The sequence below is a fragment of the Actinokineospora alba genome (assembly GCF_004362515.1).
Lineage (GTDB): Bacteria > Actinomycetota > Actinomycetes > Mycobacteriales > Pseudonocardiaceae > Actinokineospora > Actinokineospora alba.
Window position 1 is genome coordinate 3,138,025 of the sequence record NZ_SNXU01000001.1, and the last position, 230,686, is coordinate 3,368,710.

190 protein-coding genes and 4 pseudogenes (1 of these 194 cut by a window edge) are annotated in these 230,686 nt (G+C 69.7%); 110 read left to right on the forward strand and 84 right to left on the reverse strand.

The window, feature by feature from the left end:
• Positions 1-98: 98 nt before the first annotated feature.
• Both C8E96_RS14565 and C8E96_RS33275 read left to right on the forward strand, forming a co-directional pair.
• Entirely contained in the window at positions 99-719 is a 621-nt protein-coding gene (locus C8E96_RS14565) for a hypothetical protein (protein ID WP_133794463.1), read from the forward strand.
• 710 nt (positions 720-1,429) lie between these two features.
• On the forward strand, positions 1,430-1,924 hold the full coding sequence (locus tag C8E96_RS33275; RefSeq protein WP_166657995.1) for an SMI1/KNR4 family protein: 495 nt from the start codon (positions 1,430-1,432) through the stop codon (positions 1,922-1,924).
• Between the two features lie 205 nt (positions 1,925-2,129).
• Here C8E96_RS33275 and C8E96_RS14575 read toward each other — a convergent pair.
• Positions 2,130-2,447: pseudogene (locus C8E96_RS14575) on the reverse strand (NADH-quinone oxidoreductase subunit G); the annotation flags it as partial.
• Positions 2,448-2,930: 483 nt separating this feature from the next.
• Between C8E96_RS14575 and C8E96_RS14580 the strand changes: the two are divergent.
• Positions 2,931-3,659, forward strand: coding sequence for a hypothetical protein (locus C8E96_RS14580; RefSeq protein WP_091373515.1), 729 nt, complete (start codon positions 2,931-2,933; stop codon positions 3,657-3,659).
• An 8-nt stretch (positions 3,660-3,667) separates the two neighbouring features.
• Here the strand turns inward: C8E96_RS14580 and C8E96_RS14585 are convergent, their stop codons facing one another.
• Positions 3,668-6,232 carry an NACHT domain-containing protein gene (locus C8E96_RS14585; RefSeq protein ID WP_091373519.1) on the reverse strand — a complete coding sequence of 855 codons (2,565 nt, stop codon included), beginning with the start codon at positions 6,230-6,232 and terminating at the stop codon, positions 3,668-3,670.
• Between the two features lie 183 nt (positions 6,233-6,415).
• Between C8E96_RS14585 and C8E96_RS14590 the strand changes: the two genes are divergently transcribed.
• On the forward strand, positions 6,416-15,226 hold the full coding sequence (locus tag C8E96_RS14590; protein ID WP_091373522.1) for a SpvB/TcaC N-terminal domain-containing protein: 8,811 nt from the start codon (positions 6,416-6,418) through the stop codon (positions 15,224-15,226).
• Positions 15,227-15,863: 637 nt separating this feature from the next.
• Here C8E96_RS14590 and C8E96_RS14595 read toward each other — a convergent pair.
• The 4 genes from C8E96_RS14595 to C8E96_RS14610 all read right to left on the reverse strand — a co-directional run bounded on the left by C8E96_RS14595 (position 15,864) and on the right by C8E96_RS14610 (position 19,503).
• Positions 15,864-16,739: a hypothetical protein gene (locus C8E96_RS14595; protein WP_091373526.1), complete on the reverse strand. Its 876-nt coding sequence runs from the start codon at positions 16,737-16,739 to the stop codon at positions 15,864-15,866.
• Complete coding sequence (locus C8E96_RS14600; RefSeq protein WP_228769826.1) at positions 16,736-17,071, reverse strand: PadR family transcriptional regulator; 336 nt, start codon at positions 17,069-17,071, stop codon at positions 16,736-16,738. Before C8E96_RS14600 ends, C8E96_RS14595 begins: the two co-directional genes overlap by 4 nt.
• Before the next feature lie 163 nt (positions 17,072-17,234).
• A complete protein-coding gene (gene glpK / locus C8E96_RS14605) occupies positions 17,235-18,737 on the reverse strand; it encodes a glycerol kinase GlpK (protein ID WP_091373529.1) in 1,503 nt (500 codons plus the stop codon).
• A gap of 1 nt (position 18,738) precedes the next feature.
• The gene (locus C8E96_RS14610) at positions 18,739-19,503 is read right to left on the reverse strand and encodes an IclR family transcriptional regulator (RefSeq protein WP_091373532.1); all 765 of its coding nucleotides are present in this window, start codon (positions 19,501-19,503) and stop codon (positions 18,739-18,741) included.
• Between the two features lie 243 nt (positions 19,504-19,746).
• Between C8E96_RS14610 and C8E96_RS14615 the strand changes: the two genes are divergently transcribed.
• From C8E96_RS14615 to C8E96_RS14635, 5 genes are all read left to right on the forward strand, one after another.
• Positions 19,747-20,544, forward strand: coding sequence for an MIP/aquaporin family protein (locus tag C8E96_RS14615; RefSeq protein ID WP_091373535.1), 798 nt, complete (start codon positions 19,747-19,749; stop codon positions 20,542-20,544).
• Positions 20,545-20,574: 30 nt separating this feature from the next.
• Complete coding sequence (glpK, locus tag C8E96_RS14620) at positions 20,575-22,095, forward strand: glycerol kinase GlpK (protein WP_091373540.1); 1,521 nt, start codon at positions 20,575-20,577, stop codon at positions 22,093-22,095.
• A gap of 28 nt (positions 22,096-22,123) precedes the next feature.
• A complete protein-coding gene (locus C8E96_RS14625) occupies positions 22,124-23,806 on the forward strand; it encodes a glycerol-3-phosphate dehydrogenase/oxidase (protein WP_091373544.1) in 1,683 nt (560 codons plus the stop codon).
• 365 nt (positions 23,807-24,171) lie between these two features.
• On the forward strand, positions 24,172-25,389 hold the full coding sequence (locus C8E96_RS14630; RefSeq protein WP_166657996.1) for a pentapeptide repeat-containing protein: 1,218 nt from the start codon (positions 24,172-24,174) through the stop codon (positions 25,387-25,389).
• 89 nt (positions 25,390-25,478) lie between these two features.
• Positions 25,479-26,177 carry a VanZ family protein gene (locus tag C8E96_RS14635; protein WP_091373549.1) on the forward strand — a complete coding sequence of 233 codons (699 nt, stop codon included), beginning with the start codon at positions 25,479-25,481 and terminating at the stop codon, positions 26,175-26,177.
• Between the two features lie 43 nt (positions 26,178-26,220).
• On the opposite strand, the gene C8E96_RS14640 is transcribed toward C8E96_RS14635, so the two are convergent.
• Complete coding sequence (locus tag C8E96_RS14640; RefSeq protein WP_091373554.1) at positions 26,221-27,168, reverse strand: LysR family transcriptional regulator; 948 nt, start codon at positions 27,166-27,168, stop codon at positions 26,221-26,223.
• Positions 27,169-27,239: 71 nt separating this feature from the next.
• Between C8E96_RS14640 and C8E96_RS14645 the strand changes: the two genes are divergently transcribed.
• Both C8E96_RS14645 and C8E96_RS14650 read left to right on the forward strand, forming a co-directional pair.
• Positions 27,240-27,974: an SDR family oxidoreductase gene (locus C8E96_RS14645; RefSeq protein ID WP_176926751.1), complete on the forward strand. Its 735-nt coding sequence runs from the start codon at positions 27,240-27,242 to the stop codon at positions 27,972-27,974.
• 193 nt (positions 27,975-28,167) lie between these two features.
• Positions 28,168-28,653 (forward strand): hypothetical protein, encoded by a 486-nt coding sequence (locus C8E96_RS14650; RefSeq protein WP_091373558.1) that lies wholly within the window; start codon positions 28,168-28,170, stop codon positions 28,651-28,653.
• On the opposite strand, the gene C8E96_RS33280 is transcribed toward C8E96_RS14650, so the two are convergent.
• Positions 28,644-28,799 (reverse strand): hypothetical protein, encoded by a 156-nt coding sequence (locus C8E96_RS33280; protein ID WP_166657997.1) that lies wholly within the window; start codon positions 28,797-28,799, stop codon positions 28,644-28,646. The genes C8E96_RS14650 and C8E96_RS33280 overlap by 10 nt on opposite strands.
• 211 nt (positions 28,800-29,010) lie before the next feature.
• Here C8E96_RS33280 and C8E96_RS14655 point away from each other — a divergent pair, with 211 nt between their 5' ends.
• The 3 genes from C8E96_RS14655 (at position 29,011) to C8E96_RS14665 (ending at position 31,587) form a co-directional block, all read left to right on the forward strand.
• Positions 29,011-30,021: an alpha/beta hydrolase gene (locus C8E96_RS14655; protein WP_166657998.1), complete on the forward strand. Its 1,011-nt coding sequence runs from the start codon at positions 29,011-29,013 to the stop codon at positions 30,019-30,021.
• Positions 30,022-30,299: 278 nt separating this feature from the next.
• The gene (locus C8E96_RS14660; protein WP_324187088.1) at positions 30,300-31,085 is read left to right on the forward strand and encodes a D-Ala-D-Ala carboxypeptidase family metallohydrolase; all 786 of its coding nucleotides are present in this window, start codon (positions 30,300-30,302) and stop codon (positions 31,083-31,085) included.
• A gap of 16 nt (positions 31,086-31,101) precedes the next feature.
• Entirely contained in the window at positions 31,102-31,587 is a 486-nt protein-coding gene (locus C8E96_RS14665; protein WP_228769827.1) for a peptidoglycan-binding domain-containing protein, read from the forward strand.
• Positions 31,588-31,629: 42 nt separating this feature from the next.
• Here C8E96_RS14665 and C8E96_RS14670 read toward each other — a convergent pair whose 3' ends face one another.
• On the reverse strand, positions 31,630-32,004 hold the full coding sequence (locus C8E96_RS14670; RefSeq protein WP_091373568.1) for a helix-turn-helix domain-containing protein: 375 nt from the start codon (positions 32,002-32,004) through the stop codon (positions 31,630-31,632).
• A gap of 118 nt (positions 32,005-32,122) precedes the next feature.
• On the opposite strand from C8E96_RS14670, the gene C8E96_RS14675 reads away from it, so the two are divergent.
• Both C8E96_RS14675 and C8E96_RS14680 read left to right on the forward strand, forming a co-directional pair.
• The gene (locus C8E96_RS14675) at positions 32,123-32,671 is read left to right on the forward strand and encodes a peptidoglycan-binding domain-containing protein (RefSeq protein WP_091373571.1); all 549 of its coding nucleotides are present in this window, start codon (positions 32,123-32,125) and stop codon (positions 32,669-32,671) included.
• 135 nt (positions 32,672-32,806) lie between these two features.
• Positions 32,807-35,833, forward strand: coding sequence for an AfsR/SARP family transcriptional regulator (locus C8E96_RS14680; RefSeq protein WP_091373574.1), 3,027 nt, complete (start codon positions 32,807-32,809; stop codon positions 35,831-35,833).
• 27 nt (positions 35,834-35,860) lie between these two features.
• Here the strand turns inward: C8E96_RS14680 and C8E96_RS33715 are convergent, their stop codons facing one another.
• From C8E96_RS33715 to C8E96_RS14705, 5 genes are all read right to left on the reverse strand, one after another.
• Entirely contained in the window at positions 35,861-37,087 is a 1,227-nt protein-coding gene (locus C8E96_RS33715) for a glycoside hydrolase domain-containing protein (protein WP_091373577.1), read from the reverse strand.
• Entirely contained in the window at positions 37,087-38,049 is a 963-nt protein-coding gene (locus C8E96_RS14690; protein WP_091373580.1) for a penicillin-insensitive murein endopeptidase, read from the reverse strand. The genes C8E96_RS33715 and C8E96_RS14690 overlap by 1 nt, the downstream gene beginning before the upstream one ends.
• Before the next feature lie 55 nt (positions 38,050-38,104).
• Positions 38,105-38,632, reverse strand: coding sequence for a response regulator transcription factor (locus C8E96_RS14695; RefSeq protein WP_091373583.1), 528 nt, complete (start codon positions 38,630-38,632; stop codon positions 38,105-38,107).
• The gene (locus C8E96_RS14700; RefSeq protein ID WP_091373586.1) at positions 38,632-40,047 is read right to left on the reverse strand and encodes a peptidoglycan-binding protein; all 1,416 of its coding nucleotides are present in this window, start codon (positions 40,045-40,047) and stop codon (positions 38,632-38,634) included. Before C8E96_RS14700 ends, C8E96_RS14695 begins: the two co-directional genes overlap by 1 nt.
• A gap of 322 nt (positions 40,048-40,369) precedes the next feature.
• Positions 40,370-42,721 (reverse strand): S8 family serine peptidase, encoded by a 2,352-nt coding sequence (locus C8E96_RS14705; RefSeq protein ID WP_091373589.1) that lies wholly within the window; start codon positions 42,719-42,721, stop codon positions 40,370-40,372.
• A 120-nt stretch (positions 42,722-42,841) separates the two neighbouring features.
• On the opposite strand from C8E96_RS14705, the gene C8E96_RS14710 reads away from it, so the two are divergent.
• The 3 genes from C8E96_RS14710 (at position 42,842) to C8E96_RS14720 (ending at position 48,924) form a co-directional block, all read left to right on the forward strand.
• Positions 42,842-44,503 (forward strand): LuxR family transcriptional regulator, encoded by a 1,662-nt coding sequence (locus C8E96_RS14710; protein WP_091373592.1) that lies wholly within the window; start codon positions 42,842-42,844, stop codon positions 44,501-44,503.
• Between the two features lie 309 nt (positions 44,504-44,812).
• Entirely contained in the window at positions 44,813-47,734 is a 2,922-nt protein-coding gene (locus C8E96_RS14715; protein ID WP_166657999.1) for a S8 family serine peptidase, read from the forward strand.
• Positions 47,735-47,907: 173 nt separating this feature from the next.
• Positions 47,908-48,924 (forward strand): LysR family transcriptional regulator, encoded by a 1,017-nt coding sequence (locus tag C8E96_RS14720; protein ID WP_091373597.1) that lies wholly within the window; start codon positions 47,908-47,910, stop codon positions 48,922-48,924.
• 91 nt (positions 48,925-49,015) lie between these two features.
• Here the strand turns inward: C8E96_RS14720 and C8E96_RS14725 are convergent, their stop codons facing one another.
• Together C8E96_RS14725 and C8E96_RS14730 are read right to left on the reverse strand one after the other, a co-directional pair.
• A complete protein-coding gene (locus C8E96_RS14725) occupies positions 49,016-49,426 on the reverse strand; it encodes a GNAT family N-acetyltransferase (protein WP_091373600.1) in 411 nt (136 codons plus the stop codon).
• Positions 49,359-49,667 (reverse strand): annotated as a pseudogene (locus C8E96_RS14730) (NUDIX domain-containing protein); the annotation flags it as partial. The gene C8E96_RS14725 and the pseudogene C8E96_RS14730, both read right to left, overlap by 68 nt.
• Positions 49,668-49,855: 188 nt before the next feature.
• Between C8E96_RS14730 and C8E96_RS14735 the strand changes: the two are divergent.
• Entirely contained in the window at positions 49,856-51,103 is a 1,248-nt protein-coding gene (locus C8E96_RS14735; RefSeq protein WP_166658000.1) for a serine hydrolase domain-containing protein, read from the forward strand.
• Between the two features lie 146 nt (positions 51,104-51,249).
• Here the strand turns inward: C8E96_RS14735 and C8E96_RS14740 are convergent, their stop codons facing one another.
• Both C8E96_RS14740 and C8E96_RS14745 read right to left on the reverse strand, forming a co-directional pair.
• The gene (locus tag C8E96_RS14740; RefSeq protein WP_091373605.1) at positions 51,250-53,568 is read right to left on the reverse strand and encodes an ATP-binding protein; all 2,319 of its coding nucleotides are present in this window, start codon (positions 53,566-53,568) and stop codon (positions 51,250-51,252) included.
• 126 nt (positions 53,569-53,694) lie between these two features.
• Positions 53,695-54,555, reverse strand: a complete 861-nt coding sequence (locus tag C8E96_RS14745; protein ID WP_091373608.1) for a poly(ethylene terephthalate) hydrolase family protein — start codon at positions 54,553-54,555, stop codon at positions 53,695-53,697.
• A gap of 283 nt (positions 54,556-54,838) precedes the next feature.
• Here C8E96_RS14745 and C8E96_RS14750 point away from each other — a divergent pair, with 283 nt between their 5' ends.
• From C8E96_RS14750 to C8E96_RS14780, 8 genes are all read left to right on the forward strand, one after another.
• Entirely contained in the window at positions 54,839-55,663 is an 825-nt protein-coding gene (locus C8E96_RS14750) for a poly(ethylene terephthalate) hydrolase family protein (RefSeq protein ID WP_091374237.1), read from the forward strand.
• A gap of 1 nt (position 55,664) precedes the next feature.
• Positions 55,665-57,107, forward strand: coding sequence for a hypothetical protein (locus tag C8E96_RS14755; RefSeq protein WP_091373611.1), 1,443 nt, complete (start codon positions 55,665-55,667; stop codon positions 57,105-57,107).
• Between the two features lie 184 nt (positions 57,108-57,291).
• Positions 57,292-58,323: an ISAzo13-like element transposase-related protein gene (locus tag C8E96_RS14760; protein WP_133794473.1), complete on the forward strand. Its 1,032-nt coding sequence runs from the start codon at positions 57,292-57,294 to the stop codon at positions 58,321-58,323.
• Positions 58,324-58,476: 153 nt separating this feature from the next.
• Complete coding sequence (locus tag C8E96_RS14765) at positions 58,477-59,565, forward strand: dienelactone hydrolase family protein (RefSeq protein WP_133794474.1); 1,089 nt, start codon at positions 58,477-58,479, stop codon at positions 59,563-59,565.
• A 145-nt stretch (positions 59,566-59,710) separates the two neighbouring features.
• Positions 59,711-60,202, forward strand: coding sequence for a class F sortase (locus C8E96_RS14770; RefSeq protein WP_324187087.1), 492 nt, complete (start codon positions 59,711-59,713; stop codon positions 60,200-60,202).
• Positions 60,203-60,369: 167 nt separating this feature from the next.
• Positions 60,370-60,918 (forward strand): helix-turn-helix transcriptional regulator, encoded by a 549-nt coding sequence (locus C8E96_RS14775; protein WP_091373621.1) that lies wholly within the window; start codon positions 60,370-60,372, stop codon positions 60,916-60,918.
• A gap of 25 nt (positions 60,919-60,943) precedes the next feature.
• Positions 60,944-61,081, forward strand: coding sequence for a hypothetical protein (locus C8E96_RS33290; protein WP_166658001.1), 138 nt, complete (start codon positions 60,944-60,946; stop codon positions 61,079-61,081).
• 244 nt (positions 61,082-61,325) lie between these two features.
• Complete coding sequence (locus tag C8E96_RS14780; RefSeq protein WP_091373624.1) at positions 61,326-61,529, forward strand: hypothetical protein; 204 nt, start codon at positions 61,326-61,328, stop codon at positions 61,527-61,529.
• Positions 61,530-61,583: 54 nt separating this feature from the next.
• Here the strand turns inward: C8E96_RS14780 and C8E96_RS14785 are convergent, their stop codons facing one another.
• A complete protein-coding gene (locus C8E96_RS14785; protein ID WP_091373626.1) occupies positions 61,584-62,804 on the reverse strand; it encodes an MFS transporter in 1,221 nt (406 codons plus the stop codon).
• 130 nt (positions 62,805-62,934) lie between these two features.
• Here C8E96_RS14785 and C8E96_RS14790 point away from each other — a divergent pair, with 130 nt between their 5' ends.
• Positions 62,935-63,390: a MarR family winged helix-turn-helix transcriptional regulator gene (locus C8E96_RS14790; RefSeq protein ID WP_091373629.1), complete on the forward strand. Its 456-nt coding sequence runs from the start codon at positions 62,935-62,937 to the stop codon at positions 63,388-63,390.
• Between the two features lie 54 nt (positions 63,391-63,444).
• On the opposite strand, the gene C8E96_RS14795 is transcribed toward C8E96_RS14790, so the two are convergent.
• A complete protein-coding gene (locus tag C8E96_RS14795) occupies positions 63,445-64,146 on the reverse strand; it encodes a type 1 glutamine amidotransferase domain-containing protein (protein WP_091373631.1) in 702 nt (233 codons plus the stop codon).
• A gap of 144 nt (positions 64,147-64,290) precedes the next feature.
• Here C8E96_RS14795 and C8E96_RS14800 point away from each other — a divergent pair, with 144 nt between their 5' ends.
• From C8E96_RS14800 to C8E96_RS14810, 3 genes are all read left to right on the forward strand, one after another.
• Complete coding sequence (locus tag C8E96_RS14800) at positions 64,291-65,196, forward strand: LysR family transcriptional regulator (protein ID WP_091373634.1); 906 nt, start codon at positions 64,291-64,293, stop codon at positions 65,194-65,196.
• An 879-nt stretch (positions 65,197-66,075) separates the two neighbouring features.
• Positions 66,076-66,360 carry a hypothetical protein gene (locus C8E96_RS33295; protein ID WP_091574975.1) on the forward strand — a complete coding sequence of 95 codons (285 nt, stop codon included), beginning with the start codon at positions 66,076-66,078 and terminating at the stop codon, positions 66,358-66,360.
• 387 nt (positions 66,361-66,747) lie between these two features.
• The gene (locus C8E96_RS14810) at positions 66,748-67,356 is read left to right on the forward strand and encodes a TetR family transcriptional regulator (RefSeq protein ID WP_166658002.1); all 609 of its coding nucleotides are present in this window, start codon (positions 66,748-66,750) and stop codon (positions 67,354-67,356) included.
• Between the two features lie 26 nt (positions 67,357-67,382).
• Here the strand turns inward: C8E96_RS14810 and C8E96_RS14815 are convergent, their stop codons facing one another.
• The gene (locus C8E96_RS14815) at positions 67,383-68,261 is read right to left on the reverse strand and encodes an alpha/beta hydrolase family protein (protein ID WP_228769829.1); all 879 of its coding nucleotides are present in this window, start codon (positions 68,259-68,261) and stop codon (positions 67,383-67,385) included.
• 335 nt (positions 68,262-68,596) lie between these two features.
• On the opposite strand from C8E96_RS14815, the gene C8E96_RS14820 reads away from it, so the two are divergent.
• The 7 genes from C8E96_RS14820 to C8E96_RS14850 are packed head-to-tail and all read left to right on the forward strand — an operon-like array spanning position 68,597 to position 75,674.
• Entirely contained in the window at positions 68,597-69,478 is an 882-nt protein-coding gene (locus C8E96_RS14820) for an alpha/beta fold hydrolase (RefSeq protein WP_091374239.1), read from the forward strand.
• Entirely contained in the window at positions 69,472-70,230 is a 759-nt protein-coding gene (locus tag C8E96_RS14825; protein WP_091373646.1) for an ABC transporter ATP-binding protein, read from the forward strand. Before C8E96_RS14820 ends, C8E96_RS14825 begins: the two co-directional genes overlap by 7 nt.
• Positions 70,227-70,949, forward strand: a complete 723-nt coding sequence (locus C8E96_RS14830; protein WP_091373650.1) for an ABC transporter ATP-binding protein — start codon at positions 70,227-70,229, stop codon at positions 70,947-70,949. Before C8E96_RS14825 ends, C8E96_RS14830 begins: the two co-directional genes overlap by 4 nt.
• A gap of 2 nt (positions 70,950-70,951) precedes the next feature.
• A complete protein-coding gene (locus C8E96_RS14835; protein ID WP_091373653.1) occupies positions 70,952-71,833 on the forward strand; it encodes a branched-chain amino acid ABC transporter permease in 882 nt (293 codons plus the stop codon).
• Positions 71,830-72,870: a branched-chain amino acid ABC transporter permease gene (locus C8E96_RS14840; RefSeq protein ID WP_091373656.1), complete on the forward strand. Its 1,041-nt coding sequence runs from the start codon at positions 71,830-71,832 to the stop codon at positions 72,868-72,870. The genes C8E96_RS14835 and C8E96_RS14840 overlap by 4 nt, the downstream gene beginning before the upstream one ends.
• 6 nt (positions 72,871-72,876) lie before the next feature.
• Positions 72,877-74,139 (forward strand): ABC transporter substrate-binding protein, encoded by a 1,263-nt coding sequence (locus tag C8E96_RS14845; protein ID WP_091373658.1) that lies wholly within the window; start codon positions 72,877-72,879, stop codon positions 74,137-74,139.
• Positions 74,136-75,674, forward strand: coding sequence for a carboxylesterase/lipase family protein (locus C8E96_RS14850; RefSeq protein WP_091373661.1), 1,539 nt, complete (start codon positions 74,136-74,138; stop codon positions 75,672-75,674). Before C8E96_RS14845 ends, C8E96_RS14850 begins: the two co-directional genes overlap by 4 nt.
• Positions 75,675-75,746: 72 nt before the next feature.
• Here C8E96_RS14850 and C8E96_RS14855 read toward each other — a convergent pair whose 3' ends face one another.
• Together C8E96_RS14855 and C8E96_RS14860 are read right to left on the reverse strand one after the other, a co-directional pair.
• A complete protein-coding gene (locus tag C8E96_RS14855) occupies positions 75,747-76,196 on the reverse strand; it encodes a response regulator transcription factor (RefSeq protein ID WP_228769830.1) in 450 nt (149 codons plus the stop codon).
• 313 nt (positions 76,197-76,509) lie between these two features.
• A complete protein-coding gene (locus C8E96_RS14860) occupies positions 76,510-77,676 on the reverse strand; it encodes a helix-turn-helix domain-containing protein (RefSeq protein ID WP_091373667.1) in 1,167 nt (388 codons plus the stop codon).
• A gap of 320 nt (positions 77,677-77,996) precedes the next feature.
• Here C8E96_RS14860 and C8E96_RS14865 point away from each other — a divergent pair, with 320 nt between their 5' ends.
• From C8E96_RS14865 to C8E96_RS14880, 4 genes are read left to right on the forward strand one after another with little or no spacing between them, the layout of a single operon-like run.
• A complete protein-coding gene (locus tag C8E96_RS14865) occupies positions 77,997-80,261 on the forward strand; it encodes a sensor histidine kinase (RefSeq protein ID WP_133794476.1) in 2,265 nt (754 codons plus the stop codon).
• Entirely contained in the window at positions 80,261-80,695 is a 435-nt protein-coding gene (locus C8E96_RS14870; protein WP_091373674.1) for a roadblock/LC7 domain-containing protein, read from the forward strand. Before C8E96_RS14865 ends, C8E96_RS14870 begins: the two co-directional genes overlap by 1 nt.
• Positions 80,692-81,072, forward strand: coding sequence for a DUF742 domain-containing protein (locus C8E96_RS14875; protein ID WP_228769831.1), 381 nt, complete (start codon positions 80,692-80,694; stop codon positions 81,070-81,072). Before C8E96_RS14870 ends, C8E96_RS14875 begins: the two co-directional genes overlap by 4 nt.
• On the forward strand, positions 81,053-81,643 hold the full coding sequence (locus C8E96_RS14880) for a GTP-binding protein (RefSeq protein ID WP_091373680.1): 591 nt from the start codon (positions 81,053-81,055) through the stop codon (positions 81,641-81,643). Before C8E96_RS14875 ends, C8E96_RS14880 begins: the two co-directional genes overlap by 20 nt.
• Before the next feature lie 53 nt (positions 81,644-81,696).
• Here the strand turns inward: C8E96_RS14880 and C8E96_RS14885 are convergent, their stop codons facing one another.
• Entirely contained in the window at positions 81,697-82,056 is a 360-nt protein-coding gene (locus C8E96_RS14885; RefSeq protein ID WP_166658003.1) for a winged helix-turn-helix transcriptional regulator, read from the reverse strand.
• Positions 82,057-82,342: 286 nt separating this feature from the next.
• Here C8E96_RS14885 and C8E96_RS14890 point away from each other — a divergent pair, with 286 nt between their 5' ends.
• Positions 82,343-88,864: a DNRLRE domain-containing protein gene (locus C8E96_RS14890; protein ID WP_228769832.1), complete on the forward strand. Its 6,522-nt coding sequence runs from the start codon at positions 82,343-82,345 to the stop codon at positions 88,862-88,864.
• Between the two features lie 149 nt (positions 88,865-89,013).
• Here C8E96_RS14890 and C8E96_RS14895 read toward each other — a convergent pair whose 3' ends face one another.
• Complete coding sequence (locus C8E96_RS14895) at positions 89,014-89,922, reverse strand: SMP-30/gluconolactonase/LRE family protein (protein ID WP_228769833.1); 909 nt, start codon at positions 89,920-89,922, stop codon at positions 89,014-89,016.
• 213 nt (positions 89,923-90,135) lie between these two features.
• Here C8E96_RS14895 and C8E96_RS14900 point away from each other — a divergent pair, with 213 nt between their 5' ends.
• From C8E96_RS14900 to C8E96_RS14925, 6 genes are all read left to right on the forward strand, one after another.
• A complete protein-coding gene (locus C8E96_RS14900) occupies positions 90,136-93,126 on the forward strand; it encodes an ATP-binding protein (protein WP_091373691.1) in 2,991 nt (996 codons plus the stop codon).
• Between the two features lie 47 nt (positions 93,127-93,173).
• Positions 93,174-94,277, forward strand: coding sequence for a class I SAM-dependent methyltransferase (locus C8E96_RS14905; RefSeq protein WP_091373694.1), 1,104 nt, complete (start codon positions 93,174-93,176; stop codon positions 94,275-94,277).
• 88 nt (positions 94,278-94,365) lie between these two features.
• Positions 94,366-95,790, forward strand: coding sequence for a serine hydrolase domain-containing protein (locus tag C8E96_RS14910; protein ID WP_228769834.1), 1,425 nt, complete (start codon positions 94,366-94,368; stop codon positions 95,788-95,790).
• Between the two features lie 42 nt (positions 95,791-95,832).
• Positions 95,833-96,552, forward strand: a complete 720-nt coding sequence (locus C8E96_RS14915; RefSeq protein WP_228769835.1) for a MerR family transcriptional regulator — start codon at positions 95,833-95,835, stop codon at positions 96,550-96,552.
• Between the two features lie 99 nt (positions 96,553-96,651).
• Entirely contained in the window at positions 96,652-97,113 is a 462-nt protein-coding gene (locus tag C8E96_RS14920) for a carboxymuconolactone decarboxylase family protein (RefSeq protein WP_091374244.1), read from the forward strand.
• A 199-nt stretch (positions 97,114-97,312) separates the two neighbouring features.
• Positions 97,313-99,523 (forward strand): RICIN domain-containing protein, encoded by a 2,211-nt coding sequence (locus C8E96_RS14925; protein ID WP_091373706.1) that lies wholly within the window; start codon positions 97,313-97,315, stop codon positions 99,521-99,523.
• A gap of 66 nt (positions 99,524-99,589) precedes the next feature.
• On the opposite strand, the gene C8E96_RS14930 is transcribed toward C8E96_RS14925, so the two are convergent.
• A complete protein-coding gene (locus C8E96_RS14930; RefSeq protein ID WP_133794477.1) occupies positions 99,590-103,369 on the reverse strand; it encodes a S8 family peptidase in 3,780 nt (1,259 codons plus the stop codon).
• Positions 103,370-103,723: 354 nt separating this feature from the next.
• Between C8E96_RS14930 and C8E96_RS14935 the strand changes: the two genes are divergently transcribed.
• The 4 genes and pseudogenes from C8E96_RS14935 (at position 103,724) to C8E96_RS14950 (ending at position 106,033) form a co-directional block, all read left to right on the forward strand.
• A complete protein-coding gene (locus C8E96_RS14935) occupies positions 103,724-104,104 on the forward strand; it encodes a VOC family protein (RefSeq protein ID WP_091373713.1) in 381 nt (126 codons plus the stop codon).
• 86 nt (positions 104,105-104,190) lie between these two features.
• Positions 104,191-104,772 carry an RNA polymerase sigma factor gene (locus tag C8E96_RS14940; RefSeq protein ID WP_228769836.1) on the forward strand — a complete coding sequence of 194 codons (582 nt, stop codon included), beginning with the start codon at positions 104,191-104,193 and terminating at the stop codon, positions 104,770-104,772.
• Between the two features lie 49 nt (positions 104,773-104,821).
• Entirely contained in the window at positions 104,822-105,289 is a 468-nt protein-coding gene (locus C8E96_RS14945; RefSeq protein WP_091374249.1) for a peroxiredoxin family protein, read from the forward strand.
• Between the two features lie 22 nt (positions 105,290-105,311).
• Positions 105,312-106,033 (forward strand): annotated as a pseudogene (locus C8E96_RS14950) (GntR family transcriptional regulator).
• A 115-nt stretch (positions 106,034-106,148) separates the two neighbouring features.
• On the opposite strand, the gene C8E96_RS14955 reads toward C8E96_RS14950, so the two are convergent.
• The 4 genes from C8E96_RS14955 to C8E96_RS14970 form a co-directional block, all read right to left on the reverse strand.
• The gene (locus C8E96_RS14955; RefSeq protein WP_091373719.1) at positions 106,149-107,609 is read right to left on the reverse strand and encodes a DUF6801 domain-containing protein; all 1,461 of its coding nucleotides are present in this window, start codon (positions 107,607-107,609) and stop codon (positions 106,149-106,151) included.
• 292 nt (positions 107,610-107,901) lie between these two features.
• Positions 107,902-109,209 (reverse strand): OFA family MFS transporter, encoded by a 1,308-nt coding sequence (locus C8E96_RS14960; RefSeq protein ID WP_228769837.1) that lies wholly within the window; start codon positions 109,207-109,209, stop codon positions 107,902-107,904.
• A 7-nt stretch (positions 109,210-109,216) separates the two neighbouring features.
• Positions 109,217-110,431: a formyl-CoA transferase gene (gene frc / locus C8E96_RS14965; protein WP_091374251.1), complete on the reverse strand. Its 1,215-nt coding sequence runs from the start codon at positions 110,429-110,431 to the stop codon at positions 109,217-109,219.
• Positions 110,432-110,441: 10 nt separating this feature from the next.
• Positions 110,442-112,142, reverse strand: a complete 1,701-nt coding sequence (locus C8E96_RS14970) for a thiamine pyrophosphate-binding protein (RefSeq protein WP_091374259.1) — start codon at positions 112,140-112,142, stop codon at positions 110,442-110,444.
• Positions 112,143-112,446: 304 nt separating this feature from the next.
• Between C8E96_RS14970 and C8E96_RS14975 the strand changes: the two genes are divergently transcribed.
• From C8E96_RS14975 to C8E96_RS14995, 6 genes are all read left to right on the forward strand, one after another.
• A complete protein-coding gene (locus C8E96_RS14975; RefSeq protein ID WP_091373722.1) occupies positions 112,447-113,214 on the forward strand; it encodes a DUF1345 domain-containing protein in 768 nt (255 codons plus the stop codon).
• A gap of 58 nt (positions 113,215-113,272) precedes the next feature.
• Positions 113,273-114,886, forward strand: a complete 1,614-nt coding sequence (locus C8E96_RS14980; RefSeq protein WP_166658004.1) for an alpha/beta fold hydrolase — start codon at positions 113,273-113,275, stop codon at positions 114,884-114,886.
• Positions 114,887-115,083: 197 nt separating this feature from the next.
• Positions 115,084-116,031: a phosphatase PAP2 family protein gene (locus tag C8E96_RS14985; RefSeq protein WP_228769839.1), complete on the forward strand. Its 948-nt coding sequence runs from the start codon at positions 115,084-115,086 to the stop codon at positions 116,029-116,031.
• A 40-nt stretch (positions 116,032-116,071) separates the two neighbouring features.
• On the forward strand, positions 116,072-116,224 hold the full coding sequence (locus C8E96_RS33300; protein ID WP_166658005.1) for a hypothetical protein: 153 nt from the start codon (positions 116,072-116,074) through the stop codon (positions 116,222-116,224).
• A 59-nt stretch (positions 116,225-116,283) separates the two neighbouring features.
• Positions 116,284-118,674, forward strand: coding sequence for an HAD-IC family P-type ATPase (locus tag C8E96_RS14990; protein WP_091373729.1), 2,391 nt, complete (start codon positions 116,284-116,286; stop codon positions 118,672-118,674).
• Between the two features lie 157 nt (positions 118,675-118,831).
• Entirely contained in the window at positions 118,832-119,188 is a 357-nt protein-coding gene (locus tag C8E96_RS14995) for a DUF5684 domain-containing protein (RefSeq protein ID WP_091373732.1), read from the forward strand.
• Positions 119,189-119,236: 48 nt separating this feature from the next.
• Here the strand turns inward: C8E96_RS14995 and C8E96_RS15000 are convergent, their stop codons facing one another.
• The gene (locus C8E96_RS15000; protein WP_091373735.1) at positions 119,237-120,541 is read right to left on the reverse strand and encodes a sensor histidine kinase; all 1,305 of its coding nucleotides are present in this window, start codon (positions 120,539-120,541) and stop codon (positions 119,237-119,239) included.
• Positions 120,531-121,241: a response regulator transcription factor gene (locus tag C8E96_RS15005; RefSeq protein WP_091374265.1), complete on the reverse strand. Its 711-nt coding sequence runs from the start codon at positions 121,239-121,241 to the stop codon at positions 120,531-120,533. The genes C8E96_RS15000 and C8E96_RS15005 overlap by 11 nt, the downstream gene beginning before the upstream one ends.
• A 102-nt stretch (positions 121,242-121,343) precedes the next feature.
• On the opposite strand from C8E96_RS15005, the gene C8E96_RS15010 reads away from it, so the two are divergent.
• A complete protein-coding gene (locus C8E96_RS15010; protein WP_091373738.1) occupies positions 121,344-121,760 on the forward strand; it encodes a hypothetical protein in 417 nt (138 codons plus the stop codon).
• Between the two features lie 82 nt (positions 121,761-121,842).
• Here the strand turns inward: C8E96_RS15010 and C8E96_RS15015 are convergent, their stop codons facing one another.
• Both C8E96_RS15015 and C8E96_RS34640 read right to left on the reverse strand, forming a co-directional pair.
• Positions 121,843-123,012, reverse strand: coding sequence for a hypothetical protein (locus C8E96_RS15015; RefSeq protein WP_091373741.1), 1,170 nt, complete (start codon positions 123,010-123,012; stop codon positions 121,843-121,845).
• Positions 123,013-123,201: 189 nt separating this feature from the next.
• Positions 123,202-123,384 carry a helix-turn-helix domain-containing protein gene (locus C8E96_RS34640; protein WP_407642625.1) on the reverse strand — a complete coding sequence of 61 codons (183 nt, stop codon included), beginning with the start codon at positions 123,382-123,384 and terminating at the stop codon, positions 123,202-123,204.
• A gap of 20 nt (positions 123,385-123,404) precedes the next feature.
• Between C8E96_RS34640 and C8E96_RS15025 the strand changes: the two genes are divergently transcribed.
• Complete coding sequence (locus C8E96_RS15025; RefSeq protein WP_091373747.1) at positions 123,405-124,436, forward strand: LysR family transcriptional regulator; 1,032 nt, start codon at positions 123,405-123,407, stop codon at positions 124,434-124,436.
• On the opposite strand, the gene C8E96_RS15030 is transcribed toward C8E96_RS15025, so the two are convergent.
• Positions 124,429-126,033, reverse strand: a complete 1,605-nt coding sequence (locus C8E96_RS15030; protein ID WP_091373751.1) for an alpha/beta fold hydrolase — start codon at positions 126,031-126,033, stop codon at positions 124,429-124,431. The two genes, C8E96_RS15025 and C8E96_RS15030, sit on opposite strands and share 8 nt — an antisense overlap.
• A 217-nt stretch (positions 126,034-126,250) precedes the next feature.
• Positions 126,251-126,892, reverse strand: coding sequence for a response regulator (locus C8E96_RS15035; RefSeq protein WP_091373755.1), 642 nt, complete (start codon positions 126,890-126,892; stop codon positions 126,251-126,253).
• A gap of 288 nt (positions 126,893-127,180) precedes the next feature.
• On the opposite strand from C8E96_RS15035, the gene C8E96_RS15040 reads away from it, so the two are divergent.
• Complete coding sequence (locus tag C8E96_RS15040; protein ID WP_091373759.1) at positions 127,181-127,486, forward strand: gas vesicle protein K; 306 nt, start codon at positions 127,181-127,183, stop codon at positions 127,484-127,486.
• A 59-nt stretch (positions 127,487-127,545) separates the two neighbouring features.
• On the opposite strand, the gene C8E96_RS15045 is transcribed toward C8E96_RS15040, so the two are convergent.
• The 4 genes and pseudogenes from C8E96_RS15045 to C8E96_RS34650 all read right to left on the reverse strand — a co-directional run.
• Positions 127,546-127,749 (reverse strand): hypothetical protein, encoded by a 204-nt coding sequence (locus C8E96_RS15045; RefSeq protein ID WP_091373762.1) that lies wholly within the window; start codon positions 127,747-127,749, stop codon positions 127,546-127,548.
• A 207-nt stretch (positions 127,750-127,956) separates the two neighbouring features.
• Positions 127,957-128,469, reverse strand: a complete 513-nt coding sequence (locus C8E96_RS15050; protein WP_091373765.1) for a hypothetical protein — start codon at positions 128,467-128,469, stop codon at positions 127,957-127,959.
• Between the two features lie 74 nt (positions 128,470-128,543).
• A complete protein-coding gene (locus C8E96_RS34645) occupies positions 128,544-129,152 on the reverse strand; it encodes a helix-turn-helix transcriptional regulator (RefSeq protein WP_407642678.1) in 609 nt (202 codons plus the stop codon).
• Positions 129,153-130,765: 1,613 nt separating this feature from the next.
• Positions 130,766-131,266, reverse strand: a pseudogene (locus C8E96_RS34650) (ATP-binding protein); the annotation flags it as partial.
• 197 nt (positions 131,267-131,463) lie between these two features.
• Between C8E96_RS34650 and C8E96_RS15060 the strand changes: the two are divergent.
• Both C8E96_RS15060 and C8E96_RS15065 read left to right on the forward strand, forming a co-directional pair.
• Positions 131,464-133,062 carry a S8 family peptidase gene (locus C8E96_RS15060; RefSeq protein WP_228769840.1) on the forward strand — a complete coding sequence of 533 codons (1,599 nt, stop codon included), beginning with the start codon at positions 131,464-131,466 and terminating at the stop codon, positions 133,060-133,062.
• A gap of 32 nt (positions 133,063-133,094) precedes the next feature.
• A complete protein-coding gene (locus C8E96_RS15065) occupies positions 133,095-134,888 on the forward strand; it encodes a trypsin-like serine protease (RefSeq protein ID WP_228769841.1) in 1,794 nt (597 codons plus the stop codon).
• 483 nt (positions 134,889-135,371) lie between these two features.
• Here C8E96_RS15065 and C8E96_RS15070 read toward each other — a convergent pair whose 3' ends face one another.
• Entirely contained in the window at positions 135,372-136,943 is a 1,572-nt protein-coding gene (locus C8E96_RS15070) for a S8 family serine peptidase (RefSeq protein WP_091373773.1), read from the reverse strand.
• A 246-nt stretch (positions 136,944-137,189) separates the two neighbouring features.
• Here C8E96_RS15070 and C8E96_RS15075 point away from each other — a divergent pair, with 246 nt between their 5' ends.
• Entirely contained in the window at positions 137,190-137,930 is a 741-nt protein-coding gene (locus C8E96_RS15075) for a zinc-dependent metalloprotease family protein (RefSeq protein WP_133794479.1), read from the forward strand.
• 52 nt (positions 137,931-137,982) lie between these two features.
• Here the strand turns inward: C8E96_RS15075 and C8E96_RS15080 are convergent, their stop codons facing one another.
• Together C8E96_RS15080 and C8E96_RS15085 are read right to left on the reverse strand one after the other, a co-directional pair.
• Positions 137,983-138,324 carry a hypothetical protein gene (locus C8E96_RS15080; protein ID WP_091373779.1) on the reverse strand — a complete coding sequence of 114 codons (342 nt, stop codon included), beginning with the start codon at positions 138,322-138,324 and terminating at the stop codon, positions 137,983-137,985.
• Between the two features lie 192 nt (positions 138,325-138,516).
• The gene (locus tag C8E96_RS15085; RefSeq protein WP_091373781.1) at positions 138,517-138,843 is read right to left on the reverse strand and encodes a rhodanese-like domain-containing protein; all 327 of its coding nucleotides are present in this window, start codon (positions 138,841-138,843) and stop codon (positions 138,517-138,519) included.
• Positions 138,844-138,924: 81 nt separating this feature from the next.
• On the opposite strand from C8E96_RS15085, the gene C8E96_RS15090 reads away from it, so the two are divergent.
• Complete coding sequence (locus C8E96_RS15090) at positions 138,925-139,500, forward strand: TetR/AcrR family transcriptional regulator (RefSeq protein ID WP_091373784.1); 576 nt, start codon at positions 138,925-138,927, stop codon at positions 139,498-139,500.
• 291 nt (positions 139,501-139,791) lie between these two features.
• Positions 139,792-141,918: a DUF6801 domain-containing protein gene (locus tag C8E96_RS33720; protein WP_176926753.1), complete on the forward strand. Its 2,127-nt coding sequence runs from the start codon at positions 139,792-139,794 to the stop codon at positions 141,916-141,918.
• A 65-nt stretch (positions 141,919-141,983) separates the two neighbouring features.
• On the opposite strand, the gene C8E96_RS15100 is transcribed toward C8E96_RS33720, so the two are convergent.
• Genes C8E96_RS15100 through C8E96_RS15110 form a run of 3 tightly spaced genes read right to left on the reverse strand, consistent with a single transcriptional unit; the run spans position 141,984 to position 143,242 of the window.
• Entirely contained in the window at positions 141,984-142,427 is a 444-nt protein-coding gene (locus tag C8E96_RS15100) for a pyridoxamine 5'-phosphate oxidase family protein (RefSeq protein WP_091373787.1), read from the reverse strand.
• Positions 142,427-142,870, reverse strand: coding sequence for an iron chaperone (locus C8E96_RS15105; RefSeq protein WP_091373790.1), 444 nt, complete (start codon positions 142,868-142,870; stop codon positions 142,427-142,429). Before C8E96_RS15105 ends, C8E96_RS15100 begins: the two co-directional genes overlap by 1 nt.
• A 33-nt stretch (positions 142,871-142,903) precedes the next feature.
• A complete protein-coding gene (locus C8E96_RS15110) occupies positions 142,904-143,242 on the reverse strand; it encodes a VOC family protein (protein ID WP_091374272.1) in 339 nt (112 codons plus the stop codon).
• Positions 143,243-143,369: 127 nt separating this feature from the next.
• On the opposite strand from C8E96_RS15110, the gene C8E96_RS15115 reads away from it, so the two are divergent.
• Positions 143,370-146,237 (forward strand): ATP-binding protein, encoded by a 2,868-nt coding sequence (locus tag C8E96_RS15115; RefSeq protein WP_176926754.1) that lies wholly within the window; start codon positions 143,370-143,372, stop codon positions 146,235-146,237.
• Here C8E96_RS15115 and C8E96_RS15120 read toward each other — a convergent pair.
• The 3 genes from C8E96_RS15120 to C8E96_RS15130 form a co-directional block, all read right to left on the reverse strand.
• Positions 146,228-146,851: a VOC family protein gene (locus C8E96_RS15120; protein WP_091373793.1), complete on the reverse strand. Its 624-nt coding sequence runs from the start codon at positions 146,849-146,851 to the stop codon at positions 146,228-146,230. The two genes, C8E96_RS15115 and C8E96_RS15120, sit on opposite strands and share 10 nt — an antisense overlap.
• Positions 146,852-146,951: 100 nt before the next feature.
• The gene (locus C8E96_RS15125; protein ID WP_228769844.1) at positions 146,952-148,727 is read right to left on the reverse strand and encodes a S8 family serine peptidase; all 1,776 of its coding nucleotides are present in this window, start codon (positions 148,725-148,727) and stop codon (positions 146,952-146,954) included.
• A 116-nt stretch (positions 148,728-148,843) separates the two neighbouring features.
• Complete coding sequence (locus tag C8E96_RS15130; protein WP_091373795.1) at positions 148,844-151,495, reverse strand: LuxR C-terminal-related transcriptional regulator; 2,652 nt, start codon at positions 151,493-151,495, stop codon at positions 148,844-148,846.
• 136 nt (positions 151,496-151,631) lie between these two features.
• Here C8E96_RS15130 and C8E96_RS15135 point away from each other — a divergent pair, with 136 nt between their 5' ends.
• From C8E96_RS15135 to C8E96_RS15155, 5 genes are read left to right on the forward strand one after another with little or no spacing between them, the layout of a single operon-like run.
• Entirely contained in the window at positions 151,632-152,024 is a 393-nt protein-coding gene (locus C8E96_RS15135; RefSeq protein ID WP_133794481.1) for a hypothetical protein, read from the forward strand.
• An 11-nt stretch (positions 152,025-152,035) separates the two neighbouring features.
• Positions 152,036-152,644 carry a TetR/AcrR family transcriptional regulator gene (locus C8E96_RS15140; protein WP_091373800.1) on the forward strand — a complete coding sequence of 203 codons (609 nt, stop codon included), beginning with the start codon at positions 152,036-152,038 and terminating at the stop codon, positions 152,642-152,644.
• Positions 152,641-153,219: a DUF2867 domain-containing protein gene (locus C8E96_RS15145; protein ID WP_091373803.1), complete on the forward strand. Its 579-nt coding sequence runs from the start codon at positions 152,641-152,643 to the stop codon at positions 153,217-153,219. Before C8E96_RS15140 ends, C8E96_RS15145 begins: the two co-directional genes overlap by 4 nt.
• Positions 153,220-153,271: 52 nt before the next feature.
• The gene (locus C8E96_RS15150; RefSeq protein WP_091373806.1) at positions 153,272-154,390 is read left to right on the forward strand and encodes a hypothetical protein; all 1,119 of its coding nucleotides are present in this window, start codon (positions 153,272-153,274) and stop codon (positions 154,388-154,390) included.
• The gene (locus C8E96_RS15155) at positions 154,387-154,746 is read left to right on the forward strand and encodes a hypothetical protein (protein ID WP_091574855.1); all 360 of its coding nucleotides are present in this window, start codon (positions 154,387-154,389) and stop codon (positions 154,744-154,746) included. The genes C8E96_RS15150 and C8E96_RS15155 overlap by 4 nt, the downstream gene beginning before the upstream one ends.
• Positions 154,747-154,881: 135 nt before the next feature.
• Here the strand turns inward: C8E96_RS15155 and C8E96_RS15160 are convergent, their stop codons facing one another.
• The 4 genes from C8E96_RS15160 to C8E96_RS15175 form a co-directional block, all read right to left on the reverse strand.
• On the reverse strand, positions 154,882-155,703 hold the full coding sequence (locus tag C8E96_RS15160) for a dioxygenase family protein (protein ID WP_091373811.1): 822 nt from the start codon (positions 155,701-155,703) through the stop codon (positions 154,882-154,884).
• A gap of 105 nt (positions 155,704-155,808) precedes the next feature.
• A complete protein-coding gene (locus C8E96_RS15165) occupies positions 155,809-156,690 on the reverse strand; it encodes a helix-turn-helix domain-containing protein (protein WP_176926755.1) in 882 nt (293 codons plus the stop codon).
• Positions 156,691-156,763: 73 nt separating this feature from the next.
• Positions 156,764-159,118 carry an EAL domain-containing protein gene (locus tag C8E96_RS15170; protein WP_091373819.1) on the reverse strand — a complete coding sequence of 785 codons (2,355 nt, stop codon included), beginning with the start codon at positions 159,116-159,118 and terminating at the stop codon, positions 156,764-156,766.
• A complete protein-coding gene (locus C8E96_RS15175) occupies positions 159,111-159,743 on the reverse strand; it encodes an RNA polymerase sigma factor (protein ID WP_166658007.1) in 633 nt (210 codons plus the stop codon). Before C8E96_RS15175 ends, C8E96_RS15170 begins: the two co-directional genes overlap by 8 nt.
• 197 nt (positions 159,744-159,940) lie before the next feature.
• On the opposite strand from C8E96_RS15175, the gene C8E96_RS15180 reads away from it, so the two are divergent.
• Positions 159,941-160,183, forward strand: coding sequence for a VOC family protein (locus C8E96_RS15180; RefSeq protein WP_166658008.1), 243 nt, complete (start codon positions 159,941-159,943; stop codon positions 160,181-160,183).
• A gap of 12 nt (positions 160,184-160,195) precedes the next feature.
• Here the strand turns inward: C8E96_RS15180 and C8E96_RS15185 are convergent, their stop codons facing one another.
• From C8E96_RS15185 to C8E96_RS15195, 3 genes are all read right to left on the reverse strand, one after another.
• Entirely contained in the window at positions 160,196-163,021 is a 2,826-nt protein-coding gene (locus C8E96_RS15185; protein ID WP_091373825.1) for a helix-turn-helix transcriptional regulator, read from the reverse strand.
• A 152-nt stretch (positions 163,022-163,173) separates the two neighbouring features.
• Entirely contained in the window at positions 163,174-164,139 is a 966-nt protein-coding gene (locus C8E96_RS15190; RefSeq protein ID WP_091373828.1) for a M23 family metallopeptidase, read from the reverse strand.
• Positions 164,140-164,414: 275 nt separating this feature from the next.
• Positions 164,415-166,127 carry a fatty acyl-AMP ligase gene (locus C8E96_RS15195; protein WP_166658009.1) on the reverse strand — a complete coding sequence of 571 codons (1,713 nt, stop codon included), beginning with the start codon at positions 166,125-166,127 and terminating at the stop codon, positions 164,415-164,417.
• Between the two features lie 263 nt (positions 166,128-166,390).
• On the opposite strand from C8E96_RS15195, the gene C8E96_RS15200 reads away from it, so the two are divergent.
• Together C8E96_RS15200 and C8E96_RS15205 are read left to right on the forward strand one after the other, a co-directional pair.
• Entirely contained in the window at positions 166,391-166,879 is a 489-nt protein-coding gene (locus C8E96_RS15200; RefSeq protein WP_091373836.1) for a MarR family winged helix-turn-helix transcriptional regulator, read from the forward strand.
• 72 nt (positions 166,880-166,951) lie between these two features.
• The gene (locus C8E96_RS15205; RefSeq protein WP_091374283.1) at positions 166,952-168,376 is read left to right on the forward strand and encodes an MFS transporter; all 1,425 of its coding nucleotides are present in this window, start codon (positions 166,952-166,954) and stop codon (positions 168,374-168,376) included.
• A gap of 51 nt (positions 168,377-168,427) precedes the next feature.
• On the opposite strand, the gene C8E96_RS15210 is transcribed toward C8E96_RS15205, so the two are convergent.
• A complete protein-coding gene (locus C8E96_RS15210; protein ID WP_091373840.1) occupies positions 168,428-168,877 on the reverse strand; it encodes a PaaI family thioesterase in 450 nt (149 codons plus the stop codon).
• 382 nt (positions 168,878-169,259) lie between these two features.
• Between C8E96_RS15210 and C8E96_RS15215 the strand changes: the two genes are divergently transcribed.
• Positions 169,260-170,429, forward strand: coding sequence for a GDSL-type esterase/lipase family protein (locus tag C8E96_RS15215; RefSeq protein WP_166658010.1), 1,170 nt, complete (start codon positions 169,260-169,262; stop codon positions 170,427-170,429).
• Here the strand turns inward: C8E96_RS15215 and C8E96_RS15220 are convergent.
• Complete coding sequence (locus C8E96_RS15220) at positions 170,426-171,100, reverse strand: response regulator (protein WP_091373847.1); 675 nt, start codon at positions 171,098-171,100, stop codon at positions 170,426-170,428. The two genes, C8E96_RS15215 and C8E96_RS15220, sit on opposite strands and share 4 nt — an antisense overlap.
• Positions 171,097-172,185: a sensor histidine kinase gene (locus C8E96_RS15225; RefSeq protein ID WP_228769846.1), complete on the reverse strand. Its 1,089-nt coding sequence runs from the start codon at positions 172,183-172,185 to the stop codon at positions 171,097-171,099. The genes C8E96_RS15220 and C8E96_RS15225 overlap by 4 nt, the downstream gene beginning before the upstream one ends.
• A 174-nt stretch (positions 172,186-172,359) precedes the next feature.
• On the opposite strand from C8E96_RS15225, the gene C8E96_RS15230 reads away from it, so the two are divergent.
• Entirely contained in the window at positions 172,360-172,926 is a 567-nt protein-coding gene (locus C8E96_RS15230) for a hypothetical protein (protein WP_091373855.1), read from the forward strand.
• Here the strand turns inward: C8E96_RS15230 and C8E96_RS15235 are convergent.
• Positions 172,923-174,173 carry an aminotransferase class V-fold PLP-dependent enzyme gene (locus tag C8E96_RS15235; RefSeq protein ID WP_091373859.1) on the reverse strand — a complete coding sequence of 417 codons (1,251 nt, stop codon included), beginning with the start codon at positions 174,171-174,173 and terminating at the stop codon, positions 172,923-172,925. The genes C8E96_RS15230 and C8E96_RS15235 overlap by 4 nt on opposite strands.
• A 139-nt stretch (positions 174,174-174,312) precedes the next feature.
• Here C8E96_RS15235 and C8E96_RS15240 point away from each other — a divergent pair, with 139 nt between their 5' ends.
• On the forward strand, positions 174,313-175,767 hold the full coding sequence (locus tag C8E96_RS15240; RefSeq protein ID WP_091373862.1) for an LVIVD repeat-containing protein: 1,455 nt from the start codon (positions 174,313-174,315) through the stop codon (positions 175,765-175,767).
• Complete coding sequence (locus tag C8E96_RS15245) at positions 175,764-176,375, forward strand: DUF305 domain-containing protein (protein WP_091373866.1); 612 nt, start codon at positions 175,764-175,766, stop codon at positions 176,373-176,375. The genes C8E96_RS15240 and C8E96_RS15245 overlap by 4 nt, the downstream gene beginning before the upstream one ends.
• A 132-nt stretch (positions 176,376-176,507) precedes the next feature.
• Here C8E96_RS15245 and C8E96_RS15250 read toward each other — a convergent pair whose 3' ends face one another.
• Complete coding sequence (locus C8E96_RS15250; protein WP_091373869.1) at positions 176,508-177,869, reverse strand: fibronectin type III domain-containing protein; 1,362 nt, start codon at positions 177,867-177,869, stop codon at positions 176,508-176,510.
• 108 nt (positions 177,870-177,977) lie between these two features.
• On the opposite strand from C8E96_RS15250, the gene C8E96_RS15255 reads away from it, so the two are divergent.
• The gene (locus C8E96_RS15255) at positions 177,978-178,502 is read left to right on the forward strand and encodes a MarR family winged helix-turn-helix transcriptional regulator (protein WP_166658011.1); all 525 of its coding nucleotides are present in this window, start codon (positions 177,978-177,980) and stop codon (positions 178,500-178,502) included.
• A gap of 328 nt (positions 178,503-178,830) precedes the next feature.
• Here C8E96_RS15255 and C8E96_RS15260 read toward each other — a convergent pair whose 3' ends face one another.
• Positions 178,831-180,381, reverse strand: a complete 1,551-nt coding sequence (locus tag C8E96_RS15260) for an FAD-binding oxidoreductase (RefSeq protein ID WP_091373876.1) — start codon at positions 180,379-180,381, stop codon at positions 178,831-178,833.
• Between the two features lie 81 nt (positions 180,382-180,462).
• Between C8E96_RS15260 and C8E96_RS15265 the strand changes: the two genes are divergently transcribed.
• Entirely contained in the window at positions 180,463-181,638 is a 1,176-nt protein-coding gene (locus tag C8E96_RS15265) for a winged helix DNA-binding domain-containing protein (RefSeq protein WP_091373879.1), read from the forward strand.
• 6 nt (positions 181,639-181,644) lie between these two features.
• On the opposite strand, the gene C8E96_RS15270 is transcribed toward C8E96_RS15265, so the two are convergent.
• From C8E96_RS15270 to C8E96_RS15295, 6 genes are all read right to left on the reverse strand, one after another.
• Positions 181,645-182,334: a DUF6230 family protein gene (locus C8E96_RS15270; protein ID WP_091373882.1), complete on the reverse strand. Its 690-nt coding sequence runs from the start codon at positions 182,332-182,334 to the stop codon at positions 181,645-181,647.
• Entirely contained in the window at positions 182,334-182,969 is a 636-nt protein-coding gene (locus C8E96_RS15275; RefSeq protein ID WP_091373885.1) for a hypothetical protein, read from the reverse strand. Before C8E96_RS15275 ends, C8E96_RS15270 begins: the two co-directional genes overlap by 1 nt.
• Complete coding sequence (locus tag C8E96_RS15280) at positions 182,966-183,379, reverse strand: DUF6114 domain-containing protein (protein WP_228769847.1); 414 nt, start codon at positions 183,377-183,379, stop codon at positions 182,966-182,968. Before C8E96_RS15280 ends, C8E96_RS15275 begins: the two co-directional genes overlap by 4 nt.
• Positions 183,373-184,071: a DUF6230 family protein gene (locus tag C8E96_RS15285; RefSeq protein ID WP_091373888.1), complete on the reverse strand. Its 699-nt coding sequence runs from the start codon at positions 184,069-184,071 to the stop codon at positions 183,373-183,375. Before C8E96_RS15285 ends, C8E96_RS15280 begins: the two co-directional genes overlap by 7 nt.
• On the reverse strand, positions 184,071-184,532 hold the full coding sequence (locus C8E96_RS33725) for a DUF6114 domain-containing protein (protein WP_176926756.1): 462 nt from the start codon (positions 184,530-184,532) through the stop codon (positions 184,071-184,073). Before C8E96_RS33725 ends, C8E96_RS15285 begins: the two co-directional genes overlap by 1 nt.
• Before the next feature lie 74 nt (positions 184,533-184,606).
• Positions 184,607-185,251 carry a DUF6230 family protein gene (locus C8E96_RS15295; RefSeq protein ID WP_091373891.1) on the reverse strand — a complete coding sequence of 215 codons (645 nt, stop codon included), beginning with the start codon at positions 185,249-185,251 and terminating at the stop codon, positions 184,607-184,609.
• 499 nt (positions 185,252-185,750) lie between these two features.
• Here C8E96_RS15295 and lepB point away from each other — a divergent pair, with 499 nt between their 5' ends.
• The 5 genes from lepB to C8E96_RS15320 all read left to right on the forward strand — a co-directional run bounded on the left by lepB (position 185,751) and on the right by C8E96_RS15320 (position 188,349).
• Complete coding sequence (gene lepB, locus C8E96_RS15300; protein WP_166658012.1) at positions 185,751-186,332, forward strand: signal peptidase I; 582 nt, start codon at positions 185,751-185,753, stop codon at positions 186,330-186,332.
• A gap of 8 nt (positions 186,333-186,340) precedes the next feature.
• On the forward strand, positions 186,341-186,700 hold the full coding sequence (locus tag C8E96_RS15305) for an MmcQ/YjbR family DNA-binding protein (protein WP_228769848.1): 360 nt from the start codon (positions 186,341-186,343) through the stop codon (positions 186,698-186,700).
• Between the two features lie 39 nt (positions 186,701-186,739).
• Positions 186,740-187,360 carry an L-threonylcarbamoyladenylate synthase gene (locus C8E96_RS15310; RefSeq protein ID WP_091373903.1) on the forward strand — a complete coding sequence of 207 codons (621 nt, stop codon included), beginning with the start codon at positions 186,740-186,742 and terminating at the stop codon, positions 187,358-187,360.
• Positions 187,361-187,431: 71 nt separating this feature from the next.
• The gene (locus C8E96_RS15315) at positions 187,432-187,716 is read left to right on the forward strand and encodes a hypothetical protein (RefSeq protein WP_091574852.1); all 285 of its coding nucleotides are present in this window, start codon (positions 187,432-187,434) and stop codon (positions 187,714-187,716) included.
• A gap of 18 nt (positions 187,717-187,734) precedes the next feature.
• On the forward strand, positions 187,735-188,349 hold the full coding sequence (locus C8E96_RS15320; protein WP_091373908.1) for a maleylpyruvate isomerase family mycothiol-dependent enzyme: 615 nt from the start codon (positions 187,735-187,737) through the stop codon (positions 188,347-188,349).
• Between the two features lie 55 nt (positions 188,350-188,404).
• Here the strand turns inward: C8E96_RS15320 and C8E96_RS15325 are convergent, their stop codons facing one another.
• The gene (locus tag C8E96_RS15325) at positions 188,405-190,624 is read right to left on the reverse strand and encodes a proprotein convertase P-domain-containing protein (RefSeq protein WP_228769849.1); all 2,220 of its coding nucleotides are present in this window, start codon (positions 190,622-190,624) and stop codon (positions 188,405-188,407) included.
• Between the two features lie 191 nt (positions 190,625-190,815).
• Here C8E96_RS15325 and C8E96_RS15330 point away from each other — a divergent pair, with 191 nt between their 5' ends.
• Positions 190,816-191,625, forward strand: coding sequence for a class I SAM-dependent methyltransferase (locus C8E96_RS15330; RefSeq protein ID WP_091373911.1), 810 nt, complete (start codon positions 190,816-190,818; stop codon positions 191,623-191,625).
• Here the strand turns inward: C8E96_RS15330 and C8E96_RS15335 are convergent.
• From C8E96_RS15335 to idi, 3 genes are all read right to left on the reverse strand, one after another.
• On the reverse strand, positions 191,580-193,067 hold the full coding sequence (locus tag C8E96_RS15335) for a flavin-containing monooxygenase (protein ID WP_091373913.1): 1,488 nt from the start codon (positions 193,065-193,067) through the stop codon (positions 191,580-191,582). The genes C8E96_RS15330 and C8E96_RS15335 overlap by 46 nt on opposite strands.
• Positions 193,068-193,274: 207 nt before the next feature.
• Complete coding sequence (locus tag C8E96_RS15340) at positions 193,275-194,414, reverse strand: glycosyltransferase (protein ID WP_091373915.1); 1,140 nt, start codon at positions 194,412-194,414, stop codon at positions 193,275-193,277.
• A 58-nt stretch (positions 194,415-194,472) separates the two neighbouring features.
• Complete coding sequence (gene idi, locus C8E96_RS15345; RefSeq protein ID WP_091373918.1) at positions 194,473-195,054, reverse strand: isopentenyl-diphosphate Delta-isomerase; 582 nt, start codon at positions 195,052-195,054, stop codon at positions 194,473-194,475.
• 45 nt (positions 195,055-195,099) lie between these two features.
• Between idi and C8E96_RS15350 the strand changes: the two genes are divergently transcribed.
• Entirely contained in the window at positions 195,100-196,026 is a 927-nt protein-coding gene (locus tag C8E96_RS15350; protein ID WP_166658013.1) for a phosphotransferase family protein, read from the forward strand.
• 57 nt (positions 196,027-196,083) lie between these two features.
• On the opposite strand, the gene C8E96_RS15355 is transcribed toward C8E96_RS15350, so the two are convergent.
• Positions 196,084-197,670, reverse strand: coding sequence for a S8 family peptidase (locus C8E96_RS15355; protein WP_324187120.1), 1,587 nt, complete (start codon positions 197,668-197,670; stop codon positions 196,084-196,086).
• 356 nt (positions 197,671-198,026) lie between these two features.
• Here C8E96_RS15355 and C8E96_RS15360 point away from each other — a divergent pair, with 356 nt between their 5' ends.
• Genes C8E96_RS15360 through C8E96_RS15380 form a run of 5 tightly spaced genes read left to right on the forward strand, consistent with a single transcriptional unit; the run spans position 198,027 to position 202,958 of the window.
• Complete coding sequence (locus C8E96_RS15360; protein ID WP_091373923.1) at positions 198,027-199,391, forward strand: glutamine synthetase family protein; 1,365 nt, start codon at positions 198,027-198,029, stop codon at positions 199,389-199,391.
• Positions 199,372-200,124, forward strand: a complete 753-nt coding sequence (locus tag C8E96_RS15365; RefSeq protein WP_091373925.1) for a gamma-glutamyl-gamma-aminobutyrate hydrolase family protein — start codon at positions 199,372-199,374, stop codon at positions 200,122-200,124. The genes C8E96_RS15360 and C8E96_RS15365 overlap by 20 nt, the downstream gene beginning before the upstream one ends.
• Complete coding sequence (locus C8E96_RS15370; RefSeq protein ID WP_091373928.1) at positions 200,121-201,488, forward strand: aldehyde dehydrogenase family protein; 1,368 nt, start codon at positions 200,121-200,123, stop codon at positions 201,486-201,488. The genes C8E96_RS15365 and C8E96_RS15370 overlap by 4 nt, the downstream gene beginning before the upstream one ends.
• The gene (locus C8E96_RS15375; protein WP_091373930.1) at positions 201,485-202,252 is read left to right on the forward strand and encodes a 3-oxoacyl-ACP reductase; all 768 of its coding nucleotides are present in this window, start codon (positions 201,485-201,487) and stop codon (positions 202,250-202,252) included. Before C8E96_RS15370 ends, C8E96_RS15375 begins: the two co-directional genes overlap by 4 nt.
• Entirely contained in the window at positions 202,236-202,958 is a 723-nt protein-coding gene (locus tag C8E96_RS15380) for a FadR/GntR family transcriptional regulator (RefSeq protein WP_091373932.1), read from the forward strand. Before C8E96_RS15375 ends, C8E96_RS15380 begins: the two co-directional genes overlap by 17 nt.
• Positions 202,959-204,355: 1,397 nt before the next feature.
• On the opposite strand, the gene C8E96_RS34070 is transcribed toward C8E96_RS15380, so the two are convergent.
• Positions 204,356-204,502: a hypothetical protein gene (locus C8E96_RS34070; RefSeq protein WP_228769850.1), complete on the reverse strand. Its 147-nt coding sequence runs from the start codon at positions 204,500-204,502 to the stop codon at positions 204,356-204,358.
• A gap of 9 nt (positions 204,503-204,511) precedes the next feature.
• Between C8E96_RS34070 and C8E96_RS15385 the strand changes: the two genes are divergently transcribed.
• The 4 genes from C8E96_RS15385 (at position 204,512) to C8E96_RS15400 (ending at position 207,976) form a co-directional block, all read left to right on the forward strand.
• The gene (locus C8E96_RS15385; RefSeq protein WP_228769851.1) at positions 204,512-205,603 is read left to right on the forward strand and encodes a class E sortase; all 1,092 of its coding nucleotides are present in this window, start codon (positions 204,512-204,514) and stop codon (positions 205,601-205,603) included.
• Positions 205,604-205,654: 51 nt separating this feature from the next.
• A complete protein-coding gene (locus C8E96_RS15390) occupies positions 205,655-206,347 on the forward strand; it encodes an SDR family NAD(P)-dependent oxidoreductase (protein WP_091373938.1) in 693 nt (230 codons plus the stop codon).
• A gap of 163 nt (positions 206,348-206,510) precedes the next feature.
• On the forward strand, positions 206,511-207,227 hold the full coding sequence (locus C8E96_RS15395) for a class I SAM-dependent methyltransferase (RefSeq protein ID WP_091373942.1): 717 nt from the start codon (positions 206,511-206,513) through the stop codon (positions 207,225-207,227).
• An 89-nt stretch (positions 207,228-207,316) separates the two neighbouring features.
• Positions 207,317-207,976, forward strand: coding sequence for a 4'-phosphopantetheinyl transferase family protein (locus tag C8E96_RS15400; protein WP_091373945.1), 660 nt, complete (start codon positions 207,317-207,319; stop codon positions 207,974-207,976).
• Here the strand turns inward: C8E96_RS15400 and C8E96_RS15405 are convergent.
• Complete coding sequence (locus tag C8E96_RS15405) at positions 207,899-209,188, reverse strand: YibE/F family protein (RefSeq protein ID WP_091374300.1); 1,290 nt, start codon at positions 209,186-209,188, stop codon at positions 207,899-207,901. The genes C8E96_RS15400 and C8E96_RS15405 overlap by 78 nt on opposite strands.
• Before the next feature lie 262 nt (positions 209,189-209,450).
• On the opposite strand from C8E96_RS15405, the gene C8E96_RS34075 reads away from it, so the two are divergent.
• The 3 genes from C8E96_RS34075 to C8E96_RS15420 are packed head-to-tail and all read left to right on the forward strand — an operon-like array spanning position 209,451 to position 214,140.
• Complete coding sequence (locus tag C8E96_RS34075) at positions 209,451-211,964, forward strand: proprotein convertase P-domain-containing protein (RefSeq protein WP_228769852.1); 2,514 nt, start codon at positions 209,451-209,453, stop codon at positions 211,962-211,964.
• A 14-nt stretch (positions 211,965-211,978) separates the two neighbouring features.
• Positions 211,979-213,181 (forward strand): MFS transporter, encoded by a 1,203-nt coding sequence (locus C8E96_RS15415; protein ID WP_091373950.1) that lies wholly within the window; start codon positions 211,979-211,981, stop codon positions 213,179-213,181.
• Positions 213,178-214,140, forward strand: coding sequence for a TolB family protein (locus C8E96_RS15420; RefSeq protein ID WP_228769853.1), 963 nt, complete (start codon positions 213,178-213,180; stop codon positions 214,138-214,140). Before C8E96_RS15415 ends, C8E96_RS15420 begins: the two co-directional genes overlap by 4 nt.
• Here C8E96_RS15420 and C8E96_RS15425 read toward each other — a convergent pair.
• Both C8E96_RS15425 and tnpA read right to left on the reverse strand, forming a co-directional pair.
• On the reverse strand, positions 214,113-215,048 hold the full coding sequence (locus C8E96_RS15425; RefSeq protein WP_091373953.1) for a hypothetical protein: 936 nt from the start codon (positions 215,046-215,048) through the stop codon (positions 214,113-214,115). The genes C8E96_RS15420 and C8E96_RS15425 overlap by 28 nt on opposite strands.
• Before the next feature lie 93 nt (positions 215,049-215,141).
• Entirely contained in the window at positions 215,142-215,558 is a 417-nt protein-coding gene (tnpA, locus tag C8E96_RS15430) for an IS200/IS605 family transposase (protein WP_091373956.1), read from the reverse strand.
• Positions 215,559-215,580: 22 nt separating this feature from the next.
• Here tnpA and C8E96_RS15435 point away from each other — a divergent pair, with 22 nt between their 5' ends.
• The 3 genes from C8E96_RS15435 to C8E96_RS15445 all read left to right on the forward strand — a co-directional run bounded on the left by C8E96_RS15435 (position 215,581) and on the right by C8E96_RS15445 (position 219,723).
• A complete protein-coding gene (locus C8E96_RS15435) occupies positions 215,581-216,813 on the forward strand; it encodes an RNA-guided endonuclease InsQ/TnpB family protein (protein ID WP_133794487.1) in 1,233 nt (410 codons plus the stop codon).
• Between the two features lie 78 nt (positions 216,814-216,891).
• Positions 216,892-217,932, forward strand: coding sequence for an MBL fold metallo-hydrolase (locus C8E96_RS15440; RefSeq protein ID WP_091373962.1), 1,041 nt, complete (start codon positions 216,892-216,894; stop codon positions 217,930-217,932).
• Positions 217,933-218,142: 210 nt separating this feature from the next.
• On the forward strand, positions 218,143-219,723 hold the full coding sequence (locus C8E96_RS15445; RefSeq protein ID WP_228769854.1) for a M12 family metallo-peptidase: 1,581 nt from the start codon (positions 218,143-218,145) through the stop codon (positions 219,721-219,723).
• A 40-nt stretch (positions 219,724-219,763) separates the two neighbouring features.
• Here C8E96_RS15445 and C8E96_RS15450 read toward each other — a convergent pair whose 3' ends face one another.
• The 4 genes from C8E96_RS15450 to C8E96_RS15465 form a co-directional block, all read right to left on the reverse strand.
• A complete protein-coding gene (locus tag C8E96_RS15450; protein ID WP_091373966.1) occupies positions 219,764-220,279 on the reverse strand; it encodes a methylated-DNA--[protein]-cysteine S-methyltransferase in 516 nt (171 codons plus the stop codon).
• 150 nt (positions 220,280-220,429) lie between these two features.
• Positions 220,430-220,861 carry a hypothetical protein gene (locus C8E96_RS15455; RefSeq protein WP_091373969.1) on the reverse strand — a complete coding sequence of 144 codons (432 nt, stop codon included), beginning with the start codon at positions 220,859-220,861 and terminating at the stop codon, positions 220,430-220,432.
• A 602-nt stretch (positions 220,862-221,463) separates the two neighbouring features.
• Positions 221,464-222,015 carry a hypothetical protein gene (locus tag C8E96_RS15460; RefSeq protein WP_091373972.1) on the reverse strand — a complete coding sequence of 184 codons (552 nt, stop codon included), beginning with the start codon at positions 222,013-222,015 and terminating at the stop codon, positions 221,464-221,466.
• Between the two features lie 74 nt (positions 222,016-222,089).
• Entirely contained in the window at positions 222,090-222,512 is a 423-nt protein-coding gene (locus C8E96_RS15465; protein WP_091373975.1) for a rhodanese-like domain-containing protein, read from the reverse strand.
• Positions 222,513-222,583: 71 nt separating this feature from the next.
• Here C8E96_RS15465 and C8E96_RS15470 point away from each other — a divergent pair, with 71 nt between their 5' ends.
• On the forward strand, positions 222,584-223,525 hold the full coding sequence (locus C8E96_RS15470; RefSeq protein WP_091373979.1) for a helix-turn-helix domain-containing protein: 942 nt from the start codon (positions 222,584-222,586) through the stop codon (positions 223,523-223,525).
• 9 nt (positions 223,526-223,534) lie between these two features.
• Here the strand turns inward: C8E96_RS15470 and C8E96_RS15475 are convergent, their stop codons facing one another.
• Positions 223,535-223,999, reverse strand: coding sequence for a winged helix-turn-helix domain-containing protein (locus C8E96_RS15475; protein ID WP_091373982.1), 465 nt, complete (start codon positions 223,997-223,999; stop codon positions 223,535-223,537).
• Between the two features lie 151 nt (positions 224,000-224,150).
• Positions 224,151-225,200: a hypothetical protein gene (locus tag C8E96_RS15480; RefSeq protein WP_091373985.1), complete on the reverse strand. Its 1,050-nt coding sequence runs from the start codon at positions 225,198-225,200 to the stop codon at positions 224,151-224,153.
• 145 nt (positions 225,201-225,345) lie between these two features.
• Between C8E96_RS15480 and C8E96_RS15485 the strand changes: the two genes are divergently transcribed.
• Both C8E96_RS15485 and C8E96_RS15490 read left to right on the forward strand, forming a co-directional pair.
• Positions 225,346-226,110: a bestrophin-like domain gene (locus tag C8E96_RS15485; RefSeq protein ID WP_091373988.1), complete on the forward strand. Its 765-nt coding sequence runs from the start codon at positions 225,346-225,348 to the stop codon at positions 226,108-226,110.
• Positions 226,107-227,621, forward strand: a complete 1,515-nt coding sequence (locus tag C8E96_RS15490; protein WP_091373991.1) for a DUF6923 family protein — start codon at positions 226,107-226,109, stop codon at positions 227,619-227,621. The genes C8E96_RS15485 and C8E96_RS15490 overlap by 4 nt, the downstream gene beginning before the upstream one ends.
• Before the next feature lie 715 nt (positions 227,622-228,336).
• Here the strand turns inward: C8E96_RS15490 and C8E96_RS15495 are convergent.
• On the reverse strand, positions 228,337-229,428 hold the full coding sequence (locus tag C8E96_RS15495; RefSeq protein ID WP_091373994.1) for a S1 family peptidase: 1,092 nt from the start codon (positions 229,426-229,428) through the stop codon (positions 228,337-228,339).
• A 570-nt stretch (positions 229,429-229,998) separates the two neighbouring features.
• On the opposite strand from C8E96_RS15495, the gene C8E96_RS15500 reads away from it, so the two are divergent.
• Both C8E96_RS15500 and C8E96_RS15505 read left to right on the forward strand, forming a co-directional pair.
• Positions 229,999-230,487, forward strand: coding sequence for a helix-turn-helix domain-containing protein (locus C8E96_RS15500; RefSeq protein WP_091373997.1), 489 nt, complete (start codon positions 229,999-230,001; stop codon positions 230,485-230,487).
• Between the two features lie 198 nt (positions 230,488-230,685).
• Position 230,686, forward strand: partial view of a hypothetical protein gene (locus C8E96_RS15505; RefSeq protein ID WP_091374000.1) — a 1-nt sliver only. The gene runs 353 nt beyond the window's last position; just 1 of its 354 coding nucleotides falls inside the window; the start codon is cut by the window's right edge — 1 of its three bases falls inside, at position 230,686; its stop codon lies off the right edge, out of view.

Consider the following 230,686-nt stretch of genomic DNA (forward strand, 5'->3'; position numbering starts at 1 on the left):
AAGGGGCATTAATATCGTGGGCGTCTTCGACGCTATTACCCCATAGTGAGGTGAGGTGAGGTTCCTTGAGGACGCTATCTAAAAGCGACTATCTGAATATGGTGAAACCCGTCGTACAGGCTTGCCCTGCCGACAGCTTAAAGGCAAGGGATTTCTCGGGTAGTTCAATGTCATTTCGGCGAATTGTCGACGATATTGAACAGAAAGTCAACTTCGGCCTATTTGTTCATCCGAAGTACGCTCGCAATAGTGCTCATCTGATTCTCGGTGTGGAAGTTTTCGCTAAAGGCATAGTGGATACTTACAAAGAGATGCTCCCCTCGGATCCCAATCCGAAAGACTCGTGCCGCATCTTTATGCCGCTGGAATCACTCTCTCGTGAGCGAGTAAGCCCTTGGCTATTTCATGATATGGCGACCGTCAAGGCTATGGAATCTAAAATTGTCCGAACTATTGAAGGTTCCGTTATTCCGTTCCTGGACGAGGCGGCATCGACCGGCGGCCTGCTTGAGATATGCCGGGAGGGTATTAACAAGGCGGCATCAGTCCTGGGATATAGCGCCGGAAATCGTGCAGTAATTGGTGCAGCCTTGGCTGTATCTATGGGAGACGTGCCCGGTGGTTTAGATCTTATCCGGGTCTCGTATTCCAATAGTCCGAGTCTGCGCAGAGAGTACGATACGGCCTTTTTGTTTCTGGAGCGATTGAACTCTCGGTAAGTAGCCGTCGAATGGTGGTCTCTCTTCAATAGGCGCCGAGAAGGCACTGCGGATCGCAGCCTCAGTGAGGCATCTCCGCCACTCATGACACCTGTGTACCTGTAGCGCTGGTGATCAGCAGGAATCGCGAACGCGATCGTGCCTGGCTGCGTTCGATGTTGATCCGGCTCATGTGTCAGGGGTTCCACGTCGTTTCAACGCGCGCAGGCGGAGGACGCACGTGCTGCTAGACCAGTGGTACCGCTGGGTGAGGTTCAGTTCCCGGCGGATTGCCGCGTTGTCCACGTTCGGAGCGCGTGGGACAGGGCCAGCAGGTTGAGTGTTGAGCGTTGAGCGCTCAGTTCCTGGGGGTGAACAGGAGCATGTGGCCATCGCACGACCGCTACTGGGCAACCCGGCGCTCCCCACCTTAGCGAACTGACCGGCAACTTCGGTGGGAATCCATGCAGCGGTTTCTTGACTCCTGGACGAGGTTCGCCGTGATGGGCAACGGCTGTCTCGTGAGCGCGGCCATGAGGTGCACGTGCGAATCCTGGACTCTGAGGCGGCTCCGGGCGCTCGGCCTGCGGGTCCGACCGATTGCCGCGGAGATCGAGCGGCTCCGTTCGGCACTGGAAGGCAGGCACCAAGATCCCCGGCGGGATCGATCGAGATGCCTTCAACGCCTGGAAGTCCCAGTACTGGAAGGACCGAGCGGCAGGATTTGGTGGATGACGAACGCCGTCGAGGCGAGTGAGCGACTGATTGAGCTGGTTCGCGGGAACGATGACATCGCGAACCATGCCGACGGCTGTGAAGCAGGGATGATAGCCGCCGCCGAGAGTGCTCTGGGCGCGGCTTTCCCTCCCTCGTACCGGCGCCTGGTCGAAGAGTTCGGGACCTGGGATATCGCTGGCGAAGAATTCCTCGGCGTATATCAGACGCCCGCAATGGGCGTGGAATTGTTGGGTTCCGTAGCGGAAACTCTGGATGCTCGCAGCCAATATGGAATGCCATCCGATTTGATCGTTGTGATGTTCGATGGAATGGGTGGCCTGGTCGTGTTCGATTCCTCTCGCGTGGATCAGGAAGGCGAGTGCCCCGTCCTCGTTTGGAATCCCGGGGTTGTGGATCGCGAGAGCATGGAGAGGGTCGGGGATGACTTCGGATCTTTCGCATTCGCCCTCTGTCAGCGAGCTGTTACGCGTTGGCGGGCGTCTGGCTGAATCTGAAACCAGGTGAAGCGAAGAAGGCTCGCCAGAATTTCTGGCGAGGCTTCTGAGGGAGGCCCGGGCGTGAGTGTTCCCCGCCGACGTCGGTCACGTTGGAGCCGCAGGCCTCGAAGATCCGCAGCCCGCGTAGGCCGAGCATGGCGACAAGGGCGAACTCGAAGGGGTTGGTGGAGTCGCAGGCGGCCAGTAGCGCCTCGAACTGCCGAAGTTTCAGGCTGACGACGAATCCGGCGGCGGTCAGTGCCCGCTCGGTGAGTGTCGGGTCGGCCAGGTCGAACGGGTCGACACCGCCGACGACGAGACCGTCGAGGCGGCCGTCCGCGGCGGCGGCGAGGATGCCGTCGGTGACGCGGCCGGGGGCGGCGGGCAGCGAGCCGGGCTTGAGGCCCCACGCCTGCTCGACGTCCACACGGGCGGAGATGTCGGTGACCAGGCGGCCACCGGGCAGCAGCGTCGGCACGGCACCGGCGTCGAGCGCGCCGCGCTCACCGGCGCGACGCGGGATCCACGCGACCTGCCCGGCCGCGGCGCCGATCCCTGGGAGGGTGAGTCATCACGCCACGCTTCGCTATGGCCGTGGTGGTCCTTCGTGTCAGGTTTACCCGACCAAGGCAGCATGGCGGGCGTTCCTCCGGCTTCGTGATTGGGGCGCACGTTCATGAGCGAGCAGCACATGGGCGATCACATCGGCCCATGTCTGCTCAGCATGTGACGTGCATCCGCACCTGCGGCGGAGCCCAGCACTGGGGATTCATCGCTACTGTCATGGAGTGGACGTGTGGCTGCGCGAAGACATTTGGCTCTCCGTGGGAGCTGAGCTGCGTGTGCATCGGGACCACGGTCTCGCTCACCTGCTTACCGAGGATTCGGTTCGGTTCGCAGCGGCGCGGGCGTTGGTGGGGGCGGCGAGGATCCCGGGGGACTACGGGTCGAGTGGCCCCACCCGGCTCTCCCAGGGGCTCGTATCGATCTTGTCGCGGGTGGTCGACCACCAGCAGCTTTGATCGAGTTCAAGTTCCCGCGGGAGCCCAATGAACAGAACGCAGCTTGGACGATGGCGCTCGGTGAGGTGCTCAAAGACCTCTACCGGCTTGCTGCCTATCCCGGTGAGGCCGATCGACTGTTCGTTTACGTCGAGTCCACTCGCTTGCGCACATACATGGCTGGTGCAGCCAGGCGATACGGGTTGGACCTCGATGCCGACGAAGTCGCGCTGCGTCCCGCCGACGCGGCGCGTCTGCCGACGACCGCGGCGAAAATCATCGGCGCCGATCTCGCCGCGCACCACGTCGTCGCGCGGCGGACCTCGCTGATCGACATCGATGCGGGCCTTCGGTTGGCCGTCTATCAGGTCGATCCTTTGGGCGCACGGCCCGACCTGATCGCCGGCAGCGTGGCCACCGCGGAGCGGGCTGTACCTGGGGTCGATAGCCCGACAGCGTCGCCTGGGTATTCCAGGAGCGATGCCGACCCCGTATCCGCGAATATCGCCGCGACCGCGCGAGCGCAAGTCCTTGAACGCGACGGCGCCCGGCGCGAAATCTTGGAGGCGTGTTCAGCGAACGGCAGCCTCGAATCGAACGTTGACGCCTGCTTGGGTAAGAGCAGGCCCAAGACGAGCGCTTCCGCGAAACAGGTGTCGCGCAGCAGGGTCACCACGTATCCCCCGGCCGACGTCAGGTCGCTTCGCGGGCAAGCCCATGCACGCGCGGCTGACTGCCAGGCGTAGGCGCCGGTTCACCTCGTCGGCAGGGCGGGCGGGGGAGCTTGTTCGCGCGTCGCAAGTGGACAGTGGTGCGCGAGGTTGTCCTGCAGGGTGGCGTGGCGGAACTGGTACCGCGCTCCGATCGTGCGGAGGATGTGCCGTCGGTGGGCGTCCTCGAGGAAGTGGATGAGCCTGCCGGGGGTGCGATATCTCAGCGTCAGAAAGGCTTGCGCGGCGGCGGCGAGCCACGTTCGGGACAGGACAAGGCCCATGACCGCGCCCAGCGCGATGCCTGCTTCGAGGTTGAATTGCTCGCCGTTCGTGAGGTGGAAGTTGTTTCCGGGGTTGAGGCCGGTGGCGATGCCCGCGACGAGCCCGATGGTGAGCCAGAAGGCGAGGTCCTGTCGCCAGGCCTGGATCGGGTTCACCGGTGAGGTGTCGGCGGTGTGGTCCGCGAATACACCGGTGACCCAGACGGCGACGCTGACGATGAGTGTCGTGGCGGCGAAGGTGAAGAGGACGAATCGGAGGATGTGGGCAGGCCCGTGTTGCGGGTGCAGGAGGAGGAACAGCGGCGTGGCGAAGATGGTGTTCGCGATGCCGAACAGGAGCCCGGCGGTGAGTGCCGCGACGATGCTGCGAGGAGCGCGGAGTTGCCGCCACGTACGGATGTTGAGCGTGCGGGGCATGGCGGTGCCGCCGGGCTGCCCGGTGGCGAGCCAGTACGTGAGGACGAATGCGATGCCGGAGGTCGACAGGCTGGTGACACCCGCCCGTTGGCCGAAGGCGACCCCCTCCAGTACGGCCACGGCGATTCCGGTCGCCAAACCGAGGAGGTGGTGCCACGCGATGCGCATCGGTGTGGTCGCGAGTGTTTCGGGGTGACTGGTCCGCAGGTTGTACGCGAGCGCGTTCGCGATTCCGATAGGCGCGCAGAGGATGAGTGTGTGGATGAGTGCCGTGTGCACCCAGACCAGCGGGTCGGCCGCGAACCTGGTGGCGACCATGCTCATCAGGACGAACGCGAGAAAGCCCGCCAGGGAGCCGAACAGACCGCCGAGGATGATTCGCGCCGTGGCTGGAATCCATCGGGGGAATTGCCACCAGGCGATCTCCCGATCGTTGTTCGACTGTCTGGCGATGACGCTGAGAGTGCGGCGAGCGGAGTCCGGGGTGTGTGGGGGGAGGGGTTGTCCCGGCCGCGGTGTGTAGGCGGCGGTGATGGCGAGGTCGAGGAAGTGCCGGGAGATGGCGTCGCTGGTGGGGAATCGGTCGGGATCGAGCAATTCGGCAACGTCGGCGGGCTTGGCGCGGGGGTAGGTGTCGGGGATCAGGGTGAGGTTGAGCGGGCTGGTGAGCGCCTGCGCCGCGGCGCTGTCGGGGTTCCGGTCGAGCGCGGCGACCAAGCCGTCCCAAGGCGGTGGCGTGGGGTCGGGGAGCCAACGCCGGAGATAGCCGCTGACGTCGCTCTGGGTGAGTGGTCGCAGTTCGATGGCGGCGGCACGGGTGAGGATCGTGGGGTGTCCGGTGGCGGCCCGCAACTCGTTGGTTCGGCTGAGTAGGACGAGTCGGAAGGTGGCTTGGTCGCTGAGAGCTCGCAGCGCGCGGGGACGGGCGGCTTCGGGGAGGTCGTCCAGCCCGTCGAGGATGACCGCGATCCGGCCTTGGGTGAGCAGTAGGCGGGCGTCACGGCGGCTGTGGCGGCCGCGTAGGACCTGGAGTTCGGTGAGTTTGGCGGTGATCCAGTCGGCGGCGGTCATCGTGTCGGGGTTCCAGTCCTGCAGACCGAACAACACGGGAACCGGGACGCGGGCTCGCTCGCGTGGGCCGAGGTCGGCACGGTGCTTGAGGGCGTCGAGGAGCAACAGGATGGCCGCCGACGTCTTGCCGTCGCCGGGGCCGCCGGTGATGATCAGCCGCCCGGAGGCGAGTCCGCCGTAGAGGGTGAGCAGGTCGGCGCGGTCGCCGTGGTCCAGCGCCGCCGGGGTGACCTGGGTGATACCGGGCAAAGCCGGGAAGGACGAGCCGTCGTCGTGGACGGTGCTGGCCTCCTCGACCCGCCCGGTCACCGGCTGATCGCTTCGACGCCACCGGATGGGCAGGTTGACGTGGCCGACCAGGCGCCGCTCTCTGGCGGCGCCGAACCACTGGGTCTGGACGGCGGTGGCCAGGCTGTCGCACAACTGGTCCAGCGGAGCTGGTTCGAACGAGTCGGGCACCGGATCGTCCACGGGTGCCGACACCGGCACGTGCCCGGGACCATCGATGCGTTTCTGCCGGTAGGCGGTGGCGAAGAGCTCTCGGGCGCGTTGGGCGTCATCGCCCCCACCACCGAGCGCTCGGGCCAGTTCGCCTGCCTGGTGTTCATCGGCGGGGAGCCGGTCGCCGCGCAGGATCTGACCGACTCGTTCGGGGGAGGACAGCCCGAGTCGGATTCCGCGCTTGCGGTGATCCTCGGTGTTCAGGATCGCTCGCAGCGACGGCCAGCCGTGGTCCTGGTGGATGTGCTCGTAGAGCTCGAGCAATCGCCGGTGCGGACCTGCCTGCGGCCATCGCTGCCTGCTGATGGGTCGCCCCTGCCCCTTGCGCGTACCCACTCACCCTCCGGCTCGACGTCACCGCGGACCCCGATCCGATGGTAAGGGGCCGGCGGTTCGCCGAAGTTGTTGTCCACCAACTGTCCTGTGTGATGTTGGATCGCCGCAGGTCAGCGGCGGTGGACAGGAGTCGTGGACGCTGCCGGGCGGATGGCGGGCCGCCGCGGGTCTTGGCTTCTCCACATGAGTCTCCGGCTGGATGATCGTGGCCCGGTCCGTTTTCGCCGCACCTGTGTCGTGCTGGCCGTCCTGGTGTCCCTGACTGGGTTCGGGCTGGCGGTGCCGCAGTTGTTCGGCGCGAGTAGCACGGCCGGTGACGCGGGGTCGGCCGTGAAGGCTCCCGAGCACCCCGAGGGCACGGCGTTCAATCCGAACCAGATCAAGGACATCAAGGCCGCTGATCCGGGTGCGAACGTGAACCTGGTCGAGCCGCCGTCGGCGAACAATTCCGGTGACGCACGGTTGTCGTATCCGTTCGAGGTGCCGAAAGGCCGGGCTGATCTGCAGCCGACCTTGGCGGTCGCCTACAGCTCCGCGGGTGCGAACGGCTGGACCGGTGTCGGCTGGGACGTCTCGACTCCGGCGATCACCTTGGAAACCCGGTGGGGTGTGCCCAGGTATCACTCGGGGTTGGAGACCGAGACGTATCTGCTGAACGGCGAGCAGTTGACGCCGGTGGCGCACCGTGGGGAGTTGCAGGCCCGCACTAGCGAGAAGGTGTTCCACACGCGGGTGGAGGGCCAGTTCGATCGGATCGTCCGGCACGGCGACAGCCCGAAGAACTACTGGTGGGAGGTCACCGACAAGTCCGGCACCCGCTCGTTCTACGGCGGCGCGGCCGACGCGACGTTGACCGACGGGGCGGGCAACGTCGGCACGTGGGCGCTGCGTGAGGTGCGCGACCCGCATGACAACTTCCTTCGCTATCACCATGTGAAGGTCGCCGACGGGGGTACGGCGAATTCGGCGGTGCCGGGGAGCAACCTCTACCCGGCCAAGATCACCTACACCGGCAGCGGCGCCACCGAGGGCCGGTACTCGGTCACGTTCATCCGGGACCGGGAGCGGGGTGAGCCGCGACGGGGTGATGTGCAGGTCGACGCCCGGTTGGGGTTCAAGAAGGTGACGGCGGATCTGCTGCGCCGGGTCGAGGTGAAACTGGACAACGAGCTGATCCGGGCGTACGAGCTGAACTACCGCACCGGCGCGTACGCCAAGACGCTGCTCGCGTCCGTCTCGCAGTTCGGCGAGGACAACCAGTTGTTCAACACGCACACGTTCGACTACTTCGACGACGTGCGTGACGCCGAAGGCAACTACAACGCCTTCGCCGCCGCCAAGGAGTGGGCGGTGCCGGACGACGACCTGGGCGTGAACATCCGCGAAGGCGAGGCGTCCGCGATCTCGGCGAGCACGTCCGCCGGCTTCGGCGCGCACCTGTTCGCCGGCTACAACGTGCAGGGGCTGCCGACCAAGGAGGGCTCGGTCGGGCTGAAGGTCGGGTTCAACGCGGGCCAGTCCGACGGTTTGGTGGCGTTGGCGGATGTGAACGGCGACAACCTGCCGGACAAGGTGTTCCGCAAGAACAACGAGGTGTTCTACCGGCCCAATCTGGCCAAACCCGGTGGTGAGCCGAAATTCGGGGACACCCCGGTCAAGCTGGCAGGCCTCCCCGGAATCTCGACCGAGCGCACGCTGTCCGGCACCATCGGTGTCGAGGCCTACGTGCTCACGACGTCGGCCCAGTTGGACTTCGTGGGCACCACGACCACCTCGGACCGGTTCTTCAGTGACGTCAACGGCGACGGCATCACCGACCTGGTGAACAACGGCGGCGTGCTGTTCGGCTACCTCGACGCCAACGGCCAGCCGGCCTACAGCGCGGACTCCGGTCAGACCCCGGCGCCGGTCGGGGGCGGTGCGGTGACCGGCCAGATCGTCGGTGACCAGACCGCGCAGGTCAACCAGCAGGTGGACAACTCGCCGCTGCTGGACTCCGTGCGTCGCTGGGTCGCGCCGTTCAACGGCACGGTGCGGGTCGATGGCCGGGTGCGGTTGACCGAGGACACGTCCCCGGCGCGGGCCGCCTACACCAAGGCCGACGGTGTGCGGGTCACCATTCAGCACAAGGACACCGAACTGTGGGCGCAGCGCATCGGCCCGGAGGACCACATCGAGTTCGCGCCCGCCAATGTGGCGTCGATTCCGGTGACGAAGGGCGAGGCGCTCTACTTCCGCACCCAGTCCATTTTGGACGGCAAGTACGACACGGTGGCGTGGGACCCGCAGATCACCTACACGAATATCGCCGCGGGCGCGGATGTGAACGGGCTGGCGAACACGGTTTTCAAGGCGTCGAGCGACTTCACCTTCGGTGGCAGGCCGTCGCTGGTGACGGTGCCGGTCAACGGCACACTGCGGCTGACCGGTGACGTGGTCAAGAGCAAAGCCACCTCCGATGACGTGACCGTGGAGATCACGAAGGGCAACGGCGTCCACGCCCCCGCGACGGTGTACACCAAGGTCCTGCCCGCCGCGTCGACCGGAACCACCGCGATCGACCTCAGCATCCCGGTCAGCATGTTCGAGAAGATGTCGTGGCGGGTGCGGTCCGACTCGCCGATCGACGCGTCCGCGTTGTCCTGGGTGCCCAAGGCCCACTACACGGCGGCGCCAGGGGTGGAGCGGCTCGTCGACGACGCGGGACAGCCGACCCTGGTGATCAACCCCCCGTTCGACATGGACCTGTACCCGGCGAACACCCTCACCGCTCCGCAGCAGGCCTACAAGGTCACCAAGACCGGTCCGCTGAAGGTGCGGCCGAAGCTGGCCTTCAACTTCGGGCTGTTCGGCGACTCCAAGATCGCGTTCACGGTGAAGAAGCGCGGCGGCCAACTGGTCGGCAAACGGGTGTTCGCGGCCAAGGACACCTACTTCGGCGGTCCGAACCTGGACCTGACGGTGCAGGCCACCGCGGGCGACGAGCTGTTCATCGACTACTCCACGACCGATTCCAGCCTGCTCGGCATGCTCACCGGGCAGTCCGCGTCGGTCACCTACGACGTGTCCTCGTCCTGGCCGACGTTCCACGCCGCGCCCAGTGCCATGCACGGCTCGGTCGCGCAGGGGGCGTTCGCCCAGCCCTATCGCGGCTGGGGTGTCATCGGCTACCAAGGCAACCGTGATCGCGCCACCCAGCCGATCAAGCAGGCCGAACTGACGCTGGACCAGAGCTTCAAGGACGCGCTGCCCAAGGAACCCAAGGAAGCCGACGTCGCACCGTTCGCCGCGAACCCGCGGCTGAGCATGCCCCGACTCGCCGTGTTCGCCCCCGTCCCCGCGAAGGGCGGCTGGGCCGCCCAGGACGAGTCGTCGTGGTTCACCCCCACATTGGCGACCAGTTCCCGCCTTGGCGCGGACACCATCGACGTCGTCACCGACGCCGACGTGGCGGGCGACCGCGCGGTGATGCGGCGCGGTGTCACCGGCCAGGTGTCCGCCACCCTCGCCGCGGGGCCGTTCGGCGGCACCGTGGTCGGCGGCATCACCGCGGGCTCGGTCGACTACCTCGACCTCAACGGCGACCGCTACCCCGATGTCGTCGGCGCCAAGGAAATCCAGTTCTCCGACGCCACCGGTGGACTCGGCGGCGGGCGCGGCACGCTGGGGGGCAACGTTCGCGAGACGGACAACGTCTCCGGCAACGTGTCGTTCTCGGCGGGCAGCGAGTCGGCCACCGTGGCCAGCGCCCTGGGCATGTCCGCCCCCGACGCGGGCACCAGCGCCAACACCTCCACCACCGGCTCGGTCCAGCCCTCACTCGGCATCGGCGGCAGCCTGGGCGGCGGCGAGTCCGACACCCGCCTCGAACTGCTGGACATCAACGGCGACGGGTTGCCGGACAAGGTCTATGGCAACGGCGACGCCCAGCTGAACCTCGGCTACTCCTTCGCGCCCCGCGAACCGTGGTCGCCCGGAGCGATCAACGACGCGTCGAGCCGCAACGTCGGCGTCAACCTCGGGTTCAACGTCGACCGCTACGGCTTCGCGGGCGGTGTGTCCGCCGAGCTCGGCACCTCGTTCACCAACGTGAGCATGATGGACCTCAACGGCGACGGCCTCACCGACCGGGTGTTCACCGACGGCGCCAACGCGATCAAGGTCGCCATCAACACCGGAACCGGCTTCGCCGCCCCCACCCCGTTCCGAGGCAGTTTCTCCGACATCGCCGTCGACAAGAACGCCAGCCTCGGCGCGGGCGTGTACTTCACCGTGGGCCTGCCCACCCCGGTCGGCGTGTTCGTGTTCAACCCCGGCGTCAACGCCTCCATCGGCATCGGCCGCGCGGAGACCAGTCTCCAGGACATCAACGGCGACGGCCTCGCCGACCACGTCAAATCCACCCGCGACAACCAACTCACCGTCGCCACCAACAACTCCGGCCGCACCAACCTCCTGCGCGCCGTGTCCCGCCCCATGGGCGCGAAGATCGACCTCGACTACACCCGCACGGGCAACACCGCCGACATGCCCGACTCCCAGTGGGCCATGTCCCGAGTCGCCGTGTTCGACGGGCTCGCCGGCGACGGTGCGGACACCTCGGTGACCACCTTCAAGTACGAGAACGGCAAGTACGACCGCGCCGAGCGGGACTTCCTCGGCTTCGGCAAAGTCACCACCGAGGTCCGCGACCCGGCGGCGAACGAGGCTCTGTACCGGGCCGTGACCGACGAGTACCGCACCGACGGTCACTACACCAAGGGTCTGCTGACCCGCACGGTGACGACGGATGGGGCGGGCAAGCCGTACAAGGAAACGGTCAACACCTATCAGCTCCGCGATGTCGGCACCGGCGGTGACGCCGCCCCGGCGTCCGGCACGGCGACCGTGGTGCCGTTGTTGACTCGCACGGACACCCGCTGGTTCGAAGGCAACCCGACGGCGCAGAAGTCCACTCACGTGGAGATGTCCTACGACGAGTACGGCAACCTGACCCGATCGTTCGACGCCGCCGACGAAGGCGCCGCCGACGACGTGGAAGCCCACTTCGAGTACACCGCGGCGGACCCGGCATGTCGGGACCGCAACATCATCGGCACGGCACGCGTGGTGTGGGAGAACCGGCAGACCCCGTTCGAGCGTCTACGACATCGAGAGTCCACAGTGGACTGCGCTACGGGCTTGATGACCCAACTGCGGGAGTCCCTCACCGGGGACGTCCGTGCCACGACGGATCTGGAGTACTACCCGGACGGCAACCTGAAGTCGGTGACCGGCCCGGAGAACAAGACCGGCCAGCGGTACAAGCTGGACTACGGCTACGACACCGTCGTCGGTGTCCACATCGAGTCCATTGTGGATAGTTTCGGCTACCGTTCCAGCTCGACCCACAACCTGAAGTACGGGCTGGCGGACCGCACGGTCGATCAGAGCAACCAGCAGGTGCTGCGCTCGTACGACGCGGTCGGTCGGTTGAAGACCGTCACTGGCCCGTACGAGATCGGCAGCGGCCGGGTCACCATCGACATGGAGTACCACCCCGAAGCTGTCGTGCCGTACGCGGTCACCCGGCACGCCGACCGCGCCGCGAGCGGCCTGCGCACCGACACCATCGACACGGTGTCCTTCATGGACGGCCTGAAGCAGGTCGTGCAGACCAAGAAGGACGCCTCCGTCGCGGCCACCCCGGGGGCGACCCCGGCGGCGGTGATGATCGTCTCGGGTCGGACGAAGGTCGACCTCCTGGGTCGGATCGTGGAGATCTATCAGCCGGTGACCGAGGCGAAGGGCTCGGCGAACACCACGTTCAACCCGGCGTTCGACTCGGTCGCGCCGACCCGGGACTCGTTCGATGTGTTGGACCGCAAGACCAAGACGGTGCTGCCGGACGACACGACCACCCAGTTCGCGTTCGGGTTCGGTCTCGACCGCGGCGGGGTGACCCGGTTCGAGAAGGTCGGCACCGACGCAGGAGGCAAGCAGCGTCGCACGTACACCGATGTGCGTGAGTTGACCACGGCGGTGAAGGAGTTCAACCCGTCGGGTGGGCAGCCGGTCGTGTGGACCAGCTACGGCTACAACCCGCTGGGTGAGCTGACCACGGTGACCGACGACAAGAACAACGTCACCCGCGCCGAGTACGACGGGTTCGGCAGGCGGACCGTGATCGACAGCCCGGACAACGGCCGCACCGAGACGCGCTACGACCTGGCGAACAACATCACCGCCAGGATCACCGCGAACCTGCGCGCCGCGGACAAGCAGGTCGAGTTCGACTACGACTACACCCGGCTGAAGGGCCTGAGGTACCCGACATTCCCGGCCAACAACGTGTCCTACACCTACGGCGCCCCGGGCGCGGCGGACAACACCGCCGACCGGATCGCCGAGGTGCGTGACGCGGCGGGCACGGTCACCCGCGGCTACGGCGCGCTGGGTGAGCTCACCCGCGAGACCCGCACGGTGTCCCTGCCCGAGCAGGCCGCCAAGTCGTTCACCACTCGGTGGACCTACGACTCGTTCAACCGGGTGCTGCAACTGACCTACCCGGACAACGAGGTCCTGACCTACGACTATGACAGCGCGGGCCTGATCAACAAGGCCACCGGTGTGAAGAACGGCACCAGCTACCCCTATGTGGCTCGACTGGACTACGACAAGTTCGGACAGCGGCTGCTGCAGGAGACCGGGACCGGCGTCCGCACGACCTACACCTACGACCCGGCCGACCGGCAGCTCGCCACGCTGAAGTCCAAGCTGGCCGACGGAACCAGCTTCCAGGACCTCAGCTACACCCGCGACAAGACCGGCAACATCACCAAGCTGACCAACGCGGCTCCAGCGGGCGCCATCGGCGGCCCGAGCACCCAGACCTTCGGCTACGACGAGCTCTACCGACTCACCTCGGCGAGTGGTGAGTACGTCGGCAGCGACAACAAGCCGAACCGGTACACGCTGGCGATGGGATACGACTCGATCCACAACGCCACGTCGAAGGTGCAGACGCACACCATCGCCGGCAGCCAGTCGCAGTTCACCCTGTCGTCCTACGACCAGGGCAGGCCGCTGGGCCCGATCGAGCCGGTCGAGGACCCGTCGAACCCGACCGAGGTGCAGGACAAGACCAGCTACACCTATCCCTACACCTACGACTCCGGCAAGCCGCACGCGCCGAGCCAGGTGGGGCCGATCACCCATGGGTATGACGCGAACGGCAACCTGACCGACACCGTCAACACCGCGACGGCCCCGGCGAAGCGGCGCCAGTACGTGTGGGACGAGGACAACCGACTCGCCTGCAACGACGACCACGCCACCGCGACAGTCACGCAGGACCCGACCGGGTGCGCGAACGCGACGGTGAAGTACCTGTACGACGCGAAGGGCGACCGGGTCGTCAAGCAGGGCGACGAAACCACGATCTACCCGAACAACAACTACAGCGAACGCGACGGAATCGGGTACAAGCACATCTTCGTCGGCGACAACCGCCTCACCACCAAAACCGTCGACACCAGCGGTGCGGTGGAGTCCGACCAGCACTACTTCCACGCGGACCACATCGGTTCCGCGGGCTACCTCACCGACAGCCAGGGCCGACTCACCGAACACCTCGAATACTTCCCCTTCGGCGAGACCTGGGTCGAAGAACAGGTCGATGGCGCCACCGGCGCACCCGTCCCCTACAAATTCACCGGGAAAGAACAAGACGAGGAAACCGGGCTCAATTACCACGGGGCCCGCTACTACAACCCCAGAACCCAACTCTGGGCCAGTCCTGATCCCGCCCTGCCCGACTATTTCGACAGCGACGCGGGCTCCGGCGGCATCCACGAACCCCGCAACCTCGCCGCCTACACCTACGTCCACAACGACCCACTCGAGCTGGTCGACCCGGACGGCAGACTCGGCATGCCCAAGATGCCGAAGATCAAGATGCCGTCGAAGGAAACCCTGAAGAACGTCGGCCACACCGCGCTGGACGTGGCGGGCATGGTTCCGGTGGTCGGCGAAGCGGCGGACGTGGCCAACGCGGGCTGGTACCTCGCCGAAGGCGACAAGACCAACGCCGCCCTGTCCCTGGCGGGGGCGATCCCGGGCGCGGGCAACGTCGCCACCGCCGCCAAATTGGCCAACAAAGCCGCCAACGCCGCCGACGCCGCCTCCGACACGGCCAAAGCAACCGACAAGGCCGTGGACGCAGGCAAAGCCGCCCCGAATCCCCCGACAAAGGCGGGCGCACCGAAGCCCGACTCCTCGTCTCCGGGCCCGAACACGGCGGCCCAGAGCTGTTCGTTCGCCGGCACCACGCTTGTCCTGATGGCAGACGGTTCACGTAAGCCCATTCAGGACGTCGCGGTTGGGGACATGGTCTTCGCCACCGACCCAGAAACCGGCGCGCAAGAAGCGAGGACGGTAGAGCACGTCTTCGTGCATGACGACACCGTCATCGACCTGCTCGTCGACGGCGAGGTCATCACCACCACCGAAGACCACCCGTTCTGGTCGGTCACGGATCGGAAGTTCGAGCGTGCCGACGAACTCGAGTCCGGTGAGCTGGCCCTTGCCGCTGACGGTCGTGAAGTCACGGTGTCCGGCCTCCAGCAGGACACCGCGCACGAGGCGCCCGCCTACAACCTGTCGGTGGAGGGGATCCATACCTACCACGTCGGCGAGCAGGACCTACTCGTCCACAACACATGCCGGAGACCAACCAAGGCCACCCGGGATGAGGCCGACGCCAATGCCACGGACAGCAACGGCAATATGACGTGCGGGTACTGCGGCCGGCCGATGACGACCAAGGCAGGGTCGCCGAACTCCAGGGAGTTCGATCACCGGACGCCACACTCGCAGGGTGGTGGGCGGGACATCGACAATATCGATGGCATCTGCCGCACGTGCAACCGAGGCAAGGGCCCATTGACACCCGTAGAGTGGTTTGGGACGGGGCGCATGCCTTTGCCGCCACAGTGGCACCGAGGGACGATATGAGTGAGCTGACGCCAGGGCTTGCCTACGAGACCAAGTCTTATGTGTGCACTCATGTGTTCGCCGGCTCCCGGCCGGTGCTCTATGTGACTCGGCCGGACGGCTCCTGGTGTGCCTTGTGCGGAGACAACCACCCAGATGATGCGGCCTACTATCGCGTCGTGGGCCTTGGCCACGTCCTGGACCAGGATCCGACACTGTCGGCAGTCCTCGACCTGCAGCCGGACGAAGAGGCTGAACGGCCTGACGTTGGCGGGCCGTGGACCAGATCGCGTTGCTGACCCGGATCTTTCGCGTGACCAGGAGACTGGAGATCAGCGCATGTAGTTGATCTTTGGTCGTCAGCTCGGAACTGCCGCCGCCGGCGTCGAGGCACTTGGTGCCGTTTCGGATCCTCTACCTTCGCCGCCACCTTTGTCAGGCTGACTTTGCTCCCTTGGACCAGCGGTGGACGCAGTCCTGACCGGGTGACGGGTGGTGGCCCCGCAGCCGAACAGCTGAACGAGCGCGCCGTCGGTCTGGCTGTTGCCGACGACCGTCATGCACTTGCTCAACGACTGCAGCGTGGTGCCCGTCCGCGCCGACACCGGGCGGTCCGACGATCTGGAGGTCCCGCCCGGTGACGGCATCGGGGCGGGCGCTAGTTGACGCTCGCGCGCCGGGGCAGGCGCACCAGCCCGCCGATGGCGACCAGGAACACCAGCGGTGCGCCGAAGAAGATCAGCGTGGAGACCGTGTCGTTGATCGGCCCGTCGTGCACGGCGTGCACGAGCCGCGCGAGCAACATGGTCGCGACCGGCGCCGAGAGCACCAGCGCGGCCCGCCATCCGGTGGCGGACCTGATGCCGGCGGCCAGCACCGCGCCGGCGAACAGGACGGCGAGCGCCGCGTACTCGGTGATCTCGCTCCGGTGGCCGAATACCCCGAGCCCCACGATCACCAGGACCGTCGCGGCCATGGTGAGGATCGCGGGCCTGCCCCTGGCCTTGCGCCCGTCGGACATGGAGAGCGCGAAGGCCGTGACCGCGCTGAGCAGCACCCAGCCCGCTTTATCCGTGAACCACTGCCAGCCCGCGAACGGCAGCTGGAGGATCACGATCAGCCCGGCGGTGGCCACCCAGGCGCCGATCGCGGCCGCCCTGCGTTTCCCTGCCATGGCAAGGATCGCGACCCCGAGCCAGACGAACCACACCGGCGCGTCGGGGAGCTGATCGAACGGCGGCACCGAGCCCGCCTGAACCCACCAGGCCAGCTCGTGCAGGCTCGTGGCCGCACCCGCCAGGACCGCGATCGGGCCGAGCAGGCTGACGATCGCCAGCACGTCGGCCGCGAGCAGACGCCGTACGTGCAACCGGAACGCGCCCCACAGCAGGTCGGCGGTGTCCCGCCGGCCTGGGGATGTCCGGTCACCCGCGTCGGCGATCAGCACGCCGAGCATCTCGTCGCCGTGCTGTTCGCGGTGGTCCCGCGGGTAGAGGCCCAGTAGCCGCCGGTACCGCTTCTCGAGTTCGCTCACGCCGTCCCTCCGATGAGCCGTGCACGCAGACGTGTTTGCGCGACACGGGTAGTGGCCCGCACCCGTTCGATCTCCTCCGCCAGCCTGGCCGCCCCCGGGTCGGTCAGGCGGTAGTACCGCCGGAGCCTGCCGTCGACCACCTCTTCCCGATCGACGGCCACCCACTCGTCCGAGGTCAGCCGGTCGAGCGCGGTGTAGAGGGTGCCCGCCCGCAGCCGCACCCGCCCCCCGGAGATCTGCTCGACATCACGCAGGATCCCGTAGCCATGCCGGGGCTCCTCGGCAAGCGCGGTGAGTATCAGGAACGTGGGTTCCCGCAAAGCGTCGGTCACAGGAACGGTATATACCGATCATCGGCCTATGTGCAAGCCACCCCTTTGGCGTGCACCTGTGCTGCGCCCGACAACCTCGTCGTCCGCATCGAGTGCCGACCGAACGCGATTACTGGCGCTAGCGCGACGCCCGGCGTCGAGCGCTGAACCACCCGGGCGGCGGTCAGGGGCGGCGGGCCCAGCCGTAGCTGAGTTCCGCCGCGCGCCGCCAGTTGTCGTACTCGGCTTCCCGGTAGGCCGGGTCCATGCGGGGCAGCCACTGGGCGGCCAGGTGCCAGTTGCGCCGCAGGCCCTCGAGGTCGGGCCAGTAGCCCGCGCTCAGGCCCGCGGCGTAGGCGGCGCCGAGCGAGACGGTCTCGGAGATCATCGGCCGGTTCACCGGGATGTCGAGGACGTCGGCGATGAACTGCATCAGCAGGTTGTCCGAGGTCATGCCGCCGTCGACGTTGATCGCGGCGGCGTTGACGCCGAGGTCGGCGTTCATCGCGTCGAGCACCTCGCGGGTCTGCCAGGCGGTGGCCTCCAGGACCGCGCGGGCCAGATGCCCCTTGGTGATGTACGAGGTGAGCCCGACGACGATGCCGCGCGCGTCGCTGCGCCAGCGCGGGGCGAACAGGCCGGAGAACGCGGGCACGATGTAGCAGCCGCCGTTGTCCTCGACGGTGCCCGCCAGCGTCTCGATCTCCGGGGCGGTCGCGATCAGGCCGAGGTTGTCGCGGAACCACTGCACCAGCGACCCGGTGACCGCGATCGAACCCTCCAGCGCGTACACCGCGGGCTCACCGGCCAGTTGGTACCCGATCGTGGTCAGCAGGCCGTGGGTGGAGCGCACAGCCGAGTTCCCGGTGTTCATCAACAGGAAGCTGCCCGTGCCGTAGGTGCACTTGGTCTGCCCGCGGGAGAAACACGTCTGCCCGAACAGCGCCGCCTGCTGATCACCGAGCGCCGCCCTGATCGGGATGCCCGGGACGACCCGGCGGGTGACGCCGAAGTCTCCTGTGGACGGACGAATCTCGGGCAGCATCTGCGGGGGAATGCCGAAGAACGCCAACAGGTCCTGGTCCCACGACAGGGTCGCCACGTTCATCAGCAGGGTGCGGCTCGCGTTGGTGACGTCGGTGACGTGGATGCCGCCGTCGGTGCCGCCGGTGAGGTTCCAGATGATCCAGGTCTCCATCGTCCCGAACAGCACCTCGCCGCGGTCGGCCCGCGCCCGCAGCCCCGGCACCGAGTCCAGCAGCCAGCGCAGCCGGGGCGCGGCGAAGTAGGTGGCCAGCGGCAGGCCGCAGCGGTCCCGGATCTCCTCCGCGCCCGGCCGCGTGGCGAGTTCGGCGACGAGTTCCTCGGTGCGGACGTCCTGCCAGACGATCGCCCGGCCGATCGGCACCCCGGTTCGGCGGTCCCAGACCACCGTGGTCTCGCGCTGGTTGGCGATGCCGAGGGCGACGACCTGCTCGGCGGCGATACCCGACTCGCGCAGCGCCTGCGGCACGATCCGGTCGATGTTGCGCCAGATCTCCACGGCGTCCTGCTCGACCCAGCCGGGCTTCGGGAACCACTGCCGGTGTTCCCGCTGCGCCACGGACACCAGCCGGGCCCGCTGGTCGAACAGGATGCACCGGGTGGACGTGGTGCCCTGGTCGATCGCCATCACATACCGCTGCATGTCACCGTTCCACGGCCAGATCGCGCGAGACCGACCGGCTCGCCTCCACAACGGACACCAGCAGGTCCTGCCGCGGCCGCAGGTTGTTGGCGCACAAGCGATCCGCCGGTCCGGAGACCCCGATCGCGCCGACGACCGACCCGCCGGGAAGCCGCAGCGGCGCGGCCAGACTGGCCTCCCCGGGCATGAACTCCCCGACGTCGATCGCCCACCCCTGCGACCGCACGTCAGCCAGCATCCTCGTCAGCGCCGCGGGTTTGACGACCGTGCGGCTGGTCAGCGCGGTCAGGGTTGCGCTCAGCGCCGCGGTCGAGAGGTCGTTGTCCCAGGCCAGCAGCACCTTCCCCCACGCCGTCGCGTGCAGCGGCAGCGTCGCGCCGAAGTCGGAGGTCTGGGCCGTGTCGTCCGGGCGGAACACGTGGTGCACCACCAGCACGGCCCCCTTCGACTCGACGCCGATGCGCACCGCCTCGCCGCTGCGCGCGGCCAGGGAATCCGACCAGTTCATCGCCCGCGCGCGCAGCAGGTTCGGGTCCATCCGACTCGCTCGGGCCCGCGGGCCTCCCGCGGGCAGCTGATACCGGCCACCGGCCTGCTCCTGCTCGACGAAGCCGACGTCCTGCAAGGTGCGGAGGATTCCGTGCACGGTGCCTTTGGCCAAGCCGAGGGCGGCCGCGATCTCGCCCAGCGCGAGCCGTCCCGAACCGCGCTCCAGTAGCCGGAGGATCGCCGCGGCTCGCTCGATCGACTGTATTGGGCCCGGCATCCGGCGAAAATACTCCAAAACAGTTGATTCGACAATGTCGAACGCACCGGCCCTCGCCGGACAACCCTCCGTACAACTGTGAGCTGGGTCATAAGCCTTTCGTGGGGCTTTCGCAGGTCAGGCGGCCGCCGGCCGCCGTTCGACAATGCCGAACGGCGGCTCTGGAGGCTTCGGAAACCGCTTCGTAACGTCCGCTCATCGCGCCGGCCCCGACGCGAAATGGATCGGAGAAAGGAGGAGCCGATGACACTCGGCTCTGTCTTCCTCAGTGAGGTTCTCGGCACCGGCATCCTGCTGCTGCTCGGCGCCGGCGTGGTCGCCAATGTGCTGCTGACCAAGTCGAAAGGGTTCGACGGCGGCTGGCTGCTGATCAACTTAGGGTGGGGACTCGCCGTGATGGCGGGCGTGTTCGTCGCCTACAAGTCGGGCGGACACCTCAACCCCGCGGTCACCCTCGGCGTCCTGTCCAGCGGCGCGGCCGAGTACGCGCCCGGCGTGCCGGTGGGCTTCGCCTCCACCCTGGCGTACGTCGCGGGTCAGCTGGTCGGCGCGTTCCTCGGGGCGTGCACCGCGTACGTCACCTACAAGAAGCACTTCGACGCCGAGCCCGACGAGGGCAAGCGGCTCGGCGTGTTCGCCACCGGGCCGGAAATCCGGGTCTACCAATGGAATCTGCTCACCGAGGTGGTCGGCACCTTCGTCCTGGTGATCGTGATCCTCGCGCTCGGCAAGACGCCGCACGGGCTCGGCCCGGTCGCCGCGGCGCTGCTCGTCGTCGGCATCGGCGCCTCGCTCGGCGGACCCACCGGGTACGCCATCAACCCGGCCCGCGACCTCGGCCCGCGCATCGCCTACGCGCTGCTCCCGGCACACCGCACGGTCTCGGCCGCGGTCACTGTCGGCGCACCGGCGGGAGACCCCGGACCCGAGCGCCCCGCGAGCGGCGCCAAGGACGCGGACTGGGCCTACGCCTGGGTCCCCGTCGTCGGGCCGCTGATCGGCGGCGTCCTGGCGGGCCTCGCCTCCCAGTTCCTGTTCTGACCACCACTCCCCGCAGCGGAAGGAACCTCGATGGCTGACTTCGTCGGAGCGATCGACCAGGGCACGACCAGCACCCGATTCATGGTGTTCGACCACGGCGGCAACGAGATCGCCCGCCACCAGCTCGAACACGAGCAGATCCTGCCGCGCCCCGGCTGGGTCGAGCACAACCCCACCGAGATCTGGGAACGCACCCGCGCGGTCGTCGAGTCCACGCTGAACAAGGCGAACCTGAGCGCGAGCGACCTCGCCGCGGTCGGCGTGACCAACCAGCGCGAGACGACCGTGGTCTGGAACCGCCGCACCGGCAGGCCCTACTGCAACGCGATCGTCTGGCAGGACACCCGTACCGACCGGATCGCCGCCGAACTCGACCGTGACGGGCGCGGCCAGGTCATCCGCCGCAAGGCCGGGCTGCCCCCGGCCACCTACTTCTCCGGCGGAAAGCTCAAGTGGATCCTGGAGAACGTGCCGGGCGTCGTCGAGGACGCCAAGCGCGGCGACGCCATCTTCGGCACCATCGACACCTGGCTGCTGTGGAACCTGACCGGTGGCGTGGACGGAGGCGTACACGTCACCGACCCGACCAACGCCAGCCGCACCATGCTGATGGACCTGGAGACCTGGGACTGGGACGACGAGCTGCTGTCGTTCTTCGGTGTGCCACGGGAAATGCTGCCGTTCATCCTGCCGTCCTCCAATCCGGAGCTCTACGGGGTGACCCGCGCGAACGGCCCGTTCGGCGGCGAGGTGAAGCTCTCCGGCGACCTGGGCGACCAGCAGGCGGCCACCGTCGGACAGGTGTGCTTCCGGCCGGGCGAGGCCAAGAACACCTACGGCACCGGCAACTTCCTGCTCCTCAACACCGGCCACGAACTCGTCCGCTCGGAACACGGCCTGCTCACCACCGTGTGCTACCAGTTCGGCGAGGACAAGCCGGTGTACGCGCTGGAGGGCTCCATCGCGGTGACCGGCTCCGCCGTGCAGTGGCTGCGCGACCAGCTCGGCATCATCTCCGGCGCCGAGCAGAGTGAATCCCTCGCACGCCAAGTGGAGGACAACGGCGGGGTGTACTTCGTGCCCGCGTTCTCCGGTCTGTTCGCGCCCTACTGGCGCTCCGACGCCCGCGGCGCGATCGTCGGCCTGTCCCGGTACTCCACCAACGCGCACATCGCCCGCGCCACGCTGGAATCCATCTGCTACCAGACACGCGACGTCGTGGAGGCCATGCAGGCCGACTCCGGGGTCACCCTCGACGTGCTGCGCGTCGACGGCGGCGTGACGGCCAACGAGCTGTGCATGCAGGTGCAGGCCGACCTGCTCGGCGTGCCCGTGTCGCGCCCGGTGGTGGCGGAGACGACCGCGCTGGGCGCGGCGTACGCGGCGGGCCTCGCGGTCGGCTTCTGGCGCGACACCGCCGAACTCGAGCAGAACTGGCGCGAGGACGTGCGCTGGCAGCCGACCATGGACGAGGAGCAGCGCGAACGTGGCTACACGCGGTGGAAGAAGGCCGTCACCCGGACCCTCGACTGGGTCGACATCGACGACTGACCGGCCCCGCAAAGGAAAAGGAGACACAGTGTCCACACGACTGGACCCGGCATACCGCGCCGCGGCACTGCGCGGCATCGAGGAGACCGAGTTCGACGTGCTCGTCATCGGCGGGGGAGTGGTGGGCGCGGGCGCCGCCCTCGACGCCGCCGCACGCGGCCTGCGCGTCGCGCTGGTCGAGGCCAGGGACTGGGCGGCGGGCACGTCGAGCCGGTCGAGCAAGCTGATCCACGGTGGCCTGCGCTACCTGGAACAGCGCGACTTCAGCCTGGTCCGGGAGGCGCTCAAGGAACGACGCCTGCTGCTCCACCGACTGGCGCCACACCTGGTCCGCCCGGTGCCGTTCCTGTTCCCGCTGACGCGCGGGGTCTTGGAACGCGCCTACGTCGGGGCGGGCGTGCTGCTCTACGACACGATGGGCGGGGCGCGGGCGCTGCCATGGCACAAGCACCTCTCGCGCAAGCAGGCACTGCGGCTGGCGCCGTCACTGAAGCCGGAGGCGCTCAGCGGCGCCATCCGCTACTACGACGCCCAAGTCGACGACGCGCGGCACACCATGATGATCACCCGCACGGCCGCGCGGCACGGAGCGACCGTTCTCAGCCGGGCCAAGGCGATCGGCCTGCTTCGGGATGGTGGGCGGGTCGTCGGCGCCCGGGTGCGCGACGTCGAGTCCGGGCGGGAGCACGAGATCCGCGCCCGACGGGTGATCAGCGCCACCGGCGTGTGGACCGACGAACTGCACGCCATGACCGGCGTCGCCGCGCCGTTCCAGGTGCGCATGTCCAAGGGCATCCACCTGCTGGTGCCCAGGGACCGCATCGACCTGGAGACCGGCCTGATCGCCCCCACCGAGAAGAGTGTCCTGTTCGTCATCCCGTGGGGCAAGCACTGGATCATCGGCACCACCGACACGGAATGGGACCTCGACCGCGACCACCCCGCCGCCAGTCGGTCCGATGTGGACTATCTGCTGGAGCACGTGAACTCCGTGCTGCGGACACCGCTGACCGCCGAGGACGTCGACGGGGTGTACGCCGGGCTCCGGCCGCTGCTGGCGGGGGAGTCCAGCGAAACGGCGAAGCTGTCACGGGAACACGCCGTCGCCGAACCCGTCCCGGGACTGTTCGTGATCGCGGGCGGCAAGTACACCACCTACCGGGTGATGGCGGCCGACGTGGTGAACGCGGCCGTGCGCGGCCTGGGCCGGGCCGTGCCGCCCTCGCTGACCGAGCGGCTGCCGGTCGTCGGCGCCATCGGCTACCACGAGATGTGGGAGGACCGTGCCGCCATCGCCCGGCGCACCGGGCTCGGCGTGTCCACTGTGGAGCATCTGTTGGGCAGGTACGGATCGGCGATCGACGACCTGATCGAGCTCATCGGGCGGGATCCGAGCCTGGCCGAACCGATCCCCGGCGCAGAGGAATACCTGCGGGTCGAAGCCGTGTACGCGGTGACCCACGAGGGTGCTCTGCACCTCGACGACATCCTCACCCGGCGCACCCGCATCTCGATCGAGACGCCGGACCGAGGTCTCGCCGCCGCCGCGGAGATCGCTCGGCTCGTCGCCTCGGACCTCGGATGGGATAGCCAAACCGAACGCGAGGAAGTCCGCCTCTACCACGAAAGGGTGTGCGCCGAACGCGCCGCGCAGGACTCCGTCGACGACCTGACCGCCAACGCGGCCCGCATCGCCGCGCCCGCCTGCTGATCAACGCGCCCCGGGCGGCCATTGGGCGGCTGTCGCGACGTCGGCGGGAGCCGAAGCGCGAAGCTGATCCGTGACATCGGCGAGGTCGGCGATTGGGCGAGCACCATGCCCCGGTCGGCCAGAGGAGATCACGTGTCGTGGAACCGCGACCAATAACGCCAACCAACGGTGACGGGTTCAGACTGATCTGAGATCGTCTCCGCATGGCGAGTCTTCGGCGCGATACAGCGGCTCCCGCTCTGGTTGGGCTGGCGGTGCTCGGCGCCGCGGTGGCTTCGTCAGTCGGCTGGGTGGACTGGATCGCCCTGTGGCATTGGCTGCGGCCACGCGCGGGACTGGTCCTGCTGTTCGCGATCGCGGTCGGGTTGCTGGTCACCGCGCTCTTTCGCGGCCTGCGCCGCGCGCCGCGCGATCGGCAGGCCCCAGCACTGAGCTGGTGGGTGGTCGCGGGGGCAGGATTGGTGGTGGCTGGTGTCGCGTGGGGTGCGACGGCGTGGTTGTTGACTGAGGCGAACAGGGCGGTGGATCCGGCCGCTGCTCGCGTCGAGGCGATCAAGACCGGGCTCGGTATCGGGGCCGGGATCGGTGGGGTGTTCGCCCTGCTGCTGGCCGTCCGTCGTCAGTGGCATCAAGAACTCAGCGCCGCCGACGTCGCCTTGGACGCGGCGGAGAAGCGGGTCACCGAGTTGTACGCCAAGGCCGCGGACCAACTCGGGTCCGACAAGGCGCCTGTCCGCCTCGCCGGTCTCTACGCACTGGAACGGCTCGCCCAGAACAACGCCGGTCAACGGCAGACGATCGTCAACGTGCTCTGCGCATACCTGCGCATGCCCTACGACCTGCCAAGCGATACTCCCGCCCGAGATGCCGATCAAGATGGCTCCGAGGAGATCCGTGACCGGGTCCAGGAACAGCAAGTACGCCTGACCGCCCAACGGATTCTGGTCGACCATGTCCGCCCGGGCCCGCACCCCCGGCGTCCGGTCCCCACGTTCTGGCCCGATGTCGATCTGGATCTCACCGGGGCGACGCTCACCGATCTCGACCTGAGCGACTGCCGGTTGCGTGCGGCTCGGTTTGACGTCGCACGATTCACCGGCCAGACCCGCTTTGTAACCGCGGACTTCAGCTCACCCGCTCGCTTCGTCGGCGCTCGGTTCGAGGGCAGGTCTTCCTTTCACGGGGCGCACTTTTCCAGCCAAGCCTCTTTCGCACGGGCGTGGTTCGCCGACGAAGCCCGGTTCGCCTTCGCGGACTTCATCGGAGCTGACTTCGAGGGTGCCCGCTTCGACGGCCAGGCCGTGTTCGAATGGACTCGGTTCAGGGAGACTGGGGTATTCGTCGACGCGCGGTTCGGCGGTGATGTGTCGTTCTACAAGGCTCGGTTTGACCATAGTGGACGGTTCCAGCGCGCCGAGTTCGCCGCTGGAGCCACCTTCACCGATACCGAATTCGACCTCCCCGGCGAGGTGTGGGCCCACGGCGCGAAGTTCAGCCGAGGCGTGCCGGAGGTGGTGTGGTCGATGCTGCCGCCGGAGGAAACGGCCGACCAAGGTGAGTCGCCGTCGGGGAACCGCGCCTAACGGCGTGACGAACGTCGGGGATTCTGTGTGACGCGAAGGTCTCCAAAACGCATATGCCCCTGAAACCACCCTCCGTCTCTAATGGGGGCATGAATCAGAGTGTCTCCCTGTCAGCACCGACTCGCCGCACGCGCCGGATCGTGCTCGTCAGCCTGGTGATCCTTGGTCTGGCCGGGGTTGTCTTCGGCGTGCGGCGGCCGCTCATGATGTCCGCTCCGCGGTGCTTGGCCGGGCGGTGGCACGGCTGCTTCGACACGTTCAACGGCGTGTTGCTCATGACGCTGGTCGGGCTGCCGTTGGCCGCACTGGCCGTGTGGGCACTGGCGCGCCGCCGACGCGCCGCGGGCGTGACCTCGGCGTGGCGGATGTCGCTGGCCGAGGTGGGCATGGTCTACGGGACTGTGCCGCTCGTCTGGTTGACCATGATGCCGGGATCGGGGGCAGGCGTCGTCCCCGCTCGGGTGAGCCTGGTTCCGCTGCGGGACCTGCTCACGATGGGGCCGATCGGGATCGGCGGCAACCTGCTGATCTTCGCGGCGCTGGGTTTCTTCGCCCCGATCCGGTTCCCGGCGCTGCGGTCCGTGCCGCGGATTCTGGTGCTGGGGGCGGGTTTCTCGGTCATGGTCGAAACCGCGCAGTACGTGCTGCGGCTCGACCGGGTGTCCTCTGTGGATGACGTCCTGGTCAACGCCGCGGGCGCCGCGCTGGCCGCGTTGGCGTCGCGCCGCTGGTGGGGCACCACGGCAAGCGCACCACTGGAGGCTTCGGGCGTTGGACCGGCGGCCTGAACGCAAGCCGGGGAGCAGCCGTCGCCTGGGTTCTTGGCCCCGGTCAGTAGGCCAGTGCGGTCATGTAGTCGGGGTGGTGGGCGGCGACGTCGTGGGCGGCTTGGACGAAGGCGGCGACGGCCGCGGATCGCGAGGTCTCCGGCCAGGCGACCATGACCGCGCTGGGGCTGAGGCCGGTGACCGGCCGGTAGACGATGTCCGGACGCTGGTGCCGCTCGGTGGTGGAGCGTGCCAGGAACGCCACCGCCTGCCCCAGCGCGACCACCTCGAGGAGTTGCTCGACGCTGGCCACAAGCGGCCCCTCAGGAGTGTCAGCCGGTGCCAAGCCTGTGTGGCCATCGCCTGTTTCTGCGCCGTCGTTCCCGGTGTAGTAGGCGGTATTGGAGGGGGCGGCCCCCTTCCAGCGCGGGATCGGTTCACCCTTGAGGTCGGTCAGCCGCAGTCGCTTGCGTCCGGCCAGGCGGTGTCCGGCGGGGAGGACGGCCAGTCGCGGCTCGACCACGAGCGTCTCGGAATCCAGCCCTTGACCGTCGAACGGGCCGCGCAGCAGCGCTACGTCGGCACGGCCGTCCCGCAGCATGGCGATCGGCTCTCCGCTGCCGCCGACGATGACTTCGGGCGGCGGCAGTTGCGAGCCCATTCCCCGGTAGGCGGCGAGGATCTCCCGCAGCAGCCCGGCATCGCCTCCCGGTTTGACCGCCACGATGAGCTGGGGTGTCGGCTGACCGGCCCGGCGTGCCCGCCGGGCCGCCGCGTGCACCATGTCGACCGCGATCCGGGCCTGGTCGAGCAGCACCTGACCGGCGTTGGTCAGCCTCACCTGCCGGGTGGTGCGCTCCAGCAGTCGTACCCCGAGCCGGGACTCCAGCTGAGCGATCGCCTTCGACAGCGGGGGCTGCGCCATTCCCAGGCGTTGCGCGGCCCGGCTGAAATTCAGTTCCTCGGCGACCGCGATGAAGTACCTCAGCTCCCGCACCTCCAGCTCACTCATATCTGTGGACTATAGATCCAGAGTCTTCTGGTCTTTCCCCGCTGCCCATGGGTGAGGGGAGGCTGGGTGCCATGACGACTTCGCAGAAGACTGCTCTGGTCACCGGCGCGAACAAGGGCATCGGCAAGGAAACGGCGCGCAGGCTCGCAGCCCTCGGCATCACCGTGCTGATCGGCGCCCGCGACGCCGAGCGTGGCGAGGCGGCGACCGAGGAGCTTCGCGCCGACGGCGCCGACGTACGGTTCATACCGCTGGACGTCACCGACGAGGACTCGGTCCAGGCCGCCGCCAAGCACATCGACGCCACGTTCGGCTGCCTCGACATCCTCGTCAACAACGCCGCGATCGCCGCCGGACCGCAGAACCCGAGTGAAACCCCAGCCGCTACCGTCCGGCAGGTCTACGAGACCAACGTGGTCGGCGTTATCGCGGTGACCCACGCCATGCTCCCCCTGCTCCGCCGCTCCACCGCCGCACGCATCGTCAACATGTCCAGCGAACTCGGCTCCCTCACCCACCTGGCCGACCCGGGCAGCCCGTGGTCCGCCTACTCCTCGATCCTCCTCCCTTACTGCACCTCGAAGAGCGCGCTGAACGCGATCACCGTGCTCTACGCCAATGAACTGCGCGCCGAAGGGATCCTGGTCAACGCGGTGAGTCCCGGCTACTGCGCGACCGACCTCAACCGCCACACCGGGATACGCACGGCAGAGGAGGGCGCGGCGGTGGCGGTTGGCCTGGCGACTGTGGGCGAGGACGGCCCGACTGGGGCCTTTCTGGCCGAGGACGGGCCGATTCCCTGGTGACGCGCCGTCTCCGCCCGGGTCGCCGGTGGTCGGATGCTGAGCGGGATCGGTGGCGCCTGTGGTGCGGATCACCGCGCTTCGGGGATCCTGCGTGGTCGCGCGCGCATCGCATCTCAGAAGGTTGACGCCTGAGCACGTAGGAGCCAGGCGAAACGATTTTGTTTCGATTCATGATGACATCGGAGGAAGTTCAGTGAGACTGCGTTTCGCACGCTCCACCGCAGCACTCGGCCTTGCCGGGTGCGCGTTGCTCGGCATTGCCGGACCCGCGGGCGCCGCGTCGGCGCCGCAGGGATTCAACATCAGCACCTCGTCCGGTGGTACCTACGCGGGGTGGGCCAATGCCTACGGCAACGTGGTGTTCCACGGCACGATGACCTTCGAGGTGACCGCGACCGTCGCCGACAAGTGTCCGGCTGACGGCGCGGGCGCGTACGTGCGGGTCGAGTCGATCTGGACGGACGGGAGCGTGCACGTCGGCAACTCCTTCGTGGGCGACGCCAGCGGCTGCTCGGACGGGATCACGGCTACGGGCCGGACGTACCCGACCGAGCCGATGAAGGTGAAGTCGGTGCGCGTCACCGTCCGGGAGTGCGACAAGGTCGGCACCTCCTTGAACTGCTCGGAGAACTCGGCCGACATCGCGCGCAGCACGTGGAAGGACAACCCTTACACCTGATCGCTGTGTGCACGGCCGGCCGGATCAACCGGCCGGCCGGGGTCGGTGATGGTGACGGGTCCCAGCCGAACCTGCGGCTTGATGTACGTCGCGTCGTACGCGTTCAGGTCCTTGCCGATCGAGGCCGTCGGCAGCAGGCAGGTCACCCCTCTGAGGGAAACCCGGCGCAGGAGTCGTTTGGCATGGCCGGGTTCGGCCTGCGGCGCGAGACTTCCGCCGTGACCGAGAATCCTTCTCCTGAGCAGGCCGTCGATCCGGAGCAGGCGTCCGCGGTCGACGAGACGTGATCGCCACGGAGTCGATTCCGGAGATCCTGATCCTGGTTCCGGCATCATCAGCAACAGCGGCCTGAACCTGTTGCTGCTCGGCCTGATCGGGCTGGGCCTGGCGTTCGTGGCCTACCGGGCGGAGGCCAGGCGGGTCGGCACGGTGACCGGCGTGATCGCGCTGGTGGCCACGGTGGCGATCTGTTTCCCGCTGGTGGCGTCCTGGCGCGCGGCCGACCACTACGGGACGGATCTCTCGGTCGGCGACTACCTCGAGGGCGGCTCGAACGAGGGCAAGCCGGTCGAGGCGTTGAGCGTGGTCTACAACGAGGTGGACGGGCAGCAGCTCAAGCTCGACGCGAAGGTGCCGCCGGGAACCCCGGCCAGACCGCGTCCGGCCGTGGTCTGGGTGCACGGCGGTGGCTGGAACGTCGGCGATCGCGGCGAGGTGCCGTTGTGGCACAAGTGGCTCAACGACAAGGGATACGCGGTCTTCGCGATCGACTACCGGCTGGCCCCGCCGACCCGGTGGGACCAGGCGCCCGCGGACGTGAAGTGCGCGATCGGCTGGGTGAAGTCGCAGGCGCAGCGGTACCAGGTCGATCCGAACCGGGTGATGATCGCCGGTGGCTCGGCAGGCGGGAACCTCACGTTGATGGGCGCCTACTCCGACGAGCGGGTGAAGCCGAGCTGCGAGGTCCAGGACACCTCGGTGAAGGCCGCCATGGCCTTCTACCCGGCGGTCAGCCTGAACATCACCTGGGACCAGAGCGGCTTCCAGTCCAAGGTGCGGCCGTGGATCCGCAACTACACGGGCGGAACCCCGCAGGAGGTCCCGCAGCACTACACGTTTGCCTCCGCCGACACGTATGTGCGGCCCGGTCTCCCGCCCACGCTGTTGATGCACGGCGACCGTGACCACATCGCGCCCTATGCCGGGTCGGTGATGCTGGCCGACAAGCTCCGGCAGGCCGGGGTGAAGCACGAGCTGGTCACCATCCCCTACGCGGAGCACATCTTCGACTTCGCGTGGAACACCTGGGGCACGCAGATATGCCGTCAGGCGATGGAGCGGTTCCTCATGGAGAACTTCCCGGTCTGAGGTTGCGTCGCAAGATCCCCGTGGGGCCACCGGGTCGCGGTCGGGCTCAGCCGCCCTGTGTCTGGCCGGCGTGGTGCTGATCGCACCTTCTCATCGGTCCATAAGGGATTCCGCCTGTCCCAATTCCGGGCCGTTGTGACTGGTCACGAGCCTGTTCTCGTCCCGCCGTCCCGACCTTGCGTCCGCTCATTGCCGGTGGCTGGGCGCGCCGCCGAGGCTGGTGCCTGTCCGACTCCGAGTCCACCTCCGGACTGAGTCGCAAGCCAGGGGAGGAATCCTTGTCCAACTCAGCCAGCCCGAAGTCCATGCGGGTCACCCGTGTCCTCACGGCGTTCGCCATCGTTCTGGGCGGGATCATGACGGGAAGTGTGGTGACGGCGGGACCGGCCGCCGCCGCGGATGCGTGCACCGGGTGGTACCGGGAGATGCGTGTGGGTATGAGCGGCGCGGACGTCACCGCGCTGCAGATCCGCGTGGCCGGGTGGACCGGGTCCACCGAGGTGCTCAGCGTCGACGGCAACTTCGGCTCCCGCACCGAGAACGCGGTCAAGAACTTCCAGGCCGCCTACGGTTTGTCGGCCGACGGCCAGGCCGGGCCGATGACGCAGGCCAAGCTGCTGTCCCTGCAGGACTCCGACTGCACGCCGATCCATTTCAGCTACTCCGAGATGGACAACGACTGCCACTCGGACTTCACCGGCGGCAAGGTGAGCCGCACGGCGGCGATGGGGTACGCGAACCGGGTCATGTGGAAGCTCGAAGCGTTGCGGCACAAGCTCGGCGACCGGCCGCTCGACATCAACTCCGGGTTCCGCGACATCGCGTGCAACTCGGCCGCGGGCGGTGCGAGCGACAGCATGCACCTCTACGGCGCCGGGGCCGATCTGAGCCAGGGTGCTGGCGACAAGGCGGCGCTGTGCGCCATCCTGGTCAAGGCCAAGTCTTCCGGCTTCAGCTCCGTGCAGGGACCGGGATACGCGGGCCACAACGACCATGTCCACGTGGACATCCGCATGGATGTCAGCAGCAGCCGCGGCACGTTCTTCCCGTCGACGTCCTGCTGACGGGCGGCCCGCCATGATGAGGAGGACGTTCGTCAAAGCGGCGGTCGCGCTCGCGGCGACAGTGGGGCTGATAGTCGGGACCGCGGGTACCGCGCTTGCCAACGATCCCGACAACTGGAGCAGCAACCGGATGCTGTGCCAGTGGTCGAAGTGCGTGAAGGACAGCTACCTCACCATGTTCTGGCAGTCCATCCTGTGGGCCGACAACGTCGGCGGGGTCGACGTCGGCACGATCGACGGGCAGTTCGGCCCCAACACCCACACCCGCACGCAGCGGTGGCAGACCAGGCACGGCTTGCAGGCCGACGGCGAGGTCGGTCCGAACACCTGGGGCAAGGCGGAGAACAACGGGCGCTGGGTGTACGCCGGTATGCAGGGGAGCAACAAACTCTACGAATACCGGGGCCTCGCCCGCACGGTCCGGTCGAAGATCCTCGACGGTGGGCTCTGGCTCTTCGAGAACCCGAAGGACAAGGTCTGGTACGGGCTCAACAGCACGTGATCGGCCTGGGCACTCCCGAACCGGTCGGGAGTGCCCAGGTTGCTACGAGCGACGCGTCCACCCGATCGGGTCGGAGACGATGCCGACCAGGACGGTGGTGGCCAGGGCCGCGGCGAGCCAGCTGAACCGCTTGCGGCGCGGCGGGACCGGTGCCCGGACCACGGTCTCGACCGCGGAGTTCGACCGCTCCCAGAGTCGGTACAGCTTGCTCAGCTCCTCCTGGCTCGCCGAACACGCCAGGGCGATCTGCTCGGCGGTGCCGAAGACCGCCGGGAAGCAGACGCCGCCGCAGTAGCGGTGGACCGTCGACTTCCCCATGTTCGTGGCCCGGCCCAGCTGCTCGTAGGTCCGGCCGCTGCGCTGCTTGAGCCAGGTCAGGTATTGCGCGAACTCGTGTCTGCGCTGCGCGTTCGTCATGTTCGACCCCCAGTGAGCGAGTGACGGAGCCGAGCGTGGCAGCGCGCACTGAAAACCAACTGAAACCGCCCCGTAATGGCTGTTCAGGGCACACCCCTCGAAGCGAAGGAGAACTGTTGTGCTGCGGAAAGTGCTGCGGAGAGTAAGGAACGTCGGCATCGCGATCACGGCCGCGGTGGCCGTCATGGCGGGTACCGCGGGGACGGCGTCGGCCACCGAGCTGAATCCCCGGACCTGGGTCGAGAACCCGGAGATCTGCCGGTGGAGTTCCTGCTACAACGACCCTGACCTGATCCGCTTCTGGCAGTCGATCCTGTGGGCGGACAACCTCGGTGGCGGCATCACCGCCGCCACCGTCGACGGCCAGTTCGGCTCCAACACCGAGACCCGCACCAAGCGGTGGCAGTCGGATTCCTGGCACCTGGACTACAACGGCAACCGGCTGACCGCGGATGGCGAGGTCGGCCCCCGAACCTGGTATGCCGCCCAGTACGTGGAGACCGGCGACGGGATCAAGCAGGCGTGGTGCGTCTACGACACGGCGGCACGGGTCGACAGGTGCACGTACTCGGGCCGCGGTACCGGACGCGAGTTCACGTGGCGCGTCTACGACGACGGCACGTGGTTCTTCACCGCCCCGAACGGCTACACGTACCAGCTGGTCTGACTTCTTTCACCCAGGGCGCATGCTCGGTCGCGACGCGTCACTCGCTGATATGGCCGAACGCGAATGTGTCTCGTCCGAAGGTCGGGTCGGTTAGGTTCTCCGCACGGCACGCTGTGCTGCCGGCGTGGAGGGCACATGGGGGCTGTGGAATACCGGCTGCTCGGACCGGTCGAAGTGGTGGCGGACAGCGGGACCGTGGCGATCGGCGGGAACAAGCCGAAGGCCCTGCTGGCCACGCTGCTGCTCGAGCACGGCCGGGTGGTGTCGGTCGAGCGGCTGGTCGAGGTGCTCTGGCCGCGCGAGGTGCCGCCGACCGCGCGGGCCGGGATCCAGACCTACGTCAAGTCGCTGCGGCGGGCGCTGGCCGAGCACGGCGCGGTCGATGTGATCCACACCCGGCCACCCGGCTATCTCATCCGGGTGCCCGCCGACGCGCTCGACGTGACCGTGTTCGTCCGTCAGGTCACCGCCGCCCGGTCGGCCGACCCGGCGGCGGCCGGGGATCTCCTGCGCGGTGCGCTCGCGCTGTGGCGTGGGCAGGCGCTGGAAGGCATCGACGCGCTGTCGGGGGAGGTCGCGCGACTCGACGAGCTGTGGCTGACCGCCACGGCCGACCGGATCGGGTTCGACCTGGAGCTGGGCAGGCACGACGAGCTCGTCCCCGAGCTGGCGGGGCTGCTCACCCGGTTCCCCGCCCACGAACGGCTCCGCGGCTTCCACATGATCGCCCTGCACCGCTGCGGTCGACAGGCGGAGGCGCTGGCTTCGTTCGAGACGGCGCGCGCGGTGCTCGACGAGGAACTCGGCGTACGGCCCGGGCCCGAGCTCAGCGCCGTCCACGTGGCGATCCTGCGCGGGGCGGCGACGCCACGCGCGGCCAGGGTGCCGAGACAGGTTCCGTTGGTGCCGCCGGACTTCACCGGCCGCGACCAGGAGATCGAGACCCTGGTCGACCGGCTGCTGCCCGGCCGGGACCGGGTGGCCCACCCGATCGAGGTGATCACCGGACCCGGGGGCGGCGGAAAGTCGACGCTGGCCGCGCGGGTCGCCGGGATCGTCGGGCCGCGCTTCCGCGACGGGCAGCTCTACGCCGAGCTGCGCGGCGTCAGCGACAGCCCGGCCCACCCCGGCGAAGTGCTCGGCCGGTTCCTGCGGGCGCTCGGGGTGCCCGCCGACCAGATTCCGCAGTCCACCGCCGAACGCAGTGAGGTCTACCGGGAGCTGCTGGTCGACCGGCGGGTGCTGGTGCTGCTCGACGGTGCCCGCGACGAGCGGCAGATCACGCCACTGCTGCCCGGCGGCTCCGGGTGCGCGGTCATGGTGACCAGCCGGGAGAGCATGACCGGGCTCGCCGGGGCGAACCGGCTCGACCTGGACGTGCTCGACGCGGCCGCGGGCCGCGGACTGCTCGGCCGCATCGTCGGCGACCGCCGGGTGGCGGCGGAACCCGACGCCGCCGACCGGATCGTCGAGCGCTGCGGCGGGCTGCCGCTCGCGCTGCGGGTGGCCGGGGCCCGGTTGGCGTCGCGGCAGCGGTGGCCGCTGGCCGTGCTGGCCGACCGGCTCGCCGACGAACGCCGCCGCCTCGACGAACTGAGCACCGCCGACCTCGCCGTGCGCACCAGCGTCGAGTTCAGCTACCTCGCGCTGCCGCCGCTGGGCCGGGCCGCGCTGCGCCGCCTGGGGTTCCTCGGTGTGCCCGAGTTCGGCTCGTGGGTGGTGGCCTGGCTGCTCGGCATCCCCGAGTCCGCCGCGGACGACATCGTCGAGCACCTGGTCGACACCCATCTCGCCGAGTTCACCAGGGTCGACGAGCTGGGTTGCCTGCGGTACCGGCTGCACGACCTCGTCCGCATCTACGCCCACGAGGCCGCCGAACGCGAGGAGTCGGCCGCCGACCTGGTCGACGCGGTCAGCCGGGTCCTCGGCTCCTGGCTGTCCATATTGGACAAGATGGCGGGCGACTCGCCGCCGGACGAGATCCAGTGGCGGCTGCCCGCCGTCGCCACGCCGCCGGTCTCGCCCGCGATGATCGACCTGGCGATGGCCACACCGCAGAGCTGGTTCGAGATCGAGCAGCCCGCCGTGGTCGTCGGCGTCGAGCGCGCCGCGGGCCTCGGCCTGCACGCGCTGGTGTGCGGCTTCGCCGCGGTGAAGCTCGGCCCGTCGTTCCTCGGCGTCAACCGGTTCGAGTCGCGGGAGCGGATCAACGCCGCCGCCATGGCCGCCGCGCGCCAGAGCGGCGACCGCCGCGGCGAGGCGATGATGCTCACCGAACTGGCGCACGTGCGCTACCTCCAGGACCGCTACATCGAGGCTCGAGAGGGCAACGCCACCGCCCTGCGCATGTTCGGCGACCTCGGTGACCGGCACGGTCAGGCGGTCGCGCTGGCGGGGTTGGGCGCGGCCTGCCGCGAGTCCGGCAGGCTGGCGGAGGGACTGTGCCACCTCGACCGCGCCGCCGACCTGCTGCGCGAACTCGGCGAGGACGCCGGGGTGGCCTACACCGCGCGGATGGCCGGGTCGGTTCGGCTGGAGCTGGGCGAGTTCGATCAGGCGGGCGCCGACCTGGCGGAGGCGCTGGCCGCCTACCGACAGGTGGGGAGCACTCGTGGCGAGGCGCTGACACTGCGCACGATCAGCCTGCGGCTGCGCGCGCTCGGCGAGTACCCGCCCGCGATCGAGGCGGCCAGGCGGGCGGTCGAGCTGTTCCAAACGCTGGGGGACCGGCTGATGTGGGCGTACTCGGTGCGGGCCAAGGCGAAAGCCGAACTGCGGCTGGGTGTGCGCGCCTCGGTGCGCGCCGAGCTCGACTGGGCGCTCGGGGTGTGCGAGGCGCTCGCCGACCGGTGGGGTCAGGCCGTCACGCTGCGCACGATCGGGGAACTCCACCTCGCCGACGGCCACCTCGCCGACGCCGAGCGCGCGCTCACCGCCGCGATGGCGATCTGGTCCGATATGGACGTTCCGCTGTGGCGGGCACGGACCGAACGCGACTTCGCGGCGCTGTACCGCGCCCGGGGTGACAGCGCGCGCGCCGATTCCGTGCTCGCCGACGCCATGGCCACCTTCGCCGCCTACGGCGCACGCGAGGCCCGGGAGCCCGCCGATGACCCGGCGGTCCGCCGGGTCATCGGCCCCGAGTCCGGGGTTCCCGTCTAGCACGGTGGTCACTGCCCTAACCGCCGCTCACTGGCCTCCTTGCAGGGCGGTCCAGGTCTGGAGTCCGGCGTTGCCGTCCACCGGGAGTCCGCGAGTGGTCTGGTAGTCCCGGACCGCCTGCTCCGTCCGCGCTCCGTACTGGCCGTCGACGCCGATCGACCGGCCGAGCGCGGCCGTCAGCGCGCGTTGCAGCCGCCGGACCTCCTGCCCGGTGGCGCCCGGCCGCAGCCTGGGCTGCCACCCGGCCGACAACAGGGCGGTCCACGTGCGCCGACCGACCTCACCGTCAGCGGTCAGACCGTGGGCGCTCTGGAATGCCTTCACCGCCGTCTCGGTGCCTGCCCCGAAGTCGCCGTCGACCGCCCCGGGCTCGCGGCCGTCGTCGCGCAACAGGTACTGGAGCGCGGCGACTTCCGGGTTGTTCGCACCGCGGTTGAGCGTCGGGTAGGCGGCGAAGTCGCGGTTGACCGGTGGTCGGATGTCGACCTGGTTGGCGTCGATGAAGATCCGCACCCCGCCGTGGGTTTCGGCGAAATCGCCCGCGTACTGGTGGATCCGCTGGTGGTTGGACCAGTACGCGCTCGGGAAGTACGACCCGGCGTTGGTGTCGGCCACGCCGTTCCACCAGGCGAAGTCGATGTGGTCGGGTCGGGCGTAGGTGCTCGACCGGTACACGTTCGCCAGGTCGCGGATACCGGAAGCGGCGCTGGAGTACACGCCCGACAGGTAGTCGGCCTCGTGGACCCGCTCGGTCCAGCCGGTGAGGTAGCTCAGCACCGCCGCACGGCACTGCGCGTTGGCGCTGTCGTAGTGCTCCATGTCGTTGTAGAGCGCGCTGCCCGCGCCGATCCCCAGTGCCGCCGCACGGGTCAGCGCGTCGGACCCGTCCTGGCGGCCCTGGTCGCGGGCGGTCACCGGGTCGTAGGCCATCCTCAGCGACTGGGTGGTGCTGCACGGCGCCTGCCTGCCCACGTAGAGCGGCAGCAGATGCCAGCCGCGCGCGGTCTGCTCGCCGACCCACGCGGCGGTCAGGTTGGCCTGGGTCTTGCAGCCGCGCCCGTCACCGCCGAAGTAGATCCCGATCGACCGGTACGGCGACGCAGACCAGGCCTGCATCGTCGCCGACGACGGGGTCTCGCAGGTGTCGAACGCCTTGCCCGCGAAGGTGCCCGGATGCGGTGCGGCGGTGGCGATGGCCGTCAGCGTGATCGTGAATACGGCCGTCAGCGCGGCCAGTGTCGTCGCCCGGCGCATCAGCAGTCGTACTTCGAGTCGGGGTGCACGACCTCGCAGTAGCGCACGTGCAGGTGGTCGTCGTGGTTCGGGTACTGCTCGGTCAGGCCCTCGCCGATCAGCACCGGGTCGTTGAAGTAGACGGTCTTGACCCGGCCGGTCGCGCGCAGCGCCTGGGCGAGCTGCCGGGTGGCGGACCGGTCGTACAGCGCGGAGAACCGGTCGACCTGGCCCACGCACTGCGCCCGGTCGGTGCGCATCGGGTGCAGGTCGGCGTCGAGGCCGGTCTCGTGGCTGGCGTGGTCGGCGATCTCGCCGCCGTGCTCCAGGCTGATGTCGCGCACCGCGACCGGCCCGAGCCCCGCCGCCAGCACCTGGGCCCCGGCCGCGGTCAGCCATCCGATGGTGGACCCGGTGCCCCAGTGGGCGTTGTGGCCGTTGACGCTGGAGGCGAACTGGCAGGTCTGCGGCACGTCCGGGCGGTCGATCTGCTGGTAGTGCCAGATCAGGTTGCGCCAGGTGATCGGCCCGACCTCGCCGTTGGCCTCGATGCCCGCGTGCTGCTGGAAGCTCACCACCGCGGCCCGGGTCGCCGGGCCGAAGCCGCCGTCGACCGACAGGCCCGCGTTCCGCTTGAGGTTGAGCTGGTGTTGCAGCGCCTTGACGGCGGGGTTGTTGTCGCCCGCGTTGAGGGTCACCGCCAGCGCGGTCCAGGTGTTGGGTCCGACGTTGCCGTCGGCGCTGAGGCCCATGGCCGACTGGAACGAGCGGACGGCGGCGTCCGTGCCGCCGCCGAAGTCGCCGTCGACGGACACCGGGCGTCCGGAGTGCACGAGCAGGTATTGGATGGCGGTCACGTCGGCGCCTTTGTCACCCTTGCTCTGGGTCGGCCAGAACGCCTGTGGGAACGCGTGCGCGGGGGTGGTGGCCAGTATCGCGAACGCGACTCCGATGGTGGCCGCCACGGTGAAAAGTCGTTTCATCAATCCCCTCCTTGGGTATCGCAAGAAGGTTATTTCGGCCCCTGTCGCGAATTCACTAGTCCACCGACCAGGTTCGGCCGCCGATTCGGGCGACCAAATGGGTCCGATCGCGGCAGTCGAATTTGCGCAGGATATTCGAGACGTGGAATTTCACCGCGCTGACGCTGACCACCATCAGGCGGGCGATCTCGGCGTTGTCCAACCCGTCCGCGAGCAGGTCGAGCACGGCCCGCTCGCGTGGGGTCAGGCCCGCGGGCACCGCGGCGGCGGGCACCAGCCCGAGCAGGGCGCCGGTCAGCCGCGGCGATATCCAGCCGCCATGGCGGAACACCTGCCGCGCCGCCTGCCCGAAGTGCTCGTCCGGGTCGTCGGCCAGCACCAGGCCGATCGCGCCCGCCCGCACGGCCGGGCAGACCGCGCCCGGCCCGTCGAGCACGGCCACCGTCCCCGCGGTCGGGGTGTCGGTGAACACCACCGTCGCCGCCCGGCCGAGCCTGACGGTCGCGATCCCGGCGAGCGCCGCGCCGATGCGGTCGCGCACCTCGGCCCGGCGCAGGTCGAGTGCGACCTGGATGGCCGCCATCAGCAGTCGTAGGCGGGATCCGGGTGCACGACCGCGCAGTACCGGACCGCGACCGCGTCGTCGGGACCGGCCGTGACCAGCCCTTCCGCGATGAGCACCGGGTCGCTGAAGTACACCGCCTTGACCCGCCCGGTCGCCCGCGCCGCGGCGATCAGCTCACGAGTCGCGGCTTGGTCGTAGAGCGGGGAGAACCGGTCGACCGGGCCCCCGCACTGACCCCGGTCGGTGCGCATCAGGGCCAGCCGGGCGTCCATGCCCCAGCCGCCGTCGTGCTCGGCGCCCAGGTCGCGCACGGCGAGCCCGGCCACGCGGCTCGCCGCCGCGGTGAGTTGGCCGACCGCGGCGGCCGTGCCCCAGCGCCCGCCCGCGACACAGACGCCCGTGCCGAGCGGCTGGTGGTGCGAGATCAGGTGGCGCCAGGTGATGGGCCCGGCGATGCCATTGGATTCGATTCCGGCATGCTGCTGGAAAGCGACGACGGCCGCTTTCGTCAGGCCGCCGAAATCGCCGTCGACGACGAGACCGGCGCCGCGTTTGACGTTGAGCTGGAATTGCAGTGCTTTCACCGCGCTGCTGTTGTCCCCTTGTTGCAGGCTTGGTGCCAAAGCCGCCCAGGTATTCGGTCCGACGTTACCGTCGGCGCCCAGTCCCCGGGCGGTCTGGAAATCGCGCACGGCGGTGTCGGTGCTCGCGCCGAATTCGCCGTCGACCGGGACCGTGCGGCCGGAACTGGCCAGCAGGTGCTGGATCGCGGTGACGTCGGCGCCACGATCGCCCTTGGTCTGCGTCGGCCAGAACGCCTTGGTCGGGGTGGTGTACCCGACGATCGACGGGCTGGTCAGCGGGTATGACTTGGCCAGCACCCGGTCACTCGCGTTGCCCTCGATCGTCGACACCGCGGTGGAGTCGGCGGACCGGACGATGCCGACATGGTCGATGTCGTACCCGCCGCCCGCGAAGCTCCCCACGGTCGAGTCGAAACCGTCGGCGGCCCAGTCGAACACGATCGCGTCGCCCGGCCGCGGCTGGTAGCCGGACCCACGGGGGTGCCAGGTGCCCTGCCTGCGGCCGTACTCGTAGAACGAGTGCGCCCACCCGTTGAGGTTGCCCGCCCGGTCCGGCTGCATGGCCTCCGGGTCCTTGGCGACCCGCCACACGTACTTGACGAAGTCGGCGCACCAGCTCCCGGCCCGCCATCCATTGCCACACCCCGCCATGTGCGGCCGAGTCTGGGCGACGTAGAACGTGCAGTCGCTGCCGAGCGGCTCCTCGTGGTTGCGCTCGGCGTTGTTCAACTCGCCCTCCGCGATCGCGACGATTCCCGCCGCCGCGGCCTGGGCGGGTGGCGCCGCCAGCGCCCCGAGCGCGCACACCATGACCACCATCGACACCGTGATCCGCCGTATCAGGCCCATGGCCCTCCCCTTCCACGTGAGCTGGAAGGAGCATCGCCGGGTCCACTGAAACTTCCCTGAAAGGCAGGTGCCGGTCGGGCCGGACAGACGAAACAGGCGCACTCCTCGACGAATGCACCCGCGGGCTCAAGGCCGGGCGGTAGTGCAGTCGGTGGGTGCGCCGAGAATCGCGAGCGCCTCGTAGCGAGATAACCCTTGTGGCGCAGGAACTCGCCCGGGACCTACCGCGGACGCGACAGTGCGCTGGGAGCCGAGTCGCCGCTCGTGGTTACGCCGCCGCCCGGCCGCGTGGAACGCGGCCGGGCGGCGGTCAAAGGGGTGTTTACGGCGTGTAGCTGCCGGTCAGCGTGGTGCCCGAGAACGCCGAGTACCCGTAGACCAGCACGTAGTACGTGCCGGGGGTTATCGACGAGATGGTGCAGGTCTCGGCGGTGGTGGCGCTCTCCGACTTGCAGGTGTACGCGCTGGTGGTCGGCTTCGAGGCGGACCGCACGTACAGGTCGGCGTCGCCCGTGCCGCTTGTCGTGGTGAACTTCAGGTTGGTGGCGCCCGCGGGCACCTCCAGCTTGAAGTACGCCGACGAGCCTTGTGCCCCGGACAGCGGGCCCTGACCCACACCGTTGGTGAGTGTCGCGGTGGTGTCGGTCTGGTAGCTGCCGGTCAGGCTCACGCCGGAGAAGGCGCTGTAGCCGGAGATCAGCACGTGGTAGGTGCCAGCGCCGGCGGTGGTGATCGCGCAGGTCTCGGCGGTCGCCGACCCCTCGGACTTGCAGTCGTGGGACGTAGTGGTCGGCGCGGTGCCGAGCTTCGCGTACAGGTCGGGGTCACCGGTGCCGCCCGTGGTCACGAACTTCAGGTTCGTCACCCCGGCCGGGACGGTCATGGTGAACCGCAGCGCCGCGCCCTTCGCGCCGGACAGGCCGGTGACGGGGACGCCGTTCTGCAGGCCGCTCGGCGTGGTGGTGCCGACCGTCCAGGAGAAGGTGACCGACTTCGACACGTTGGTGGTGTCCTTGACGGTCACGGTGACCGACGAGGTGGCCGCCGTGGTCGGGGTGCCGCTGATCAGACCCGTCGACGAGTTGATCGTCAGGCCGGCCGGAAGACCGGTGGCCGAGTAGGTCAGGGTCTGGTTCGGGTCGGAGTCGCTCGCCTGGATCTGCAGCGAGGCCGCGGTGCCGACCGTGCTGGTCTGGTTGCCCGGGTTGGTCACGGTGACCGTGTTGCCCGGAGTGCCGGTGTTGACGGCCTCGAAGGCGTCGACGCGGCCCTCACCGAAGAACGCGTTGTTCGCCGTGGTGCCGGTGCAGCGGCTGTCGGACGGGCAGGCCAGGTCGTCGGCCTGGGCGTACAGCTTGGCGCGCAGCTGCGCCGGGGTGTCGTTCGGGTGGACGCTGGCCAGCAGCGCGGCGACACCGGCGACGTGCGGCGAGGCCATCGACGTGCCGTCGTTGCTGATGTACCCGCCACCCGGGACGGTCGAGTAGACGCCCGAGCCGGGGGCCGCGAGCTGGATCTTGTTCAGGCCGAAGTTGGAGAACGACGACTTCGCGTTCGACGAGGTGGTCGACGAGGTGGCGACGACGCCGGGCAGTTCGGCGGGCAGGTCGAGGCAGTCGTTGGTGACGGTGCGGGTGGTGGCGGTCGAGTCGTTCGGGCTGGTGGTGTCGGTCGACTTCGCGGCGAGGTTGTAGTTCGCGTTGCCCGCGGCGGCGACGTTGAGCACGCCCTTGCCCTCGGCGTAGGCGACGGCGCGCTTGACGCCTTCAAGGATCGCGGCCTGGTCGAGGTTGCTCGGGCAGTTGAACATCCACGGGTCGACGTAGTAGCTGTTGTTCGTCACGTCGAAGCCCTGGTCACCCGCGAAGATGAACGAGCAGATGGTGTTCTCGGGGAAGAACAGCGACGTGGTCGGCTCGGCGACGCGCACCGAGGCGATCTTCACGCCCGGCGCGACACCGACCATGCCCTTGCCGTTCTTGCCGGCGGCGATGGTGCCCGCGACGTGGGTGCCGTGGGTGTGCACCTCGCGCCACGCGCCCGGGCGGGTGTCGAGCTTGCCGTAGGCGCAGGACGCGGACTTCGACGCGACGAAGTTGTCCTTGAGGTCGTAGTGCAGGTCGTCGACACCGGTGTCGAGGACGCCGACGACGACGTCGGGCGAGCCCTGGTTGACCGCCCACGCCTTGTCCGCGCCGATGATCGTCATGTCGTAGCGCGACGTCTCACTGGCGGTGGGGATGGTCTGCGCCGGTGCCGACGGGATCGTCGGGTTGTCGGCCGCGGCGGGCACATCGCTGGTGCGGGTGGCGCCGACCTTCTGCACGCCGGTCACGCCGCGCAGGTCGGCGGCGAAGGTGGCGGAGGTCGAGTGCGCGACCAGGGTGCCGATCGCGTCGTAGGCGGCGTAGACGGTGCCGCCCTTGGTGGCCACGGCCGACTTGATCGCCGAGACGGTGGTCGCGGGCGCCGCCGGGTCGAACAGGACCAGGTAGGCGCGCTTGCCGGCGGCGGCGGCGACCGAGGTGGCCGAGCCGAAGGGCTGTTCGAAGGTGGCGCTCGCGGAAACGGACGTCTCGCCGGAGGGCGCGGCGAACGCGGTGGGCACCGCGACGACGCCCGCGCCGACAGCGAGCGCGACCACCGCGTGCCGGGCACGCAGGGACAGAGCCATGAAAGACCTCCGGAAAACCTATGCGGGGGGAGACGCAGGGTCGTGTTGTGACCGAGTCCACTAAGGAAACGTCCGATGACGACGATTTGCGAGGTCACAAACTGCCCATAAAATTGTCCTGTGACCGATTCCGATGGCCCGTTATCGACCGATCTGCTGTTTTCGTTCGCGCGATCGGCGAGCGCGGAGGCACGACGGGTCGCCGGGGCCGCCCAGGTGTTGGGCCTGCGTGGCGATCCCGACGCGGGCCTGGATCTGGTCTGGGACTTCCTGGCCTCCTCGGCCGATCTGACCGACGACGACCTGGTCGCGGCCGCGGAGACGACGAACCTGCTGCTGCTCTGGGGTGGCTCGGTCGATCGCACGACCCGGGTCCTGGACGCGTGCCTGTCCCGGGTGCGCGGCCCGTCCGGGCGCGGGGCGGTGCTGTTGACCTGGGCCCGCAGCCGCCCGGCGGACTTCAAGGAGTACTGCACGGAGGCCTTGGCCGAGTTCGCCGCGGCGGGTGACGTGCGCGGGCAGGCGGTGACGCTCGCCCGGATCGCGACCGACCACACCATGAGCAAGCCCGCGCACCGGCTCCGACTGGCCACCGAGGCGGTGACCCTCGCCGAGCGACTCGGCGACCCGTGGACGGTGGCGCTGTGCCGGGGCCACCTGTCGATCATCGAGACCTACCAGGGCGAGCCGGGCGCGATGGAGCACTGGCCGGACACGGTGCGGGTGGTGGTGGCCGGTGCGGACTCCGGCGCCGCGCAGACGGTCGCGTTCAACTACACGAACTGGGCGTTCGCCAAGCTGGGGGTCGGCGATCACGACGGCGCGGGCGAGATCGTCGCCGAGGGGCGCAGCACCGCGCACGGCCAGGCCTGGGCGTTCCGGTTCGCGGTGCAGGACGCCTGGGTGCGGGTGCGGCTCGGCGATCTGGCGGGCGCGGGCGCGGCACTGCCCCCGGACAGCACGGCGGCGCAGTCCTGGAACTACCGGGTCGCGGTGCGGGCGGCGGTGGCGTTCGAGCGTGACCGCGAACTGGACTCCGGTCCGCTCGCGGCGGCCTACGACCGGATCATGGTCTGGGACCCGCAGGTGGGCTGCTTCGCCGCGGGTGTGCTCGCGCTGACCCGGCACGCCCGCCGGGAACCCAACCCGGGCCGGGAGGCCATCGACGCGCTGCGCCGGGTCCGCGCCTGGCCGATCCGGTTCGGCTGGGAGGACGCGCTGATCGCGCTGGCCGTGGTCGACCCGGACGCCGCCGCGGTCGAGGCCGCCGAGATGGTGGACCTGTGGCCGGACAACCCGCGCGGTCTCGCCGCCCGCGCCTACGTCGAGGGACTGCTCGCCGGTGATCGCGACCGCCTGGTCGAGGCCGCGGACCGCTTCGCCGCGCTCCCGGAGCCCGTCACCGCGGGCCGGGCCCTGCACGCGGCCGCCGTCGTCGCCCCGAAGTCGGGCAACGACCTGCGCCGAGCGGCGATGGCCCTGCTCGAGCGCTGTGGTGCCGACCGGTCGCTGGCCGCCGTCGTGCGCGATCGCGCCCTGGCCCGCTGGAGTGACCACACCCCCGTGCCCGCCAGCCAGTCGCGCCGCACCTCGGCGGGTCTGACGGCGCGCGAGCGCGAGGTCGCCCTGCTCGCCGCCCGCGGGCTCACCGCGGCGGAGATCGCCGAGACGCTCGGGATCACGCTGAGCACGGCCCGCAACTACATCCTGCGGGTGCGCACGAAGTTCGGCGGCATCCCCAAGCGCCAACTCGCGAAGGCGCTGGGCATAGACCAGGCCTAGCGCTGTTCACGCGCATGTTATGGGTGCCCGGGATTAGTCCGAACCGGTATGACCCAGGTCATAGTCCACTAGCGACAAAATTTCCGCCGGCGGTCGAAAGGACCGTGGACGCCAAGTGAGGGCTAGGCGTCCGCAGGCCGAAAGGGGTCGTGTCCCAACCCTGCACACGTGAGGACAAAGCTCATGCTCGGTGCCAATCCGAGACGACGGGCCATCACGCTCGTAGTCTCAACGGTGTTAGTCGGTGCGGCCGTGGCAATCCCAGGTCACGCCAACGCCGCATCTCCCGCAGAAGCTCCCATCCGTCTGGTGACCGGCGAATTCCTGCCGAGTTCGCTGGCCGCCGTGCCGCACGGTCTCGAGGCCCGGTCGCTCGGCGCGAGTGAGCGCGGCAGCTACCTCGTCCAGTTCGAGGGCCCGGTCCGCGAGGACTGGAAAGCCGGCCTGACCGCCTTGGGCGCCACGATCGTCGAGTACATCCCCGACTACGCGTTCAAGGTCCGGATGAACCCGGGTCAGGCGAACCGTGCGGGCAAGCTCGCCGGCGTGCACTACGTCGGCCGTTTCCAGTCCGCATGGAAGGTCACCAAGGACGCCAAGGCGAAGATCGACGAGGGCAAGGCGGGCATCTACACCGTCCGCGCCGAGCAGGGCGTGGACCTGGCCGCGGTCCGCCGCGCCGCCGAGGCGACCGGCGCGGTCGTCACCGATCAGTCCGACGGCACGCTGCTGGTCGCCGCCGAGGCAGGCCAGGCAGGCAAGATCGCCGGCATCGAGGACGTGGCTTCGCTCGACCAGTTCCAGCTTCCGGAGAAGCACAACGAGCACGCCGCGGGCACGGTCATGCGCGCGACGCAGGCCAATGCCCGCGGGTATGACGGTTCCACGCAGATCGTGGCGGTTGCCGACACCGGCCTCGGTGGCGGTACCGCGGCCACCGCGCACCCGGACATCCCGGCCGGTCGCATGGTGGCGATCCACGACTGGCCCGGCGCCGACAGCCTCTGCTACAACGTGATGCCGGATGGCCCCGCGGACGTCGACAGCGGCCACGGCACGCACGTCGCGGTCTCGGTCGTCGGCGATGGCCAGGCCGATGGTGTGGGCAAGGCCGCCGCGTACGGCGCGCGCCTGATCTTCCAGGCCGTCGAGGACTACGCCGACGCGCTCTGCGCGCAGAGCGACGGCTACGGCCTGCACGGCCTGCCCGCCGATCTGGCGCGGCTGTTCCAGCAGGCCTACGACGGCGGCGCCCGCATCCACGCCAACTCGTGGGGTTCGGCCGCGGCAGGCAGTTACACCGCCACCTCGCAGCATGCCGACCGCTTCATCAACACCCACCGCGACATGCTGATCACCTTCAGCGCGGGCAACTCGGGCACCGACGCCAACGGCGACGGTGTCATCGACAACGACTCCATGGGCGCCCCGGCCACGGGCAAGAACGTGCTGACGGTCGGCGCCTCGGAGAACGGCAAGGCGCAGTCGCCGTGTGACGCGTCCCTGGTTTACCCCGCGCAGATCGACAGCGAGCAGCCGATCATCGGCAACCGCTCGTGCCGCGACCTCAACGGCCAGAACATCATCCCGTCCTGGGGCGCTCGGTGGCCTGCGAAGTACCCGGCCGAGCCGATCGCGTCGGACCCGCAGACCGGCAACGCGCAGCAGGTCGCGGCGTTCTCCAGCCGCGGCCCGACAGACGACGGCCGGATCAAGCCCGACATCGTGGCTCCCGGCTCGTGGATCCTGTCCGGCTACTCGGACAGGTACCAGCAGGGGTACGACGGCGCTGCCAACCCGCGGAACAACGGCTGGCAGAACGACGGCTACGGCTTCCCGCTGAACGACGACTACAAGTACTTCAGCGGCACGTCGATGTCGAACCCGCTGGCCGCCGGTGGCGCCACCGTGGTGCGCGACTTCTACAACAAGAAGCACACCGTCAACGCCAGCGCGGCGCTGGTCAAGGGCACCATGGTCAACTCCGCGACCGACCTGCTCGACGAGAACGGTGACGGCGCGAACGACAACGACCTGCCTGTGCCGAACGCACACGAGGGCTGGGGTCTGGTGAACCTGGACAAGGCCACCGCGGGCACCGCGAAGTTCGTCGACGAGGCCGTCGCGGGTCTGGCCACCGGCGGGGTCTCGGAGACGAAGTACACCGTCGAGGCCGGTCAGCCGCTGAAGATCACCATGGCGTACTCGGACAAGGAAGCGGCCATCAACGTGGGGGTCACCCTGGTCAACGACCTTGACCTCGAGGTCGTCTCGCCCACCGGCACCGTCTACCGCGGCAACGTCTTCGCCGGTGGCTGGTCGAACTCCGGCGGCACCGCGGACCGTCGCAACAACCTGGAGAACGTCTACCTGCAGAACCCGGTCGCGGGTGAGTGGACCGTGCGGGTTCGCGGCTTCAACGTTCCGCAGGGACCGCAGAAGTTCGCCCTGGTCGTCGACGGCAAGTTCGGCGCAGGCGGCGCGGTCAACGCCAACCCGGTCGTGACCAACCCCGGCAACAAGTCCACGCAGATCAACACCGCGGTGAACCTGCAGATCCAGGCCGCCGACGCGAACAACGACGTGCTGACCTACGCGGCGTCGGGTCTGCCGACCGGCCTGAGCATCGGTGCGAGCAACGGTCTGATCTCGGGCACCCCGACGGCGGCGGGCACGTCCAACGTGACCGTCACCGTGACTGACGGCAAGGGTGGCAGCGGTAACACCGCCTTCACCTGGACCGTCACGGCGGCGACGCAGCCCAACCAGCTGCTGGCCAACCCCGGCTTCGAATCCGGCAACACCGGCTGGAGCGGGACCACGGCGGGCGTCATCGTGAACTCCACGACCCGCCCGACGCACGGTGGATCGTGGTGGGCCCTCCTGGGCGGCAACGGCAACACTTCGTCGGAGAACCTGTACCAGCAGGTGACCATCCCCGCCTCGGCGGCGAGCGCGAGCGTCTCCTACTGGGTCCGGATCGACACCGCCGAGACCACGACGAGCACGGCGTTCGACAAGTTGCAGCTGCAGGTCCTCAACAGCTCGGGCACCGTGCTGGGCACCCTCGGCACTCTGTCCAACCTGAACAAGAGCACGTCCTACGTCCAGAAGACGTACGACCTGTCGGCCTACAAGGGGCAGACGATCCGGCTCAGGTGGCTGGTGAACGAGGACGTCTCGCTGCAGACGACGTTCGCAGTCGATGACACGGCACTGACCGTGTCGTAACGAAAGCGACCGTGGCGCGGTCGGCACCCGCTGACCGCGCCACGGCCACTCGTTGACCAATAACAGGTTCGGCCGACGTCCGGGATGGACTTCGCCGGGCCTTTCGACACGCGGTCTCGCCATCAGTCGGGCCCGGACTTGCACAATGTCGAGCCGCGGAGCATAACTTTGGTGTGCACGAGCTGGAGCTCCGTCATCTTCGAGTCATCATCGCTGTCGCGGACGCGGGCAGCCTGTCCAAGGCCGCCGTTCAACTCGGGATTTCGCAACCCGCGCTGACCGCCCAGCTGCAACGACTCGAGCGCCGCGTGGGCGGCCTGCTGTTCGCCCGCTCCGGCACCGGCGTCGTGCCGACCGACCTGGGCAGCTATGCCCTGTCGGCCGCCCGACTGGTCCTCACTGACGTCGACGAGATGATGGCCGGGCTCAAGCAGCGCATTCAGGCGGTGACGGTCGCGGGCATGATCCGTGTCGGCGGTCCGCCCGGTCTGATCGTGCCGCTGTTCGCCACCGCGATCGCCGAGCGCCTCGGCAACGTCGAGACCGCCATGTACATCGAGTCCACCCCGGTGGAACTGGCCCGCAAGGTCCTCGACGGCAAGGTCGACTTCGCCATCCTGGAGGAGAATCCCGGTTTCCGCACCCCGCTGCCCGCTCAGTTGCACAGCCAAGTGATGATCAGCGCCCCCATGTTCGTGGCCGTGTCCGACACGCACCGCCTCGCCGGTGTCGGCGACATCGACCTGCGCGAACTCGCCGACGAGAACTGGGTCCTGCCCCCGGTCGGCGAGGTCCCGGAGCAGCTCGCGCTGCTTCGCGCGTGCGCGGGAAGCGGGTTCACCCCGAAGATCAAGCACCAGGTCTCCGACTCGGCCACCACCCGCGCCCTGGTCCAGGCCGGTGCGGTCACGCTGGCCAAGCCGGTCGTCCGCGAAGGCCCAGGCCTGGTGATCCGCAATATCGCGGGCACCCCGCTGCGCCAAGAGATCGTGCTGATCTGGCACGAGGAGACGACGGTGGCGGCCACGGCGGAACAGGCCCGGATCGCGCTGCTGGAGGCCTACTCGAAGCTGGTCGGCACCAACCCGCTGTTCGCGGCCTGGTGGGCCGAGCACAAGGACGCCCCGGCCGAGGAAGCGTCCCGCACCGCCGGCTTTCGTAGTAGCGGCGAGAGCCCGCTTATGGGGTGACGTGTCCAAGGGGCGCCTGGGTTTCCGCTGGGGAGAGTCCTTTGTGGATCATACTGACAGTGTGTGCGGGTCATGGGTTCGTGGCTCGTGACTACTTGGCGACTTGTTTCTGAAAGAACAGGGAAGGCTGATTCGCCACGATGCCCGTCCCGGTCTGTGTGAACCCGCGAGTGCGGTACAGCCCGATCGCCGCGTGTTGGTGGGGTGTCGTGTCGAGGAGCAGGGTGTGGAAGCCGAGAGCGATGGCTCGCTGCTCCAGGTGATCGAGGATCAAGCGGCCGAAACCACGGCCTTGCCAGGTGGGATGAACCCGCATCCGCTTGAGCTCCGCCACTCCTGGCTCGATCGGGCGCAGCGCGCCCATCGCGAGGATGAATCCGCCTAGGGCGCCGACCACGAACTCGCCACCGGAATCGAGGTAGTGGCTCTGGATGTCCTCGAGGTCGTCGTCCCACGAACCCGGTCCGGCGTTCGCGCCCGTAACGACCGCGGGGACCCCGATCGGGGTCGGAGGCCCACCGTACGGGTACCAGGTCGATCTCGGCGAGTTCCAACCCCGTCTCTTCCGCCACCTCCCGGCACGCCGCCGCTTCCGGTCGCTCTCGGGCTTCTACGACACCTCCTGGTAGTGCCAGTCCTTGTTCGAAGGGAGGACGGGCGCGCTCGACCAAGAGAACGCTCCAACCCTCTTGCCCCGCTCCGAGCACCGCGTCATCGACTGTCAGCACACACGAACGTCCCACAGTGACCCCTCAGTTCCCGCCGGTCGGCGTCGCGATCGCGCTTTGTCACTATTTGATAATCCAGCGAATTGTGTTCAGTCACAACGATTCGCCGAAAAGTGTGGTGGTCGAGTCCATTGTGTCCGATGTGGAGCTCGTGCAGGCTTGTTCAGCAATCGACTTGGCGGCACGCGGTGAGGAGTCAGATGGTGCGGAAACACCTCAGGTGGCCTGGTGCGGTGGCGGTGGCGCTCAGTGCGGCGGTGCTTGTGCCGCTGACCGGGGCCGCGGCGCCCACGCCTGGGCCTGCGGGCACCGCCATCGCCGCGGCTGATCCGGGGTCCGCGCCTTGGGCACAGGTGCCTCGCGACCAGGTGGCCGCGCAGTGCGGGCTGGACCCGGTGCTGCTCGACCGGGCGAACGCGGCGCTGCCGAGCATCCCGTTCACCATCGTGCGGTACGGGAAGCTGTGTTGGGTCAACCGTCCGGCCGACACGACCTCGACGTACCACGTCGCCTCGGTGACGAAGACCTTTGCCGCGACTCTGTTCGGCATGATCTCCCAGCGCAGCAGCACCCTGGAGGACACCGACCCGGTTCGGGAATGGCTGTCCGGTTGGGAGGCCGGATTGATCAACCCGCAGGCCACGCTCGCGCACGTGCTGGCGATGACGTCGGCCAAACTGAACCTGGCGACCGACCGGAAGGGCGCCTGGATCTACGACGCGCTCGGCTTGGTCGAGATCGATCGGCTGATCACCGTGATGAACCGGGCGATCCAGCGCGAGCCCGCCGCGTTCCCCGGCGTCACCAACGTCCAGCAGTTCGCGCAGCGATACCTGTTCGACGTGCTCGGCATGCGTGACTCGAACTGGGGCGGTTCGAGCATCGCCTACAGCCTCAACAGCACCACCCAGGACCTGTCCAGGCTCGGGCTGTTGTTGATGCAGAAGGGCACCTGGCAGGGCACGCGGCTGCTCGAGGAGAAGTTCGTCTACCGGATGACGCATCCGGCGTTCGAGGACACCAACACCGGATATGGCTACCTCACCCAAATGAACGCCTATCAGGGATGGACCTACTCATCCGGCACCAATGACACCGCGTGCTCGCCGTACAGCACCTGGCCGCGTCACCCGCACGCCCCGTTCGACGCCACCACGCACAACTACAACGGCACCCCGTACACCGACGAGCGCCACGACATCGGTCTCGCCTGGGCGGCCGGGGTGGGCGGACAGCGGGTGTCGCTGCACCGCGGGCTCGATCTGGTGATCACCGTCCGGGACGACAGCACCAACGAGGGCCACAAACGGGTGTGGAACGCCATGCGGCCCGCATTGGTCGCGCTCGATCCGCGGTACGCGGGCGACGAAGCCGGGTTCTGTGCCGCCTACCAGCGCAGCCAGTACGCCCCGACACTTCGCTTCCCATGGTCGGCGAACGCGAGCCGGTAACCCGCCGCCGAAGTCCGAGATCGCTTGCCCTGCCTGCGATCTCGGACTTCCGCGCGTCGATGGTGACCCGCCGCCGGTGGTGTAGGCAGGCGAGCGGCGAAGTGGCGCAGCGTAGCGTCGCAAATGGACACCTGCGCGCCGGGCCGCTACCCGACAGTCTGTGAGCCGGTCGACCGCGGCATTGAGCGGTCCTCGGTCGCGGCGTCTCTGACCATCCATGCGGCGATTTGTGCCCGGTTGACGAAGTCGAGTTTGTTCAGGATGTTCCGCACGTGGGTGTCGGCGGTGCGTGTCGCGATGACCAGTTTGTTCGCGATCTCCCGGTTGGTCATGCCGTCCGACACCAGCCGCGCGATCTCCAGTTCGCGTGGGGTGAGCAGTGACGGATGCTCCTCGGGCGGGGAGGTGTCGGACCCGAGGGCATAGCTTTCTGCCCGGTCCGGTGGCATCGCGCGCCCGACAGCGAAAGCCTCGTCGAATCGGCGTTCGCCCAGCGCCTCGCGGGTGTTGTGCAGGTGGAAGCGATGCGCGAGCGATACCGCTAGGTCCGGCGACGCGCCAAGTGCGTCCCAGTGTGCCGCCGCGATCCCGAACAGCCTCGCGGCTCGCTCGTGGTCACCCTGGCAGTTGGCCACCCACGCCAGCGCATCGGTGTGGTAGGCCTGATCGAGCCGAATGCCCGCTTCGATGTCCAACCGCAGTGCCGCTTTCGCGGCGCCCTCGGCGATCTCGATGTTCCCACCGAGCAGTTCGACCACAGCCAGCCCGAAGTGCGCCATGGCCCGGTAGTACGTGTCGCCTGCCTGCTCGGTGAGCGTGATCATCCGGTGTATCGCGGCCCGGCTCGCGTCGAACTCGCCCCGGTAGGCCGAGCCGACGCCGTGCAGGAACAGGGGATGCAGCTCATGGCGCGGGTCGCCGCGCTCGCGGAACAGGGCCGCCGCCTCCCCGGCCAATTTGGCCGAGCCCGGTTTGGCCGCCATGATCAGGGCGAGGCTGCGCATGCAGGACAGGTATGGCGCGGCATCGTCGCCGCCGATGCGGGCCGCCTCGTCCAGCCGCGCGTTCGCGAGGTCGAGGTCGGAGTGCAGCAGCGCGAACAGCGCGGTCAGGCACAGTGCGCGAGCCCGGTCCGGGTGATCCGGGGGCAGCGCGGCCAGCGCCCGGTCCAACCAGGTCCGCGCCTCCACCGTGAGACCGCGCAACGCCCAGTACTCGTGCACCCGCATCGCCATCCGCAGTGCGACTTCCGCCTCACCCGGCGTGCTGGTCGACCAGTCCAAGGCGGCCCGCAGGTTCGCCTGGTCCCGCCGCATCCGATTGATCCAGGCCACCTGGCGCGGGCTGACCCAGTCGGCGTCGGCACGCTCGGTGAGCCGGTCGAACCAGTCCCGGTGCGCCCGCGCCGCCTCGTCCGCCAGCCCGGACCGCACCAGGTGTTCGTGTCCGTACTCGCGCAACGGCTCGAGCATCCGAAAGCGCGCCACGCCGCAGTCGCCCGCGTCGTCGGCATCGCGCACCAGCACCGACTTGTCCAGCAGTCGGTGGATCAGGTCCAGCACCCCGTCGTCGCCGCAGACGTGCTCGGCGGCCTCCAGGTCGAACGAACCCGCGAAGACCGACGCCCGGGCCCAGACCTCGCGCTCCGGTTCCGAGCACAGCTCGAAGCTCCAGTCGATCGTCGCCCGCAGGGTCTGCTGGCGCGGCGGCGCGGTGCGAGTGCCGATGGTGAGCAGCGCCAGTCCCTCGGTCAGCCGATCGGCGATCTGCGCGGGCGACAGCACTCGGATCCGGGTCGCGGCCAGTTCGATCGCCAATGGCAGTCCGTCCACCCGCCTGCACAGCCGGACCACGTCAGCCTGGTTGTCGGCGCTCAGCCGGAACTGGGGCACCGTGGCGGAAGCCCGCTCCACGAAGAGCGCCACCCCGTCATAGTCGAGCAACTCGTCGAGCGGCCGGTCATGATCGTCCGGCACCGCCAGCGGCGGCACCGGCAGCACATGCTCGCCCTCGACCCCCAGTGACTGCCTGCTGGTGGCCAGCACTGTCACCTTGGGACACTCGGTCAGCAGCGCGCGGGCGAACTCGGCGGCGGCGTCGATCACGTGCTCGCAATTGTCCAGCACCACCAGTGCGCGGCGACCTCGCAGATGCTCGAACACGGCGGCGGCACCGGCTCGGCCGGACACCTCGTGCAGACCCAGGCGGTCGGCGACCAGGTTGGCCAGCGCTTCCGCCTCGCGCAGCTCGGCGAGGCCGACGAACACCACTCCGTCAGCGAACGCCCGTCCGGTGTCCCGCGCGACCCGGGCGGCGAGCCGGGTCTTGCCCACGCCGCCCGGCCCGGTCAAGGTGACCATCCGGCTCACCCCCAGCAACCTGCGCACCTCTGCGCCCTCGCGTCGCCGACCCACGAAACTGGTCAGCTCGCCAGGGGCCCGCACACCGTTGTCGGTTCCCGCCATCCTCACCTCACCAGCGCAGCGCCTCAACCTAGCCCAGCGGTGGCACCGGTGCCAGACACGCCGCTGCCCCGCCTGACCATGGCCAGGCGGGGCAGCGGCGTTCGGTTATGCGGCGGCGTTCGGTGATCAGGTGTGCGGGCAGGTCCCCTTGGACACCGAGATCGCGGCGGCCTGCGGGACCGGGCACAGGAACTGGTCGTACCGGGTGTCGTTGTCGACGAACCGCTTCAGCCACGCGATGCTGTACTTCGCGATCGTGACGTTCGGGGACATCGGCACGAAATGGCTTCCACCCGCGAGTTCGATGTAGGCCTTGTTCACGCCCGCGGGAATGCTGTTGTAGAACGGGACGGCGTGCTGCCCGACCGGTGCGATCCAGTCGTTCTGTCCACCGACGATCAGCGTCGGGGTGCGCACCGCGCTGAAGTTCTTGCCCAGGTCCCATGGTTCGAGCGGGATGGCGGCCTTGAGCGCCGGATGCATTTCCGCGGCCTCAAGGGAGCCGCCACCGCCCATGGAGTGGCCCATCACCGCCAGCCGGGAGCCATCGATGCGGTCCTTGGCCGGGCTCTGCTCCACCAGATACTTCAGCGCGGCCAGCATTTGCGCCGCCCGCGCGCCCGGCTGGTCCACCGCGGTGTTGGTCGCGATGGTGAGCACGACAAAGCCCTGCGAGGCCAGCCGCGGGCCGTACCATTTCATCTCCGGCGAGAGGAATCCGGGCGTGACGACCACCGCGCCGAACGTGCCCTGACTGGTGTCGGTCGGGTAGGTCAGGGTTCCGCCGCCGAAGCCGTTCCCGCCGGGAACCGGCGTGGCCGCCACCGCGAACGCTCCGGTCGGCGCCTCGATACTGGCCGTCGTCGGCGCGGGACCCCGCTGGTAAGGATTGCCCTCGATGCCGGGGCCCGCGTTAGCCAGGCCGGTCCCGGCGGCGATCATGGCCGCGATACCCACCGCGGCCCCTAGTTTGCGCCACTTCCGCATGTGTCGATTCCTCCGTCAGCCGAACAAGTTCGGTACGCCGCTTTGTTGGATCTCCGTGGCGAGAATTCGGCCCCTCCACGTGGACCGCGAGCCTCCCGTGGCGCGGGCTGATCGGGCATCGGTCGTTTGACGTAGAGACATACGTGTTCCACGTCAGTCGGCAGTGGCAGGCCCGCCGGCTCCATCCGGCGGAGTACGCGGATACGCGATTTCACCTATATCCGGACGCGGCGTTACGTGGCCACACTGTGGGCCGACCCCGCCGCACAAGGGAGTGCACACCATGAGGAAACGACTGATCGCCCTTGGATTTGTCGCGGCCATCGCCGCCGCCGTGCCCGTGGTGGGCCAGGCCGCGGCGGCTGAGTGCCCGCCCGCGCCGTCGGACTGGGCGGCAGCAGGCCCGTTCCCGGTCACCGTCGAGGCGGGCGGGAGCGCGCACACCATTTACCGGCCCACCCAACTCGGGGGCTGCGGCGCGCACGCGGTGATCATCTGGGGCAACGGGACTTGGGCGACGCCGTCGTCCTACGACGCGCTGCTGCGGCACTTCGCCTCGCATGGGTTCATCGTGGCCGCGGCGAAGACCACGCAGGCCGGTTCGGGTCGGGAGATGTTGGCGGGCCTGGATTATCTGGCGACGCGGAACAACACGGCCGGCGATGTCTACGCGGGCAAGGTCGACCTGACCAGGGTCGGTGCGACGGGGCATTCCCAGGGCGGCGGCGGGGCCATCGCGGCAGGCGCCGATCCTCGGGTGGACACCGTGGTGCCGATCGAACCCGGCCCCCAGGGCGACGTCGCGGCCTTGCACGGGCCCACGTTCTTCCTCGCCGGACAGAACGACCAGATCGTGGTCCCGAGCCAACTCGTGTACCCGCGCTACCAGAAGGCCACCCACATCCCGGCGGTCTACGGCGAACTGGCGGGCGCGGGCCACTTCACCGCGGGCGGCAACGGCGGCGGTTTCCGCGGACCCGTCACCGCGTGGTTCCGCGCCGAACTCTTGGCCGACGCGAACGCCCGCACCGAGTTCTCCGGCGCGGACTGCGGTTACTGCGACTCGCCTGTCTGGTCTCGCTTCGAGCGCAACGCGCTGGCCGGCTGAGGTGGAGCACGACGAGGCGGTCGCCGAACTCGAGCTGCTGGCGGAGCTGGGGCCCCGCTTCCCCGGCTCCGCGAGCCACGACCGCCTCGTCGACCACGTCGCCGCGCACTGGGCGGACCTGGGCCTGACGGTCCGCGAGGACGTCCTGCGCTTCGACCGGTGGGACCTGCCCAGCACCCCTGGCGGGCTCACGCTGACCGTCGGCGGCAGGCCGGTGGAAATCTCGTCGGTGTTCCCCTACTCGGGGACGACCGGCGCCGAGGGAGTCCGTGGGCCGCTGGGGCTGCTTGAGCGGTCCACGGCTCCCGACGGCGTCGCCGTGGTCGAGCTGCGCAACCGGCCAGTGCCCTTCGACGCGCTGGTCCGCAGTTGGGGACAAGGCGCTCCGTGGGGCACGGTGACCCACCCGGTGCTCGCCGCCACGCTGTCCGCCGAACGCGGACTCGCCAAGGCAAAGCGCGCGGGCGCCCGCGCGGTCGTGTTCGCCTGGCGCGGCATCAGCGCCGCCAACGCCCGCGGCCAACAGGTCCCGTTCACCTTGCCGTATCAGGACATTCCGGCCGTACTCGTGGCGGGCGAGGCCGCCGACACGGTCCTCGCCCGCGCCGAGCGGGGCGACCCGGCCGAGCTGGTGCTCGACGCGGCGCTCACGCCGGACAGTGCGATGAGGACAGTGTGGACGGTTGTCGAGGGCGCCGAGCGGCCGGACGAAACCGTGCTGGTGATCACCCACAGCGACGGTACCAACGTGGTCGAGGAGAACGGGCACCTCGCCCTGGTCGAGCTGGCCAGGGACGTCGTCGCCCGGCGGCCCGAACGCAGCGTCGTGTTCGTGTTCACCGCGGGCCACCTGCGAATTCCGGCCGTCATCGATGGCCACGGCCAGGCCACCACCCGCTGGCTGGACGACCACCGAGACTGGTGGGCGGGCGGCGACGGACAGCGGCGCGCGGTCGCCGGGCTGGTGGCCGAACACCTCGGCGCGGTGGAGTACGCCGACGATCCCGCCACCGGCGGCTACGGCCCGACCGGACGCGCCGAGCCGGAGCTGCTCTACGCCACCACCAGGGAACTCAAGGCGGTCGCGTCCGTCGAATGGCGCGGAGCCGAGTCAGGCCCGCCGCTCGTCTGCGCCCCGACGCCGGTGATCCAGTTCGGCGAGGGGCAGCCGCTGACCCTCGCGCGCATCCCCAACATCTCGCTGGTCACCGCCCCGCAGTACCTGCTCAGCGACCATCCTGGCGACTACGTGGACGTACCGCTGCTGCTGCGGCAGGTGGACAGCTTCCGCCGCCTGCTGCGCAGACTCGACACCCTGCCCGCGGACAAGGTCGGCACCGTCCCCGCGCACACCCGCATCCGCAAGATCGCCGCGACCGCAAGGCTCACCGCCGCACTCGCCGCGACCGCCCTGCGCGAGCGGCGGACGCGGCGCTCCGGCTGAGCTGAATACGCAAGATCACCTATGTCCTTGAGTCCGCAAACACCATCGATAGGCAATTCAGTCGTCGCGCGCCGTTGGGCTGCGCGGCCGGTTCTCCGCATCGCCGCGTCCTACGGAGGCTCCTGCAAAGGAATAACATTTACTTTGTTCGGGCAGGCCGTGATCCCCGTGATATTGCTGCACCGTGAATTCAGATGAGGCGTTAGCGGCGAAGTTCGCCGCATTGTTGCCACACCTGAATGAACGACAGCGCCGACTCGTCCTCGGCGCGGAGGCCCGAGCGCTGGGTCGCGGGGGAGTGAAGGCGGTCGCGCGGGCGGCCGGGGCCAGCGCGATCACCGTCTCGCGAGGCATGGCCGAGTTGCTGGGCGGGCCGAGCCTCGACGGACGCGCCCGCCGCCCCGGCGGCGGACGCAAGCCCGCCGCCGCGGGCGACGACGGCGTCCAGGCGCTGCTGTCGCTCATGGAGCCCGGCGGGCAGGCGGCCCCCCTGCTGTGGACGACGAAGTCGACGCGCCAGTTGGCCCAGACGCTGGCCCACGCGGGCCACCCGCTGTCGGCGCCGACCGTCGCCAAGCTGCTGCGCGATCAGGGTTTCATCCTGCTGGGCAACGCCAAGGCGGTCGACGCGGGCCGCGTCGACCGGGACACCCAGTTCCGCCACGCCCACAACCTCGCGGCCGACCACCTCGGCGCGGGAGACCCGGTCATCAGTCTCAACATCGCCAAGAAAGTGCTGGTCGGAGCCGATGTGGACGGCAATTGGGACAATGTCGACGCTGACCAGCACACCGTCGTCCTGGCGGCGGCGACCATCCGCACCTGGTGGCAACGCTGCGGCCCGCGGGCAAACCGGCTGCTGATCGTCGCCGACGCGGGCGGGACCGCCGGATACCGGACAGGCCGCTGGGCCGTCGAGCTGTCCGCGCTGGCCGACGACATCGGGCTGCCCCTGACCGTCTGCCACCTGCCGCCCGGCACCAGCCGGTGGTGTGGCGTCGAGTCCCGCGTCAGCGCGCACTCGCACATGCATGTGCCCGGTCAGACCAGCCGCCACGAGGTCGTGGTGGCGGGGGTCGGCGGGCAAGTCCCCACCGAACCCGTTGCCGTGGACCTCGGGTCAGCCGATCAATGGCCGGAAGGTGAACAGCGGGTGGTGCTGCGCCGCGCGGCCGACGGCGGCTGGGACTACGGCGTCGCGCCCCGGTCAAGTTGAGTCGGCGTGTTATTTCTTTACAGTCCTCGGGCGAATTTCACACCAATCGGTGATTGGCCCGCGACGCGGGCGTCCTGGGTTGCCCGACAGGAGACCGCGTTCTTACTGTTCGAGCCCTCCTGAAGGAATTCCAATGCGTAGGAGCTTTGTCCAGTGAATTCATTGCACTTGCGGACGGGCGTGCTCGGAGCCGCGTTCGCCGCGTCGCTCGGCCTGCTCGGCCCCGCTGTCGCGTCCGCGCAGAACTGTGCCCCGCCGCCGTGTTCGCAGACCACGGTCCGCGGCTCGGCCCCAAGCGAGGAAAGCATCCAGGCGGAGACCGGCCCGTACACGACGGCGACGGTCGCCGTTTCCGCGCAGGAGGGTTCCGGTTTCGGCGGCGGCACGATCTACCACCCGACAGGGACCGACTGCACGTTCGGCGGCGTCGTCGCCATCGCCGGCCTGAACCAGTCCGCGGAGTCCATCGCCTGGTGGGGACCGCGAATCGCGTCGCAGGGCTTCGTGGTGCTCATCGCCAACGCCAAGGCCGGGACGGAGGGCCCAGCGCAGCGAGTGGCCGACTTCAAGGCCGCGTTCACGTACCTCACCGACGCCAGCTCGGTGAAGGACCAGGTCGACGCGGGCAGGCTGGCCGCGATGGGCCACTCTTTCGGCGGCGGGGCCGCGCTCACCCTGGCCGAGCAGCTGCCGAGCCTCAAGGCGATCATCCCGACCAGCCCGTCCGGCCTCACCGACCCCGGCTCGATCGACGGCTACCCCAAGGTCACTGTCCCCACCCTGATCGTGGCCATGCAGAACGACGAGCTCGCGCCGCCCGCCGTGATGGGAAAGATGTACTACAACAGCATTCCCGCCCCGACCGCGAAGGCATACATGGAGTTCGCGGGCGCCATGCACACGGTGCCGACCTCGCCGAACACGATGATCGGGAAAGCGATGGTGTCGTGGCTGAAGCGGTTCGTCGACGCCGACAGCCGCTTTGACCAGTTCCTCTGGCCGCTGACCGACCCGGACTCGAAGCTGTCGGCGTACCAGTTCGTCAAGCCCGCGCAGCCCGCGCCGTCGATCCCAGGCTGCGAGCCGTCTCCGGCGCCGCAGCCCGCTCCGTCCCCGGCGCCGCAGCCGTCTCCGACTCCGACGACCACCAGGCCCACGTCCCCGCCGTCCGGTGATGGACAGGTCGGCCAGGTTCCGGTCGGTGCGCCGGAGACCGGCGGCGGCAGTCTCGCCGAGCGCTGAGCGGAGGAAGACGTTGACGGTGCGTCACTCGGCACCGCAGGCGCGACAGGGCCGTGGACTTCGGTCGGCGGTTCTGTCGTTCGTCCTGCTCGCGCTGTTCCCTCTGGTCGGGTGTGGCGCGAGCCAGACTCCGACGGACTCCGCGATGTCCGCGCCGCCCGGGCAGGTCGCGCACGCGGGGATGACTCGGTCCGATCCGGTCTGGATCAAGGTGCCGAGCATCGAGGCGGACTCCTCGCTGGTGCAGACCGGCCTCAACCAGGACCGGACGATCGAGGTTCCGCCGGTGGACCAGCCGATGCAGGCCAGTTGGTACAAGTTCAGCCCGACGCCGGGGGAGACCGGTCCGGCGATCATCCTCGGCCACGTCGACGGCAACCAGCGCAAGGGCGTGTTCTGGCGCCTGCACGAGGTCAAGCCGGGCGCCGAAGTGCTGATCGGCAGGCAGGACGGCTCGGTGGCCGAATTCGTGGTGGACGCGGTCAAACGCGTGTCCAAGAAGGAGTTCCCCACTGACGAGGTGTACGGGGACACGCCGAACGCGCAGGTGCGGCTGATCACCTGTGGTGGCGAGTTCGACAAGGCCGCCCGCCGCTACCTCGACAACTGGATCGTCTACGGCACACTCAAGCGCTGACGAGGTCAGCCCCGCCACGGTATCCGCGGCGGGGCTGATCCGTATCCCCGCTTCGACCCGCTGCCGGTTAGCTCATCTGGTCCAACCCTCAGGATGTCGGCCAGTTCACGTCACAGTCGCGTGGTTCGTCAGTTCACCAGGTGACCGGAGTACCACAGTCACGTCTGATGGAGGGATACGTGCGGGTCAACACGGCGGCCTACCGGCGGATACTCGGAGACGAGATCCGACGCTCGCGCAAGCAGCGCGGCTGGACCCGCAAGGACCTCCAGGAGCGGCTGCAGACCGAGATCTCGCAGCAGACCTTGGCGGCCTATGAACTGGGTACCCGTCAGTGCTCGGTCTTGCGCCTGGCCGAGATCTGCCTCGCGCTCGGCGAGCCGCCCCAGGAGCTGATGGTCCGCGTCCACAACCGGTTCTTCGGGGGAACCGTGGTCGACCGCATCCGCGTCGACCTGCGCTCAGTGGTGGCCGAGCGTTCCACCGACCTGCTCCCGCTGCGCCGCTGGGCGTTCGAGCTACTCGCCAGGCCCACCGGCTCCACACCGGCCGAGGTGTACCTCGATCATTCCGCGATCGAGCGGATGGCTGAGCTGTGCGGCATCGACAACACCGACCTTGTCGCTCGCCTAAGAGCTTTACGCCCAGTCGAACTCGTGCGGGCGAAGACCGATGACCACGACCGAGTGCCCACGGATGCCCTGACTCGACGGTGATCGCCCCAAGCGAAGGGAACGAGACGTGAACCCGACCGACCAGCCCTCCGGTCCGCCGCCCACCCCCGAGCCGCAGCCGGGAGCGAAGGACGAGTGGGAACGGACACCGCTGTTCGACGCCCTCTGCGCCGAGTTCGGCTTCCCTGTGGGAAGTCTCGCCTGACAGGTGTCGCCGGACCCTTGACGCGATGAGCGGTGGACGCCTGTCGGACGTCCCGTTTCATCCACCCCCGACCTGACCGCGGCCATCGTCCGCACTCGCGCCCGAACGTGGTCTGTTCGACATTCGAGGCGGCCGGATTGCCCTCTGTAACTGGCGTCACACGGTAGATCCTCCCGCGTCCCAGTGCGGGAGGTGAACGCGTGGTGGTGTCCACAGTGTCGTGCGGTGATCGCGGAGGTGCGTGGTGACCAGTCCTGAGGAGGCCGATCTTGCGGCCAATCTGGTGTGCCTGGCGGTCAAGTTGGACACGCTGGCCGTGGCGGCCCGCCAGTACGCGCGGGGACTGATCCTTGAATGGACCACCCCGGAGAACGCCCAAGCCCTGGCCGCCGCGCTGGAAACCGCCGCTCAGCACGTGCGCGCGTTTGGCGAGTCCTCGCGGGGGTGATCGATGACCAGCCTCCGCCCGCTGAGCTCGGCAGGGATTGCGGGCGCTGTGACTTCACCTGCCGCCGTTGACGGGGATCGGCGCGGTCCCCGATGGGGACTCGCCGGGTGAAGTGTCGCGATAGGACGTCTTGACGCGACGGTCCAGGTAGGCGGCCACGAAAGCCAGTAGCAGGGCGGTGCCGGTGAGCAGGGCGCCGACCCAGTTCGCGGCGGTGTAGCCGAGTCCGGCGGAGATGACGATGCCGCCGAGCCACGCGGCCAGGGCGTTGCCGAGGTTGAAGGCGCCGATGTTGGCCGCGGAGGCCAGGGTCGGGGCCGCGGCGGCCTGGTCCAGGACCCGTTTCTGCAGCGGCGGCACGGTCGCGAATCCCAAGGCGCCGATCAGGGTCAGTGTGATGGCCGCGAGGACCTTGTCGTGGGCGGTCACGGTGAACAGCAGCAGGGTGAGGGCGAGGGCGCCGAGCGCGGTGAAGAGCATCGGCATCAGGGCGCGGTCGGCGAAGCGGCCGCCCACCAGGTTTCCGGCGAACATCCCGAATCCGAACAGGACCAGCAGCCAGGTGACCGCACCCGGGGAGTAGCCGGTGACCTCGGTCATCATCGGCGCGATGTAGGTGATCGCCGCGAACACGCCGCCGTATCCGAGGACGGTCATCGCCATGGCGAGCCAGACCTGCGCGCTCCGGAACGCCGCGAACTCGGCGCGGATGGTGACCCCTCGGGGCTTGCCTGCCTCCGGCACGAGCGCGGCGACGCCGACCAGGCCCACGACACCGAGCAGGGCGACCAAGGTGAAGGTGACCCGCCATCCCGCGCTCTGCCCGATCGAGGTGCCCAGCGGCACGCCGACGATGTTGGCCACGGTCAGGCCCATGAACATCAGGGAGATGGCGGACGCCTTCCGCTCGGGGGCGACCAGGCCGGCGGCGACGACCGATCCGACGCCGAAGAACGCTCCGTGCGCGAGCGCGGCGACGACGCGTCCGGCCAGCATGGCGCCGAAGGTGGGGGCGGCGGCGGAGATCGCGTTGCCGATGATGAACAGGCCCATCAGCAGCATGAGCATCTTCTTGCGGGACACCTTGGTACCGAGGACGGTCAACACGGGCGCGCCGAGCACGACGCCGAGGGCGTAGCCGGTCACCAGCCACCCCGCGGTGGGGATCGAGACACCGAACTCGGCCGCGACCTGGGGGAGCACACCCATGATCACGAACTCGGTGGTGCCGATCCCGAAGGCCCCGATGGCCAGGGCCAGGAGTGCGAGAGGCATGCGAACAGCCCTTCTGGTCGTTGTGGGCGACGATTACAAGCGTAGACAATAATTGCAGACGCGGGCTATTGGCTAGCGAGGGCTTTGTCACAGAGGTGTGCCACCATGGAGGGCGGACGAAGGAGATCCCGTGAAGGCACCCGCACCGACGCGGACCGCGCCCGCCCAGGGCTGGTGCGCCCTGTCGCTGCTGCACGGCAGGATCGAGGCCCGCATTGAGCGCGCGCTGCAGACCGCGTACGACCTGAGCGTGCGGGAGTTCTCGCTGCTCGACGTGCTGAGCAAGCAGCACGACGGCGAAGGTGGCCATCTGCAGATGAAGCAGGTAGCCGACGCCGTGGTCTTGAGCCAGAGCGCCACGACTCGGCTGGTCACCCGGCTCGAGGAGCGCGGGCTGCTGTCGCGCTACCTGTGTCCCACCGACCGTCGCGGCATCTACACCAACGTCTCGGACGCGGGCCTGGAACTACTGGAAACCGCTCGTCCCGTCCACGACGCCGCCCTGAGCGAAGCGCTCGACGAGGCGGGCCGTGAGCCGCACCTGAGCCCGCTGGTCGAAGCCGTCAGGGCGCTCGGAGCCGGGTGACCGTTCGGAATCGGGACTCCGCGGGGCGGTGGCGCCCGATTCCGAACGGGACGGTCAGCCGCGCAGTGCCTTGAGCACGCGCTCGGCGGTGTCCTTGCTGGACTGAGGGTTCTGGCCGGTGATCAGGTTGCCGTCCTCGACGACCACGCTCTGCCAGGCGGGACCCGTCTCGACGACGGCGCCGCGCTCGCGGAGGCGGCTTTCGACGAGGTACGGGGCGTTGTCGCCCAGGCCTCCCTGACGTTCCTCCTCGTCGGTGAAGGAGGTGAGGGACCGGCCGGCGAAGGTGAAGCCGCCGTCCTCCTTGGTGGCGCTCAGCAGCGCGGCGACTCCGTGGCAGAGGGCGGCGACGGTCTTGCCCTCCGCGGTGGCCGCGTTGAGCAGCTCGCCGAGGTCCCGGTCGTCGGCGAGATCGGCCATCGGGGCGTGTCCGCCGGGAAGGTAGATCGCGTCGTAGTCGCCGATACGGACGTCGGCCACCGCGAGCGGCGCGTCGAGCCGCTGGGCGATGGAGTCCAGGTACGCGCGGAACCGTCGCGCGTCGGACTCCGAGACGCCGCCGCGCTCGTCCAGGCTCAGCGCGTCCACGGTGGGTCGGACGCCACCCGGCGTGGCGATGTCCACCTCGACACCCGCGGCTCGCAGGACCTCGTGCGACGCCGCGACCTCTTCGGCCCAGTACCCGGTCGGATGGGTCGACCCATCCGCCAGCGTCATGCTGTCCGCACCGGAGATCACCATCAGAATCCTGGACATCGGGAGCCCTTCCTGTCGTTGTCCGGCAACGGGTGACGCCACCGGGGCCGCGGTGTCGCGGCACTGGGGACAACGTCGGGTTCCATCAGATGTGTTCCACTGGCAGGATGCGTTCCATAAGAATATTTATGGAAGGCGGGTTGTGTGGCGAACCTGGATCTGCTGTCGACGTTCCTGGAGATCTACCGCGCGGGATCGCTGTCGGCCGCCGCCGAGCGCCTCGGGCTGACCCAGCCCGCGGTCAGCGGCCAACTCGCGCGGCTGGAGCGACAACTCGGCGAACCGCTGTTCATCCGCTCCCGACAAGGAGTCACCCCCACCCAGCACGCGGCGGCCCTGGCGGCCCGTGTCGGCCTGCACGTGGAGAAGCTCCGGGCGGCGTTGGACACCGGGGACACGAACCCCGTCCTGCGCGGCACCATCCGGATCGGCGGCGCCGCCGAGGTGATGACCGAGCGCGTGCTTCCCGCGCTCGCCCCGCTGACCGCCCGCGGGGTGAAGATCCACGCGACCCTCGGCCTCGCCCAAGACCTGTTGTCCGCCTTGGCATCGGACCGACTCGATCTCGCCGTCTCGGCCGTGCGCCCGACAGCGCCCACCGTGATCGCGACGCCGCTGATCGACGAGGAGTTCGTCCTCGTCTGCCCGCAGGCGCTGGCACACACCATCGACCCGGACCGACTGCGAACCGATCCCGCGCACGCCCTGTCGCACCTGCCGCTGGTCGTCTACGCGCCGGACGCGCCCATCGTCCGCCGTTACTGGCTGAGCGAGTTCACCCGCCGCCCGCCCAACCCGATCGCGATGGTGGTGTCCGACCTCCGCGCGGTGGTCGCCGCCGTCGCCGCGGGCGCGGGTATCTCGGTCGTGCCGACCTACCTCGCCTCGGCCGCTCTCGCCGCCGGAACCGTGGTGCAACCGCACCGGCCGGAAGTCCCACCCCTGAACACCCTGTACCTGGCCACCCGGCGCGGCGCTCCCGCCACCCCGGCCCTCACCGTCCTCCGGGACCACCTGATCGAAGCCGCGAACGGCTGGGGCACCCTGTGATCACGGCCGGCGCGGCGGCGGGTCATGATCGGCTGCGTGATGCCGGCCGCGCGGACGCGCCTGCTCGGACAATCGACCGAAATCGTGCGGATCGTGCCAAGGACTCATCGTTCGCGGACACGAAGATTGTTCCAGCTGAACAGTGAACGCACCCCATTCCGGGGCACGGCGTCACTGGTCCGCACGCGAGCTTAACGCGCAGGGCAGGTTCGCTGCCGCGCTCCAGTGCGGCTCTCCGTCGGGAGCAAAGATCAACGCACAGAGTGAAGTCTTTCCTGCTGGAGATCCACTGTGCGTGCGCACGGCATCGTTGATCACCAGGTGGCGTCCCCCATGGGATCACTTGATCCACTGACAGTGGTTGTCTGCCGGCGCTGACGCGGGACGGACGTCTCGTCCGCGGCTGGGAATTCCCCACTATGGGGGAGGTGTGGCCACCGTCCGCGTCGGCACGGTCGGGAGAGTGGCTAGGGTCTGCGGCATCGCGACCGGCGAACCGCCGCGAGAAGCGGAAATCCACTGGACACGACGGCGCCACGCCGTCACGCGGGGGGCGGTCGCGGGACAGATGTCACGCTGTCCGGCCGACTTCTCGGCGGACAGCGCCGGCGCGCCTCCTTCCGACAGACCAGGTTCGACCCGTAGGGGAACAGCACCATGATCACTACCGCCGTGCCGTATCGACCGCAAGCGACCTCGGCTTGTGCTGTCGGGTTCGGGAACTGGTCGCCCGCACTGCCCGGTGCGGGCCGGGATCCGCTGGATGACGCCTTTCCGCCGGAGAACTCGCCCGCGGGGGTCTCCTCTTCGCGGGTGAGTTCGTGGCTGGTCCGCGTCACCGAGATGGTTCTCGATCGTTCCCGTGGCGGAGGTGATCACGTGGCGACCCTGGCCACTCTGGGCGGTTTCGTGGTTCTGGCGTGCTCGCTGGCCGGTGGCAGCGTCTTCGAGACCCCTGTGGCCGCGATGGCGTCAAGTCGTTCGACGAGGCGGCGCAAGCGGTACATGAGCCGGGTCGAACCGGTCGATCCCGGCAGGCTGCACCGGTCGTGCCCGCGGGACGGGTGCGAGTCGATCGTCTTCGGGGACTCCGAACACGCGCTCCAGGTCGCGCTGGACAGGCATGCGTTGTCCTGTCACATCGCGAGTTGGCCGGGCCGTTGACCCGGTTACGCGGGTTGCGCCGTGGGTTTCCGCGCGGACCCGTGGTTGTCATCCGGCCAGGCGGGATGGCCGGCCACCGGGTCCGGGTAACTCACCCATCCCCTTGGCAGGCGGTGCTTTCCCTCCGCTGACGAGACCTGGACGCTGGTCGTGCGGGACGTGAGGTGTCAGGTGGTCGCCGTCTCGGAAAGGCTGCGTTTCCCTTGGGGCAGCGTGGATATCCCCCGTGGAGGGGATCCTGGCAGCGGTGACCCCTCCGGTCCTTTGTTGGACACAGCGGGTGATTCGTCCACAAGGTGTACACGATCGAGGGATCAACCCCGGATGTGGTTCGGATCACCAGCAGGGTTGCCGATTCTCAACAGTGGCAAGGAAAGCAGCGCCCCCATGGCGCGGCCAAGACGGTGGGCGGTGATCGTGCGGGTGTCGGTCGAGTCGCAGACGATGCAAGATCGGATTCTTGACGCCGCCGAGCAGATCGCCAACGCCGTGGGCATTCGCAAACTGCGCGTGGACCAGGTGGCGACCGACGCCGGGGTCAGCAGACAGAGCGTGTACAACGCCTTCGGCGACAAGGCAGGTTTGGCGCAGGCCTTGTGTGTCAGGTCGTTCGCCCGAGTGCTCGACGGCTGCGAACCCGTGGTCGTCGCGTGCGGCTCCGATCCCACCGACGCCTTGGCTGAAGCGGTGCGGCACGTGTTGCTCGACGCGATGCGACGCCCCCTGCTGCGGTTGGCATTGCGAGGGGATGAGGAGCGTTCCGTGGTTCCCCTGTTGGCTGTCCAAGCCGGACCGCTGGTGGTGTACGTCCGCGAGCGCATTCACGGACTGGTGGCGGCTCTCTGGCCGCGTCTCGGCGGCGACCGCGTCGAGTTGGTCGCCGAACTGGTGACCCGGTTGATGCTGATCAATCTGATCTGCCCGACCGAGAGCCCGGATGACGCAGTTCGGACCATGGCGGGCATCGTGCGGACGGTCATGGCGGCGCCGGACTGACACATCGCCGGGGTTTCTGGTCCGCGTCAGGCGTGTGGGCAGGAAGCCCGGTACTCGGTCAGGTAGGCGCCCGTGGGCGGTGGGCAGAGGAACTGGTCGTAGCGGGTGTCGCCGTCGATGAAGCGTTTCAGCCAGGCGACGGTGAATTTTCCGATGATCGGGTGGTCCTCGAAGAGGAATGACCCGGAGTGGTTCGCGCCTTCCAGTTCGGCGTAGGCGCGTTCGCGGGCGTAGGTCATGCTGCTGTAGAACCTCTCGGAGTGCTCCTCGACGGGAGCGACTCCGTCGGCGCTGCCACCGATGATCATGGTCGGAGTCTTGATGCCCGACCAGTTCTTGATTGTGTGATACGGCGCGAGCGGGACCGCGGCCTTGAGAGCGGGCCGGTTCCAGACGGCGTAGAGGGAGCCACCGCCGCCCATCGAGTGCCCGACGACGCCCATGCGGCTGGTGTCCAGTCGTTGCCGGATGGCGAGGGGGGCGTTGTTGGCCAGGTAGTCCAGTGCCGCCAGTAGTTGCTGCCCGCGCTCGGTGGGGTTGTCGTAGAGGCTGTTCGTGGTGATCGTGATGGTGACGAAGCCGTGTGCGGCCAGCCGCGTGCCCAGCCAGGCGATGTGCGGCTCGGTGGAGGTGTATCCCGGGGAGATGGCCACACCGCCGAAGGTTCCCTGGCTGGTGTCGTTCGGGTAGTAGATCGTGCCCTTGCCGAACTTGGCGGAGGCCGCGTCGCTGACGGCGAAGGTGGAGTGGGAGAAGGGACCGTTCGCGGCGAGGACGCTCTGCTCGCTGGGGGCGGGTCCGCGGCGGTGCTCGATGGCTGCCCCCGCTGGGGAGGCGACTGTCGCGGCGGCGCCGAACAGCAGAAGGGCCGCGGGGATGGCGGCCAGTTTTCGGATGAGGCTCATTCTCATGGGCTGGGGAACCTCCAGGGGATGGAGACTTTCGCCTTTGCGGACCACCGCAAACGGAACGCCGCAATGGCATCGACACGCGGGTGTGATGGCGCATCACCGTAGAGAACATGTCGCCCGGCGCGTTGTCCCCTGATGACAACGTTCCGGTCGACCGTTATCCCCAGCGTTCTAGTTCGGCGCCCGTGCTCTGCCTACGGTTTGCGGTCTGGAACGAGCCGGAAATGTGGGGACAACGTGTATGGCACAGCGCTTTGTGGCGGTCATCGGCCAGGGAACGGCGTCGACCCGTCACCTCGTCGGTGTCGAACCGCTGGGGGATGGCTGACATGTTCACCTTCACCGGTGCCGACGGACTGCGGCTGCACGTCCATGAGTGGCACCCCACCGGCGAGTCCCGCGGCATCGTCCACCTCGCGCACGGCATGGGGGAGCACGCGGGCCTCTACGACGACCTCGCCGTGGGGCTGAGCAGGCGCGGCTTCGTCGTCTACGCGGGCGACCTGCGCGGACATGGTCTGTCCATAAAGGACCAACCAGGCAGGCTCGGCGTGGATGGCTGGAACCTGCTTGTCGGAGAGCTGATCGCGCTGACCGAGCTGCAGCGCGCCCGCCATCCCGGCAAGCCCCTGGTCCTGGTGGGCCACAGCATGGGCTCCTACGCCGTGCAGCAGGTCATGCTGGACCACGCCGACCTGCTCGACGGCGCGGTGCTGGCCGGGACGACGGCCCTGGACGGCCTGATCGACCGGCTCGCCGGCCTGCCCGAGCGGATCACCTTCTACAACACGCGTTTCCAGCCGGTCCGCACGCCTTTCGACTGGCTCAGCCGGGATGAGGCGTTCGTCGACGCGTTCATGGCCGACCCGTTGTGCGCGTTTCCCCTCGACGACGACGGCATGCGCGACATGTACGCCGCGGCGCCCCGACTGGCCGACCCCGCGACCGTGACCTCGCGGCTTCCCCTCTACGTGATGGTCGGCGACCGCGATCCGCTCAATGACGGCCTGGTGCTCTCCGACCTGCTCGTCCAGCGGTACCGGGCGGCGGGCTTGGCCGACATCACGTACCGGACGTATCCGGGCGCCCGGCACCACCTGTTCCACGAGACCGACAGCGACGAGATCACAGCCGACCTGGTCGCCTGGATCACGCGCGTGACCGAGTCAAGGAGACCGACCATGAGGTCACGTCAGGAGGCGGCATGCTAGAGGTATCCGGCCTCACCGTGCGGTTCGGCGGCATCACCGCGCTCGACCACGTCGGGTTCACCGTGGACGCGGGCCAGTTGGTCGGGCTCATCGGCCCGAACGGCGCGGGCAAGACCACGCTGTTCAACTGCCTGACCCGGCGGTACCAGGCCGACGAGGGCTCCATTCGGTGCGGCGACACCGATCTGCTGTCGGTCGCGCCGCACGCCATCGTGGAACTGGGCATCGCCCGCACGTTCCAGAACCTCGGCCTGTTCCCACAGCTGTCCGTCCGCGACAACGTGCTCGTCGGCGCGCACAGCCACGCCCGTGCCGGTTTCCTGTCGGCCGCGCTTCGCCTGCCGTCCGTGCGCCGCGAGGAAGCGCGGCTCGGGACGGAGGCCGACGATCTGCTGGACCGCCTCGGGCTCACCGCGGTCGCCGAGCACCCGGCGACCGGCCTGCCATTCGGGACGCTCAAGCGCATCGAGTTGGCCCGGGCACTGGCCGCACGGCCCAAGTTGCTGCTGTTGGACGAGCCGTGCAACGGGCTCAGCCACGGCGAGGTGGACGAGTTCGAGGCGCTGCTGCGCGAGATCCGGGCCGAACGGGACCTGACGGTCATCGTGGTGGAGCACCACATGGGCTTCGTCATGGGGATCTGCGACCGGGTCATCTGTCTGGAATTCGGCCGCAAGATCGCCGACGGGACGCCCGCCGAGGTGCAGAACGACCAGGCTGTCCGCGACGCCTACCTGGGGACGGCGGCATGACGACCCTACTCACCGTTGAAGACCTGCACGCGGACTATGGCGTGGGCAAAGTGCTGCACGGCATCGGGTTCAGTGTCGCGGAGGGCGAGATCTGCGCGATCCTCGGGCCGAATGGCGCGGGCAAGACCACCCTGCTGCGCGCGTTGTGCGGGACGATCCGCACCGGCGGCACGCTCCGCCTGGGTGACGTCGCGCTGCCGCGCCGCAACCCGGAATCCGTTGCCCGGCTTGGTGTCGCGCACGTTCCCGAGGGTCGCGGCACGTTCGCGCCGCTGACCGTCGAGGAGAACCTGCGGCTGGGCGCCTACACCCGCCGCGAGCGTGCCGGTGTGCCGCGTGACATCGAACGGGTCTACGAGTACTTCCCGGTACTGAAGCAGCGACGCGGTCAGGCCGCGGGCAGCCTCAGCGGCGGCGAGCAGCAGATGCTCGCCATCGGCCGGGCGCTCATGTCCCGGCCCCGGCTCCTCCTGCTCGACGAGCCGTCCCTCGGCCTGGCTCCGATGATCACCCGCGAGCTGTTCGAGATCGTCCGGACCGTCAACGAGGAGGAACGGATGACCGTGATCCTGGTCGAACAGAACGCCCATCTCACCTTGGAGTTCGCCCACCGGGCGCACGTCATCGAGACCGGCCGCATCGTGCTGTCCGGCACGGCGGAGGAGATCCGCTCCGACGAGCAAGTGGTCGCGGCCTACCTCGGAATCGAGGTGGTGTGACCATGGCCGACTTCGTGCAGCAGCTGGTCGAAGGGCTCGGCGCGGGCGCGATCTACGCCAGCCTGGCACTGGCGCTCGTGCTGATCTACCAGTTCACCGGCATCGTGAACTTCGCCCAGGGCGAGCTGGCCATGTTCTCCACGTTCATCGCCTGGTCGCTGGTGAACGCGGGCCTGCCGTTCTGGGCGGCGCTCGGGCTCACCCTGGCGATCTCGTTCGCGGGCGGGATGCTCATCGAGCGGGTCGTGATCAGGCCGGTCGAGGGCGCGCCGGAGCTGACGCTGGTGATCGTCACCCTTGGGTTGCTCATCCTGGTGAACGCGGCGGCGGGCTGGATCTGGTCGTTCCTCATCAAGGACTTCCCGAGCCCCTTCTCCGGCGGCGTGTTCAAGGCGGGCGGGGTCACCCTCAGCTACTCGACGCTGGGCGTGCTCGGTGTGGTGGCGGTCGTCATGGGCCTGCTCTACGTCCTCTTCCGATACACGAAGATCGGGCTGGGAATGCGCGCGGTGGCGAGCAACCCGGCATCGGCCCGGCTGCTCGGGATCCGGGTGAGCCGGATGCTCGCGCTCGGCTGGGGCCTGGCCGCGCTGGTCGGCGCGGTGTCCGGGGTGCTGGTCGCGCCGCTGCTCTTCCTCGAGCCCAACATGATGGGCGGTGTCCTGATCTACGCCTTCGCCGCCGCGACCCTGGGCGGGTTCGACAGCCCGGCCGGGGCGGTGGTCGGCGGGCTGGTCGTCGGCGTGGCCGAGACCCTCGCCGGGGCCTACCTCGGGGTCGTCGGCTCCGACCTGAAGATCGGAGTTCCCTTGGCCGTGATCATCGGCGTGCTCCTGGTGCGCCCGCAGGGACTCTTCGGCCGGGCGGCGGTGGAACGGGTATGACCGAGCGAATCCTCGACGTGGTCCCGCCGCGAGCCGAACCGGCGAGCCCACCGGCGACCCCCGCACCACCGGTCCGGTATCCCCGTGTCCGTCTCCGGTGGGCAATCACCGCCCTGCTCGTCGTGGTGGCCTGCGTCGCCCCGTTCCAGCTCGCGCCGTTCCGCGTGTTCCAGCTGACGATGGTGCTGGTCTACGCGCTGGCACTGCTCGGGCTGAATCTGCTGGTCGGGCACGCCGGGCAGATCTCGTTGGGGCACGGCGCCTTCTTCGCGATCGGCGCGTACACCTCGGCGGTCATGCTCGAACACTGGGACGCCCCGTACCTGCTGACCCTGCCCGCCGCCATGCTGGTGACGTTCGGCGTCGGGTTCGGACTCGGTGTCCCGGCGCTGCGACTTCGCGGCCTGTACCTTGCCCTGGTCACCATGACGATCGCGATCTTCCTGGTGCCGCTGCTCAAGCGGTTCGAGTCGGTCACGGGCGGCTCGATGGGCCTGACCCTGTCCCGGCCGCGACCGCCCGCGTGGACCGGGCTGGCCGAGGACCAGTGGCTGTACTTTCTCGCCCTGGCCGTCACGGCGGCCTGCGGCGTCGCGGTGTGGTGCCTGCTCCGGTCGCGGGTCGGTCGGGCGCTGCATGCCTTGCGGGACAACGAGACCGCCGCCGAGGTCATGGGTGTGCGGCTCTCCCGGTACAAGACGCTCGCCTTCGCGTGGAGCGCGATGCTCGCGGGCGCCGCGGGCGCGGTGAACACCTGGGTGATCGCCTTCGTCTCACCCGACTCGTTCACCGCCACTCTGTCGATCATGCTGCTCGCCGGGATCGTCGTCGGTGGACTCGGCTCCACCTTCGGGCCGCTGCTCGGCGGCGCGTTCGTCCTGTTCGTCCCGACCCTCGCGCAGGGGGTCAACCAGGCGGCCCCCGGTGTCGTCTTCGGCGTGCTGCTCATCCTGATCATGTACGTCGCCCCCACCGGTCTCGCGGGCCTGGCGGGCCGCGCCGGTCGCTTTGCCATCCAACTCCGACGGAAGAAGTGATGTCCCATGCGCAACAACACGATTCGACTGGTCGGGATCACCGCGGCCGCCCTGCTCGCGGCCACCGCGTGCGGCGGGCGCGAGGACTCGGCGGGCACCACGGCCCAGGGTGACTGCGGCGGCCAGCAGACGACCGGCATCACCGATACCAGCATCAAGCTGGGGGGCATCTACCCGCTGTCGGGACCGGCGTCGGCCTACGGCGAGATCCCCAAGGCCGTCAAGGCGTACTTCGACTACGTCAACGCCGAGAAGGGCGGCATCAACGGCCGCAAGATCGAGTACGTCGTCCGGGACGACGGCTACCAGCCGCCGAAATCGGTGGAGGAGGCCCGCAGACTGACCGAGCAGGAGAACGTCTTCGCCCTGTTCCAGACCCTCGGCACGGCCACGTCGTCGGCGGTGATGGAGTACGCGAACCAGCGCAAGATCCCGCAGGTGTTCGTCGCCAGCGGCGCGACCAAATGGGGAGCCGACCCGGCGAAGTACCCGTGGACGATCGGCTGGCAGCCCAGCTACCAGGCGGAAGGGCGGGTCTACGGCCAATACCTCATCAAGGAGAAGCCCAGCGCGAAGGTCGCGGTCCTCTACCAGAACGACGACTTCGGCAAGGATCTGCGCGACGGCTTCGCCAAGGGCATCGAAGGCAGCGGTGTCAAGATCGTCGCCGAGCAGAGCTATGAGGTGACCGACCCGAGCGTCGACCCGCAGCTGCGCAACCTCGCGGGATCCGGCGCCGATGTCCTGCTGAACATCACCACCCCGAAGTTCGCCTCGCAGGCGCTCGCCGCCGACGCCAAGAACACCGAGTGGAACCCGCTGCACATCGTCAACAACGTGTCGTCCTCGATGACCGTGCTCAAGCCCGTCGGCTTCGACAAGGTGCAGAACATCGTCTCCTCTGCGTTCCTCAAGGACCCGTCGGACCCGCAGTGGGCCGCCGACCCGGAGATGAAGCTCTATGAGGAGAAGCTGAAGAAGTACGCCCCCGGCCTCGACACCAAGACCGCCTTCTACAGCCTCGGCTGGGCCTCGGCCAGCGGGATCGAGCAGGCCATCGCCAGGATGAAGTGCCCGACCCGTGAGGGGCTCATGGAGGCGGCCCGCAGCCTCACCGACGTCCGCTCGGAACTGCTGCTGCCGGGCATCACGATGAGCACCACCCCACAGGACGGCTACCCGATCGAGACCCTGCAACTCGTGCGGTTCCAGGGCGAGCGCTGGACGTTGTTCGGTGAGGCGATCGACACCCGGAAGGAATCCCGATGAGGCGCGCACGTCTGAACGCGGTGCTCGCGGCCGCCGTGGTGGCCGTGGGTCTGGCCGGTGTCCAACCCGCCGTCGCGGCGGGGCCCGCGGGTCCGGTCGTCGCCACCGAGGCGGGTCCGCTGCGCGGCGCCGCGGCGGCGACGACCGACCAGTACCTCGGCGTCCCCTTCGCCGCGCCACCGGTCGGGGAGCTGCGCTGGCAGCCGCCGCGGCCGGTGGCCCGGTGGACCGGCGTGCGCGAGGCGACCCAGCTCTCGGCTCGCTGCGTCCAGAAGACGACAGCGGTCACCTCGGAGGACTGCCTGTACCTCAACGTCCACACCCCGAAGGGCGCCGCGCGCGGCGGGCGTTTCCCGGTGATGGTCTGGTTCCACGGCGGCTCCCTGGTGTCCGGGATGGGCGGCAGCTACGACCCGACCGCGATGGTCGAACGCGGGACGGTCGTCGTCACCGTCAACTACCGCCTCGGCGCCCTGGGCTTCCTGGCCCACCCCGCGCTGGCCGCCGCGGACGGCTCGGCGGGCAACTACGGCCTGATGGACCAGCAGGCCGCGCTGCGCTGGGTCCAGCGCAACATCGGCCAGTTCGGCGGCCGGGCCGACGAGGTCACCATCTTCGGCGAGTCGGCCGGTGGGCTCAGCGTCCTGGCGCACCTGGCCGCGCCCGGCTCGGCGGGGCTGTTCGCCGGGGCGATCAGCCAGAGCGGCGCGTTCAACCTGAAGCTCCAGTCGCTGGCCGACGCCAAGACCGAGGGCAGTGCGCTCGGTGCCGCCGCGGGCTGCCCCGACCAGACCGCCCAGTGCCTGCGGTCGCTGCCCGCCTCGGCCCTGGTGGCGAAGCAGAAGACGATCGTGTTCCTGCAGACCGACGGCGCCGTCCTGCCCAGGTCGTTGGATGAGGCGTTCCGCAGTGGGAGGTTCAACCAGGTCCCGGTGGTCAACGGAACCACGCACGACGAGTCGACCTGGTTCGTGGCGGCCTGGTATGAGCTCGTGGGACGGCAGGTGACCGCGGAGAACTTCGTGGCGGGTATCCAGGTGATGACGGGCGTCTCGGCGGAGACCGCGGGCCAGGCGGCGCAGCGGTATCCGCTTGCCGACTACCCGAGTCCCGCGGCCGCGTTGTCGGCGGTGGCGACGGACGCGAGCTTCGCCTGTCCCGCCCTCAAACTGGACGGGTGGCTGTCGCCGCACGTGCCGACGTATGCCTACGAGTTCGACGATCGAAACGCGCCTCAGATATTCCTGCCCAAGGTGTCCTTCGCTTACGGGGCCTACCATGCGTCGGAGCTGCAGTACCTTTTCAAGCTCACCAACGCGGTGTTCCCCACGGCGTTGTCGGCCGAGCAAGAGGCGCTGGCGATGATGATGCGTCGGCACTGGACGGACTTCGCGAAATCCGGTAGGCCCGCAGCCGAGTGGCCCACGTTCTCCGCGGCGGACCAACGCATGATCACCTACGTTCCCTCCGCGACGAGTGTCCGCGGCGGGTTCTCCGCCGACCACCGGTGCGACTTCTGGAACGGGCTGGGATAGATGGTCAGGTGTCCGTTCGGGTGGTCGCCGGATCAAGGCGACCACCCGAACAGGGAATCGCGTTCTGCGGGGTCACCGGCGTTCGGTGAACCAGGCGGCGATGTGGGCACGATTGTGCAGCCGCAGCTTGTTCAGGATGTTCTGGACATGGGTGTCGGCTGTTCGCTCGGAGATCACCAGTTTCTCCGCGATGTGCCGATTGGACAGACCCTCGGCCACCAGTGCCGCGATCTCCCATTGCCGTCTGGTCAACAGTTCCGGCTTCGCGTCGGTGTCCGGCGAGGTCTCGCTGAGGGCGAAGGCCGCGGCCTGCTTCGTCATGGCGCGGCCCGCGGCATAGGCGCGGGCGAATTCCTTCTCACCAGCGCGGCCACGGTACTGGCCTTGTGCGCTCGATGCGGACCGGAGACGGCGATCTCCGGGGCGAGCCGATCGCCTGCCAGACCGTGGGTACGCGGTGCCGGTGCCCTCGCCGATGCTCACCACACCGCGCATCGATTCGGTGGCGAGGGTGTCGGCCACCTCCACATCGCCGCGCGACCTCCAGGTAGGCCAAGCCGAACTGGGCCATGGCGCGGTATCGGGACTCGCCGTGGGACTCACAGAGCTCGAGCATGCGGCGCAGGGCTGCCCGGCCCGCGCCGCCACGGTCTCGGCGAGCCGGGTCTTGCCCACGTCGCCGGGGCCGGTGAGGGTCACCAGGCGGCCAGGACGCAGCGCCGCGCGAACCTCGACCACCTCACGTCGACGTCCGACGTAGCTGGTGGTGGCGCGCGGCATGTCCATAGCGCCATAAACCAGTCGAACAGCCTGCGGCCACCAAGTGACAAGCTGATCACGCGGGTTTCGCCTGCGGCCGTCCGGTCAGGCGGGAGTGGAGCAGCAGGTGCAGGTCGAGTTGGTCGCGTGGTTCGTAAAGGGCGTCGCCGAACAGGGCTTCGAGCTTGCGGAGGCGGTAGCGCACGGTCTGGGGGTGCACGTGCAGCCGCGCCGCGGCCACGCTCGCCCGGAAGTGGCACTCCAGCAGCGCGAGCAGGGTCGCCTCGAGCTCGTGCCGCAGGGGCGCGCGCACGGAGTCCAGCGGGGCGAGCCGGTCGGCGGCCATGAGGTCCACCAGGTCCGCGCCCCACGACGTCATCAGGTGCGGGAGGTGGTCGGTGGCCCGGACCGGCCGGTCGGCGCCTATCCGGCCGCTGCGGAGCAGGTCCATGGCGTGACCCGCCCACCGGAGCGACCGCGCGGCCTCGGCCAGGCCGACCGTCGGGCCGATGGCCGCCGACCACCCGCGCAGGCTCCGTCCCAGCTGGTGGCGGCGACCCGGGCCGTCGGGGTCGGGCATGATCAGGCACGGCTCGTCGAGGTGCAGACCGAGCAGCGTGTCGGGCGGGAGCGTGGGCCCCGCCGTGCCCGGGCCGTGCGACCGCAGGGCCACCGCCGCGACGCTGCGCGGCATCGCCCAGCCCGCGTCGCGCGCCGCCTCCTTGATCTCGGACTGCCCGGGCAACGGGCGCAGCAGCAACTCGAGCAGCTTGCGCCGATGCCGCTCGGAGTCGACACCCGTGCGGGCCCCGGCGCTGTCGTGGCCCGCGCTGACGGCCTCGGCGACCCGTTCGGTGTAGGCGAACGCCACCTGGACCATCCGGCCGACCGCGCTGATCGCGGTGTACACGCCCAGCCGCTCGGCATGCTCGGTCATCCGCGCGATCGCCACGCCCGCGCCGAGTCGCACCGCGGCCTGCAGGGCTTGCGGCCCGCGGCCGGTCATCGCCTCCTCGACGCCCGCCGCCCTGGCCTGCCCCAGGACCTCGTCGGAGACGATCGCGGGATCGGCGGGCAGGTCGAAGAAGTGCCCGACCAGGCTCTCGACGAGCGAGTCGAGGTAGCGCGCCGAGCTGAGCGCCGGGAACTCCCGGCGGATCCTGATGGTGACCTCGGCCGCCACGTCCGGCACCTCGGAACGGAGCGCGCTGCCGAACACGGCGTCCTCGTGAATGACCGTCACAACGCCTCCTCACGGCAGTAGGTGTGCGGCAAGACTGATTCGCCACGCCGCTCCGCGCCATCCGCTGAACTACGTATGCGTCGCCTACTGCCGGGTTCCGCGGGGCCGACGTGGACCGGTCCGTCCTGTGTGGTCTGAGCCCGGCTACGCATGCGTCTACGTCATTCCCCGGATGTGGTCCGCGTCATACCGACCTACGGTCGCGCTGGCGGTCGAGGAGCGGTTTCTTGGCACCACACACCTCAATGGCGGTGAGAAATTGTCACCAAGGGGAGTGAGACCGCCGTCAGCCGTCAGTCGATGAAGGTGCGGTGCTGCACATGGCGAGTCGGAACGAACCCCGGACACGGTCCATCAGGGCGCGGGTCCTTCGGATCGCGTTGATCCCGTGTCTGGCCGTCCTGCTGCTCGGCGCGGCGCTGTCGGGCTACCTGATCCAGCAGGGCGGTGAGTCCCTCGATTTCGCCGAGACGCGCCGGACCGGCCTGCCCGTCGTCGGCAAGTACGTGGCCTCCCTGCAGGAGGAGCGCCGGCTCACCATGGCCGTGCTCGCGGGCGGATCGGATGCCGAACGCGCGCAGCTCGCGGAGCGGCGCGCCGCGGTCGACACCGAACTGGTGCAGGTCATCGAGTACGGGCGCGGTCTGGCCGACCGGCACGCCCCTGGCCTGCACGCCATGGTCGCCGAGGGCGAACGGATCCAGGCGGAACTCCCCGGGCTGCGGGGCGATCTCGACTCGGGCAAGGCGAGCGCGCTGACCGGACTCGACTTCTACAACCAGGCGCTCGATGTGATCGGCATCGGCGCGAAGCGGCTGGCCGCCTCCGCCGACGACGCCTCGGTCGCCTTCGAGCATGTGGTGACCTCGGACATGTTCTTCGTCATCGAGTCGGTGGCACGGGCGCATTCGCTCGCCGTCTACACGCGCGGCACAGGTGATCCCGAGGCCCGCACCCGGCTCGCCGCGGCGGTCGCCCAGTACCGGCAGCCGCCGATGACGGTCATCGCCAACCTGGCCGAAGGCGAACGCGACCAAGCCGTCCGGCTGTTCAAGTCGCCGGACTGGTCGACCTTGATCGCGGGAGACCAGGCGGTCCTGGCCGCGGCGCCGTTCGACGTCGCGGGGTGGCAGCGGGCGGCAGGCGTCGTCCTCAAAGGCCTGACCGCGATCTACCTCACCCATACGGTGCACACGACCGACCTCGCCGAGGAGAACGGCCGGACCGCGCTCTGGATGTCGCTGATCGGCGGCGTCGGCATCGCACTGGTCGCCGTGCTCGCCGCGGCGTTCACCTTCCGCGCCGCCACGAGCCTGATCCGCAGGCTCAAGGACCTGCGGCGGCGCACCCTCGACCTGGCCGACCACGAACTGCCCGAGCTCATCGCCAAGATCGGCGCGGGGGAGCGGATCGACCCGCACGCGGGCATCTCCCGGCTCGACTTCGGCAGCGACGAACTCGGCGAGGTGGCCAAGGCGTTCGAGAAGGCGCAGCACGTCGCCCTCGCCGCGGCGGTCGCCGAGTCCGAGACCAGGCAGGGTGTCCGCGCGGTGTTCCTCAGCATCGCCCACCGCAGCCAGGCGATCGTGCACCGGCAGCTCGAGGAACTCGACCGGATCGAGCGCTCCGAGGACAACCCTGATCTGCTCGACCGGCTGTTCCGGCTCGACCACCTCGCCACCAGGACCCGGCGCAACGCCGAGAACCTGATCATCCTCGGCGGCGAGCAGGTCGGCAGGCAGTGGCGCAAGCCGGTCAGCCTGCGCGACGTGGTGCGCGGCGCGATCTCCGAGACCAAGCACTACACGCGGGTCACGACGCCCGTGCTGCCCGACGTGCTGCTCGACGGCTCGGTCGTGGCCGACGTCGGGCACCTGATCGCCGAACTGGTGGACAACGGCACCGCCTTCTCGCCACCGGACTCCCGGGTCGAGGTCCGCGGGACCGTGGTCGGCAAGGGCGTCGTCGTCGAGGTCGAGGACCAGGGCCTCGGCATCACGGACGAGCAGTTGCGGCAGCTCAACGAGACCTTGGCCAACCCCCCGGACTTCAGCTTCATGGCGCTGGCGGGCGACCTGCCGATCGGGCTGTTCGTGGTGGCCAGGCTCGCCGCCAAGCACGGGGTCCGGGTCACCCTGCGCGAGTCGGCCTATGGCGGGGTCCAGGCGATAGTCCTGCTGCCGACCTCGCTGCTCGCCCGACCGGACTCCGCGGGACCGCCTGCCGATCTTGGCGTCCCGGAGCAGCCCGGTCCGACAACCGTTGTCCGCCAACCGGAACCACTACCCGCGCCACCCGCGTCGCCACCTCCGCCGCCCGCGGCACCCGCTCGGCCCGCGCCACCCGCGGCCCGCACCGCTGAGGTGGCCAGTCGCCCGCCGCTGCCGACGCGGGTCCGGCAGAGCAGCCTGGCGCCGCAGCTGACCGAAGCCCCGGACCATGCCGCCGCGCGCGATGACCTGTGGCCAGAAGCGGACGTCCGGCGTTCCAGCTCGGCGCTCGGCGCATTCCAGCGGGGATCGGCACTAGCCAGATCAGAAGCGGCCGCGGCGAGCGCGGGCCCCGAGATGAAAGCAGGTAGGTGATGACCGAGAGCACGCCACCGTCGCGACTTGGCTGGTTGATGGACGAGCTGGTCGACCGGGTCGCGGGAGCGCGGCACGCGATCCTGTTGTCCGCCGACGGGCTGCTGATGGCCAACTCGGCCGACCTGGCCCGGGCCGACGCCGAACACCTGGCGGCGGTGGGCTCGGCGTACCGGAGCCTGTCGCACGGCACGGGCAGACATTTCGGCCTCGGCGCGGTCCGGCAGACCGTGGTGGAACTCGACCGCGCCTATCTGCTGGTGACCGAGGCCGGGGAGCGCGCGTGCCTCGCGCTGATCACCCACGAGGACGCCGATCTCGGGCTTGTCGGGTACGAGATGAACCGCGTCGTGCACCAGGCCCGACCGCACCTGGCCAGTCAGCCGCGGTCGGTGAACGGCGCGGCGGCCGACGCCGTGCCGTGGGCGTCATGAGAATGGCCGTCAACGGGCGCAGGCAGTGGTTCGACGACGCGGCGGGCCCGGTCGTGCGGCCGTATGCCATCACCGGCGGTCGCACCCGGGTCGAGGGCATCGAGCTCGACGTCGCCACCTTGGTCGTGTCGGTGCAGCCGGAGGTGCACGCGCGCCACGTCGACGCCGAGTCCGCGCGACTGCTGCGGGTGTGCGAGTACCCCCAGTCGGTGGCCGAGGCCGCGGCTGGGCTTCGGCTTCCGCTGCGGGTGGTGAAGGTGCTGCTCGCCGACCTGATCCAGCGGCAGTACGTGATGTACCGCGCGGGCTGGAACGCCACCGCGGCGCCCGATGTCCTGACGATGCAGAAGGTGCTCGATGGTCTCCGCGCGCTCTGACGCCCCGCCCCCGCCGACGCTGGGCACCTCGATCAAGATCTTGGTGTCCGGCGGGTTCGGCGTGGGCAAGACGACCCTGATCGGCTCGGTGAGCGAGATCCCCCCGCTGCGCACGGAGGAGACGATTTCCGAGGCGAGCAAAGGGATCGACGACCTCACCGGGCTCACCGGCAAGACCACCACGACGGTCGCGTTGGACTTCGGCCGCATCACCATCAGCGAAGAGCTGGTGCTGTACCTGTTCGGCACTCCCGGCCAGGACCGCTTCTGGTTCCTGTGGGACGAACTGGCCTACGGCGCGCTCGGCGCCGTGGTCCTCGCCGACACCCGAAGGCTGCAGAGTTGCTTCGCCGCCGTCGACTTCTTCGAACGCCGGGGGATCCCGTTCGTCATCGGCGTGAACTGCTTCGACGGCGTGCAGCCCTACACCGTCGACGAGGTGCGCACCGCGCTCGACCTGACCTCCGCCGTCCCGATCCACCTCTGCGACGCCCGTCGCCGGGAGTCCGCGAAGGACACTCTCGTCGCCCTTGCCGCGCACGCGATGAGCGTCGCCCAACTGGTGCGGTGACGGCTTAGTCGGCCGGGTCGCAAACCAGGGACGCCCGGTTCTTGGCACCCAGGTCACCCGGCGAGTTCGACCTCCGCGATGGTGGTGGTGCAGCCCATCACCGCGTCTGGGGTGGTTCCACCGTGGGTGCGCTGAAGGTGCGCCTCACCCCATACCCGCACCTCTTCGACGGCGGGAAGGACAGTGGTCCCGTACGGCGTGAGCCGGTAGATGACGCGGGCCGGGACCGGGCCGGTCACCACGCGTTCGACTAGGCCGTCGGCTTCGAGTTCGCGCAGTTGTTCGGCCAGCACCTTGGGGGTGATCGGTGCGCCGCGGCGGCGCAGGCCTGCGAAGTGGGACTCGCCATGGGCGAGCCAGTACAGCAGGGTCAGCTTCCACTTTCCGCCGATCGCGGCGAAGGCCGCGGCCATCGGGCAACCGGGCAGGGGGTTGGGGCGCGAGGGGTTACCTGAAGGTGCGTTCTTGCTCATGGCCGTACTCCGCTCCGATAGTCGCACCATGACCCTGCCATACAACGGGAATCTGGCCGAGGGCCATTCGGCGCTCGTGCCAATCGCGAGGCAGGTGTCGATACGGCTGGGTGACCGCGTACCCGCGCTCATGACGCGCGGGTGTGCGGCCTGCTAGCGAGCGACAACGTCTCCCGGCCTGATCAGCGGTGTTCGGGGGACACCAACCAATCAACAGGGGTGGGCTGTGGCTAGATCGCTGTTTCTTCGCGGTGCCGACAAACGGGTGGTGCGCCGGTTGTCGATCATGCTGATCGCGGCGGTGGCGTTCGCGGCGGTGGAGGTCGCCGAGCCGCCGCGGGCGGACGCTGTGCCGCAAACGGCCGCCGCGCCACCGATCACGCGGGTGGAGTCACGGCCGGACGTCGTGTCGGCGGCGGTGTCGGCGCGGGCGCAGGGGACCCGAGTCGAGGTCGAGTCCGAGCGCGCGGAGACCAGTTCGACGTGGGCGAACCCCGACGGGACGATGACCACCGAGGCCCACGCGGCGCCGATCCGGTTCAAGGACAAGGCGGGGCGTTGGCAGGCGGTCGACCTGACGTGGCGCAAAGACAGCTACGGCACGGTCACGCCGGGCGGACACCCGATGGGGCTGAAGCTGGGCGGGAAGAACGCGAAGACGGGCACGGCGTTCGTCGCCACGGACCCGGCGGCGGACCGGCAGGTCGAGTGGGTGGCGCCATGGGCACTGCCGGACCCGGTGCTGGACGGGACAAAGGCCACCTACGCCGACATCGAGCCCGGGGTCGACCTGGTCGTGCACACGCGCCGCTCGGGGTTCGAGTACGACTTCGTGGTCAAGCGCAAGCCGACGGCGGCGCCGGTGTGGCGGATTCCGTTGCGTATCAAGGGATTGACCGTCAAGCCGCAGGCCGACGGCTCGATCCACTTCGTCGACGCGAAGGACCAGGTGCACTCGGTCATCCCGGTCCCGATGATGTGGGACTCGGTGGTCGACAAGCGCAGCGGTGAGCACGTCAACCGCGCGCGGGTCGGCATGACGGTGGAGTCCACCGACAAGGGCACGGCGACCCTCGTGGTCAAGCCGGACGCCGCGTGGTTCAACGATCCTAAGAGGACATACCCGATCACCGTGGACCCGGCCTACGCGGTCGGCACGGCGTTCTCCAGCTTCGACACCTGGGTGCAGTCCGACTACACTACCGACCAGTCCACCTCGCCGGAGCTGAAGCTGGGCACGTACAACGGCGGCGCGGTCAAGGCCCGGTCGTTCCTCAACTTCTCCGTCGCCCCGTTCAAGGGCAAGCAGATCCTGAGCGCGCACCTGTCCCTGTTCGAGACGTGGTCCTACTCGTGCACCCCGTCGACGATGATCGTCCGCAGCACCTACCAGCTGGCGTCCACGGCCACGCGGTGGACCGCGCAGCCGGCGTTGGGCTCGCAGTACGGTTCGGCGAACGTGGCCAAGGGGCACGACAGCGGCTGCCCGGGCGGACGGATGTCGGTGCCGATCACCAGCCTGGTGCAGGCATGGTCGACCGCCACGTACACGGTCGGCGGCATGGTGTTGATGGCCGGTAACGAGGCGGACTCCAACTCGTGGAAGAGGTTCCACTCCAGCGAGGGCTCGGCCGCCCCGTACATCTCCTACACGTACAACCGCCCGCCCACCGCGCCCGCGATCCCGACCGTCTCCGGCACCGTCGGCTACGCCGCACCGGGTGGCGTCACCTACTACTACACCGCCAACCGACGGCCTTTCGTGTCCACAAAGGGCACCGACGCCGACGGCAACACGGTGCGCTACGAGTTCGAGTACCACACCTCCACGGTGGTGTCGTCCACGACGTTGAAGGCCACCTGCTCCAGTTCGACCTACGCCTCCGGGACCACAGCGGGCTGTCTTCCCTCGGTCGCGCTCCCGGACGACACGGCGATCGTCGTGCGCGCCCGCACCTTCGACGGCACGCTCCGGTCCGGCTGGTCGGGGTGGGTCCTGATGCGCGTCGCGGCGGGCACACCGGCCCCGGCCACCGTCACCTGCCCGTACGCCAACGGTTCCTGGACCGACCCGCTGCCCGCGTCGAAGGTCCTGTGCACGATCACGGCCACCGGCACCGGCTTCAACGCGCCCGGCTACGTCCGGGTCAACGTCGACGGCTCGCCCTACCCGACCAACTTCGCGGGCGGGGCGCCTGGCCAGCTCAAGATCAACCCGACGAACCTGGGCGGCGACGGCAAGGCCCACGTCATCGTCGGGCGGACACCGGGGCAGCACTCGATCTCCGTGCGGGCCGAGAGCCCGTCCGGCAAGCTGTCCGAGCTCACCAACTACTCGTTCGGTTACGGCTCGGCGACGCTGGCCAGTCCGGCGGCGAGCCCGCGCACGACCACCACGGGCGGAGTCCGCATCAGCGCCTCCGGCCCGCCCAAGGGCACCTCCGGCAGCGTCGCGGCCACGGTGAAGTGGCGCCTGTCCGGCTACGGCGGCAGCAGTGAGACCACCGGCTGGAACGTCGCGACCACCGCACCCCTCACGGTCACCGACAACGGCGGCGCGGGGGTGACGGTCTCGGGCACCTGGGACACCTCGGCTGAGACCAAGGACGGGCAACTGGACTCGGAGCCCGGCACCGCGGGCGTGCAGCCGACACCGCTCAACGACCGCGTCCCCACCCTGCTGGACGTCCAGGTGTGCCTGGCGTACTCCGGCTCCACGCAGTGCACCTGGTCTCAGACCAGGACCACGGTGCTGCGGGTGCCGCACGCCTTCGGCAACGGTTTCCCTACCGCCGAGGCCGGTCCGGGACAGGTCGCGCTGTGGACCGGTGAGTTCAACACCGACGCCACCGACGTCTCGGTCCCCGGATACACCGGCGACCTGTCACTGTCGCGCTCGCACTCGACGTTCGCGGGGACCACCGACCCGGTGACCGGCGTGTTCGGGCCGGGCTGGACCGCCCAGTTCGACGGCGCCGACGCCGGAGTGGCCGGGATGCGGGTCATCGACAACACCCGGATCGACGGCACCATCGCGCTCCTCGACGGCGACGGTTCCGCGCTTGTCTACGAATCGCCCTCCGGCGCCCGGCGCACCACCGCGACCCTCGAGGCGGGCACTTGGGTGGCCGCCGACGAGGAGACCTCGCTCGACGCCGGGAAGCTGACCGTCGCGGGCACCGGCGGGGCGACCACGGTCGCCTACGTCCAGGACGACGGCACCACCACCACGTTCGCCACGACCGCCACCACCGCGCCGACCGCCGCGACGGCCGGACAGTTCCGACCGGCGGGCATCACCGAGGCGGGCGTGGCCGGAAAGACCACGTACACCTACGACCCCGTCACCGGTCGCGTCACCCGGATTCTGGCGCCCACCGCTCCCGGCGTCGTCTGCACGGACGCGCAAGGCGGCTACACCAACGCGATCGGTTGCCGCTCGCTGCGGCTGGAGTACGGCACCTCGGGGTCGGCCGCGGGCCGCTTGGTCGCGGTCTGGCTCGACATCCACAACCCCGACCGCGCCGGTGGCGCGGGCATGGACGCGATCAAGGTCGCGGCCTACACCTATGACCCGGTGGGCCGCCTGGCCACCGCCACCGACCCGCGCAGCGGCGTCGGCACCGGCTACGGGTACGACTCCGCCAACCGCCTGACCTCGGTGACCCCCGCGGGCCAGGTCCCGTTCCACCTCGCCTACACCGCGGCACCCGATGTCCGGCTCGCCAACGTCAAGCGCGACCGCCCGGCGGGCGACCCGACCGGCGGCACCGCCACCCTGGCCTCGTTCGTCTACGACGTGGCCACCACGGGGGCAGGACTGCCGGACCTCTCGCCGACCTCGGTCGACCGCTGGAACCAGGCCAAGGCCCCGGTGAAGGGCTTCGCGGTCTTCAGCGCCGACCACCCGGTGAACTCCACGACGCCCTCCGTCATCGCCGCGGGCGACTGGGAGTACGCCGACCTGCGGTACACCGATTCCGAGGGCTACACCGTCAACACCGCCAAGTTCGGCGCGGGCGCGTGGCAGCTCACCGCCACCGACTACAACGCCCAGGGCAACGTGGTGCGCGAACTCGACGAACGCGCACTGCGCCTGGTGGTGGACGGCCAGATCCCACCGGGGGCGAGTGCCGACCAGCTCGCCACCCTCACCACCTACAACGCCGACATCAGCTCGGGCGACACCGTCCGCACCCCGGCGGGAACCCTGATCACCGACACCTACGGCCCGGCCAGGATCGCGTCCCTGCGCGACAGCAGCCTCCGCAGGCTGCGCAGCCACATCAGGACCGACTACGACCAGGGCGCCCCGAACGCCGGAATCAATCCCGCGACCGCGTTGCCCTACCGGCTGCCGACCTCCCAGACGACGGCGGCCCACGATCCCGGGACGGGGCAGGACGTCGAGGTCCTCTCCCGTGAGCTCACCTCCTACGCCGCCCCGGTCGCGGGCGACCCGGACGGTTGGGCACTGGGCCTGCCGAGCACGACCACCACCGACGTCGACCTCGACGGCGTTGTCTCCGCGGGAGACATCGTCAAGCTCACCCGCCACGACGCCGAGGGGCGGATCGTGGAGACCCGTCAGCCCACCTCCGCCGGCGCGGACGCGGGCACCACCAAGACCGTCCACTACACCGCCGCCGCCAACACCGGGCACCCCGAGTGCGGGTCGCGACCACAGTGGGCGGGCATGGTCTGCAAGACCTACCCGGCCGCCGCGCCGACCTCAGGGCCGAGCCTGCCCACGACCACCACCACCGGCTACAGCTACCTGCTGGAGCCCACCGCGGTTGTGCAAACCTCGGGAACGGTCACCCGGACCTCCACGACGACCTACCTGCCGGACGGCCGCACCGCCTCGACCTCGACGGCGGTCACGGGTCTGGCGGGCTCCACCGCGAACACCCGCAAGGAGAACGAATACGACCCGATAACCGCCGCGGCGACCAAGGTGACCGCCCGCAACGCGGACGGCTCGGTCGCGGGGACGGTGACCACCGGCTATGACGGCTGGGGGCGCCAGACCAGCTACCAACCCTCCGGCGACGCGCCGACGATCACGGTGTACGCGCCGTCCGGGGCCGTGGCGACCGTGACCGACCCCAACGGCTCGACCAGGTACACCTACGACGGCGCCGACGCGGCCGGACGAACTGAGCGCCGCGGCCTGGCCACCAAGATCGAGGTCGCCACCGCGGGATCGGTGTGGACTTCCACCGGCGCCTATGACGCCGACGGCGCCCTCGTGACCCGGAAGCTGCCCGGCGGGATCACCCAGCACACCGAATTGGACAACGCGGGCGAGCCCGTCGGCCTGCGCTACACCGGCCGGACCACCACGGTGAACGAGGACGGAACCACCACCGTCGACCCCGACGGCGGCTGGCTCGCCTGGTCACAGGACAACGACGTCGCCGGCCGCGTGACCCGGGAATGGACCCCCGAGGGCGGCGCCTTCACCGGCCCGACCGGGGGAGAGCCCACGGACGTCGGCGACGCCATCCCCTATGACCGCGCCTACGCCTACGACGCCGCGGGAAGGCTCATCCAGGTCCGCGACCGGACCGCGACCGCGACCGGAGTGGACATCACGGACCCAGCGGAGACCCCCGCCTGCGTGACCCGCTCATACGGCTTCGACGGCAACCACAACCGGCTCACCAAGACGGTTTCCGCCGCCGCCGCCGATGGCTCCTGCACCACGACCGGTGCCGCGATCACCAGGGCGTTCGACTCAGCCGACCGCCCCGTCACCGGCGCCAACGGCCAGGGTGCCTACGCCTACGACCCGCTCGGCCGGACCCTCGTCCTGCCCGCCGCGGACGCGCCGAATCCCCAGGGCGGTGACATCGCCTTGGCTTACCACCACGACGATCTGGTCAAGTCGATCTCCCAGGGCGGTGTCACCACGACGTTCGCCCTCGACGCCCTCGACCGCCGTGCGAGCGAGACCGTCACGGACGCACAAGGCTCCACTTCGACCGTCCACCACTACACCGACGCCACCGACAACCCGACCTGGGTCACCGAGAACGGCGCCTCCCGGCGCTACGCCGAACTGGTCGGCGGTGACCTGGCCCTGAGTGTCGACCAGGCGGGCGTGGCGGCCCTGACCGTCGCCAACCCGCACGGTGACGTCGTCACCGAGGTCGAACTGCCCAGTGCGGGTGCCCCGGCCACCTCGATCACCGGGTGGAGCTCGTACGACGAGTACGGCAATCCCGCCGCGGCCAACAACACCGACACCGGTGAGGTGGAATACGGCTGGCTCGGCACCAAGCAGCGGGCCGTCTCCGGCGCCGGGCTGACCCTCATGGGCGCACGCGTCTACAACCCCGTCACCGGCCTGTTCACCTCCGACGACCCGGTGACCGGGGGCGGAGCGAACCGGTACGCCTACCCCACCGACCCGATCGGCATGACCGACCTGGACGGGAAGGCGTGGCCCGCGCTGGGGCTGCTCGTGCTCATGTTCGTGGTGCGCGCGTGCGCACGGTCCTTCCGGGTGTGCAAGCAGGCGGTGAAGCTCGCCAAGCGTTACTTCTGGAGTCAAGTCAAGCGCGCTGCGCGCTGGTTGGGCAAGACGGCAAAGTGGCTGGTGCTCAAGGGGCTCGCCGCGCTCGGGGCGGCACAGGCCATCAGCACGTGCTACAAGGGCGGCAAACAGGGCTATCTGGAGCACCGCCGCAAGAACTGGCTCAAACGCATCTGGCGGACTGCCCGGCGCTGCGTGACAGGTTGATCATTCAGCTCCCGAGCCGGTAGCAGTACGTGCCCAGTGTGCCGCCTGGCCTGCGGAAGTCATGTTCCGCAGGCCAGGCGGCCTGTGTGGATAGTTCTTGGGGCGCTTGGGACTCCGCCGGTGAGAGTCCTTTGTGGTTCCGGCCGGCGTCACTCCGGATAACGCGCGCCGTTGAAGGTCACGCGCAGCGTGTAGATCGACGTCCCGGCCGCGATGAACAGGTGGTTGCGCTTGGCGCCACCGAAGGTCAGGTTGGACGCGGACTCGGGCAGCAGCAGCTTGCCGATCAAGGTGCCGTCCGGATCGAAGCAGTGCAACCCGTCCCAGGCGGCCGCCCACACGCGGCCCGCGGAATCCAGCCGCATGCCGTCGAACCGGCCGAAGTCGCATTCGGCGAAGATCTCCCCGCCCTTGAGGTCGCCGGTGTCGGTGACGTCGAAAACCCTGATGTGGCTCGGTTCCTGCCGAGTGTCCACAACGTACAGACGCTGCTCGTCGAGCGAGAACGCCAGGCCGTTCGGCCTGCTGAAGTCGTCGGCGACGAGGTGTACCCCGCCGTCCGGGTCGATCCGGTACACGTGGCAGCCGTCGATCTCGCCCTCGGCCGCGTTGCCCTCGTAGTCGGTGGTGATGCCGTAGGACGGGTCGGTGAACCAGATCGAGCCGTCGGCGCGGACCACCACGTCGTTGGGACTGTTGAGCCGCTTGCCCTGCCAGCGATCGGCCAGCACGGAGACGGTGCCGTCGTGCTCGGTGCGGGTCACCCGGCGGTTGCCCTGCTCGCAGGTGATCAGCCTGCCTTGGCGGTCGATCGTGTTGCCATTGGCGTAACCGGACGGCTGGCGCAGCACCCCGACCGCGCCGGTCGTCTCGTCCCAGCGCAGCAGCCGGTCGTTGGGGATGTCGCTCCACACCAGGTATCGCCCGGCGGCGAAGTACGCGGGCCCCTCGGACTTGCGCGCGCCGGAGTGGATGCGCTCGATGGTGAAGTCGCCATCGACCCTCGAGAACCTCTCGTCCAGCACAGAGAAGCGGGTGTCTATGAACTCGTTAGCCACGTTACCCTCTTTGTCTAACTTGATTCGGTACATCGATCGTATTGCCAAACGTGGTCTGGATGTGGCGATCGGGCTTCAAGTCAGCAGTGCGCGGGTGGCGTCGCGTTCGTGGACCGCGCCGAGGCGGTCCCAGCGGCCGCCCAGCGCCAGACCTGGGCGCCCCGTCATCGGAGCGTAAGGGGCGTTCGGCTTCGCCGGGGGGATGATGGTGTCGTGCAGCCCAGCTCGCCACTGGTCGGCCGGGATGCCGAGGTTTCCCGGCTGATGGAGCTGCTCGATGCCGCGCGGACGGCCCGGGGCGGCGGCGCCGTGCTGCTCGGCGAGGCCGGGATCGGCAAGTCGAGCCTCGCCGACGCCATCGCCGCCCAGGCGATCGCCCGCGGGTTCATTGCCGCTTGGGGACGTTGCCCCGATCTGAGCCTGGCGCCGTACTGGCCGTGGCGGCAGCTTCTCGCCGTGCTGCCGGACAGCGGCGCCCGGGAGGTGCTCGACGGGTCCGGGTCGTCGAGCCGGGCTGAGCTGTTCTCCGGCGTGCTCGCCGTGCTCGAGCGGACCGCCGCGGACCGCCCGCTGCTCCTGATCCTCGACGACGTGCATCGCGCCGACGAGGCCACCCTGGAACTGCTCGCGTTCGTCGCGGGCCAGGTGCGTGGGACTCGGATCGTGCTCCTGGTGATCAGCCGCGACGACCCGGTCGAGTTGGCCGGACCGGCGGCGTCGGCGCTGGCCGGACTCCCGGCCTGGATGCCGCGGCTGGACATCGCCGGGCTTGGGCAATCCGCCACCGCCGAGCTGGTGCGGGAGTTGACCCCGACCGCCTCGGACGAACTCGTCGCGAACATCCACCGGCGCACCGGGGGCAACCCGTTCTTCGTCTCCGAGGTGGCGCGGCTGCACGCGGGCAGGCGACAGCAGGGTGTCGAGTCCGGCCACGACGTGCCGACAGCGGTCCAGCAGGTGCTCAGCAGGCGCTTCGCCCGGATCGGCCAAGAGGCGGTGCGCCTGCTCGAGGTGGCGGCGGTCGTCGGCAAGCTCGACCTGCCGGTGGTGGCGGCGGTCGCCTGCCTCGACGAGGAAGCGGCCCTGACCTTGCTCGACGAGCCGCTGCGGGCGCGGCTGCTCGTCGGGTCGGGGCCGGACCTGCGGTTCGCGCACGACCTGGTGCGTGAGGCGTTGTACGCCGGCCTGAGCGAGCAGGCACGGGCCCGCCTGCACCGTGCGGTGGCCGCCGCGATGCCGGACGGTGAGGCGGGTGCGCTGGCCGAGCACTGGGCGAGGGCACTCGGGCCCGAGGCGCGGCTGCGTGCGGCCGAGCATGCGTTGGCGGCAGGGGAAAGCGCGAGCGCCGCGATGGCCTACGAGCAGGCCGCGCGCTACTTCCGCTGGGCGCTGGCCGACGGCGCGGGCGACCCGATCACGGTCCGGCTCGAACTCGGTCGGTCCCAGGTCCTCGCCGGTGAGGTGGACACCGGTCGCGACACGCTTCGGCAGGTCGCGGCCGCCGCGAACCAGGCCGGTCGGCCCGCGGACGCCGTCCGCGCCGTGCTGGCGATGGGCAGCGGGCTCGGGGGTTTCGAGGTCGACATCGGTGACCCAGCCCAGGAACGGCTGCTCGCGCAGGCGTTGGGTGCGCTGTCGGACGACGACCTGGCCACCCGCGCCGCGGGACTCGCCCGCCTCTCCTTGGTGCGGGCCCTGAGCGCGTCGCCGGAGGAGCGGGCCGAGCAGGCTCGCCAGGCCGTCGCGCTGGCGGCCGGTGTCGGTGAGCGCGCGATCGAGGCGGCGGCGCTGGCCGCGCTGAACGACGCGCTCTCCGGGCCGGATCACGTGCGCGTCCGCCTTGCGGGCGCGGACCGGATCGTCGCCATCGCCGACGAGGTCGCCGACCCGGCGCTCGCCCTCCTCGGGCTGCGGCTGCGCCTGGTGGCCAGGCTCGAGTCCGGCGATATCGCCGGGGTGGACCACGACATCGCCGAGTACGACCTCCGCGCGAAACGGCTGCGGCTGCCGCTCTACGCCTGGCCCGTCCCACTCTGGCGGGGCATGCGGGCCGCCATGGACGGCGATGGCGAGCTCGCCATCCGCTGCGCGGACGAGGTCGACCGGCTGGGCCGCGAGGCGGGCAGCACCAATGCCGCGATGATGGCGTGGGTGCTCCGCCTGCAGCAGGCCAAGGCCGGTGGCTCACCGGTCGAGTTCGCCGCGCTGATGGAGCAGGTCGCGCGCTGGAACCTGGAGCCCTCGCAGTGGGACTGCTGCCTCGCCTCGATCTACGCATGCTCCGGCATGCCCGCCCGGGCCCGCTTCCATCTGGACCGGATGCTGGCCGCGGGTCTCGACAGCATCCCGAAGGACTCCGAGTGGGTCGAACTCCTGTGGCAGCTCGCCGAGGCGGCGCTGGTGCTCGCCGAGGCGGCGCTGGTGCTCGCCGACCGCCCGGTGGCCGAGGCGCTGCGCGAGCGGCTGGCGCCCTATGCCGGAGTGTGGGCCGTGGACGGGGTGGGCGGCGCGTGCTTCGGGCCGGTCTCGGACATGCTGGCCAGGCTGGACGGTTTCCTCGCGGGCACCGATCCCGCCGCACGTCGGCAGTCGGAGTCCGCGGAGCCCACGGAGCCCTCGGAGGTCGCCGAGCTGCGCCGAGACGGCCGGGTCTGGCATGTCGCGTTCCGGGGTCGGCGGGCCACGGTGCAGCACTCCAAGGGCATGGCCGACCTGGCCACCCTGGTGACGCGGCCGGGTCACGAGGTGCACGTGCTCGACCTGGTCGAAGCAGGCGGTGGGCCCGCGCGACGCGAGGTGGGAGCCGACAGCGGTCCGGTCCTCGACCGCCAGGCGCGCACGGCGTACCAGGCGCGGCTGCGTGAGCTGGAGGAGGACATCGGCGCCGCGGCCTCGGACGCGGACCTCGGCCGGGTCTCGACGCTCACCGCGGAGCGCGACTTCCTGCTCGCCGAGCTGGCCGGGGCACTGGGGCTGTCCGGCCGCGACCGGGTCATGGGCGACCCGGCCGAGCGCGCCCGCAAAGCGGTCACGATGCGGATCGCCACCGCGCAGCGGGCCATCGCCGAGTCGCATCCCGAGCTGGCCAGGCATCTGCACCTCGCGGTGTCCACCGGACGGTTCTGCTGCTACCGCCCGGAGCGGCCCGTCGCCTGGCGAACCAGAGCTGACGATGCCACACCCGATGTGGCGCCCCAGGTGTGACGGGACGGCTGTCAGCCGACAGGGTCCCCCGACACCTGGAGGTTCTGATGACCACCGACACGATCACGCAGGCATCCGCCGCGACCGTCGAGGAACTCGCGGGCAGGCTCTTCATGGAGGGCGTGGCGTCCTTCCATCTGAGCACCGTCTACCTCGGCGTCAAGCTGGGGTTGTTCCGGGCGGTCGCCGAGCAGGGCCCGCTCACCGCCGCCGAGCTGGCCACCGCGACCGGCCTGGACCCGTGGTACGTAAGGGAATGGCTGCAGGCGGAGACGACGGCCGGGCTCATCGTCGCCGACGACGACGAGCTGTCGGGGGCGCGCTTCACCGCCGCGCCCGGCGTCTACGAGACGCTCGTGCACGAGACGAGCCCGGCCTACGTCGGCGGGCTGCCCCTCGCGCTCGGCGCGGTGGGTGGGGTGCTCCCGAACCTGATCGAGGCGTTCCGGACCGGCGCGGGCGTGCCCTACCAGGCCTACGGAGAGGACGCGATCGAAGCGCAGGCGGCCCTCAACCGCCCGGCGTTCACCAACCAACTGGTCACCGAATGGCTGCCCGCGATCCCGGACGTGCGGGCGCGACTCGCCGACACCGCCGCGCCCGCCCGCGTCGCGGACATCGGATGCGGCCTCGGCTGGGCCGCCATCGAACTGGCGAAGGCGTTCCCGCACCTGCGCGTCGACGGGTACGACTCCGACGAGGAGTCCATCACGCGGGCACGACACAACGCCGCCGACAACGACGTGGACGACAGGATCGGCTTCCAGGTGGTCGACGCCGCCGCGGGCGGGTACGGGGACCAGCGGTACGACGTCGTGTTCTTCTTCGAGTGCCTGCACGACATGGCGCACCCGGTCGACGCGCTCGCCGCCGCCCGGCGGTCCCTCGCCGAGGGCGGGACGGTCGTCGTGATGGACGAGCGGGTCGCCGAAACGCTGACTCCCGGCGACCCGACCGAGCTCTTCTTCGCCACGGCGAGCGTGCTGTGGTGCCTGCCGCAGGGTCGGGTGGACCCCACCTCGGAGGCCCCCGGCACGGTCATGCGACCCGCTGCATTCGAGGCGATCGCCCGCCGTGCGGGGTTCGCGGGCGTCGAGGTGCTGCCGATCGACCACCCGTTCTGGCGGTTCTACCGCCCGCTCACCGGGTGAGTGGGGAAGCGGGCCCGGCAGCTGCTGCCGGGCCCGCCGATCTCCGGGCTTGACCTTGCCCCTGGGGCAAGGTTCGACGATGGTCCACATGAACGACAACGCACTGCGCACCGTCGAGGCCCGGATCCGTGAGCAGGCCGCCGCCTACTGCGAGTCCGACAACGTCCCCGGGTTCGTCGCCGGCGTCTACCAGGCGGGCGAGCAGATCATCGTCGCCCACGGCGTCGCGAACGTCGCGACCGGCGCGCCGATGCTTGACGACACCGGGTTCCTCTTCGGCTCTGTCACCAAGGTCCTGACCACCACGCTGGTGCTCCAGCAGGTCGAGCGTGGCCTCCTCGACCTCGACGCGCCGGTGGTGAAGTACCTGCCCGAATTCGCCCTGACCGCGCCCGGTGCGGCGGACAAGATCCTGGTCCGCCACCTGGTCTCGCACACCAACGGCATCGACGCGGACCTGTTCTTCCCCGACGCCAAGGGGCGGGATGCCCTGAAGACCTATGTGGACGGTCTCGCGAGCGGTTGCGGCACGCTGTTCGAACCCGGTGAGCAGCTCAGCTACTCCAACGGCGGCATGATCGTCGCGGGCCGCCTGCTGGAGGTGGTGACCGGCCTGCCCTTCCACGACCTGCTGGCGCGCGACATCTACGGCCCGGTCGGGATGAAGGACTCCTGCACCTCCGCCGAGCAGGCCATCCTGCGCGGCACCGCGGTCGGTCATTTCCCGGACCCCGAGACCATGGCGCCCAAGCCCACGAACAGGTTCACCCTGCCCGACACCTGGGGGCCCGCGGGCGGCACACCCATCGGCACCATCGCCGACCTGCTGGCGTTCGGGCGCACCCACCTCGCGGGGGGCGTGTCCCCGTCCGGCACGCGCGTCCTGTCCGCCGAGTCGACCGCGCTGATGCGGCAGGTGTCCTACGACATGGACAGCCCCAACACCCCGCCGATCGGCCTGGGCTGGGTGCTGTACCCGTTCGGCGACACGACCGTGCTCGCCATGTCGGGCGCCTCGCCCGGCGGCGTCTCGCTCCTGTGTGTCGTGCCCGAACACGACCTGGTCTTCGCCGCGTTCGGCAACACGCCGGGGGCGATCATGCTGCAGGACCAGCTCCTGCGGTGGCTGCTGACCGAGCACCTCGGCGTCCGGATCCCCACGCTGATCACCGAAGTGGCGCAGGACGTCGACCTCACGCCCTACGTGGGCACCTACCGCTCCAACCAGCTCCGCGTCGACGTCAGCGTCGTCGAGGGCCAGTTGGAGGAGCGGATGACCTACGAGCCCGCGGACGCGTCGCAGGAGCGGATCTTCACCGAGTTCGCCGGCGGCGCGACCGCCGCCCCGCCGCAGCGCTACGTGCCGATCCGGCCGGGCCTTTTCGCGCCCGCCGACTATCCACTGGAGGTGTTCGACGGATACCTGCGACTGCTGCTCGTCTCCTACCACGACGTCCGTGACGGCCAAGCGCGCTTCCGCAACGGCGGCGGCCGGCTGACCCGACGGGCCTGACCGTGCCGAATGACCTGACCGCCGAGTGGGAGAATGTCCGACGTGATCACGATCGGCCGACTCGCGGACTTCGCCGGAGTGACCATCAAAGCCATCCGCCACTATCACGAGCGCGGACTGCTCGCCGAGCCCGACCGCGACTCGTCCGGCTACCGGCGCTACACCGCCAAAGACGCCATCGACCTCGTCAAGATCAGGACGCTGGCCGACGCCGGTGTGCCACTGGCCCGGGTGAAAGACCTCCTTGACGGCGACGCGGACGCACTCGCGGCGGCCATCGCCGAGATCGACCGCGACCTTCAGGACCGCATCGCGCAGCTGCGGCGAACCCGCGATCAACTCGCCCAGTTGCGTGGCGGCGACCGGCTTTTCGTCTCTCCGGAGGTCGCGGGCTTTCTCGACGATCTGCGTGAACTCGGTGCCAGCGAACGCCAGATACGCCTGGAACGCGACGGCTGGATCATCATGCAGACCGCCTCACCCGAGGACGCTTCCGTGTGGATCGCCGAGAAGCGCGAGCTTTTGACCGATCCCGACTTCCGCGCCCTCTACCTCGAACATGACGCCGCCTACGACTGGCCGCCGGACGATCCCCGCCTTCCGGCTCTCGCGGACCGCACCCGGAACTGGTTCACCGGTCATCAGAGCCGCTCCGAGTCCCGTCCCGTCCAGAACCCGACCATCGCCCGGTTGGCCGCGCGATCCCAACCCGGAGCCACCTCCCCGGCTTGGGACCGCCTCGCCCGACTGATGAACGACTGACTCCCGATTCACCACCCCTGGCAACCGCCGCCGTGTCACATCGCGCCGGCGTGATCCGTCATGGGTACGACCCACCAAGATCTGGAAGGAAACTTCACCATGCAGGCTCGTATGAAGAACCCGGCCTTCGTTCTGCCCGACGCGATCAAGGGCATCGGGACCATGTTCAAGGCCATCAACCAGGGCGGCATCTCCCATGAACTGCAGGAGATCGTGGGCCTGCGCACCAGCCAGATCAACGGCTGCGGCGCCTGCGTGCACGCCCACACCCAGAACCTGATCAAGGCCGACCAGAGCGTCGAGCGGATCGCCGCGATCGCGGCATGGCGGCATGCGCCGTTCTTCACCGACGCCGAACGCGCCGCTCTGAAGCTGGCCGAGGCCATGACCCGCCAGGCGGACCTGTCGACCGAGCCGGTGTCGGACGAATTGTGGGACGAGGTCGCCGACCACTACGACGAGCAGCAGCTCTCCGCGCTGATCCTGGTGATCGCGGTGACCAACCTGTTCAACCGGATCAACGCCACCATCCAGGAGCCGGTCGGCACCACCTGGGGCTGAGCAGCCGCAGTCGGCCGCAGGCTCGCGGTCACTGTTCGCGCAGATCACGAAGGTAGTGGTGCGCCTGCGCAGCCGGGTGTGTCGGTCTCCGGCTCTGTGCGTATCTGCGTGCTCGCTGATTGAAGCTGATTGAATATGTTGACTTGCGTTCATCTCCGGTCAATTATGGGTGCTCCCTGCGCTTCCTTCGGGAGTACTCATGAAGACCTTGCTTCGTTCGCGGCCCGCGCGTCTCGGCGCGGCCGTCACGTCGGCGGCGGTCGCGGTGGCCGGCCTGGCCGTGATCGGTGCGACCGCGCCGTCCGCGGCGGCCCCGCTCGCGACCTACACCGTCACCGTCGACTCCGTCGGCACCTATCCGCACCCCACCGACACCGGGGCGGGCACCTACATCGACAAGGACGGGACGTTCTACTTCCAGCAGTCCGCGTCCCTGTACGGAGCGACCCAGCACCGCGAGTGGGAGTTCTTCTCCGGGACCAACTTCGAGACGGCGACCCGGTCGCCGATCAGCGACGCGGTCAACCCGAGCAACTCGGCCGACAAGAACAGCGACACCACTTGGCGCTGCAACAACAGCCCCACGGGTGTCGAGTCGACCTACGCGCCGTCGACGGCCAGCTACTCGCAGCGCAACTTCTGCACGCTGATCGGCGTCTGGGTGGACCCGGACACCGGTGACTGGTATGGGTTGGTGCACAACGAGTTCACCCCGCAGCCCTTCGGCGACGGCCTGCACTACGACTCGATCGACTACGCCGTGTCCAAGGACCAGGGGCGCACCTGGGTCATCCGCGACCACGCGATCACCTCGCCGTACAGCACGAAACGCAACGACACCGCGGCTTTCCCGAACCAGACCTACCACTACGGCACGGGCGACCAGCGCCTGTTCGTCGACGCCGCGTCCGGCTACTTCTACGTGTTCTACGGCTCGCGCATCGTCGACAAAGCGGGTAGCTGGAAGGCGTTCTACGGCCATGTCGCGCGCTCGCCGATCTCGTCGAAGATGGCGAAGGGCTCCTGGCAGAAGTGGTACGGCGGCGCGTGGTCGCAGGCGGGCGTCGGTGGGCGCGAGAGCAACATGGTTCCCATCAGCACCAACGCGAACGGGTACACCCCGACCACCGCGGAGTACAACCCGGCCAACACCGGCACCGCGAGCCAGCAGATCGCGGCGGGAACGATGCCGCCGACGTCGCCGCTGTTCGTCATGAACATCGCGTACAACGCCCACCTCCGCCTCTACATCGGCACCCCGCAGGCGGTCGACCAGTCCGGCAACGCGCCGCAGGAGATCTACGCGACCGACAACCTGGCCACCCAGAAGTGGTTCAAGCTGGGGGACACCGGCAGCTACCGCAACGCGTCTTGGTACCGCTGGTTCCTCGACACGGCGAGCAAGACCGGATCCACCATCATCGGCAAGACCTTCCGCAGCTACTGTTCCTTCGGCTGCGCGAACAACGCCAGCGGCCAGTACATCGACGCCACCATCACCGCGTCGACCGCCGCTCCGTCCCCTGTGGACACAACCAGGTCGTACACCATCGGCGTGGCCGGGGGCCGGGTCCTCGCCCAGGTCAGCGGCAGCACGGCGACGACGTCGGTCAGCTCGGCGACCGGGGCGAACGAGCAGAAGTGGGCGTTCCACCCCACCGGTGACGGCGCCTACCGCATCGTCAACGTCGGCTCCGGCAACGCCCTCGGCGTCACCTCCTCGGCCAACTCCGGCCGGGCCTGGGGCGCCAAGCCCACGGTGACATCAGGCTCCAGCGTCGGCCAGCAGTGGTGGGTGGTGCCATCCGGGACCACGTACCGCTTGGTCAACCGCTTCAGCGGCCTCGTGATCGCCCTGTCCGCGGACAGCACCCGCGCCGCGGAGACCACCCCGGTGCGCACCTGGAGCAACGCCACCGGCAACACCGTCGGCGGCACCCGCACCGCCGCCGAGCAGACGATCACCCTGACCGCGGTCGGAACCGCCCCGCCACCGACCACCCTCGACGGCACCCACACCCTCGTCGCGTCGGGCAAGGCACTCGACAACCCCGGCCACTCCACCACCGCGGGAACCCAGCTCATCACCTGGACCCCCCACGGCGGCCCCAACCAGACTTGGGTCTTCACCGCCAATTCCGACGGCTCGTACCAGATCAAGAACGGCGAGTCGAACCTCTGCGTCGACGTGGCCGACTACTCGACCACCGCGGGCGGCAAGATCGTCCAGTGGACCTGCACGGGAGGCACCAACCAGCGCTGGGACGCCACCAGACTCGGCGATGGGACCTACACCCTGCGGTCCCGGAGCAGCGGCCTGCTCCTCACCACCGCGTCCACCACGAACGGCGCGCTGGTGACCCAGCAGAACGACACCGGCTCAGCCCTGCAGCACTGGACCATCGGCTGACCACGACAGCGGGCCGGGAGCACTTGCTCCCGGCCCGCTTCGCGTCCACCGTCACCTCGTGCGCGGCTACTTCACCTGATGGACGTTGTAGAGCGTCTCGGTCACCGTGCCGCCCGCCGAATCCGTCACCTCGAGCTTGAGCGAGACCGAGCCCGCGGTGGCGTTCGACAGGATGGTCCGGAACGCGAGGTCGCTGTGCCGGGTCAGCGACTGCGGCTGCCAGGTCGCGCCCTCGTCGTAGGAGATCCAGCCCTGCATCGTCTGCGCGGTCCGCGAGGTTCCGCCCAAGGGGCGCAAGGTGAACACCGCGAGGCGAGGCACACCGACCGGCATCGAGTTGTCCAGGTCCACGTACATCGTGTAGTCGAGGGTGTCGATCTTCTGGACCTCACACGGGTTCGGGTCGGGGTTGGCCACGTACCGGTCCCGGCCACACATGAAGAACGCGGAGCTCTGCTCCTGCACGGCCTGCTGGGAGGTGAATCCGTAGGTGGTCTCCACCCGATAGGCGCCCGGGGTCGTGCCGTTCGGCCGATACTTGAGACTCAGTTCGTAGTTCGCCGACGCGGCAGGCACGTCATAGACGGTCATCTCGTCCTGGAGGCGCCCGGTCACCGGTTGTCCGTCGCGCTTGAGGCCGATCTCCACCTTCGTGCCGTTAGGCAACTGTGGCTGCCCGCCGTGTTCGCTGCCGTGCCCGTCGACCAACTGCGGCACCGGGTAGAACGTGTTGCCTTGCCGCGACAGGAAGTGGTACGAGCCCTTTCCTTCGATGTCGAGCGACCATGACGGCTGGCCGAGTCGCACCGGCTGCTGGTTCCAGGTTTCCTGTTTGGACGCTCCTGGGTTGTTGAACACCGTGTTGGTGGTCCACATCGCCGTGCTCGTGGTCGGCTCGATGTTGACGATCCGCTCCCAGAGCAGCGCCGGGTTCGCCGGACCGTAGTAGTCGATGCGGTTGGCGGGTGTCCACGCCATCATCCCGGGGGTGATGGACAGCATCGGCGAGGAGATGTTGCGCCGCAGGGTGTCCACGGTGCCGACCGTCGAGTTCGGCTTGGCGCTGTGGTAGGCGCCGGACACCGAGACCAGCTGGTTGTGCTGAACGGTGAACGCCGGGTTCGCCGGGATCGTGTCGTAGGCGAGGTGGTAGGCGATGGTGTTGGTGGGGTAGCCCGCCACGGTCGCCGTGGCGCTGCCGCCCGGCAACGCGTCGCGCAGCGAGATTCCGTCGGACTTGCGCAGGTAGGTGACCGGGATGAGGCTGCCGCCGTCGTCGGAGACCGGATACGTGAAGGAGGAGGTGTCGTAGGCGATCACGCCCGCGGCGCCGGCGGCCACCGCGCGGTCGACCACGGGGCGGATGCCCCCATGCGTGTTCAGTCCGACGAGAACGACCTTGCCCTGCACGCTTGTGCCGCTGAAGAACGCCGGGTCACCGGTCCCGCCGAACACGACGGTGCGCTGCTGCGAGCCGGTGAACGCCTTCAGTACGCCCGCACCGCCGACCTCCGAGTAGCTGTAGTAGCGGGGGTGCCATGAGGTGGAGCCGACGGTGATGTCCAGGTGGGCGCGCATCTGGGTCACCTGGTACTGGTGGTCCAGCGAGCCCTTGGTCACCGATGGCGTCGGGTTGGTGTACGAGACCACGCCTTCGTGCGGCCACACGTGGGCCGCGCGGGCGGTCCCGGAAACGGGGGTGCGCTTGAAGAACAGGTCTTGGCCGATTCGCTGGCTGGGCAGGGGAGTCTGGACGGTGATCTTCTTGAGCTGGCGAAGGTCGAACACCACATCCGTGTTCTGGGTGATCTCGATCTGGGGCTGGATCATCGACACGGTCGTGAGATCCAGTTGCGGGTCGACACCGGCCCGCCCGATGAGGTCGGCCGAGTAGGTGCCGACGGGCACCCGCACCGTCGACGCGTTCGGCGCGATGTCCGACCACACCGCCGCCGCGGCACCGTCCTGGTCGAGGGGCACCAGTGTTCCGGTCAGACAGGGCCTGCCCAAGACTCCGCAGCTTGAATGCATCGGCTGGCCGTCGAACCCGATCACCTTGAAAGTCACGTCCCGCAGCGCGGTCCTGGTCATGGTGATCGGCGTGACCACGGTGCCCGCCGCGCCCGCCCCGGACGCGGTGACCACGCCGGAGTAGCCGACGTTGGTCACCAGGTTGTTCGGGTTGACGGTCAGCGTCAGCGTCGCGCTGCCGCCCGCGGGGACACTGAAACCGGTGTGGGACAGCGACAGCGTTCCCGCGGGCGCCGCGACGCCCGCGTCATCGGTCAGCCGCGCGCTGAACGACAGCGTGACCGCGGCGGCCCCGGTGTTGTTGTAGGTGATCGTCCTGGTCTGGTTGGCGGTGTTGCTCGGGTCGACGTTGCCGAAGCCGACCGCCGCCGGGTTGGCCAGCACGGTCTCCGCGATGGCGCGCTGGGCGTTGATCCGGCCGCTGCCCTGGGCGTTCGCGGGTTTGCCGAGATCGTCGGCCGAGCCGACGATGCCCGCCTTGAGCTGCGCGGCCGTCCAGGTGGGATTGCGCTGGGCGAGGATGGCGGCCTGCCCGGCGACATGCGGTGTGGCCATGGAGGTGCCGTTGGCCGAGGTGTAGTTCTGGTCGACAGGGGAGCCCATGGCTGTCCCGGCCGCCCGGGCCGCCACGATCGCCACGCCCGGCGCCGAGACCTCCGGCTTCATCGCCCCATCGGTCCGCGGGCCGCGGCTGGAGAAGCTCGCGACCGCGTCGACCTTGTCGACAGCCGCGACGGTCAGCGCCGACGTCGCCGCGCCCGGCGCGCCGATGGTCCGTGACTTCGGGCCGCTGTTGCCCGCGGCGATCACGAACAGCGCCCCGGTCTGCGCGGTCAGCGAGTCGACCGCCTGGCTCATCGGGTCGGTCCCGTCGGTCGGGCCGCTGCCCAGGCTCAGGTTGATGACCTTGGCCTGGGCGGTGGTCGCCGCCCACTGCATGCCGCTGATGATCCACGACTCCTGGCCGGAACCGTTGCCGCCGAGCACCTTCCCGATGGCCAGCTGCGCCCCCGGCGCCACGCCCTTGCGCTGCCCACCCGACGCCGCGCCGGTCCCCGCGACCGTGGCGGCGACATGCGTGCCGTGGCCGTGGCGGTCGAGGTTGTCCTGTTCGGACGGGACGAAGCTGGCCGCGGTGGCGATCCGGCCGCCCAGGTCGGGGTGCGACGCGTCGGCTCCGGTGTCGAGCACCGCGACCTTGACGCCCGCGCCGTTGTAGCCCGCCGCCCACGCCTGCGGGGCCTTGACCTGCGGGATGCTCTCGGCGAGCGTGGCGTTGACCTTGCGGTCCAGCGAAAGCCGCTGTACTCCGCTGGAGCCTGCGGCGACGGCGGCCCAGAGCTGGCCGGCCTTGCCCTTGTCGACCTCGACGGCCTGCGCGCCGATGCTGTCGAGAGTGTGGGACATGCGGGTGCCCGGCAGGTTCGCCGCCTTGCCGCGCACGGTCTTCGCGTCGAGCTTCTGCGCGGACTTCGTGTAGCCCGCGATGAGCGGCAGGCCGGATCGGTCCGCGTCGGCGTATCCGTTGTCCGCCAGGTAGGCCACGTCGAAAAGCGTCTCGTCCACGGTTCCCGAGCGAATCGCCGCCTCGGCGTCGCTGGGCACCACGAGCAGTTTGCCGTTCCGGTTGTGGATCACGTAGGCCACGCCCGGTCGGGTCTTGGTCACGATGGCACTCGCCGACCCCGCACCGCGGTCCACGAGCACCACGTCGCCGGTGACCAGCGTGACCGCCTGCGAACGGTGCACGGCCTGCTCGGACCTCGGCTCCGCGACGGCGAGCGGCCCGCCGACGATGGGCGAGGTCGCCGACATCGCCGTCGCCAGCACAACCGAGCAGGCGAATAATTTGTTTGGTCTATTTTTCGACACGTGTGGATATCCCCAAAAGGTGCATGAATTGAGCTGTGTCAACCGCGTCGACACACAGTGGTCACATTGGAGATCCCCGAGTCTCCGTCATCGACCCTACCTGGCGAAACATCGAACCTATAGTGATCGAAAATGACAAATTCAGGCCCTGGAATTATCCGGGCAGGCGATCCGAAAGGGCGGATTGCGCCATTCGTCGCACAATCCCCCGGCGACGGGCGGCACCCGTAAATTTCGGGGACCCAGCGCGCTGTTCGCGGCTCGCGTGGCGTCGGCGGCTTGTCTACGCTCGGTGGCATGACAGAGCCCGACCGGTTCGCGAGCGTCCGCTACCTCGTCGACGACGTGCGGGCGGCCGTGGACTTCTACACCACCCACCTCGGCTTCACCCTGAACACCGACGCCGCGCCCGCCTTCGCCGACGTGGTGCGCGGTCCGCTGCGGCTGCTGCTGTCCGGTCCCACCAGTTCCGGCGCCCGCGCCACCGTCGGTGTCGCCGACACCCCGGGCGGTAACCGCATCCACCTCATCGTCGCCGACCTGGACGCCGAGATCGCCCGGCTCCGCGACGCGGGCCTGTCCTTCCTCAACGAGGTCGTCGCCGGGCCGGGCGGGCGCCAGATCCTGCTCAGCGACCCCGCAGGCAACCTGGTCGAACTGTTCCAACCCGCCGAGTAGAAGGAATTCGTCGGGGACGGGCTGAATCCTTTCGCGGTGTCAGGTCCTCTTATAGGCGATGGTCTCGTCAAGAGGGGACAGGTGAGGTGGACGTGGTCGCCCAAGGCTGGGCAAGTGAGCAGCTCATCAAGGCCGCGCAGGCCGGTGACCTGGAGTCGATAGCCGCTGTGGTGCACGGGGCTCATCCGCACGTGCGGCGCTTCGCCAGGCAGCTGTGCGCGTCGTCGCAGGACGCCGAGGACGCGGCGCAGGAGGCGTTGATCGTCCTCTATCGCAAGATCGGTTCCCTGCGCGCCTCGGCGGCGCTTGCCTCCTGGATGTTCCGGATCGTCCGGAACGAGTGCCTGCGCCGCGCCCAGCGCCTGTTCGACCATTACGACGACGTCGACGCGGCCCCCGTCGCGTCGGCCGAGGACGAAGTCCTCGGGCGGCTGGAGGCCGAGCGGGTCGCGGCGGCGATCCGGGCGTTGCCCGACCTCCAGCGCCGCGTGCTGATCATGCGTGACGTCCTCGGCCACCCAGGACGGACGGTCGCCGAGGCGCTCGGCGTGAGCACCGCGGCGATGAAGTCCAACCTGCATCGCGCCAGGACCACGCTCCGGCTCAGCCTGCGTGGTGGGCTCACGCCGTCGGAGGTCGATCCCGACCCCACGACCGCGGGTGCCTGACCCCGAACGAATCGCTTTCGACAACCTCAGCTCAAGGGAAGGTTTCGCCATGCTCGAATCCGGATCGCCCGCACCGCCCATGGTGCTGGAAGACACCGAAGGTCAGACCGTCCGCCTGTCCGACTACCAGGGCACGCACGCGGTGCTCGTCTACTTCATGCGGTCGACCTCGTGCCCGGTCTGCAACAGTCACGTCCGAGATCTCGTCAACCGTGGTGAGGAGTTCGCGGCCGACAACGTCCGGGTCCTGGTCGCGGTCCCGGAGGATCGTGAGACGGCGGCCAGGTGGAAGGCGAAACGCCAGGTCCCGTTCCCGGTTCTCACCGGCCGTGCCGAAAGTCCACACGAGATGGTCGGCTTGGGCAGGAAGGTGTTCGGTTCGATGCGGCAGTCCGGCAGCATCCTCGTCGACCGCCATGGCGTCGTCCGCCACGCTCACGGCGCCACCATGCCCACGAGCAGCTACGACAAGAAGGGAATCGCGGCGGCCATCGCATCCCTGCGCACCCCGGCCTGACCGCGGTCCCGCTACCCGCAGTGTGTGCGGGATTTTGTATACCAAGGCGGTAATCTGTCTGCCATGGACAAGGCTGCGCTGGGCGCGCTCGAGGCGGCGCGGGTCACTCGGCCCGTGCCGCTGCGGCAGGTCGTGTACGACGCGCTGGCGGAGTTGATCATCAATCGGACGCTGCGGGCCGGTCAGCATCTTGTCGAGGCCGACCTGGCCGAACACCTCGGGGTCAGCAGGCAGCCCATTCGGGAGGCTTTGCAGCGGCTGCAAGCCGAGGGCTGGGTCGATCTTCGACCTGGCCAAGGCGCCTTCGTGCACACGCCCACCGACGAAGAAGCCGACGAGCTGTTCGGTGTGCGTACCGTGCTGGAGGCCTATGCGGCGCGGCTGGCCGCCGAGCGGGCCACCTCCGCCGCGGTGGCCCGGCTGCTCGATTTGCAGAACGAGGGTCTGGCCGCGCTCTCGGCAGGTGACACCGACCGGCTGGTCGCGGCCAACGCCGCACTGCACGCGTTCGTCGTCGACGTGGCGGGCAACTCGGTGCTGCGCGAGCTGATGGGCGGGGTCGCGCGCCGCGTGCGCTGGTATCACACGCCGGTGGCCCAGTTGCGTGGCAAGGACTCATGGCTCGAACACGCCGAGCTGATCGAGGCCATCGGCAACAACGACGCCGACGCGGCCGAGGCGGTCATGACCCGGCACACCGAGCGCACCCGGCGAGCGTTCCACGAACGGTCCACTCAGGACTGACGGCCGGGCTCGCAGTCATCCGGTATGCCCAAATGGTCCATTGTGGACAGATAGCGCCGTCGGACCGGGCACGGCGGCGCCCGCGGGGACCTCGCGGGCGCCGCCGCACGTCATCTCATCGGGCCCGCAGGCCCAGTTCCAGGGTGTTGTCCGGACCGGACACCATGGTGGACACCATTCCCGCGTAGGGCTCGCAGCCTGCGAACGCCGGGATGCTGAACCCGCCGGACACGGTGCCGCCCGGCAGGATGTGGCCGGGCGGGGGGACTGGACCGGGGCCGCCCGGCGGGAAGCTGGTCGCCCCGACGCCCGCGGAGCGCAGGTCCAGCACGACGGGCGCGACGGTGCGGCAGGCGGGCGCGGCCACGGGGAATCCGAAGACCGTCAGCTTGGACAAGGTGATCCCGACTTTGGCGGACACGGTCAGCCCGGCGCCGGTGAACGTGCCCGCGAGCTTGCCCTCGGGGACGAACCCGACTTCGGCGGTAACGGGCACGATGCCGAGCCACTTGGTCGACGCGGGGGCGGGCTTGAGGGCGAGGTCGGCGGTGAACGCCCCGCTCGCCGGGTTGTACTCGGCCGCCGCCGAGCCCGCTACCGTCACCGATGTGTTGGCGGCCTTCACTTTCGCCGTGCCCGACAGGTCGAACACGGGCCGCAGGACAGCGGGCCAGGTGCGCACGGTGAGCGGTGTGCTGAACTCCGACCAGGTCGGGTAGGTGCGCACGGTGAACGTGTGCGCGGTATCGGGCGCCAACCCGGTGACGGTGGCGGTGGTGGCCTTGTCCACAGTGGTGGCGACCTTGGCGCCGTTGGCGAACACCTCGTAGCCGTCGACCGTCCCGATTCCCGGCCAGGACTCGTCCCAGGCCAGCGACACGCTGCTCGCGCTCACCGCCGTGGCACGCACGTTCTTGGGCGTGTCCGGCCCAGGGTCGCCGTGCGTGAAGGTGATCGCGGACAACGTGTTGTTCTGCCCGGGGTCCAGTGTGCAGGCCCTGGTGAACGGGTTGAGCGAGTCGGGGATGTTGACCAGGGTGCCGTCGGGTTTGCGCAGGGTCAGCGTCAGGTCGATCCGGGTCAGGTCGATCCGGGCGACGCCATCGCCGGTCATCTCTAATCCGGGCACGACCCCGGCGCCGACAAGCGGCATCGGGCCCGGCGCGGCGGGGAGCGGCGTGCGCGCCACGGTGAACACCGCGCTGGTCCGCACGTGGTCGCTCTGCCCGTTGACGGTGCGGGTGATGTCGAACTCGACGGCGACCGTGCCCTCGACCGTGGCGGTCTTCAACAGCGGAAACATCATGGCCGTGTCGGCGCTGAGTGTGACGTCGAGCTCGGCCTGCGTGGCCGCCATGGTCCTGCCGATGACCTGCTGGGGCAGGTCAGCGCTCAGGACGCTGATCACCGGCTGTGTTTCGATGACGGGGAAGACGCAAGTGTGTGTCTGGGTGAGCGTGTCGGGTTCGGCCGCCGCCGTCCTCGCGCCCGCGGCGATCCCGGTGGCGGTGACAGCCACGGTGAGCGCGGCGGCGGCGATCCGGCGCGACAGTAACGGGACCGGTCTGTTCCCCATGGTTTCCCCTCGGCGTTGAGCAGAGAATGCGTCGCCCGGACACTATGGATGTGCCTGACCCACGGCAAGATCGGGTGAAAAAGCCGTCAGCAGAGGCAAATCCGCTGCCCGAAAACAGTGCTCGTCAGCCGAAGAAATTCGGGAATGTGCCCGGCGTTAGCCTTTTCGGCCCTATTTGCGGCACACCCCCTTACGGTCGTCGGGGACAGGAGAACAGCGCATGGTTTGCCGACGACGCGGTCATGACCCGGCACACCGAGCGCACCCGGCGAGCGTTCCACGAACGGTCCACTCAGGACTGACGGCCGGGCTGCCGCAGCAGCAGGGTCAGCGCCGCGGCGAGCAGCGCGCACCCGCCCGCGAGCAGGTACGCCCCGGCGTACCCGCGGGCGGCGACCACTCCCGCGGCCAGCCCGCCGCCGCCGACCCCGCCGACCAGTTTCGCGCTGTAGACCAGGCCGTAGTTCGACGCGTTGTGGTTCTCGCCGAAGTAGTCCGGCACGAGCGCGGCGAACAGTGTGTAGAACGCGCCTCCGCCGAACCCGCTCAGGAACGCGAACACCATGAACAGCACCAGATTGTGCGTCTGCCCGCCGTGCAGCAGGCCGAATTGTGCTACCCCTTCGACGACGAGCACCGCGGTCAGTGTCCTGCGCCTGCCGAACCGGTCGGACAACGCGCCGACCGCTGTGCGTCCGGTCCCGCTCACGATCGCCAGCACCCCGGCCGACGCCGCGGCCGCGACCGCGCCGAATCCGCTCGCCTTGGCGAACGGCACCTGGAAGTTGATGCCGAACAGCGAGACCCCGCCGCTGATCACCAGACACACCCACATCAGCGGCAGCATCCCGGTCCTGATCGCCTCGGCGGGCGTGAACTGGCGCACCGCGGGTGGATTGCGGGCCAGGCCCGAGCGTCCGGCGCGGCCCCGCGCGAGCGGGTCCACCTCCGCGGGCCACCAGCTTTTCGGTGGATCGCGGAACATCAGTCCGCACACGCCTACCACCACCAGCACGTAGGCCGCGACCGCGTCCATGACGGCCGGGTAGTCGCCCGGGGTGAGATAGGCGCTGAACAGGAAGATGAACGGGACCGCACCGTAGGCGAAGCCGCCGTTGACGAAGCCTGTCCTCGCGCCGCGTTTGTCGGGATACCACTTGCCCACCATGGTGACGCAGGTCGCGTAGACCAGGCCCGCGCCGCAGCCGCCGACCACCGAATAGCCGAGGAAGGCGTGCCACAACACCGACGAGTGCGCGATCGTCACGAACCCGATGGCGCAGCACACCGCGCCCGTCAGCATCGCCGCCCGCGCCGACACCACCCCGCGCTCCCGCAGCCGTCCCGCCGGGAACGCCACCCCAGCCTGGAACACGACCCACACGCCTGCCAACCAGAACACGTCCGACAGTGACCAGTCGTAGCGCGCCCGGATGATGCCGACCACCGCGCCCCACCCGTACTCGAAGACGCTGATCGCCATCATCGCCGCCCACGGCAGCCACACCATCCACGAGCGACCTCGGCCCATGAGGTCGTGTGCGCTCTCGCCGACCCGGTAGACCCGGCCGTTGTCGTCGGCGATCTCCCGGTACCTCACCGCGGGCTCAGATGACGTCGGTCGCGCGCAGGGCCGCGATGCGTTCGACGCTGTAGCCGAGTTGGGCCAGCACCTCGTCGCTGTGCTCACCGAGTAACGGCGAGCGGCGCACGTCGACCGGGGAGTCGGACAACTTCAACGGACAGCCGACCGTCTTGTAGGTGCCCCGTTCGGGGTGGTCGACTTCGACGACGAGCGCCGGGTCGTCGATGAGTTCTCTGGTCGACAGGATCGGGCCGCAGGGGATGCCGTGCGCGCTCAGTGCCCGCATCACCTCCCACTTGGGGTGCCGCGAAGTCCAGTCCTCGATCACGGCGAACACCTTGTCCAATTTGGACAGTCGGGCTTCCGGTGTGCTCCATCCGGGGTCGTCGGCCAGGTCGGGGCGGCCGATCAGTGCGGTGATCGGCCGCCACCCCGCGGGCTGGATGATCACGTAGATGTAGTCGTTGGGTCCGCCGGGGGAGCAGCGCAACGCCCAACCGGGCTGGCCGCCGCCGGACGCGTTGCCCGAGCGGGGTACCTCGTCGCCGAAGACGTCGTTGGGATACTCCGCGAGCGGGCCGTGCGCCAGCCGCTGCTGGTCACGCAGCTTGACGCGGCACAGGTTGAGCACCGCGTCCTGCATGGCGACCCGCACCCGCTGCCCGCGCCCGGTGCTCACCCGCTGGTACAGGGCGGCGAGAATCCCGGCCACCAGATGGATTCCGGTGCCGGAGTCGCCGATCTGCGCGCCGGACGCCGTCGGCGGACCGTCGGCGAAACCGGTGGTGCTCATGGCGCCGCCCATCGCCTGCGCGATCACCTCGTAGGCCTTGAAATGCTCGTACGGGCCGGGACCGAATCCCTTGATCGACGCGTAGACCAGCCGCGGGTTCAGCTCGGAGAGCCGCTCCCAGTCGAACCCGAACCGGTCCACCACACCGGGGCCGAAGTTCTCCACCAGGACGTCCACTTCGGACACCAGGTCGGCGAAGACTTCCTTGCCCTGCTCGGACTTCAGGTTCAGCGTGATGCTGCGCTTGTTGGCGTTGAGCATGGTGAAGTAGAGGCTGTCGACCTCGGGGAGGTCGCGCAGCTGGCCACGGGTGATGTCGCCACGACCGGGTGTCTCCAGCTTGATCACGTCGGCGCCGAGCCACGCGAGCACCTGGGTGGCCGATGGGCCGGACTGGACGTGGGTCAGGTCGAGGACGCGGACGCCGTCAAGTGCCTGTGCCATGGTCGTCACCTCACTTGTACATGGTCTGGTTCATGGTTCCCGGCGCGTACACGTCCGGGTCGATCCACACGTTGATCAGTGACGGCTTGCCCGACTCGCGCGCCCGCCGCAGCGCGGGACCGATGTCGGCGGGATCCCGGACCTCCTCGCCGTGGCCGCCGAGCAGCTTGGCGAACTCGTCGTAGCGGACGTCGCCGAGCGTGTTGCCGACCCGGTCGCGGCTCGCGCCGTACTTGCGAGCCTGGCCGTAGCGGATCTGGTTCATCGACGAGTTGTTGCCCACGATCCCGACGAACGGCAGGTCGAAGCGGACCAGCGTCTCGAAGTCCCAGCCGGTCAGGCTCAACGCCCCGTCGCCGAAGAGCGCCACGACCTCCTTGTCGGGGCGGGCGTGCTTGGCGGCGAGGACGAAGGGGATGCCGACACCGAGGGTGCCCAGCGGGCCGGGGTCCATCCAGTGCCCCGGCGACTTCGGCCGCACCACCTGGCCGGAGAAGGTGACGATGTCGCCGCCGTCGCCGATGTAGATCGAGTCCTCGGTCAGGAACTCGTCGATCTCGTGCACCAGCCGATACGGGTGGATCGGGTTCGCGTCGGACTGTCGCAGCGGCAGGCGCTCGGCGGTCGCGGCGTCCTCCACCGCGCGCAGCTCCTCAAGCCACGCTTTGCGCTGGGTGGCGCCGTTGTCCAGCCGCGCGGAAGCGGCGGCGGCCACGCCTGCCAGCACCTGGCCCGCGTCGCCGACGATGCCCAGTGACACGTCGCGGTTGCGGCCGACGGTGCGGTAGTCGAGGTCGATCTGCACCACGGTCGCCGCGGCCGGGAGCCTGCGGCCATAGCCCATGCGGAAGTCGAACGGCGTCCCGACGATCACGATCACGTCGGCGTTGTCGAAGGCGTGGCGGCGGGAGAGCTGGAAGTGGTGCGGGTCGCCGGGCGGCAGCGTGCCGCGGCCGGCGCCGTTCATGTACGCCGGAATGTTCAGTGTCCGCACCAGGTCCAGCGCCTGTTCGGTGGCCCGGGTGGTCCACACCTGGCTGCCGAACAGGATCGCGGGCTTGCGGGCGGCCACCAGCAGGTCGGCCAGCCGCTCGACGTCGGCCGGGTCGCCCGCGTTGCGCGTCGAAGCCCGGTAGCGCACCGGAATCCGGGCCTGGTTGACCGGAACCCGCGCATCGAGCACATCGCGGGGGATCTCCAGAAAGGACGGACCCGGTGCGCCGTGGAAGCACTCGCGCAAAGCCATCGACACCATGTCGGCGACCCTGGTGGTGTGCGGCACGGTGGCGGCGAACTTGGTGATCGGCGCCATCATGTCGACGTGGGGGAGGTCTTGTAGCGACCCCATCTTGTGCTGGGACAGCGCGCCCTGGCCGCCGATGAGCAGCATCGGGCTCTCCGCGCGCAGCGCGTTGGCCACCCCGGTGACCGCGTCGGTCGTGCCCGGTCCCGCGGTGACGACCGCGCAGCCGGGCGTGCCGGTGATCCGCGCGTACCCGTCGGCGGCGTGTGCGGCCACCTGCTCATGCCGGACGTCGATCACCTTGATGCCCTCGTCGACGCAGCCGTCGTAGATGTCGATGATGTGGCCGCCGCACAGGGTGAAGATCGTGTCGATGCCCTCGGCCTTGAGCGCCCGCGCGACCAGATGCCCGCCCGAGATCAGCTCGGTCGAGGTCTCCTCGTTCGATGTGGCGGTAGTCGGTGTCATCGTCATCGCACACTCCCTTCGCTCCACGTGTTCACGCAGCTCACACGGTTCTTGTAGATTGTATACCGTATGCAATGCCTCCATGGAGCATGACGATCGGCCCTCCTGTCGGGGGCGCTTGCCTGCTGACCACGCAACCGGGTGAAGGGCTCGGTCGTGATCACCGCGCGTTCTTGCGAAATTGAGGAAATCACATTCCGGCCACCTGGCGGGTATTTCCAGCCACCCGACTGTGTGACACCTCCTGGTGGCGACTATCAGTGGGGCGAGTCGATGTGCTCGCCTTGGCTGGTGCAATATCTGGATGGACCAAGAGGGGAAGCGTCACGCCGACGCATCATTCTTCGGTCACCAGATCAAACCTCCTGGAAGGATTATCACAAATGACACAGATCGCCGCGGGAATCGTGGTGGCGGCGTCATTCGTGCCGAGGCTGGGAGCGGCGCGGTGAAATGGCTCTCGCTGGTGTTCTCGCGCATAGTCGAGGGCGCACTGCTCGCGCTGGGCGTGGTGGTCTTCGTGACCGACGGCATCACCAGCATCGCCGCGCTGGCGTTGTGGGACGTGTTGGCGGTGGTCTACCTGGTGTCCCGCGTGCGGCGGGTTACCCGGGCCGATCGTCAGGGCGGCTCGTCGGACTGGCTGGGATCGATGCTCGGCAAGCGCATCGGTCTGCTGTTCACGCTGTTCACCAGCTTGGTCGGGATCACCGCCGGGCTGATGATCGTGATCACCGATGTCCCGGCGGAGGAGCAGGCCCTCGCCAAGGCGTTCGCGGTGCCCGCGGTGTTGTTCGCCTGGGCGATCCTGCATTTCGGGTACGCCGAGCGGTACGCGCAGGCTTATTACGCGGCCCTGCCCGAAAAGATTCTCATCTTTCCGAACACGCCTGAGCCGAACTTCCGGGACTTCGCGTATTTCTCGTTCACCCTGGGCACGTCGTTCGCCGTGTCCGACGTCGAGACGAACGCCTCCCGGGTGCGGTCCAAGATTTTGGCGCACAGCGTCCTGGCGTTCGTGTACAACACCGCGACGCTGGGTGTCGCCATCGGAGTTATCACCGGCAAGTGATCTCCAAGATCCACAAAACCAGACAAACCAACGAACAACCATGTCGGGGAGACATTCAGTGTCACGTAAGAAAGTGATAGCGGGAGTGACGGCGGTCGCGAGTGGGGCCGCACTAATCACGGTCATCAGCGTGGCGGGCACGGCGAACGCCGCCACGCTCGCCTGGCAGCCCTGCGACAACGGTCTGCCCATGGAGTGCGCCAGTGTCAGCGTGCCGATGGACTACAGCGCCCCGGATGGCGAGCAGATCAGCATCGCGATCAGCCGGGTCAAGGCGACCGATCCGGCTCGGCGGCGGGGTGTGCTGTTCACCAACCCCGGCGGTCCCGGCGGGGAGGGCTTGATCTTTCCGTTGAACTACGTCGACCTGCCCATCGGCGCCGTCTACGACATCATCGGCATCGACGTGCGCGGTCTCGGCGCCGCGACCAAGCTGACCTGCACCGAGCCGAACACCGACGACCTGCAGCAGGGCACGGTGGGCACCTCCAGGCCCGCCGACGCCGACTTCGCGACGATCGCCGAGATCGCGCGGCGGACCGAGGCCGGGTGTGTCACCGGCGGCGGGGCGTTCCGCAAGCACGTCAACACCCCGAACACCGCCCGCGACCTCGACCGCATCCGTGAGGCCCTCGGCGAGGAAAAGATCAACTACCTCGGCGTCTCCTACGGCACCTGGCTGGGCGCGGTGTACGGGCAGATGTTCCCAGAGCGCCTCGACCGCAGCGTGCTCGACTCGTCGCTGGACCCGACCAAGACCTGGCAGGACCAGAACGACGACACCATGGCCTCGACCAAGGGCAACTTCGACGCGTGGGCGAAGTGGACCGCCGCCCGCGACAGCACCTTCCACCTCGGCGACACCGCGTGGGAGGTGCGGGACGCGATCGACACGATCGCGGCCGTGGCCGCGCAGCGCCCGGTGGCGGGATTCGAGAACCAGACCGCGTTCGACGCGGGCGTCGGCGAATCCACCCGGTACCGGCTGTCGTGGGCGCCGTTCGCCAAGAACATGGGCGCCACGCTGGCCGAGGTCAACGGCAAGCAGCCGGACCCCGCGCTGGCGGCGAGCAACAAGCGGGCCGCCGACGCCGCCCGGCAACTAGCGGCCGCCGAGGACGGTGGCGTGTCCGCGGCGGTCTACCAGACCGTCACCTGCGACTGGGACTGGTCGACCGACCTGGACAGCTACTACCGCGACATGCGTTGGTGGCGCACGTTCTTCCCGTACGGCGGCACGGTGAACACGGTGCAGCCCAACAACTGCGCGTTCCACCAGCGCGACGGCGAGGAACTGCCCCGGGTCGGCCGCGCCGAGTACGCGCCGGGACTGGTGTTGGGCGCCGAGGGTGACACCCAGACCGCGTTGGCGAACAGCACCGTCATGGCCCGCACCCTGGGCAGTTCGCTGATCCGAGTCCACAACGACGGCACGCACGGCGTGTACGGCCCCGGCGACGCTCCGATCAAGCCCAACACGTGCGTCAACGACAAGGTCAACGCCTACCTCGTCGACGGTGTGCTGCCTGCCCACCGGACGACCGACTGCGAAACCGCCAACCCGCCCGCCGCTGTCCCGGCCGACGGTCATGGGTTGCCGGGCTCGGTGCTGATCCCGGACCTCGGCGAACTCATCGAGCAGATCCTCGCCACCGTCCTGCCCCGACGCTGACCCGTTGACTGCGGGATCCCACCCAACTTCCCCGTGGGTGGGATCCCGCACCACCATCCGATCGAGAAGGCGTTGAACACCTACCGCCGGCGCCGCGCATGGCAGGCCGGATCGTGGGCCGTGACCTGATGGACCACCTCGACACCTGGCTGTATTGGCAAGACCACGCCGCCGATCCAGTGACACCAAGGAACCCAGTGCAGACTTCAACCCCCACACCGGTGAACGCGCCGATCCGGTGGATCATCACCGGCGTGCTCGCGCTGATCGCGCTGATCGGCGTCTACCTGCTCGCGATCTGCACGCGCACCGGGCAGGCATGGGAGAACGCCGCGCTGCGCGGCGCCGACCAGGTCGACCCGGAGACCCTGGACACCGCCCGAAACGACCTGGGTGAGATCACGACCTACACCCTGGCGGGCGCGATCCTGCTGGTGGGCGTGGTCGGGCTGCTGCGCCGCCGGGTCGACCTCGCGGTCGCGGGCATGGGGCTGATCATCGTCGGACTGGGCATCACCGAGGTCCTCAAGCGGTTCGTCCTGGTCCGACCGGAGCTGCTCGAGACCAGCGGACATTACGCGCACAACAGCTTTCCCAGCGGCCACACCACCATCGCGATGACCGTGCTGCTGGCGCTGCTGATCGTCGTCCCCTACCGATGGCGGGGCGTCACCATGTTCTTCGCCACCCTCTATGCCCTGGGCATCGGCGCGCAGACGGTCACGGCCAAATGGCACCGGGTCAGCGACACCCTCGGCGCCGACGCCGTCGCCCTGCTCTGCGCCTGCGCCGTCTCGTGGTGGCTGATGCGCCGCGGCCGCATCATCCGCCACACGGGGCGCCCCTTGGTGTCCCGCACGATCATCGTCACCTTCTGGGCCCTCGCGCTGGCGTTCGTCGGCGCGGCGGGCGCGATCATTCTGGACGCCACGGCGAACCAGGGCGACCCGGCCCAGTTCGACGCCACCGCGCTGGACAACGCCTACCTGGCGGCCAACGCACTCGCCATCGCCGGATCCATCGCCACCTTGCTGATCTTCTGGGGCTTGTGGCGCAGGCTGGAGATCCCCGCGAAAAGCACTGGAACCACACCGATTCCCGACCAGGAACCGGCGGGATGGCCCGTCCATGCCGGTCACCTGTGACGATCGACAGGCCATAGTGGACGCTGCCAGAGGAGACGCCATGGACTTGCTTTTCCTGGTGCTGCGGACTGCCGGGATCGCGGTCGTCGCGGGGATCACGCTCGCGGTGATCGTGACGCGATCGGGTGCGGGCACCTCGAAGGAGGTCTCGACGCAGGTGGGGGAAGCGGACCCGGTGGTGCGTCCGAAATAGACGGTGGTGGGCAGGTGTGCCGCCACTACAGCTCGCCCATGGATGTGGAGGCTCTTCTTATGTCAGCGGAACAGACCGTGGTCGTGCCGGAAACCGGGCTCAGCGCGGCCGAGGTCGCCCAGCGCGTGGCCGATGGCCAGACCAACGACGTCCCCACCAGGGCCAGTCGCAGTGTGTGGGACATCGTCCGGGCCAACGTGTTCACCAGGATCAACGCCATCTTCGGCGTCCTCTTCCTGATCATCATGTCCACCGGGTACTTCCTCGACGGCCTGTTCGGTGGCCTGATCGTGGCCAACAGCGTCATCGGTGTGATCCAGGAGGTGCGGGCCAAACGCACCCTGGACCGGCTCGCGATCGTGGGCCAGACAAAGCCGCGAGTCCTCCGCGACGGCGTGTCGAAAGAGGTCGCGCCCAACGAGGTCGTGCTCGACGATGTGATCGAGATCGGCGCGGGCGACCAGATCGTCGTCGACGGCGAACTGCTTTACGGCGAGGCCCTGGAGATCGACGAGTCCCTGCTGACCGGCGAGTCCGACCCGGTCGTCGCGGGCCCCGGCGACCCGGTGCTGTCGGGCAGCTTCGTCGTCGCGGGCGGCGGCGCCTACCGGGCCACCAAGGTCGGCCGCGAGGCGTACGCGGCCAAGCTGGCCGAGGAGGCCAGCAAGTTCACCCTGGTCGACTCCGAGCTGCGCAACGGCATCAACAAGATCCTCAAGTTCATCACCTACCTGCTGGTCCCGGCGGGCGCCCTGTCGATCTACAACCAGCTTTCCGGCGACCAGGCGCTGCCGGAGGCGCTGCGCGGGATGGTCGCCGCGCTGGTGCCGATGGTCCCCGAGGGCCTGATCCTGATCACCGCGATCGCGTTCGCCGTCGGCGTCACCCGGCTGGGCAAGCGCCAGTGCCTGGTCAACGAGCTGCCCGCGATCGAGGGCCTGGCCAGGGTCGACGTGGTGTGCGCGGACAAGACCGGCACCCTCACCGAGAACGGGATGCGGCTCTCGGAGACCCGCGTGCTCGACGGCGACGAGTCGGTGTCGTTCGCGCTCGCCGCGCTGGCCGCCGCCGAGCCGCGGCCGAACGCGAGTCTGCTCGCCATCGCCGAGGCCTACCCGGACGACCCGGGCTGGGAGATCTCCGACGTCGTGCCGTTCTCGTCCGCGCGCAAGTGGAGCGGCGTGAGCTTCGCCGACAACGGCAACTGGGTGCTTGGCGCCCCGGACGTCCTGCTGGCCGCCGACAGCGCGGAGCGCGCTGTCGCCGAGCGGATCGGGTCGACGGGTCTGCGAGTGCTGCTGCTGGGCCGGTGCGCGCTGCCGGTGTCCTCGCCGGACGGGCCGGGGGAGGTCGTGTCCGTGGCGCTGGTGGTGCTGGAGCAGAAAGTCCGGCCGGACGCCAAGTCCACTTTGGAGTACTTCGCCGAGCAGAACGTCACGGTGAAAGTGATCTCCGGAGACAACGCGCTCTCGGTCTCGGCGGTCGCCGGATCACTCGGCCTGCCCAACGCGGGCGACGCGGTCGACGCCCGCACGCTGCCCACCGACCCGTACCGGCTCGCCGAGACCGTGGCGGCGGGAACCGTGTTCGGGCGGGTCACCCCCGCGCAGAAGCGGGCCATGGTCGGGGGCCTGCAATCGAAGGGCCACACCGTCGCGATGACCGGCGACGGCGTCAACGACGTGCTGGCGCTCAAGGACGCCGACATCGGCGTCGCCATGGGCGCGGGCAGCCCGGCCACCCGCGCGGTGGCGCAGATCGTCTTGCTGGACAACAAGTTCGCCACCCTGCCGCACGTCGTCGCCGAGGGCAGGCGGGTGATCGGCAACATCGAGCGGGTCGCGAACCTGTTCCTCACCAAGACGGTGTACTCGGTGCTGCTGGCGCTGATGGTCGGCATCCCCGGGCTGATCGGCTTCGACGCGCTGCCCTACCCGTTCCTGCCTCGACACGTGACGATCACCGGCTGGTTCACCATCGGCCTGCCCGCGTTCGTGCTTTCCCTGGCCCCCAACAACGAACGCGCGCGCAGCGGGTTCGTCGCCCGCGTCATGCGGATGGCGATCCCGGCAGGCGTGGTGATCGCGGTGGCCTGCTTCGTGTCCTACGTGCTGACGTATCCGGGTGCGGGTGCGAGCCAGACGCAGATCGTGCAGGCCGGCACCACGGCGCTGATCACGGTGATCGCGCTGGCGCTGTGGGTGCTGGCGATCGTGGCGCGGCCATACACGTGGTGGAAGGTGACGCTGGTCGCGGTCATGGCCGCCGCGTCGGCGCTGATGTTCGTGCTTCCGTTGACGCAGCGGCTTTTCCTGCTCGACCCGAGCAATGGCGCGTACACGTGGATCGCGGTGGCGTGCGCGGGCGTCGGTATCGTGCTGATCGAGGCGTCCTGGTGGATCGGTGCCAAGCTGCGCGGCGAGAAACCCGCGTTCCTGCCGGAGAACTAGCGCGCGGGCGTCCGCCTGTGTGGGCTTGGCCGGGTCCAGCCACTTGGCTGGACCAAGTGGACGGTCGGCGGATACTTTCCTTGCCGCGGCACCAATACCCTGGCAAGTACCGCAAAGCCACCTGTCGGCTCGCGGATTTGCTTTGTCAAGGAGAATCATGGAATCGGAATCCACCGCGTACACAGTGGTGAGCCTCGTGCTGGCGATCATCGCGATCGCCGGCCTGTGGATGGTGTTCAAGAAGGCCGGACGTCCGGGTTGGTGGGCGATCATCCCGATCGTGAACGTGTTCGTGACGATCAAGATCGCGGGCCGGGCAGGTTGGTGGATCCTGCTGTTCCTGATCCCGATCGTCAACGTCGTGATCGCGATCATCGTCTCCATCGACCTCGCGAAGAAGTTCGGCAAGAGCGCGATGTTCGGTGTGTTCGGCCTGTTCTTGTTCCCGTTCATCGGCACCCCGATGATCGGCTTCGGCGACGCCCAGTATCAGGACGAACTGGTCGCGGCGTGAGTCGTTCGGTGTGAGTGGGTCCGCGCAGCGGGTCCACTCACACCGTGGTCACCTGGCGGTCGGGACGCGGAGGGTGAACCGGCTGCCCTGGCCCTCGGCGCTGACCGCTTCCACGGATCCCCCGCCCGCCTCGATGAGACCGCGGGTGATGGCCAGTCCCAGTCCGCTGCCGCCGCCGCCGCGGCTGCGCGACTTCTCGGCGCGGTAGAACCGGTCGAACAGGTGCGGCAAGTCCTCGGCGGCGACCCCCGGGCCGTTGTCGACGACGTCGACCCGGATGTCATCGTGTCCGGTGTGGACGGTGACGGTGACGTGGCCGCCCGGGTGGGTGTAGCGCACGGCGTTGACGACGAGGTTGCCCAGCGCCTGCCGCAGCCGCAATGGGTCGGTCACGGTCACCGCGGGTTCCGCGGTTACCGCGGACAAGGTGATGCCCTTCCGCGCCGCGGTCGGCTGGTTCCCGGCGACCACCCTGCGGGCGATATCGGTGACGTCGGTGGGTTCCGGGTGCAGGCGCAGCTGCCCGGCGTCGGCCATGGCCAGCACCGCGAGGTCCTCGACGAGCTGGTTGAGGTGGGCGGTCTCCTCGCGCAGTGAGGCGACCAGGTCGCCGTCCAGCGGGACGACACCGTCCTGGGCGGCCTCCAGGTAGCCGGTGAGGTTGGCCAGCGGGTTGCGCAGCTCGTGCGCGATGTCGGCGGTCATGCTCTCGCGGGAGCGACGGGCGGCCCGCATCGACGACGCCATCGCGTTGAACGCCGCGCCGAGCCGGGCGACCTCGTCGTCGCCGCGCACCTCGACGCGGGCGCAGTGGTCGCCCGCTCCCATGCGCTGTGCCGCCTCGGTCAGCAGGCGGACTGGACGGGTCACCCGGCGGCCGACGACCACCGTCAGCCCCGTGGCCGCGATCAGCACCGCCAAGGCGGTCAGCGCGGTGCGCAGCCAGCCGCCGTCGGAGAACGGGTCGAACCGGTCTTGGCCGCCGATGTGCAGCCACGCGGGCACGACGCCGTCGGGTTCCAACCGCGCCACCGGCCCGCCGGACAGGGCTGGGGCGTTCGGTGCGGCCGAGTCCGCGATCACGCCCCGGTCGACCTCGATGAGCGTCACCCGCCTGCCGATCCGCTCCGCGAGGCGCCGGACAAGCGGGTCGACTCCGTCCCAGCTTCCACGTTCGGCGGCGAAGACGAGCAGCTCGCCGTACACCTGGGAGTCCGTCTCGATCGACTCCGCGTACTCGTGCTGGAGTCGCCTGCCGGTGTCGGCGGTGGTGAGCCAGGCGGTGGCGGCGACCGCCAGCACGGCGACCGCCAGCGACATTCCCAGCAACCGCCGGACCAGGCTAGGGCGCACCGTCTTCCTCCTCGGCGAGTTTGTAGCCCACCCCGTAGACGGTGAGGATCACCGTGGGCCGCGCCGGATCGTCCTCCAGCTTGCGGCGCAGATTCATCACGTGGACGTCGACCGTGCGGTCGAGCACGTAGTGGTCGAAGCCGAAGGCGCGGTCGATGAGCTGCTGGCGGGTGAACACCTTGCCGGGTTCAGCGCACAGCGACGCGAGGATCCGGAACTCGGCCGCTGTCAGTTCGACCGGCGTCCCGGCCCGGCTCGCCTCGTGCCGCCGGGTGTCCACGGTGAGCGACCCGACCCGGTGCACCCCGTCGTCCGCGGCGGCGGACCGCTGCGCCCGGCGCAGCACCGTCCGCACGCGCGCCGCCAGTTCACGCGGGCTGTACGGCTTGGTCAGGTAGTCGTCGGCGCCCAGGTCCAGCGCCAGCAGCAGGTCGTCCTCACCGGTGCGCGCGGTCAGCATGATGATCGGCAGCTGCGCCGTCGACTCGTCGGCCCGCACGATCCGGCACACGTCGAGCCCGTCGACCCGGGGCATCATCAGGTCCAGCACCAACAGGTCCGGCCCTCGCCTGCGCACCTCGTCGAGCGCGGCCCGCCCGTCCGGGGCGATGACCACCGAGTGCCCGTCCCGCTCGAGGTACCGGCGGACGAGGTCGGCCTGCTTGGGGTCGTCCTCGGCGACCACGATCCGTGCTCCCATGACCGACAGTATTGCCTGGTCGGACGGTGTCCGCGGGGTCACTCAGCGAACGCTGACAACGTCCTCATCAGTTCTTCATCAGTGCGCGCACACCATCGAGACATGCGAATCACCCGAATCACCCTCGCCCTGACCACCGCCTGCGCCGCCGCGCTGCTCACCGCCGGTATCGCTGTCGCCGGGGACGACACCCCCGCACCCCAGCCGCCCAAGGAGACGACCGCGGATCTCGGGGACCTGTGCAAGGCCCTCACCGACCCGGATTCCCTTCCCAAGGAGTTCACCGAGATCCCCGAGGAAGTCCGCAAGCTGCTGCCGCCGAACCACACCACCGTCCGCGAGGTCCACGTCGGCGGCACCTACCCGTCCCCGGACGACAAGGCGGCGTTCGAGAAGCACGTCGAGCAAGAGGCGGAGAAGGCCGCCGAGGCACACCCCGAGGGCCCGGAAGCGGGTGCCGACGTGGTCCACGAGCACGTCTACCTGCCCAGCCCGGAGGAGTGCAAGGCAGGCAAGTAGTCAGTGTGTCCACACAGGAACCGCCCGGTGGCCGGAAAGTCCGGCCACCGGGCGGTTCCTGTCGATCAGCCTTCCGCGGGAGTCACACCCCGAGTGGCCGCTGGTCCCGGTTGTGGAACTGGTCCACCTCTACGTTCGACGCGGTGTGCCATCGGGCCAGGTACTCGTCCCGCTCGGCCAGGCTGACCGCCATCTCCACGGTGAACGGATCGAAGAACGCCGGGCGGTACAGGGCGTCGGTGACCGTCGAGGTGATGAAGTACAGCGCGGAGAACGCCGCGATGAACAGCGACACATGCAGCAACTCGTGTGGGGCCGACAGCTGAACCCCGAACAGGTTTCCCGTGGTGAGGTCGCGCCCGCTCCAGGTCTTCATCAGGTCCTCTTTGAGCGCCGCGAGCCCGAAGAGCACGAAGAACACGAACATCACCATCGCGACGAGCAGCGCCTGCACCAACTGCGTCAGCACGAGGACCAGCACCATGTCGGCGCGTTCGGCCCGCCGCAGCGGAACCCGCTGCGGCGCGGTTTCGATGTGCTTGCGCAGCTCCTGGCGTGCGGTTGAGACCAGGAACAGGATGCCGACCAGCAGGAACAGGCCTACCAACAGCCACATCCGGGAGGTGCTGGCGGCCGCCGACATCTGCCAGACCTCGTTGGTGAGCAACCCGAACACGGCGAACAACAGCAGCAGCGGCAACGCGCGGGTTGTCAGGCTGCCGACCGATTTCAGTTGCTTGCCCGCCGAGCGGAGCGCGGATCCGAAGACCGAACCCGCTCCGATCAGCGTCAGACCCAGCAGGACCCCGATCAAGCCCACGCCGAACAGCACGCCGAACAGCAGGTCGGGGAGAGTCAGTTCCTCGCCGATGAGGGCCATCTCGAGCAGCGGGCCGAACGTGTAGACGCTGATCAACGCGATGGCGGTCGGGGTGCCGTCTCCCGCGACGACCCGTTTGCGCATCCAGCGCGCGGCCACCCAGGCGGCCACCACGGGGGCGACGAAGGCCGCGAACCAGAGGAGGTGGTAGCCGGCGAAGAGCAGGTCGGACTCCATCAGCCGTTCGAAGTGTTCCTCGGACTCACCGTCCAACACTTCAAGCGGGATGTTCAGCAGGTCCCAGGCGAGCAGGAACGCGATCGCGGGGATGATCCGGACCAGCAGCCGGTCGGCTCGGCCGCCGACGATCGAGGGGAGGCCTCGGGCGCGGAACCACAGTTCGGTGGCGCGCCGTTCGCGATCATCGTTCATGAGAGTGCGGGGTGTTCCTTCCAACCGGAAATGATCTTTTTGACCATTGTCCACATCCGAATCGGATTCGCATATATCCCGTTCGGTGATAGCTTCACTGTCGCGTCGATTCCGCCATTCGATCGCGCAGCTCGGCGAATCGTACGGCCACATTGCGCGCCCTGTGCACGAAGTGGTGGCCGAGATCGGTCAACACCATCGCATTATTGTCATGCCGAAACAATTTCCGCCCAGAGTTCGTTCGATTCTGCGCAACTGCGCACTCAGGGCGATCTGGGACATGCCCAACGCGGGTGCCGCCTGGCGGAGAGTGCCCAGGTCAGCAGTGGTGAGCACGATGACAAGATGTCTCATTTCCAAGCGCATTGCCATAAAGTACGCCAGTGGCCGGTATGCGTCTGGAATTGCGACATCTCCGAGTGGTCGGTGCGATTGCCCGCGCGGGCAGCATTCGCCGCGCCGCCGCGGCGCTGCTTATCTCGCAACCCGCGTTGCTCGGCCAACTGCAGCGCATCGAGGAGACGGTCGGCGGTCCGGTATTCGTGCGCAGCCGCACGGGTGTCGAACCCACCGAACTCGGCCGCTTTCTGATCGCCGAAGGCGGCTGTGTGGTCGACGAGTTCGACCGGCTCATCGCCGACACGCGCAAGCGCGCGAAGGAACAGCGCGCCTTGGGTATCAGCGCGATGCGGGACCTGGACTCCGCGACCCTCATCGCCACGGTCACCGAGTTGCTGCCCGCGCGCGAGATCGCGACCTGGCAGCTCGACTCGCTGCGGGCGGGCTTCGACCTGCTGGCCGCGGGAGACCTCGATGTCGCGCTGCTGTACCGGTTTCCGCACGGCACGCGGGCCCCGGACGCCGTGCGCCTGCTCGACGTCGTCACGGTCGAGCCCGCATTCGTCGGTCTCGCGGCGGATCACCCGCTCGCCGGACTCACGGAGATCCCGCTGGCCGCGCTCGCCGACGCGACCTGGGTCATCTCGGCGGCCGAGGACGACACCGGCAGGCTGGCAGGCTTCCACCGGGCGTGCGCGGGCGCCGGCTTCACCCCGCGGATCAGGCACTACGTGGGGGACTGCGACATGGCCATCCCACTGCTGCGCGGGGCGGGGTCGGTGGCGGTCATGCATCCGATGTGCGTGCCGCCGGACGGTGTGGTGATCCGGCCCATCGTGGGCAGTCCGCACTACCGGTCCATCACCATCGCGTGGCGCGAAGAGTCCACTGTGGACGATCTGGTCCCGGAGCTGCGCTCGCGGCTGGTGGAGAACTACCACCGGGAGGTAAGCCTGCGGCCGCATTACCGGCACTGGTGGGAGACGAACGTCGGCCCGCTGTCGGCGCACGCCCCGGAAGGCGCCACGGCCACCATCTGCGCCATGCCCGCGGCGCGGATGGTGGCCGTGCGGTCGGCTACTTGACGTTCTTGAGCAGTTCCTCGAGTGCGGGCGAGTCGCCCTTCTTGGCGGGTTCGCCGCCCGCGGAGTCCGGTGCGATGTCGGCGAGCTTGTCGGCGACGGCGGCGCAGGTGGTCCGGCGCTCGGGGAGCTTGCCGTCGATCAGGTAGGCGTTGACCGCGTCGTCGACGCAGGCGTTCTTACGCGCGCCGTAGTGGCCGTGGACGCCGCTGTTCTGGACGGTGATCAGCGGCATGTCGAGCTTGTCGGCCGCGGCGGCCCCGCCGCGGTATGCGGTCTGCGTGTCGCCCTCGGACTGCACGACCACGCCCGGCTGGTACCGGCGGTTCTTGATCTCGATCATGGGGTCGCGACCGGTGGTGAAGGAGCAGTTGTTGGGAGCCACGCTGTTGATCGCCTCGCCGTAGGGCGTCTCCGCGGCGACCTTGCGCATGTCGGCGTAGTAGTCCTCCTGGTTGGTCGGCCACGACCAGTCGCACAGGATGGCCTGGTAGGTGCCGTTGGGCTTCTCGTCCTGGCGCAGCGAGTTGCCCTCGTCGGGATGTGCCAGCTTGGCGAGCTGACCCGCCGCGTCGGCGTCGACGTCGCCACCGTCGAGCGCGGGCAGCAGGTCGCCCAGCGCCCAGGCGAACGCCGCCCACAGCGAGCGGTACCGAGCGCCCGTGCCGACCGCGCTGTCGAACGAGGTCACGTCGTCGAGGGCGCCGAGCTGCTTGTCCTTGAGCGTGGCGGCGAACCGGTCCAGCACGCCCTGCACGTCGGCCGGGGTGGCGCCGAGGTGGAAGGACTTGTCCCGGTCGGCGACCCACTGCTTCCAGGCTTGCACGTTCGCGTGGTGGGCCGCCACGTCGTCCTTCTCCTGGTCGCGCCAGGACTGGTTCGGGTCCTGTGTGGAGTCGAGGACGATGCGGTCGAGGTGGTCGGCGAACATCTCGCCGTAGAGCGGGCCGAGGAACGTGCCATAGGAGAACCCGAGGAAGCTGATCTTCTCCTCGCCCAGCACCCGGCGGATCAGGTCCATGTCGCGGGCGGTGTTCATGCTGGTGATGTGCTTGCGCAGGTCACCGCCGCCGCTGGCGCACGCGGTCTCGTCGCTCTTGGCGTGCTCGGTGTACTTGGGGAGGTCTTCCTCGGTCGGCCTGCTGGGCAGCGTCGGCGACTCGGGCCGCGGGTCGCAGAACAGCTGCGTGGACTTCCCGACACCGCGCGGATCCATGCCGATCGTGTCGTACACCGCGGCCGCGGCCTGACCTTCCAGCCCGAGCGCCAGGCTCAGTCCCTCCGCGCCGGGGCCGCCCGGGTTGGTCAGCAGCACGCCGCGCCTGCGGGCCTTGTCGCCCGCCTGCTTGCGGGCGATCGCGATGGTGATCTTCTTGCCGCCGGGGTCGCGGTAGTCCATCGGCACCTCGACGGTCGCGCACTCGGCTCCGCCGTCCTTGAGGTCCGCGTTCTCACACTCGCCCCACTTGAGCTGCTGGCGCGCGAGTTCGTCGAGGCCGTCGGGCTGCTGGGCCGGGCTCGGCGCGGGCGCCGACTCCGGTGTCGTGCACCCGGTAAGTCCTATCAGGACAGTGAGGGTGATGGCCGTCGAACGTAACATGGCTGGAGGTGTTCCTTTCGCGAGAAATCTGCGGCGAACGCAAGGAAATGCGCCGGGCGGTAGGGGACGAGCAGCCAGGTGGCTGGAAGTCCGGCCGGGTGGGGGTGTCGGTGGCGGCGAGACGTTGTTATCGTCGGTGTCGTCGCGAAAGTGCTTGAAAAGAAACAACAGTAGGTCGCTTAACTCGTTGCTCGTGATCAGGTGCGACGAGCCGCGATCACTTGACGAGGCCGCCGCGCTGCGCGACAAGGGCCGCCTGGACCCGGTTGCCCACGCCGAGCTTGCCGAGGATGGTGCTGACTTCGTCCTTCACCGTGCCCACGCTCAGGTGCAGCTTGCTGCCGATGATGCGATTCGACAGCCCGTCGGCCATCAGGGTCAGCACCATGCTTTCCCGTTCGGACAGCCGTGCCACGGGGGACGAGGCGCTCTTGTGCGCCTCGCCCGCGAGGAAGCCTTCCACCACGGTTCGCGCCACCGCGGGAGACAGGACGACTCCGCCCTTGGCCAAAGTGCGGACCATGTGGGGGAGTTGGTGCGGGTCGGTGTCCTTGAGCAGGAACCCGGCCGCCCCGGACCGCAGTGCGGTGGCGACGTACTCGTCGACGCCGAAGGTCGTGAGGATGGCCACGACCGGCGGGTTCGGCCGGCGACGGAGCTCGCGCAGAATGGTCAGGCCGTCCATGTCGGGCATCCGCAGGTCGAGCAGGACCACGTCGGGCGCGTGCTCGGCCACGCGGTCCAGTGCCTGTGCGCCGGAGGCGGTCGCCACCACGTCGATGTCGTCGGCCGCGCGCAGGATCAGCTCGAATCCCGAACGGACCAGCGCTTCGTCGTCCACGACGACAACCCGAATCATCTGTGCTCCTAGGCGTGGACGCAGGCGCCTCGCGTCCGGCGCCTGCTCTTGACCTCCGGTCACCGGGGTCCAGCCGGACTGTATCGGGCGGTTGCGCCATTCGGCGCAGTCCGACGGGGGGTTTGCTGATCCCGTTCGGCTATAGCTTTCGTGTTGACCCTGCGTGGCCCGCGTACTCGTTCACGAACCCGGATGTGCAGTGATGACCGAAATGCAGCGCCGTCCCGCCGCGGGCGTCCCGGACGACCGTGTGTCCCTTGTGGACCTGCTCACCGAGGGGGACCATCCATGACGCGCCATGATCCGTTTCCCCTCGCCGAGCGCATCGCGATGGACCCGGAATCCGCCGAACGCGGTTTGGCGAGCCTGGTGCTCACTGTGGTCGAACTGCTTCGGCAACTGGTGGAACGGCAGGCGATCCGGCGCGTGGACGGCGGCGACCTGACCGCGGCCGAGATCGAACGCATCGGCAGCACACTCATGCGGCTGGAGCAGGGAATGCGGGAGCTGTGCGAGCACTTCGACCTGACCCTCGACGACCTCAACCTCGACCTGGGCCCGCTGGGCACGCTGCTCCCGAATGATCGGGGGTGAGCAAACGCCGGGCGAAACGCCCGGCGTCGGCTGCTGATCGAAGGCGGTCCGGCCAGGACCTAGGACGCGCGCTTGCGTGCCTTGCGGGCGGCGCGTTTCGTCTTGCCCCACGTTCGGGATCCGGTGGCCTTCGCCTTGCCCGACAGCTTGCGCGCCCGGCCGCGGTTGGCCATCGGCTTGTTGTGCACCGCTTTGCCGATCCACTGCGTGATTCCGCCGGTCATCTGCTGCGTCCGGTAGCGGACCCGGTTCAAGATGCTCATTCTCTGCTCCCTCCGCTTCCATACGGACACCCCACGGATGCCCACCAACGCGTCCGGCTAACCCCTTGGCGCGCGGCTACTCCATTCGCGAGGTCGATCACCGCGAACGTGGCGGATCACTACGCCTTTCGCTGTCGGCACTGTGGTTCGGATTGCGCGAACGAGAATCCAGTGCCGTGTTCGGGGTGATCAGCGGATCGGGTCGGGCTACTTCGCGGCTTCGAGCACGTCCTTCATCGCCGGGATGCCCGCGTCGCACGGCATGTAGGACTTCTCCGGGCCCCACAACGCCTCGACCAGCACCTGGGCCCGCGTCGTGCCCACCATGAAGGCGACCTGGCAGGTGGTCTTGGTGTCGAACTCGTTCTCGGTGGGCACGCCGTCGATCAGGCGGTAGTGCTTGTCGTCGGGCTTGATGGACAGGACGCTGTCGTAGTCGGCCAGGACGATCAGCCTGGTGTCCTTCTTCTCCCCGAATACGCAGGCCGGGTAGTGGACCCACTTCTTGAGCACCCCGTCGGCGGGCTTCAGGCCCACGATCGCCAGCGTGTCCTCGGTGACCAGGGAGCAGAGGTCCTTGTCGTTGAGGCCCTTGGGCGCGGCAGGGGCCTCGGTCGGCTGGTTCCCGCCTGCGGAGGACAACGGGTCGCCCGCGCTGTCGCAGCCCGCCAGCAGGCAGGCGGCGGACACGACGGCGAGCGCGAGCGATGAGACGTTCATGGCGGCAAACGTACAGACCCGAGGGCCGCCTCGCGTCGCGGTCGGCCCATTTGGTCGCGACCAACAGGGTCGCCCTAGAGCGACCCGGGGACGTCGTGGCGGGATTTCACGCCGAGTTTCCGCAGCACCCCGGCGACGTGCTGTTCGACGGTGCGGCGGGACAGGAAGAGGATGTCGGCGATCTCCTGGTTCGACCGGTGCTGAACCAGGAGCGCGGCGACGTCCTGCTCGCGCGGGGACAACGCGCCGGGGCCGTTGCGGCGCCAGCGCCGGGTGTGCGCGGCGAGCCGTGGTCGCGCAGCAGCAGCCTGCAGCGGTTGGCGTCCCGGGTGGCGCCGAGGGTCTCGTAGGCGCCGACGAGGGCGATCAGCGCGCTGACGGCTTCGGCGTCGCCCAGCTTCAGCCGGATTCGGACCGCGTTCTCGCCGTGGGCGGTGGCCGCGTAGGTGGCACCGGTTCGGGCGGCGTGGTGGCGGGCGCGCTCGAAATGCCACAGCGCCCGCTCGTCGGCCTCCTCGGCGGCGGCCACCGCCCCCATCGCGGCGTGTGCGGCCGCGACCACCGCGGGCGCGCCCGGTCCGGTGGCCACCGCGGTGAGTTCCTCGGCCAGCGCGCGGGCGTCGGCGTGTCTGCCCGCGCGCAGCCAGGCCAGGGCGACGGCCGGGACCACCTCGCCGGACCACGTCCAGATTCCCTTGTCGCGGAACAACTCCATCGCCCGGTCGGCCTCCACGTCGGCGGCGGCGACCTCGTCGCGGTCGAGCAGCATGCGGATCACCCCGGCGCTCGCGGCGAGGACGACCGGGCAGATCCCGTCCTCCGGAACGTCCAGCCCGGTGCGGGCGAACCAGTGCTCCGCGGCCTGCCGGTCACCGGTCGCCGAGGCCAGCACGGCCAGCACCAGCGCGGCCTCGGCGCTGTTGGGCAGTGCGTCCGGATCGGCCGACAGGTGCGCCTCGGCCCGCTCGGCCAGCCCTGCCCACTGCCCGGTGTGCAGGTCCAACCGCAGTCCCAGACCCGCTCCGAGGGAGTCGTCGGAGAGCCGCCGCGCGGTCCGCAGGTGGGCGCGGGCCCGTGCGGCCTGGCCGGTCCAGGAATACCCGTGGGCGACGGTGAGGTGCGCGCGGGCCAAGTCGAGCCGGTCCTCGGGGGCGCGGACGCCCTCCGGCGGCCGCCGGACCGACTCCGGAACGGGCCCGTTCCCCGCGCACACCCGGCTCGCGGTGATCGACGCCAGCAGTGCGGGCCGGTCGCCCGCGAGCGTCCGCACCCCGCGGTCGGCCCACTCCCGGTGTTCGGCCAGGGACCGCGCCCCGAGCGCCGGGTCGGCCAGCACCGCCATCGCCCGCGCCGCCCGGTCCGGGCGGTCTTCCAGCTCACCGACGGCGAGCGCGAGTTCGGTCCGCCCGGCCTCGACCCCCTCGCGCCGCCGCACCAGCACCAGCCCCAAAGCCAGGCGCGCCTCGCCGTGGGCCGCCGTGCTCAGCACCGGGTCACGGACCAGTTGGTCCAGCCGCGCGGCGTCCCCGTGCCCCGGGTGCGCCGCCACTAGCCGGGCATAGCGGGTGGCGACGCGCTCGCGGAGGTCCGGGGGCAGCGCGGGTTCGTCGAGGACAGCGCCGAGCGCGGTGGCGGCTCCGTCCCCATCGGCGAGTTCGGCGTAGGTGACCCAGTCGGCGAACCGTCCGGCGAGGCGGGCGTGCTCGGCGAGGCGGGCGGGGGAGGCGACCGGGTCGTCGCGCAAGGCGCTCAGCGCTCGGGTGTGGGCGCGGCGCGCGTCCGGCCCGGCGAGCCCGTCGCGCACGCACCGGCGCACCGCCGCGGGCTCGACCCGGTACCGGTCGGTGCCGGATTCGCTCAGCAGCCCGGCGGCCACCGCTTCGGCCACCGCGGCCGCGGCTTCGCCGGACGTGGTCGCGGCGACCCGGGCGAGCACCGCGCACGGTGCCGCGTCGCCCACCACCGCCGACGCCACCACCACCGCGCGGGCGGTCGGGGACAGCGCGTCCAGCCAGGCCGCCGTGTCCAGCCGCATCGCCCGTGGCAGGGGGATGCGCGCCAACGACTGCTCGCCGGTCCGCAGCGAGTACGCCGTGGCGTGCTCCACCAGGTGCGGTCGGCCGCCGGTGTACTCGGGCAGCGCGGACAGAACCCGGCTGGTGGCCGCCGGGTCGACCGCCAGCGCCAGTTCCGTCACCGCGGCGGAATCCAGCCCGGACAACGAGATGACCCGCGCTCCGGGGAGATCCGGCCTCGACCATTGGGTGACGACCGTGGACAGCCGCACGGGCTCCTGGGCGACCAGGTAGCGCAGCAGCGCCCGGGTCCCGTCGTCGGCCCACTGCAGGTCCTCGATGACGAGCACCGCGGGCGACAGCGCGTCGAGCAGGTCGCGGACCGCGCGGAACAGCCGATGCCGCTGCGCCGCGGGGTCGGGCAGCGGCGGCAACGCCGCCGACAGGTGCGCGGCGAGCTCCGGCAGGTATGGCGCGAGGGCGCCGGTGACCGGGCTCGGCGTCCTCGTCGGCGGCCCGGCCTGGCGCAGCGCCTCGAACACCGCGCCATAGGGAAACACCTCGCCAGGGGGCGGCTGGCACACACCGCGCAGCACCGTGCGCGACCGCACCTGCCGGTCCGCCAGGATCTCCCGCACCAGCCGGGTCTTCCCCACCCCGGGCGGGCCGGTCACGCACACGGCCGACGGCGCCGAGAGCACGGCGCGAATCCCCGCACGGAGTTCCTCCTGCCGCCCCACAAAGGGAAGCCGCAGACCCTGCCACTCCTCGACCGCTGTCATGACCTCGAGCGTAAGCACCAACTGGGTGGGTAACGGCCCGGCGCAAAAATTGGGTACTACTACTCGTTTCACCACGGATGGTTGGGCGGGGACTGCGGGGGAGGGTGACTCGCAGGCGGCCGCCCGATCTACTCCACCCTGCTTGCGGCCGCCTCACCGTGCGGATGTCCGCGTGGTGTGGTGAATGGAGCACATCGATGGGTTTCAAACGACCAGTCCGGTTGGCGGTGATGGGCGTTCTCGCTTCGGGCGCGCTCATGGCCGCGGTGGTGCCCGCGTTCGCGGCGCCGTCCGCGCCGCCGGAGGCACAGGTGCGCGGTGCGGGGGCCCCGGGCACGGTGAAGGACAACTACATCGTTGTCCTCAAGGACGACGCCGGTCTCCGCGCGTCGGCGGCGTCGGTCGACACGACCACGCGTGACCTGGCGGCGAAGTACGGCGCCACCAGGAAGCTGACCTATACCGCGACCATCCTCGGTTTCTCGGCGACCATGCCCGAGCAGCGCGCGCGGCAGCTCGCCGCCGACCCGTTGGTCGCCTACGTCGAGCAGGACGGCATCGCCCACGGGTTCGGCGAGCAGCCGAACCCACCGTCGTACGGTCTCGACCGGATCGACCAGGAGTCGCTGCCGCTGGACAACAAGTACACCTACCCGAACGACGGCGAGGGCGCGACCGTCTACGTCGTGGACAGCGGTATCACCGGCAGCCACCCCGACTTCGGTGGGCGGGTCACCTCGGGCAAGGACTTCATCGACAACGACACCAACACGACGGACTGCCACGGGCACGGCTCGCACGTCGCGGGCACGGTCGGTGGCACCAGCCATGGCGTGGCCAAGAAGGTCAAGCTGGTCGGGGTCCGGGTGCTGGGCTGCGACAACAGCGGTGCCTGGTCGGGCATCATCGGCGGGTTCGACTGGGTGACGCAGAACGCGGGCCCCAACTCGATCCTGCAGGCCAGCCTCGGCGGGTCGACCAACACCTCGGTCGACGACGCCGCCAAGCGCGCCGTCGCCAAGGGCATCACCACCGTCCTCGCGGCGGGCAACAACGGCTCCGACGCCTGCACGTTCAGCCCGGCCCGCATCCCCGAGGCGATCACCGTCGCGGCGTCCAACGACAAGGACGTGCGGGCCACGTTCCCCAACGGCGCCATGTCGAACTACGGGACCTGTGTCGACCTCTTCGCGCCGGGCAACCTGATCACCTCCGTCAACAAGGACGGGGGAGCCAAGCAGATGAGCGGCACGTCGATGGCGGCCCCGCACGTCTCGGGCGCGGCGGCGATCTACCTGACCGCCAAGCCGGGCGGCAGCCCCGCGACGGTGGCCCAGGCGATCCTGGACGCCTCGGTGGCGGGCAAGATCACCAACATCGGCAGCGGATCCCCGAACAAGCTGCTCAACGTCACGAAACTGGGTGGCACCAACCCCGGCCCCGGCACCTGCGCGGCGCCGACCAACTCGACCACGACGGCCATCCCCGACGCGGGCGCGGCGGTCGAGTCCTCGGTGACGGTCAGCAACTGCACCGGCAACGCCTCGGCCACCACCTCGGTGAAGGTCGACATCACCCACAGCTACAGCGCGGACCTGCTGGTGGAGCTCGTCGGTCCGTCCGGCACGGCCTACACCCTGCAGCGGGCGGGTGGCGTCGGTGACGCGGGTGGCATCCACACCACCTTCTCCGTCAACGCGTCGTCGGAGACGAAGAACGGCACCTGGAAGCTGCGGGTGACCGACGTCTACCGCTACGACACCGGCTCCATCACCTCCTGGACGCTCACCCCGTGAGCCCGCGATCCACTGTGGAAGGAAAGAGCACCATGTTGAGATCCAAGCGGATCGCGCTCACGGTGGGCATGGCGCTGGCCGCCGCCAGCGTGGCCACGGTCGCCGTCGCGGCGACCAGCGGGGAGCAGAAGCGCGCGCCCCACGACCCGGGTCTGTCCTATGCGGACAACTCCCTCTCCACCTTCGACGGCGCGAGCGGCCAGTTCTACAACGGCCAGAACGCCACCGTGTCGGAGTTCCCGGCGGTTATCGCCAACCAGCGCTCTGAAGGCTCCCGCCCGATGAAGCAGTCCTGCACCGGCTCCGTGATCGGGCCGAGGCACATCCTGACGGCGGCGCACTGTCACGACCTGGCCGGCACGAAGACGTTCCTGTACGGCCTGGACGACCTCCAGGTCGGCACCGGCACCACGCTGACCACGAAGTCGTACGTGAAGCACCCCAAGTTCATCAACTGGGACCAAGGCTACGACGTCGCGGTCGTGACGACCAACGAGGACATCCCGCTGTCGCCGGACAAGTGGGCGAAGTACGCCACCTCCGCGGACGCGGGCATCTGGAAGGTCGGTGACACCGGCCGCGGTTACGGCTACGGCAAGAAGACCCACGACGACGTCCCCGCCGATGTCACGCTGGACAAGGCTGATCTTCCGATCGTCGACGGCACCAACCAGTGCCAGGGTGTGGCCGCGGGCTACAAGCTCGCGACCATGATCTGCGCCGGTTACCAGGACGGCCGCGTCACCATCCTGCCCGGCGACAGCGGCGGACCCTTCGTGGTCGGCGGCAAGATCGTCGGCCTGGCGTCGTGGAGCCGGTCGGACTTCCGCTGGTACAGCATCTACGCCCGACTCGACAACGACATGGGCGACTGGGTCAAGCAGCAGGTGGGCGACACCACGCCCGCCGAGTTCGGCGTCAGCGTCGACCCGGCCTCGCTGACGGTCGCGGCTGGAGCCAGCGGTTCCGTCGGGGTCAAGACCACTTCGGGCTCCACTGTGGAGGATGTGACCCTCTCGGCGACCGGGCTGCCGTCCGGTGTGACGGCGGACTTCCAGCCCGCCACGGTGAAGTCCGGCGACAGCGCGAAACTGTCGGTGTCCGTGGCGTCCGGCACCCCGGACGGCACGCATTCGGTGACGGTGAACGCCAAGTCGGCGTCCGGCGTGACCAAGACGTCCACGCTGTCGCTGACCATCGGCGCGGGAAGCCCAGGTGCTGACTTCGGCCTCGGGCTCAGCCCGGCGTCGGTGAAGGTGAACCCGGGCAGCACCATCTCCACCACGGTCACCAGCACGGTGGTCGGCGGCACCTCCGCCGACGTCACCCTGAGCGCCGGCGGACTCCCGTCTGGTGCGCAGGCGGTGTTCCAGCCCGCTTCGATCAAGTCCGGCACGAACGCCAAGCTGACGATCACCACCACCTCGAGCACGCCCGCGGGCAACTACTCGGTGACCGTGACCGGAACCTCCGGTTCGATCACCCGCACCGCGACGCTGGCCCTCACCGTCGGCGGCGGCGACCCACAGCCGGGTGGCCTCACCATCGCACTGTCGCCGTCTTCGGCGAGCACGTTCAAGGGCGGCGGAGCCTTCCCCTCGCTGACCATCACGGGCGCGACCACCCCGGTCACCCTGCGCGCGTCCGGCCTGCCGCCGGGCGGCACGGTCAACTTCCAGCCGGCGACGGTGAGCCCCGGCCAGCAGGCTTGGGCCCACATCGCCACGTCGTGGTCGACCCCGGCCGGGACATACCGGATCACGATCACCGGTACGGCAAGCGATGGGAAGACCGGGAGTGCGGTGTTCACGCTCACGGTGACCTAGCGGCTCCAGCAGGGAGGTAGGCGCTAGGCAGGGAACCGGGTGGGAGAAGTGCAGACTCCCACCCGGTTCCCTGCTCTGTGATGGAAGCCCGGTGGGGGAAGCACACAGACTCCCGCCGGGCTTCCTGCCGTGCGACAGAAACCGGGTGAGGGGTGTGCGGGTTCCCATCGGGTTTCTTGCTGTGGACCAAAACTGGGTGAGACCTACGGGCACACGACCCCCGGCTCGTTCTGGGAGAAGCTCTCCGCTCCCCAAACGCACGGGGCCCAACAGAACGGCCTGTTTGGGTGGTTCGCCTTGATTTGGGGTGAAATGGGCCTAAACTTCCGGCGCGGGTGGGTTTCACCTCCCCACCCTCTTTGCCCGCGCAGGCCCATTTCCGGGGTCCCCAAATCAAGGCGAACCACCCAAACAGGCACCCCCAACGCAGGCAAGAACCCCCGGCACCAAAGGCACCGGGGGTTCTGGCGAAGCGTCAGAGCATCAAACCGTCAAGCTCCAACTCTGGATCGTGCCGGTGTCATAGCGGTAGACATCCTGCACCCGCAGCTTCCAGTCACCGTTCTTCGTCTCCGAAGACAGATTGACCGTGTACGTGGCACGCACGTCATCGACGTGGTCAGCCGCGGAAGATTCCTTCAGCCGGTAAGCGGAACCGTCCGGCGCCACCAGCTCGACAACCAAGTCGCCACGGTACGAGTGGGCGACGGCGACCTCCACCTGCGCGGCGGACGACCCGCTACCCGTGCAGCCGGACACCGTGATGGTGCTGACGACCGCGCTGCCAGCGTCCGGAATGGACACATCGGTGTCGTTGGTCTGCTTGGCGCAGGTCGGGCCGGGGCCGGGGCCACCGGTGACGCCCTTGGTGTAGAGCAACTTGTTCGGCGAGCCGGTGCCCGCGTTGGTGACCTTGCCCGCGGTGGCGGAGTCGATGATCGCCTTGTTCACCTCGGCCTGGTTGGCGGTCGGGTGGCTCTGCAGGTACAGCGCCGCCGCACCGGTGACCAGTGGGGCGGAGAACGAGGTGCCCTGGTCCTGCCGGGTCGCGGTGTCGCTGCTGTACGCGGCGCCGGTGTTGCTGCCGCCGGGGGCGAACAGGTCGACGCAGGTGCCGATGTTCGAGAAGCCCGAACGGGAGTCGTTCTTCTCGGTCGAGGCCACGGTGAGGCCCTCGGTGACGCGCGCCGGGCTGTAGTTGCAGGCGGCCGCGCCGTTGTTGTTGCCCGCGGCGAAGACGTAGATGAAGCCCTTCTGGATCGAGGACCTGATCTGCTCGTCGCCGATGCCCGCCTCGTACTGGCCGAGGCTCATGTTGACCACCGCGGGCTTCTGCCCGTTCGCGTCGATCCACTCGACCGCGTCGATGACCAGGGCGTCCGGGCCGGAGTTGCTGCAGTCGAAGACCCGCAGCGCCACCAGCTTGGCCTTCTTCGCCACGCCGTAGGTCTTGCCGACGGACATGCTCGCCGTGTGCGTGCCGTGGCCGTGGCAGTCCTGGGCGACCGCGTCCTTGTCGAAGAAGTCGTATCCGTCCCTGGCCCGGCCCTCGAACTCCGAGTGGGAGACCCGGGTGCCGCTGTCCATGTTGTAGACGGTGACGCCCTCGCCGGTGGCGGTGTACTCGTACTTGGTGTTCAGCGGCAGGTCCGCCTGGTCCACCCGGTCGACGGTCCACGGCGCGTTGTCCTGGACGTCGGCGCCGCGCGCCGTCCCGGTCTCGTACACCGCCTTGACCGCCGGGTTCGCGGCCAGCCGCCTGGCCGCCCCCTCGGACAGGCCGCGCACCGAGAAGCCCTGAAGGGTCCGGCTCCAGGTGGACTGGACGGTGCCGCCGTACTGCGCCAGCAGGGACTCCGCCTTCGACTGGATCGACTCGGCACTGGCCCCGGCGGCGTCGTGCAGCCGGACGTTGTACCAGCCCTCGGCCCAGTGCTGCCGGGCCTCCACGACCTTGCCCTCCGGCGGAGCCGCGCCCGCCGCGGGCTGGAGCGCGGCCACCGCCGACGCCGCGGCCAGCGCTGCAAGCAGGGCGCGCCTGATGTTTCTGTTCATCTGGTTTGACTCCCTCGTCTGAGCGGCGAAAGCAGGGTCGTGACGTTCGGGTCGCCGCTCAAGACTTACCTTGCGGCCACAACGGACCTCGGCGCACGGGCCCGGGATTCAACGGGGGTACCCAATCAATGCGCGGCCCAGTGGATCCGTCCGCGCCGGTGGCTTCCGACCTGCCGTCACTTCCGCCGGACAGCCTCGTTGGTCGGGGTGGCGGGCGACCCCCGCCATCCGACCTCGGAGGTGCGCATGTTCCGTCGACTGACCCTCATCGCCGCCATCACCGCCGCCACAGCCGTCACCACGACCAACGGTCCCGCCACCGCTGACCCGGTCGTGCTGCCGGACATCGATGGCGGGCTGCTGTCCTGCACCCAGCTCGTTCCCCACGTGCTGTCCCTGGACAACACCCCGGTCCGCCTGGACCTGCGGATCCTGCTCGACGGCGCCTCCCAGAGCGAGGCACAGACGGCGGTGGCGGCCATGCGCCGCGCCTACGAGCCCGCGGGCATCACCGTCGCCGACTCCTACCAGGCCGTGTCGTTCACCGGTGTGGACGCGCCCGGCCTCAACCAGCAGGCCAAGGACTTCTATGGCGGCGCCAGGCCCGCGGGCATCGATGTCGTGTACACGATGACCACGAAGGACATCACCGCCGCGGGCGTCACCGGGAACAACGTGGCGGGCCTGGCCGACTGCATCGGCGGGGTGCGCTACCCCGACCGGGCCTTCGCCGTCGGCGAGGTCCACGGCGTCGGCACGCCGCTCCTGCCGATCCCGGTCAGCGACGGCACCGGCAAGATCCTGGCGCACGAGGTCGGCCACCTCCTTGGCGGACACCACCATTACTCCAGCCCCGAGGGGCTGCTCGCGTCCGACCCGAACGCGCTGACGCTGATGGGCCCGACACTGAGCCTGATCAGCCTGCGCTTCTCCACTCTCAACACCCTGATGGTCAAGGGCCACGCTCAGAGCTACGCGACTCCGTAGTGAGATCGCGCCGCCTGACCGGAAGACGCCGTCCGGTCAGGCGGCGCGGTGCTTACCGGTCGGCGTACGCGGTCGCGAGCTGTCCGACGAACGTGGCGAAGGGCATGTCGAGGTCGCCATGGAGCGCACCGGCGACCGGATCGGCGTTGTCGGCGAGGATCTCGACGATCAGGGAGGCGTAGTCGGCGCCGATCAGTCCGACGCCACCCCACAAGACGTTGGGCCCCAACGGGAGCAGCGCCATGCCGACGGTGGGGGCCGCGATCGCGCCCGCCGCCCAGCTCATGCCGGAGATGCCCGCGTGGGCGCCCTGGAGTCCCGGTGGCGCCAGGGCCGCCACGATCGTCGGCAGCGAACCGACAATGAGGATCTCCCCGGCGGTCCAGATCGCCACTGTCCACGCGAGCCCGATGCCGTCGCCGACGAAGGCGGTGATGCGAATCCCGCCGCGGCCACAAGGCTTCCGGCCGCGATCAGCGGGACCGCGAAATCGCGGATGTCCGTGCCGCGGTCGAAGAAGCGGGCTACGAACTCGCCGCGCCTGCCGTCAGCGCCGACTGTCGCGGGCGCTGACGGCAGGCGAAGGTCAAGCCGACTCGGTGGGCAGGCCCGCCGCCACCCAATCCTCGATGCCGTCGCCGTACTTGCGGACGTCGGTGTAGCCCAGCGCGGTGAGCCGTTCGGCGACCTGTCCGCTGTTGGGGCAGGCGAAGTTGGAGCAGTAGGTGACGATCGCGGCATCGCGGTCGGGCAGCACGGTGGACGCCTGTGCGTCGACGTCGGTCAGGACCAGGGCGACGGCGCCGGGCAGGTGTTGCTTGGCGTAGTACTCGCCACCCAGCGCGTCGACCAGGGTCACGGCGCCCGCGTCGATCGCGGCCTTCAGCTCGTCACGGGTGATGGATGCGGTCATGTCGCTACCTCCAGCTAATCGGACTATAGTCCGGATGTGCCTCACGACCTTAACGGACCGCAGTCCGGTTCGGCAATCCCGGTGGAACTGCTGCGCACGCCGCCGCCCAGGGAGCGCGCGGACGCCGCCCGCAACCGGGCCGTCATCCTGGACGCGGCCGCCCGGCTCTTCGCCGAGCACGGCGTCGAAGCGGTGTCCATGGACCAGGTGGCGGCGGCCGCGGGTGTCGGCAAGGGCACCCTGTTTCGCCGCTTCGGCGACAAGGCCGGACTGGCCGTCGCACTGCTGGACGCGCGCGAGCAGGTGCTCCAGGAAGCGATCCTGAGCGGACCGGCGCCGCTGGGTCCCGGTGCTCCGGCGGCCGACCGTCTCGCCGCGTTCGCCGACGCGTACCTCGACTACCTGCTCGCGCATCTGCCCCTGGTGCGGATGTCGGAGACCGCGGCGCCCGGCGCCAGGTACCGGATCGGCGCCTACCGGTTCTGGCACCGGCACGTGACGATCCTGCTCGCCGACACCGCGGACGCGGAAGACACCGCCCACGCGCTGCTCGCTTCTCTCGCCGCCGAACACATCGCCGCGCTCCTTCCCGAAATCGGCGAACAACGCATCCGTGCGGGTATCACGCGCCTATGGCGGAATGCGCTGATCGGCTAAGCAGGTTTCTTGCCGCTTTCGCATTTCCGGCTAAAAATGGCGGAAATTGTCATGACACGACAAGCGTGTTGTGCGGTTACTAGCAAACACAATGCTTGTCCGCAGACTTGAAGTACCCTACATTTCTTGGCGTACCGCCTGGTACTCAAACCCTGGATGAAACCGCATCAACGGGACCGACGGCAGTCGGGGAATTGCTATGCCCCCTATCCCGATAAAAGCGGCGCGCCGAGCTGAATCAGCCACAGGAAAGGGATAATCGTGAAACCTGTCCGATTGCCTGGGAGAATGATGGCCGCGGGAGTCGCCGCGGTAAGTGTCGCGGGGCTGATCACCGTGGGTCTGGTGGTCGGGGCGGGAAGCAGCTCCGCTGTGCCGGTCACCCTGACGCAGAACTACGACTGCGTCTTCCCGCTGATCGACAACCAGCCGATCAAGATCGTGGTCAGCTCGGAGATCCCGGCCACCGTGGCGCTCGGCGAGCCGACCGGGGCGTTCAAGATCAAGGCGCTGTCCATGGTCGGCGCGGACGCCGCCGCGGGCCTCGGCCTGGTCGGCGCCAGGTCGATCGAGGGCACGGCCGTGTCCGTCGCCGAGATCGACTCGCCCGAGCTCAAGGCGACGGTGACCGTTCCGGTGGGGATCGCCAAGCAGCCCGTGCCCAGGCCCGCGACCGACTTCACCATCGAGGCCATCGGCGAGACACCGTCGCTGAGCTTCACCAAGCCCGGCACGGCGACGGTCAGCGTCAACGACATCGCCATCACGATGATCGCCCGCAAGCTCGACGGCACGCCCATCGAGCTCCCCGGGTCCGACCCGGTCACCAAGGCGTTCAAGGCCGACTGCACGCTGAATGCGGGCGAGCCGACCAAGCTCGCCACCATCACCATCACCGACGAACAGTGGACGGGCGATCCGCCGCCGCCGCCGGTCACCCACACCCCGGTTCCGCGCCCACCGGGTGAGCCCGCGAGGCTGAGCCAGACCTACGACTGCGTGTTCCCGATGCTGGGCCATCAGCCGATCGTCGTGGACATCACCGCCGACATCCCGGCCGAGATCCCGGCCGGCCAGGACTCCGGCGAGTTCCGGATCGAAGCCGACGCCACCGTGCCCGCGTCCTCGACGCTGGGGATGAACATGTTGGGCGCCACCACGATCGAAGGCGCCGCGGTGTCCGGCAGCGAGATCAGCGCGCCGGGCTTCACCCTGCCGGTGAAGGTGCCGATCACCATCGCGAAGCAGTCGATCCCGGCGTCCGGGGAGTTCAAGATCCGCGCCAACGGTGTGACCCCGTCGCTGTCGTTCGATCAGCCGGGCGCGGGCGACATCAAGGTCAAGAGCATGAAGATGACCATGACGCCCAAGAAGGCCGACGGCACCCCGACGGCTCTGGGGACCTTCGAGGCGGCGTGTGGCCTGTACTCGGGCGAACCCACCGTCCTGACCACGTTCAGGGTCACCGGCGAGCCGTCCACCACCACACCGGTTCCGACCAGCACCACGCCACCGCCGGTCACGACCACGACCACGGAACCCCCGGTCACGACGACGACGGAGCCCCCGGTCACGACCACCACCGAACCTCCGGTCACCACGACTGAGCCTCCGGTCACGACGACCACGACGGAACCGCCGGTCACCACGACGACGGAACCGCCGGTGACGACAACAACCGAGCCCCCGGTCACGACGACCACGACGGAACCGCCGGTCACCACCACGGAACCTCCGGTCACGACGACGACCACGGAACCTCCGGTCACCACGACAGAGCCTCCGGTCACGACCACGACCACCGAGCCTCCAGTCACCACCACGACCACGGAACCCCCGGTCACCACGACGACCACGGCGTCGCCGACCACGAGCACAACCGTGCCGACGACCACGACCGCGCCGAACAACCCGATCGAGGTCCGTTATCGACTGCGCGGCAGCACCACCGTCGCGAAGCTGCAGGCGCCCGTGCGCCTCACCGGTGGCCTGGACGCCAAGTTCGACCCGGCCACCAGTGCGTTCAAGGCCGACCTGAGGCTCAACAAGTCGTCGATCAGGTTCGACCTGTTCGGCTTCCTGCCGGTGTCGGCGTCCCTCGACTTCCAACCGCAGGGTGACACCACAGGCACCTTCACCGACGGTGTCGTGCGGTCCAACTCCAAGGTCAAGATCGGCGTTGCGAACCTCCGACTGTTCGGTATGCCGATCTCGCGGACGACCGGTGGCTTCCTGTCCAGCACACCGGCGGACATCAGCCTCACGTCCGCACCTGGTTTCGACCCGGTGAAGGGCGGAACGCTCAGCGGCACCTACACCATTCCGCTGTTCGCGGGCAGCCCGCAGTTCGCGCCCACCGTCAACGCGCTGGTCGCGGGCCCGGGCAACACCGTGAGCATCACCCTGAACAAGAAGTAGCCATTCGGAAATGCCGAACCGCGGGAAGGCTCCCTGAGCCTCCCGCGGTTTTCGGTCAGCGCGGACTAAACCTGCCACTCACCGGCGATCATCAGGTCCCGGCCCGCGATCTCGTTGGCCTCGCGCCAGCACTGGATCAGTTCCGGGCGGACGCGGAAGTACGGGTAGTCGCGCTGCTTTCGGGGATCGAAGCCGGTTTTCGCGGCGAACTCGTCGGCGACGTCGGTGGTGATCCCGTCCGCGACCGACGCCGATCCCTCGATGAGCACCACGTCGCGGGTCGGGCCGATCGTGAGGCGGATCCGCCCGACGGCGCGGAGGTTCCGCGCCGTCGGGTTGGTGGCCGCGGTGGAGATCAGGAGCGTGTCGCCGTCCCAGAGGAACGACAGGGGGACCAGGTACGGCGTGCCCGCGGGGCCCGCGGTGGCCACCCAGGCGTCGACGTCGTGGTCGAGCCGGTGCAGGGTGTCCTGCTTGCGCTGCTCGGGCGGTCGGGGCGGGGCTGTCATCAGCTCGCCGCCTGCTTGACGAGCGCGCTGATCCGCTTCTCGTCGGCGGGGGTCAGCGCCGTCAGTGCGAAGGAGGTCGGCCACATCGCGCCGTCGTCGAGCGTCGCCTGGTCGCTGAAGCCGAGCGTCGCGTACCTCGCCTTGAACTTCTCCGCGCTCTGGAAGAAGCAGACGACCTTGCCGTCCTTGGCGTATGCGGGCATCCCGTACCAGAGCTTCGGCGCCAGGTCGGGCGCGCTGGATCGGACGATGGCGTGGATCCGCTCGGCCATCGCGCGATCCGGTTCCGACATCTCGGCGATCTTCGCGAGGACGTCCGGCTCCAGGTCGGCCTTGGCTCCGCGCCGCGCGGCCTTCTTCAGTTCCTGGCCGTGCTCCTTCATCGCGGCGAGTTCCTCGTCGCTGAACCCGACGCTCTTGGTGGACTTCTTCGTGGCGGTCATGGCAGGTTTCCTCTCTTGTTCCGCGGGCAGTGGTCAGTGGTCCTGGAGCAGGCCGAGAACGTTGCCGTCGGGGTCGGTGAAGGTGGCGACCAGCCGACCGCCGCCGACGTCGCGCACGGGGTCCTGCGCGGTGGCGCCCGCGGCGGTCACCTCGGCCAGCTTCGCCTCGATGTCCGGCACGTGCCAGTAGGCCACCGGCGAGGTCATGCCCTGCGGCCCACCGCCCGGCACCAGGCCGATGTGCTGGCCATCGGCCTCGAAGCCGACGTAGTACGACTCGTCCACCTGCGGTTCCGTGCCGAGCAGGGCGGTGTAGACGGCCTTCGCGGCTGCCAGGTCGGAGACGGGGTGCAGGACGGTCTTGACGGACATGGTCACTCCTTGGATCTGATCGGTCGTGGCCGGTGATGACCACGGCATAAGCCTCTCCCGGATGCGGCAGGACCACATCCGTGCAGACCACGGAGAACACCACTGAGTCCACACTGGATGCGGCAGGATGGGCCCCGTGGTGGCTCAGGCGGGGATATCTACGAGGGAAGCCGAGGTGCTGTCCCTGCTGGGGGAGCACCTCAGCAACGCGGAGATCGGCGCGCGGCTGTTCATCTCCGTGCGCACCGTCGAGACCCATGTGTCGTCGCTGCTGCGCAAGCTCGGCGCCCCGGACCGGCGGGCGCTCGCGCAGCTCGCCACCGAGTGGAGTCGGGCCGCGCGCGGCGGCAAGGTCGCGTCCGGGCTGCCCGCGTCGGTGACGGCGTTCGTCGGCCGTGAGCGGGAGCGGGCGGCACTGGCCGAGGCGGTCACCGCGCACCGGCAGGTGAGCGCGGTCGGCCCCGGCGGCGTCGGCAAGACCCGGCTGGCGCTCGCGGTGGCGGCGCGGGCGGCGGGCGAGTTCGCCGACGGCGTGTGGTTCGTCGACCTTGTCCCGGTCACCGATCCGGCGATGGTCGGCGCGGCGGTGGCCGCCGCGGTCGGCATCGGCGAGCACCAGGGCCGCGGCATGGACGAGTCGGTGATCGCCGCGCTGGCGGACCGGCACGCGCTGCTGGTCCTGGACAACTGTGAGCACGTGCGGGACGGCGTGGCGCCGTTCCTGGAGCGGCTGCTCGCGGGCTGCCCTCGGCTGACCGTGCTGGCCACCAGCCGGGCCCGGCTGATGGTGCCGTTCGAACGCGTCCACCCCATCCCGCCGCTGTCGCTGACCGGCGACGGCGAGTCGGACGCGGTCGCGCTGTTCCTCGACCGGGCCGCCGCGGTGGGCTGGCCGGTGGCGCCGGAGCAGCGTGACCAGGCCGCTGAGATCTGCCGTGGGCTCGACGGTGTGGCGCTGGCGATCGAGCTGGCGGCCGCCCGGTTGCCCACGCTCGGCCTCGACGGCCTCGCCGCCACCCTGTCCGACCAGCTGCGGCTGCTCAGCGGCGGTGCCCGGGCCGCCGACCGGCACCAGTCGGTGCGGGCCATGCTCGACTGGAGCCACGACCTGCTGGAACCGGCCGACCGGACGCTGCTGCGCCGCATCGCCTGCTTCGTCGCCCCGTTCACGGTCGACGCCGCCGTCGGGGTGGCGGGGTTCGCGCCGCTAGAGCCTGCCGAGGTGGTCGACGGTCTGGCCCGGCTCACCGAACACAGCCTGCTGGCGGCGGTCCCGTCCGTGGGCGGAACCCGTTACCGCACACTGGAAACCATCCGCCAGTACGGTGTGGAGCAGCTGTCCGGCGCGGACGAACTCGGCGAGGTCCGCTCCCGCCACCTGCGCTGGTGCTCGACGACCGCCACCGAGCTGACGCGTGACCCGGCACCGGGCGCGGGGGCGTGGCGAGCCAGGTTCGACGCGGCCGCCGACGACCTGCGGGCCGCTCTCGGCTGGGCGGCCGCGGAACCCGATCACCGACCCGACGCGTGCGGCCTGGCGCTCGCCCTGGCTTCCCTGGCCTTCACCCGGAATCTGATCGGCGAGGCCCAGCAGCGCTACGAACAGGCGGCATCGCTCGCCGCAGACGCGGACGTCGCCGCGACCGCCCTGCGGTCCGCCGCGGCGGTGGCGGGCTGCCGAATGCGGGGTGACGACATGTACCGGCTCTTCCGCGCCGCCGCGGACACCGCCCGCGGCGCCAGGGACAGCGCGCACGCCGCCGGGGACGCCGCGCACGCCGCCGGGGACGCCGCCCGCGGCACCCGGGACACGGCCGGGGCCGCCCGCGACCTGGCCACGGCCGCGGCCACGACCTACCGCTTCTCCGGCACGTTCACCCAGCCGCCACCGCCGGGCGAGGCCGCGGCGCTGCTGATCGAGGCCCGCGAGCTGGCGGGCGACGAGCCCGCCGCCCAAGCCGCGATCGCCCTGGCCGAGTGCGGCGTGCTCACGGACAGCCCCCAACTGGCTGTGCCGCAAGCGATTGCGCACGCCGAGCGGGCCGTCGACCTGGCGCACCGGACCGGCGACCCGCTGGCCGAGAGCGCGGCTCTCGACGCGCTCACCGCCGCCCAGTGCTGGGCGGGCGACACCTTCGCCACCGCCGCCACGACCCGACGGCGGGTCGAGCTGCTCGCCTCGGCGCCCGCGACCCCGGCCAGCGCGCACGAGCGGGTGAACGCGCTGTCCGAGGCGGCCGAGACCTGCATCGGAGTGGGCGACATCGAGGGCGCCCGCCGGTGGGGCGAGCAGCTTCGCGACCTGCCGCTGCTGGCCGAACGGGGCGACTTCGCCACGTCCCGCCTGCTCGTCGCCGACGCGCTGGCGGGCAACGTCGACGACGTGCTCGCGGGCAGCAGGCGATTCCTCGACGCGTGGGAGCGCTCCGGCAGCCTGCACGCGCCCACCCTCGCCATGGCGGCCGCCGCGGTGGCGATGGTCCACGCCCTGCGCGGCGACGACGAGTCACGAGACCAGTGGCTGGCCATCGTCGACGAACTCGGTGTGGCACAAGAACACAAGGCGGGCCACAGCGCGGTGTTCGACGCCATTGTGCTGCTCCACCACGGTCAGGCCGGGCAGGCGCTGGCGAGGATGGTGGGCGAACCCGAGGAACTGGACGAATGGTCCGTCTGGGTGTGGCGGCACTGGCACCTGGCGCTGCGGGCTGAGGCGGCGGCACTGGCCGGGAGCCCCGAGGCACGCGACTACCTCGCCGCGGCCCGAAAGACCGTGGCGGGCAACCCCATCGCGGACGCTCTCCTGGAACGCGCCGAGGCCCTGCTCGACGACGACCAGCCCCGGACGCTCGCCGCCGCCGCGGCGTTCGAAGCGGCAGGCTGCCGCTACCAGTGGGCGCGCACGCTGGTCGTTGCCGGAGGCGACCACGCCACGACCGGCGCGACAGTCCTGGCCGACCTCGGCTTGGCCCCGATGGCGACCCCTCACACCTGAGCGGTGCGGGCTGCCTCCCAGGTGAACCCGTCGGGGTCGGCGAAGGGTTCGGTATCGCCGCCGAGGATGAGGCGGTGTGATCCCGTGCCGTCGGGGGAGACGCCCGCGTCCTTGGCGAGGGCGCGGCGGCCGTAGAGGGCCAGCTTGACCGGGCTCGACGGGGTGGCGAACTCGACGTACTTGCGGCCGAAGCTCTTCGCCACCACGAGGCCGCGGTCGACGTAGAACCGCTTGCTGGCGGCCATATCCTCGACTCCCAGCAGCAGCACCATGTCGTCGATCTTCCGGGTGTCCGGGCCGGTGTCCTTCTTCGCCGACGTCGCGACCTTCCAGATCGTCCCGTCGGGCGCCTGGATGACGCCGCCGTAGCCCCAGAACGACTTGGCGACGGGCTTCAGCGGGGTGGCGCCCGCGTCGATGGCGGCGCCGATGAAGCTCTTGACGGTGGCCGGTTGGGACACCATGAGGGAGAGGGTGAAGCCGCGGAAGCCGGTCGTCGGCGCCTGCGAGGCCCGCAGGCGCACCTGGGTGTCCAAACCGAACGCGGCGGTGTAGAAGTCGTTGGCGGCCTGGGGGTCGGCCACTTCGAGTGTCACGGAGTCGATGGAAGTCATGCGGGCAACGCTAGGCGCGGCCCGCCGGTCCGCGCTTCTCGATTCCTGACCGGTGAAGCGCGGTGGCGCTGTAACGAATCACAGCGCCACCGCGCGGGCATCAGATGGCGAAGCAGAGCGGGTTGGTGATGTGCTTCGAGCAGCGGACCTGGCGGCTGGTGCTGCCGGTCTGGCCGCGGCTGTCGCTGACGGTCAGGTTCACCTGGTAGACCTTGGTGATGTTCGGGTAGCTGTGCGTCGTCGTCTTCCCGGTTCCGGTGGTGCCGTCACCGAACGCCCACGCGAAGCCGCCGACGGCGCCCTCCTCGTCGGTCGACGCGCCGCCGTCGAAGGAGCAGACGTCGCGCTGGCAGCGGACGGTGAACGCGGCCGTGGGCGGCAGGTCGCCCGCCTTGACCATGCGGCGGGTGGTGTTGGTCTTGCCCGCGTTGTCGGTCACGGTCAGCCGGACGCTGTAGTAGGCCGCCTTGCCATAGGTGTGGCTAGCGGTCTTGCCGGTTCCGGTGGTGCCGTCGCCGAAGTCCCAGGCGTAGCCGGTGATGGTGCCGTCGGTGTCGGTCGAGCCCGCCGCGTCGAACGAGCAGGTGGTGTTCGACGTGGAGCAGGCGCCGGCGAAGGCCGCGGTGGGCCGGCCGGGGTCCGCGGCGCCGGCCGGGTAGTCCTGAGTGGACCGGACGTCGAGCAGCGGCTCCTTGACGTTGTCGCCGGAGTCGTCGGTCCAGTCGGTGTTCGCGGTGTCGATCAGCCGCTGCCGCACGGCGAGGACGCCGTCGCGGCCGGTGGCGCGGTTGCCGTTGGCGGTCAGCAGACCCGCGGCGCCCGCGACGTGCGGCGCGGCCATGGAAGTGCCGCTCAACACCTTGTACCCGCCGTTGAGGTGCGTGGAGTTGATGCAGGTGCCGGGCGCGGCGATCTCCACCGTGGAGCCGAAGTTGCTGAAATCGGCCAGGGTGTCGTCCTGGTCGGCGCGGCACGTCGAGCTCGCGCCGCCGCCCGGCTTGCCGTTGAAGTCGGCCAGCGCGGACACCGTGACGACGTCCGGGAGGTTGGCGGGGAAGAACGTCTTGGCGTCCTTGTGGTTGTTGCCCGCCGCCACGACGAACACCACGCCCTTGGCCACGGCGTTGGTGATGGCCTGGCCGAGTGCGGCGTCGGTGCAATTGTCGCAGCCGAGGCTCATGTTCGCCACCTCGATCTCGGCGGCGTTGGCGGCCACCCAGTCGACCCCGGCGGTGACCCCGGACAGGCTGCCGCTTCCGCCGGAGCCCAACACTTTCGCCGACCAGATCCGGGCTCCGGGGGCCATGCCGACGACTCCGGCGCCGTCGTCGCGGGCGCCGATCGTGCCCGCCACGTGGGTGCCGTGGCCGTGGTCGTCGGCACCCGAGTTGTTGGTGCAGGTGGTGCTGTTGACGCAGTTGGTCCTGGCCACGACGTTCAGGTCAGGGTGCTGGGCGACGCCGGTGTCGATCACCGCGACGTCGACGTCGACGCTGTAGTCGTTGCTGCCGTTGATTTTCAGGTTCGGGTTGGCGGTGGCGTTCGCGCGATCCACGCCGGTGGGGACGGTGTCTGTGGTGTGCATGAGCCGGTCCGGCTCGACCGAGGCGACTCTCGGGTCGCGGCGCAGCGCGTCGGCGCCGCCCGCGGTCAGGGTGGCCGAGAATCCGCGCAGCGCGTGCTGGTAGATGTGCCCGACCTGGCCGCCATGCCGGTCGACGTGCCCGGTGGCGAACGCGGCCGGGTCCTGGGCGCCGTGTAGGACGACGACGTACCCGGACTGAGCCGGTGCCGCCGCGGAGACGCCGGTGAGGGCGGCTGAGGTCAGCGCCAGCACCCCGACTCCGGTGAGCAGCGCTGTGGTGATTGTGCGCACGATTGGTCCTCTCGCAGGGTTTTCGCAGGGCCGCGACGAGTCGCGGTGCGGCAACTGTCCGAGGAGATGACCGCGGGGAACAACGCCGGAAATAATGCGTAGGGGTACGCCTTCGATCAGCTGTGGTCCTCCGGCCGCAGCGCGTCGCGGTCGGGGGCGCCGAGCTTGTGCAGGACGCGGGCGGCGTGCCGTTCGACGGTGCGCGGCGACAGGAACAGCACCTCGGCGATCTGCCGGTTCGTGCGGCCGAGGGCGAGCAGGCGCGCCACCTGGCGTTCCCTCGGCGACAGCTCCGTGCCGTACCCCCGGCGTCCGGGGCGCGCGCCGGTAGTGCCGCCGTGCTCGCGAACGAGGTGGTCGCAGCGGGCGAGGTCCCACGTGGCCCCGAGCGCGGTGAACAGCCTGCTCGCCTCCGCGAGCTGCCCGGGCGACGGCGGCAGACACCGTGCGGCGGCTTCCAGGGCGCGCGCCTGTTCGTAGGGCCGGGGGAGCGCGGCGAGCAGCGTCGCGGCTTCGCCGTAGAGCGCGGCCGCCTCGTCGAGCCGGTCCCGCGCCGCGGCGATCGCGGCCCGCCCGAACGGAACCATCGCGTGCGCGAACGGGCAGTCGCGCCCTTCGACGTCCGCGGCGAACTCGTCGAGCAGCCGCCGCGCCCGCGGCAGGTCACCGGTGTGCAGCAGGGCCTCCACCCCGGCGTCGACGAGTTCGGTCGCCCACGCCCAGACTCCCTTGAGCCGCAGGATCTCCACCGCCGCCGACAGCTCGCCGACTGCCTCCTCGCCCCGGCCGCGGACCAGCGCCAGCCGGACCCGCGTCGCGGCGGCACAGATCACCACCGGCCCGTACCAGCCGTTCATCGAGCGAAGCCCGTGTGCGCCAAGGTATTCCTCCGCCTCGTCCCACTCGCCTCTGGCGAGCGCGAGCTGCGCCAGCACGAGCGAGGCGTCGACGGCGACGAACGTAGTGTGCGTAGCGGATTCCAGATAGGCCCGCGCGCGCTCGACCAAGCCGTCCCATCGGCCGGTGACGTGGTCGAGACGCAGCCGGTTCGACGTGGCCATCTGCCACGGATATGACGGCCCGCTGCGCCCGGCCAGGTCCGCCGCCCGGGTGAGGAAGTCCGCGGCCGCCGCATGGTGTCCGAGGGCGATCGCGGCGTCGGAGAAGTTGGCGCAGCCGCGCAGGAGTTCACGCCGCTCACCGGTCGTCGCCCCGTCGTCGGGGAGTGCGGCGATGGCGTCCCAGGCGCGCGGGTCGCCGAGTTGCGCCAGCGTGCTCGCCCGGTTGACCGCGGTCGCGAGGAGCAGCACCGGATCGCCGCGGTCGGGCACGGTCCGCTCGACCTCGGCCAGCCACCGCAGATGTTCCTCCACGTGGCAGTTCCCCCAGAACGGAACGGCCAAGGCGGACATCGTCCGGGCCGCCAGCGCCGGACGGCGGGCGAGTTCGGTGACCGCGATCCGGAGCTGGGCCCGACCGGTGTCGCCGTCGCCCGCCTGATTTCCCAGCAGCAGCCCCAGATCCAGGCGAAGCTCGCCGCGCAGCCCGGCCGGGAGCCGCCCATCGGCGAGGATGTCGCGCAGCAGCGCGACCGTCTCGTCGTACGCGAGACTGCTCAACGCGAGGCGCCCCAACCGGACTGCGAGGGCACCCCGCTCGGGGCGGGGCAGGTCCGGCTCGGACAGCAGCTCCTGCAACAGTTCGACCGCTTCGGCTGGGTTCGTGTGCTGGGCCGCGCGTTCGGCGTATCGGGCGGCGGCGACCAGCTCTCCCGCCAACCGGCTGTGGAACACCAGGTCCGGCAGTGCGTCCTCGTCACGCTGCCGCAACGCCGCTACGTACGCCGCGTGCAGGCGCCGACGTTCGACCGGATGCAGCATTCGCACCACGGCGATCCCGGTGATCGGCGGGTGGAAGGCGAACGCGCGTCCGTCCGTGGACACCAGCACACCGGCGTCCACGGCGGCGGCCAACGCGGTCTCCACCTCCGGTGGCCCGAGCCCGCACACCTCGCTGAGCAACGGCACCGACACCGGACCCCGCGACAGCGCGGCGGCGTCGACGACCTGCCGTGCCCGCTCGGGCAACCGGGACAGTCGCTCGTCGACCAGTTCGGCGATCGGTTGAGGAATCCCTTTGCGGGCCAGTGCTTCCCGTGGACCGTCGTGCTCAAGATGGTTCACCAGCGCGCGCACCAGCACCGGCACGCCCGCGGTCAGCTCACGCACCTCGTCGGCGTGTGACCCGTCGCCGAGCGCCGCCACCTCGGCCGCGGTCAGCGGACCGACCTCGACGTGGTGCACGCCGGTCGACGCGGCCGAGGTGAGCCGGGTGCCCAGCGGCGGTTCGGCGCCGGGGGTCCAGGTCAGCAGCAGCGCCGCGTGCTCCGGCGGCCGGGTCACCAGGTAGCGCAACACCTGTCGAGAACGGTGATCAGCGCACTCCACGTCCTCGACGACCACCAGCCGCGCGTCGAGCAGATCACGCAGCGCCTCGCACACCCGATGCAGCTCGTCCGCCTCGACGGCGGCCAGGACCGGCCCCGGGTCACCGCGGCCCAGGCCGCTGACCAACTCCCGCACGAGAACGTACGGACCGTCCGGCAAACCCCGGCACCCGACGACGACCCGGCCGCGGCCTGCCGCGTCGAGCACCCGTTCGACCAGCCAGGACTTGCCCATCCCGGCGTCCCCGGTGATCACCACGACGGCGGGAGGGGCGGTCACGACCGCGACCACCTCGGCTACCAGCGACTCGCTTCCGGCCACCCAGAGCCCCCTCCCGAGTAGAACGTCCCAGCGGACATACTGCTCAGATATGTGCCTGATGACCATGCCCCCACGCTCGGTCGCGGTGACGTTTCGGGGGTTCCGCACGGACACGCCATCGAAGTTGGCAGTGTTCGTGCGGGACCCCCGAAACGTCACCACAAAAGCGGCCGAGCCGCGCCGCCGAAGGCGGCGCCATGTCGCAGCCTGGGTTCGCGCCGGGCTGGAGGCGACCGGGGGTGTGGTCAAGCGGATCGTGGGCATGTTGGGAATCCACGACACGCCTGCGTCCGAAGAGCAGGTCGGCCCGTTCCGGATCGTCGAGTCCGGGCCGGACGTGATCCACCTCGAGACGACACTGCCGCTGATGCGCGTCGTCATGGTGGGGCGCGGGGTCGAGCCCAGGCGCCGGGTGCTCACGACCTTTCTGTACTTCCGGCGGCCGCTGCTCGCGCGGATCGTCTGGGTGTTCGTCGGCCTGGGGCACCGGCGAACCGCGCCGAAGGTCCTCACCGCCAAGACCGACTGATCGGAACCAGGATGCGGACCAGTCACGCCGACCGCAGCGCCCGCACGCGCACCGCGCTGCTGGAGTCCGCCGCCCGGGGGCTTTCCCGGTACGGCTACGGCAATCTCGTGCTCGAACAGGTGGCCAAGGACGCCGGCTACACCCGAGGTGCGCTCTACCACCAGTTCAAGGACAAGCAGGACCTGGTCCTGGCCGTGTGGGAGTGGGTCCTCGACACCTGGCAGGCGGAGGTGGGGGACTTCGTCGACCAGGAGTCCGACCCCGTCGCGGCGCTGCTGACCCTCGCGCGTCGCCACGCCCTGTTCTGCAGGCGCGACGTGGCACGCATGGCCGTCGCGCTGCGAGTCGAGTTCTCCGGCCAGGACCACCCCGTCGGACACGTGGTCGAGCAGAGCTACGCCCTCATCGCCGACAGCTGCGGCAGGCTCATCGAAGCCGGTCGGGACAACGGAACGATCCCGCCCGGACCCCCGGTCGACACGCTCGCGCTGGCCTTCGTCGGCGCGCTGGAGGGGACGGTGATCGCCCTCGCGGGCCGGGTGCCGCATGACGAACTGCTCGCCGCGCGCGCCGTCGCGGGCGTGCTCGGCCTGATCCAGGACAAGGAGCCACCGAAGTGAAACTCCCGAAGACCGCGCACACCTCGCAGCCCTGGCGCGTCCACGAGCTCACCCGCGACTTCGACCTGGAGGACGTGTGGGCGCTGCCGACACCGGGCGGTCCCGACGACTTCCCGCGGCTCGTGCGCCAGTTCGTCGAGGGCGACACGTCGGACAATCCGTCCCGCGCCGCCCGGGTGCTCTTCGCCATCCGGTGGAAGCTCGGCAAGCTCTTCGGTTGGGACGACCCGGATTCCGGCCTCGGCACCCGGGTGGAGACGCTGCGCGACCGGCTGCCCGCCGATCTCCGTGACGCACCGCCCGGGCCTGCCTTCGAGGGCGTCCCCTTCACGACCGTGTACCTCACGGACACCGAATGGGTGGCGGAGATCGCCAACAAGACCGTGCACGGGGTGCTGCACCTCGGCTGGGTCCAGAGCGAGGACGGCGGCTACCGCGGGCAGATGGCCGTGCTGGTCAAGCCGAACGGGCTGCTCGGCAAGGCCTACATGCTGGGGATCGCGCCGCTGCGGCACCTGATCGTGTACCCGGCGATGATCCGGGGCATCGGGCAGAAGTGGCGGACTAGGACCTAAAGGTCGCCACGCTCGGCGTACCTGTCATAGAGTGCGTCGCGGGGGTGCTCAGGTGAACTTCAAGGTGGATCCACCGTCCATCAGCGCGCTGGCGAAGCTGATGGGCCGGGCGGGCTCGGCCGCGTCGATCTTCGCGGCGGCGAACAACGGCGCAGGTCCCAGCGAGTTGGGCGAAGGCCTGCTCGGGATGCTGGCCGGGCCGCTCGACCGGTGGCAGGCATTGGGGCTGTCCAACTGCCAGCGGGCGTCCACACTCGCCGACCAGTGCGACAGTTCGCTCGTCGAGGCGGCGAAGTTCTATGTGGCCACCGACGCCGCCGAGGAAGCGCGGCTGGACAGCAAGTACCCGGCGGCGACGTCACAGCGCGTCGGCGGCGACACCGTCACGGCGCCGGAGACCGCGGGCGGGTTCACCGACTGGGAAGACGCCTGGCGGGACCCGCACAACCCCGAGTTCCCTTACACCGCCCCACCTGAGCCCAGGGACAACGACGGCCGTGGCTGGGACTTCGACCTCGACGGTGAGATCGACAAGCTCACCGGGGCGGCGTCGGTGGCGCCGTACGTGCGCGACCTGCTGAAGTGGCTGGTCGGCTGGGATCCGTTCAGCGCCGTCACGACGCTGGTCGCGGGCGACTGGAAAGGGCTGATGCGCCAGGGTTCGGTGTTCGAGGACACCGCGACGGCGTTCGGCCGGATCAAGACCAACGTCGACCGCGGGCGCTACGCGATCCAGGACCGCTGGAACGGCAACGCCGCGGCCGCGGCGGAGAACTGGCTGGCCGCGTACTCGCAGGCGTGCGCCGACCACGCCAAGTTCTGCGTCGACGCCGGCTGGAAGATCAAGAACTTCGCCCGCTCCGCGTTCCACGCGTTCCAGGCGCTCAACGTCGCCATGGACACCCTGATCGACGCCGTGCTCGAGGCACTGCTCAAGGTGAAGGGCCTGGGCGCGGTCGTCGGCGGCGCGGTCAACGTCATTCGCGGCGAGAAGCCGGAGCAGGCGTTCGCCGCTGTCGTCTACTCCGTGCTCCCGATCGCGGAGCTGCTGGACCAGGTTCGGATGCTGGCCCACGGCATCCAGTCGGCGGCCGAGATGGTGGCGGGCAACGGCGAGGTGGCCGCGGCGGCCTGGCCGGGCGAGCCCTACCGACACCCGGCGGTCCGATGACCACCCCTTGGCGGACCGACGAAGGCCGCAAAGCCATGGAGACCCGGATGCGGCTGCTCGCCCGGGAACCCGGCGACCTCGGCGAATTCGCCCGCGACGTGGTGGCGGGCCGAATGCGGCCGAGGGACCTGCTGTACTCCTCGGTCCTCGCCGAGGACACCGTCGGCGCCCTACGCTCAGCCGCCGACGCCTGGCACGCCCTACCCGAGACCGAGCGCGAGGCGGCCATCGCCGCCGCCCCCGCCACCACGGCGGCCGAGATCGCCGCTTTGGCCGCGTACTCGGAACCCGAACCGCCCCCACCACCGGACGACCCGGACAACGACACCCGCGGCTACCTCTCCGACGCCTGGTGATGAGGGGGCGTCGGACAACCGCCGCCCTGCCCAACCGCCGCCTAAGGGGACCGTGATGAAGCCTGACCACGGTCACCCACCGCCCCGCACCATCACCCGCCAGGTGACCCCGACATAAAATTCCGGGGAGGCGGACTAGCCCGCGCGCCACAGGGCGGGGGTTGACGGCGGCTCCCAGCCCGGTTGGGCGAGGTGTCCTTGCAGGCACACATATCCCTGCCCGCCGTAGGTGACTCGGGAGCCGACGGCGTACGCGGTGCCCACCGCCCAGGTGCCGCCCGGCTGGGTCGTGCTCGTCGGCGGGGTCGTGGTCGACGTGGGCGGATTCCCCGCCACGTTCAGCACGAAGTCGAACGTGGCCTCGCGCGCGCTGCCGACGTTCCGCACGGTCATCAGCAGGCGCGGGTCGAAGATCGGGTCGGTGTTGTTGCGCGGCTCCCCAGGAAAGTAGAGCTGGGTGGTGAGCACGGGCTTGTTCGGGGCCTGCACTTTCACGTGGAGGTGCCTGGTGCGGCCCGGGTAGAGCCCGGGCACGATCGTGGTGAGTGTGAACGCGCCCCGCCCGTCGGTGAACTGGTGTCCGCGGAACCGGTAGCCGGTGTTGTCGTAGGCGCCGTTGACGTCGGCCTGCCAGAAGTCCAGCAGGACATTGCCGAGCGGCTGGCAGGCGAGTCCGAAGACGTAGCCAGTGACGGTCAGCCGGGTGCCAGGGGTGCCCGCGACCACCAGCGAGGTGCGGCGCGGCGAGTTCGGCTTGAAGTACGGGCCTTCGGTCTGCGGCGGGGTCGGGTCGTCCCCGTCATCGCATTGCGGTGTGAGCGCGGGCGTTCCGCCGTTCGTCGCGGCGGTGCGGGCCAGGGCCGGTATGCCGATCATGGCGACCGGCATCGCGACTCCTGCGGCCAACGCGGCCCGCAGCACCGTTTTCCGGCTCGGGTGTGACTTTTCGCCATCCATGCGTGCTCCTCGTGTCGGGATCGAAACCGAACCTACGGAGCCGATCGCCGCCCGACGATGGACTGGACTGGGCGAACGTGGTGAATCCAGGGGTCACCGTTGCCATCACCCGCGGCGGAACTCGCCGGGGCTCACCCCGGTCTCGCGGCGGAAGAAGCGGCAGAAGTAGGCCGGATCGGCGAAACCGACGCGGGCGGCGATCTGCCGCACCGTCAGGTCGGTCTTGACGAGGAGCCGCTTCGCCTCATGGGTGCGCGCCTCCCGCACCAGCCGCGCGGGGGTCCGGCCAGTCGCGGCTTTGACGGCCTCGGCGAGATATCCCGCGCTGACACCGATGCGTTCGGCGTAGGCCCGCGCCGACCACAGCTCGGGCTCGGCGCCGCCGATCAGCCGGGCGAACTCCTCGGCCACCGCCCCCGCCCGGCTCGGCGCGGCCCGCGCGGGCACCGAGGGCTGCCGTGCCATCCGCACGACGAGGACGTGCAGCAGCGCTCGCAGGACGGTCTCGAAGCCGTCGGCTGCCCGGCGGTACTCCTCGTGCAGTTCGGCGATCAGCCGGGTGATGGCGGTGTTCGCGCTGTCGTCCAGCGCGAGCCACGGCCGCTCGCTCAGCCCGCGCAGCAGGTCACGGTCGGCGGGGTGGTCGAGCAGGAAGTCGTCGGTGAACAGGACAACGGAGCCGTCCAGGTCGTCGGCGTCCTCCCAGTGGTGCACCTGCCCAGGGGCGATGGCACCCAGGTGCGGCGGGCGGAGGTCCCAGCGGGCGAGGTCGACCACGTGCGTGCCGGTGCCCGCCGTGACGTGGACGATCTCGTGGAAGGTGTGCCGGTGCGGGAACGTCGCGCGCGACAGTGGGCCGATGGTGTCGAAGCTGCCGATGGCGAAGGGCAGTGCGTTGGGGTGCGCCACTTCGAGCCGGTGCATCGGCAGGCTGCCGTCGTCCGGTGCTGGGCAGGGCGTTCCCGGTGGCACTGTGGTGCCGCGCATCCGCCGACTCCTTAGGTCCAGACCAATCCGTCCCGGCCACGATGGCACAGCCGGGCGGCCGGAACCAGGGTGCTCAGCGTCGGGGGACGGGAATGTGGTGGTAGCTGTCGACCCAGTTGTGGGAGAGGAGGGCGGGTTTGTCGTGGAGCAGGGCGTCGATGTCGTCGGCGGGCAGCGGGTGGCCGAAGAGCGTTCCGTGGGCGTGGGTGGCCGCGGTGAAGCGGGCGTCGTGGAGCTGGTCGGGGTTGATGATCCCGTCGAGCTGGGCGGTGCGGCCCAGATCCGTCGCGATGCCGACGAAGGCGTGTGCGACTGTCCGAAGGGGACGGTGTTCGAGTCCGTTGTGGAGGTTCGCGGTCAGCTCGGAGGGAATCAGCACGCCGCGCAGCGGGAGGTTGGTGAGCTGATGGTAATCGGCGAAGGTGGTGCCGAACCCGTGGAGGACCAGACTCACCCCCATGGTGTCCAGGCCGGTCACCTGCGGGCGCACCCGGCCGTCCTCCCCGAGGACCCGATCAGGTGGGAGCGCGAGCTGGAGCAGGTGGGGTGGCAGGCCGGAATCGGTGAGCGCGGCGCGGGTCTGGTCGAGGAGGGCTTCGTCGGCGGCCTGCCGGGCGGGGACGGTGAGTTGGACGAACGGCGGGTTGTACGGGTGGTCCCGGCGCCAGCGGGCCGCGTCGCGAGTGGCCGTGGTCAGGGCCCACCGGCAGAGCGGCAGGTCCACGCCGAGCTCGTCGGCCAGCGCGATCACCGGATCGGCCGGTATGTCCCCGAGGTCCGGGTGCTGCCAGCGGACGTGGACGCGGAGCCCGTCGATGGCGCCGTCGCTGATGCGGATCACCGGGCTGTAGGCGAGGTGGAGTTCGTCGTCGGCCATGGCGCGGGGAAGCGCGGCGATCAGGCTCATGCCTGCCTGTCTGCTCGAGCCGCCGTCGTCGGTGGCGGTCCACGGCCTGCGGGCAGGGGCGAGATCGGTGTCGAGGGCGGCCTCGGCCCCGGTGAGCAGCTCTTTCGCGGTGGTGTGCCGCGGATCCGCTTCGGCGACACCGATGCGCGGGCTGATGACAAGGTCGCGCCGATGGGCGCGGACGGGTTCGGCCAGCCAGGCGGAGAGGCGTCTGACCAGCCTCGCGGCATCGGCCCAGCCGCGCGGATCGGCCAGCAGGATCGCCACGGTGTCGCGGTCGAGCCTGCCGATGGTGGCGTCCGACGTGCCGGACAGTGCCGCGGCCGTCCGCGCGGCGGCGGCGGTGATGACGGCGTCGGCGTGTTGGGGGCCGAGTTCGCGCGTGATCCGGTTGAGGCCGACCAGCCTGATCACGCACACACCGACCAGGGCTCCCGAGTCGTTCTCGCGCCGGGCCGCGGCGTCGAGCCGGACCTGTGCCCGGTCGAGGAACGCGTTGCGGGAGGGAAGATCGGTGACGTCGTCGCGGTTGGTGACCTGGTCGAGCTGGCGCCGCCACGCGTACTGCGCGGTCGCGTCCTCGACCACCAGGCCGATCCGGCCGGGGTTGTCGCCGGTGGGCGCGTGCCAGCACAGCGTCGCGCGCACCCAGGCCTTGAAGGTCCCCTCCGGCCAGGCGACGGCGAACTCGACGTGCAGGATGACACCATCCGCGATGGACTCCAGCGCGTCCTGGACCACGGCCGAGTCGCGGTCGCCGTAGGCGCAGTCGTCGAGCATCGCGATCGAGTCGTCGTCGGGCAGCGCCAGGATCTCCATGGCCGACGGGTTCGCCGCCAGCACCCGCCCGTGCCGGTCGAGCTGCACCATGGGTTCGCTGTCCTCCCGCAGCTTGTTCAGAAACTCGAGCGGATCGAACCGGACGAGATCATGGCAGCGGCGCTGCCGGAGCGTGCCGAGGCTCTCGGCGAGGGTGAGCTGCTCGTCGAACACCCGGTTCCGGGCTCCCTCGGCGAAAGCGCCCGCGAACGCGGCGAGTGCCTTGGCCCGGATCGGGAAGCCGGTGTCGTCCTCGCTTGGGTGGTGGTGCTCGACCCAGGGGATGAGGACCTCCAGGAGGTCCTCGAACGCGCGCGGCGTGACCCGCAGCCGCTGCCCCAGCTCTCGGCCCGCCTCGCCGGAGATTCGCGCCAAATCGCCCGCCGACGCCTCGGCGATCCGTTCGGCCATGCCCCGCAGCGACTCGAGCAGCTCGCCGCGGCGGATGGGGATGTAGGCCCGCGCCGAGAGCGCCTCGGCCCACGCGCTCGCGGTCTCCTCCAATGACAGCGGCGTGCGGTACCGCGGCGCCCGCGCGGCACGACCGGTTTGGATGATCCGCTGGATGGCCAGTTCCATCGCGGCCGGATCGGTGCCGGGGCGCCGCAGCACCGCACCGAGTGTCTCGACTTCGGCCATCACGGCCGCGTGCCGACGGGCCGTGCGGGACCCGGGGATCAAGCTCAGTAAACGGTCAAGCATCGCGTGCTCCCGATTCCGCTCGTTCCGATTCGTCGATTGCCGAGGCGGGGGGCGCCTCGGGTTCCGGGTCGGGCCGCGGTTTCGGGGCCGACGGGCTGAATCGGCGCTCCAGCCCCTTGCCCAGACCGGCCTTGGCCAGCCGCGCCCTCCCGCGGCGTAGGTATTTGGTGACTGTCGCGCGTGGCAGACCGAGCGCGTCGGCGATCTCGGGCACCGTCCGCTGCTGAGCCGCGAGCAGCATCGGCTCGCGCTGCGCCGGCGGAAGTCGCGCGATCGCCTTGTAGACCTCCCGGGCCACATCCAGTTCGGCGTGCAGGTCCTCAGGGCCTGGCGTGTTCACGCGGAACCTGTCGGCCACCTCCTCAGGTGCCATCGGCAGCACCTCGGTCTTCTTGACCTCGTCCTTCACCAGATTCCTGGCCACCGCGACCGCGTAGCCCTGGTAGGTCTCCTTGATCGTGAACCAGTTCGTGTACACCCGGGCGCAGGCCTCGTTGGCGATCCCCTCGGCATCGACCTTGGCGGAGAGCAGGCGGATGTGAGCCACGATCTTGTCGTAGCCCGCGCGGTAGAACTCGGCGAACTCGGCGTCGCGGCGCGCGAGTCCATCGACGTCGCCCGCCACCCCTTCCTCTGTCACGGACCGGCGCCCTCGCGTGCGCCGCCGTCGATGGTGATCACCACAAGCACCACTACGTTCCTCTCGGTGGGGAAGCGCCCGCTCCGTTGCGAGCCACACTGGTAAGACGTTTCAACCCCTGAAAAACAGACCTGTCTCACCCGATGGTGTGATCAACACGCGGCGTCCCGACCTCCGCGGGTTTGACCGGCAGGGAGTCTGGGAAAGCCCAGATCCATGATCGGACGCCGGATCATGTGGCCCCGCCGTTCCCGGATTCCGCTGGGGCGCAGCAGGTTCATCTGGACGTGCTGGTCGACGACGCCGAGCGGCGGGTGCTCGCCATCGGGGCCACCCGGGTGACCGAACCGCACCACGAGGACGGGTTCCGGGTGTTCCGCGATCCGGCGGGCCACCCGTTCTGTCTCGTCTTCGGTGTCGACTGAGCGCGGGCGTTCTCAGTCGAGGAGGCCGCCCAGGCTGGTCCGCGACGACACGTCCAGTTTGCGCATGATGTTGGCGACGTGGCACTCGACCGTGCGCCGTGACAGGGTCAGCAGCTCGGCGATCTCCCGGTTGGTGAGCCCGCTCGCGGCGAACTTCGCGATAGCCTTCTCCCGTGGGGACAACGCGTTTCCGTAGCCGCGGCGGCCCCGGGTGGGGCGGCGAGGATCGTGTCGCCGCAACGCTTTGCGGCAGCGCAGCGCGTCGGTGGTGGCGGTCAGGGCGGCGTAGTCGGCTTCGGCGGCCGTCAGGTCGCGCACCGCGGCCGCCGGATCACCGGCTTCCGCCGCGCACAGCCCGGACAGTTCGGTGGCCCGGGCGGCGGCCCGGCGGTGCGGCAGCGCCCGGTAGCGTTCGGCGGCCTCGGCGAACAGAGCCATTGCCTCGGTATGTCCGCCGCGGTGCTGCGCGAGCAGTGCGGCGCACACCAGCTCGGCGGCCGCGGCCAGCGGGGCGTCCCGGCCCTGGATGCCCCGGCGGAACTCCGCCAGCAGCGCGGCCGCCTCCGGCGCGCGACCGGTCTGCAGGAACACCTCGGTCGCGACCGGCGCCAGCTCGGCCGCCCAGACCCAGTTGTCCTTCTGCCGCACCAGTTCCAGGCCCGCTTCCGCCTCCGCGCGGGCACCGGTGACCTGCCCGCGCGCGGACAGGATCGCCGCCCGGCCCGCGTGCGCGGTGACGACGATCGGCACGTGCCCGGGCGCCGCTTCCGTCGCCGACTGCAAGGTGCGCAATGCGTCGCTGCTTCTCGACCGCCAGGTCCGCAGCCACCCGAGGACAAGCAGGGCGTCGGCGGCCAGGTACCCCATCTGCCCGACCGCGGCCACCAGCCGGTCGGCCTTCTCGGCGAGACCGTCCCATGGCCCGGTCGCGGCGAGCAGCCGCAGTTCGGTGCCCGCCGCGAGGGAGGACAGGTAGGGCGCGGACCGGTCGTCGACGAGTTCGGCGGCCGCGTCGAGGTGGTGGCGCGCGGGTCCGAAGTGGCCGTTCCACACCGCGGCGTCGGCCATGTTCAAGTGGGTGCGCCCGAGTTGGCGGCGCAGGCTCGGCGCCACCGGCGCGGCGGGCAGCGTGTCGATCACCTGCCACGCCCCCGGGTCGGCGATCTGCATCCGCACGGTGATCCGGTTCGCCCGCAGGGCCGCGATGGCCTCGCTGTCGGTGGTGCCCGCGCAGGCCTGCTCGGCCTGGGCCAGCCAGCGCAGGTTGGTCGCCACCGGGACGAACCCGACCTGCGGCAACGCCAGGGTCGCCATGCCCCGGGCGCGGACAGTGCGCCTGCGGGGCAGGTCGGTCAGCGCGCGCTCGATCTCCCGCTGCCCGGCCACGACCTGCCCGACCTGGTTGACCAGCACCAGGCCGAGGTTCATCCGGATCTCGGCGCCGACGTCCCTGGGCAGCGGCCAGTCCCGCACGACGGTGCGCAGCCGGTCGATGGTGGCCGGGGTCGCGATGCCCTGCAGCATCTCGCGGCTGAGCCGCAGCGCGACGGCCTCCTTCGCCGAGACGGGCAGTTCGGCGTCGTCGAGCGCGTTCTCCAGGATTCGCATCCCCGCGGCCGGGACCCCGGTGTCGGCCGCCTCCTGCGCGGCGGCCAGCACGCATTCCACCCAGCGGTCCAGTTCGTCGGCGTGGCGGTAGTGGTGGGCCAGCAGCGCGAGGCCGGGCCGGGCGGACCCGCTGAGCCGTTTGATCGCGCGCAGGTGCATCTCGCGGCGGCGCGGGCCGGGTATCGCCTCGTACACCGCGCGGGCGGCGAGCGGGTGGCGCAGGTCGTAGTGGCCGCGCGCGGTCTCGTGGAGCATCCGGGCGCGCAGCGCGCCTTCCAGCGCGGCCGTCATTCCGCGGTCCGACAGGCCGGACAGCGCGGCGATGTCGGCCTCAGTCGCCGGCTGGCCGAACACGGCGACGGCGCGGCAGACCGCGGTGGCCGATCTGCCCAGGTGGGTGAGTCGTTCCACCACGGCGTCGCGGACCCGCGCGGGAACGCCGATCTCATCGAGCCGGGCGGAGGTCGGGTGATCACCGAGTTCCCGCACGAGTTCCTCGACGACGAGCGGCAGCCCGGCGCTCCGGCGGTGCAGTTCCGCGGCGAAGTCCGCGCACCCGTGGTACTCCCGGAGGAACTCGGCGACGCCCGGCACGGTGAGCGGCGCGAGCTCGAGCTGGGTCATGGCGTGTCCGCGGCCGCGATAGGCCTCCAGCAGGTCATTGGTGTTGATCTCGTCGCCGCGATACAGCGTCACGACCGTCACCGCACTCCGCGGGGAGACTGCGAGGAACCGCACCAGGTCAAGGGTTTCCTCGTCGGCCCACTGCAGGTTGTCGAGCACGAGCAGCGGCCGGTCGAGCGCTTCGAGCACCGCCGCCACCGCCCGCAAGACCTGGTGTCGGGCCACCGACGGCGACAGCGGGGCCTGGTGCTCGGGAAGCAGCCCGCGCAGTTCGGGCAGCAGCGGCGCCAAAGCCCCGGTGATCGGTGCGAGCGTGGGCCCGACCGCGCGCAACTCGTCCACCGCGCCCGCGAGCATCTCGACGATCGCGCCGTACGGGTGGGTCGTCCGCACCGGCAGGCAGTGCGCTTCGAGGACCGTGTGCGCCGCGATCGCGGGGTCGCGCAACAGTTCGCGCAGCAGCCGGGTCTTGCCGACGCCCGCCTCACCCTCGACCACCACGAGCCGGTGCCGTTCGGCGACCGCGCCCACCAGGGTCGCGAGTTCGACGGTCCGCCCGGAGATCGACGCCTCCGGGCGGGTCTGGTCGAGCCTGGCAGCCGTCATCGTGGTTCACCTTCTTATCAGCCGCCCGAGCGATGCCTACGATGATGTAGCTACGTAGTGACCACAGCCAGGGTTCGCTGTTAATCAGGTATACCTAGAAATTGCCATCCCAGGCGGTCCGGCCTGCCCGGGGGCAGACCGGACCGGCTCGATCAGCTCACACCGTAGTTCGTCAGCCTCCCGCCCGGGTACACCTTCGTGCCGTTGCGCTCGGCGTAGCCCCGGTAGGCCTGGGAGCCCTCGTAGAAGGTCCAGCCGCCGATGGTCTTGCCGTGCACGCTCACGTACGAGGTGCCCGACAGCAGGCTGAAGTGCACGTGCGCGCCGTTGGCGGAGCCGCCGCAGGGCAGCGCCGTGCCGGTCGCGCCGAGGTAGGTGCCCGTGTCCACGGACGCCCCGTCGGCCAGGGTGGTCAGGTTCGTCATGTGGTAGTACGACGTGCGGTACCCGTTGTTGTGCACGACGGTGACCAGCGCGCTGCCGTTCTTGACGCAGGACTTGTACACCTTGCCCGGGCCCGCGGAGCGCACGCTGCCGGAGCCGCCGAAGTCCAGCGAGCTGAACGGCCGGGTGCTCCCGCTGTAGCCGTGGGGGCCGCCGCCCATCGGCCAGACCGAGCCCTGCGACCAGGGCAGGGCGAGCCCGGTCGCGGTGGCCGCGGCGGCGGGCGACTGGGTGAACAGGTTCCGCTCTTCGGCCGACAGCACGGATTCCGGCGCCTTCGCCGCCAGCGCCCGGAACTCGGGGCTGCCGTCGAAGGTGACGCGCCACATGCGGCCGTCGAGCCGGGCCAGGAAGATCCCGGCCTCCGGGCTGCCGTGCTTCTGCCGAGCGTCACCGGGAATCGGGATCACCGCGGTGCCGAACGCCCACTCGCCGGTGGCGTCGGACCGCTTCGGCTCGACCAGCGGCCGCGGGACCGAGTCCGACTGGAAGTACGCCTGGGCGGCGCCACCGCGCTCGGCGGTCATCGCGGCGGCGACGGAGGTGTCGAGGGAGTCGGGGCCTGCGGGCCGGGGATCGGCCGACGCGACCACCGCCGTCGCGGCGCCCAGCGTCAGGGCGAGCGAGGTGACGGAGACCAGGGCGGCCCGGGGGACTTTGGAAATCGGGGACATGGTGATGTCCTTCCAATTGCAGGGGTTTCCGGCAAGGAAGCTACGCAGCCGAAGCTCGTCCGCGGGCGTGGCGAATCGGCTCTTTATTCACGCCCCGCTGGGAATTATCGGTCGGAGACCTCCCACGGAAATGCCGGTAAGCTGGATCATTCGCCGGTATCCGGGAAACCGGACGGGGTAATGAGAGGTCACCACTGGGCGCCGTGGTCCATTGCCGATGGCGGTGGCCCGACGCTACGTATACCTAATCCATTCCCAGGATTCCGCGGGCCGGTTCACTCGGCGAGATAGCGGGCCCGGCAGGTGGACCGCGCGATCTTGCCGCTCGACGTGCGCGCCAGGCTGTCCGGCTCGACGAGCCGCACGTCGTGCAGCGCGAGGCCGTGTCGCCGGGCCACCGCGGCCCGGACCGACGCGAGGAGCGCGGTGAGGTCCACCGACTCCGCGGACAGCGACCGCGCGCGTTCCGCGAGCACGACCGCGCGCTCGCCGTCCGGCGTCGGCACCGAGAACGCGACGGTGTTGCGCGGCCGGATCGCCTCGTGGCCGCGCTCGACGGTCTGCTCGATGTCCTGCGGGTAGTGGTTGCGGCCGTCGACGATGATCAGGTCCTTGATCCGGCCGGTGACGAACAGGTCGCCCTCGTGGAACGCGCCCAGGTCGCCGGTGCGCAGCCAGGTGTCGTCCTCGTGGCCGCCCGCGAGCACCGCGCCGAAGGTCGCCGTCGACTCCTCGGGCCGGTTCCAGTAGCCCGCACCGACATTGGAGCCGGTCACCCAGATCTCGCCGACCGTCGCGTCCGGCAGTTCGCGGTGCGTCACCGGGTCCACGATCAGCACGCTCTGGCCCATCGGCCTGCCGCAGGCGACCATCTCGACCGTGCCTGTCGACCCGGATGGCAGTTCGGCGAGGAGACCGGTCGCCAGCGCCGAGCGGTCGAACGACCTGGCGAGCGGAAGCGTGCCCGCGACGGTGGTGGTCACCGCGACCGTGCCCTCGGCCAGCCCGTAGGACGGCCGGTGCGCTCCCGGCCGCAGTCCGCACTCGGCGAACGTGTCGGCGAATCGCGCGATGGCGGCCAACTGCAGCGGCTCGCTGCCGTCGACCATCGCGTGCACCGATTCCAGGCGCAGCCGCGGCTTGTCGGCTTCGGCCACTTTGGACGCGCAATAGGCGTAGGCGAAGTTGGGCGCGGCGGTGACCGCTCCCGGGTTCGCGGAGAGGGCACGCACCCAGCGGACCGGTCGTTCGAGGAACGCCATCGGCCGCATGAACACCGAGCGGATGCCCGCGACCATCGGCACCGCGATCGTCAGCACGAGACCCAGGTCGTGGAACAGCGGCAGCCAGCCCACGGTCACCGCGTGGCCGCGGAGCATCTCGTAGGCCGTGGCGCACTGCCGCGCGTTCGCCACCACGTTGCCGTGGGTGATCATCACGCCGCGGGCGGAGCCGGTCGAGCCGGACGTGTACTGCAGGTACGCCAGGTCGTCGGCGTCGAGCCGGACTTCCTCGAACTGGTCCGCCAGGTCGATCGACACGTCGTCCACAGTGGACACGGCAGTCGGGTCGAGTCCGCGCTCGGTGAGGAAGTCCCGCACAGCCTGCTCACCGGCGCGGGTGGTCAGCACCAGCGGGGGTCGGCAGTCGGCCAGCACGGTGGCCAGCCGGTCGGCGTGGCCCGGAAGGTCGGGGGCGAACAGCGGGACGGCGACCGCGCCCGCGCGCAGCACGGCGAGGAACGCCACGACGTAGTCCAGCGACTGGTCGACCAGGACCGCCACCGGCTCGCCGCGGTTCACCTGGGTGCGCAGCGAGACCGCGACCGCGGCCACCCGCCGGTCGAGTTCCAGCCAGGTCAGGGAGAGCTGGCTGCCGTTGGCCGCGGTGTCGTAGTCGAGGAACGACACCGCCGTGCCCTGCGGGTCGAGCGTGGCCCACGTGGTGAGCTGACTGGTCAACGTGGTGGCGGTGGCGACACTGGGCACGACGGCTCCTTCGCGACCGGCGACGGTGCCGGCCTTCGTTCGCCCGCGATCCAGTCAGCGGAAGAAAGGGTGATTGTGGAATTGTCTGGCGGACGCTAGGGGTGGCCGCCGAACGTGGCAATGTCCCGGAAACAGAAATCGCCGCCGTTGTCACCGGCCGCGCGGTGTCGCCAATTCTTTTGTCAGCATTCCGTCGGTTCGGCCTCGGCGGTGATGATTGCTTGCGGATAATCCGCGACGGTCCTGGTTGTACGCTGGGAGGCATGACGGCTTTGAGTCCCACCCGCGCCGAACCGGACGTGTCGTTCCTGCTCGACCACTCCAGCCATGTCCTGCGGACCCGGATGGCCGCCGCGCTCGCCGAGATCGGGCTGACCGCGCGGATGCACTGCGTGCTCGTCCACGCCTTGGAGGAGGAGCGCACGCAGATCCAGCTCGCCGAGATCGGCGACATGGACAAGACCACGATGGTCGTCACCGTCGACGCTCTGGAAGCGGCGGGGCTCGCCGAGCGCAAACCTTCGGCGACCGACCGTCGGGCACGGGTCATCGCGGTCACCGAGAAGGGTGCCGAGGTGGCCAAACAGAGCCAGCGGATCGTCGACGGTGTGCACAAGGCGGTTCTCGACGCGGTGCCCAACGAGGACCGCGAGGTGTTTCTGCGCGTCATGAACGGGCTGGTCAGCGGCCATCTGGCCACCCCGGTGGAGACGTCTCAGCCTGCCCGTCGGGCGCGGCAGAGCAACAAGTAGGCCCGAAAGAGATCGTCTGTAACAAAACTATCTGCTACGGTTCCTCCTGTGATCCACGAACAGGAGACCGTCATGACGAACACCCTTCAGCAGACCTCGTCCCGATCGCGCGGACTCGCCCTGACCGCGCTCTCGACGGCGATGCTGATGACGATCCTCGACGGCAGCATCGTCACCGTCGCGATGCCCGCCATCCAGGCCGAACTCGGCTTCACCGCGGCGGGACTGAGCTGGACGGTCAACGCCTACCTGATCGCCTTCGGCGGGCTCTTACTCCTGGCGGGCAGGCTCGGCGACCTCCTCGGCCGCAAGTCGATGTTCCTGGCCGGGGTCGGCGTCTTCACCGCGGCCTCGCTGCTCGCGGGTCTCGCGGGTGACCCCGGCACGCTCATCGCCGCGAGGTTCCTGCAGGGCGTCGGCAGCGCCATGTCGTCGGCGGTGGTCCTCGGCATCCTGGTCACGATGTTCACCGAGCCGGGGGAGCGGGCCAAGGCGATCGGCGTCTTCAGCTTCACCGGCGCGGCGGGCGCGTCGATCGGCCAGGTCCTCGGCGGCGTGCTCACCGACGCGCTCAGCTGGCACTGGATCTTCTTCATCAACCTGCCCATCGGCCTGGCGACCATCGCCCTCGCGGTGCGCGTGCTGCCGGGCGGCCGCGGCGCCGGACTCGCCGCGGGGGCTGACGTGCTCGGCGCGACGCTGGTGACCAGCGGGCTGATGCTCGGCATCTACACCGTCGTCAAGATCGAGGAGTACGGCCTTTCGGCGGCGCACACTCTCGGCTTCGGCGCGCTGTCCCTCGCCCTGCTGGCCGGTTTCGTCGTCCGCCAGGCGACCGCGAAGACTCCGCTGATGCCGCTGCGGATCTTCCGCTCGCGGATCGTCACCGGCGCCAACGTGGTCCAGATCCTGACCCTGGCGGCGATGTTCGCCTTCCAGATCACGATCGCGCTCTACCTGCAGAAGGTCCTCGACTACGGCGCGCTCGACACCGGTCTGGCGATGCTCCCGGCGGCCGTGGCGATCGGCGGCGTGGCCCTGTTCGTCTCCGCCCGGCTCAACACCCGCTTCGGTGAGCGCACCGTCCTGCTGGCCGGGCTCGCCTTGCTGATCGGGGCGATGAGCCTGCTCGTCAACCTTCCGGTCGACGCGGACTACGTGACCGATGTGCTTCCGGTGATGGTGCTCATCGCGGGCGGCGGACTCGTGCTCCCGGCGCTGACCGCGCTGGGCATGTCCGGCGCCAAGGCCGACGACGCGGGCCTGGCGTCGGGGCTGTTCAACACCACCCAGCAGATCGGCATGGCACTGGGCGTCGCCGCCCTCTCCACGCTGGCCGCCGCCCGCACCGGGGAGGCGCTGGCCGCGGGCACGGACCAGGCGGTCGCGCTGACCGACGGCTACCGCATGGCCTTCGGCGTGGCGGCTGGCCTGCTCGTGGCCGCCTTCGTCGTCACGGTCGCCATGCTCAAGCCCGTACGGCCTGCCCGAGGCTGATCGGTGGCGGTGGGGTTCGGGATGCCGGGCCCCACCGCCTTTCCTTGCCGGTCAACCCATCCGGCGCAGCTGGTAGGTGCCGACCGTGGTGGCGACTACCTGCCCGGTCGTGTCGGTGAGCTCCGCTTCGAGGATGAACTCACCCTTGCCGGTCGCCTCGGCATCGGCCGTCACGCGGTCGATCACCTCTTGCGACAGGGTCGCCTTGGCGGTCACGTCGGTGGTGGCCGGACGGCGGAAGTGGATCTCCACGGTCTTCACCGTCGGCAGGAACCGGGACACGTCGAAGGTCGGGAAGCAGATCGCGCCGCCCAGGATCTCGGCCACGGAGAACAGCGAACCGGCGTACAGCGTGCCGAGGTGGTTCGTGTTGCCCTCCAGCGGCACGCTCGCGGCGGCGTGGCCGGGACCGAGGTCGGTGATCTGGATCCGCATGGCGCGGGCCGCCGGGATGGCCTGTTCTACCAGGGTGTTGATTCCCTCGAGCACTGACTGGTCCATCGGTTTCCCTTCAAAGTGGGACTTGCGGCCAGGTCACCTGGCTCATCTTCCCACTTCGGGTGGCGAACACGGCGTTGGTTCGCGGGAACAACGCCGACAGTCCCCGGGAACAAACACCCCGCCTGGCGACCTCATGGGAGGCGCGGCTTTCCTGGTCCGTTCGGTACCGATAAAGGCCAAGTCCCGCAAGCGAAGCAGCCGGTGTCAACGTCCACCATGGACTGTCCGTTGTGGGCGAGGGTGACGACTTCACCGTGATGAAATCGAGTCCACTCGCTACCTTGCGGTAACAAGTCGTCCCCGTGTGAGATACGCCGCAGTCCCCACACAAGCCCCGCGGCGGTCATCCCCTCCTGCGCGGCCGACGGCAGGAGTCCTCAAGGTGTCCCGATCTCGCGGCAACCAGACGTCACCCCGAAGGACCCGGCTCGCGGCAGGCGCGTTGGTCTTGCCGTTGACGCTGATCGCGGCGGGCGCGGGCACCGCGTCGGCCAGTCCCACCGCCGGGCCGACCGCCATCGTGTCCCTGGGCGACAGCTACATCTCCGGCGAGGCCGGACGGTGGAAGGGCAACAGCCTCACCAACTCCGGCAGCCGCGACGGCACCGACCGCGCCTACACCGGCTCGGGCTACGACCCGTCCCGGGTGTACGGCCCCACGGCCGCCAACGGCTGCCACCGCTCGGATTCCGCGGAAGTCAAGTCCGCCACCGGAACCACCGAGGCGCTCATCAACCTGTCCTGCTCGGGCGCCACCACGAAGAACATCTTCCGCGCGGGCAACGGTGGTGTGGCGTACAAGGGTGAGGCACCCCAAGCGGACCAACTCGCGTCGGTGGCCGCCGCCAACAACGTCAAGGTCATCGTGGTGTCCATCGGCGGCAACGACCTCGGCTTCGCCGACATCATCACCAAGTGCGCCACCGACTACCTCATCTGGTACTCGTACTGCCACGACGACCAGCAGGTGGCCGTCGACAGCAAAATGGACGCCGCGATGGCAGGTGTAGCCAAGTCCATCGACGAGATCCGCGCGGTGATGACCGGCGCCGGATACGCGGCAGGCGACTACCGAATCGTCCTGCAGTCCTACCCCTCACCCATCCCGCGCGCGGCGGAGAACCGGTACTCGGAAAGCGGCTGGAGCCGCGCGAACACCGGCGGCTGCCCGTTCTGGAACAAGGACTCCGACTGGGCCCGCGACTCCCTGGTCCCGCAGATCGCCAACCGCCTCAAGGGCGTGGCGACGGCAAAGGGCGTCCAGTTCCTGGACTTGCGCGACATGCTTCAAGGCCGAGAGGTGTGCGCCAAGTCCAGCCGTCTGGTCAGTGCCACCGCGCCCACCTCGAGCACGACCAGCGAATGGGCCCGCTGGATCGACAGCCAGTCCACCCAGGGCCCGGTGCAGGAGTCGATGCACCCCAACCACTACGGCCAACTCGGTCTCGGCCGGTGCCTGACCCTGATGTACGCCAAGACAACGGGAAACCACACCTGTCGCAACACCCCGGCCACCGGCGCGAGCGGCATGTACCTCACCGCCACGTCTTAGGCCCTGTCCGGCAAGTCCGGCACACGGTATTCGCGCCCGGACTCACCGGACAGGGCCTGAAGCAGGCCGTGGTCCCGCGCGTAAATGGCGGCATGAGTGCGATCCCGCAAAGCCAACCGGTCGAGGATCCGGGAGACATGGTTCTTCACGGTGCCCTCGCTCAGGTAAAGCCGGGCGGCGATCTCCCGGTTGGTCGCCCCAGTGGCGACCAACCGGAGCACCTCGGTCTCCCGCTGGGTGAGCGTGGCGGGCGGCGCGGCTTGTGGCGTAGCGGCCAGTCGCTGGGCCAGCGATGACGCCAACTGCGTGACACCCGAGTTGGCGAGCCGGATCGCGTCGGCCAGGTCGGCGGCGGGCACGTCCTTGAGCAGGTACCCGACCGCCCCGGCCCGCAACGCCCGAACCACGTAGTCCTCATCGTCGAACGTCGTCAGCATCAGGACTTTGGTGCTGCCCGCCAGGATCCGCGCGGCCTCGACCCCGTCCATCACCGGCATCCGGACATCCATCAGCACGAGGTCCGGCCGCAGTTCCCGGACCCGCCGAACCGCCTCCTCACCATCGGCGGCGACCCCGACGACCGCGATCCCCGGCTGGATCCCCAGCAGCGACGCGATTCCTTCCCGGATCAACTGCTGGTCGTCCACCACCAGCACACGAACCTCGGTCATGGAACTGTCACCGCGATCCGCGCGCCCGCGCCTGGCGTGCTCGACACTTCGACCCGCCCGCCGACCAGCGCCGCCCGTTCCCGCATCCCCAGCAGCCCGTACCCCTCCGCCCCAGCCGGGTCGAACCCACGCCCGTCGTCGGTGACCACCAGCCGCGTCCCCGGCTGGTCGAACGCCAGGCTCACCGCGACCGCCCGCGCCTGACCGTGTCGACGCGCGTTGGTGATCGCTTCCTGGGCCGCGCGGAACAGGGTCGTGCGCGTCGCCTGGTCGGTCCCGTCTTCGACTCCCTCGACGCTCAGCGTGACGCCGGGAGCGTTGCCGACCAACTCGGCCACCGCCGTGGTGAGGCTGAACGGAGTGTCGGCCCGCAGGGTCCGCACCGACAGCCGCACGTCATCGAGCGCCCGCCGGACCGCGGACCGCGCGTCGGACAGGGACCGCTCGGCGGCGGCCGGGTCCAGGTCGCGGAAGGCCGAGGCCTTCTCCAACTGCACCGAGATCGCCGTCAGGTGGTGGCCCAGGCTGTCGTGGATGTCGCGGGCCAGCCGGTTGCGCTCGTTCGCCGCCGCCAGCTCGGACATCCGGGCCGCGCCGCGTCGGGCGTCGACCGCGATCGCGGCCATCGACAGGGCCAGCACCAGACCCACGCCGAACATCAGCACGTCCGACACCCGGCCCGCGTCGGTGTGCCAGTCGGGCACGGCGACGCTGAAGCTCGCGAGCAGCGCCGCCATGCACACCGCCCCGAGCAGCAGGCCCGCGCGGCGGCAGATCGTCAGGTACGCGGTGAAGGGGACCAGAACGAACAAAGCCCGCGCCAGACCGGAGTCGTCCAGGGCCGCGACCAGCACGAACAGGCCGACTTTCAGCGTGAGCAGGCCGACCGTCCACCCGAGTGACGCCGTCCGCCCCAGCGGCTCCACGGCGGCCAGCGCGGCGAGTCCCGCGACGAACCCGGCGAGCCGCGTCGGCTGGACGTCCCCGCCCAGACCCGTGGCCGCGTAGTACAGACCGGCGGCCAGCACGAGGGCGTAGAGCAGCCAGGCGACCCACATTGCCGCCCGGGACGGATCTCGAACCATGCCGCCCAGGCTACGGCGGCGCCCACCGGTTCGGACCGGTCGAGCCGAGGTTTGGCCGAACGGCACGTGCCGCTCGGCTGCCCGGGCCTGGCTTCGCGGCACTACCTGGCCGCGGCGGCGGCTCATACGTTCGTCAGGTCGGGGAAACCGTTGTCGTCAAAGGGAGTCGTCCCCATGCTGTCCACCCAGTCCTTCCGGTTCAGCGCCGTCTGCGGCGTGCTCGCCGGGCTGCTGATCGCCATCCCGGGCCTCTACGACGGGCTCGCGGGTGAGACCGCGCTGACGAGTTTCCTGCTCGGACTCTCACCGGCCTTCGCCATCCCACTCGCCGTCGCCCTGCACCTGCGCCAGTCGCATGTTCAGGGCGGGTTCGGCGCTGTGGCCTACGGGGTCAACATGGTGGGGCTCGGCCTGTTCGCGGGCGCGGTGTTCACGCTGAACATGGCGTTCTACTTTCTCGATGACGCGACCGTCGCGATGCTGCGCCAAGGACCCACGAACACCGCGCTGCTGCTCGCGGGTGCGGTGTTCGCCGTGGGCTCGGTGCTGTTCTCGGTGTCCTTGGTGCGGGCCAAGGTGTTCCCGACGGTCCCCGCCTGGGGGTATATGAGCGTCGTGCTGCTGCCGGTCGCCGCCCGGCTGCCTGAGTCGCCCGCCACCGGCGCCGTGCACACCGTCGTCGGCGCGACGATGGTCTGGCTCGGCATCGCCCTGTGGACCTCGCTCAGCCGGGAGAGCTAGACGGCGCGGATCGCGGCCAGGGCGGCGTCGACCTCCTCCGGGGTGTTCGGGAGGCCGGTGCCGATCCTGGCGTAGCCGATCCGGTGGCTGGCCGTGGTGATGAGGATTCCCTTGGCCCGCAACGCCTCCACGATGGCGCCGTTCGAGACGCCGCTCTTCTCGAAGCACGTGATGCCCGCCGACATCGACGCGCTCCGAGGCGTCTGCAGCGTCACCCCAGGAATCCCCGCGAGCCCATCCTTGAGCCGCGTGCTCAACTCCGTGATCCGCCCAGCCGCCGCGGAACGCCCGATCTCCTGCTGGAACGCCACCGCCGCGGGCACCGCCCACCGATGCTCATAAGCGACGAACCCGCCAGGCGTCAGCGGGTTCGACGTGAACGTCGAAGCCATCGGCCGCAAGTGTTGCCGCGCCGTGCTTTTCACCCACATCAGCCCCGTGCCCCGAGGTCCGCCAAGCCACTTGTGCGTCCCGGCCACGAAGAAGTCGGCACCCAGCCTGGCGGCATCGGCGTCCACCGCGGCGAGGCCGTGTACGCCGTCGACGACCAGCAGGCAGCGGTCCGCCTCGGTCCGGCCCTGGTTGGCGGCGGCGACCACCGCGGCCATGGCCTCCACCGGCATCCGCACCCCGGAGCTGGACTGCACCCAGGTCGTGCCGACGACCCGTGTCTTGGCGGTGATCGCGGCCCGCAGCTTCGACGTGACCTCGTCGACGGTGGCGGTGGCGGAGTTGGTGAACAGGCTGATCTGGCGCACCGTGGCGCCGCGTTTCTCGGCGGCCAGCCGGGCGGCGCCGTTGTGCACGAAGTGGTCGTGTTCGGTGATCAGGAATTCCTGGCCGGGCTTCACGACGAGCCCGTTGTAGACCAGACCGAGACCGATGGTCGTGTTCTGCACCAACGCGATCTCGCCCGAGACGCCGCCGATGAACCCGGCGAGCGCCGATTCGGCACTGGTGCCCGCGGGCGGTGAGTTGATCGACAGCGGGTTCGCGTCGATCAGGGCGCTGTAGCGCTCGATGGCGTCGCGCACCGGTTTGGGGTTGGACGCCAGGTAGAAGAGGCCGAGGTTCTTCACATTCGGATCGAGCCGGTATGCCGCGCGCACGGCGGGCCAGTCGGGTGCGCCGGAACTGGTGACGTAGCGCTGGGCGGCCGGTTCGGCCGCGCAGGACCCGCCGAGCAGACCCACGCCGGACACGGCACCGACACTGGCGACGAAAGCGCGCCGAGAGAATTCGGACATGCATCCAGGATGGCCCTGTTTCCCGCCGCCCAGGAAGGTGTCGACGACCGAAAGTCGGGATGAGTAGTTGACATTTGCCAGTTCTCTTATTTAACTCGCCAGTAGCTTCGCGGACACCCTGCACCGATCGGAGTTCTCAATGAAGAGAATCGTGCACGCCCTCCCCGCCGTGATCGCCGTGGCCGCACTGGTGGTCGTCCCCAACGTCCAGGCGGGTGCGAGCGAGGTGGACACGACGGTGGCGCGGGCCGACTGCGGCCCGGGTTCCTCACCGGAGACCGGCGTGCAGGGGCAGGTTCCGCTGGCCGACCGGGAGAGCGGCCGCAGCGCCCAGGGCTACTCGTGCAACCTCGAGCTGATCAGCCGGTTCCAGGGTCAGGGACAGGCCACGGTCGGCGCGTCCTACGGCCACTGCCAGTACCTCGGGACGATCATCCCCAGCGCGCTGACCGCGAAGGTCAAGGGCGTCAACGTCATCGACATGTCCGACCCGGCCAACCCCCGCCTGTCGACGTCGCTGGTCAGCGCCGCGACGCTGGGCGGCACGTGGGAGACGCTCAAGGTCCACGAGGCCCGCGGCCTGCTCGCCGCCGTCTCGGTCGGACCGGGCACCGGCGGATTCTTCGTCTCCGTCTACGACGTGAAGACCGACTGCGCGAAGCCCCGCCTTCTCAACGGCGTCCTCGGCACGACGCTCACCATCCCCGGGTTCTTCCCCGGCCACGAGGCGGCGTGGTCGCCCGACGGCCGCACGTACTGGACGACCGGAGCGGGCCCCGGCACCATCGCCGCGCTCGACATGAGCAACCCCGTGCTTCCCCGGGTGATCTTCAACGGCCTCACCGGGTTGACCAACCACGGGCTCGGCTTCAGCCCCGACGGCAACCGCGCCTACGTCGCCAGCGCCGTCCCCGCGGGCATCACGATCTTCGACAGCAGCGACATCCAGAGCCGCAAGCTGTTCCCCAGGCTGCGCCGCATCGCCGACACCACCTGGGAGGACGGCGGCATCACCCAGCACGCCATGCCGTTCACCAAGAACGGCACGCCGTACTACATGGCCGTCGACGAGTTCGCCTCCGGCGGCGCCCGGATCGTCGACATCTCCGACGAGCGGGCCCCGCGGATCGTGCGCAAGCTCAAGCTGGAGATCAACCGGCCGGAGAACATGCCGCTGCGCGCCAAGGACACCGCGAAGAACGGGATCTTCGGCTACGAGGCGCACTACTGCTCGCTCGACCGGACCGTCGACCCGACCACGATGGCGTGCGGCTGGACCCAGTCCGGCATCCGCGTCTTCGACATCCGCGATCTGATGAATCCGCGCGAGATCGCCTACTTCAACCCGCCCGCGCAGGTCGGCAAGCGGGCCGAACTGGTCAACTCGGCGCACGCGTTCGTGCCCGGCCAGCCGCTCTCCGACGCCGCCAATGGCAACGTCGGCGACCCGGCGGGTTACCTTGGTCCGGTGGATATGACCGCGGACTGGTGCATGTCGCCGCCCCGCCTGGACGGCGACCGCCTCTGGGTGAACTGCGACGACAACGGCGCCATGCTGCTGCGGTTCACCAACGGCGCGTATCCGCGGTCATGACCCGGGTGCGGGTGCTTCTGGTCGCGATCGCCCTGGTCGTGGCCGGGATGGCGGTGGGCGCCGCGGGCGGCGTGCTCCTGGCCCCCGCGCCCCCGCGCCCACCCGCGGCGCCGAGCATGGTCGACATCGGGTTCAGCCAGGACATGATCGTCCACCACCAGCAGGCGCTGGAACTCGCGGGCCTGGTGCGCGGCAGGCTCGGTCCGTCGGCCGCGACCGTCGCCGCCACGATCGAGAACTCCCAGCAGCGCGAGATCGGGCTGATGCAGGGCTGGCTGTCGGCCTGGGACGCGCCGCAGGTCTCCGACACCGAGCCGATGGCGTGGATGGCGGGCAAGCACGACCACGGCGACGCCGACGCGCCGATGCCGGGCCTGCTGTCGCGGGCCGAACTCGACGAACTGGCCGGGCTCAGCGGCGCCGAGCTGGAGGCCAGGTTCATCCGGCTGATGATCAGGCACCACACCGGCGGGGTCGAGATGGCGACCATCGCCGTGCGCGAGGCCGCGCTGCCGCAGGTGCGGGCCCAGGCCCGGCTGATGGTCGCGGAGCAGCGCAAGGAGATGGGTGTGCTCTCGGGCCTCCTGACGGCGGGCGCCGGTCGGTGAACGACCTGGTCGCCGTGCCTGCTGGGGGCGGGCACGGCGACCAGGGTTCACCCACCGCGCGGAAACCGTGGGGCGGGTCCACGCGGTGTGTCCCTCAGACGCCTGAGATACCTCAAGCGTTCCCCCCTGAGGTCAGATCAGTCGCACACAGGCCTCGTTGGACCAGGTGGACCTGCTGCCGCCGCGCGTCGCGGCCACGGAATAGCAGATGTCGACGCCGACCGGCTCGTCGAAGACCCATTCCTCGGTGGCGTTCGGGTAGGTGAACTGCGAGACGTAGTCGATGTAGTCGCCGACCCGCCTGCGGACGAGCAGACCGGTCTCGTCGCTGGCGTTGTCCGTCCACATGAGATGGACGACGTTGCCGTCAAGGACCTCGGCGGTGAGGTTGGTCGGAGCCGCCGGGCCGTTGCTGAGCGTGGTGGCGCAGACCGGCTCGGCGGAGGTCGTCGACCCCGCTGAGTTGAACACCGCGATGGTGAAGCAGGCGGTCGTGCCGGGCTCAAGTCCGGTCCAGACATGGGAAGTGGTGTCCGGGGGCAGGGACTCGTGGTCGCTCTCGGTGATCACCGAATAGCCGGTCTCGGTGGTCGCGTTGTCCTGCCAGGTGACCTTGATGCTGTTGGTGCCCGCCGGCGCGGCCCGCACGTCGGTCGGGGCGGGTGGGCGCAGGCGAGTCCACGCGCACGCCGGCGTGCTCCAGTCCGACGCCTCGTAGTCGGCGAATCCCTGCAGGCGGAAGCAGACCTGGCTGTCCGGCGGCAGACCCGTGACGGTGCGTGTGGTGGTGTCGGCGTCGAGGATGACCTGGCTCTGGCCGTAGGTCAGGTGATAGCCCGTCTCGTCCGCGTAGTCGTCCCACTGCAGCTTCACCGAGCCGTCCGCGACGGTCACCGCGCTCATCGACGGCTTGGGCTGCAGCGTGAACACTCGCTTGATGAGGACTTCCTCGCCCTTGAAGTATTCGCGGACCCGCACCCGGTACTTGGGTGCGGTCCAGCCCTCGTCGCCGTAGGCCTCGACGACCCAGCGCCTGCCGGAGGTGTCGCGGGTGCCGAGGAAGATGGCGACGTGCTCGATGTGGTCGTTGTTCTGGCGGTCGTAGAACAGCAGGTCACCGGGGAGCGGAGTGGAGACCTCAGTGCCGAGCTCGGCGTAGCGGCTCGCTTCGAGGTCGTCCGCCGGGAACCCGGCCTGGTTGAGCGAGTAGTGCACCAGGCCGGAGCAGTCGAAGCCGGGGCCGGTGTTCAGGTCGCAGTTGGAGGACTTCAAGCCGAGAGTCGGGCCGTCGGCGTCACCGCCGCCCCAGCAGTACGAGCGGCCCACCTGGGCCAGTGCGGACTTGACGAGCTTTCTCGCGCTCGGGCTCCCCGGTTCTTGCCAGGTATCCCCGATGGCGGGCGCGGCGGGCGCGAGTTCCCCGGTCTCGGCTGACGCGGCGGGCGCCAGGCCCACGATCGCGACGGCGGCCAGCAGCAGTGCGTGTAAGCGCATGTCCCCAATCCCCTCCCCGTTCGGATAATCCGAAGTCGTACTAACTCGGTGTACGATAGGGGTGAGCGACGATCACTGTCCAGACCGACTTTCGGGGAGCCCGGCACCGTGGATGAACTCATCGAGGACTGGGTGCGGCTCGCACCCGAGATCGACCCGCTGACCGAGGGGGTGGTCGAGCGCGTCCACCTGATCGCCCGGGCACTGGACCTGGCCTGCGCTGAGATCGCCTCGCCCCACGGGATCAACACCCGGGACTACGACATCCTCGCCCGGCTGTACTGGACGGGGGAGCCGCACCGGCTCACCCCGACGCAGCTGGCCAACGGGACCGGGGCGCCGACCACATCGATCACGAGTCGGCTGGACCGACTGGAACGTCTCGGGTTGTTGCGGCGGGTTCCGGCTGAGCGTGATCGGCGGTCGCTGTTGGCTGAGCTGACCGCGGAGGGGATTTCGCTGTTCCGGGGGATGGTTCGGGAGCAGGCTCAGATCGAGGCAGCGGCGTTTCGGAAGCTTGATCCGGAGGATTTGGCCCAGCTGCGGGACTTGCTCGACAAGGCGTTGTCGGCTTGCCGGGAGACGATGACTGCTCCGCCTCGGCGGGTGGAGTTGGCTGCTGACAAGCATTGAGCTCGGCCGGCTGGGGGTGACTGACCGGCTTTGCGTGGGGGTGCCTGTTTGGGTGGTTCGCCTTGATTTGGGGACCCCGGAAATGGACCTGCGCGGGGAAAGCGGGCAGGTGGAGGAACTGCCCCGCGCCGCGAAAGTTTAGGTCCATTTCACCCCAAATCAAGGCGAACCACCCAAACAGGCAGGTGGTGCTGGCCCGCCCGGTTTGGAGGGTGGTCGCTACCAAAACAGGCAGTTGGGCTTGGCCCCCTTGCGATTGCGGGGTGGTGGGAGGCGACTGCAACCCACCCCTCACACCCCACCCCTCACCCACCCCAGGTTGTGCGCCTTAGATCAACACACCAGGGTTGAGGATTCCGGCGGGGTCGAGCGCCCCCTTCGCCGCCCTCAATGCCGCCGCGAACGGGTCCGGGCGTTGGCGGTCGTACCAAGGGCGGTGGTCGCGGCCGACGGCGTGGTGGTGGGTGATCGTTCCGCCGTTCGCCGCCAGCGCGTCCGAGACCGCGGTTTTGATCTCGTCCCATTGCGCCACGGTCTGGCCCCAGGTGCCGGGGGCGTAGATGCCGAAGTACGGTGCCGGGCCGTCCGGGTAGACGTGGGTGAATCGGCAGGTCACCAACCCCACCCCGGCGATCTGGCGGATCGCGTCCGTGGCGGCGGTGGTGACGGCCGCGTGCAGGGACTCGAAGCGGTCCCAGGTGCAGGCGGTCTCGAAGGTTTCGACGATCATCGAGCGGCGGGCCAGGGCGTCGCGCTGGTAGGGCATGCGCAGGAATGAGGTTCGCCAGTCCGCGCCCGGATTCTTCTTGCCCTCCGCGACTTCGCCGCCGTGGGCCTGGCCGATCTCCACTGCCCGGGCCAACGCGCCGTCGACGGGGTGGTCGGCGGATTCGAAGCCCAGCACCAGAACGCCGCCGCCGGTGGTCACTCCGGCGTTGAGGAAGGCTTCCGCCGGGTCGAGCAGGCGGCAGTTCGCCGGGTGCAGGCCCGACTGGGCGACCGCGCGGGTGGCCGCGACGGCCGAGGCGTAGTCGGCGAACCGCAGCGAGGCGTTCGCCCGGTGTGTCGGCCGGTCCTGCAGGCGCATCCACGCCTCGGTGATGATGCCGAGCGTGCCTTCGGAGCCGAGGAACAGCCGGTCCGGCGACGGGCCCGCGCCGGACCCGGGAAGTCGCCGGGATTCGCTGACGCCGCTGGGGGTGACCACCCGCATCGACTCGACCAGGTCGTCGATGTGGGTGTGCAGGGTGGCGTAGTGCCCGCCCGCCCTGGTCGCGAGCCAGCCGCCGAGGGTGGAGAACTCGAAGGACTGCGGAAAGTGGCGCAGGCTCAGACCGTGCGGGCGGAGTTGGTCCTCCAAGTGTGGGCCGAACACCCCCGCCTGGATTCGCGCGGCGCGGCTGGTGTGGTCGATCTCGACGACCTGGTCCAGCCCGCCGAGGTCGATCGTCACCGCCGGGCCGTCGAAGCGGGGTTCCACGCCGCCGACGACCGAACTGCCGCCGCCGAACGGGACCGCCGCGACTTTCGCCGTGGTGCACCAGTCGAGCAGGTCGACGACGTCCTGTTCGGTTCGCGGTCGGGCGACGACGTCGGGCACGTGACTCAGTTCGCCGCGCAGGTTTCGCACTACGTCGCGGAAAGCCTTGCCGTGGGCGTGGGCCGCGCGGTCGGTGGGGTCGGCCGAACACACGTCGGCCAGCGCGCCCGGCGGGCGCACCCTGGGCGGCCGCAGGTCCAGGTCGGCGACCGTCGGCGGCTCGTGGTCGGTGAGGTCCGCACCGGGCAGCAGACCGGCGACCCGCTCGGTGAGCGACGTCAGCTCCTGGCCCTGCAGCGCGTCCTCGTCGTTGCCCCAGCCCCACCATGACCTGGCCATGTGTCCCGCCCTTCGTCGACCGGGCCAAGCTACCGGTTGTCCAGTGTGGACGTGCTCGGAAGTCCGAGTAGGGTCACGGCGATGCGGCGAATTCCGGATTCCGAGCGACGCGCGCGACTGAGCCTGCGACACGGTCTGGCGGCGCCCCTTCCCTCGGCCGACCCGACCGACGTCGCGGAGGCTCTGGTCGCCCTGCACGCCACCGATCCCTGCACGGTGTACCTGTCCGTGCTCGCCCGGATGGCGGTCGACCCGGACACCATCACCGAAGCGCTGCACGACCGCAAGACGATGGTCCGGATGCTCGGCATGCGTCGAACGGTGTTCGTCGTGCCGCGGGCGCTCGCCCCGGTGGTGCAGTCCGCGTGCAGCCGGGCGGTGGCCGCGACCGAGCGGCGCAGACTGGTCAAGCAACTCGAAGACGCCGGCGTGGCGACCGACGCCGCGGGCTGGCTGCGCGACGTCGAGCAGTCCACCTTCGCCGCGCTGTCCGCGCGTGGTGAGGCGAGCGCGGCGGAGCTGTCCGCCGACGAGCCCCGGCTGCGCACGTCGCTGCTGATGGCGCCCGGAAAGCCTTACGAGGCAAAGCAGAACATCACCTCCCGGGTCCTCGGCCTGCTCGCCGCCGACGGGATGATCGTGCGCGGCAGGCCGTTGGGCTCGTGGACCTCCACGCAGTACCGGTGGTCGCCGATGACTTCGTGGTTCCCCGGCGGCCTGCCCTCCCTGGACGTGTTCGAAGCCCGCACGGAACTGGCGCGTCGATGGCTGCGGGTGTTCGGGCCCGCGACGGTCGGGGACCTGAAGTGGTGGACTGGGTGGACGCTCGGTGACACCCGGAAGGCGCTCGCCGAGGTGGGTGTCGTGTCGGTGGAACTCGACCACGGCACTGGCGTCGTCCTCGCCGACGACCTGGAGCCGGTTGCCGAACCCGCACCTCGGCCGGTCCTGCTGCCCGCGCTGGATCCGACGCCTATGGGGTGGACTGAGCGGGACTGGTACCTGGGGGAGCACTCGGATCGGTTGTTCGACCGGTCGGGGAACATCGGGCCGACCGTGTTCTGGGATGGTCGGGTTGTGGGCGGGTGGGCTCATCGGCCGGATGGGGAGATCGCTGTCCGGCTGTTGGAGGACATCGGCGCGGAAGCTGAGGCGTTGGTGGAAGCCGAGGCCGTGCGGTTGGCTGGGTTGGTTGGGGTTGTTCGGATGCGGTCTCGGTTTCCGACTCCGTTGGAGCGGGAGTTGCTCGCTCTTTGAGCAGGGCTAGCTCGGCGGGGCGGTGGGTGCCGGGGGAGCGGGGCAGGTCGTTCGGCCGGGCTCGATCTTCACCTTCAGGCCCGGCAGAGCGAACGGGCCGACAATCTCCATCGCGTACACCTTGCCGGTGAGCTGGGTGAACTCGGCGAACGTCGAGTCCGCCCCGAAGCGGTGCCTGCTCGGCGTCGCCTCCAGGGGGTTTTCCACGTGGGTGCCGTCGGGTGCCTTGATCGTGGTGACGTCCTCGCCGGTGATGCCGAACTTGACCACGCCGTCGAGCGTCAGCGTCCCGGCCACCCGGGCGCCGTCCAGTTCGACGTTGCGGGCGTCCACCTCCCAGGTGGACAGGTTGCCGTCGCCGCCGGTCAGCTTCAGGGTGTAGTCCTGGCCCAGGATCGTCTGGTTCATCGCGATGCACAGCTCGTTCAGCTTGCCCTGTGCGAAACCGGCGCGGATCAACCGAATATCGCGCAGCACAACAGTTCCGTCGGCCTGTCGGACTTTCTGCGTGTTGTCCACAACGGACAGTCCGAAGTCGACACCGTAGAGGCCGCTGGTGCTCAGGTCGGCGGTGCCGCTCTGGATGACCACGTGGTGGGCCAGCGCCCCGGTGTTCATCCCGATCCCGCACAGCGCGACCAGCACCAGGGCGGGTACGCCGAGCAGCGCCGACCGGCCCCACCGGGTTCCATTCATCACGCGCCGCCGTTGAGCAGCTGCAGGGTGGACTTCGGCAGGTTGATCGGGTTGTCGCGCTGGCCCGGCTGCGGCTGCGGGTTGTACGCGGTGATGGCGTAGGCGTTCATCCGCAGCCAGCACCCGGAGATGTTGAGCCCGATGTTGTCCGGCACCCAGGTCCACGTGATGATGCACGTCCCCCACTGGAACTCCAGGTTCGTCCCCCACACGTCGGTCCACATCGCCTGGCCCGCGTTGTTCGTCCCGCCCAGCTCGATCGGCCCCGGCGCGGTGATCTGCACGCGGTAGTCGGCGCCGCGGTTCTGGTCGATGAGGATGTCCTTGTCGACGACAAGCTGCTTGAAGCGGTAGTGGTTGACCTGCCTTGTGGTCCCGTCCGCGACGGTGATCGTGGTGGTGCCCAGGTCGGTGAAGGACTGGGTGTGCCAGTCGTAGGTGTCGATGAACGAGCTCTCCTTGCCGAAGGCGATCTGGAAAGCCTGTGGCACCACGCAGAACCCGATGTTGGTGTCGCGCACGCAGCCCGCCGCGGCCTCCGCGCGCGGGACCGAGGCGTCGGGGACGAGTGCGGTGGAGAACAGCACCAGCAGGACCGCGGCCGCCGCCAGCCAGGCGCGCACGGGTGCGATCACGACTCGGCCCGCCGCCCGCGCGGCTTCTTCGGGCCCCAGCCGAACACCATGGCCGCGCCGACGACACCGAGCAGCGTCCCGAGCAGGAAGCCGCCGAGGTTGGACGCGACGAACGCCGCGACCGCGAAGATCCCGCCCATCAGCCCGGCGACGAGCCGCTGCGTCGGTGCGAACCACGCCATCAGGCCGAGCACGATCATCCCGCCGCCCAGGACATAGCCCGCGACCCCCGATGCCCCCGCGGACAGGGTGACCACGATCGGCGCGACGGTCAGCGACATGATCGTCCAGCCGCCCAGCATCATCCACAGGCCGCCCCAGAACGGCCTGGTGCGGCGGAAGGCGGTGAACCACTGCCAGGCCGCGGCGACGACGGCGAGCACCGGGTTGTCCCGGACGCGGGTCAGCATCCGACTGTCCCGGGTTCGATGGCCAGCTTCAGGCCGGGCAGGCCGATGCTGCCGACGAGTTCGATGGTGTACGCCGAAGCGTCGAGGTTGGCGATGTTCACCGTGCCCGCCTCCAGGCCGAAGTTGCCCGCGGTGCCGCCGTCGAGCCGGGTCACCCCCATGTTGACGTCGTCGGCCGACTTGCCCAGGTACATGTCGGCGAAGGTGCTGTTGCTCGCGTTGACCGAGACCGCTTCGAGGATCAGGTCGGAGGCGTTGATCTCGGCGGTGCCCTCCGGCGTGCCGTTGACCGGCTCACCCGCGGTGATCTTGAGCGTGTAGCTGACCCCGGCGATGCTCTCGTGCACCACGCCGCACAGGCCGTCGAGCCGCGCGGACTTGAAACCCGCGCGCGCCATGCCTTTGCTGGCCCCGGTGCCGCCGTTGTCGGCGAGCCGGTCGTGCAGCAGCGCGGCGAAACCGGCGCCCTGCACCTGGTCGGACTTGATCGCGAACGGCTTGTTCACCACCATGAAGTTGGCCGCCAGCAAGCCTTGCGCCATCCCCACGCCGAGCAGCCCCACGACCACGGTCGCGGGAATGGCCAGCAGCGACGAGCGCCCGACCCGGCTGCCGCGCCGCACGTCGTCGGCGGCTTCCTCACGCATCCGGGCGTTCCAGGCCGCCACCGCGGCGAACCGCTTACCCGCCATCACGCCTGACCTTCAGCGGTGCGGCGGAACATGCGGCGCAGCTTCGGGTGTTCGGGCTTCGGGCCCCAGGCGAAGATCATGCCGCCGCCGATGACCCCGCAGATCATCCCGACCCCGAAGCCACCGAGGTTCGACAGCACCAGCGACGCGACCGCGAAGACCACGCCGAGCAACCCGGCGAGGTGGCGCTGCGACGGGACGAACCAGGAGAAGAAGGCGAACATCATCATCGAGCCGCCCAGCACGTAGCCGGACATGCCGCCGACCCCGGCGGCCAGCGTGACCGACATCGGGGCGAGAGTCAGGGAGAGGATCACCCAGCCGCCGAACGCGAGCCAGGCGCCGCCCCAGAACGGACGGGTGCGGCGGAAGCGGGTGAACGCCGCCCAGGCACGGGCCGGTCTGCCCGGCGTCTTGGCGGTGCCTGCGTGGTCCGAGTGGTCCGCGATCGGTTCGGTCATGGCGAACTCCTGTCGATCTGGTCGGTCCGCACGTGTTGATGGCGGCGGCCGTCCGCCACCAACACGCGGCGGGATCAGGGAACGATGGTGCAGTTGGTCGAGCCGGACTCGATGGCCAGCGACAGACCGGTCAGGTTGATCGTCCCGGCGATCGTCGCCGAGTAGGCCTCAGCGTGCAGGCCGTTGAGGTTCGCCGTGGTCGACTGCAGACCGAAGTTGCCGGGCGTGCCACCGAGCGAGCCGGTGCTGGTGCCCATCTGCACGTCGTCCGCGCTCTTGCCGAGCGCCAGGCCGTTCATCGAGGCGTTGGCGTTGACCGACTCACCGTCGAGCACCAGGTCCTGCGCCGCGATGTCGTTGACCGCGTCGTTCGGGTTGCCCGCCGCGATCTTGAGCGTGAACGGCAGGCCGAGCACGCTCTGGTGGACCGCCGCGCAGAGGCCGTTCAGGTTGGCCGTCTGGAAGCCCGCCCGCGCCACGGCCTGACCGCTCGTGGTGCCGTCGGCGTTGTCCTTCGTGACCTTGTCCATGATCGCGCCGAAACCGTCGCCCGCGAGGGCGGCCGACTCGATCTGGAAAGGCTTGCCGTTGACGTTGAACGACGCCGCGAGCAGACCCTGGGCCAGCGCGATGCCGAGCGTCGCCATGGCGATTCCGGCGACGCCCGTGACCGCGGTGAAGCGGCCCCATCTTGTTCTGCCCAGTGTGGTTTCCTGCATCTGACCTCCTGGTTTCGTTGCCCTCCGCAGTCACGCGGAGAACTGCTGGGAAATCACCGCACCACCGAAAATGGGCAGGCCGAATAACACACAGTCACAGCGGAGTAGCGGCGGCCGCCCTCGCTCGCCGGTATCCGCCACCAGCCGTAACCGTGTGTCCCTGATCACCCGGTGGGGGTGAACGAACGGTGCCATTTGTGTTGCCTGGTGACAAGAGCTTCGACGCGGTGCTGGTCAGAGGTGAGCGAGTTGTGTGACTCTTGGTAACGCGTACTGTGGGTAACACGCGCTTGATCGACAGCTTGTGGCGGTCTGTAAAGGGGGCGAGTGTCTGCCATTCGGCGGTATCGAGCCGGATTTCTCGCCGGTCGTGGTAACAGAAAGTAATAGGTTACGTATCGGTAACATGCCGTATCCATTCCGCCGAACGCCGTCTTTGATACCCGGAATGGAGAGTCCAGTGGTCGTAGGCGGAAGACGCGGAAGAGTCGCGCGGCGGGTGCTGGGAGCCGTGGCGGCGCTCGCCGCGCTGGCCTTGGTCGGCGTGGTCATCGCGGTCACGTTCGCCAACCGGATCGACGGCCAGAGCATGAGCCCGACCCTCGGCGACGGCGACCGGATCTTGTTGGAGCCCTTCTTCGACCCCGCCGACCTGCGCCGGTTCGACATCGTCGCCGCACGGCCGTCGCCGGGTAGTCCGGCCGTGGTGAAGCGGGTGATCGGCCTGCCGGGTGACGCGGTGAAGATCGAGGTCCGGGCCGACGGTGGGGCGTCGGTCATGGTCCGCCCGGCGGGCGCGGCGGGGTGGTCGGTGGTCGACGCTCCCGTGTGGACGGAGAACTGGCACGACGCCCGCCAATGCTGTGCCGCGGACGGGAAATCGGGGAACGGGGAGGCGGTGGTGCCTGCCGGGCACGTGTTCGTGCTGGGGGACAACCCTTCGCAGTCCGACGACTCACGCAAGTACGGCTGGATCCCTATCAGCGAGGTGATTGGCAGGATGGCGTGGCGCCTCTACCCACTAGATCGACTCGGTTCACTCGATCCGGGCGCGGACATGCGCCTCGTGCGAGAGCCATGATGGGCGCCATGGACAACATGAAGCGGGTCGAGCGGATCATCGCCGCACTGCCGGAGGCGGAGCGCGTCGATGTCGAAGCCTGGGGCGATCACCCGACATTCCGTGTGCGCGGCAAGAACTTCATCTTCGCCGACCATCTCGCGCAGAATCTCTCGGTGAAGCTGTCCAAGGCCGAAGCCGAAGCCGTGGTGGCCACCGACCCGGCCGCCCATCCGGCGGGCTACGGGCTGGGCCGTCACGGCTGGATCGCGCTCGACGTCCCAGCCGGACTCGACGAGGACCGCTGGGCACAGCTGGAGGAGTGGATCCGCACCTCCTATTGCCTGGTCGCCCCGAAGACCCTGGCTCGCAAGGTCGAGAACGGCTGAGCTCGCGCCGGGGCGCGCTGTCACCGATAGGCTTTCGCAATGGCGAAGTACTTCGACGTGCATCCGGACAACCCTCAGCGCCGCTCGATCACGCAGATCGTCGACCTTCTGCGCGCCGACGCCCTGATCGCGTACCCCACTGACTCCTGCTACGCGCTCGGCTGCCGGTTGGGGAACAAGGACGGGATCGACCGCATCCGCGAGATCCGAAACCTCGACGACCGCCACCACTTCACCCTGGTGTGTCAGGACTTCTCGCAGCTGGGCCAGTTCGTCGAGGTCGGCAACGCGGTGTTCCGGGCGATCAAGGCGTCCACGCCGGGCAGCTACACCTTCATCCTGCCCGCCACCAAGGAAGTCCCGCGCAGGCTGCAGCACGCGAAGAAGAAAACGGTCGGGGTGCGCATCCCCGATCACGTCGTCACCCAGGCGATCGTGGCCGAGCTCGGTGAGCCGCTGCTGTCGAGCACGCTGCTGCTTCCCGACCAGCCGGAGCCGATGACCATGGGCTGGGAGATCAAGGAGCGGCTCGACCACGTGGTCGACGCGGTGATCGACTCCGGCGAGTGCGGCACCGTGCCGACGTCGGTCATCGACTTCTCGCAGGGTGAGCCGGAGATCATCCGGGTGGGTGCGGGAGACGTCTCCAGGTTCGAGTGAGCTTATCGAACACATGTTCGAACGCTCTGGTATCCTCGGTGGTGGGGAGAGTCGATGCCGGGGGGTTGAAGATGATCAAGGTGTATCACCCGTGGCCGGTTCCGGTGCAGGCCCTGTGCTACTCGGAGCCCGCGGCGCTGACCGACATGGAGGTGTGGGTCAGCCGGGTTCGTGAGCGGGGGCTGATCGGGTCGGACGTCCGGTTCGCCGTGCGCCGCGAGGAGGTGCCGGTCGGGGTGTTGAGCGACGAAGCCGGTTCCCGGGAGGTCCGGCCGTCGTCCTACCTGGTGTTCGCGCGCGACGGGTTCGAGGTGGTGGACCGGATGTCGTTCCTCCGGCGTTACCGCGAGCCGTGATGAGTGCAGGATGGACACATGACCGACGTCTACAGCCGCCTGCTGCTCACCGAACGCGACGCCCTGCTGCCCATCCTTCGCCGCACCCCGGAAGAGGCGTTCGACCGCCCCACGGTGTGCGACCTGTGGTCCGTCCGTGACGTGATCGCCCATTGCGCGACCGCCCTGACCCGGGTGGCCACCGGCGACCTGCACGACTTCTCGCCCGAGGCCAACGAGGCCGATGTGGACGCCAGGCGTCCGCTCCCGCTCGCGGACGTGATCGCTGAACTGGAGAAGGCCTACGAACTCGGCGCCGCCAGCCCGGAGATCCACCGGGTGGCGCTGGGGGAGTGGGTGCACGGCGGCGACATCCGCGAGGCGCTGGGTGAACCCGACGCGTACTCGTCGGCCGGTGTGGACGACGCCCTGGCCATCCTGGTCCAGCGCAGCGTCACCCGGGAGGTCCCGCCCACCGACGTCCACCTCACCGATGGGCGCTCCCTGCGTCTGGGCGACCCGGACGCGAGCGCGGAGGGCGTCCTCAAGACCGATGTCGCCGGTCTGTTCCGCATCGTCGCGAACCGCAGGCCCGAACTCGCCGAGGCCGACTTGACCGGCTTGGTGCCCAGCGAGCTGCGGATGTTCTTCTAGGGCAACGGAAAACGCCCGGCGAGGGCACTCGCCGGGCGTTTTCCGTGTCAGGTGATCAGCTGGTGAGAGTCCAGCTGTCGATGTAGCCGGTGTCGTTGGTCTCGACGTCCTGCACGCGCAGCTTCCATGCGCCGTTGCGGGATTCCGAGGACAGGTTCACCGTGTAGCTGGCGTTGACGTTGTCGGCCGAGTCGCTGCTCGAGGAGTTCTTCAACCGGTAGGCCGAACCGTCCGGGGCCACCAGGTCGATGACGAGGTCACCGCGCCAGGTGTGCACGATCGCGACGTCGACCTTGCTGCTGGCCGAGGCGGTTCCGGTGCAGGACAGTGAGATCGTGCTTTCCACCGTGGTGTTGTCAACGATGTTCACGTTCGTGCCGTTGCTGGCCGGGGCGCAGCCGCCGCCGTCGCCGGTGGACCCGGTGTTGAGGGTCCAGGTGTCGATCTTGCCGGTGTCGCCGGGGCCGGAGTCGTTGACTCGCAGCTTCCAGTCGCCGTTGGCCGCTTCACCGGAGAGGTTGACGGTGTAGGACGTCACCAGGTTGTCGGTGCCCGAGCCGGTCTTGTTGTGCAGGACGTAGGCCGAGCCGTCCGGTGCGATGAGCGAGACGGTCAGGTCACCGATGTAGGTGTGGACGATGTTGACGTCGACCTTGGCGGTGGCTGAGGCGTTGCCGGTGCAGCCGGAGACGGTGACCGGGCTTTCGACGGTGGCGTTGTCGGTGATGGCGTAGTCGGTGGCGTTGGTGACCGCCGAGCAGGTGCCGCCGCCAGTGGGGTTGATCGTCCAGCTGAAGTTCGCCGAGCCGGACTTGGCGGGGCTGGAGCTGTCCGTCGCGGTGATGGTCACGTTGGACGTGCCCGCCGTGGTCGGGCTGCCGGTGATGGTGCCGGTCGAGGAACTGATCGACAGTCCGGCGGGCAGCCCGGTGGCCGACCAGGTGTACGGCGAGGTGCCGCCGGAAGCCGTGTTGGTCTTGTTGACCGCGGTGCCCACGGTGCCGGTCTGGTTGCCCGGGTTCGCGACGGTGACGCCAGTGGTGCCGCCGCCGTTCATGAACGCGGTGTACAGCAGGACGTTCGGCGAACCGGCGTTGATGCCGGTCAGCTTGCCGGTCGAGCCGTTGTTGACCAGCGCGTCGCGGATCTGCTGCGGGGTCGACGAGGTGTTGAGACCCAGGTACACCGCCGCCGCGCCCGCCACGGTCGGCGAGGCCATCGAGGTGCCGGTCATGGTCGCGCTGCCGGTGTTGCTGGAGTGCGACGCCGACACGATGCTCGTGCCCGGCGCCCAGATGTCGAGGCAGGAGCCGTAGCTGCTGGGACCGGTGCCGTTGTAGCGCTGGTCCTGCTGGTTGCTGTTGCCGACCGTGATGGCCTCGGGGACGAGCTGCGGGCTGTAGTAGCAGGCGTCGTCGTTGGAGTTGCCCGCAGCCTGGATGAACTGCACGCCGCTGGCGATCAGCGACTTCACCGCGTTGTCCATGGTGGCGCTGGAGCAGCGCTGGCGGCAGCCGATGCTGTAGTTGACGACCGCGGGCTTGACCGCGTTGTTCTTGACCCAGTTGATGCCCGCGATGATGTCGTCGTTGCTGCCCGAGCCCGCGCAGTCGAGCACGCGCACGGCCGAGATGGACGCCTTCTTCGCCACGCCGTAGGTCGTGCCCGCAGCGGTGCCCGCGACGTGCGTGCCGTGGCCCTGGCAGTCCTGCGGGGTCGAGTCGTTGTCGACGAAGTCGTAACCGGCGGAGACGCGGCCGGAGAAGTCGGTGTGGCTCGCGTTGATGCCGGTGTCCAGCACGTAGACGCGAACGCCCTGACCGGGGTTGGTCGGGTAGCTGAAGGACTTGTCCAGCGGAAGGTCACGCTGGTCGATGCGGTCGTCGCCCCAGTTGGGCGGGTTGGGCTGGGTGTCGAGGGCGACCATGGCCTGGGCCTGCTCGACGGACTCGACGTCGGCGTCGCGCGCGACGTTCTTGGCCTGTTCGGCGGTCATCGTGGCCGAGTAGCCATTGATGATCTCGAGGTTGTGCTTGACGGTGCCGCCGTGCTTGCGGGACTTGTCGGCAGCCATCGAGCTGACGGCGCCGCGGGCGCCGTTCTTGAACTTGACGATGTAGCGGTCGGGGACGGCGCCGGGGGCGTCCGCGTTCTGAATGGTGACGTCAGCTTCACTGGAGTAGGCAGGGACCGAGACCGCGGCGATGCCCGCGGTCGCGACTACGGCGAGCAGGGCTGCTCTGGACGCCTTGCTTCGCATTCGGATGCGCGTCATTTATGCCGATTCCTTACTGTGCAGGGGGTACGAGCAAGAAAGGCGCGGTCGGCTATCCCCGCGTCCACAATGGAGCTGCTCGCCCGTGCATAGTGCCACTCGTGACGCCCGTTGGAAAGACCTTAAAACTGGCGGGTACACATAACTGTTAACCCTTAAATGGGAACATTCCCTTATGGCAACATGGAGTCATGACTGATGACGCTCCGGTGCTCAGGGCCCGGATGTACGGCGAGGACGACCTGAGTTCGCTGCCCGTCTTCGCTGGGGGATTCATCAACTTCGGATTCTGGCAAGACGTGGCCGCGGACCAGCGGATAACCGTCGAACAACGAGTCGAAAGCCAGTTCGCGCTCTATCGTCTGGTATTCGAGCGGCTGGGCGTCGGCGCGGGGGACGCGGTGCTCGAAATCGGTTCAGGAACCGGTGTCGGCGCGGCCTGGGCGTTCGCCGAATTCGGTCCGCGCGAACTGCACGGTGTCGACCTGAGTCCCGACCAGGTCGCCCGCGCGAGTGCCCACGCGCAGGGGGAACGGCTGACCTACCGCCAAGGCGCCGCCGAGGATCTCCCGTTCCCCGACGAGACCTTCGACGTCGCGGTGTCCATCGAGGCCGCGCAGCACCTCGACGACCTCGGCGCGTTCGCCGCGCAGGCGTACCGGGTGCTGCGGCCGGGTGGTCGGTTCGCCGTCAGCACGTTCTTCGCCCCGACCGCGGACCGCCGCGGCGAATTGGCGGCCCGGCTGGACACCTTCACCTCCGGCGTCGACCGCGATCACTCGATCCCAGAAGTGGTCGGCCACTTGGAGGCCGCGGGCTTCGGCGACGTCCGGGTCACCTCGATCGGCGAGCACGTCTGGCCGGGGCTGGACCGTTGGATCGCCCAACTCGGCGTGCCCGAGGGCGAGTGGCCACGGCGCTGGCTGACCTCCTACCGCGACGGCCTGATCGACTACTACGTCATCTCGGCGGGCCGGTCGGCGGGCGAACGGATGAGGTAGTCCGACGGGTCGAACGCCGCGAGCCGGGCGCGCATCCGGCTGGTGGACCACGGCCAGCTGAAACTGTTGCGGCCGTTGGAGTCCAGGTAGTAGCTGGAGCAGCCGCCGGTGTTGTAGACGGTGCCCGCCAGCGCGCCCTGCACCTCATTGTTGTAGCGGCGCTGCACGTCCGGGCGGACCGTGATGCTCGACCAGCCGAGCTCGCGGATCCGGCGCACAGCGGTGTTCACGTAGCCGAGCTGGGCTTCGAGGATGGTGAACGCCGACGAGTGCCCGGTGCCCAGACTCGGCCCCAGCAAAAGGAAAGCGTTCGAGAAGCCGGCGACCGTGGTGCCGAGGTAGCTGACCGGGCTGCCCCGCCAGTGCTCGGCGAGACTGCGTCCCTCGGCGTCGAACACCAGGTTCGCCAGCGGCATGTCGAGGATGCGGAACCCGGTGCCGAGGATGATCGCGTCCACTTCGGACTCGACACCGTCGGCGCCGACGACGTGACTGCCCCGGATCTCCTCGACCGCGTGCGGATGGACCGTCACGTTCGGCTTGGTCAGCGCGGGGTAGTAGGTGTTGGAGAACAGCAGGCGTTTGCAGCCGAGCGTGTAGTCCGGGGTGAGTGCCCGGCGCAGGTCCGGATCGCGGACGGTGAGCCGCAGGTGTGCCAGGCCGATCCGCTGGACCAGCCGCAGGATCCACGGGTTGCGGAAGCCGACGCCGAGCGCCTCCATGGCCGCGTACTCGAACCCGCGCAGCGCCCGCTGGACGAACGGGACGGCGCGCAGGAGCCGCTTCTCGAGCTCGGGCACGGCGTGGTCGGGCTTGGGCAGCACCCACTGCGCGGTCCGCTGGAACAGGTGCAGGGATGCGACCTCGGGCTGCAGGTGCGGCACGAACTGCACGGCCGACGCGCCGCTGCCCACGACCGCGACCCGCTTGCCCTTCAGGTCGATGGTGTGGTCCCACCAGGCCGAGTGGAAGACCTCGCCGGGGAAGTCGACCAGGCCGGGCAGGTCCGGGATGAGCGGCTCGTTCCACGGACCCGCCCCGGCGACCAGGATTCGCGCGGTGAACCGGCCGCGGGTCGTGTCGAGGTGCCAGCGCTGGTCGCCGTCGGACCACTGGGCGCGGGTCAGCTCGACGCCGAAGCGCACATGCGGGTCGACACCGTGCTCGGCGGACACCCGGCGCAGGTAGTCCAGGATCTCCGGCTGCTCGGCGAACGCCCGGCTCCACTCCGGGTTGGGCGCGAACGAGAACGAGTACAGCGCCGACGGGACGTCGCACGCGCAGCCCGGGTAGGTGTTGGCCCGCCAGGTCCCGCCGACGCCCGCGGTCTTCTCCAGCACGGCGAAGTCGGTCACGCCCTGGGCGAGCAGCTTGACGGCCGCCCCGATGCCGGAGGCACCCGCGCCGATGACGACGACCTCGAAGTCGCGCTGACCATCCACGCCAGACCTCCCGGAGTCATACCGCAAGACTCCAAAGACTAACAGTATCCGAAACCCCCACCAACCCCCGCGAGTCGCCCCTCCCGGCAAACGAGTCGCCCCTCCAGGCAAGTGAGTTCGACATTCGCGAGGCACGAACGTTGAACTCACTTGCCGGACAGGGCGACTCACTTGCCGGACGGGGCGACTCGCGACCTTGGGGGTGGGTTAGGCGCCGAGGGTTTCGAGGGTGGCGGCGGTTTCGGCGGGGCTGGGCATGGCGGCGATCTCGGCTGCGACCTCGCGGGACCGTGCGGCGACGGCGTCGTCGGCCAGGAGGTCGGCCGCCCTGGCTGCCACCGCCTCGACCGTGATCGCGTCGCCGACGAGTTGCACGCCCGCGCCGCCCTCGGTCACCGCGTCGGCGTTGACGAACTGGTCGGCGCCCTGCGGGATGAACAGCTGCGGGACGCCGGCGGCCAGGGCTCCGAGCGTGGTGCCGCTGCCACCGTGGTGGACGACGAGATCGGTGTGCGGCAACAGGTCCGCCTGCGGTACCCACGGCAGCACGGTCACGTTGTCCGGCGCCGTCCCGAGGTCGGCGATCTCCACGGTCGGGCCCGCCGCGACGATCACCCGGGCGGGCAGCGTCGCGAGACCGTCGATGGCGGTCCGCAGCACGCCCGCCTGGCCGAACGCCGTGCCCAGGGTCAGGTAGACCAAAGGCTTGTCGTGCTCGGCGACCCATGCGGGCAGCTCGCCCGGCTCGGCGAAGGCCACCGGGCGCAGCGGGATCCGCTTGGGGAAGGTGAGGAATTCCTTGTCCTGCAAGGAAGCCGGGTAGATGTCGAGATACGGGTCGGGGAACGGCCCGGCCGGGTCGTAGTCGACCCCGAGTTCGGCGGCCACCTCGGCGTTCTTGGTGAGGAAGCTGGGGAAGGTGTTCCCCAGGGCGCCGCGGCCGAAGGCGTGGCACAGCACCGGGATGCCCGCGGCCTTGGCGGCCAGCCCGGCACCTGGACTGCCCGCTTCGTAGAGCACCAGGTCGGGCTTCTCGCGGGCGAGGATCGGGCCGAGGTCGGCGGCGATGCCGCGCGCGAGCACCGAGATGAAGACGCTGCTCACCACCTCGCTCATCGCCTCGACGTCGCTGAAGTCCGGCGGCGAGCCCTGGGTGACCTGGTTGAAGGCGTCGGTGATCGTGGTGCCGACATCGACGACGTCGAAGCCGAGCGAGATCAGGACGGGATGGAAGGAGGCGTCGGTCGCGTAGGTGACGCGGTGGCCGTGCTCCTTGGCCGCGATCGCCAAGGGGAGCAGGGGGTACGTGTGGCCATGGCTGGGCAGGCTGGAGATCAAGACATGCACTGAACCGACAGTACGTGCGCCGAAGCGGTCTTCGCCGGCTTTTTTCCAACCGTTCCGGTTACCGGACGGCGATCGGCAGTTCGTCGGTGTCGCCGACCGGCCACGCCAGCGGGTCGGGCCCGAGCCGGGTCAGCTCGCTGATCTGCAGCACGCTCCACGGCGAGACCGCCCGCGTCCCGGCGAGCACCGACTCGCTGAACTCGGCCCACGACACCCATTCCGCGGCGTCGACCTCGTCGGGGTTGGGCACCGGGTCGGTGGTGACGACGACCCGGAACACCGGGCACATCTCGTTCTCCACCATGCCGTTGTCCATCACCGCGCGGTAGCGGAAGCGGGGCAGGATCAGGTCGGGGTGGTGCGGTCCGGCGAGCCCGAGCTCGTCCTCCAGCCTGCGCGCCACACTGCGGGCGATCGGCTCGTCGGGGCCGGGGTGACCGCAGCAGGAGTTCGTCCAGACGCCGGGCCAGGTCTTCTTGTGCGAGGCCCGCTGGGTGATCAGGAACCGTCCGTCCGGATCGAAGACGTAGCTGGAGAACGCCAGATGCAGCGGGGTGTTCGCGTGGTGCACCTCGGTTTTGGCGGCGGTGCCGATTCCTTGGCCGGTCTCGTCCAGCAGCAGTACCTGCTCCGTGATCACGGTATTACCTTGCCCGCCGGAGTGGGACCAGGCAACCTGAGTCGCATGCTTGGCCTAGGGCGCCCGCGCCGCGTCGACCCCCTGTCGAGCAGTCCCGGCTCCCAGGTCTGGGCCGTCGACCTCGCCGACCGGCGGGTGGTGGTGAAACAACTGTTGGGACACAACGCCGACACCCGTTTCCACCGCGAACTCGTGGCCCTGCGAGCGGCCGCGGAAGTGGGCCTGGCACCGGAGGTCCTCGACGCGGACGCGGGCGCGAAAGTCACCGTGCTGGAGTACGTCGAGAGCACGCGCGTGTTCCCCGACCCCCTCACCTACGCCCGCACGCTCGCCCGCCTGCACGCCATCACCCCGCCGCCGTCCCTGCCTACCGCCGAACCGCCAGGGGAAGCGGACCTGATCGCGTTCCTACGCCTGTGCACCGAAGTCGGCCTGACCGCGTCGCCCGCTGCCGAACACGCCCTGCGCTCACTCCTCGCCCGCGTCGCCACCGGCGGCCCATCCCTCCTCCACGGCGACCCGTGCCCCGGCAACCTGCTGGTCACCCCGGACGGCGTGCACTTCATCGACTTCGAACAAGCCGGCCGCGGCTCGGGTCTGGCCGAACTGGCGTACCTCCGGATGGCCTTCCCCACCTGCGGTTACAGCACGGTCCTGGCGCCGGAGGTGATCGCCTCGGCCGAGTCGGCGTACCTCGAGACCTGGCGGGACCTCACCGGCACCGACGTCCCAGGCACCCTCACCGACCACTGCATCGCCTGGCTGCTGCGCGGCGACGCCCTTGTCCAACGCATCCAGCGTGGCGCGCGCGACCAGTTCGCGCGGGTGCTGGTGGAGGACTGGAGCTGGGGCCCGATGACCGCCCGAGAGCGACTCCTCCACCGGCTGCGGATGGTGATCGACCTCGACGTCCCCGCCGCCGCGCCCCTCTTCGCCGCACTGGCGATCCGCCTCGAAACCCGCTGGTCCTGAAACCGGAAATGCCCGCCGAGCACCAGGCTCAGCGGGCATTTCCGGTGTTCGCGCTGGTTAGAGCGTCAGGCTCCAGGTGTCGATGTTGCCCGTATCGTACCGGGCGACGTCCTGGACCTTCAGTTTCCAAACGCCGTTGCGGGCCTCAGACGACAGGTTCACCGTGTAGCTCGCGATGACGTTGTCGGCCGAGTCGTTCGACGAGGACGCCTTGAGCCGGTAGGCCGAGCCGTCCGGGGCCACCAGGTCGACGACCAGGTCGCCGCGCCAGGTGTGCTTGATGTTGACGTCGACCTTCGCCGTGGCCGAGGCGTTGCCCGTGCAGCCGGAGACGGTGATGTCACTGGTGACCGCGGCGCCCGCGTCCGGGATGGCGACGTCGGTGCCGTTGGTCTGGGTGGCGCAGCCGGTGGGCGGGGGAACGTCGCCGCCGGTGCCGATGAACAGCAGCTTGTTCGGCGACCCGGTGCCCGCGTTGGTCACCTTGCCGCTGGTGGCGTTGGCGATCATCGCGTCGTGGACCTGCTTCGGGGTGGCCGTCGGGTTGGCCGCCAGGTACAGCGCCACCGCGCCCGCGACGTGCGGGGACGCCATGGACGTGCCGCTCTTGGTGGAGCTGCCCGTGGTGCTCGAGTGCGACGCCGACACGATGCTGTCACCGGGGGCGAAGAGGTCCGAGCAGGTGCCATAGCTCGACGACCAGAGGCTGTTGCTGACCCGGCCGTCGGTCTTGTTCGTCGCCATGACGTTGATCGTCTCGGACACGCGCTGCGGGCTGTACTGGCAGCTGTCGTCGCCGAAGTTGCCCGCCGCGACGGCGTAGGTGACGCCCTTGGCGATCGAGTTCTTCACCGCGGTGTCGAGCACGGTGCTCGGCTCGTTCTTGACGCCGGTGTAGAGGCTCATGTTGGCCACGGCGGGCAGCACCGCGTTCGCGGTCACCCAGTCCACGCCCTTGGCCATGCCCGCCACCGAGCCGCCGCCCTGGCAGTTCAGCACGCGGACCGCCTTGAGCTTGACCTCCTTGGCCACGCCGAACGTCTTGCCGCCCACGGTGCCCGCGACGTGCGTGCCGTGGCCCTGGCAGTCCTTGCCCGCCTGGCCGTCGGTGAACACGTCGGTGCCCAGGCTGGCCCGGCCGCCGAAGTCGGCGTGGTCGTAGTTGATGCCGGTGTCGATCACGTACGCGGTGACGTTGGACGCCCCGGTCGCGTACGAGTAGTTGCTGTTCAGCGGCAGGTCGCGCTGGTCGACCCGGTCCAGACCCCACGACGGCGGGTTGGGCTGGTCGGTCAGCATCTGGATGGTGCGGTCCTGCTCGATCGACGCCACGGCCGGGTCGGCGGCGAGCTTGCGAGCCTGCGCCGCGGACATGGTGACCGAGAAGCCGCGCAGCGCGGACTCGTAGGTGAAGCCGACCTTGCCGCCGTACTTGCGGCCCAGGCTGTCGGCGGAGGCGGCGACGGCCCGCGACTGGCCGTCCTTGAGCATGACGATGTAGCTGTCCTTGATGGCGTTCGCGGAGTTCTCGTTCAGGATCTGGGCTTCCGCCGCCGTGGCCGGGACAGCCAGGGCGAAGGTGGCTCCGACAGTGGCCGCGGCCGCCGTGACGGCGACCGCCACCCTGGTTCGGGACATGCGCATACGACTGACTCCTCTGCAGGGTGCCTGAGGCTCCAGCCCTCGATGGAGAACCCTCAGGCAAGGGTTAAGGAGAACGCCGCCAGTCTTGTTCGCGATCACCAAGGTTTACAACGGTTAACCGTCCGCGGGTTTTGAACAGTTAATTCCCACTACGAGTTCTTTTCCCACCGCGCAAAGGCTCGGAGCCGGTCCTTTGGGCGAGCGATCCGGTGCCGGGTGAGTCAGTATCTACGGGCGAGGCTCGTTCGGTTGATGTTCCCCGATCAGTGGTTGCGGGCCGCGTTGGGCGCTGCGAGCATGCGTGGAGCCGGAGTTTCAATGGGGAACAAGTCAGACCTTTGCGGAGGGGCTCGGCCATGCGCGACACCGAAGGCCTGCTGTCTGTGGCCCGCCTGCGCGAACTCGTCGAGTCGGGCGAGATCGACACGGTCCTGGTCGCCATGACCGACATGCAGGGCAGGCTGCAGGGCAAGCGGTGCTCGGCCAGGTACTTCCTCAACGAGGTCCTCGACCACGCCACCGAGGCCTGCAACTACCTGCTGGCCGTGGACGTCGAGATGAACACCGTCGACGGCTACCGGATGTCCTCTTGGGAAACCGGCTACGGCGACTTCGTGCTCCGGCCCGACCTGGCCACGCTGCGGCTGCTGCCGTGGCACCCGGGCACCGCCTTGGTCCTGGCCGACGTCGACCGCGTCGAAGGCGGGCCCGTCGCGGTCTCGCCGCGCCAGGTCCTGCGCGCCCAGCTCGCCCGGCTCGCCGACCTCGGCCTCGCCGCGTTCGTCGGCACCGAACTGGAGTTCCTGGTCTTCGACGACACCTACGAAGACGCGTGGAACAAGGGATACCGGGGTCTGACCCCGGCCAATCAGTACAATGTGGACTATTCGCTGCTGGGCACCGGCCGGATCGAGCCGCTGCTGCGCGAGATCCGCAACGCGATGACCGGCGCCGGGATGTACGTCGAGTCGGCGAAGGGCGAGTGCAACCCTGGCCAGCATGAGATCGCCTTCCGCTACGCCGACGCCCTGACCACCTGCGACAACCACGGCATCTACAAGACGGGGGCGAAGGAAATCGCCGCCCGCCAAGGCAAAAGCCTCACGTTCATGGCGAAGTACAACGAGCGCGAGGGCAACTCCTGCCACATCCACCTGAGCCTGCGCTCCACCGACGGCGACCCGGTCTTCGCAGGCGACGGACCGCACGGGTTCTCCCCGCTGATGGAGCGTTTCCTCGCGGGCCAGCTCGCCTGTCTGCGCGAGCTGACGTACCTCCTCGCGCCGAACATCAACTCCTACAAGCGGTTCGCGCCCGGCTCGTTCGCGCCGACGGCCATCGCGTGGGGCGGCGACAACCGCACGTGCGCCCTGCGGGTGGTCGGCCACGGCGAGTCGCTTCGGTTCGAGAACCGGGTTCCCGGCGGCGACGTCAACCCGTATCTCGCGGTGTCCGCGCTGATCGCGGCCGGGCTGCACGGCGTCGAGAACGACCTGACGCTGGAGCCTGAGTTCACCGGAAACGCCTACGCCTCAGCGAAACCGCGGGTGCCTGGCACGCTGCGGGAGGCGGCGGACCTGTTCGACGACAGCGCCGTGGCCCGGCACGCGTTCGGCCACGAGGTCGTCGAGCATTACCTCAACGCCGCCCACGTGGAGCAGGCCGCCTACGACGCGGCGGTCACCGACTGGGAGCGCATCCGTGGCTTCGAACGGCTCTAGGGCCCGCGGCCCTAGGCCTCCGGTCATCGGCATCACCACCTACCTGGAGCACTCGGCTTTCGGCATCTGGGAGACCGAGGCAGTTGTCCTGCACCGCAGCTACGTCGAGTCGGTGCGCGCGGCCGGGGGCAACGCCGTGCTGCTGCCACCGCTGGGCGACTGGCGCGCGGAGACCGTCGGCTGGCTCGACGGGCTGGTCCTCTCCGGCGGCGCCGACATCGAATCCACCCGCTACGGCCAGGACCCGCACCCGACCACGGGCACCCCGCAGCCCACCCGCGACGAGGCCGAGTTCGCCCTGCTCGCCGCCGCGCGCGAACTCGACCTGCCGGTGCTCGCGGTGTGTCGGGGAATGCAGCTCCTCAACGTGGCCCTCGGCGGCACCCTGCACCAGCACACCCCCGAGCAGGTCGCGAACACCGACCACCAGCCCGCGATCGCCCGGTTCGGCAAGAACGACGTCACCATCCGCCGCGGCAGCCGCCTGGCGGGCATCCTCGGCCGGGCGGTCACCGTGCAGTGCCACCACCACCAGTCGCTCGACCGGGTCGGCGAGGGCCTCGCCGTGGTCGCGACCGCCGCGGACGGCACGGTCGAGGCGGTCGAGCTGCCCGGCGCGCGGTTCATCATCGGCGTGCAGTCCCACCCCGAGCAGAACATCGAAGACAGCCGCCTGTTCGCGGCACTGGTCGACGCCGCCAAGCGGCGCAGAGAGGATCTGGAGCGAGAGTGACCGCGTACGAGGTGATCAACCCGGCGACCGCCGAGCGGGTGGAGACGGTCCACCTGCTCGGTGTCGACGAGACCGACGCCGCCATCGGCCGCGCGGCCAAGGCGTTCCCGGCCTGGCGGGCGGTCGCGCCGGGAGACCGGGCGCGGCTGCTGCGTCGCTTCGCCGACGCGGTCGACGCCGACCTGGAGAACCTGGCCCGCCTCGAGGTGCTCAACGCCGGGCACACGATCGGCAACGCCCGCTGGGAGGCGGGCAACGTCCGCGACGTGCTGCACTACTACGCGGCCGCGCCGGAACGGCTGTTCGGCAGGCAGATCCCGGTGCCGGGCGGGGTGAACCTCACCTTCGCCGAGCCGCTGGGTGTGGTCGGGGTGATCGTGCCGTGGAACTTCCCGATGCCGATCGCGTCGTGGGGTTTCGCGCCCGCGCTCGCGGCGGGCAATACCGTTGTCCTCAAGCCCGCGGAGCTGACGCCGCTGACCGCGGCGCGGTTGGCGGAGTTGGCGTATCAGGCGGGGATTCCTGAGGACGTGTTCCAGGTGTTGCCCGGCAAGGGTTCGGTGGTCGGGCAGCGGTTCGTCACGCATCCGTTGGTGCGCAAGGTGGTCTTCACCGGGTCCACAGAGGTCGGCAAGCAGATCATGGCGGGCTGCGCGGGCCAGGTGAAGCGGGTGACCCTGGAACTGGGCGGCAACAACGCGAACATCGTCTTCGCCGACGCCGACCTGGAGAAGGCCGCGGTGACGGCGCCGTACGCGGTGTTCGACAACGCGGGTCAGGACTGCTGCGCGCGCTCGCGGATTCTGGTGCAGCGCAAGGTGTACGACAAGTTCCTCGGCTTCTTCGAGAAAGCCGTCAAGGGGGTCGTCGTCGGCGACCCGGGCGCGGAGGCGACGGAGATGGGACCACTCATCTCGGCGGCCCACCGCGAGCGAGTCGAGTCCTATGTGGACGATGCGGACGTGGCGTTTCGTGGCAGTGCGCCCGAGGGCCCGGGATTCTGGTACCCGCCCACGGTGCTGGCGCCCATCGACCCGGACCACCGGGCGGTCACCGACGAGGTGTTCGGGCCGGTCGTCGCCGTCCTGCCGTTCGACGACGAAGCCGACGCCGTGCGGCTGGCCAACGACACCGAATACGGCCTGTCCGGCTCGATCTGGACCCGCGACGTCGGACGCGCGCTGCGGGTCTCACGTGGGGTCGAGGCGGGCAACCTGTCGGTGAACTCGCACTCGTCGGTGCGCTACTGGACGCCGTTCGGCGGCTTCAAGCAGTCCGGCTTCGGCCGCGAACTCGGGCCCGACGCCCTGGCATCCTTCACCGACACCAAGAACGTTTTCCTGAGCACGGAAGGGACTTCATGAGCAAGCGTCTTGAGGGCCGGGTCGCGGTCGTCACCGGCGGGGCCAGCGGGATCGGCCTGGCGTCGGTGCGCAGGCTGGCGGCCGAAGGGGCCCGCGTGGTGGTGGCCGACATCGACCCGGACACCGGCAAGGCCGCCGCCGAGGAGGTCGACGGGCTGTTCGTCCGGACCGACGTCACCAGCGAGTCCGACGTCGAGGCGCTGTTCGCGACCGCTGTCACCACCTACGGCTCGCTCGACATCGCGTTCAACAACGCCGGCATCTCCCCGCCCGACGACGACTCGATCCTCACCACCGGCCTCGACGCCTGGCAGCGGGTGCAGGACGTCAACCTGACGTCGGTGTACCTGTGCTGCAAGCACGCGATCGGGCACATGCGCGCGCAGGGCAAGGGGTCGGTCATCAACACCGCGTCGTTCGTCGCGGTGATGGGCGCGGCCACCTCGCAGATCTCCTACACCGCGTCCAAGGGCGGGGTGCTGGCGATGAGCCGGGAGTTGGGTGTGCAGTTCGCCCGCGAGGGGATCCGGGTCAACGCTCTGTGTCCGGGTCCGGTGAACACGCCGCTGCTGCAGGAGCTGTTCGCCAAGGACCCGGAGCGCGCGGCCCGGCGGCTCGTGCACATCCCGATGGGCCGCTTCGCCGAGCCCGAGGAGATCGCCGCCGCCGTGGCTTTCCTGGCCAGCGACGACTCGTCGTTCATGACCGCGTCGTCGTTCCTGGTCGACGGCGGTATCTCCGGCGCCTATGTCACTCCCCTCTGAGGACCGCCTCTCCGACGCGCTGCTGCGGCCGGTCCGCACGGGCAACGCGTTCGAGGAGACGATGGAGCGGATGCTGCAGGCCATCCGCCTGGGCGTCATCGGCCCGGGCGGACGGCTGCCGCCCGAACGCGAGCTGTCCGCCCGACTGCGCGTGAGCCGCGTGACCCTGCGCGAGGCGCTTCGGGTGCTGCACGAATCGGGCTACGTCGAAAGCAGGCGGGGACGGTACGGCGGCACGTTCGTCAGCGCGGTGCTGCCCGCGAAGGCCCCGGCCGACCCGCCCGCCGGGGTCGCCGCCGAACTGGAGGACGCGCTCACCTTGCGCTGGGCCCTGGAGACCGGCGCCGCCGAAGCGGCCGCGGGCCGGGCGCTCAGCGGTGCGGACCGCCGCGACCTGTGCGCCCGCCTCGACGACTGCGCGACGGCCGGACTGGGGGAGTACCGGCGCAAGGACTCCCGGCTGCACCTGGCCGTCGCCGAGGCGGCCGCGTCACCGTCGCTGACCTCGGCGGTCGCCGACGCGCGCACCCGACTCAACGCCCTGCTCGACACGATCCCGCTGATCACGCCCAACATCGAGCACTCGGAACACCAACACCGAGCCATCATCGACGCCATCCTGCGTGGTGATCCCCCGGGCGCCAGGGCGGCGATGGCCGAACACCTGGAGGGCACCGCGTCGCTGCTGCGGGGCTTCCTGTCCTGATACCCGCCACCCTCGGCCTGCCGGTGTCCTAACCTCGTGGGGAGACGGCGGCGCGGATGCGAGGTAAACAGGTGCACGGAGACCGAGGACAACAGCCTCGGCCACGACCGGCGGACGACCACACGATGGTCATCCAGCCGGTACGCCCGCCCGCCCGCACCCGCTCGTCCACCCCCGACACGCCGGCCCGTCCACCGGCCGACGACCCATCCCGACCATCGGCGCCCGCGGGGGATGCCGGCGCCCGGTCGGCGCGTGATCGGGAGCCTTGGCCAGCGCCTGCGGAGGGCAACGGCTGGTCGGAGCATGATCGGGCGCCGTTGCCAGCGGGGGATGTCGGCACCAGGTCGGCGCGTGATCGGGAGGCTTGGCCGGCGGGGGATGCCGGCGCCCGGTCGGCGCATGACGGGGAGGCTTGGCCTGCACCGCCGCCTGCGGCGGATGCCGGCGCCGGGTCGACACATGACCGGGAGGCTTGGCCACCGCCGGTGGGGGATGCCGGCGCCCGGTCGGCGCAAGATCGGGACGCTTGGCCATCACCACCCGCGGCGGATGCCAATGGCTGGTCGGGGCATGATCGGGAGGCTTGGCCGCCTGTCACGCCTGCCGGGGTGGTGAGTGGTTCGGCTGGGTCTGACGAGTGGTCGCCGGTGGATCCGCCTGCTCGCCCAGCGGGTCGCCGCCGGGCGCTTGAGCCTGACCAGCCGCAGCAGGTCGATCGTTCGGTGGGCCCGCCTGCCTGGCCCGCGGCCGACCCGTCCGACCGCCCGCCCGCTGACGCCGTCCCCTGGCAGGCACCCGAAGCCCCGGCCCGACCCCGATTCGACGGTGCCCACCCCCCAGCCGACTCCGCGGCCTGGCACGCGCCCGCCGAGCCGTCCCCCTGGTCACCCGGCGCACCGGACGGAGTCACCCCGCAGACGTCGGGCGGCCCTCGCGTACCGCCGGTCTCCCCGCACGCGGGCGAGCCCGTCCACCCACCGGCCCAGCCGCCGACGGCCTATGTCCGCTCCGCGGGCCTGGGTGCGTTCGGTCGCCCCGAGGGTTCTGAGCCCGTCCGGCCTGCCGGCCCTGCGTACTCCGGCGACCATGGTCGTCCCGCGAACGGTGTCCCTGGTGAGCCCGCCCGGTCTGCCGGCGCTGGGTACTCGGGCGAGCATGGTCGTCCCGCGAACGGTGTCCCTGGTGAGCCCGTCCGGCCCACCGGCCCCGCATATCCCGGCGACCATGGTCGCCCCGCGAACGCTGCCCCTGGTGAGCCCATCCGGCCTACCGGCCCCGCGTACGCCGGCGAGCAGGGTTCGCCTGTCCCGGGTGAGCCCGTCCGGCCCACCGCCCCCACGTACCCCGGCGAGCACGGTCGCCCCGCCAATGCCCTCCCAGTCGAGCCTGGTCGGTCAGTCAGCCCGCCTGCCGCGGGTGCGCATGGCAGCCTCGCTGATCGGCTCATGGGTGAGCCGACCCCGGATGCCCATGGTCGCCTCGCTGAGCCACTCCGCGGGGAGCGCCCGCCGCCGCCGGGTGGGCTGATCCCTGGTGAGCAAGGCCGCCCCTTGAACCCCGGCGGCCGCCCCTTGTTCTCAGGTGAGCACGGCCGCCCCATCGACCCACTCCCCGGTGAGCACGGCCGCCCCCCGCGAGCCGGTGAGCCTGGTCACCCTCCGGGCGCCCAGGTCCGGCACCCGGCTCCCGGGCGCCCTCTGGGCCCCCCACCGCCCCCGCGGGTCAACCCGGACGCGCCGACGGAGTACATCCCCTCCCTGGATGACGACTACGACTACGACGAGTACGACGACTACGAGGACGACGACTACTACGACGACGAGCCCGAGCCCCGCCCCAAGATCACTCCGGGGCTGCTGGCCGTGCGCTCCATCGGCGAGTTGCTCATCACCGCCGGGATGGTCGTGCTGCTGTTCGTCGTCTACGAGGTGTGGATCACCGACCTGATCTCCGCGGGCAAGCAGAACGACGTCACCAGCGCCCTCGAAGAGGACTGGAAGAAACCCGCCGAACCCGAACGCACCGAGCACTTCACGTTCGCCGAAGGCCAGGGCATCGCCAGGCTCTACATCCCCGCCCTCGGCTCCGACTACAAGTTCACCATCGTCGAGGGGACCTCGGAGGCCAACCTCGAGGTCGGCCCCGGTCACTACAAGCAGTCCGCCGCCCCCGGCGCGCCCGGCAACTTCGGCGTCGCGGGCCACCGGGTCGGCAAAGGGGCGCCCTTCAACGACCTCGACCTGCTCCAGTCCTGCGACGCGATGATCGTCGAGACCCGCGGCAACTGGTACATCTACCGGATGCTGCCCACGGTCGAGGACGCCAAGAACTGGGCCCAGGCAGGCACCGACCCGTTCTGCGCGGGCGGCCCCGGGTCGGCCAAGGTCGAGCCGCTGACCGGCGAGTACGCCGCCACCATCGGCCGCCGCATCGTCACCCCGCGCGACTCCGCGGTGGTCGCCCCCGTGCCGGGCAATCTCGCATCCAAGACGCCTCCGGAGCAGCGGCAGAAGCTGATCACCCTGACCACCTGCCACCCCAAGTTCTCCAACCGGCAGCGGATGATCCTGCACGGCGTCCTGGTCCGCGTGCACCCCAAGTCCGACCCGGCCCTACCCCCGGAACTCCGCGAATCCCGCTGACCCTTCCCGACACCGAAGGTGGGACTCGCGCGGTGGTGTGAGACTGGGGCCATGACTTCGACGGCGTTGATCACCGGGGGCACCGGTGGGCTGGGCTCGGCAGTGACGAACGCGTTCCTCGGCGCCGGATGGCGGGTCGTGGTGCCCTGGGTGGTGGAGGCCGAACTGGGCAGGCTCGGCACCCATGACCGGCTCGAACTCGTCCGCGCCGACCTCTTCGACCAGGCCGACGTGGCCGCGTGCGCCGAACGCGCGGCGGCCGACACGCACGCGCCGCTCGCCGCGGTGGTGAACCTTGTCGGTGGGTTCGCGATGGGCGGGCGGCTGCACGAGACCCCGATCGACGACTTCGACCGGATGCTGCGGCTCAACCTGCGGCCCACGTACCTGGTCACCCAGGCCGCGCTGCCACACCTGATCGCCGCGGGCGGCGGCTCCGTCGTGTGTGTCTCGGCGCGGGCGGCGGCGAACCCGTTTCCCGGTGCGTCCGGCTACATCACGGCGAAGGCGGCGGTGTCCGGACTGGTCGGGGCGCTGGCCGCGGAGTACGGCCGAGACGGTGTCCGGGTCAACGCGATCATGCCCGGGGTGATCGACACCCCGGCGAACCGCGCGGACCAGCCCGACGCCGACCGGTCCGGCTGGGTCCGCCCGGAGAAGATCGCCGAGACGATCCTGTTCCTCTGTGGACACAACGGATCCGCGGTCTCGGGCGGGGTGATCCCGGTCGCGGGCACGGGCTGATCGGCTGACACATCGTGTGCCCGCACGGGACCTTGATCGCAAGATCGGGTGGTCGCGTTACCGAAGTTCACCTGAAAAGCCCAAATGTGGATCTACCCCTTGTCACCGCCACCAGTTGAGCCGTAAACCAAACACCTCTACTGGGTTAGCGGGCGGAGGACACATGGAACAGTCGGTCCGGACCAATTGGGAAAGTTTCTGGCACGATCTTCCGCGGGAGAAGGGTCTGCCGGTCTGGGACAGCGACGGCGCCATCACCGCGACGGCACAGCTGTCGCTCTTCCAACACCATTTCGCCGAGGGACTTCCCGTCCTCGACATCGGGTGCGGCAACGGGACGCAGACGGCCGCGCTGGCGGCCACGTTCCCCCGGGTGCTGGGCATGGACTTCGCCCCCGCGGCGATCGAGCACGCACGGTCGCTGCAGGCCGACAGCCCCGCCGAGTTCCGGGAGTTCGACCTCGGTGACACCGCCCGCGCGGCGGAGCTGCACGAGGAACTGGGCGATGCGAACGTCTACATGCGAGGCGTGCTCCACCAGATGCCCGACGAGATCCGCGCCGACGCGGTCGCCTCACTCTCGACCCTGCTGGGCGGCTCCGGCCACCTCTTCGCCGCCGAACTCGCGCCGTCGGCCGCGCAGACCATCCAGTCGGCGCTCGGCCAGGCCGCCGACGCCGTGCCGAAGCTGCAGCGGGTCTTCCGCTACGGCCTGACCCCCGCGTCCTGGCAGGACGGAAAGTTCGAGGCACTCCTCGACGACGCGGGCATCGACGTCGTCGACTCCGGCACGATCACCCTGCACGGCACCGACACCCTGCCCAGCGGCGCCCAGTTGGACCTGCCGATGAACTACGTGGTCGCCCGCAACCAGCGCTGAGGACGCGGGAGCCGCCCGTGCCGTCCCACTCGGCGCGGTTCCCGTGATTCCGTGCCAACGCACGCCCCCGCCGGATAGGGTCGAGCGTGATGATCGAGCGCATCCTGCCCGCCGCCGTGATCGCGGTCGAGGCCTATGACGACCCGCCGGACGCGGTCCTGTTCCCGGAGGAGGAACAGGTGATCGCCAAGTCCGTGGAGAAGCGGCGGCGCGAGTTCACCACCGCTCGGCACTGCGCCCGGCTGGCGCTCGCCCGACTGGGCCTGCCGCCCGCGCCCATCCTGCCCGGCGAGCGCGGCGCCCCCGGCTGGCCGGACGGCGTCGTCGGCAGCATGACCCACTGCGCGGGCTACCGGGCCGCGGTGCTCGCCCGCGACACCGACATCGTGACCGTCGGCATCGACGCCGAACCCCACCAGCCGCTGCCCGACGGCGTCGAGAAGGTGGTGACCCGGCCCGAGGAGCGCGTGCACCTGGCCGAGTTGGCCGCCGCCGACCCCGCGGTGCACTGGGACAAGCTGCTGTTCGCGGCGAAGGAAAGCGTCTACAAGGCGTGGTTCCCGCTGACCCACAAATGGCTCGGCTTCGACGACGCGCGGATCACCATCGGCCCGGCGGGCACGTTCGAGGCCGAGCTCATGGTGCCCGGCCCGGTCATCGAGAGCGGAACGCTAGCGGGCTTCTCGGGCCGCTGGCTTGTCGACCGGGGTCTCGTCGTCACCGCCATCAGCCTCCCCGTCGGGAACTGAGAACTCGCTGTCGGGAAGGGGCGACTCGCTTGCCGGGAGGGGCGACTCGCGTGGGGGGCGGGAGCCGACGGCCAGGGCGGCGAGCGCGGTGGTGAGCGGGACGGCGGCGACGATGCCGAGGCTGCCCGCGAGCGCGCGGATGACCTCTTCGGCGACGGGGGCGGTCGAGAGCACGTGGTCGCCGGGAAGTCCCTTGGCGGCGAACAGGATCAGCAGCGGCAGCGCCGCGCCCGCGTAGGCCAGGACAAGGGTGTTCACCGTGGACGCGACATGCGCCCGGCCGACCCGCAGGCCTGCCGCGAACAGCTTGGCGCGCGACGCGGTCGGGTCGGCGGCGGACAGCTCCCACACGACCGCGGCCTGAGTGACGGTCACGTCGTCGAGGACGCCGAGCGCGCCGATCACCAGCCCGGCCAGCAGCAGTCCCTGCAGGTCCACATCGGCCAGGTATCCGCTGAGGAATCCCACGTTGTCGCTGCCCAGCCCGGTGATCCCGGCCAGGCTCAGCGACCAGAACCCGATCAGCCCGGTCAGCGCCAGGCTGGCCACCGTCCCCACGGCGGACACGGCCGTTCGCGCGTTGATCCCGTGCGTCATGAACAGCGCGACGACCATGATCACCGTGCCGCCGCTCACGGCGACGATCAGCGGGTTCGCGCCCTGCATGATCGCGGGCAGGACGAACTCGGTCAGCCCCAGCAGGCACACCGCGAGCGCGCCCAGCGCGGCGAGACCCCGCCACCGTGACAGCGCCATGACCGCCAGCGCGAACACGACGCCGAGCAGCAGCAACGGCATCGTGCGGTTCCGGTCGACCACCTCGTAGCGCTCGAACACCGTCGGCCGCTCCGGCCGGTGCACCATCATCACCGGGTCGCCGGCCGACACCTTGACCCCGCTCGCCGTCGACACCAGCGCCTCGACGGTCGTCCCGGCGCCGGGCCCATCGTCGACGGCGACGTGCGCGATGTCGCAGTCGGTCGGGGCCATCGGGCAGGGCGCCTGCGCGGTGATCGTGCCCGACGCCCGGGCCTGCTGGATCGACTGCTGGACAACGCCGCCGCCGTCGGGCCACAGCGAGATCACCATCGCGGTCGCGATCGTGAGCAGCGGCAACAGGATGCCCGCGACGACCAGCCGCACGCGGCGGGCGACGCGGTCGTCGGAATCGACCGCGGACGTGTCGCCGTGGCCATGGCCGTGCTGGGTCATGGGCGCATCAGAACACAGCGCGCACACCCCCGGAACCGGGTCGTCGGGCACGGCCAGCGGGAACGTTTCGGACCAATACTCGGAACAGTCCGTCGAATCGGCCGCTGATCTCCCGGATCAAGGTCCCCACCTGTGCGATTGCCGCCGGTTCATTCACGGAACATCGCACCGCGCCGGTGGACCCATTGCCCGTGGTGAATACCCGAATACGTTCCTGACTCGGAACACCCTGCATTCCACCACGCGAGGAAGGCCGGAAACGGTGAACGATAAACGAAAGCACTGGCGCAGAGCTGGTGTGGCGATCGGCGGTGCGGCCCTGTTGGGTCTGTCCGCGGTCGCGGCAGTAGCCGCCCAACCTGTCGCACAATCCGCGCAAACCCCTGTCGCGGCAGCCAATGCCGTTCCGCAGGTCGCCCAGGCGGGCGCCACCGAGCGCGCCGAACGTCACTCCGTCGCGGGTCCGAGCACGGCGTCGCGGCAGTTCTGCCAGGACGGCGCCGCGTGGGTCCGCCCGCACTTCGCCGGGTTGACCCTCAAGGGTGCCGACACGGTGACCGTCCGCGCGTCGGCCGGCGAGAGCTACACGCTCACGGCAACCCACGGCACCGGGCGGTCGCTGTCCACGAAGTCCTTCCGCGGCAACTGTGTCACCGTCGACGCCGCCCTGTCGTCGCCGGAAAGCCGGTTCGCCGTCGACTCCCTGCAGTCGGGCACCGCGTCGGCCGACGTCGTCGTCGCGGGCGCCGGTGACATCTGTGGCTCCAACTGCACGCAGACCGCGGACGTGGTCAAGACGATCAACCCGGCCGCGGTGTTCACCTCGGGTGACAACGCCTACGAGAACGGTTCGCTGAGCGACTACCGCACCAGGTACGACCCGGCGTGGGGCCAGTTCAACAACATCATCCACCCGACCCCGGGCAACCACGAGTATCAGACCAGCGGTGCCACCGGGTATTTCGACTACTTCAACGGCTCCGGCAACGCCGACGGGAAGGCGGGCCCGCGCGGAAAGGGTTACTACAGCTGGGATGTCGGCGACTGGCACTTCGTCGCCCTCAACACCGGCAGCAGCAGCGCCGTCCCGGTCGCCGCCGGTTCGGAGCAGGAGCGGTGGCTGCGCGCGGACCTCGCGGCGAGCACCAAGCCGTGCACGGCCGCCTACTGGCACCACCCGCTGTTCACCCGGGGCTCGCACAGCAACAGCACGTTCGTGAAGCCGCTGTGGGACGCCCTCTACGAGCACAAGGCCGACCTGATCCTGGTCGGCCACGACCATAACTACCAGCGGTACGCGCCGCAGCGTCCCGATGGCACCGCCGACGCGACCAACGGCATCCGCCAGGTCCTGGTCGGCACCGGCGGCCGCGCGTTCTACTCGTTCACCAAGGCCCAGGCCAACGTGCAGGCCGAGAACGACGACACGTACGGCGTGCTGAAGCTGGGCCTGTCGTCGACCGGCTACCGAGGCGACTTCGTCCCGGTCTCGGGTCGCACCTTCACCGACACCTTCACGGGCTCCTGCAAGGCCAAGGGAAACACGACGACCCCGAGCTACGCCCTCTCGGCCACCCCGAGCGCGGTCAGCGTCGTCCAGGGTGCGTCGGCGAGCACCAAGGTCACGGTCACCAGCTCCGGCGGATTCAACGCCGCGACCAACCTGACGGTCTCCGGGCTGCCCAGCGGTGTCACGGCGAGCGTGTCGCCGACCTCGGTCACCCCGCCCGCCAACGGCGCCGCGGAGGCGACGGTGACGCTCAACGCGAGCAGCACCGCCGCGACCGGGACCGCCAACGTCACGGTCACCGGCACCTCGGGGACACTGACGAAGAGCACCACCGTGGCGCTCACGGTGAACCCGGCCGGTGGCGGCGGAACCTGCTCCGGCACCAACGGAACCGATGTGGCGATCCCGGACAACACCACGGTCGAGTCCTCGATCACCATCTCGGGCTGCGCGGGCAACGCCTCGGCGACGTCGAAGGCCGAGGTGCACATCAAGCACACCTACATCGGTGACCTGGTCGTGAGCCTGGTCGCGCCGGACGGCACCGCTTCGGTGCTGCACAACAAGACCGGCTCCGGCACCGACAACATCGATCAGGTCTACACCGTGAACCTTTCCGGCGAGGTCGCGAACGGCACGTGGAAGCTGCGCGTGCAGGATGTGGCGTCGCAGGACGTGGGCACGATCGACACCTGGTCGCTGAACCTCGGTGGCGGCACCTCCGACCCCGGTGACGTCTTCTTCGACGACTTCGAGTCGGACAAGGGCTGGCAGACCAACGCCTCCGCGACCGACAACGCCACGACGGGCAAGTGGGAGCGCGGTGACCCGGAGGCGACCACCGAGAACGGCGACAAGCAGCTGGGCACCACGACCAGCGGGGTCAACAACCTGGTGACCGGCAGGCTCGCCGGGTCGGGCGCCGGATCACATGACGTCGACGCCGGCCGCACGTCGATCACGTCGCCCGCGATCACGCTGCCCAGCGGCACCCTGGGCCTGACCCTGCGCTGGAGCGTCGGGTTCGGCACCAACGCCGCCGCCGCGGACTACTTCAAGATCACGGTGGTCGGGTCGACCAGCAAGGTCGTGCTCGACCAGCGCGGAAACGGCGCGCACATCAACGGCTCATGGCGGACGCTCACCGCCGACCTGTCGGAGTTCGCGGGTCAGAGCGTGCGCATCCTCATCGAAGCCGAGGACGACACGGCCACCCCGAGCCTGGTCGAGGCTCAGGTGGACGACGTCAAGATCACCCGGGCGTAGGGCGGGCAGCAGCGGTGTATGTCACCACTGAGCCGCTGCGCGGTGCGGCACGGTCGACGGCGAAGGTGCCGTCGACCGTGCTCGCGCTGGGCATGGTCAGCCTCTTCACCGACATCTCCGCCGAGATGGTCACGGCGTTCCTGCCGATGTACCTGGTCTACGGCCTGGGTGTGGGCTACCTGCAGCTGGGTTTGATCGACGGGCTCTACACCGGCGCGACCGCGCTGCTGCGCCTCGTCGGCGGCCATGCCGCGGACCGCACCGGCAAGCCGAAGACGGTGGCGGCGTTCGGCTATGGACTGTCCGCGGTGACCAAACTCGGGTTCCCCGTCGCTGGCGGCTCGCTGGGCGCCATCGGCGGGCTGCTCGCGCTTGACCGCGCGGGCAAAGGGATCCGCACCGGTCCCCGGGACGCGATCATCGCGATGAGCGCGCCGCCGGACCTGCTCGGCCGCGCGTTCGGCGTGCACCGGATGCTCGACACCATCGGCGCGTTGCTCGGCCCGGTGGTGGCCTTCGTGCTCATCGCCGTCACCGCCCAGGCCTACGACGCGGTGTTCGTGGTCAGCTTCTGCTTCGCCATGGTGGGCCTGGTCATCCTGCTGGTCTGGGTTCAGCAGCCGGTGGGGACACCGGCGAAGAAGAAGATCAGTGTGCGTGAGGGTTTGCGCCTGCTGGTGCGCCCGGAGTACCGCAAACTGTGTCTGTGCGCCATGTTCCTCGGGCTGGCGACGGTGAGCGACGCGTTCATCCTGATCGCGGCCCAGCAGCGCACCGGGGTGTCCCAGGATCTGTTGCCGCTGCTGCCGTTGGCGATCGCGGTCACCTTCCTGTGCGCGGCCGTCCCCGTGGGCAGGCTCGCGGACCGGGTCGGCCGCTGGCGGGTTTTCCTGGTGGGACACGGGTTGCTGCTCGCGGTGTACGGGCTGTTGATGTCGGGTCTCGGCGGCTGGCCGGTGCTGCTGTTGGCCCTGGGCCTGCATGGCTTGTTCTACGCGGCCACCGACGGGGTGCTGATGGCGTGCGCGGGGCCGATGCTCCCCGAGGAGGTCAAGGCGTCCGGGTTGGCGGTGCTGCAGACCGGGCAGGCGCTGGCGCGTACGGTCGCCGCAGTGCTGTTCGGCGTGGGCGCGTCCCTGGTCGGGCTCGGGCCCGCTTTCGCTGGTTATGCGGTGGTTCTTGTGATCGCGGTCGTGGTGAGTTGGAGGTTGCGGTGAAGAAGATCATCGGTATCGGCGCGATCGTCGCGCTGAGCGTGGTGGCGGTGGTCTACGTCGCGTCGGCCTCGAAGAGTTCGGCGACCGGGACCCTGGACCTGGCCGCGCGGGACTCGGTCGTCTATGTCGACGGCAGCGGGAAGGTCGGCCAGCTCTCCCGTGCGGACTCGTCCTCGGCGGTCGTCACCGACCGGTCGTGCCTGCGGGTCTACAGCGCGGCCGGGACGACGGCGTGTCTGCGGTCGGTGGCGGTGCCGCCGAGCTTCGAGGCCGAGGTCCTCGGCCCGGACCTGGCGGTGCGGCGGGTGATCAAGCTGGACGGCACGCCGAGTCGGGCCCGGGTATCGGATTCCGGGAATCTGGTCGGGTGGACGGTGTTCCGCGAAGGCGACTCGTACATGGCGCCCGGCTACTTCTCCACCACGGCAGGCATCTTCGACCAGCGGTCGGGGACCCTGTACGGATCGATGGAGGACTTCACCTCCTATGTGGAGGGTGTGGAGCATCAGGCGGTCGACCGGAACTTCTGGGGTGTCACCTTCGCCGACGACGACCGGACGTTCTACGTGACGCTCGGCTCAGGCGGGAAGACTTATCTCATGCGCGGCGATCTCGCGGACCGCACGCTCAAGTCGGTGATCCAGAACGCCGAGTGTCCGTCGTTGTCGCCGGACGGCACGAGGGTCGCCTACAAGAAACGGTCCGGCGAGACCTGGCGGCTGCACGTGCTGGACCTGGCTTCGTCGAAGGAGACCGCGCTGGCCGAACCCGCGCATGTGGACGATCAGGCGGCGTGGCTCGACGACTCCACGATCGCGTACGCGCGGCCGGTAGCGGCGGGGGAGGCGCCGGGGATCTTCACGGTCCCCGCTGACGGTAGTGGTGAGCCGAAGCTGTTGCGGGCCAACGCTTCCTCGCCCGCGGCGGTCGGTCAGTCCCAGTCCCAGGCCAGCCGGTAGATGCCGGGCACCGGGTCCAGCACGGTGTGCTGCGCGGTGCAGCTGGCCCCCAGTGGCACTTCGACCTCCTCCTGCGGGACGTCGCCGATCGAGGGCAGGTACGTGCGGTAGACCCGCACCGGCAGGGCCGCGGTGTCGAATCGGACCTGCACGGAGTAGACCCGGCTCGCCCGCCCCAGCCGCTGGGAGTGGTAGCGCTCCTGGGCGTTCGTGCGCACCGTGAAGCCGATCACCACCAGGTCGCCCGCCTTCGCGGGCTGGTCCAGCAGGAGTTCGTAGGTGGTGAAGCCGGTCTCGGCGTCCTCGCGCCTGCGGCCGGGGCGGCAGCCGATGGTGTCGGTGATGTCGAGACAGTCGCCGACATCGCTTCGGTACGCCCCGGTGTAGCGGTCGGTCCCGTCGCGTTCGGCCCGCAGGACGAGGTGGTGGCTGATCGTCCGCATCCGCCGCCGCGCGTCCACCGTGGAGGTGAGATGCGTGGCGATCTTGGCGACCTGGTTGATCGCCTCGATGCCGGTGCCCATCCGCTGCAGCGCCCTGGCCAGGCCATCCGGTCGGGCCCACGCCTGGTCCGCGCGCATCTCGCCGGGGCTCTGCGCCAGCCACCGGCCGCGGGGACGCGGTGGGCCCAGCAGGCTCGACAGCGCCCCGGTGGGGACGCCGACGATGTCCTCCAGCACGGCCAGCGCGCGCAGTGAGTCGGGGCGTTCTGGCTGGGTGCGGCCGCTCTGCCAGTTGCTCAGCGCGGTCTTGCTCACCGCGGCGTCGCGTTCGCGGAGGCGGAACTGGACGCGGTCGAGGCTCAGGCCGCTCGACTTGAGGGCCAGGCGCAACGCCAGGCTGAACGGGCCTGTCGTGAGGGCCTGGGACAGGCGCCTGCTGTCGGTGGTCTCGCGGTCGACCGGCATCGCGCTCCCTCCTGCGTTCCCGCGAGGAACCATAGGGACTCGCGGCGAGGCTTGCTACCCGGATGCGGGCCAGTGCTCTGTCCAAGTGGTGCCCTAGGCGGGCCGATTCTGTTGCTCGATGTATTGGCGTAGAACGTTGATCGGTGCCTCGCCGCGGGAGCCTGCGAAGTATGAACCTGCCCAGAGCTGGTTGGTCCGCCAGTAGTGGCGGGCCAGGTCAGGGAATTCTTGGCGGATCCGCCGCGATGAGACGCCCTTGAGGCTGTTGACGAGTTTCGACAAGGCGATCTTGGGTGGGAAGTTCACGAGCAGGTGCACGTGGTTGGTCTCGCCGTTGAACTCGACCAGTTGGGTCTCGAAGTCGGAGCACACCGCCCGCATGATCTCCTCCATTCGGGTGAGGTGCTGATCCGCGAACACGATGTGCCGGGATTTTGTAACGAAGACCAAGTGGGCATGAAGGGTGAAAACACAGTGTCTACCAGTACGAACGCCTTCGAGATCAGCCATAAACCAATGGTACGCTGTGGCTGTGCAGCTCCGTTTCAACTACCGGCTCCGCCCGAACCCCACCCAGTGCGAGGCACTGGCCAGGGCGTTCGGATGTGCCCGGGTGGTCTTCAACGACGGGCTGCGCGCACGCCAATCGGCAAGGGACAACGGTCAGGGACACATCTCGGACGGGGAGTTGTCGAAGCAGGTCATCACGCTTGCCAAGAACACGCCGGAGCGGGCGTGGCTGGGCGAGGTGTCCTCAGTCGTGTTGCAGCAGGCTCTCGCGGATTTGAACGTGGCGTACCGAAACTTCTTCGCCTCGGCCACCGGAAAACGCAAGGGTCGCTCGGTGGCCCCACCACGGTTCCGCTCGCGCAAGGACAACCGGCAGACCATCCGGTTTACTAGGAACGCCCGGTTCGCAGTACTGGACAACGGCAGGCTGCGGCTGCCGAAGATCGGTGACGTGCCGGTCCGCTGGTCGCGCGATCTGCCGGCGGCGCCCAGTTCGGTCACGGTGATCCGGGACGCGGCAGACCGGTACTTCGCCTCGTTCGTGGTGCAGACCGCCGAGAACGAGATACTGCCCTCGGTGGACTCCGAGGTGGGTATCGACCTCGGGTTGACCCATTTCGCGGTGCTGTCCGACGGGACGAAAGTCGCCGCGCCCAAGTTCCTGCGCCGCGCCGCCCGCAAGCTCAGGCGGTTGCAGCAGGACCTGTCCCGCAAACAGCGAGGTAGCCAGAATCGCAAGAAGGCCGTCGTGAACCTCGCCCGCGCTCATGCGCGGGTGGCCGACACCCGCAGGGACTGGCAGCACAAGCTTTCGACACAGATCATCCGCGACAACCAAGCGGTGTACGTCGAGGACTTGTGCGTGACCGGGCTCGGACGCACGAGGCTGGCGAAGTCCGTGCACGACGCGGGCTGGGCCAGTTTCACCGCCATGTTGGAGTACAAGGCCACCCGGTATGGGCGGACCTTCGGCCGGGTGGACCGGTTCTTCCCGTCCACCCGCATGTGTTCGGACTGCGGACACATCAACGACAAGATGGCCCTCGACGTCCGAACGTGGGACTGCCCGTGCGGCAGCACCCACGACAGGGACGTCAACGCCGCAGTCAATATCAAGGCCGCCGGACGGGCGGACTTCAACGACCGTGGAGCGCGGGTCAGACCAGCAGCGATGCCGGCACCGCGCAGCGAAGCGGTAATCCACCCGGACGCCGCGCGTTCCACGCGCGACGTGGAGGGAATCTCCGTGCTTTAGGCGGAGAGAATGTCAATGTTCGGTGGACTAACCGTTTACCGTTGCCGTTGCGGGTGGCAACTACTTCGGGAGGCGACGATGGGTGCCGGATCAGGTCCATGGACCGAGCCAGGCGCGTTCCCGGTCGCGCCCGGGGTGCACCGGGTCCCGCTCCCGCTGCCGAACGACGGGCTGCACGCGGTGAACGTCTACGCCGTCGAAAGCGCGGACGGGCTGGTCCTCATCGACTCCGGCTGGGCCTTGCAAGAGGCCCGTGACCTGCTGGAATCGTCGCTCGGCTCGATCGGGTACGGGTTCGAGGACATCGGCCGGTTCCTGATCACCCACATGCACCGCGACCACTACACGCTGGCCGTCGAACTGCGGCGGATGTTCGGCGCGCGGATCGCGCTCGGGGTCGGGGAGCAGCCCAACTTCGACGCCGTGCGCGGCGGCTCCGGCGAGGCTCAGCTCGCCGAGATCGCCCGCTGGGGTGCGGCTGACCTGGTGGAGAAGCTGCGGGGTCTCTACACGCGGGACAACGCCGAGCAGGCCAAGGCGACCTACGAACTGCCCGACGACTGGATCCCCGGCGCCCAGGACATCGAGATCGGCGACCGCACCCTGCGGGCCGTGCCCACCCCCGGCCACACCCGCGGCCACGTCGTCTTCGCCGACCCGGCGGCGTCGCTGCTGTTCTCCGGCGACCACGTGCTGCCGCACATCACCCCGTCGATCGGCTTCGAGCCCGCCCGCGCGGAGCTGCCGCTGGGCGCCTACCTCGACTCGCTGCGGCTCATGCGCACCCTGCCGGACATGCGCCTGCTGCCCGCGCACGGCCCGGTGACCGACAGCGTCCACACCCGCGTCGACGAACTGCTGCTGCACCACGAGGAGCGGCTCGCCGCGACCGAGGCGGTCGTCCGCGAGGGCGCGGCGACGGCGTTCGAGGCGGCGAACCGGCTCACGTGGACCCGCCGCGGCCGCGCATTCGATGAATTGGACACCTTCAACCGCACGCTCGCGGTGGGGGAGACGGCGGCGCACCTGGATGTGCTGGTGGTGCGCGGAGAACTCAAGTCGTCCACTGTGGACGGTGTGGTCGAATACGTTCCGCTGCCCGGCGATCAAACCGCCTGACAGATCCGCTTGAAAGTGTCGCTAAACCGCTGATTTCCCTTAACTGGTAAGCGGTAACCCTGTCGCGCGTCTGTGCACGGCGGAATCGCCTGGATACCGTCCGAACTTCATTACCAACCACGGCGCCTGCCTCGCCGTGCGCGACCGCTTGCGCACACCGACCCCCTGCTCGCGTGGGGCACGCGTCGGGTTGTCGCGCGAGGGAGAGTAATGAATCGACGACGGAAAACCCAGTCCACACTCGCAGTTCTCGGGCTGGGTGTGAGTTTCCTGGCGGTCCTGCCCACCGCCTCCGCCGAGCCGCGTCAGGTGGCCGTCCCACTTTTCGCCGAGGACACGACCGCCCGCGCCGCGGGCCAGGCCGACAAGCTGCGGCAGGAACGGCCCGCCAACGCCGCGGTCCGGATCAAGCGCGCCAACGCCGCCGTGGTGGGTGCGGGAACCGAGCTGATCTCGCTGGACCTGGGTGACCGCACGGTCACCGCGGTGCGTGACAACGCGAGCACCACGGGAAGCGGCAACACCTTGTGGACCGGGCAGGTGCGGGAGACCGCGGTCGCCCGCTCCAGTGGTCCGGCCGAGGTCGGCACGGACGAGTACAACTCGGTGACACTGGTGCGTTCCGGTGAGGGCGTCACCGGCACGGTCCGCGTTTCCGGTGTGCTGTACCAGATCCACCCGGTCGCCGGTGGTCAGCACGCGGTGCTCAAGGTCGACGAGTCCAAGATGCCGCAAGACCACCCCCGTGTGGAGGGCGGCGTGCCGACGATCGCCATGCCGGCGACGCAGAGCGCGGGCGCCGCGGCGAACACGGTGATCCGGGTGCAGGTCGTGGCGACCCAGCAGGCTGTGAACGGCTACAACGGGGACATGCGCGCCCTGGTCGACCTCGCGGTGTCGGAGACCAACAAGGGCTACCTGAACTCCGGGGTCGGGATCACCCTGGAACTGGCCCACTATTCGACGGTGAACTACACCGAGGCGGGCATGTCGACCGACCTCAGCCGCTTCCGCGGCACCAGCGACGGCTACATGGACGGGGTGCACGCTCTGCGCGACCAGTACGCCGCCGACGTCAACGTGCTGATCCTCAACGCCAGCACGTCCTGCGGCATCGCGTCGGGCATCGGCTCCTCGGCCGCGACCGCGTTCGCCGTGGTGGCCCGCAGCTGCGCGACCGGGTACTACAGCTTCGGCCACGAGATCGGCCACCTGCAGTCCGCCCGGCACGACCCGGCGACCGACTCGAAGACCACGCCCTACGCCTACGGCCACGGCTACCGGTACGGCAGTTCGTGGCGCACGATCATGGCCTACAACTGTTCCCCGAGTTGCCCGCGCATCAACTACTGGTCGAACCCGCGCAAGACCTACAACGGCGTTGCTATGGGCACCACCGACCGCAGTGACAACGCGCGGGTCCTCGAGCAGACGAAGGCCACCATCGCCGCCTTCCGCGGCGGCACCGCGACGCCCACCAACGAGCTCTCCAAGGGCACCGCGGTCACCGGGCTTTCCGGCGCCTCCGGATCGTCGACCGCGTACACCCTGACCGTCCCGGCGGGGGCGACGAACCTGTCGTTCTCGACGTCGGGCGGAACCGGCGACATGGACCTGTACGTGAAGTTCGGCAGCGCCGCGTCGACCAGTTCCTACGACTGCCGCTCCACCACGAGTTCGTCGACCGAGCGGTGCGCCTTCACCACGGCGCAGGCGGGCACGTACCACGTGACCATGTCCGGGTACTCCGCTTACTCGGGCGTGAGCCTGGTGGCGGACTACACGAGCTGACGACGGCCGCCGAGGGGGCGCCCGGGCCCCCTCGGCGGTGTCAGAACAGTGATGGCTGCCCGTTGGGGGCCGCGCCCTCGATGGTGAGCATGCGGAGCTTGGTGGCCGAGCCGCCGCCCGCGGAGAACCCGCCGATCTTGCCGCCCGCGCCGAGCACCCGGTGGCACGGAACGATGATCGGGTACGGGTTGCGGCCCAGCGCCTGGCCGACGGCCTGGGCGGAACCGGGCATACCCAGCTCGCGGGCGACCTCGCCGTAGGTGAGCGTGCTGCCGGGCGGGATGGCCCGGGCGACGCGGTAGACCTGTTGGTGGAACTCGGGAACCCCGGTGGGGTCGAGTTCGATGTCGGCGAGGTCGTCGGCCGCACCCGCCAGCAGCGCGGTCATCCGCTCGATCGCCGCACGCACCTGCGGGGGAGGCTCGGTCTCCTCACCACCACCGAGCCGCCGAACCGTGGCCGCGTCGTCTTTCTCCGGGAGCTGGACAGCGGTGATCCCGTTCGGCCCCCATGCGACACCACAGCAACCGATAGCCGTATCGAACAGCGCGTACATGGGAACACTGTGACATAGCGCCCGGGGGCGCGGCTCGGTCGCATTGATGGTGACGTTTCGGGGGTCCCGCACGAACACTGCCAACTTCGATGGCGTGTTCGTGCGGGACCCCCGAAACGTCACCGCGACCGAGCGGGGTTGGGAGTCCGCTCAGGCTTGCAGCAATTGGTCGAGCAGGGCTCGGTATTGGTGGAGGGATTGGCGTAGTTCCTCGGTGTCCTGCGTGGATCGGCGGAGGGCCTTGTGGCGTTCGGCCATCGAGTTCTGCAGGCTCCGGATCACCTCGGTGACCAGCGCGTCCGCTCCCCGCACCGCGTCCTGGGGGTTGTCGACGAACGTCGCCTGCACCCGCTGCCACTCACCGCGCAGCCGCGAGGCCTCGTCGGGCTGGAACAGCTTGCCCTGCCCGCCGCGATCACCCCGGTCGACTTCCGGCGCGATCCGATCCGTGGAGCGCGGGCCGAAGCCGTCCGCCTCGTCCGCGTCGGGGCGGCCCGCCTGCCGGGCGACGGAAGCCTCGCCGGGTGGGACAGTGGCGTCGGACTCGGCGGGCGGGACGAGGCCGGCGTGCGGCTGCGTCATACCCGCGCCGCCGGGTTGTCCAGGACCCGTCGGCCTGCCTTGCTCACCGGGCCCCATGGCTCCGGGTTGCCCGGAACCCATTGGCGCGTCTTGCACCCCGGTGGCCATGGGCATTCGGCGCTCGCCGGACTCCCCGGAACCCATCGGCCCGCCTGGGTGCCCGGAACCGGTCGGCTGCCTGCCACCCATGGGCCTGGCTTGCTCGCCGGGACCAGTCGGCCTGCCTTGTTCCCCGGTGCCCATCGGCCGGTCCGCCCGGTCGGGACCTCGCTGTCCGCCCGGCTGCCCGGGACCCATGGGAGGCATGGCCTGCGTCTCCGGCTGCTCGGCGACCGCGGGCCGGTCCGGCCCGCTCGTCCGTGGCGGCGCCGAAGGGTCGTCACGCGGCGGCATCGGTGCCCGCGCGTCGCGCGGGCCGGGTTGTGGCCTGACTTCCTGTCGGACGTCAGGGGTCTCGTCGTGCGTGGGCGCTCTCCTCGTGGGGACCTCGCCGGGCCGCTGATCCTCAGCCGATTCGGATAAGTCGACGTCCTGCGAGGTCTGGCCGCGGTGTTGTCGTGGATCTGGGTGTTCGGTCTCGTGTCGCACGGATACCTCCGTGGCTATCGCTGGTTGGTGTGGTGTTCGGCAGGCCCGAGCAGGTCGTCGAACAGCGCTCGGTAATGCACCATCGCGGCGCGCAGTTCCTCGGTGGAGACCTGGGTGCGGGCGTTGCGCTCCTTGATCTCGTGCGCCTCGCGGTAGTGCTCCAAGGTCTGGGCGTGGCCGACGGACAGGTCGGCGACCTGCTGGTCGTAGTCCTCCGTGGGGTAGCCGCGCTCAGCCATCAGCGCGGTCACGAGCCGGTCGGCCTCCTCGACCGACGGACTCGGCCGGTCCACGAACTGCTCCTGCACGAGCGCCCAGTGCTGGGAGTAGCGGTCGCGCAGGGTCGGCGTGAGCTCCTTGATGTCGAGCTCGGCGTGCCGCTTCTCCCGCTGCGCCAACTCGCGCTCGGCCTCGCGGCGCGGCTGTTCGGCCACGGTGCGGTCGTACTCCGGGCCGAACTGTTCGCGCAGGTGAGCGCGGCGTCTGCGCATCATGACCAGGACCGCGATCACCACGAGGATCACGACGACGGCGATGACGATGCCGATGATCGTGCCGGTTGACATGTCGTCTCCTTCCGGAGCGAAAGGAACAAAACGGATCCCTTCCGGCTACCCCGCTCCGGCCTGCCGAAACGCTGTCAGCACCCGCAGGTGATCGCGTGCGCCGGCGCGGTCAGCGGGTCGACCACGCCGCGTGTGCGGCCGGTCGCGCTTTCCACCTCGAATCCCTCGCGCGCCCAGTACTCGAATCCGCCGAGCATCTCCTTGACGTGGTAGCCCAGCTTCGCGAACTCCAGCGCCGCCCGCGTCGCGCCATTGCAGCCCGGCCCCCAGCAGTAGGTGACGACGGCCGCCGTGAGCGGCACCAGGTCCCGTGCCTCGGCGGCGATGCGGGCGGTCGGCAGGTGCAGAGCGCCGGGCACGTGCCCCTGGTCCCACGACTCGGCGGACCGCGAGTCGACCAGGACGATCTCGCCGGTCGGCAGCGCGGCGTGCACGTCGCTGACGTCGGTCTCGAAGGCGAGGCGGGTGCTGAAGTGGGCGATGGCGGCGTTGTTCATGGGGCAATCGTGGGGCCGAACGGCCCGATGACGGGAGTGGCGTGAATGCCGTTGTTCGCTAACATCTCGCCATGCGCACCGTGAGCGTGCTGGCCTACCCCGGGATGTCGATGTTCGAACTCGGCATCGTCACCGAGGTGTTCGGCCTGCCCCGGCCCGAACTCGACGTGGACTGGTACCGCCTCACCGTCTGCGCGGAAGCGGGCGAGGTCCCGGTGATCGGCGGCGCGCGCCTGCGCACCGACGGCGACCTCGACACGCTCGCGGCGGCGGACACCGTGATCATCCCCGGCGTGTCCGACGTGCGCGGAGCTTGCTCGCCCGCGCTGGTGGCAGCCCTGCGGTCAGCCCACGCTCGCGGCGCGCGTCTGGTGTCGATCTGCTCGGGAGCGTTCGCCCTCGCCGAAGCGGGCCTGCTCGACGGCCGCCGCGCCACGACGCACTGGCGCTACGCCGCCCGGCTGGCCGAACGCTTCCCCGCGGTCACGGTCGACCCGGACGTGCTCTATGTCGACGAGGGAGACGTCCTGACCAGTGCGGGAAGTGCCGCGGGCCTCGACCTGTGCGTGCACCTCATCCGCACCGACCACGGCGCGGCCGTCGCCAACGCGGTCGCGCGACGGCTGGTCGTGCCGCCGCACCGCGAGGGCGGGCAGGCGCAGTTCATCGAGTCACCGGTCAGCGCGCCCGAGGACGACGCCGTCACGGCCACGATGGCCTGGGCGCTCGCCAACCTGACCGCCCCGATCACCATCGCCACCCTCGCGCGTCAAGCGCACCTTTCGCCGCGGTCGTATCTGCGGCGGTTCAAGGAAAGCAGCGGGACCAGTCCGATTCGGTGGCTGATCGCCCAGCGGGTGCAGGCGAGCCTGCCGTTGTTGGAGGCCTCGGATCAGTCGGTCGCCGAAATCGCCACCGCGGTGGGGTTCGACAGCCCGGTGACTTTCCGCCACCATTTCGCGCGCGCTTTGCACACCTCGCCATCGGGCTACCGGCGGGCATTCCGCGGCTGAATACCCGCCTCACATCTCGACGACGGCGAGCATCGGGTCCGAGAACTGGTAACCGATTCCCCGAACCGTCCGGATCAGGTCCCGATCGGCGTCGATCTTGCCGCGCAGTCGGCGGACATGCACGTCCACTGTCCGCTCGCTGACATACGTCGTGTGCCACACCTCCGCCATCAGCGCCCGCCGCCGATGCACCCGGGTCGGTCGGGAGACGAGGTAGTGCAGCAGGTCGAACTCCAGCCGGGTCAGCTCCACCTCACGGCCGCGCCAGAGCACCTTGCGGGAGCCCACCTGCAAGCGCAGCGGGGCTGACCGCGGCAGGGGGACGACCACCCCGGGCAGCGGGTCGATCGACTCCACCGTGCCCAGGGCGCTCAGTGCGCCGAACAGGTCGGGAAGCCGGTCCGCGTCGGCGGTCAGGTGGACGGTCAGGGCGAGTCGGGTGGTTTCGGGCGCGCTGAACAGAGGCGTGGCCATGGTGGGTCCAAAGGGGTTCAGAGGGTGCAGAGCGACTGGGGACGGCGGCGGTCAGGGCCGACATCGCGGGTGAGGAGTCACTGTTCGCACACTCTGAGTCGACCAGGGCCGGGACGCGCGGTCAACGGCGTCCCGGCCTCTGGGACAAGTGCTACTCCGGGAAGTGCTCGATCGCCAGGTATGGGTGCAGCGGTCCCGCGTTGCGCGGCAGGAACCACTCGTCGAAGTCGAGGCCGGGGGTGCCGAGCAGGTCGATGTCGTCCTCACCCTCGGTGGCGAGGTCGAAGAGCCGCTCGTGGTCGAGGTCGGCGAAGGCGTGCTCGTCGAACGCGGTGAGGATCTCCTTGATCGGCAGCTCGTCGAGCAGGCCCGCGAGGTCGAGCTGGACCGCGGCCTCGCCCTTGAGCACGTGCAGCGCCAGCGCCTCGGCGGTGCACAGCGGCGCGACCCAGTCGGGCTGCGAGAGCCGGTAGCCCAGGATCGACGTCGTGACCAGGAACTGCTTGGCGAACAGCGCGCCGTAGTGGTCGGCGTAGCGCAGCGGGAGCTGGTTGATCACGCTGAGCGCCTCGACGTCGCCCGCGGCGCCCTCGGCGTCCTCCAGCTCCTGGATGTCGGCGAACAGCTCGTCGGTGAGGATCTCCATGCCCTGCACCAGCGCGCCCGCCACCAGCCGGGCCGCCTCCTCGGAGATCACGCAGTCGGGGTCGTCGGGGTCGTGGCCGAACGCCTCCGGGCCGAACGCGCGCAGCGTCGCCGCCGAGACGAGCAGCTCATCGCGCAGGGCGGTGATCTCCTCCTCGGTCAGCTCGGCCTCGTCGTCCTCTTCTTCCTCCGGCTCGGTGATCTTGGCGCCGAGCGCGGCCTCGAGGTCGTCGTCGGTGGCGATGACCTCGCACCGGCCGACCGTCCACCCCTCGAGCAGATCGGTCTGCGCGATCATCTCGGTGAGCACGTGCCGGGCGGCTTCCTCGGCGAAGGCCAGGGCGGGCGAGTCGACCAGCCACGTGATGACCGCGCCGGTCGGGTGGACCGCGATCGCGTGGTCGAGCGGCTCGACCTCGATGCCGTCGGGACCCTCGATCCCGGCGAGCAGGTCGAGCTGCTCGTCGAGCAGGGCGGCGACGCCGTGGCGCTGCAGCGGGTCGAGGTCGGCGGTCCCGGGCGCGGGGGACAGGCTGGCGGTGAGCTGGTATTCCACGGGTGGAGTGTAGGAGCGCGGAGTGGACCGCCGGCGTAGCGGGCGTCATCCGATCGAGTACAAAGATCATCCAGACGCGACGTGCACTTCCCGGCTGGACACGATTTCCTTGGTGTTTAAGCAGTTTCCTCTGGGAAGGATGGGCATGGGCATCTATGTCGCCGGCCTCTTCTGGGTGTTGGGCGCGGCGCTCGTCGCGGGCGTGGTCGCCTACGTGGTCCGCCGCTTCGGCGAGACGCACGGCACCGTGGAGAACAACGAGGCCGCGGGTCAGGTGTTCACCATCGTCGGCGGGCTGCACGCGGTGCTGCTCGCGTTCGTCCTGATCTCCCTGTTCGACGCGGTCAGCCACGCCGAGGACGGCGCCTACCGGGAGGCGGACAGCCTGGTCGCGGCGAGTTGGGCGGCCGAGGCGCTGCCCGAGCCGACCCGGTCGGAGGTGCGCGACCTGTCGGTGTCCTACGCGAGCGCGGTCCTCGACAAGGAGTGGCCGCTGATGCGCGAGGGCAGCGGCGACGCGGGCGAGCAGGGCTGGCGCGACCTCGAGCAGATGCGTTCCGCGATCAGCCAGGCCACCGCCGCGGACGAGTGGCAGAACGACCAGAAGACCGAGGCGGTCGACAAGCTGTGGACGGTCTACGAGGCCAGGCAGGAGCGCCTCAACGCCGCGGGCAGTGAGGGCGTGAGCGACGTGGTGTGGTTCGCGCTGCTCGCGGGCAGCGTCATGTCGGTGGCGCTGCCCCTGCTGTTCGGCGGGCCGCGCCCCAAGACGCACATCCTGATCGTGGCGGTCCTCGCGGGCACGCTGTCGCTGCTGCTGTTCGCGACCCACCAGCTGCAGAACCCGTACGCCGGCGGCGCCCAGGTCGGCCCGGACGCGTTCGAGTCGGTCCTGGCGCGCTTGCAATGAGCCGACGCCTGCTCGCCGGCGTCGTCGTGGCCTGCACGGTCGGTGCGGCAGGCGCCATGGCGACGACCGGACCGGGCGCCGCGGCGCCCGCGCAGGCGGGTTGCGTCTTTCTGCGGGTGCACAGTGTGGGTGGTCTGGGCCTGTCGGTGCTGACCAAGGTCCGCCTGTCCGACGGCGCCCTCGACCGCGTCGGCGTTCTCGGCTACCGCGTCGACGCCCTGGGTCACGCGCCCGGCAGCCCGCTGTCCTACGGCTTGGCGAGCAGGAGCCTGACCGGCCCTTTCGCCGACGGCGCCCATGTGATCACGGTCGACGCGCGGGGAGCGGTGCGCGACCTGGGACCGGTGCGCGGCCCTGACCTGCCCAAAGACCGACTCACCGGGGCCACGGCGGGCACCATCCACCAGGGCGACCTCCTCGTCCGCGACGGCCACTACCTGTACGCGATCGAACTCGACCCGAACAGCCCCCGCTACCTCGGCCTGACGCGAACCACGGAGCTGCGCCCGTACGAACTGGCCCGCACGGTGGACGACTTCGACACCCGCGACGGAATGCTCTACGGCGTCTCCGCCCACGTCGCGTACTACGGCAAAGTGGTCAGGATCGACCCCGTGACCGGCCGGGTCACCTACGCGCTCGGCCACAAACTCCCGGCAGGCCGCCCCTACGGCGCCGCCCTCATCGGCCCAGACGGCGCCCTGTACGCGGCGGCCAACCGAATAGCGGGCCGCAGCCGCTTCTACCGCGTAGACCTATACACCCCCCACGCGTCGGTTCGCCCTATCGCCGTCTGGCCGGCCGTCGACGCCGCCGACGCCACCGGCTGCGTGGCGAACGCGCCCGCGCCGCCCCCGGTCGGCGGCCCGACGGCGACCAACACCCGCCCACCCGCACCGGGCGCTGGACCCACGCAGACGAACACCCGCCCACCGGCACCGGGCGTCGGCCCACCCCAGACGAATACTCGCCCACCGGCACCGGGCGTCGGCCCACCCCAGACGAATACTCGCCCACCGGCACCGGGCGTCGGCCCACCCGGGACGAACACTCGCCCGCCCGCGCCAGGCGCCGCACCCTCGCAGACCAACACCCGCCCACATGAGCCCGGCGTCGCGGTGCCGGAGGGCAACGTGCTCCCACCGATGTCGGAGATCTCAGGGTCGGTGGGGATCACCCTCTTCCCACCCGCCCCCGGCGCGAACGGCCCGACGGCGACCAATACCCGCCCACCCGCCCCACCGGTCGTGTTGCCGCCCCTCCCGCCTGCCCCGTCGCCCACGGCCCCGCCGACAACCCCGATCCCGCCGCCGCCCCCACAGGCTGTCGCCTCACCACCACCGGCGCCGCCGGCGACGAAACGGCCCAAATTCCGGGCAAGCGAGCCGCCGCCTCCCGTGGCAATGGACACCCGAGGCGACAAGACAGAGAAGAAGCGCCGCTGGGGAGTGGCGGTTTTGGTATTGGTCCTTGGAGCGGGAGCCGCAGCAAGCAGAGTCCGCCACCGCTGACCGGAGAGAGGCTGATCGCAAGGACTAACCGCGATGCCTTGGTGGGACCGATCTCCCCGTAATCGCGAGGGCCCTCAGTCATGTGGTGGGGGACTGATCTCCGCAATCGCGAGAGCCCAACCGTCATGTCTCGGTGGGGTCGATCCCCGCGATCGCGAGGCCTACCGAGATGCCTTGCGGCACCGATCCCGCAATCGCAAGGGGTCAGCCGCGATGCTCTGGTGGGAACGGTCCCCGCAATCGCAGGGGGCCAGCCGCGATGCCTAGGTGGGACTGATCCTCGCACCGCGAGGGGCGAACGGTCGTGTCTCGGGTGGGACGGATTCCGCACCGCGAGGGGCCAACCGTCGTGTCTCGGGTGGGACTGATCCCCCGCCGCGAGAGGCCAACCGTCATGCCTTGGTGGGACAGATCCCCGCAATCGGAAGGCGCTAACCGCAATGCCATAGGGAAACCGAGCCCCCGCAATCGCAACGGGCCAATCCCAGTTGCCTGTTTGGGTGGTTCGCCTTGATTTGGGGTGAAATGGGCCTAAACTTTCGCGGCGCGGGGCAGTTTCCCTATCCTGCCCGCTTTACCCGCGCAGGCCCATTTCTAGGGGTCCCCAAATCAAGGCGAACCACCCAAACAGGCCCACCCACGCCAGCCAGCCGGCGAACCCCCCAAACAAAGCCAGCCGCGCCCGGCCGAAACGACCGGGCGCGGCCAAGAAGCATCACCCCGTGTAAAGAGTGAGCCCGTAAGCCGACAACGCCTCCCGAACCGGCTGGAAGAACGTCGTCCCCCCACTGCTGCAGTTGCCCGACCCACCGGACGTCATCCCCTGAGCCTGCACCCGCCCAGACACCGGGGCGCTGACAACTGAGCCGCCCGAGTCGCCGGGTTCCGCGCACGCGTTGGTGCGGGTCAGCCCGTAGACGATGTTGCCGCCGCCGTAGTTGACCGTCTGGTTGTAGGCCTGCACGCTCCCGCAACGCCATCCCGTCGTGGACCCCGACCGGCAGATCGTGCCGCCGATGCTGGTGACGGTCGATCCCGCCACGGTCACGTCACTCCCGCTCGAGTAGCGGTCGACCAAAGCCGTGGACAGCGCTGTGCTGCTGGTGACCCGGACGATCCCGTAGTCGTTGGTGGGGAACGACGAACCGGCGACCGAGCCGATCGAGCCGCCGGTTCCGGACACCGAACTCGCGCCCCTCGTGCAGTGGCCCGCCGTGATCACGTACCGGGTGCCTGAGGAGTTGCGGGCGTTGAAGCCGACCGAGCAGCGGCCGCCGCCGAGGTAGATCGCCTGGCCGCCGATGATGCTCCACAGCGGTTGCGGCGCTTCGGTGACGTGGTCGATCCGGACGGCGCCGTGGTTGGCCGCCCTGGCCCAGGCCAGGCCCGCGGCGTCGTTGCCCAGCACGGACACGACGACCTGGTTGGCCGGTGCGTCGACGTACCAGCCGGTGACCGAGTCGGGCGCCGACCGGGCCCGTTGGTCCATTGTGGACTGCACAGTGTCGAGTGCGGCGGCGCTGTGGGTGAGCACCTTGGCTTGGGCGCCGGACGCGCGGATCTCGCTCGCGCGGGTGGCGTCGGTGACGCCGACGACGAACTTGCCGGTCGCGGTGTCCAGCCAGGAATTGGCGTAGGCGCCGCCTAAGCGGTCACGCAGCGACTGCTCGGTGGCGGCCAGTGTGGACGGACTCGCCGACGCGTCCAGAACGGACACAGGGGCGGCCGAGGCGGGTGTCACGAGCGCGGCCGCGGTGACGGCGGCGCAGATCAAGGGCAGGGCGGAACTCAAGGTACGTCGACTCACGAACGGCCTCCATAGGCAGGGGGATTGGGCCGGAACAGCGACGGTGTACACCTGACGAGCGACGCTACGCCCGCCCATCGGTGACCGGTATCGACTATCCGTGCGCTCTGCGTGACCCGAGCCTGAAGTGATTTGGTAACAAGATGTGGCGATATCGCGCAGCCGGGTGACCCCTTAAGGGGTGACGAACCTCGTCTGGCTCAGTGTCCACATCGCACTGGTAGTCCCTGGACGTCGAAGCGCCCCGGAGGCGTCCGGCACGACGGCCTCCGGGGCGCGCACTCTCGACGTGTCCGCCCCGCCTTGCGTCAAGCGGGTCCTCGATGCGGACCACGAGTTCCCGTGCCCCGCGAGTATGTGCCCGAGAATCCCGTCGGTCCAGGGCTACCGGCGGGTAATCGGACGGGTTTTCAAGATCTACTGTGGGTGGCCCGCAGTGAACGGCTCTCACTCGATCGGATAGCAGTACGCGCGGTACGGGTACCGCGCGCGCAAAAGTGCGTAGCGTTGCACCACAACGGCGTAAGTACTGGTCAATGATGGTGTCGGGGACGCCGGATGGGGCGTGTGATGGACGGGGCCGCATACCAACGCGCCCTCGGGCGTGAGCTGCAGCGACTACGGCTGCGGCGCAAATGGACGCGCGCGCAGTTGGTCAAGCAACTGCCGAGCGAGCTTTCCGCCCAGGCGCTCGCCTCCTATGAGACCGGCACGCGCTCGTGCACGGTCGTCCGCTTCATAGAACTCTGCGGCGCGCTCGACGCGTCGCCGCACGACCTCCTCGAACGCGTCCACGACCAAGTGGTGCACTCGGAGTTCCCGGCCACCCTCCGGATCGACCTCGAGCGACTAGCCGAGGACCACCGCCCCGAACTGGCGCCCGCCCGCGGCTGGGCCCACGCCGAGGTGACCCGGCACGCCGCCCAGGCGCGCGAGCTGGATCTCGCCGCGTTGGAGTCGCTGGCCGCCCTGTGCGGGCTGCCGACGGTGGAACTGATCAGGATGCTCCGCCAGGACGCCGAACAGGCCGAGCCCCCACGTGTGGGCTCGGCACGTTAATTTCCGCCCGACTATTAGGTGCCGATTTGTTCGGCTAACCGTATTCGGTCGCCCGCACAGCGTGATAGCGCTGTGTCGGGCCGTCTGGCGTGAGTGCGATCGCAACCTGTGCAACGTGCGAGATTTCGCCGCCGTTCACCCGCGCGGATGACGATTTCGCAGCACGGTCGGGGTGCGTCAGACAAGGGAGAAACCCATA

Coding starts and splice junctions, on each gene's coding strand:
- C8E96_RS15045 (WP_091373762.1), bottom strand. CDS start 127,749: ATGAGCATCTTGAACCGGGTCCGCTACCGGACGCAGCAGATGACCGGC.
- C8E96_RS15070 (WP_091373773.1), bottom strand. CDS start 136,943: ATGAACAGAAACATCAGGCGCGCCCTGCTTGCAGCGCTGGCCGCGGCG.
- C8E96_RS15235 (WP_091373859.1), bottom strand. CDS start 174,173: ATGTCCGAATTCTCTCGGCGCGCTTTCGTCGCCAGTGTCGGTGCCGTG.
- C8E96_RS15295 (WP_091373891.1), bottom strand. CDS start 185,251: ATGCAGGAAACCACACTGGGCAGAACAAGATGGGGCCGCTTCACCGCG.
- C8E96_RS14645 (WP_176926751.1), top strand. CDS start 27,240: ATGACGACTTCGCAGAAGACTGCTCTGGTCACCGGCGCGAACAAGGGC.
- C8E96_RS14945 (WP_091374249.1), top strand. CDS start 104,822: ATGCTCGAATCCGGATCGCCCGCACCGCCCATGGTGCTGGAAGACACC.
- C8E96_RS14840 (WP_091373656.1), top strand. CDS start 71,830: ATGACCGAGCGAATCCTCGACGTGGTCCCGCCGCGAGCCGAACCGGCG.
- C8E96_RS14775 (WP_091373621.1), top strand. CDS start 60,370: ATGGAGGGATACGTGCGGGTCAACACGGCGGCCTACCGGCGGATACTC.
- C8E96_RS15240 (WP_091373862.1), top strand. CDS start 174,313: ATGAAGAGAATCGTGCACGCCCTCCCCGCCGTGATCGCCGTGGCCGCA.
- C8E96_RS15185 (WP_091373825.1), bottom strand. CDS start 163,021: ATGACGGCTGCCAGGCTCGACCAGACCCGCCCGGAGGCGTCGATCTCC.
- C8E96_RS15035 (WP_091373755.1), bottom strand. CDS start 126,892: ATGATTCGGGTTGTCGTCGTGGACGACGAAGCGCTGGTCCGTTCGGGA.
- C8E96_RS34640 (WP_407642625.1), bottom strand. CDS start 123,384: ATGGCAATGCGCTTGGAAATGAGACATCTTGTCATCGTGCTCACCACT.
- C8E96_RS15015 (WP_091373741.1), bottom strand. CDS start 123,012: ATGAACGATGATCGCGAACGGCGCGCCACCGAACTGTGGTTCCGCGCC.
- C8E96_RS15405 (WP_091374300.1), bottom strand. CDS start 209,188: ATGACCCAGCACGGCCATGGCCACGGCGACACGTCCGCGGTCGATTCC.
- C8E96_RS14695 (WP_091373583.1), bottom strand. CDS start 38,632: ATGGCGGCCATCCAGGTCGCACTCGACCTGCGCCGGGCCGAGGTGCGC.
- C8E96_RS14665 (WP_228769827.1), top strand. CDS start 31,102: ATGAGGAGGACGTTCGTCAAAGCGGCGGTCGCGCTCGCGGCGACAGTG.
- C8E96_RS14920 (WP_091374244.1), top strand. CDS start 96,652: ATGCAGGCTCGTATGAAGAACCCGGCCTTCGTTCTGCCCGACGCGATC.
- C8E96_RS15350 (WP_166658013.1), top strand. CDS start 195,100: ATGCTTGGCCTAGGGCGCCCGCGCCGCGTCGACCCCCTGTCGAGCAGT.
- C8E96_RS14740 (WP_091373605.1), bottom strand. CDS start 53,568: ATGGCGGGAACCGACAACGGTGTGCGGGCCCCTGGCGAGCTGACCAGT.
- C8E96_RS15165 (WP_176926755.1), bottom strand. CDS start 156,690: ATGCGCGGCACCACAGTGCCACCGGGAACGCCCTGCCCAGCACCGGAC.
- C8E96_RS14680 (WP_091373574.1), top strand. CDS start 32,807: ATGGGGGCTGTGGAATACCGGCTGCTCGGACCGGTCGAAGTGGTGGCG.
- C8E96_RS15110 (WP_091374272.1), bottom strand. CDS start 143,242: ATGTCCGTCAAGACCGTCCTGCACCCCGTCTCCGACCTGGCAGCCGCG.
- C8E96_RS33300 (WP_166658005.1), top strand. CDS start 116,072: ATGGACTTGCTTTTCCTGGTGCTGCGGACTGCCGGGATCGCGGTCGTC.
- C8E96_RS15060 (WP_228769840.1), top strand. CDS start 131,464: ATGGGTTTCAAACGACCAGTCCGGTTGGCGGTGATGGGCGTTCTCGCT.
- glpK (WP_091373529.1), bottom strand. CDS start 18,737: ATGCAGCGGTATGTGATGGCGATCGACCAGGGCACCACGTCCACCCGG.
- C8E96_RS15270 (WP_091373882.1), bottom strand. CDS start 182,334: ATGAATGGAACCCGGTGGGGCCGGTCGGCGCTGCTCGGCGTACCCGCC.
- C8E96_RS15040 (WP_091373759.1), top strand. CDS start 127,181: ATGACGCGCCATGATCCGTTTCCCCTCGCCGAGCGCATCGCGATGGAC.
- C8E96_RS14820 (WP_091374239.1), top strand. CDS start 68,597: ATGTTCACCTTCACCGGTGCCGACGGACTGCGGCTGCACGTCCATGAG.
- C8E96_RS15455 (WP_091373969.1), bottom strand. CDS start 220,861: ATGACGCAGCCGCACGCCGGCCTCGTCCCGCCCGCCGAGTCCGACGCC.
- C8E96_RS14845 (WP_091373658.1), top strand. CDS start 72,877: ATGCGCAACAACACGATTCGACTGGTCGGGATCACCGCGGCCGCCCTG.
- C8E96_RS15375 (WP_091373930.1), top strand. CDS start 201,485: ATGAGCAAGCGTCTTGAGGGCCGGGTCGCGGTCGTCACCGGCGGGGCC.
- C8E96_RS14910 (WP_228769834.1), top strand. CDS start 94,366: ATGAACGACAACGCACTGCGCACCGTCGAGGCCCGGATCCGTGAGCAG.
- C8E96_RS14930 (WP_133794477.1), bottom strand. CDS start 103,369: ATGTCGGCGACCTCGCCCATCGTCGGCGGGCCGCTCGCCGTCGCGGAG.
- C8E96_RS14925 (WP_091373706.1), top strand. CDS start 97,313: ATGAAGACCTTGCTTCGTTCGCGGCCCGCGCGTCTCGGCGCGGCCGTC.
- glpK (WP_091373540.1), top strand. CDS start 20,575: ATGGCTGACTTCGTCGGAGCGATCGACCAGGGCACGACCAGCACCCGA.
- C8E96_RS15115 (WP_176926754.1), top strand. CDS start 143,370: ATGGGCCCCGTGGTGGCTCAGGCGGGGATATCTACGAGGGAAGCCGAG.
- C8E96_RS14615 (WP_091373535.1), top strand. CDS start 19,747: ATGACACTCGGCTCTGTCTTCCTCAGTGAGGTTCTCGGCACCGGCATC.
- C8E96_RS14975 (WP_091373722.1), top strand. CDS start 112,447: ATGGACCAAGAGGGGAAGCGTCACGCCGACGCATCATTCTTCGGTCAC.
- C8E96_RS15460 (WP_091373972.1), bottom strand. CDS start 222,015: ATGTCAACCGGCACGATCATCGGCATCGTCATCGCCGTCGTCGTGATC.
- C8E96_RS15440 (WP_091373962.1), top strand. CDS start 216,892: ATGGGTGCCGGATCAGGTCCATGGACCGAGCCAGGCGCGTTCCCGGTC.
- C8E96_RS14690 (WP_091373580.1), bottom strand. CDS start 38,049: ATGAAACGACTTTTCACCGTGGCGGCCACCATCGGAGTCGCGTTCGCG.
- C8E96_RS15230 (WP_091373855.1), top strand. CDS start 172,360: ATGCTGTCCACCCAGTCCTTCCGGTTCAGCGCCGTCTGCGGCGTGCTC.
- C8E96_RS33720 (WP_176926753.1), top strand. CDS start 139,792: ATGGCCGCGGGAGTCGCCGCGGTAAGTGTCGCGGGGCTGATCACCGTG.
- C8E96_RS15325 (WP_228769849.1), bottom strand. CDS start 190,624: ATGACGCGCATCCGAATGCGAAGCAAGGCGTCCAGAGCAGCCCTGCTC.
- C8E96_RS15355 (WP_324187120.1), bottom strand. CDS start 197,670: ATGCGCATGTCCCGAACCAGGGTGGCGGTCGCCGTCACGGCGGCCGCG.
- C8E96_RS15075 (WP_133794479.1), top strand. CDS start 137,190: ATGTTCCGTCGACTGACCCTCATCGCCGCCATCACCGCCGCCACAGCC.
- C8E96_RS14610 (WP_091373532.1), bottom strand. CDS start 19,503: ATGCCGGGCCCAATACAGTCGATCGAGCGAGCCGCGGCGATCCTCCGG.
- C8E96_RS15010 (WP_091373738.1), top strand. CDS start 121,344: ATGCGAATCACCCGAATCACCCTCGCCCTGACCACCGCCTGCGCCGCC.
- C8E96_RS14990 (WP_091373729.1), top strand. CDS start 116,284: ATGTCAGCGGAACAGACCGTGGTCGTGCCGGAAACCGGGCTCAGCGCG.
- C8E96_RS14745 (WP_091373608.1), bottom strand. CDS start 54,555: ATGCGGAAGTGGCGCAAACTAGGGGCCGCGGTGGGTATCGCGGCCATG.
- tnpA (WP_091373956.1), bottom strand. CDS start 215,558: ATGGCTGATCTCGAAGGCGTTCGTACTGGTAGACACTGTGTTTTCACC.
- C8E96_RS15360 (WP_091373923.1), top strand. CDS start 198,027: ATGCGCGACACCGAAGGCCTGCTGTCTGTGGCCCGCCTGCGCGAACTC.
- C8E96_RS15085 (WP_091373781.1), bottom strand. CDS start 138,843: ATGACCGCATCCATCACCCGTGACGAGCTGAAGGCCGCGATCGACGCG.
- C8E96_RS15005 (WP_091374265.1), bottom strand. CDS start 121,241: ATGGGAGCACGGATCGTGGTCGCCGAGGACGACCCCAAGCAGGCCGAC.
- C8E96_RS15260 (WP_091373876.1), bottom strand. CDS start 180,381: ATGGCCAGGTCATGGTGGGGCTGGGGCAACGACGAGGACGCGCTGCAG.
- C8E96_RS14810 (WP_166658002.1), top strand. CDS start 66,748: ATGGCGCGGCCAAGACGGTGGGCGGTGATCGTGCGGGTGTCGGTCGAG.
- C8E96_RS14850 (WP_091373661.1), top strand. CDS start 74,136: ATGAGGCGCGCACGTCTGAACGCGGTGCTCGCGGCCGCCGTGGTGGCC.
- C8E96_RS15105 (WP_091373790.1), bottom strand. CDS start 142,870: ATGACCGCCACGAAGAAGTCCACCAAGAGCGTCGGGTTCAGCGACGAG.
- C8E96_RS15450 (WP_091373966.1), bottom strand. CDS start 220,279: ATGTACGCGCTGTTCGATACGGCTATCGGTTGCTGTGGTGTCGCATGG.
- C8E96_RS14700 (WP_091373586.1), bottom strand. CDS start 40,047: ATGGGCCTGATACGGCGGATCACGGTGTCGATGGTGGTCATGGTGTGC.
- C8E96_RS15425 (WP_091373953.1), bottom strand. CDS start 215,048: ATGCCGGTCGACCGCGAGACCACCGACAGCAGGCGCCTGTCCCAGGCC.
- C8E96_RS14750 (WP_091374237.1), top strand. CDS start 54,839: ATGAGGAAACGACTGATCGCCCTTGGATTTGTCGCGGCCATCGCCGCC.
- C8E96_RS15250 (WP_091373869.1), bottom strand. CDS start 177,869: ATGCGCTTACACGCACTGCTGCTGGCCGCCGTCGCGATCGTGGGCCTG.
- C8E96_RS14815 (WP_228769829.1), bottom strand. CDS start 68,261: ATGAGCCTCATCCGAAAACTGGCCGCCATCCCCGCGGCCCTTCTGCTG.
- C8E96_RS15245 (WP_091373866.1), top strand. CDS start 175,764: ATGACCCGGGTGCGGGTGCTTCTGGTCGCGATCGCCCTGGTCGTGGCC.
- C8E96_RS15465 (WP_091373975.1), bottom strand. CDS start 222,512: ATGAACAACGCCGCCATCGCCCACTTCAGCACCCGCCTCGCCTTCGAG.
- C8E96_RS14590 (WP_091373522.1), top strand. CDS start 6,416: ATGAGTCTCCGGCTGGATGATCGTGGCCCGGTCCGTTTTCGCCGCACC.
- C8E96_RS15065 (WP_228769841.1), top strand. CDS start 133,095: ATGTTGAGATCCAAGCGGATCGCGCTCACGGTGGGCATGGCGCTGGCC.
- C8E96_RS15490 (WP_091373991.1), top strand. CDS start 226,107: ATGAGCCGACGCCTGCTCGCCGGCGTCGTCGTGGCCTGCACGGTCGGT.
- C8E96_RS15380 (WP_091373932.1), top strand. CDS start 202,236: ATGTCACTCCCCTCTGAGGACCGCCTCTCCGACGCGCTGCTGCGGCCG.
- C8E96_RS14955 (WP_091373719.1), bottom strand. CDS start 107,609: ATGGGGAACAGACCGGTCCCGTTACTGTCGCGCCGGATCGCCGCCGCC.
- C8E96_RS14835 (WP_091373653.1), top strand. CDS start 70,952: ATGGCCGACTTCGTGCAGCAGCTGGTCGAAGGGCTCGGCGCGGGCGCG.
- C8E96_RS15390 (WP_091373938.1), top strand. CDS start 205,655: ATGACTTCGACGGCGTTGATCACCGGGGGCACCGGTGGGCTGGGCTCG.
- C8E96_RS14670 (WP_091373568.1), bottom strand. CDS start 32,004: ATGACGAACGCGCAGCGCAGACACGAGTTCGCGCAATACCTGACCTGG.
- C8E96_RS15470 (WP_091373979.1), top strand. CDS start 222,584: ATGCGCACCGTGAGCGTGCTGGCCTACCCCGGGATGTCGATGTTCGAA.
- C8E96_RS33725 (WP_176926756.1), bottom strand. CDS start 184,532: ATGACCGAACCGATCGCGGACCACTCGGACCACGCAGGCACCGCCAAG.
- C8E96_RS15220 (WP_091373847.1), bottom strand. CDS start 171,100: ATGACCGAGGTTCGTGTGCTGGTGGTGGACGACCAGCAGTTGATCCGG.
- C8E96_RS14885 (WP_166658003.1), bottom strand. CDS start 82,056: ATGGCCGCGGCCTTCGCCGCGATCGGCGGAAAGTGGAAGCTGACCCTG.
- C8E96_RS15025 (WP_091373747.1), top strand. CDS start 123,405: ATGCGTCTGGAATTGCGACATCTCCGAGTGGTCGGTGCGATTGCCCGC.
- C8E96_RS14865 (WP_133794476.1), top strand. CDS start 77,997: ATGGCGAGTCGGAACGAACCCCGGACACGGTCCATCAGGGCGCGGGTC.
- C8E96_RS15485 (WP_091373988.1), top strand. CDS start 225,346: ATGGGCATCTATGTCGCCGGCCTCTTCTGGGTGTTGGGCGCGGCGCTC.
- C8E96_RS33715 (WP_091373577.1), bottom strand. CDS start 37,087: ATGCGCCGGGCGACGACACTGGCCGCGCTGACGGCCGTATTCACGATC.
- C8E96_RS14905 (WP_091373694.1), top strand. CDS start 93,174: ATGACCACCGACACGATCACGCAGGCATCCGCCGCGACCGTCGAGGAA.
- C8E96_RS15160 (WP_091373811.1), bottom strand. CDS start 155,703: ATGGATGGCGAAAAGTCACACCCGAGCCGGAAAACGGTGCTGCGGGCC.
- C8E96_RS15265 (WP_091373879.1), top strand. CDS start 180,463: ATGCGGCGAATTCCGGATTCCGAGCGACGCGCGCGACTGAGCCTGCGA.
- C8E96_RS15280 (WP_228769847.1), bottom strand. CDS start 183,379: ATGCTGACCCGCGTCCGGGACAACCCGGTGCTCGCCGTCGTCGCCGCG.
- C8E96_RS15205 (WP_091374283.1), top strand. CDS start 166,952: ATGACGAACACCCTTCAGCAGACCTCGTCCCGATCGCGCGGACTCGCC.
- C8E96_RS14880 (WP_091373680.1), top strand. CDS start 81,053: ATGGTCTCCGCGCGCTCTGACGCCCCGCCCCCGCCGACGCTGGGCACC.
- C8E96_RS15500 (WP_091373997.1), top strand. CDS start 229,999: ATGGACGGGGCCGCATACCAACGCGCCCTCGGGCGTGAGCTGCAGCGA.
- C8E96_RS15330 (WP_091373911.1), top strand. CDS start 190,816: ATGACTGATGACGCTCCGGTGCTCAGGGCCCGGATGTACGGCGAGGAC.
- C8E96_RS15395 (WP_091373942.1), top strand. CDS start 206,511: ATGGAACAGTCGGTCCGGACCAATTGGGAAAGTTTCTGGCACGATCTT.
- C8E96_RS15305 (WP_228769848.1), top strand. CDS start 186,341: ATGGACAACATGAAGCGGGTCGAGCGGATCATCGCCGCACTGCCGGAG.
- C8E96_RS14705 (WP_091373589.1), bottom strand. CDS start 42,721: ATGGCTCTGTCCCTGCGTGCCCGGCACGCGGTGGTCGCGCTCGCTGTC.
- C8E96_RS14875 (WP_228769831.1), top strand. CDS start 80,692: ATGAGAATGGCCGTCAACGGGCGCAGGCAGTGGTTCGACGACGCGGCG.
- C8E96_RS15315 (WP_091574852.1), top strand. CDS start 187,432: ATGATCAAGGTGTATCACCCGTGGCCGGTTCCGGTGCAGGCCCTGTGC.
- C8E96_RS14970 (WP_091374259.1), bottom strand. CDS start 112,142: ATGACACCGACTACCGCCACATCGAACGAGGAGACCTCGACCGAGCTG.
- C8E96_RS14870 (WP_091373674.1), top strand. CDS start 80,261: ATGACCGAGAGCACGCCACCGTCGCGACTTGGCTGGTTGATGGACGAG.
- C8E96_RS15210 (WP_091373840.1), bottom strand. CDS start 168,877: ATGGACCAGTCAGTGCTCGAGGGAATCAACACCCTGGTAGAACAGGCC.
- frc (WP_091374251.1), bottom strand. CDS start 110,431: ATGGCACAGGCACTTGACGGCGTCCGCGTCCTCGACCTGACCCACGTC.
- C8E96_RS33275 (WP_166657995.1), top strand. CDS start 1,430: ATGACGAACGCCGTCGAGGCGAGTGAGCGACTGATTGAGCTGGTTCGC.
- C8E96_RS14635 (WP_091373549.1), top strand. CDS start 25,479: ATGAATCAGAGTGTCTCCCTGTCAGCACCGACTCGCCGCACGCGCCGG.
- C8E96_RS15120 (WP_091373793.1), bottom strand. CDS start 146,851: ATGACTTCCATCGACTCCGTGACACTCGAAGTGGCCGACCCCCAGGCC.
- C8E96_RS14995 (WP_091373732.1), top strand. CDS start 118,832: ATGGAATCGGAATCCACCGCGTACACAGTGGTGAGCCTCGTGCTGGCG.
- C8E96_RS15050 (WP_091373765.1), bottom strand. CDS start 128,469: ATGAACGTCTCATCGCTCGCGCTCGCCGTCGTGTCCGCCGCCTGCCTG.
- C8E96_RS15285 (WP_091373888.1), bottom strand. CDS start 184,071: ATGGCGGGTAAGCGGTTCGCCGCGGTGGCGGCCTGGAACGCCCGGATG.
- C8E96_RS15445 (WP_228769854.1), top strand. CDS start 218,143: ATGAATCGACGACGGAAAACCCAGTCCACACTCGCAGTTCTCGGGCTG.
- C8E96_RS14640 (WP_091373554.1), bottom strand. CDS start 27,168: ATGAGTGAGCTGGAGGTGCGGGAGCTGAGGTACTTCATCGCGGTCGCC.
- C8E96_RS15140 (WP_091373800.1), top strand. CDS start 152,036: ATGCGGACCAGTCACGCCGACCGCAGCGCCCGCACGCGCACCGCGCTG.
- C8E96_RS15100 (WP_091373787.1), bottom strand. CDS start 142,427: ATGACAGCCCCGCCCCGACCGCCCGAGCAGCGCAAGCAGGACACCCTG.
- C8E96_RS15155 (WP_091574855.1), top strand. CDS start 154,387: ATGACCACCCCTTGGCGGACCGACGAAGGCCGCAAAGCCATGGAGACC.
- C8E96_RS14830 (WP_091373650.1), top strand. CDS start 70,227: ATGACGACCCTACTCACCGTTGAAGACCTGCACGCGGACTATGGCGTG.
- C8E96_RS14825 (WP_091373646.1), top strand. CDS start 69,472: ATGCTAGAGGTATCCGGCCTCACCGTGCGGTTCGGCGGCATCACCGCG.
- C8E96_RS15310 (WP_091373903.1), top strand. CDS start 186,740: ATGGCGAAGTACTTCGACGTGCATCCGGACAACCCTCAGCGCCGCTCG.
- C8E96_RS14770 (WP_324187087.1), top strand. CDS start 59,711: ATGTCCGCGCCGCCCGGGCAGGTCGCGCACGCGGGGATGACTCGGTCC.
- C8E96_RS14565 (WP_133794463.1), top strand. CDS start 99: ATGGTGAAACCCGTCGTACAGGCTTGCCCTGCCGACAGCTTAAAGGCA.
- C8E96_RS15400 (WP_091373945.1), top strand. CDS start 207,317: ATGATCGAGCGCATCCTGCCCGCCGCCGTGATCGCGGTCGAGGCCTAT.
- C8E96_RS15190 (WP_091373828.1), bottom strand. CDS start 164,139: ATGTCCCCGATTTCCAAAGTCCCCCGGGCCGCCCTGGTCTCCGTCACC.
- C8E96_RS14785 (WP_091373626.1), bottom strand. CDS start 62,804: ATGCCTCTCGCACTCCTGGCCCTGGCCATCGGGGCCTTCGGGATCGGC.
- C8E96_RS15320 (WP_091373908.1), top strand. CDS start 187,735: ATGACCGACGTCTACAGCCGCCTGCTGCTCACCGAACGCGACGCCCTG.
- C8E96_RS14795 (WP_091373631.1), bottom strand. CDS start 64,146: ATGTCCAGGATTCTGATGGTGATCTCCGGTGCGGACAGCATGACGCTG.
- C8E96_RS15475 (WP_091373982.1), bottom strand. CDS start 223,999: ATGGCCACGCCTCTGTTCAGCGCGCCCGAAACCACCCGACTCGCCCTG.
- C8E96_RS15200 (WP_091373836.1), top strand. CDS start 166,391: ATGACGGCTTTGAGTCCCACCCGCGCCGAACCGGACGTGTCGTTCCTG.
- C8E96_RS14935 (WP_091373713.1), top strand. CDS start 103,724: ATGACAGAGCCCGACCGGTTCGCGAGCGTCCGCTACCTCGTCGACGAC.
- C8E96_RS15030 (WP_091373751.1), bottom strand. CDS start 126,033: ATGTTACGTTCGACGGCCATCACCCTCACTGTCCTGATAGGACTTACC.
- C8E96_RS15170 (WP_091373819.1), bottom strand. CDS start 159,118: ATGCTTGACCGTTTACTGAGCTTGATCCCCGGGTCCCGCACGGCCCGT.
- C8E96_RS15225 (WP_228769846.1), bottom strand. CDS start 172,185: ATGGTTCGAGATCCGTCCCGGGCGGCAATGTGGGTCGCCTGGCTGCTC.